General features: G+C 66.1%; 189 protein-coding genes and 1 other RNA gene (2 of these 190 only partly in view). 98 read left to right on the top strand and 92 right to left on the bottom strand.

Annotated features, from left to right (window positions below; all coding sequences use genetic code 11):
* Positions 1–130, bottom strand: partial view of a 30S ribosomal protein S20 gene (gene rpsT, locus ESB00_RS03755; RefSeq protein ID WP_129046393.1) — the beginning only. The gene continues 134 nt to the left of window position 1, outside the view; 130 of the gene's 264 nt are visible here — the first part of the coding sequence; its start codon is at positions 128–130; the stop codon falls past the left edge of the window.
* Positions 131–325: 195 nt separating this feature from the next.
* On the opposite strand from rpsT, the gene ESB00_RS03750 reads away from it, so the two are divergent.
* The 5 genes from ESB00_RS03750 (at position 326) to ESB00_RS03730 (ending at position 5,188) form a co-directional block, all read left to right on the top strand.
* Positions 326–1,939, top strand: a complete 1,614-nt coding sequence (locus ESB00_RS03750) for a CHASE4 domain-containing protein (RefSeq protein WP_129046392.1) — start codon at positions 326–328, stop codon at positions 1,937–1,939.
* On the top strand, positions 1,936–2,622 hold the full coding sequence (locus ESB00_RS03745) for a response regulator (protein ID WP_129046391.1): 687 nt from the start codon (positions 1,936–1,938) through the stop codon (positions 2,620–2,622). Before ESB00_RS03750 ends, ESB00_RS03745 begins: the two co-directional genes overlap by 4 nt.
* A gap of 68 nt (positions 2,623–2,690) precedes the next feature.
* Positions 2,691–3,188, top strand: a complete 498-nt coding sequence (locus tag ESB00_RS03740; RefSeq protein ID WP_129046390.1) for a type IV pilus modification PilV family protein — start codon at positions 2,691–2,693, stop codon at positions 3,186–3,188.
* Entirely contained in the window at positions 3,157–3,729 is a 573-nt protein-coding gene (locus ESB00_RS03735; RefSeq protein ID WP_129046389.1) for a hypothetical protein, read from the top strand. The genes ESB00_RS03740 and ESB00_RS03735 overlap by 32 nt, the downstream gene beginning before the upstream one ends.
* 55 nt (positions 3,730–3,784) lie before the next feature.
* Entirely contained in the window at positions 3,785–5,188 is a 1,404-nt protein-coding gene (locus tag ESB00_RS03730; protein WP_129046388.1) for a DUF7305 domain-containing protein, read from the top strand.
* Between the two features lie 58 nt (positions 5,189–5,246).
* Here the strand turns inward: ESB00_RS03730 and rnpB are convergent.
* Both rnpB and ESB00_RS03720 read right to left on the bottom strand, forming a co-directional pair.
* Positions 5,247–5,654, bottom strand: an RNA gene (rnpB, locus tag ESB00_RS03725) — RNase P RNA component class A.
* On the bottom strand, positions 5,655–6,362 hold the full coding sequence (locus ESB00_RS03720; protein WP_129046387.1) for a zinc ribbon domain-containing protein: 708 nt from the start codon (positions 6,360–6,362) through the stop codon (positions 5,655–5,657).
* 255 nt (positions 6,363–6,617) lie between these two features.
* Here ESB00_RS03720 and gyrB point away from each other — a divergent pair, with 255 nt between their 5' ends.
* Together gyrB and gyrA are read left to right on the top strand one after the other, a co-directional pair.
* Positions 6,618–9,125, top strand: a complete 2,508-nt coding sequence (gyrB, locus tag ESB00_RS03715; RefSeq protein ID WP_129046386.1) for a DNA topoisomerase (ATP-hydrolyzing) subunit B — start codon at positions 6,618–6,620, stop codon at positions 9,123–9,125.
* A 50-nt stretch (positions 9,126–9,175) separates the two neighbouring features.
* The gene (gyrA, locus tag ESB00_RS03710; RefSeq protein WP_129046385.1) at positions 9,176–11,743 is read left to right on the top strand and encodes a DNA gyrase subunit A; all 2,568 of its coding nucleotides are present in this window, start codon (positions 9,176–9,178) and stop codon (positions 11,741–11,743) included.
* A gap of 65 nt (positions 11,744–11,808) precedes the next feature.
* Here gyrA and ESB00_RS03705 read toward each other — a convergent pair whose 3' ends face one another.
* Positions 11,809–13,899 (bottom strand): spermine/spermidine synthase domain-containing protein, encoded by a 2,091-nt coding sequence (locus ESB00_RS03705; protein ID WP_129046384.1) that lies wholly within the window; start codon positions 13,897–13,899, stop codon positions 11,809–11,811.
* A 128-nt stretch (positions 13,900–14,027) separates the two neighbouring features.
* Between ESB00_RS03705 and ESB00_RS03700 the strand changes: the two genes are divergently transcribed.
* Entirely contained in the window at positions 14,028–14,507 is a 480-nt protein-coding gene (locus ESB00_RS03700) for a PTS sugar transporter subunit IIA (protein WP_129046383.1), read from the top strand.
* A gap of 45 nt (positions 14,508–14,552) precedes the next feature.
* Here ESB00_RS03700 and ESB00_RS03695 read toward each other — a convergent pair whose 3' ends face one another.
* On the bottom strand, positions 14,553–15,158 hold the full coding sequence (locus tag ESB00_RS03695) for a hypothetical protein (protein ID WP_129046382.1): 606 nt from the start codon (positions 15,156–15,158) through the stop codon (positions 14,553–14,555).
* Positions 15,159–15,202: 44 nt separating this feature from the next.
* The gene (locus ESB00_RS03690; protein ID WP_129046381.1) at positions 15,203–15,775 is read right to left on the bottom strand and encodes a PEGA domain-containing protein; all 573 of its coding nucleotides are present in this window, start codon (positions 15,773–15,775) and stop codon (positions 15,203–15,205) included.
* Between the two features lie 140 nt (positions 15,776–15,915).
* Here ESB00_RS03690 and corA point away from each other — a divergent pair, with 140 nt between their 5' ends.
* The 3 genes from corA (at position 15,916) to ESB00_RS03675 (ending at position 19,025) form a co-directional block, all read left to right on the top strand.
* On the top strand, positions 15,916–16,887 hold the full coding sequence (gene corA, locus ESB00_RS03685) for a magnesium/cobalt transporter CorA (RefSeq protein WP_129046380.1): 972 nt from the start codon (positions 15,916–15,918) through the stop codon (positions 16,885–16,887).
* A 109-nt stretch (positions 16,888–16,996) separates the two neighbouring features.
* Positions 16,997–18,211 (top strand): MFS transporter, encoded by a 1,215-nt coding sequence (locus tag ESB00_RS03680; protein WP_129046379.1) that lies wholly within the window; start codon positions 16,997–16,999, stop codon positions 18,209–18,211.
* A gap of 43 nt (positions 18,212–18,254) precedes the next feature.
* Entirely contained in the window at positions 18,255–19,025 is a 771-nt protein-coding gene (locus tag ESB00_RS03675; RefSeq protein WP_129046378.1) for a WecB/TagA/CpsF family glycosyltransferase, read from the top strand.
* Here ESB00_RS03675 and ESB00_RS03670 read toward each other — a convergent pair.
* On the bottom strand, positions 19,022–19,693 hold the full coding sequence (locus ESB00_RS03670; protein ID WP_129046377.1) for a 3'-5' exonuclease: 672 nt from the start codon (positions 19,691–19,693) through the stop codon (positions 19,022–19,024). The genes ESB00_RS03675 and ESB00_RS03670 overlap by 4 nt on opposite strands.
* Before the next feature lie 84 nt (positions 19,694–19,777).
* On the opposite strand from ESB00_RS03670, the gene hisN reads away from it, so the two are divergent.
* Positions 19,778–20,548, top strand: coding sequence for a histidinol-phosphatase (gene hisN / locus ESB00_RS03665; RefSeq protein WP_129046376.1), 771 nt, complete (start codon positions 19,778–19,780; stop codon positions 20,546–20,548).
* Between the two features lie 283 nt (positions 20,549–20,831).
* Here hisN and queF read toward each other — a convergent pair whose 3' ends face one another.
* The 3 genes from queF to ESB00_RS03650 all read right to left on the bottom strand — a co-directional run bounded on the left by queF (position 20,832) and on the right by ESB00_RS03650 (position 24,633).
* Positions 20,832–21,185: a preQ(1) synthase gene (queF, locus tag ESB00_RS03660; protein WP_129046375.1), complete on the bottom strand. Its 354-nt coding sequence runs from the start codon at positions 21,183–21,185 to the stop codon at positions 20,832–20,834.
* Between the two features lie 120 nt (positions 21,186–21,305).
* Complete coding sequence (gene rny / locus ESB00_RS03655; RefSeq protein WP_129046374.1) at positions 21,306–22,889, bottom strand: ribonuclease Y; 1,584 nt, start codon at positions 22,887–22,889, stop codon at positions 21,306–21,308.
* 61 nt (positions 22,890–22,950) lie between these two features.
* Positions 22,951–24,633, bottom strand: a complete 1,683-nt coding sequence (locus ESB00_RS03650; protein WP_129046373.1) for an exosortase/archaeosortase family protein — start codon at positions 24,631–24,633, stop codon at positions 22,951–22,953.
* Positions 24,634–24,679: 46 nt separating this feature from the next.
* Here ESB00_RS03650 and ESB00_RS03645 point away from each other — a divergent pair, with 46 nt between their 5' ends.
* On the top strand, positions 24,680–25,777 hold the full coding sequence (locus ESB00_RS03645; protein ID WP_129046372.1) for a glycosyltransferase family 4 protein: 1,098 nt from the start codon (positions 24,680–24,682) through the stop codon (positions 25,775–25,777).
* Here the strand turns inward: ESB00_RS03645 and ESB00_RS03640 are convergent.
* A complete protein-coding gene (locus ESB00_RS03640; protein WP_164976011.1) occupies positions 25,772–26,860 on the bottom strand; it encodes a glycosyltransferase family 4 protein in 1,089 nt (362 codons plus the stop codon). The two genes, ESB00_RS03645 and ESB00_RS03640, sit on opposite strands and share 6 nt — an antisense overlap.
* 123 nt (positions 26,861–26,983) lie before the next feature.
* On the opposite strand from ESB00_RS03640, the gene ESB00_RS03635 reads away from it, so the two are divergent.
* From ESB00_RS03635 to ESB00_RS03625, 3 genes are read left to right on the top strand one after another with little or no spacing between them, the layout of a single operon-like run.
* On the top strand, positions 26,984–28,315 hold the full coding sequence (locus tag ESB00_RS03635; RefSeq protein ID WP_164976010.1) for a flippase: 1,332 nt from the start codon (positions 26,984–26,986) through the stop codon (positions 28,313–28,315).
* The gene (locus ESB00_RS03630) at positions 28,312–29,046 is read left to right on the top strand and encodes a class I SAM-dependent methyltransferase (protein ID WP_164976009.1); all 735 of its coding nucleotides are present in this window, start codon (positions 28,312–28,314) and stop codon (positions 29,044–29,046) included. The genes ESB00_RS03635 and ESB00_RS03630 overlap by 4 nt, the downstream gene beginning before the upstream one ends.
* On the top strand, positions 29,043–30,998 hold the full coding sequence (locus ESB00_RS03625) for an HAD family hydrolase (protein ID WP_129046368.1): 1,956 nt from the start codon (positions 29,043–29,045) through the stop codon (positions 30,996–30,998). Before ESB00_RS03630 ends, ESB00_RS03625 begins: the two co-directional genes overlap by 4 nt.
* A gap of 9 nt (positions 30,999–31,007) precedes the next feature.
* Here the strand turns inward: ESB00_RS03625 and ESB00_RS03620 are convergent, their stop codons facing one another.
* Positions 31,008–31,991, bottom strand: a complete 984-nt coding sequence (locus ESB00_RS03620) for a glycosyltransferase family 2 protein (protein ID WP_164976008.1) — start codon at positions 31,989–31,991, stop codon at positions 31,008–31,010.
* On the opposite strand from ESB00_RS03620, the gene ESB00_RS03615 reads away from it, so the two are divergent.
* The 4 genes from ESB00_RS03615 to ESB00_RS03600 all read left to right on the top strand — a co-directional run bounded on the left by ESB00_RS03615 (position 31,969) and on the right by ESB00_RS03600 (position 37,395).
* Complete coding sequence (locus ESB00_RS03615; protein WP_129046365.1) at positions 31,969–33,570, top strand: O-antigen ligase family protein; 1,602 nt, start codon at positions 31,969–31,971, stop codon at positions 33,568–33,570. The two genes, ESB00_RS03620 and ESB00_RS03615, sit on opposite strands and share 23 nt — an antisense overlap.
* A gap of 15 nt (positions 33,571–33,585) precedes the next feature.
* Complete coding sequence (gene rodA / locus ESB00_RS03610) at positions 33,586–34,812, top strand: rod shape-determining protein RodA (RefSeq protein WP_246026400.1); 1,227 nt, start codon at positions 33,586–33,588, stop codon at positions 34,810–34,812.
* 104 nt (positions 34,813–34,916) lie between these two features.
* Entirely contained in the window at positions 34,917–36,665 is a 1,749-nt protein-coding gene (locus tag ESB00_RS03605; RefSeq protein ID WP_129046364.1) for an Rne/Rng family ribonuclease, read from the top strand.
* Positions 36,666–36,915: 250 nt separating this feature from the next.
* Positions 36,916–37,395: a VOC family protein gene (locus tag ESB00_RS03600; protein ID WP_129046362.1), complete on the top strand. Its 480-nt coding sequence runs from the start codon at positions 36,916–36,918 to the stop codon at positions 37,393–37,395.
* Positions 37,396–37,607: 212 nt separating this feature from the next.
* On the opposite strand, the gene ESB00_RS03595 is transcribed toward ESB00_RS03600, so the two are convergent.
* Positions 37,608–38,699, bottom strand: coding sequence for a Gfo/Idh/MocA family protein (locus tag ESB00_RS03595; protein WP_129046361.1), 1,092 nt, complete (start codon positions 38,697–38,699; stop codon positions 37,608–37,610).
* Positions 38,700–39,048: 349 nt separating this feature from the next.
* On the opposite strand from ESB00_RS03595, the gene ESB00_RS03590 reads away from it, so the two are divergent.
* The 7 genes from ESB00_RS03590 (at position 39,049) to ESB00_RS03565 (ending at position 43,764) form a co-directional block, all read left to right on the top strand.
* Positions 39,049–39,396 carry an MmcQ/YjbR family DNA-binding protein gene (locus tag ESB00_RS03590; protein WP_129046360.1) on the top strand — a complete coding sequence of 116 codons (348 nt, stop codon included), beginning with the start codon at positions 39,049–39,051 and terminating at the stop codon, positions 39,394–39,396.
* Positions 39,393–39,566, top strand: a complete 174-nt coding sequence (locus ESB00_RS19555; RefSeq protein WP_164976007.1) for a hypothetical protein — start codon at positions 39,393–39,395, stop codon at positions 39,564–39,566. Before ESB00_RS03590 ends, ESB00_RS19555 begins: the two co-directional genes overlap by 4 nt.
* A 102-nt stretch (positions 39,567–39,668) precedes the next feature.
* Positions 39,669–40,466 carry a hypothetical protein gene (locus ESB00_RS03585; protein WP_129046359.1) on the top strand — a complete coding sequence of 266 codons (798 nt, stop codon included), beginning with the start codon at positions 39,669–39,671 and terminating at the stop codon, positions 40,464–40,466.
* A 310-nt stretch (positions 40,467–40,776) separates the two neighbouring features.
* Positions 40,777–41,127 carry a hypothetical protein gene (locus tag ESB00_RS03580; RefSeq protein ID WP_129046358.1) on the top strand — a complete coding sequence of 117 codons (351 nt, stop codon included), beginning with the start codon at positions 40,777–40,779 and terminating at the stop codon, positions 41,125–41,127.
* Between the two features lie 129 nt (positions 41,128–41,256).
* Entirely contained in the window at positions 41,257–41,661 is a 405-nt protein-coding gene (gene rnk / locus ESB00_RS03575) for a nucleoside diphosphate kinase regulator (RefSeq protein ID WP_129046357.1), read from the top strand.
* Between the two features lie 237 nt (positions 41,662–41,898).
* Positions 41,899–42,360 carry a DUF5069 domain-containing protein gene (locus tag ESB00_RS03570; RefSeq protein ID WP_129046356.1) on the top strand — a complete coding sequence of 154 codons (462 nt, stop codon included), beginning with the start codon at positions 41,899–41,901 and terminating at the stop codon, positions 42,358–42,360.
* A gap of 183 nt (positions 42,361–42,543) precedes the next feature.
* On the top strand, positions 42,544–43,764 hold the full coding sequence (locus ESB00_RS03565; RefSeq protein WP_164976006.1) for a PEGA domain-containing protein: 1,221 nt from the start codon (positions 42,544–42,546) through the stop codon (positions 43,762–43,764).
* Between the two features lie 169 nt (positions 43,765–43,933).
* On the opposite strand, the gene ESB00_RS03560 is transcribed toward ESB00_RS03565, so the two are convergent.
* Entirely contained in the window at positions 43,934–44,350 is a 417-nt protein-coding gene (locus ESB00_RS03560; protein ID WP_129046354.1) for a secondary thiamine-phosphate synthase enzyme YjbQ, read from the bottom strand.
* A gap of 96 nt (positions 44,351–44,446) precedes the next feature.
* On the opposite strand from ESB00_RS03560, the gene ESB00_RS03555 reads away from it, so the two are divergent.
* Entirely contained in the window at positions 44,447–45,157 is a 711-nt protein-coding gene (locus tag ESB00_RS03555; protein WP_129046353.1) for a YkgJ family cysteine cluster protein, read from the top strand.
* Positions 45,158–45,199: 42 nt separating this feature from the next.
* Here the strand turns inward: ESB00_RS03555 and ESB00_RS03550 are convergent, their stop codons facing one another.
* The gene (locus ESB00_RS03550) at positions 45,200–47,602 is read right to left on the bottom strand and encodes an ABC transporter permease (RefSeq protein WP_129046352.1); all 2,403 of its coding nucleotides are present in this window, start codon (positions 47,600–47,602) and stop codon (positions 45,200–45,202) included.
* 284 nt (positions 47,603–47,886) lie between these two features.
* On the opposite strand from ESB00_RS03550, the gene ESB00_RS03545 reads away from it, so the two are divergent.
* From ESB00_RS03545 to ESB00_RS03530, 4 genes are all read left to right on the top strand, one after another.
* A complete protein-coding gene (locus tag ESB00_RS03545; RefSeq protein WP_129046351.1) occupies positions 47,887–48,987 on the top strand; it encodes an NHL repeat-containing protein in 1,101 nt (366 codons plus the stop codon).
* Positions 48,988–49,011: 24 nt separating this feature from the next.
* On the top strand, positions 49,012–50,412 hold the full coding sequence (locus ESB00_RS03540) for a hypothetical protein (protein ID WP_129046350.1): 1,401 nt from the start codon (positions 49,012–49,014) through the stop codon (positions 50,410–50,412).
* Between the two features lie 290 nt (positions 50,413–50,702).
* Complete coding sequence (locus ESB00_RS03535) at positions 50,703–52,721, top strand: ATP-dependent helicase (protein ID WP_129046349.1); 2,019 nt, start codon at positions 50,703–50,705, stop codon at positions 52,719–52,721.
* 41 nt (positions 52,722–52,762) lie between these two features.
* Entirely contained in the window at positions 52,763–53,266 is a 504-nt protein-coding gene (locus ESB00_RS03530) for a hypothetical protein (RefSeq protein WP_129046348.1), read from the top strand.
* Between the two features lie 229 nt (positions 53,267–53,495).
* Here the strand turns inward: ESB00_RS03530 and ESB00_RS03525 are convergent, their stop codons facing one another.
* A complete protein-coding gene (locus tag ESB00_RS03525) occupies positions 53,496–54,710 on the bottom strand; it encodes a hypothetical protein (RefSeq protein WP_218938673.1) in 1,215 nt (404 codons plus the stop codon).
* A 198-nt stretch (positions 54,711–54,908) separates the two neighbouring features.
* On the opposite strand from ESB00_RS03525, the gene ESB00_RS03520 reads away from it, so the two are divergent.
* Together ESB00_RS03520 and ESB00_RS03515 are read left to right on the top strand one after the other, a co-directional pair.
* Entirely contained in the window at positions 54,909–55,106 is a 198-nt protein-coding gene (locus ESB00_RS03520) for a hypothetical protein (protein WP_129046346.1), read from the top strand.
* 78 nt (positions 55,107–55,184) lie between these two features.
* A complete protein-coding gene (locus ESB00_RS03515) occupies positions 55,185–55,382 on the top strand; it encodes a hypothetical protein (protein ID WP_129046345.1) in 198 nt (65 codons plus the stop codon).
* Here ESB00_RS03515 and ESB00_RS03510 read toward each other — a convergent pair.
* Positions 55,334–55,756, bottom strand: coding sequence for a type II toxin-antitoxin system VapC family toxin (locus ESB00_RS03510; RefSeq protein WP_129046344.1), 423 nt, complete (start codon positions 55,754–55,756; stop codon positions 55,334–55,336). The genes ESB00_RS03515 and ESB00_RS03510 overlap by 49 nt on opposite strands.
* A 333-nt stretch (positions 55,757–56,089) precedes the next feature.
* Between ESB00_RS03510 and ESB00_RS03505 the strand changes: the two genes are divergently transcribed.
* From ESB00_RS03505 to ESB00_RS03495, 3 genes are all read left to right on the top strand, one after another.
* Positions 56,090–56,287 (top strand): hypothetical protein, encoded by a 198-nt coding sequence (locus ESB00_RS03505; RefSeq protein ID WP_129046343.1) that lies wholly within the window; start codon positions 56,090–56,092, stop codon positions 56,285–56,287.
* A gap of 403 nt (positions 56,288–56,690) precedes the next feature.
* The gene (locus ESB00_RS03500; RefSeq protein WP_129046342.1) at positions 56,691–57,644 is read left to right on the top strand and encodes a GlxA family transcriptional regulator; all 954 of its coding nucleotides are present in this window, start codon (positions 56,691–56,693) and stop codon (positions 57,642–57,644) included.
* A gap of 173 nt (positions 57,645–57,817) precedes the next feature.
* Positions 57,818–58,084 carry a DUF4242 domain-containing protein gene (locus ESB00_RS03495; protein WP_342791786.1) on the top strand — a complete coding sequence of 89 codons (267 nt, stop codon included), beginning with the start codon at positions 57,818–57,820 and terminating at the stop codon, positions 58,082–58,084.
* A 211-nt stretch (positions 58,085–58,295) separates the two neighbouring features.
* Here ESB00_RS03495 and ESB00_RS03490 read toward each other — a convergent pair whose 3' ends face one another.
* Positions 58,296–58,775, bottom strand: coding sequence for a PDZ domain-containing protein (locus ESB00_RS03490; protein ID WP_129046340.1), 480 nt, complete (start codon positions 58,773–58,775; stop codon positions 58,296–58,298).
* A gap of 310 nt (positions 58,776–59,085) precedes the next feature.
* Here ESB00_RS03490 and ESB00_RS19550 point away from each other — a divergent pair, with 310 nt between their 5' ends.
* A complete protein-coding gene (locus tag ESB00_RS19550) occupies positions 59,086–59,235 on the top strand; it encodes a hypothetical protein (protein WP_164976005.1) in 150 nt (49 codons plus the stop codon).
* 245 nt (positions 59,236–59,480) lie between these two features.
* Here the strand turns inward: ESB00_RS19550 and ESB00_RS03485 are convergent, their stop codons facing one another.
* On the bottom strand, positions 59,481–60,272 hold the full coding sequence (locus ESB00_RS03485; protein WP_129046339.1) for a DUF3800 domain-containing protein: 792 nt from the start codon (positions 60,270–60,272) through the stop codon (positions 59,481–59,483).
* A gap of 453 nt (positions 60,273–60,725) precedes the next feature.
* Here ESB00_RS03485 and ESB00_RS03480 point away from each other — a divergent pair, with 453 nt between their 5' ends.
* Positions 60,726–61,088 (top strand): putative quinol monooxygenase, encoded by a 363-nt coding sequence (locus ESB00_RS03480; protein WP_129046338.1) that lies wholly within the window; start codon positions 60,726–60,728, stop codon positions 61,086–61,088.
* 460 nt (positions 61,089–61,548) lie between these two features.
* Positions 61,549–61,977 (top strand): YybH family protein, encoded by a 429-nt coding sequence (locus tag ESB00_RS19545; RefSeq protein WP_164976004.1) that lies wholly within the window; start codon positions 61,549–61,551, stop codon positions 61,975–61,977.
* Positions 61,978–62,019: 42 nt separating this feature from the next.
* Here ESB00_RS19545 and aqpZ read toward each other — a convergent pair whose 3' ends face one another.
* From aqpZ to ESB00_RS03460, 3 genes are all read right to left on the bottom strand, one after another.
* Positions 62,020–62,712 carry an aquaporin Z gene (gene aqpZ / locus ESB00_RS03470; RefSeq protein ID WP_129046336.1) on the bottom strand — a complete coding sequence of 231 codons (693 nt, stop codon included), beginning with the start codon at positions 62,710–62,712 and terminating at the stop codon, positions 62,020–62,022.
* Between the two features lie 76 nt (positions 62,713–62,788).
* Positions 62,789–63,238, bottom strand: coding sequence for a DUF5069 domain-containing protein (locus ESB00_RS03465; protein WP_129046335.1), 450 nt, complete (start codon positions 63,236–63,238; stop codon positions 62,789–62,791).
* 360 nt (positions 63,239–63,598) lie between these two features.
* The gene (locus tag ESB00_RS03460) at positions 63,599–64,243 is read right to left on the bottom strand and encodes a hypothetical protein (RefSeq protein WP_129046334.1); all 645 of its coding nucleotides are present in this window, start codon (positions 64,241–64,243) and stop codon (positions 63,599–63,601) included.
* A gap of 163 nt (positions 64,244–64,406) precedes the next feature.
* Here ESB00_RS03460 and ESB00_RS03455 point away from each other — a divergent pair, with 163 nt between their 5' ends.
* Both ESB00_RS03455 and ESB00_RS03450 read left to right on the top strand, forming a co-directional pair.
* Positions 64,407–64,913 carry a hypothetical protein gene (locus ESB00_RS03455; protein WP_129046333.1) on the top strand — a complete coding sequence of 169 codons (507 nt, stop codon included), beginning with the start codon at positions 64,407–64,409 and terminating at the stop codon, positions 64,911–64,913.
* 105 nt (positions 64,914–65,018) lie between these two features.
* Positions 65,019–65,570, top strand: a complete 552-nt coding sequence (locus ESB00_RS03450; protein ID WP_129046332.1) for an RBBP9/YdeN family alpha/beta hydrolase — start codon at positions 65,019–65,021, stop codon at positions 65,568–65,570.
* Here ESB00_RS03450 and ESB00_RS03445 read toward each other — a convergent pair.
* On the bottom strand, positions 65,563–65,814 hold the full coding sequence (locus tag ESB00_RS03445) for a hypothetical protein (protein ID WP_129046331.1): 252 nt from the start codon (positions 65,812–65,814) through the stop codon (positions 65,563–65,565). The two genes, ESB00_RS03450 and ESB00_RS03445, sit on opposite strands and share 8 nt — an antisense overlap.
* A 309-nt stretch (positions 65,815–66,123) precedes the next feature.
* Here ESB00_RS03445 and ESB00_RS03440 point away from each other — a divergent pair, with 309 nt between their 5' ends.
* On the top strand, positions 66,124–66,675 hold the full coding sequence (locus tag ESB00_RS03440) for a hypothetical protein (RefSeq protein ID WP_129046330.1): 552 nt from the start codon (positions 66,124–66,126) through the stop codon (positions 66,673–66,675).
* Positions 66,676–66,707: 32 nt separating this feature from the next.
* Here ESB00_RS03440 and ESB00_RS03435 read toward each other — a convergent pair whose 3' ends face one another.
* Both ESB00_RS03435 and ESB00_RS03430 read right to left on the bottom strand, forming a co-directional pair.
* A complete protein-coding gene (locus tag ESB00_RS03435; RefSeq protein ID WP_129046329.1) occupies positions 66,708–67,091 on the bottom strand; it encodes a hypothetical protein in 384 nt (127 codons plus the stop codon).
* A gap of 164 nt (positions 67,092–67,255) precedes the next feature.
* Positions 67,256–67,624 carry a hypothetical protein gene (locus ESB00_RS03430; protein ID WP_129046328.1) on the bottom strand — a complete coding sequence of 123 codons (369 nt, stop codon included), beginning with the start codon at positions 67,622–67,624 and terminating at the stop codon, positions 67,256–67,258.
* 294 nt (positions 67,625–67,918) lie between these two features.
* Between ESB00_RS03430 and ESB00_RS03425 the strand changes: the two genes are divergently transcribed.
* Positions 67,919–68,278 (top strand): MmcQ/YjbR family DNA-binding protein, encoded by a 360-nt coding sequence (locus tag ESB00_RS03425; RefSeq protein ID WP_164976003.1) that lies wholly within the window; start codon positions 67,919–67,921, stop codon positions 68,276–68,278.
* A gap of 88 nt (positions 68,279–68,366) precedes the next feature.
* Here ESB00_RS03425 and ESB00_RS03420 read toward each other — a convergent pair whose 3' ends face one another.
* The 3 genes from ESB00_RS03420 to ESB00_RS03410 all read right to left on the bottom strand — a co-directional run bounded on the left by ESB00_RS03420 (position 68,367) and on the right by ESB00_RS03410 (position 72,466).
* The gene (locus ESB00_RS03420) at positions 68,367–68,735 is read right to left on the bottom strand and encodes a hypothetical protein (protein ID WP_129046326.1); all 369 of its coding nucleotides are present in this window, start codon (positions 68,733–68,735) and stop codon (positions 68,367–68,369) included.
* A 240-nt stretch (positions 68,736–68,975) separates the two neighbouring features.
* Complete coding sequence (locus ESB00_RS03415) at positions 68,976–70,373, bottom strand: pectate lyase family protein (RefSeq protein ID WP_129046325.1); 1,398 nt, start codon at positions 70,371–70,373, stop codon at positions 68,976–68,978.
* Positions 70,374–70,528: 155 nt separating this feature from the next.
* Positions 70,529–72,466 (bottom strand): tetratricopeptide repeat protein, encoded by a 1,938-nt coding sequence (locus tag ESB00_RS03410; protein ID WP_129046324.1) that lies wholly within the window; start codon positions 72,464–72,466, stop codon positions 70,529–70,531.
* Positions 72,467–72,577: 111 nt separating this feature from the next.
* Between ESB00_RS03410 and ESB00_RS03405 the strand changes: the two genes are divergently transcribed.
* The gene (locus tag ESB00_RS03405) at positions 72,578–72,781 is read left to right on the top strand and encodes a hypothetical protein (RefSeq protein ID WP_129046323.1); all 204 of its coding nucleotides are present in this window, start codon (positions 72,578–72,580) and stop codon (positions 72,779–72,781) included.
* Positions 72,782–72,797: 16 nt separating this feature from the next.
* On the opposite strand, the gene ESB00_RS03400 is transcribed toward ESB00_RS03405, so the two are convergent.
* The gene (locus ESB00_RS03400; RefSeq protein WP_164976002.1) at positions 72,798–73,589 is read right to left on the bottom strand and encodes a PilZ domain-containing protein; all 792 of its coding nucleotides are present in this window, start codon (positions 73,587–73,589) and stop codon (positions 72,798–72,800) included.
* 190 nt (positions 73,590–73,779) lie between these two features.
* On the bottom strand, positions 73,780–74,154 hold the full coding sequence (locus tag ESB00_RS03395) for an energy transducer TonB (RefSeq protein WP_129046321.1): 375 nt from the start codon (positions 74,152–74,154) through the stop codon (positions 73,780–73,782).
* A 308-nt stretch (positions 74,155–74,462) separates the two neighbouring features.
* On the opposite strand from ESB00_RS03395, the gene ESB00_RS03390 reads away from it, so the two are divergent.
* Positions 74,463–74,873 (top strand): hypothetical protein, encoded by a 411-nt coding sequence (locus tag ESB00_RS03390; RefSeq protein WP_129046320.1) that lies wholly within the window; start codon positions 74,463–74,465, stop codon positions 74,871–74,873.
* Positions 74,874–75,119: 246 nt separating this feature from the next.
* Here ESB00_RS03390 and ESB00_RS03385 read toward each other — a convergent pair whose 3' ends face one another.
* On the bottom strand, positions 75,120–75,878 hold the full coding sequence (locus tag ESB00_RS03385; RefSeq protein ID WP_129046319.1) for a PilZ domain-containing protein: 759 nt from the start codon (positions 75,876–75,878) through the stop codon (positions 75,120–75,122).
* Between the two features lie 57 nt (positions 75,879–75,935).
* The gene (locus tag ESB00_RS03380) at positions 75,936–76,514 is read right to left on the bottom strand and encodes a lipid-binding SYLF domain-containing protein (RefSeq protein WP_129046318.1); all 579 of its coding nucleotides are present in this window, start codon (positions 76,512–76,514) and stop codon (positions 75,936–75,938) included.
* A gap of 120 nt (positions 76,515–76,634) precedes the next feature.
* Between ESB00_RS03380 and ESB00_RS03375 the strand changes: the two genes are divergently transcribed.
* The 3 genes from ESB00_RS03375 to ESB00_RS03365 all read left to right on the top strand — a co-directional run bounded on the left by ESB00_RS03375 (position 76,635) and on the right by ESB00_RS03365 (position 81,448).
* Positions 76,635–77,258, top strand: coding sequence for a hypothetical protein (locus ESB00_RS03375; RefSeq protein ID WP_129046317.1), 624 nt, complete (start codon positions 76,635–76,637; stop codon positions 77,256–77,258).
* Positions 77,255–78,634: a methyl-accepting chemotaxis protein gene (locus ESB00_RS03370; protein ID WP_129046316.1), complete on the top strand. Its 1,380-nt coding sequence runs from the start codon at positions 77,255–77,257 to the stop codon at positions 78,632–78,634. Before ESB00_RS03375 ends, ESB00_RS03370 begins: the two co-directional genes overlap by 4 nt.
* A 225-nt stretch (positions 78,635–78,859) precedes the next feature.
* The gene (locus ESB00_RS03365) at positions 78,860–81,448 is read left to right on the top strand and encodes a DUF3857 domain-containing protein (protein WP_164976001.1); all 2,589 of its coding nucleotides are present in this window, start codon (positions 78,860–78,862) and stop codon (positions 81,446–81,448) included.
* 6 nt (positions 81,449–81,454) lie between these two features.
* Here the strand turns inward: ESB00_RS03365 and ESB00_RS03360 are convergent, their stop codons facing one another.
* Together ESB00_RS03360 and ESB00_RS03355 are read right to left on the bottom strand one after the other, a co-directional pair.
* Entirely contained in the window at positions 81,455–83,467 is a 2,013-nt protein-coding gene (locus ESB00_RS03360; RefSeq protein ID WP_164976215.1) for a YgiQ family radical SAM protein, read from the bottom strand.
* 111 nt (positions 83,468–83,578) lie between these two features.
* Positions 83,579–84,832 (bottom strand): hypothetical protein, encoded by a 1,254-nt coding sequence (locus ESB00_RS03355; protein ID WP_129046313.1) that lies wholly within the window; start codon positions 84,830–84,832, stop codon positions 83,579–83,581.
* Between the two features lie 178 nt (positions 84,833–85,010).
* Here ESB00_RS03355 and trxB point away from each other — a divergent pair, with 178 nt between their 5' ends.
* The 8 genes from trxB (at position 85,011) to sufT (ending at position 92,547) form a co-directional block, all read left to right on the top strand.
* Entirely contained in the window at positions 85,011–85,955 is a 945-nt protein-coding gene (gene trxB / locus ESB00_RS03350; RefSeq protein WP_129046312.1) for a thioredoxin-disulfide reductase, read from the top strand.
* A gap of 15 nt (positions 85,956–85,970) precedes the next feature.
* On the top strand, positions 85,971–86,960 hold the full coding sequence (locus tag ESB00_RS03345) for a 2-hydroxyacid dehydrogenase (protein ID WP_129046311.1): 990 nt from the start codon (positions 85,971–85,973) through the stop codon (positions 86,958–86,960).
* On the top strand, positions 86,944–87,489 hold the full coding sequence (locus tag ESB00_RS03340; protein WP_129046310.1) for a M15 family metallopeptidase: 546 nt from the start codon (positions 86,944–86,946) through the stop codon (positions 87,487–87,489). Before ESB00_RS03345 ends, ESB00_RS03340 begins: the two co-directional genes overlap by 17 nt.
* A gap of 104 nt (positions 87,490–87,593) precedes the next feature.
* On the top strand, positions 87,594–88,028 hold the full coding sequence (locus tag ESB00_RS03335; RefSeq protein ID WP_129046309.1) for a Fur family transcriptional regulator: 435 nt from the start codon (positions 87,594–87,596) through the stop codon (positions 88,026–88,028).
* A 148-nt stretch (positions 88,029–88,176) separates the two neighbouring features.
* Positions 88,177–88,935, top strand: a complete 759-nt coding sequence (gene sufC / locus ESB00_RS03330; protein WP_129046308.1) for a Fe-S cluster assembly ATPase SufC — start codon at positions 88,177–88,179, stop codon at positions 88,933–88,935.
* Between the two features lie 152 nt (positions 88,936–89,087).
* Complete coding sequence (gene sufB, locus ESB00_RS03325) at positions 89,088–90,530, top strand: Fe-S cluster assembly protein SufB (protein WP_129046307.1); 1,443 nt, start codon at positions 89,088–89,090, stop codon at positions 90,528–90,530.
* 93 nt (positions 90,531–90,623) lie between these two features.
* Positions 90,624–91,913, top strand: coding sequence for a Fe-S cluster assembly protein SufD (sufD, locus tag ESB00_RS03320; protein WP_129046306.1), 1,290 nt, complete (start codon positions 90,624–90,626; stop codon positions 91,911–91,913).
* Positions 91,914–91,998: 85 nt separating this feature from the next.
* Positions 91,999–92,547 (top strand): putative Fe-S cluster assembly protein SufT, encoded by a 549-nt coding sequence (sufT, locus tag ESB00_RS03315; RefSeq protein WP_129046305.1) that lies wholly within the window; start codon positions 91,999–92,001, stop codon positions 92,545–92,547.
* A 296-nt stretch (positions 92,548–92,843) separates the two neighbouring features.
* On the opposite strand, the gene ESB00_RS03310 is transcribed toward sufT, so the two are convergent.
* Positions 92,844–93,386 carry a hypothetical protein gene (locus tag ESB00_RS03310; protein WP_129046304.1) on the bottom strand — a complete coding sequence of 181 codons (543 nt, stop codon included), beginning with the start codon at positions 93,384–93,386 and terminating at the stop codon, positions 92,844–92,846.
* Between the two features lie 171 nt (positions 93,387–93,557).
* Between ESB00_RS03310 and ESB00_RS03305 the strand changes: the two genes are divergently transcribed.
* From ESB00_RS03305 to ESB00_RS03290, 4 genes are all read left to right on the top strand, one after another.
* On the top strand, positions 93,558–94,382 hold the full coding sequence (locus ESB00_RS03305; protein WP_425465753.1) for a fumarylacetoacetate hydrolase family protein: 825 nt from the start codon (positions 93,558–93,560) through the stop codon (positions 94,380–94,382).
* Between the two features lie 129 nt (positions 94,383–94,511).
* The gene (locus tag ESB00_RS03300) at positions 94,512–96,467 is read left to right on the top strand and encodes a YjhG/YagF family D-xylonate dehydratase (protein ID WP_129046302.1); all 1,956 of its coding nucleotides are present in this window, start codon (positions 94,512–94,514) and stop codon (positions 96,465–96,467) included.
* Positions 96,468–96,593: 126 nt separating this feature from the next.
* Positions 96,594–97,199: a methyltransferase domain-containing protein gene (locus ESB00_RS03295; RefSeq protein ID WP_129046301.1), complete on the top strand. Its 606-nt coding sequence runs from the start codon at positions 96,594–96,596 to the stop codon at positions 97,197–97,199.
* Between the two features lie 272 nt (positions 97,200–97,471).
* On the top strand, positions 97,472–99,025 hold the full coding sequence (locus tag ESB00_RS03290) for a S1C family serine protease (protein WP_129046300.1): 1,554 nt from the start codon (positions 97,472–97,474) through the stop codon (positions 99,023–99,025).
* A 5-nt stretch (positions 99,026–99,030) separates the two neighbouring features.
* Here the strand turns inward: ESB00_RS03290 and ESB00_RS03285 are convergent, their stop codons facing one another.
* Complete coding sequence (locus ESB00_RS03285; RefSeq protein WP_129046299.1) at positions 99,031–100,158, bottom strand: SGNH/GDSL hydrolase family protein; 1,128 nt, start codon at positions 100,156–100,158, stop codon at positions 99,031–99,033.
* 174 nt (positions 100,159–100,332) lie between these two features.
* Here ESB00_RS03285 and ESB00_RS03280 point away from each other — a divergent pair, with 174 nt between their 5' ends.
* Positions 100,333–100,983 carry a ClpP family protease gene (locus ESB00_RS03280; protein WP_129046298.1) on the top strand — a complete coding sequence of 217 codons (651 nt, stop codon included), beginning with the start codon at positions 100,333–100,335 and terminating at the stop codon, positions 100,981–100,983.
* A 122-nt stretch (positions 100,984–101,105) separates the two neighbouring features.
* Here the strand turns inward: ESB00_RS03280 and ESB00_RS03275 are convergent, their stop codons facing one another.
* The 9 genes from ESB00_RS03275 to aroB form a co-directional block, all read right to left on the bottom strand.
* Positions 101,106–102,491, bottom strand: coding sequence for a TIGR03790 family protein (locus ESB00_RS03275; protein ID WP_129046297.1), 1,386 nt, complete (start codon positions 102,489–102,491; stop codon positions 101,106–101,108).
* The gene (crcB, locus tag ESB00_RS03270; protein WP_129046296.1) at positions 102,488–102,859 is read right to left on the bottom strand and encodes a fluoride efflux transporter CrcB; all 372 of its coding nucleotides are present in this window, start codon (positions 102,857–102,859) and stop codon (positions 102,488–102,490) included. Before crcB ends, ESB00_RS03275 begins: the two co-directional genes overlap by 4 nt.
* Before the next feature lie 5 nt (positions 102,860–102,864).
* Entirely contained in the window at positions 102,865–104,040 is a 1,176-nt protein-coding gene (locus ESB00_RS03265) for an N-acetylmuramoyl-L-alanine amidase family protein (protein WP_164976000.1), read from the bottom strand.
* A 17-nt stretch (positions 104,041–104,057) separates the two neighbouring features.
* Positions 104,058–104,732, bottom strand: coding sequence for a translation initiation factor IF-3 (infC, locus tag ESB00_RS03260; RefSeq protein WP_129046294.1), 675 nt, complete (start codon positions 104,730–104,732; stop codon positions 104,058–104,060).
* Positions 104,733–104,821: 89 nt separating this feature from the next.
* Positions 104,822–105,202: a HesB/IscA family protein gene (locus tag ESB00_RS03255; RefSeq protein WP_129046293.1), complete on the bottom strand. Its 381-nt coding sequence runs from the start codon at positions 105,200–105,202 to the stop codon at positions 104,822–104,824.
* A 10-nt stretch (positions 105,203–105,212) separates the two neighbouring features.
* On the bottom strand, positions 105,213–106,133 hold the full coding sequence (gene pdxA, locus ESB00_RS03250) for a 4-hydroxythreonine-4-phosphate dehydrogenase PdxA (protein WP_129046292.1): 921 nt from the start codon (positions 106,131–106,133) through the stop codon (positions 105,213–105,215).
* Positions 106,130–106,879, bottom strand: a complete 750-nt coding sequence (lpxA, locus tag ESB00_RS03245; RefSeq protein ID WP_129046291.1) for an acyl-ACP--UDP-N-acetylglucosamine O-acyltransferase — start codon at positions 106,877–106,879, stop codon at positions 106,130–106,132. The genes pdxA and lpxA overlap by 4 nt, the downstream gene beginning before the upstream one ends.
* Complete coding sequence (locus ESB00_RS03240) at positions 106,879–107,502, bottom strand: hypothetical protein (protein ID WP_129046290.1); 624 nt, start codon at positions 107,500–107,502, stop codon at positions 106,879–106,881. Before ESB00_RS03240 ends, lpxA begins: the two co-directional genes overlap by 1 nt.
* 104 nt (positions 107,503–107,606) lie before the next feature.
* Positions 107,607–108,692 (bottom strand): 3-dehydroquinate synthase, encoded by a 1,086-nt coding sequence (aroB, locus tag ESB00_RS03235; RefSeq protein ID WP_129046289.1) that lies wholly within the window; start codon positions 108,690–108,692, stop codon positions 107,607–107,609.
* Between the two features lie 128 nt (positions 108,693–108,820).
* On the opposite strand from aroB, the gene ESB00_RS03230 reads away from it, so the two are divergent.
* From ESB00_RS03230 to ESB00_RS19540, 3 genes are all read left to right on the top strand, one after another.
* Positions 108,821–110,971 (top strand): TonB-dependent receptor, encoded by a 2,151-nt coding sequence (locus ESB00_RS03230; protein ID WP_129046288.1) that lies wholly within the window; start codon positions 108,821–108,823, stop codon positions 110,969–110,971.
* A gap of 21 nt (positions 110,972–110,992) precedes the next feature.
* Positions 110,993–112,159: a PepSY-associated TM helix domain-containing protein gene (locus ESB00_RS03225; protein ID WP_129046287.1), complete on the top strand. Its 1,167-nt coding sequence runs from the start codon at positions 110,993–110,995 to the stop codon at positions 112,157–112,159.
* 194 nt (positions 112,160–112,353) lie between these two features.
* Entirely contained in the window at positions 112,354–115,650 is a 3,297-nt protein-coding gene (locus ESB00_RS19540) for a beta strand repeat-containing protein (RefSeq protein ID WP_164975999.1), read from the top strand.
* Between the two features lie 297 nt (positions 115,651–115,947).
* On the opposite strand, the gene ESB00_RS03215 is transcribed toward ESB00_RS19540, so the two are convergent.
* Genes ESB00_RS03215 through ESB00_RS03180 form a run of 8 tightly spaced genes read right to left on the bottom strand, consistent with a single transcriptional unit; the run spans position 115,948 to position 121,535 of the window.
* Positions 115,948–116,478 (bottom strand): hypothetical protein, encoded by a 531-nt coding sequence (locus ESB00_RS03215; RefSeq protein ID WP_129046286.1) that lies wholly within the window; start codon positions 116,476–116,478, stop codon positions 115,948–115,950.
* A complete protein-coding gene (locus ESB00_RS03210; protein WP_129046285.1) occupies positions 116,475–117,620 on the bottom strand; it encodes a hypothetical protein in 1,146 nt (381 codons plus the stop codon). The genes ESB00_RS03215 and ESB00_RS03210 overlap by 4 nt, the downstream gene beginning before the upstream one ends.
* A gap of 9 nt (positions 117,621–117,629) precedes the next feature.
* Entirely contained in the window at positions 117,630–118,700 is a 1,071-nt protein-coding gene (locus ESB00_RS03205) for a type II secretion system minor pseudopilin (protein WP_164975998.1), read from the bottom strand.
* Positions 118,700–119,368: a prepilin-type N-terminal cleavage/methylation domain-containing protein gene (locus ESB00_RS03200; RefSeq protein ID WP_129046283.1), complete on the bottom strand. Its 669-nt coding sequence runs from the start codon at positions 119,366–119,368 to the stop codon at positions 118,700–118,702. The genes ESB00_RS03205 and ESB00_RS03200 overlap by 1 nt, the downstream gene beginning before the upstream one ends.
* Positions 119,365–119,865 (bottom strand): prepilin-type N-terminal cleavage/methylation domain-containing protein, encoded by a 501-nt coding sequence (locus ESB00_RS03195; protein ID WP_218938672.1) that lies wholly within the window; start codon positions 119,863–119,865, stop codon positions 119,365–119,367. The genes ESB00_RS03200 and ESB00_RS03195 overlap by 4 nt, the downstream gene beginning before the upstream one ends.
* A 59-nt stretch (positions 119,866–119,924) precedes the next feature.
* Positions 119,925–120,470, bottom strand: a complete 546-nt coding sequence (locus tag ESB00_RS03190) for a pilus assembly FimT family protein (protein WP_129046281.1) — start codon at positions 120,468–120,470, stop codon at positions 119,925–119,927.
* A 22-nt stretch (positions 120,471–120,492) separates the two neighbouring features.
* Positions 120,493–120,921, bottom strand: coding sequence for a type II secretion system major pseudopilin GspG (gspG, locus tag ESB00_RS03185; protein ID WP_129046280.1), 429 nt, complete (start codon positions 120,919–120,921; stop codon positions 120,493–120,495).
* A gap of 11 nt (positions 120,922–120,932) precedes the next feature.
* The gene (locus ESB00_RS03180; protein ID WP_129046279.1) at positions 120,933–121,535 is read right to left on the bottom strand and encodes a hypothetical protein; all 603 of its coding nucleotides are present in this window, start codon (positions 121,533–121,535) and stop codon (positions 120,933–120,935) included.
* A 249-nt stretch (positions 121,536–121,784) separates the two neighbouring features.
* Here ESB00_RS03180 and ESB00_RS03175 point away from each other — a divergent pair, with 249 nt between their 5' ends.
* Positions 121,785–124,445: a DUF6797 domain-containing protein gene (locus ESB00_RS03175; protein ID WP_129046278.1), complete on the top strand. Its 2,661-nt coding sequence runs from the start codon at positions 121,785–121,787 to the stop codon at positions 124,443–124,445.
* Positions 124,446–124,816: 371 nt separating this feature from the next.
* Here ESB00_RS03175 and ESB00_RS03170 read toward each other — a convergent pair whose 3' ends face one another.
* Together ESB00_RS03170 and nifJ are read right to left on the bottom strand one after the other, a co-directional pair.
* Positions 124,817–125,809, bottom strand: a complete 993-nt coding sequence (locus tag ESB00_RS03170) for a dihydroorotate dehydrogenase-like protein (RefSeq protein WP_129046277.1) — start codon at positions 125,807–125,809, stop codon at positions 124,817–124,819.
* On the bottom strand, positions 125,806–129,411 hold the full coding sequence (nifJ, locus tag ESB00_RS03165) for a pyruvate:ferredoxin (flavodoxin) oxidoreductase (RefSeq protein ID WP_129046276.1): 3,606 nt from the start codon (positions 129,409–129,411) through the stop codon (positions 125,806–125,808). The genes ESB00_RS03170 and nifJ overlap by 4 nt, the downstream gene beginning before the upstream one ends.
* A 275-nt stretch (positions 129,412–129,686) precedes the next feature.
* On the opposite strand from nifJ, the gene ESB00_RS03160 reads away from it, so the two are divergent.
* The 10 genes from ESB00_RS03160 (at position 129,687) to ESB00_RS03115 (ending at position 150,691) form a co-directional block, all read left to right on the top strand.
* On the top strand, positions 129,687–131,030 hold the full coding sequence (locus ESB00_RS03160) for an acetylxylan esterase (protein WP_129046275.1): 1,344 nt from the start codon (positions 129,687–129,689) through the stop codon (positions 131,028–131,030).
* A 111-nt stretch (positions 131,031–131,141) separates the two neighbouring features.
* On the top strand, positions 131,142–132,503 hold the full coding sequence (locus ESB00_RS03155; RefSeq protein WP_129046274.1) for a GH1 family beta-glucosidase: 1,362 nt from the start codon (positions 131,142–131,144) through the stop codon (positions 132,501–132,503).
* Between the two features lie 25 nt (positions 132,504–132,528).
* Positions 132,529–135,093, top strand: a complete 2,565-nt coding sequence (locus ESB00_RS03150; protein WP_129046273.1) for a beta-mannosidase — start codon at positions 132,529–132,531, stop codon at positions 135,091–135,093.
* A 14-nt stretch (positions 135,094–135,107) separates the two neighbouring features.
* The gene (locus ESB00_RS03145) at positions 135,108–136,529 is read left to right on the top strand and encodes an MFS transporter (protein WP_129046272.1); all 1,422 of its coding nucleotides are present in this window, start codon (positions 135,108–135,110) and stop codon (positions 136,527–136,529) included.
* A 164-nt stretch (positions 136,530–136,693) separates the two neighbouring features.
* Entirely contained in the window at positions 136,694–137,854 is a 1,161-nt protein-coding gene (locus ESB00_RS03140) for a XylR family transcriptional regulator (protein WP_129046271.1), read from the top strand.
* A 206-nt stretch (positions 137,855–138,060) separates the two neighbouring features.
* Positions 138,061–141,696: a TonB-dependent receptor plug domain-containing protein gene (locus ESB00_RS03135; RefSeq protein WP_164975997.1), complete on the top strand. Its 3,636-nt coding sequence runs from the start codon at positions 138,061–138,063 to the stop codon at positions 141,694–141,696.
* Positions 141,697–141,852: 156 nt separating this feature from the next.
* Positions 141,853–144,264, top strand: a complete 2,412-nt coding sequence (locus ESB00_RS03130) for a hypothetical protein (protein ID WP_129046269.1) — start codon at positions 141,853–141,855, stop codon at positions 144,262–144,264.
* Positions 144,248–147,877, top strand: coding sequence for a CRTAC1 family protein (locus ESB00_RS03125; RefSeq protein WP_342791770.1), 3,630 nt, complete (start codon positions 144,248–144,250; stop codon positions 147,875–147,877). Before ESB00_RS03130 ends, ESB00_RS03125 begins: the two co-directional genes overlap by 17 nt.
* A 10-nt stretch (positions 147,878–147,887) precedes the next feature.
* Positions 147,888–149,168 (top strand): FG-GAP repeat domain-containing protein, encoded by a 1,281-nt coding sequence (locus tag ESB00_RS03120; protein ID WP_129046267.1) that lies wholly within the window; start codon positions 147,888–147,890, stop codon positions 149,166–149,168.
* A 92-nt stretch (positions 149,169–149,260) separates the two neighbouring features.
* A complete protein-coding gene (locus ESB00_RS03115) occupies positions 149,261–150,691 on the top strand; it encodes a tetratricopeptide repeat protein (RefSeq protein WP_129046266.1) in 1,431 nt (476 codons plus the stop codon).
* A 2-nt stretch (positions 150,692–150,693) separates the two neighbouring features.
* On the opposite strand, the gene mgrA is transcribed toward ESB00_RS03115, so the two are convergent.
* Together mgrA and ESB00_RS03105 are read right to left on the bottom strand one after the other, a co-directional pair.
* The gene (gene mgrA / locus ESB00_RS03110) at positions 150,694–151,689 is read right to left on the bottom strand and encodes an L-glyceraldehyde 3-phosphate reductase (RefSeq protein WP_129046265.1); all 996 of its coding nucleotides are present in this window, start codon (positions 151,687–151,689) and stop codon (positions 150,694–150,696) included.
* A gap of 26 nt (positions 151,690–151,715) precedes the next feature.
* Positions 151,716–152,843 carry a LacI family DNA-binding transcriptional regulator gene (locus tag ESB00_RS03105; RefSeq protein ID WP_129046264.1) on the bottom strand — a complete coding sequence of 376 codons (1,128 nt, stop codon included), beginning with the start codon at positions 152,841–152,843 and terminating at the stop codon, positions 151,716–151,718.
* A gap of 153 nt (positions 152,844–152,996) precedes the next feature.
* On the opposite strand from ESB00_RS03105, the gene xylA reads away from it, so the two are divergent.
* The 8 genes from xylA (at position 152,997) to ESB00_RS03065 (ending at position 164,943) form a co-directional block, all read left to right on the top strand.
* Positions 152,997–154,325, top strand: a complete 1,329-nt coding sequence (gene xylA, locus ESB00_RS03100) for a xylose isomerase (protein WP_129046263.1) — start codon at positions 152,997–152,999, stop codon at positions 154,323–154,325.
* A gap of 66 nt (positions 154,326–154,391) precedes the next feature.
* A complete protein-coding gene (locus tag ESB00_RS03095; protein ID WP_129046262.1) occupies positions 154,392–156,482 on the top strand; it encodes a glycoside hydrolase family 52 protein in 2,091 nt (696 codons plus the stop codon).
* Between the two features lie 39 nt (positions 156,483–156,521).
* Positions 156,522–158,030, top strand: coding sequence for an MFS transporter (locus ESB00_RS03090; protein WP_129046261.1), 1,509 nt, complete (start codon positions 156,522–156,524; stop codon positions 158,028–158,030).
* Positions 158,031–158,062: 32 nt separating this feature from the next.
* Positions 158,063–159,307 carry a family 8 glycosyl hydrolase gene (locus ESB00_RS03085; protein ID WP_129046260.1) on the top strand — a complete coding sequence of 415 codons (1,245 nt, stop codon included), beginning with the start codon at positions 158,063–158,065 and terminating at the stop codon, positions 159,305–159,307.
* Positions 159,304–159,756, top strand: coding sequence for a hypothetical protein (locus ESB00_RS03080; protein WP_129046259.1), 453 nt, complete (start codon positions 159,304–159,306; stop codon positions 159,754–159,756). Before ESB00_RS03085 ends, ESB00_RS03080 begins: the two co-directional genes overlap by 4 nt.
* A gap of 7 nt (positions 159,757–159,763) precedes the next feature.
* Positions 159,764–160,984, top strand: a complete 1,221-nt coding sequence (locus tag ESB00_RS03075; RefSeq protein WP_129046258.1) for a family 8 glycosyl hydrolase — start codon at positions 159,764–159,766, stop codon at positions 160,982–160,984.
* Positions 160,985–161,006: 22 nt separating this feature from the next.
* A complete protein-coding gene (locus tag ESB00_RS03070) occupies positions 161,007–163,172 on the top strand; it encodes an alpha-glucuronidase family glycosyl hydrolase (protein WP_129046257.1) in 2,166 nt (721 codons plus the stop codon).
* A 97-nt stretch (positions 163,173–163,269) separates the two neighbouring features.
* Positions 163,270–164,943, top strand: a complete 1,674-nt coding sequence (locus ESB00_RS03065) for a glycoside hydrolase family 43 protein (RefSeq protein ID WP_129046256.1) — start codon at positions 163,270–163,272, stop codon at positions 164,941–164,943.
* A 56-nt stretch (positions 164,944–164,999) separates the two neighbouring features.
* Here ESB00_RS03065 and ESB00_RS03060 read toward each other — a convergent pair whose 3' ends face one another.
* A complete protein-coding gene (locus ESB00_RS03060) occupies positions 165,000–166,649 on the bottom strand; it encodes a hypothetical protein (RefSeq protein WP_129046255.1) in 1,650 nt (549 codons plus the stop codon).
* Positions 166,650–166,816: 167 nt separating this feature from the next.
* Between ESB00_RS03060 and ESB00_RS03055 the strand changes: the two genes are divergently transcribed.
* Entirely contained in the window at positions 166,817–168,862 is a 2,046-nt protein-coding gene (locus ESB00_RS03055) for a TonB-dependent receptor (protein WP_164975996.1), read from the top strand.
* A 4-nt stretch (positions 168,863–168,866) separates the two neighbouring features.
* Here ESB00_RS03055 and ESB00_RS03050 read toward each other — a convergent pair whose 3' ends face one another.
* Together ESB00_RS03050 and ESB00_RS03045 are read right to left on the bottom strand one after the other, a co-directional pair.
* Complete coding sequence (locus ESB00_RS03050; protein ID WP_129046253.1) at positions 168,867–169,487, bottom strand: hypothetical protein; 621 nt, start codon at positions 169,485–169,487, stop codon at positions 168,867–168,869.
* A complete protein-coding gene (locus tag ESB00_RS03045) occupies positions 169,474–169,986 on the bottom strand; it encodes an RNA polymerase sigma factor (RefSeq protein ID WP_218938671.1) in 513 nt (170 codons plus the stop codon). The genes ESB00_RS03050 and ESB00_RS03045 overlap by 14 nt, the downstream gene beginning before the upstream one ends.
* Before the next feature lie 150 nt (positions 169,987–170,136).
* Between ESB00_RS03045 and ESB00_RS03040 the strand changes: the two genes are divergently transcribed.
* Positions 170,137–171,165, top strand: coding sequence for an SMP-30/gluconolactonase/LRE family protein (locus tag ESB00_RS03040; protein ID WP_129046251.1), 1,029 nt, complete (start codon positions 170,137–170,139; stop codon positions 171,163–171,165).
* A gap of 14 nt (positions 171,166–171,179) precedes the next feature.
* Here the strand turns inward: ESB00_RS03040 and ESB00_RS03035 are convergent, their stop codons facing one another.
* A complete protein-coding gene (locus ESB00_RS03035; protein ID WP_129046250.1) occupies positions 171,180–172,280 on the bottom strand; it encodes an alpha/beta hydrolase in 1,101 nt (366 codons plus the stop codon).
* 103 nt (positions 172,281–172,383) lie between these two features.
* Between ESB00_RS03035 and ESB00_RS03030 the strand changes: the two genes are divergently transcribed.
* Together ESB00_RS03030 and ESB00_RS03025 are read left to right on the top strand one after the other, a co-directional pair.
* Positions 172,384–173,079, top strand: coding sequence for a pseudouridine synthase (locus ESB00_RS03030; RefSeq protein ID WP_129046249.1), 696 nt, complete (start codon positions 172,384–172,386; stop codon positions 173,077–173,079).
* The gene (locus ESB00_RS03025) at positions 173,076–173,375 is read left to right on the top strand and encodes a YhbY family RNA-binding protein (RefSeq protein ID WP_129046248.1); all 300 of its coding nucleotides are present in this window, start codon (positions 173,076–173,078) and stop codon (positions 173,373–173,375) included. The genes ESB00_RS03030 and ESB00_RS03025 overlap by 4 nt, the downstream gene beginning before the upstream one ends.
* Here ESB00_RS03025 and ESB00_RS03020 read toward each other — a convergent pair.
* The 4 genes from ESB00_RS03020 to ESB00_RS03005 form a co-directional block, all read right to left on the bottom strand.
* On the bottom strand, positions 173,366–175,447 hold the full coding sequence (locus tag ESB00_RS03020; RefSeq protein ID WP_129046247.1) for an ATP-binding response regulator: 2,082 nt from the start codon (positions 175,445–175,447) through the stop codon (positions 173,366–173,368). The genes ESB00_RS03025 and ESB00_RS03020 overlap by 10 nt on opposite strands.
* Positions 175,444–175,821 carry a response regulator gene (locus tag ESB00_RS03015; protein ID WP_129046246.1) on the bottom strand — a complete coding sequence of 126 codons (378 nt, stop codon included), beginning with the start codon at positions 175,819–175,821 and terminating at the stop codon, positions 175,444–175,446. Before ESB00_RS03015 ends, ESB00_RS03020 begins: the two co-directional genes overlap by 4 nt.
* Positions 175,818–178,601, bottom strand: coding sequence for a PAS domain S-box protein (locus tag ESB00_RS03010; RefSeq protein WP_129046245.1), 2,784 nt, complete (start codon positions 178,599–178,601; stop codon positions 175,818–175,820). Before ESB00_RS03010 ends, ESB00_RS03015 begins: the two co-directional genes overlap by 4 nt.
* A gap of 196 nt (positions 178,602–178,797) precedes the next feature.
* Positions 178,798–179,604, bottom strand: a complete 807-nt coding sequence (locus ESB00_RS03005) for an energy transducer TonB (protein ID WP_164975995.1) — start codon at positions 179,602–179,604, stop codon at positions 178,798–178,800.
* A 137-nt stretch (positions 179,605–179,741) separates the two neighbouring features.
* On the opposite strand from ESB00_RS03005, the gene rsgA reads away from it, so the two are divergent.
* Both rsgA and ESB00_RS02995 read left to right on the top strand, forming a co-directional pair.
* Positions 179,742–180,821 (top strand): ribosome small subunit-dependent GTPase A, encoded by a 1,080-nt coding sequence (gene rsgA, locus ESB00_RS03000; RefSeq protein WP_129046243.1) that lies wholly within the window; start codon positions 179,742–179,744, stop codon positions 180,819–180,821.
* A 122-nt stretch (positions 180,822–180,943) separates the two neighbouring features.
* Positions 180,944–181,672 carry an RDD family protein gene (locus tag ESB00_RS02995; RefSeq protein WP_129046242.1) on the top strand — a complete coding sequence of 243 codons (729 nt, stop codon included), beginning with the start codon at positions 180,944–180,946 and terminating at the stop codon, positions 181,670–181,672.
* 73 nt (positions 181,673–181,745) lie between these two features.
* Here ESB00_RS02995 and ESB00_RS02990 read toward each other — a convergent pair whose 3' ends face one another.
* The 5 genes from ESB00_RS02990 to ESB00_RS02970 all read right to left on the bottom strand — a co-directional run bounded on the left by ESB00_RS02990 (position 181,746) and on the right by ESB00_RS02970 (position 186,001).
* Positions 181,746–182,207 carry a DoxX family protein gene (locus ESB00_RS02990; protein WP_129046241.1) on the bottom strand — a complete coding sequence of 154 codons (462 nt, stop codon included), beginning with the start codon at positions 182,205–182,207 and terminating at the stop codon, positions 181,746–181,748.
* A 187-nt stretch (positions 182,208–182,394) separates the two neighbouring features.
* Entirely contained in the window at positions 182,395–183,339 is a 945-nt protein-coding gene (locus ESB00_RS02985) for an HvfC/BufC N-terminal domain-containing protein (RefSeq protein ID WP_129046240.1), read from the bottom strand.
* 137 nt (positions 183,340–183,476) lie between these two features.
* Positions 183,477–184,361 carry an MNIO family bufferin maturase gene (gene bufB / locus ESB00_RS02980; protein ID WP_129046239.1) on the bottom strand — a complete coding sequence of 295 codons (885 nt, stop codon included), beginning with the start codon at positions 184,359–184,361 and terminating at the stop codon, positions 183,477–183,479.
* A 119-nt stretch (positions 184,362–184,480) separates the two neighbouring features.
* Positions 184,481–184,828, bottom strand: coding sequence for a hypothetical protein (locus ESB00_RS02975; protein ID WP_179954371.1), 348 nt, complete (start codon positions 184,826–184,828; stop codon positions 184,481–184,483).
* A gap of 195 nt (positions 184,829–185,023) precedes the next feature.
* Positions 185,024–186,001, bottom strand: coding sequence for a D-2-hydroxyacid dehydrogenase (locus ESB00_RS02970; protein ID WP_129046238.1), 978 nt, complete (start codon positions 185,999–186,001; stop codon positions 185,024–185,026).
* Between the two features lie 104 nt (positions 186,002–186,105).
* Between ESB00_RS02970 and ESB00_RS02965 the strand changes: the two genes are divergently transcribed.
* From ESB00_RS02965 to ESB00_RS02945, 5 genes are all read left to right on the top strand, one after another.
* Positions 186,106–189,510, top strand: coding sequence for a PVC-type heme-binding CxxCH protein (locus ESB00_RS02965; protein WP_129046237.1), 3,405 nt, complete (start codon positions 186,106–186,108; stop codon positions 189,508–189,510).
* 233 nt (positions 189,511–189,743) lie between these two features.
* Positions 189,744–192,827 (top strand): DUF2339 domain-containing protein, encoded by a 3,084-nt coding sequence (locus ESB00_RS02960; protein WP_129046236.1) that lies wholly within the window; start codon positions 189,744–189,746, stop codon positions 192,825–192,827.
* Positions 192,799–194,799: a DUF3999 family protein gene (locus ESB00_RS02955; RefSeq protein ID WP_129046235.1), complete on the top strand. Its 2,001-nt coding sequence runs from the start codon at positions 192,799–192,801 to the stop codon at positions 194,797–194,799. The genes ESB00_RS02960 and ESB00_RS02955 overlap by 29 nt, the downstream gene beginning before the upstream one ends.
* Before the next feature lie 71 nt (positions 194,800–194,870).
* On the top strand, positions 194,871–198,680 hold the full coding sequence (locus ESB00_RS02950; RefSeq protein WP_129046234.1) for a hybrid sensor histidine kinase/response regulator: 3,810 nt from the start codon (positions 194,871–194,873) through the stop codon (positions 198,678–198,680).
* A complete protein-coding gene (locus ESB00_RS02945) occupies positions 198,677–199,600 on the top strand; it encodes a response regulator transcription factor (RefSeq protein WP_129046233.1) in 924 nt (307 codons plus the stop codon). The genes ESB00_RS02950 and ESB00_RS02945 overlap by 4 nt, the downstream gene beginning before the upstream one ends.
* A gap of 126 nt (positions 199,601–199,726) precedes the next feature.
* Here the strand turns inward: ESB00_RS02945 and ESB00_RS02940 are convergent, their stop codons facing one another.
* Positions 199,727–200,335: a flavin reductase family protein gene (locus tag ESB00_RS02940; protein WP_129046232.1), complete on the bottom strand. Its 609-nt coding sequence runs from the start codon at positions 200,333–200,335 to the stop codon at positions 199,727–199,729.
* Between the two features lie 82 nt (positions 200,336–200,417).
* The gene (locus ESB00_RS02935; protein ID WP_129046231.1) at positions 200,418–202,073 is read right to left on the bottom strand and encodes an alkaline phosphatase family protein; all 1,656 of its coding nucleotides are present in this window, start codon (positions 202,071–202,073) and stop codon (positions 200,418–200,420) included.
* A gap of 115 nt (positions 202,074–202,188) precedes the next feature.
* Between ESB00_RS02935 and ESB00_RS02930 the strand changes: the two genes are divergently transcribed.
* Positions 202,189–203,175, top strand: coding sequence for a S1C family serine protease (locus ESB00_RS02930; protein ID WP_129046230.1), 987 nt, complete (start codon positions 202,189–202,191; stop codon positions 203,173–203,175).
* Between the two features lie 100 nt (positions 203,176–203,275).
* Here ESB00_RS02930 and ESB00_RS02925 read toward each other — a convergent pair whose 3' ends face one another.
* The 19 genes from ESB00_RS02925 to ESB00_RS02835 all read right to left on the bottom strand — a co-directional run bounded on the left by ESB00_RS02925 (position 203,276) and on the right by ESB00_RS02835 (position 228,578).
* On the bottom strand, positions 203,276–204,046 hold the full coding sequence (locus ESB00_RS02925) for a ThuA domain-containing protein (RefSeq protein WP_129046229.1): 771 nt from the start codon (positions 204,044–204,046) through the stop codon (positions 203,276–203,278).
* 111 nt (positions 204,047–204,157) lie between these two features.
* Entirely contained in the window at positions 204,158–204,547 is a 390-nt protein-coding gene (locus tag ESB00_RS02920; RefSeq protein WP_129046228.1) for a DoxX family protein, read from the bottom strand.
* Positions 204,548–204,551: 4 nt separating this feature from the next.
* Positions 204,552–205,529 (bottom strand): SRPBCC family protein, encoded by a 978-nt coding sequence (locus tag ESB00_RS19820; protein ID WP_218938670.1) that lies wholly within the window; start codon positions 205,527–205,529, stop codon positions 204,552–204,554.
* A 20-nt stretch (positions 205,530–205,549) separates the two neighbouring features.
* Positions 205,550–206,002, bottom strand: coding sequence for an SRPBCC family protein (locus ESB00_RS02910; RefSeq protein ID WP_129046227.1), 453 nt, complete (start codon positions 206,000–206,002; stop codon positions 205,550–205,552).
* Between the two features lie 3 nt (positions 206,003–206,005).
* On the bottom strand, positions 206,006–206,377 hold the full coding sequence (locus ESB00_RS02905) for an ArsR/SmtB family transcription factor (RefSeq protein WP_129046226.1): 372 nt from the start codon (positions 206,375–206,377) through the stop codon (positions 206,006–206,008).
* 82 nt (positions 206,378–206,459) lie between these two features.
* Positions 206,460–207,878: a glucuronate isomerase gene (uxaC, locus tag ESB00_RS02900; RefSeq protein WP_129046225.1), complete on the bottom strand. Its 1,419-nt coding sequence runs from the start codon at positions 207,876–207,878 to the stop codon at positions 206,460–206,462.
* Between the two features lie 47 nt (positions 207,879–207,925).
* Positions 207,926–209,746 carry a tagaturonate epimerase family protein gene (locus ESB00_RS02895; RefSeq protein WP_129046224.1) on the bottom strand — a complete coding sequence of 607 codons (1,821 nt, stop codon included), beginning with the start codon at positions 209,744–209,746 and terminating at the stop codon, positions 207,926–207,928.
* Between the two features lie 111 nt (positions 209,747–209,857).
* Entirely contained in the window at positions 209,858–210,646 is a 789-nt protein-coding gene (locus ESB00_RS02890; protein ID WP_129046223.1) for an SDR family oxidoreductase, read from the bottom strand.
* 131 nt (positions 210,647–210,777) lie between these two features.
* Positions 210,778–211,644 (bottom strand): alpha/beta hydrolase, encoded by an 867-nt coding sequence (locus ESB00_RS02885; protein WP_129046222.1) that lies wholly within the window; start codon positions 211,642–211,644, stop codon positions 210,778–210,780.
* Positions 211,645–211,786: 142 nt separating this feature from the next.
* Positions 211,787–214,711 (bottom strand): glycosyl hydrolase family 95 catalytic domain-containing protein, encoded by a 2,925-nt coding sequence (locus ESB00_RS02880; protein ID WP_164975994.1) that lies wholly within the window; start codon positions 214,709–214,711, stop codon positions 211,787–211,789.
* The gene (locus ESB00_RS02875; protein ID WP_218938669.1) at positions 214,708–216,099 is read right to left on the bottom strand and encodes a glycoside hydrolase family 88/105 protein; all 1,392 of its coding nucleotides are present in this window, start codon (positions 216,097–216,099) and stop codon (positions 214,708–214,710) included. Before ESB00_RS02875 ends, ESB00_RS02880 begins: the two co-directional genes overlap by 4 nt.
* A 25-nt stretch (positions 216,100–216,124) precedes the next feature.
* Entirely contained in the window at positions 216,125–217,156 is a 1,032-nt protein-coding gene (locus tag ESB00_RS02870; RefSeq protein WP_218938668.1) for a pectinesterase family protein, read from the bottom strand.
* Positions 217,153–218,226 (bottom strand): pectate lyase, encoded by a 1,074-nt coding sequence (gene pelA, locus ESB00_RS02865; protein ID WP_129046220.1) that lies wholly within the window; start codon positions 218,224–218,226, stop codon positions 217,153–217,155. Before pelA ends, ESB00_RS02870 begins: the two co-directional genes overlap by 4 nt.
* A 3-nt stretch (positions 218,227–218,229) precedes the next feature.
* Positions 218,230–219,576 (bottom strand): MFS transporter, encoded by a 1,347-nt coding sequence (locus ESB00_RS02860; protein WP_129046219.1) that lies wholly within the window; start codon positions 219,574–219,576, stop codon positions 218,230–218,232.
* Positions 219,577–219,651: 75 nt separating this feature from the next.
* Positions 219,652–222,324, bottom strand: a complete 2,673-nt coding sequence (locus ESB00_RS19815; RefSeq protein WP_129046218.1) for a glycoside hydrolase family 88 protein — start codon at positions 222,322–222,324, stop codon at positions 219,652–219,654.
* Positions 222,325–222,339: 15 nt separating this feature from the next.
* A complete protein-coding gene (locus tag ESB00_RS02850) occupies positions 222,340–223,560 on the bottom strand; it encodes a DUF4861 domain-containing protein (RefSeq protein WP_129046217.1) in 1,221 nt (406 codons plus the stop codon).
* Positions 223,561–223,686: 126 nt separating this feature from the next.
* Entirely contained in the window at positions 223,687–224,454 is a 768-nt protein-coding gene (gene kduD, locus ESB00_RS02845; protein WP_129046216.1) for a 2-dehydro-3-deoxy-D-gluconate 5-dehydrogenase KduD, read from the bottom strand.
* A gap of 6 nt (positions 224,455–224,460) precedes the next feature.
* The gene (gene kduI / locus ESB00_RS02840; RefSeq protein ID WP_129046215.1) at positions 224,461–225,291 is read right to left on the bottom strand and encodes a 5-dehydro-4-deoxy-D-glucuronate isomerase; all 831 of its coding nucleotides are present in this window, start codon (positions 225,289–225,291) and stop codon (positions 224,461–224,463) included.
* A gap of 110 nt (positions 225,292–225,401) precedes the next feature.
* Positions 225,402–228,578: a TonB-dependent receptor gene (locus tag ESB00_RS02835; protein ID WP_129046214.1), complete on the bottom strand. Its 3,177-nt coding sequence runs from the start codon at positions 228,576–228,578 to the stop codon at positions 225,402–225,404.
* Between the two features lie 153 nt (positions 228,579–228,731).
* Between ESB00_RS02835 and ESB00_RS02830 the strand changes: the two genes are divergently transcribed.
* Positions 228,732–229,529, top strand: a complete 798-nt coding sequence (locus tag ESB00_RS02830) for an IclR family transcriptional regulator (RefSeq protein ID WP_129046213.1) — start codon at positions 228,732–228,734, stop codon at positions 229,527–229,529.
* A gap of 118 nt (positions 229,530–229,647) precedes the next feature.
* On the opposite strand, the gene ESB00_RS02825 is transcribed toward ESB00_RS02830, so the two are convergent.
* Positions 229,648–230,040: a VOC family protein gene (locus ESB00_RS02825; protein ID WP_129046212.1), complete on the bottom strand. Its 393-nt coding sequence runs from the start codon at positions 230,038–230,040 to the stop codon at positions 229,648–229,650.
* A gap of 133 nt (positions 230,041–230,173) precedes the next feature.
* On the opposite strand from ESB00_RS02825, the gene ESB00_RS02820 reads away from it, so the two are divergent.
* Positions 230,174–230,686, top strand: the 5' portion of a protein-coding gene (locus tag ESB00_RS02820; protein ID WP_129046211.1) for a bifunctional 4-hydroxy-2-oxoglutarate aldolase/2-dehydro-3-deoxy-phosphogluconate aldolase. The gene runs 123 nt beyond the window's last position; 513 of the gene's 636 nt are visible here — the first part of the coding sequence; its start codon is at positions 230,174–230,176; its stop codon lies beyond the right edge, outside the window.

Here is a 230,686-nt window from a genome sequence, read left to right as displayed (position 1 = left end):
CATCGGGGCCGGCTACGGCGGCCTTGGCTGCCTTGGCCAGGGTCTTCAGGCGGGTCTTGATGGTCTGGTTGCGCGCAGCAAGACGGATGGACTTGCGGGCGGCTTTGATAGCGGACTTGGTGTTGGCCATGGCTTAAAGTAAGATTGGAAGGGGCTAAAACTCAGACCCGGCCCGATGAGTCAAGGGAGTTTTATGGGCCAGGATTCCCCTATCCAACCGCGGGGCCTGCTTCAGCAGCAACAACCCCGTTCAGGCCAAGCTCAGGGCATCGGAGCACTTTGCCTTTGTCTCCACGAAGTCCCCACCCCATCGTGAGTTATCCCCATGACGATCCGCTCCCGACTCGTTCTTCTGCTCATCGGACTGGTGCTCATCTTTGGATTTTCGGTGGCAGGTCTGAGGCTGTCGCATCGGGGCGAGACTGAGAGCATCCAAGGGAGCATGCGGGCGGAACGCCACCGTTTGCTTGATCGGATCCTGGAATTGACCGGCCGGAGTCTGGCCAGTTTCGCCAGTGAATACTCCCTCTGGGACGAGATGGTGCGATACGTGGAAAAGGGCGACCCTGATTGGGCGGCCATCAACATCGACCCCTCTCTCGCCAACTTCGACACGCAGGGAGCGTGGATTGCCGGCCCGGACAGCAAATTGCTCTACATGGTGTTCGACCCTAATATCGGCCCGTTGCCGGCCCCTCCGTTCGATCAACCGGGATTTATCGACGTCCTGCGCCGGGAAAAGTCGCTCCATTATTTCCAGCAAACCGCGCGAGGGTTGATGGAGGTGCGCACGGGACCCATCCTGCCTTCCGCCGACATCAAACGAATGGAAACACCCCGCGGGTGGTTCCTGGTGGCAAGATTGTGGAACGATGCCCAGCTGCAGCGCCTGGGTGAGGCTCTCCAGGGACAGGCGGTCTTGGTGGCGCCCGAGGAGAGAGCTCCGACTCAGTCCGATACCATGCTCACGCTGGAGCGCCCGTTAGCCGGCTGGGATGGCCAGGTTGTGCGCAAACTCCGGATAGAGCACGATTCACCAGCGCTGGCCCTCCTGTCGGCCAGCAACCGGGAGGAGATCGTCCTGTTCCTCGCTTTTGGCGCACTGCTGATCTTGGTCACAGTCCTCACGTTGACGCACCAGGTGCTGCGGCCCCTGCAGCAGCTCACCGTCAGCCTCGAAACTGACAGCCCTGCGTCGATCCTGGATCTCCAGCGCCGGACGGACGAATTTGGCCACCTCGCCCGGCAGGCAGCGCAATCCTTTCTTCATCGGAGCGCCCTGCGCGAAAGCGAGGCGCGCCTTCGCCAATGGATGACGCTCCACGACCGGCTGGCCCGCGACATGCACGACGGAATCATCCAATCGGTTTATGCCGCCGGCCTCGGCGTGGAAAGCGCCCGAAACCTGCTGAAAAACGACCGCACCGCCGCCGATCAGCGTCTCGTTTCCAGCCAGCGCATGCTGAACGACGCCCTGTGGCAGTTGCGCACCTTCATTCAACTGCTCGAGCCCGAAAACACGCACGGCCAGACTCCGGCGCAGTCTCTCTCGACTCTGGTCACCAACATGCAGGCGCTGCAGCCCGTGCCTATCATTGCGGAAATCGATCCGGCAGCCGCCACGCGAATTCCGCCGCAGCATGAGCTCCATGTCCTGCACATGGCGCGCGAAATCCTGAGCAACGCGCTCCGCCACTCCGGCGCAAAACAAGTGCGGATCAAACTGACCACGCAGGCGGACGGCCTGGTCCGGCTGGAAATCAACGACAATGGCAACGGCTTCAATCCCGCCGCCCGCTCCGGCTCCGGCCGCGGTCTGGCCAATCTCACCGCCCGCGCGAAGGAGATCGACGCCCAATTGGAAATCAATTCCACCCCCGGAACGGGAACCCGCATTGCCTTGCTGCTCAAAACTGTCACCATAGCCTCATCCTCATGACCACTACCCACAGCATTTCCGTTCTGATCGTAGACGACAGCGAGCTTGTGCGCGCCGGCCTCAAGTCGCTGCTGGACCAGCGCGGTGAAGAGCAGGACTTCCAGGTGCAGGTAATCGGCGAAGCGGCCTCCATGAGCACCGCCGTGAGCGAAGCCGGCCGGCTGAACCCCGATGTGGTGCTGCTCGACATCCGCCTGCCCGACGGCTCCGGCCTGACGGCCTGCCGCCAGATCCTCGCCAACAGCAGTGACGTGAAGGTTCTCGTGCTCACCTCGGTGATCGACGACAACCTCGTTTACGAGGCGATGAGCAGCGGCGCCCACGGCTACCTGCTCAAGGAAATCGACGCGCAGGGGCTGTGCCGCGCCATCACCGACGTCGCTGCGGGCAAGTTCATCCTCGATCCCTCGCTCACCACCCGCGTGCTCAACCTCGTGCGCAGCGGCGGCAATGTGACACCCGAGCAGAACAAGCTCGCCATCCTCTCGGCCCAGGAACGACGGGTGCTCGCCCTCGTCGCCGAGGGCAAGACCAACAAGGAGATCGCCGAGCAGATGGGGCTGAGCGACAAGACCGTGAAGAATTATCTCAGCAACGTTTTCGAGAAGCTGAAGATCAACCGGCGCTCCCAGGCCGCCGTGATGTATCTTGAGCATCGGGGGCGCCCTGACATTCGGCCCTAGCGCCTAGGGCCGCAATTCTGGGCCCAACGCCTGTTACGGCGCCGCGCCCTTTGGCGTAAGCTGGGGGCATGCTCACCGCCCCCATCCCTGGCACTACCGGCCCTGCACGCCTCCGCCGTGCCCGCGAGGCCGGCATGACGATAGCCGAGGTCATCATGGCCTCGTGCGTGATGGCTTTTGCCATCACCACCTCGATCACCGTGATGCAGTCTGGCTTCACGACCATCGACACCGCCCGCGGCAACACCCTGGCCTCCCAGATTCTGCAGAGCGAAATCGAGCGCATCCGGCTCATGAGCTGGGCCAAAGTCACGGATCCGGACCTCATGATGGGCGAACACAAAGTGGACCTGAAGGAGGTCTTCAGCACCAACAGCGAGCTCGCCGGCAAGTTTTCCCTCGTCCGCACCGTCAAGGACGACAGCACGCGTTCAGGTGAAGCCGTGGACATCTACCTCCAGGTCCAGTGGCAGTCCTACGACGGCCGCCGGCACCAGCGCAGCTTCCAAACCAAATACGTCAAAAATGGCCTCTATGACTACTACTACTCACTCGCCGGACCGTAAGCTGCGCTCGATCGCGGCCTTCACTCTCTCCGAGGTCATCATCGGGGCGAGCATCTCGTCGTTCATCATGGTTGGCGTACTTTCCACGTTCCTCTTTCTGGGACGCAGCGGGGCCAATGTGCAAAACTACAATGACATGGAGGCTCAAGCCCGCCAGGCGCTGGAAATTTTTGCCCAGGACACCCGGCAAGCGAGTGCAATTACTTGGAACTCGGCAACCGACGTGACTCTCACGGTGAACACCATCGGCATCCGCTATTACTACCAACCGAAAACCGCGTCTTTCATCCGCACCAACAACAACACCGGACAGGAACGCACGCTGGTGACCGGGATCGTGCTCTTTGACTTCAAGGCCTACGGCATAACGGGATCAGCCCTTCCGCTGACCTCAGCCACCGAACTGACATCAGCGTCCAAGAGCACCAAGCAACTGCAGATTTCCCTGGAGAGCACCCGCAACACCCGGACGGTCGCCCGCGCCTCGAATACCGTGCTCTCTGCCCGCTTCATTCTGCGCAACAAACGCGTCACCACCTAACCCAACCCATATCATGCATACCACGATGAACCTCCGTTCCAACCGCGGCTCCGCCATGATCGTGGCGCTGATTCTCTCCGCCGTGGTGGCCATTTCCCTGACCAGCTATATCCGCCTCGGGGTGACCAGCCAGCGCATCTCCAACCGGGCGCTCTACAACAATGCCGCCATGAACTTGGCGGAAAACGGCCTCGAGGAGGCGATGTATTCCATCAACAAAATGGTCGCCGACGACACCTATGACTGGTCCGGCTGGAAAAACGACGGCACCTCCGCCAACTCCAGTGCCTGGGCCCGATTCCCGGCAAATGGAAATTTCACTTTCGATCAAAACGCCACCGGCTTCGTGCGGGTCTATGTTCAAAATTACAAGGGCGTCTCGGCTCCTACCATTGTGACCCGCGCCACGATCACCCTCGGTGGCGTCGCATCCGCTCCCATCGAAAAGTGGGTGGAGGTTACTCTCGCCAAGGCCTCCAAGTTCGCCAACGGCCTGGTGGCCAAGGACACCATTCTCTTCAAAGGCAATAACGCGACAGTGGACAGCTGGAATTCGGAATCGGCCGGTGTGGGGACATTCACTCCCTTCAGCGACTCCGTGAAAAACGACAGGGGCTCCGTTGGCAGCGTCTCCGTTGCCGTGGACTCCGTGCTGGTCAAGAATGCCGATGTCTGGGGCTATGTCTCAACCAACAACGCGGAGGACCCCACCGACAATGTCGGCACCAATGGTTCTATTCTCGGCAAAGATTCGACCTATGATCCAAGTAGCTGGACGACAAAAAACGTGGATCCCAACCGGGTTTCGACCCAGTTCTCCGCCAACTTCGACCCGGTGACCACTCCGGCCACCACGGCAACCAACATTGGCACGATAGGTTCAGCTGGCACGTATGGCACCGCCGGCACGGCCACCACCGTGCTGTGTGATAACATCAGCTTCTCCTCCAAAAACACCATTGTGGAGTTCGTGGGTGATGTGACTCTGATCATCAAGGCTGGCGTCGGTGAACAGGCCATCAAGATCGCCGGCAGCGGCTCTGGTTTCCGAGTCGCGGCCAACTCCAGCCTGAAGATATACACCGCGGGAGATATCGATCTCACCGGCCAGGGCATTATCAACGTGAGTGGCGCTCCCAAAAGCGTGCAGATCTACGGCACCAGCACGAGCACCAGCACCGACCAGGACATCAAGATCGCCGGCGGCGGCGCGTTCGCCGGCGTAGTTTACGCCCCCAACGGCAGCGTCACCATTAACGGCGATGGCAGCGTATGGGGCTCCATCGTGGCCGAGGACATCACCCTGACCGGCAACGCCAATTTTCACTACGACGAATCCCTCGGAAACATGGGAACTGGAAATCCTTTCCGCGTCTCGAAATGGAAGGAACTGACCATGGAAGACGAGGCGGACACCAAGTCCGATCGCAGCGGCTATCGTAAATTTCTGGATTTCTGATTCCTGAAACTGGCGCGGGGCGCGCCGCTTTCACGACGCGCCCCGCATGTTTTTCAGACTAGTTCCGAAGCCGGTAAGCCGGATTCTGTGCGGCGCTTGCGCGCCGCGATCTTCATTTCTCTCAACGTCCGCCGAGGCGGACCTGCCCGGCCGTGGCCTGCTTGCGCAGAACCCGGCCGGATGCGACTAACCCGCGGCTGTGGGCCGGGCCGGCCAGCCGCCTATTCAGTCTTGCACCGGACTGGGTTTTTCGTGCCGCCGTCGTTGCCTTCGGCGCGGTGGGCTCTTACCCCACCTTTTCACCCTTACCCGGCGGTTGCCCGCCGGGCGGTTTGTTCTCTGTGACACTGTCCATCACGTCGCCTTGACGCGCCGTGTCCCCCCTTTCGCGGGGAATCCTGCCCTGTGGTGTCCGGACTTTCCTCTCCGTATTCAATGAACCCGGAGCGAAGATCTGGCTCCGAAACTAGGGGGCCCAATAAACGATCCGCCCGCACTGGTCGCAAGTGGCAATTTCCATCCCGGTCTTGGCCGCGGAGGTGATGTGGGGCGGAACCTTCAGATGACAGCCCCCGCACTTGTCGCCGCTCACCGCCACGCAAACCGGGTGGCCGGGCTTCACGGCCAGACGATCATAGACTTTAAGCTGCGTCTCGGGCACCGCCGGCCGCGCCGCGCCTACCGCCTCGACCGCAGCCTGCAACTCGCCCTGCAGCTGCTTTTCGCGCTCGCGCAGGGTGCGGATCTTCGTCTCGTGGCCGGAAATATTCTGCTTCAGCTCGGCTTCGGCGGCGGCAAAGCGCTTCTTCGCCTCATCGATCTGGAACATGACCTTCAGTTCGTCCTCCTCAAAGCCGCTGATGATCGCCTCGGTTGTCTCGATCTCGTGGGTCAAAGCACGATATTCGTCGTTTTTACGCACTTCCAGCTGCTGGGTCTTGTATTTGGCCACCTTGCCCTCGGCCGAAAGGATTTCGGTTTCCAGGAGCTTTTTCTTCGACTCCAGGCCGTGCCACTCCGCCTTCGCGGCCTCGATGGCCTGTTTCTCCGCCGTGATACGCGCCTCGACGGCGGTTATCTCGCGCGGGACGTTTTTCAATTGCTGCTCGAGGGTCAGTCGCCGGGTGTCGCGTTGTTGTAGTTCGATCAGGGGGGCGATGCTGAAAGCGGCCATGTTGCGGTCACGATGCGATGCCCCGAGGCATGGTCAACGGAAACTCTTGCGCGTAATTTCAGACGCTTTCGCCGCACCCAGACATGCCTTCCGTCGGGACATTGTCACATCACTTGCCTGAAATTCATTAGCCGCTATCCATCAGTTATATGAGGAATAATCCAGCCGCATGAAAAATACCTCCGTTTATCCCTAGAAAACAGTTGTCCAATCCACCGATTTCCCAGACGTTTTTGGCTTACTTTTTTGACCTGAATGTCCGACCAGAACGACGCCCCTTCCGCCCCGCAAAACCAGCCCTCCGCCGAGTCCTACGACGCTTCCAAGCTCGGCAAACTCGAAGGTCTCGAAGCCGTCCGGAAAAAGCCCGGCATGTATATCGGCGGCACCGATGAACGCGCGCTCCACCACTGCGTTTCCGAGGTGCTCGACAACTCCGTGGACGAACATCTCGCCGGCCACTGCAAAAAAATCGAGGTCGCGATCCACGTGGACGGCTCGATCTCCATTCGCGACGACGGCCGCGGCATCCCGGTGGACATCCATCCGCAATACAAAATTCCCGGCGTCGAGATGGTGCTCACCACCCTCCACTCCGGCGGCAAATACGGCCAGGGTGGCTACAAGTTCTCCGGCGGCACCCACGGCGTCGGCGCCAAGTGCGTGAACGCCGTCTCCGAGTGGTTTGAGGTCGAGGTCTCCCGCAACGGCCAGATCCACCACATGACCTTCGAGCGCGGCAAGACCACCAAGAAGCTCGAGGTCATCGGCAAGGCCAAGGGCACGGGCACCCTCATCACCTTCAAGCCCGACCCCGAAATCTTCAAGGAAACCACCGTCTTCAAGGCCGAGACCATCAGCCGTCGCCTGCGCGAACTTACCTTCCTCAACTCCGGCCTCGAAATCACCTTCGTGGACGAGCGCCCTGCCGACCCCAAGCCCGAGACCTACCTCTACAAGGACGGCGTCATCGAGTTCGTGAAGCAGATGAACCAGGGCAAGAACGCCCTGCACCCCAAACCCGTCCGCATTGCCAAGGAGTCGCACACCCAGATTGACGGCAAGCCCGCCGAAATCCACCTCGAACTCGTCCTCCAATACAACGACTCTTACAACGACCTCGTCCTCTGCTACACCAACACCATCCACAATCCGGATGGCGGCACGCACCTCTCCGGCTTCCGCAGCGCCCTCACCCGCGCGATCAACCAGTTCGCCAAGGCCAACAACATTCTCAAGGAGAAGGATCCCCAGATCACGGGCGACGACGTGCGCGAGGGCCTCGCCGCCGTCATCTCGATCAAGCACAGCGACCCGAAGTTTGAGTCGCAGACCAAGGTCAAGCTGCTGTCCCCGGAAGTGGAGTCCATCGTTGGCTCCGCGGCCTACGAAGGCCTGATGTTCTACTTCGAGAGCAACACGCCCGTCGCCAAGCGCATCATCGAGAAGTCCCTCATGGCCGCCCGCGCCCGCGAGGCCGCCCGCAAGGCCCGCGAGACCATCCGCAAGGGCGCCCTCTCCGGCGGCGGCCTCCCCGGCAAACTCGCCGACTGCTCCGAAAAGGACCCGGCCGTGTGCGAGCTCTACATCGTCGAGGGTGACTCCGCCGGCGGCTCCGCCAAACAGGGCCGCGACCGCCGCTACCAGGCCATCCTCCCCCTCCGCGGCAAGCTGATCAACTCCGAGAAGGCCCAGCTCGACAAGGTCCTCTCCAACGAGGAAATCCGCACCCTGATCACCGCCATCGGCACCGGCATCGGCACCGGTGAGGACGAGTCCGCCTTCAACGCCGACAAGGCCCGCTACCACCGCGTCATCATCATGACCGACGCCGACGTGGACGGCTCCCACATCCGCACCCTGCTCCTCACCTTCCTCTACCGCCAGATGAAGGGCATCATCGAGCGCGGCTACGTTTACATCGCCCAACCGCCGCTCTACAAAATCAAGCGCAAGAAACGCGAGCAATACGTGGACAACGACGAGCAGTTGAACCGCATCCTGCTCGAACTCGGCGCCGAGGACATCCTCATCTCGCCCGCCGCCGCCGGCTCGCCCCCGCTCGCTCCCGCCGCCCTCGACCAGATCATCGAGATGCTCGCCGCCCTCGACAAGCTCGGCCACGGCATCACCCGCCATGGTGCCGGTCTCGCGGAGTATCTCGACCAGCAGAACCAGGAAACCCACGAGCTCCCGCGCTACATCGCCCGCATCCGCGAAGGCAACAAGGAGAGCCACCAGTTCCTCGCCGACGACAAGGCCCGCGCCGCCTTCATGGCCGCCAATCCCGACCAGCCCGCCGCCACCGCCTCGGCCGCCCCCATGGTCACCCGGCGCGTCACCATCCACGAGATCTTCGAGGCCAACGAACTCACCAAGCTCCTCAAGGCCCTCGCCAAAGCCGGCCTCGACATCTCGTCCTTCGCCCCGTCCGCCCAGCCGCGCTACGTCTTCACCGAAAACGCCGCGACCAAGAACGAGACCAAGGCCGAGCTGTTCTCCCCGCTCGAAATCATCGGTCAGATCCGCGCCAACGGCCGCAAGGGCCTCAGCATCCAACGCTACAAGGGTCTCGGTGAAATGAACCCGAAGCAGCTCTACGAAACCACGATGGACCCCGACAAGCGCCGCCTGCTGAAGGTGAACATCGCCGACGCCGCCAAGGCCGACGCTCTCTTCACCCTCCTCATGGGCGACGAGGTCCCGCCCCGCCGCCAGTTCATCGAGGACAACGCGCTCAACGTCCAATATCTCGACGTCTGATCGTATCCCGGTCCACCGCCCATCGCCCTTAGCCCATCGCCCCTTCTTCCGTGTATACCGCTAACGAAAAACTTTCGACGGCCAACATCACCGACATCATGCAGACGGCCTACATCGATTATTCGATGTCGGTCATCATCTCGCGTGCCCTGCCGGACGCCCGGGACGGCCTGAAGCCCGTCCAGCGCCGCATCCTTTACGCGATGCTCCGCGAAGGCCTGCTGCACAACCGCGCTTTCGACAAGTGCGCCGGCGTCGTCGGCGAGGTGCTCAAGAACTACCACCCGCACGGCGACTCCTCCGTTTACGACACCCTCGTCCGCCTCGCCCAGTCCTGGGTCATGCGCTACCCGCTCATCGACCCGCAGGGCAACTTCGGCTCCGTGGACGGCGATCCGCCCGCCGCCTACCGCTACACCGAGGCCCGCCTCCGCGATGTCGCCGAGGAACTCCTCAAGGACATCGAGGAGGAGACCGTGGACTTCGCCCCCAACTACAAGGAGTCTACCACCGAGCCGACCGTACTTCCGTCCGCGCTGCCGAACCTCCTGATGAACGGCTCGACCGGCATCGCGGTCGGCATGACGACCAACATCCCGCCGCACAACCTCGGCGAGATCATCGCGGCCGCCTGCGCCATCATCGACCGGCCCACGATCTCGGTGGACGAGCTCGTCACCTACATTCCCGGTCCCGATTTTCCGACCGGCGGCTACATCAACGGCCGCGCCGGCATCAAGTCCTACCTCACCACCGGCCGCGGCATCGTCCGCACGCGCGGCAAGGCCCACACCGAGGAGCTCAAGGGTGGCGGCGAACAGATCGTCATCACCGAGATCCCCTACAACGTGAACCGCGCCACGCTCGTGCTCCGCATCGCCGAGCTCGTGCGCGAAAAGGAGATCGACGGCATCCGCGACCTGCGCGACGAGTCCGACGAGAACACCCGCATCGTCATCGAGCTGAAGCGCGGCGAGCAGTCCCAGATCGTCATCAACCAGCTCTACCAGAAGACCGCCCTCGAGTCCTCCTTCGGCGTCATCCTGCTGGCCCTCGACAAGAAGCGGCCGAAGCAGATGAACATCAAGGAACTCCTGGAGTGCTACATCGACCACCGCCGCGACGTGGTCACCCGCCGCACCCAGTTCCGCCTCGCCCGCGCCAAGGAGCGCGCCCACATCCTCGAGGGCTACATCATCGCCCTCGATAATCTGGATGACTTCGTGAAGATCATCCGCGCCTCCAAGGACAAGGAGGAGGCCAAACAGCGGCTGATGGCGAAGTATCCGCTCTCCGAGATCCAGACCAATGCGATTCTCGAGCTCCGCCTCTACCAGCTCACCGGCCTGGAGCGCGGCAAGATCGAGGCCGAATACCTCGAGCTCATGAAGCTCATCGAGGAACTCCAGGGCATCCTCGACTCCGAGGCCAAGCTCCTCGCGCTGATCAAGCAGGAGCTGCTCGAGCTGAAGGAGAAATACGCCTCCCCGCGCCGCACCGAGATCATCGACGACGCCGGCGACCTCCGCATGGAGGACGTCATCCCCAACGAGGGCGCCGTCATCACCGTCTCGCACCTCGGCTTCATCAAGCGCACGCCCGTCGCCGAATACCGCTCCCAGAAGCGCGGCGGCAAGGGTGTGATCGGCGCCGAGACCTACGAGGACGACTTCGTCGAGAATCTCTTCACCGCCTCGACCCACGACTACGTGCTCTTCTTCACCAGCACCGGCCAGTGCCACGCGAAGAAGGTTTACGACATCCCCGAGGGCACCCGCACCGCCAAGGGCAAGTCCGTCGCCTCCTTCCTCCGCCTGACCAACGGCGAAAAACTCGCCGCACTCCTGTGCGTGAAGGAATTCACGCCCGAGCACTTCGTCGTCATGGCCACCAAGAGCGGCGCCATCAAGAAGACCGCCCTTGCCGAATACGAGGGCGCCACCCGCGAGGGCGGCATCCGCGGCATGAAGCTCGCCGAGGGTGACGACATCGTCGGCGCCATCCTCACGAACGGTTCCAACGAAATCATCCTCGTCTCCCACCAGGGCCAGGCCGTGCGCTTCTTCGAGGGCGCCACCGAGACCGACGAACCGGCGGAAGGCGCCGAGTCCGCCTCGGCCGCACCTGCCGAGGGCGAGGAAGTCGAAGGGCCAAAACTCGGCCTGCGTCCGCAAGGCCGCTTCACCGGAGGCGTCACCGGCATGCGCTTCAAGAAGACCGGCGACTACCTCCAGGCGCTCGAAGTCTGCGACCACGAGGCCCGCCTGCTCGTGGCCCGCGAGGACGGCGTCGGCAAGCGCACGCCCTTCGGCGACTATCGCAAGACCCGCCGCGGCGGCACGGGCGTCATCGCCATCGACCTGCCCGACGACGGTTCCGTCGCCGTCGCCGGCGCGCTCAGCGTCCGCGACACCGACGAGGTGATGCTCCTCACCGCCAAGGGCCAGAGCATCCGCACCCGCGTGAAGGAAATCCGCGAGACCGGTCGCGGCGCGAAGGGCGTCCGCCTCGTCAACCTGGAGGAAGGCGACAAACTCCTCGCCATCGCCAAGGTCGTCGAGTCCGACGAGCAGGAAGCTGCCAACTCCAACCCGCCCATGGAGGTCCCGCCGGCTTGAGGTGGAACCCGCGCTCCGTGCGGGTTCCCTTGTCTCCCCAAGGCGCGCCATCCGGCGCGCCTTTTTTATGCCGCCACCGCGGCCGCCTTCCGCCGCAGCAGCAGGAAGGCGGTCAGGTAAAGCACGAGCGCCATCAGCGCCGTTGAGCGCAGGCCGCCCAGCATCGAAAAATACTCCAGGCATCCGCCGAGCACCGCACCCAGTAGATTGGCGCCGAGCGCCGCGGCCGGTTGCGCCGCGCGCGCCAGCAGCAGCGGCACGATCACGCCCGCCAGCCCGACCGGCAGGCCGGTCAGCAGGCCGCCAATGATGCCACGCGGGAGCATCGGCAGCGTGTTCAGCCAACCGACCGGGAAGAGGTAAAGGAACGCCACGGCCGCGAAGAGGGCCAGGAACCACGGCTCGGGATTCTGCCACTGCCAACGCTGCACCGCCAGGTTGGCCAGCAGAACCATCGTCAGGATACCGCCGAAGACCGCGGAGTTTACCACCCACGTCGAGCCAAACAGCAGCGACAGGCTGGTCACGCCGCGCGTCTCGATCAGCAGGAAGGCGGCTCCCATCAGGAACAGCGGCCAGTCAAAGGCCGCGCCCCCCCGCCCGATGCCAAAGACCGGCCGCACGGTGGCCGCCGTCGTCGTGAGAATCAGGGTGAGCACGATCAGATAGCCCCACGGAAAGACTCCGGGCGTGATGTAGAGGAACGGCCAGTCGTCGCTCGGCGTTTGCGTCCGCTCCATCGGCATGAGCGCGCCCACGGCCACGCGCCGGGCCAGTTCCGCCTGGCTGAGGTGCGCCTTTTCATTCGGCACGATGAATGTGACCGTGCCGCCATGCAGCCGGGAATAGAGCGGTAAGGGCTTGCGGCCGGTTGCTTTGGTGATGGTCCAGAATAGCCGGTCCACAAACCACTGCCCGGCCATGCACGAAAGCGACAGCGAGAGATGGCCCTCGGGGGAAACCCGCTGCCAAGCCGCGCGAATGCCCTCCTCCGTGTAAACGTAGTTGTCGAGCCGGAGCGTGGACATCGCCGAGCTCATCGCATGCGAATCGAGCAGGCCGTAGCAGACCACGTCGAACATCCGGCCGTCCCGGCTGCTGAAATAGGCGCGGGCGTCGTTCACCACCGGACGCACCCGGGGGCTGTCGTAAGGGCGCTCGGGGTGCATTTCCTTTCCGATGGCGATGATGCGCGCGTCGATATCGACGCTGGTGATGTCGGCATAACCGTTCCGCAACGCCGCCTGCACATCGTTGCCCGTGCCGGCCCCCACGATCAGGGCCGACCGACGCTGCTCATTCACAAGGAAGGGCAGATCATACAGCTGCCTCAGCTCCCGCAGCGTGGGCGTCCGCGGGTCCTCGCGGGCCAGCACCTCGTCGCTGAGGTCGAACATGTATTGGTGGAAGTCGCGGTTGACCTGCAGCTCGATGCCGAGCGAGGCGTTGTGAACCAGCTCGATGCGGTTGTATGGCGAATAGACCACCCCCCGGGCCGTGAACTGCCCCAAAATCACGATGCCGACCAGCAGGAGCGCCCCCCACCACCGGCGGGTCAGCAAAACGAAGGGCAACCCGCCGCAAACCAACCACCAGGCCGGGCCGCATTCCAACCAGGACAAAATCGTGAAGCCCAGGATGCCCAGCAAGGACCCCGCGAGGTCGGCCGTGTAGGCCCGCAGCACCTTTGCCCGCGCAAAAAGGATACCCAGCGGCGCACCGGCGCAGACAAATACCAGCACGATTAGCGCGAGCAGTCCGCAAAAGATGCCCAGGTTCCGGGCGAACATCCACGGATCGGCCGCCACCTGCTCCCCGCCCCACAGCGTGATCGCGTGATCCGGAAAGCGCAGATGCACCAACCCCAGCTGGTCCGAGAACCCCAGGGGCAACGCCAGCAGCAGGAGCAAGGGAAAGAGCCCGTGGATGAGCCCCGGCCGCTTCCGCCCGAGCGCCACCCCCAGCCCCATGCCCAGGAACGAGGCGATCAGCACCAGATTGTTGAAATACGCAAAAACCCGCACCTGCCCGGAGGTCCACCGGATCAGCGCGAGTTCCAGCGCCAGAATCCCGAAGGTCACCAGTCCGATCTGACCCAAGGCCCCGCGCCCTTCCTTGGCCCACCGCGTGTCCGCCATCCATGTGCTGTTCACCATCACCGACAACTCCGGCCAACGCCCCGGGGCACGCAATCCCAAACCGCCGGCCGGCGCGTCACGCGAACGCCCCACTTCCGGCCTTGCGTTCACCGGGGCCGTGAATCTTTTCTTGGATTCTCCCGACCATGGCCGCCCGTCTCTCCAGTCTGCTCGCCCCCGAGCGCATTGTCCTCTCGCTGCAAAGCGCCAAGCGCACCGCCGCCCTCCAGGAGACCGCCAAGCTGCTCGAGGCCGACCCGAGCGTCGTCAATTTCCAGGGATTCTACAACGAGCTGCTCGCCCGCGAGCGCCTCGACACCACCTGCCTCGGCAACGAGGTCGCCCTGCCCCACGCCCGCACCGAACACGTGAAGAAGATCGTGCTCGCCGTCGGCCGCAGCACCAACGGCGTGCTCTTCGAGAACTCGAACCAGACCGTGAAACTCATGTTCGTGCTCGGCACGCCCAAGAACAACCCGACCGACTACCTCATCCTCGTCGGCGCACTCTGCCGCCTGATCAAGGACGAATCCAGCCGCGCCGCCCTGATGGCCGCGGCCACCCCCGAGGCCTTCATTGCCACGGTCATCGAGCTGGAGAACAAGCTCCTGGGCCCGGTCAAATAACCCAGGCGCGGCTGTCCGCCGCGCCTGGACCGCTTCCGCGGAGGATCATTCCTTGAGGGCCACCTTGGCGTCCTGCGCCGCGTCCGTCATCAGTTTGAACAGGTGCAAGTGCAGGATCTGGTTAATTTTTTCCGCCGGCTGGCCGCTGATCGCGTAAGTGGAGCCTTCCGTGGGCCCGCCCCCGTAGGTTTTGGCCAGGAGGGTGGTCCCGTCCGGAGCCAGCAGCTCAACGCTGAGCTCCATGTCCACGATGGGCGTGATCGCAAAGCCCAGGTTCTTGAGCTGATTGTAGGCGTAGCTGAACTTGTTTACCTTCGGTTTGACGATCAGCCGATAGCCCTCGGCCCCCGCCGCATCATTGCGGAAATCCGCTCCGCCGGCGAAGGCCGCACCGAAAACCTTTAGCGCAACCTGCTTGGTGATCTCGCCCATGGGCAGCGTGAGGGTGGTCCCGCCACCCGTGAAACTGGTGGGCTTGCCGGAGAACTGCCACTGGGCGTCCACGTCGCTGATTACGACGAGGCTTTTGCCATCAAGCCCCAGACGGACGGCGTCCTTGGGCAAATACGAGGGATTGTAACCGGCATTGAAGGCGCACCCGCTGAGCAACAGCAGCGCAACCGAGAACAGGATCGGGCGGATGATATTCATGAGGAAGGATGGGTTGGAGGGAAAAACAAACGTGGGACGAGGCCTCATTCGGACTTGTTTGGCGCGGCAACTCCGCCACCAGGCGAGTCGGCACTGGCGCCGGCGTTTCCTCCGGCTGGCTCCTCTTTGGCCGCAACCGGAGGTGCGGCCGAAGCCGTCGGCGTGTCCGGTCCGGGAGCTGTGGTTTCGGGTGGCACGGGCGGCGCTTTTTCCGCCACCGGAATCACCATCGGTTTAAGCGTCACGACCAGCGGGTTCGGCTTGTGCGACAGGGCTGCTCCCGTGGCCATGTCCACACCGATGCCGATCACGCCACCAATCAGGGCGTTGCCCGCCACCCCGGCGGCTCCCTTGCCCGCCACACTGGAATGCAGGATATGCTCCTGCGCTTCGTAGCCGGGCAGGGATATGGTCACGATCAGGTCACCCTTCCGGGGTACCGTGAACGTGAACGGCGTCCGGCCGGTGAAGCCGTTTGAGACCCGCACGTCCGCCCCGGACGGGGTTGACTGGATCATCAGGGTTTCAGTGGTTCCTCGCGTCACGGTTGCGCAACCGGTGAACACGAAGGCGTTGATCAACGCGAACGACAACAAGCAGACTTGGGGTAGGTTCATACAAGCGTGGCCCGTTGTATGTGCGGCCAGAAAGGCGGCGCAGCCGTTTCCCTTCAAGCCAATCTCCGTCTATGACCCGGAACTACGGGCCACCCCGGGCTTGCCTCGTTCGCGGGCGGCGCTGAGCATGCGGCCCGTCCATGATCCACTCCTTCATCTTCAGCGAAGGCAAACTGGTCGGCCGCGACCTCGAGCTGGAGGCACTGCGCCTCGTCCACGGCGACAAGGGTTTGATCGTGTGGGTGGACCTCGACAACCCCACCGACGAGGAGACCAAGGCCGTCCTCGAGGGCCTCTTCCAGTTCCACCCGCTCGCCATCGAGGACTGTCTCACCCCCAGCCCGCTGCCCAAGATCGAGGACTACGAGGACTACCTCTTCATGGTCACCCACGCCGTGGACTACACGCGCGAGGAGAAGTTCGCCTCGACCGAGCTCGATCTGTTCCTCGGCAAGGAATTCCTCGTCACCTTCCACCGCACGCCCCTGCGTTCCGTCAACGCCCTCATCGAGCGCCTCGGCAAGAACGTCGGCCCGGGCCCGCGCGGCGGCGACCGTCTCGCCCACTCCCTGCTCGACCTCCTGGTGGACAACTTCAGCCCCATGCTCACCGCGCTGCACGACGAACTCGAGGAAATCGAGGAATCCGTGCTCCGCAAAGCCTCCGACCAGCAGCTGGTCAACGAGCTGCTCCAGGTGCGCGGCGACTTCTCGAAGCTCCGCCAGATCCTGCGCCCGCAGCGCGAGATCATCGAGCGCCTCGCCCGCGGTGACAGCAAGATGATCCGCAGCACCCTGCTGCCGTACTACCGCGACCTGCGCGACAACCTCGCCCGCCTCGACGAAACGGTGATCGGCTACCACGACCGCCTGATGCTCGCCTTCGACATCTACCTCAACAAGGCCGCGATCGAGGCCAACGAGGGCATCAAGTTCCTCACCGCCCTCACCGCCATCACCCTGCCGGTCATGGTCATCGGCACCTGGTATGGCATGAACTTCGACGGCATGCCCGAACTCCACGGCCGGCACAGCTACTTCATCGCCCTCGGCGTGATGCTGTTCTTCACCTGCCTCACGTGGTTCTATCTGAAGCGTAAGAAATGGTTCTGAACTGAACCTCCCGGCGCCGCCTGCCTGCTTGCCTCCCGCGCCCGTCGGCTGATCCTCGCGGCATGCACCGCCCCGGGCACACCGCCGCCGCCCCCGACCTGAGAACGCCATGAAGGAACTCCTCCGCGACTTCCGCATCCGGCGCCTGCTGCTCGCCAACATCACGGGCTCGATCGGGGCGGGCGTGACGATCTTCGCCGTGCCGTGGCTGCTCGTGCAGCAACCCGGCGGCACCACCACCTACGGCACGGTCACACTGGTCACGACCATCGTGCTCTTTCTCTTCATGCCCTACTACGGCGTGTGGGTGGACCGGCATTCGCGCAAGACGATGCTGCTCGGCAGCGAGCTGTTCGGCTTCGCTGCCACGGCCGTCATGGCCGCGATCTGCCTGCTCCAGGGCGGCTACGGTCCCGCCTCCCTGGCCGCGGTCTATTTCTGCGGCATGCTCTACTACACCCTTCACTACCCCGCGAAATACGCCTTTCTCCAGCAGGTCATCGACAAGTCCCAGTATCAGTCGCTCACGGGCCTCATGGAAGTGCAGGGACAGACTGCCATGATGATCGCCGGTGGCCTGGGGCCGATCCTCGTCGAACATTTCAGCCTGGGCGTGATCCTGGGGCTCAACGCCGCGACCTATCTTTTCAGTTTCTCGATCCAGTCCACCATTCCCTACCGCAGCACCCACCTGGACGACACCGCCGCGGCACCGCGTCTGTCCGCGTGGCGCTCCATCGCCGAGGGCTGGCGCTGGCTGCGGGCCCGTCCGCAGCTCACGGTGTTTTTCGCCGCCTCGCTCATGCCCTTCATCACGGTGATGGTCGGCAATTACCTGTTTCCGATCTATGTCGCCCAGACCCTCGGCGCCGATGCCTGGGTTTTCGGTGCCGGCGAGATCGTGTTCGCCGTGGGCGCCATCCTCGCCGGCTTCAGTCTGCCGCGGTTGATCGCCACCCATTCCGCCGGCCGCACCGTGCCGGTCACGATGGGGCTGTTCGCGCTGGGCGCGGCGGTGCTGGTGCTTTTCCCCAGCATCCCGCTGTATCTCGTCGCCGCCGTCCTGCTCGGGTATGGCAACGCCGGCAGCCGCGTCGCCCGCAGCGCCGCCCTGCTGCACCTCGTGGACAACAAGGTCATGGGCCGCGTGGGCTCTTTCTTCCATGCCTACGACCGCGTGCTGCGCACCGTGCTGACTTCGGCTGTCATCGCCATCGTCGCCGCCGACGGCGCGCGCCCGGCCTTTGCGCTGTTGCTGGGCCTCGTGCTCATCAGCCTCGTGGCCGTCTTCCGCTGCCGCTCCGTGCTCACGGTCGGGCCGTGATCCGGCATTGCCGCGCAGGCGAGGCACGGCCAGCTTAGCCGCCATGTCGCTCCCGCCCCGCTTCAACGTCCTCGGCACCGGCGTGTCCGCCCTGTCGCTGACGGAAGCCCGGGACCTAATTCTGGCCGCTCGGGGACAAAAACAGCTCGGCTACGTCTGTTGCGCCACCGCTTACAACGCCAACCTCGCGCGCTCGCGGCCGGCGCTCCGCGCGCACTACAACCGCTCGCTGCTGACCACGCCCGACGGCATGCCGCTCGTCTGGCTGGGCCGCTGGCACGGCCACAAGCGCACCACCCGCGTCTATGGACCCGACCTCCTGGAAGCCGTGTGCGCCGCGGGCCGCGCGGTCGGGTTGCGGCATTTTTTCTACGGCGGCGACGTCGGTGTGGCGGAGCAGCTGAAGGATCGCCTGATTGCGCGCTTCCCCGGTCTCACGGTGGTCGGCACGTTCACGCCCCCCTTTCGCGAACTGGATACCGGCGAACTGGCCGACCTGCGCGCGCGCGTCACCGCCGCCCAACCTGACGTGATCTGGATCGGCCTGAGTTCCCCCAAGCAGGAGCTTTTCATGGCCACGCACGCCGCCACGCTCGACGCCGGCATGCTCATCGGCGTGGGCGCCGCCTTTGACTTCCTCTCCGGCCGTGTGCCGCAAGCCCCGCTCTGGATGCAGCGCAGCGGCCTCGAATGGCTCCACCGCCTCGCCACCGATCCCCGCCGGCTCTGGCGCCGTTACCTCGTCCACAACCCAATGTTCGTAATACGAACATTGGCCCAGCTGACGGGACTGAGGAAATACCCGCTGGATTAGAACAGGTCGCCCTGCTGCAACGCACTGCGCTTCTCGCCGTCCGCGGTGCTCATCTGCAAGAGCCAGGGAAGGGTGGCCGTGGAAAATTCCGGCCGTTTGAGCAAACTCGCCAGCAACAACGCCCCGGCCAGCGCATCGTAGAGCGCCGCATGGTATCGCCGCCGCTCGGGCGGACAGTGACGCCGCGCCGCCGCCTCCAATTCGCCCGGCAGACCCTGGCGCATCACCAGGTCCTCCAGCCGGAATGAACCGGCCTGCGGAAACAACTGCGGATACAGACGCCCGGTGTCGATCCACGGTCCCCACTCGGTGGAGATCTTGCCCGGCCGGGCGAAGTCCGGCACCTCGCGCGGGTATGGCCACACCTTGCGCAGCAATGAATTCTCCACCGGCGCGAAATGCGCCGCGAGCGGCCCGGTGGCCCGCAGTCCCGCGAAACGCTCCCACTCCGCGGCGAAATATTCCTGCGAGGCCAGTCCGTCGGCGCTGAGCCCGTGGACCTTGGTGTCGTCCGCGCTGACGCGCCCGGTGGCCCGGCACAGCCGCGTGTGCGCGGCCGTGATTTCGCCCGCCAGCAGCGTCACCACCCCGAACTCCAGAATGCCCGAGGTCGCGTTGCCCTCGAAGTCGATGAAATGGATCGGTGTGTCAGTCCAGGTTTGGCCCATTGAACACACGGAACACACGGAACCGGCCGGACCCCAGACTTTTTTCCGTGTATTCCGTGTGTTGCGTGGGCCATATCTCACCGCATGGATCTGTCTCCCCACCGTGCCTTTCTGCTCGAACTCGCCCAGGCCAGTGGGGACTTCACGCGTCCGCTCTTCGGCCGGCTCGATCTCGCCGTCGAGTCCAAGTCCGACGCCTCGCCCGTCACCCAGGCCGATCGCGGCGCCGAGGAACTCATGCGACGGATGATCCGGTCAAAGTTCCCGACGCACGGCGTGCTCGGCGAGGAATTCGGCCCGGATCGCACCGACGCCGAATTCGTCTGGGTGCTCGACCCGGTGGACGGGACCAAGTCCTTCATCACCGGCGTGCCACTCTGGGGCACACTCATCGCCCTGCTCCACCACGGCCAACCCGTGCTCGGCTGCATCAACCAGCCGGTCTTGAACCAACTCGTGGTCGGCGACGGCAAGACGACCACCCTCAACGGCGCCCCGGTCCGTTGTCGCCCGACGACACGGCTTGCCGATTCCACGCTGCTCACCTGCGACTGGCTGACGCCCGCCCAATACCAGGACGCCGCCGCTTTCGACCGCCTCGCCAAGTCCGCCAAGCTCTGCCGCACCTGGGGTGACGCCTACGCCTACCTTGTGCTCGCCACCGGTTGGGCCGATCTTGTGGTGGACCCGATCATGAACCCATGGGACGTGGCCGCGCTCGTGCCCGTGATCCGCGGCGCCGGCGGTGTTATCACCGACTGGTCCGGCGGCCCCGCTTACCCCGCCAGCTCCACCGTCGCCGCCGCGACGCCGGAACTCCACGCCGCCGCCCTGGCCACACTCCGCCCGCTCTGACCGCACCTCATCCGCTCCGAGCCCCCCTCGGCCGAATGTTCGTATTACGAACATTCGCCTTTCGCCTCAGTCGGGAGCCACCCGTCCAATGTTCGTAATACGAACATTGGGTTGTGCGGAATGGCGGCTCCACTGGAGCAGAGGGAGGCCTCGAGTAAGCTGCACCCCGCCGTGGTGCAGAAACGTGGAAACGAGACTTTCAGTCCCGTGGGTTTATGCGGCCGGCGTGGAACGGGACTGAGGGGCCCGTCTTAAGCACGACTCAGACGATTATCGTCCGGGCTTACTTTTTCTTCTTCCACTCGGCGGTCACGACCGAGCTGAAACCGCCGCGGGCCTTCCACTTCGAGATGATCTTCAGGCTGCGGGGCTTCAGGGCGTTGCCGAGGTCGTCGCAAATCTTGTTCGTGACGGCTTCGAAGAAGATGCCCTCGTTGCGGAAGGCGTGGAAGTAGAGCTTCAGCGATTTCAGCTCCACGCACTTCTTGTCCGCCACGTAGCTCACGGTGATGTCGGCGAAGTCCGGATGCCCCGTCATCGGGCACACCGACGTAAACTCGTGGTGCGTGTGCTCGATCAGGAAATCGCGGTGCGGAGCGGGATTCGGAAAGGTTTCGAGGATCTTCGGGTCGGCCATTTGCAGGAAGTATCAAGCAACAGGTATCAAGTAACAAGAACTCCGTTGGCGAAAATTCTGCCTTTTGGCGGGATCCTGATACTTGCCAATTGAAACCTGTTGCCTGGCGGCAAAGCCGCCTCACGTCGCCGTCTCGGTGTATCTCTGCTCGCGGATCACCGTGATCTTGATCGTGCTCGGGTAGTCGAGCTCCTGCTCGATCTTGAGCCGCAGCGTCTTGGCCAGCGCGTGGGCCTGGTCATCGGTCACGACGTTGGGATGCACGACCACGCGCACTTCGCGGCCCGCCTGGATGGCGAAGGCCTGCTGCACGCCCGGCATCGTCATGGCGAGGCGCTCGAGACGGCCGAGGCGTTCGAGGTAGTTGGTCATCGACTCCGAGCGGGCGCCGGGGCGCGAGGCGGAGATGGCGTCGGCCAGGATCACGAGGCCGGCGTAGAGCGTCTCGGGCTTCACTTCCTCGTGGTGCGCGGCGACGGCGTTCACGACGATCGGGGTCTCGCCGTAGCGGCGGATGAAGTCCGCGCCGATGAGCGCGTGGCTGCCCTCGTATTCGCCCTCGATGGACTTGCCGACGTCGTGCAGCAAACCGGCGCGCTTGGCGATATTGGGTTCGAGGCCCAGCTCTGAGGCGAGCATCGAACAGAGCTGCGCCACCTCGATGGAGTGATCCAGCACGTTCTGGGTGTAGGAAAAACGGAAACGCAGCTTGCCGAGCAGCTTGATGACCTCGGGGTGCAGGCCGGAAATCTTGAGCCGGTCCACGGCCTCCTCGCCGATCTGGCCGATGCGCAGATCGAGGTCAGAGCGCGCGCGGCCCACGGCCTCCTCGATGCTGGCCGGGTGGATGCGCCCGTCCTTCACCAGTGACTCAAGCGCGAGCTTGGCGACCTCGCGGCGCACGGGATCAAACGACGAGATGAGCACCATCTGGGGCGACTCGTCGATGAGCAGCGTGGTGCCGGTGGCGGCCTCGAAGGATTTGATGTTGCGCCCCTCGCGGCCGATGATGCGGCCCTTCATTTCCTCGCTGGGCAGCTGGACGATGGTGGCGGTGATGTCGTTGTTGGGCTTGCTGACGAGGCGCTGCATGGTCGCCAACAGCATGCGCTTGCCCTGCTGCACGAGGTCCTGCTCGGAGCGTTCCAGCAATTCCTTGCGGAGGGCGCGCAGTTCCTCCTGGCACTCGAAGGTCACTTCGTCGCGCAGCTGTTTGCGGACCTCCTCGCCGTCGAGCGAGGCGACCCCCTCGAGGCGCTTGCGCAGGCTCTTGGAGAGATCGCGCATGGCGTCGCGCGCCTGCTTGATGGCGGCGGCCTCGCGGGCGAGACGCTCCTGTCGCTGCTCCAGCTGGTAGTCGAGCAGGCCGAGCGATTCCTCGTGGGAACGGATTTCGCGCAGCATCATCTCGATCTCAATCTTCCGGCGGTCGAGGTCGCGGTTGAGATCGGCCTCGCGGTTGCGGATTTCCTCCTCGGCCTTGCTGAGCATTTCCTGGGCGGCGACAGCAGCCTCACGCTTGGCCAGGTCCTGATGGGCCTGCGCCTTCTCACAGGCGAGCCGCCGAGTTTGCCGCAGGAAAAGCCAGACCGCCGTATAGCCCAGGGCTAATCCGGCCAACACCGAGAAAACCATGGCCCACAGGACGGGCGCGGTTCCGGTTGTCTGGCTCAGTTGCTTGGTTGCGGCGATGACGGTCAGCATCACTTGGAGTTTTACGGTAGGTTGCCCACCCCGCTTGGCAACACCGCATACCGCGCGGATTTTACAATCGCCGCCCGGCGGGCAACGGCTCCTGAAACGCCGGCAAAGTCCCATCGAGCACCGCCTGGATGCGCGCGAGACCGGCCTCCTCGCCATCGGGCGCCAGGGTCTGCGCCACAACGTAGGCCCAACGGTGCGCCTGCAGATGTCTCAACCGGTCAAACGAGGTGAGCACCACCCGCTCGGTGTTCGTGCCGACGACCTTGTCGGCGCCCACAAACCAATAGGCGAACACCGCCGGCACCTTGATCTTCTCGCCGCGCGTCGTGGTCACTTCGCGTTCGATGCGCAGGATCGTAGCCGGCACTCGCGCCTTGGGGTCGTCGGGCCGGCGAAACGCGTGCTGCTTGCGTCCGGTGATCGTCCAACCCTGGCCGACGAGGCAGATTTCCGGCCGGTGAATCGAGGTCCGGTCGCGTCCGCTGAGCACGATGGACAGGAAAACCTGCACGCGACGGTCCAGCAATGACACGTAGGTCTTGCGCGAGAACCCCGTGTCTGAGGGCAACACCTCGCGCTCCACCGGCGTGATGTCCGCCGCCTGCGCCATCCAATCCAGTCCGATGAAGTCCGGCAGCGCCACCGGGTTCACCCCATCCGCCGCCACGCGGATGCCGGTCTTCGGACTCACCTGAATGCCATCGAGCTTCACCGTCGCCCACACCACGCCCACCGAGACGATTCCCACCAATCCCGCCGCGACCCAAGCCCGTCTGTAATATAATGCCTTGGAAACCTCCGGGGTGGCCGCCTCGGCGGACACAGGTTCAACCGGCGCCATGCCTTCACCCACCTTCCATTTTTGCAGCAGCCACACCGTGAGCTGCACGAGGCCGAGCACGATCACGAACACACCGAAGCCCATCACATCGTGGGTCTTCACGCCCGCGGCCTGGCCCCGCCACTCGGCCATCACGATCACCGCGAAAATGCGCACGACGTTGCCGACAAACGCGAAGGGGAAACACAGCAGCCCGATCAGCCCCCGCACCCACCACGACCGGAAATTCAGGTAACCCAGCAGCAGCGACAACGCCGCGAGCGCCGTGAGCGAGCGCATGCCGCTGCACGCCGCCGCCACGTCGTAGGAAAACCCGCCGTCGGGCGACATCAGCTGCGTGCCATTGCGGATCACGTCGATGCCCACGAGGTGCGCCAGTCGCCACGCCACCTCGATCACGCCGAGGCGCAGGTAAAAGCCGACCGTGTCGAGCATGTTGAGCGGGATGGCGAACAGCATGAACACCACCGGAAACACCGCCGCCCGTCCCCAGCGCGGCCCGCCCGCCAGCGCCAGACCGCCCCACGCAAACACCAGATACCCGAAGATCGAAACCCGCGTCTGCGTGAGCGCATAGCCCAGCAGGTGGATCAGCAGTCCCGCCACCATGGCCACAGTTGCGACCCAAATCTTGTTACTTGATCCTTGATCCTTGTCACTTGCGCGCAGATTGCGCGCAAACAGCCAGCAACTCAGCCCGAGAATCAGCCAGCCGTGCTCGCTCTCCGACTGCGGGTTCGCCCACTGGTAGCCCCACCAGTAGAAGAGCGACGCCGAGTCGATGTAGCCGCGAGCCGCGTTGCCGAAAAACTGGAACACCGCCAGCCCAGCCACGGCGCAAAGGCCCACTGCGGCCAGTCGCTGCGGGTCCAGGGCGGTGGTTTTTGCGGCTGGATTGCTCACGGTCGGCCCGCATCATCCAGCGTCCCGTCCCGTTTCCAAGCCGAAGATGAAGCTCCTGGTCCTGGCCCAAACTCCCCCGCCCCTCCACGGCCAGAGCCTCATGGTGCAGACGCTCGTCGAGGGACTCCCCGCGCACGGCATCGCGTTGCACCACGTCAACCTTGCTCTCTCGCGCGACGCCGCCGACATCGGCCGCTGGCGCCCGAGCAAGGCGATCGCGCTGCTCGCCGCCTGCCTGCACGCCCTGGCTGCGCGCCGCCGCGATGGCTGCGACACGCTCTACTACGTGCCGGCCCCGGGCAAACGCGGTGCGCTCTGGCGCGACCTGTTCGTGATGCTGCTCTGCCGGCCCTTCTTCAAACGCCTCGTGCTGCACTGGCACGCCGCCGGGCTCGCGGCCTGGCTCGAGGAACACGGCAACTTTCTCGAACGCTTCCTCGCCCGGCGCCTGCTCGGCCGTGCCGCTCTCTCGATCGTGCTCAGCGACTCGTTCCAGACCGACGCGCTGGCCTTTCAACCGCGCCAGGTCGCCGTCGTGCCCAACGGTATCGCCGACCCCGACGACGCCCCGCCCGTCCGCGCGCTGGCTGACGGGCAGCCGTTTCAAGTCCTCTTCCTCGGCCTGTGCAGCGAGGAGAAAGGCCTCTTCGCCGCCGCCAGCGCCGTGCTCGCCGCCAACCGCGCGGCCGGCGCGCCCAAGGATGCGCCGAAATTCACGTTCGTGGCCGCGGGTGCTTTTGCCCAACCGGCCGCCGCCGGTCTCTTCGCCGAACTCTGCCACCAGTTCCCCGCGACCCTGCGCTACGCCGGACAGGTCCACGGCGCGGAAAAAACCAACCTGCTCCGCCAGAGCCACTGCCTCTGCCTGCCCACGACCTACCCCGCCGAGGGCCAGCCGCTCGTGTTGCTCGAGGCCATGGCCCACGACCTGCCCATCGTCGCGACGCGCTGGGCTGCGATCCCAGACTCCGTTCCAGCCGAAGCCAGCCTCGTCGCGCCCGGCCACGCCGATGCTCTCGTTGCCGCGCTGAACCGACTGCGAGCCAATCCGCCGCCCCCCGGCACCTTCCGCCGGCACTACCTCGCCCGCTTCACCACCGAGCGCCACCTCACCGCCCTCGCCGCGGCGCTCCGTGCGTTATAGGCTCGCGTAGATGGCGGCCCAGCGGCCGGCCAAGGTCTCGGGCATGGAAAACTTTCGCAGATGCTCCGGCATCACGCGCAGGCCGTTCCAAGCCGCCGGTTGCAACAGCGCCTCTATCCGCGCCGCCAACGCCGCGGCATCACCCTGCGGCACCAGCCAGCCGTTCACGCCTTCCACAATAAAATCCTCCGGTCCGCCGCCGCGGGTCGCGATCACCGGCACGCCCGCAAACATCGCCTCGAGCGCGATCATCGAGAACGGCTCGCCGTCCGAGGGCACGACCACCGCGTCCACCTCGGCGAGCAATCCGGCCGAAGAGGGTTGCCAGCCGCGCCACTCGACCCGGTCGCGCAAACCCAGTCTTTCTGTCTGGGCCCGCAGGTCCTGCTCGCAGGCGCGCGATTCCGCCGAATCGAGCGCACCGCCAATGTGCATGAACCGCACCTTCGCTGAGGCCGGTAGCCGCGCCAAAGCCTCCAGCACGAGATCCCAGCGCTTCCACCTCACCAGCGCCCCCGCCCCGCCCAGCCGCAGCACTCCGTCCGCCCCCGGACCGCGCCGCATGACCGCAGACAGCGACGCGTTCAGGCCGTTGGGCATGCAACCGCTCCAGCTGAGGTCCGGCAGCCCGTAGTGCCGCTTCATCGCGGGGCTCAACCACAAGAACCGTTGGCCCAAAAGGCCGTGGGCCAGCCGATAAACCCAGAGATGCCGGCCATAGCAGTGCACACTCACCACCGCCCGGTCCTCGCCAAGAAAATGCAGCCACAGGGCGACAAGCATCCCGGCCCGGGAATGACCGTGATAAACGCGGCGCGGCGCAGCGCGCAACCAGCTCCGTATTTTCCATGCCACCTGTAGCGTCGGCCAAAGATTGCCCGCACCGATCATTTCATCCGCCACAGCCGGGCCGCACCAGACGGGCAAGGACGGTTCCTTGGTCGCGCCATAGCCGGGCGAAACTCCCAGCACTGCATCCATGTGGGCATCGGCCGCGATGTTTCGAATCACCGCATGCACGCCTCCGTCGTCCCGGCGGGAGCCGGTGTAATGCAGCACGGTGATGCGCGACTCGCGGGACACGGCCGGATTGAACCGGGGGGCCGGCCGTTGGAAACGAAATTCCAGCCCCTTGCGGGACCGACCGGTGCATTTCCGGGCTTCCCATGCTCGGTCCGCCCCTGCCATGTTGCCGCCATCGCCGCCGTGTCCACCACCCGCCAGCCCCTGCAGAACATCATCTGGCTTTTGGGCGAACGTCTGGCCCGCGCGCTCGTCACCGCCACCGTTCTGGGCGTCGTGGCGCGACACCTGCAGCCGGAGGGATTCGGACGCCTCAACTTCGCGATGACCGTCACCCTGATTGCCGGCTATCTGGCCAATCTTGGTCTCGAGGGGATCGTGGTGAACGAGTTGATCAGACGTCCCACGCAAAGTGGCGCCGTGCTCGGCACGGCCTGCCTGCTGCGTCTCGCCGGCGGCCTGCTCACGGTTGGTTTGGTGGCCTTGCTGGCTGGCGGAACACTCGGTGCTGACGCGCCTTTGGTCATGATCGTGGCTCTGGGGCTGCTGTTTCAGCCGGTGGACGTCGTGGACCTGTGGTTCCAGCGACATCTGGAATCACGCCGAACGGTGGTGGTCCGCACGGTGGGCATCTTGGGAGGCGCCACCTTGAAACTCTGGCTGGTCGCCACCGGGGCCAGCCTCTCCGCTTTTGCCTGGGCCCAGGTCGCCGACGCCGGCCTGATCGCACTTGGCCTGACCCTGGCCGGCTGGCGCAGCCCGCAGCGCAGCGGAAAATGGACTTGGGATCCGGAGATTGCCCGCGCGCTTTGGCAACGCGGGGCGATGCTGGCGGTTTCAACCCTGGCTGTCAGCCTGGCCATGCGTCTCGACCAGATATTGGTCCGGCAATGGTTGGGTGACCGGGAGACCGGCCTCTATTTCGCAGCCACCCGGTTGTCGGAAGTCGCCTTGTTTGCCGGCTCCACCATGGCGCTCAGTCTTTTCCCCGCTCTGGCGGCGAGCCATGCGCGCTCCGCCGGGGAATATGCCGGACGGTTGCAGGTTCTCTTCGATGCCCTTTCCCTGCTCGGCTGGGGAGTGGCGCTCGGCTGCACGGGACTCGGCTGGCTCGTGGTGCGACTCATCTACGGCCCCGCCTATGCCGAGGCCGGGCCGATCCTCGTCGTGCAGGGCTGGGCCTGCTTGTTCGCCTTGAACGCCACGGCCCGCTGGCAGTTCATTCTGCTTTCCGCCTCGCCCGTGCTAAACCTTGCAGCCGCCGCGCTGCATATCGGGACGGTCTTTCTGTCCGGTTGGTGGCTGCTGCCGCGTTTGGGCGGCGTTGGCGCCGCCGGCGCGCTGCTGATTGGATGCGTGATCAGCGGCGTGCTCAGCAGTTATCTTTTCCCATCTTTGCGGGAGTGCGCCGGAGCCCAGATCCGCGGACTGCTCATCCCCTTTACACCCGGCCGCTGGCGGGCTTTGCTCGACCAGTTCAATCCTCGCACCGACGACCTACCCACCCGGTCATGACCTTGGACTATTCCCGGTTCTACGCCCGTTACCACCCCGATGATCCGGCCCACCGGAACGGCCTGCGGTTGCTGCACCGGCGCATGCTCGGACCGCTTCTCCCGCTTGAGCGCGACGCCCCGGTGCTCGATGTCGGCTGCGGCCGAGGCTATGCGCTGCAGGACCTCGCCGAGCTGGGTTATCGCAACCTGCAGGGTGTCGAGACGGATGCCAACCAAGCGGCCTTCGCCCGCAATCAGCAGCTCGATGTGGTGCATGCCGAGAGCACGGAGACTTTCCTCGCGACCCGAAGCGGCACCTACGCCGTTGTTCTGCTCATGGACGTGCTGGAGCATGTGCCGCGACCGGCGCAACCGGGCTTCCTGCGTGCGATTGCCGCCAGTATGCGTCCCGGCGGGCGGCTGATCTGCACCGTGCCCAACGCCGCCTCGTCGATCGCCAGCTATTGGCTGCACAACGACTACACCCATCAGACCAGCTTCACCACGGACAGCCTGTCCGGTCTCCTGGAGCAGTGTGGATTCGCCGAACCCCGCTGCACGGCCATCGAATTCACGCTGCGACCGCGCTATCTGTTCTGGTTGCCGACGCCGCGCACCGTTGCGTGGTGGCTGCGCTGCTTGGTGCGCATGCGGCAACGCGCGGTTTATGTAGCCGAGCTGGGCTGGAAACGCGGCCGCGAGACGATTCTCACGCCAAACCTGCTGGCGGTGGCCGACAAGGCCGGATGAGCGCCCCGACGGTCAGCTACGACGTGTTCGACACGGTGGTGACGCGCGCCTTCGCCCATCCGCGCGATCTCTTCGTGTGGCTCGGCGTGGAGCTGCAACGCGCCGGTGTGCCCGTCTCGGACCCGCTGGCTCTGGCCCAAGCCCGCTGGTCCGCCGAGCTGGCCGCGCGCAGGAAGTCCCCTTGGACGGAGGTGCTCTTCGATGACATCCACCGCGAGCTGGCCGCGCAATTGTCCTGGGACGAAACCACCGCGGCCACGGCCCGTCACCTGGAACTGGAGATCGAGTCACGCCACCTGCACGGCATACCCGCGATGCGAAGCGAACTCGCCCAAGCCCGCACGCAGGCAGGACGCCTGCTCTTCCTCTCCGACATGTATCTGCCCCCGACCGTGCTCCGCCCGTGGCTGGAGCGCGAAGGGATGGTCGCACCCGGCGACCTGCTGCTGGTTTCCGGCGATGTCCGTGGCAACAAGAGCTCGGGCCAGCTCTTCAAGATCGCCCAAGCCCAGACCGGCGGCGACTTCGCGCATTGGCACCACACCGGCGACCACCCCTTTGCCGACGTGGCCAGCCCGCGCCGCCTCGGCATCTCCGCCACCCATTTCACGAGCGCTCATCTTACCGCCCGGGAACGCACCGCGCGCGGCAGCGAGGGCGAGTTCGCAACCCCGTGGCGTTCATTGCTGGCCGGCGCCATGCGTCTCGCCCGTCTTGAACACCGAACGGCCGATGAGCGCGAGGTCGTGCTTTGGGAAACCGGCGCCACGGTGGCCGGACCGCTCTTCTACGGCTTCGTGCGCTGGACCCTGGCGGAGGCCCGCCGTCGCGGACTGCGCCGGCTTTATTTTCTGGCCCGCGACGGCCAGATTTTCCACCGCATCGCCCAGGCCATTCAAGCGGTTGAGCCCTTCGGCATCTCCTGCGAATATCTGCACGCCTCACGGGTGCTTTTTTCCGGACCCGCTGAAATCAACTCTCCCGCGGCGGTTCGGGCGATTGTCGCGCCGCATGCCGTTTTCCACAGCTTGCGCCAATGCCTGCTCCCACTGGGTCTGGACGAAGCCTGGGGGGCGGCCAACCTGCCGCCCCGTTTCCGTTCGGTTGATCCCGCAGCCAACCTGCCGCAGGCAGAACGTGATGCCTTGGCCGACTGGCTGACCGCACCCGAACGACGCGCCGATCTGAGTGAGGCCCTGGCCCGGCGCTCCCGCGAGGCCCGGGCCTACTTGGAGCAAGCCGGCGTCGTTGCCGGCGAGCCCATCGGCATCGTGGATGCGGGCTGGTTCGGAACCATCCAACGAAACCTTGAGCATATTCTCGGCGGCCCGCACGGTCCCGCCCCGCTGACCGGTTTCTATCTCGGGCTGATGCCCGCCGGCTCGCGTCCCTTCGCCGGCGAGGCCCTCGCCTACACCAACCGGTTCGCCCCCTTGCCCCTCCTGCGGGAGGAGTCCCACAAGGTGCTCATCGAATTGATGGCCCAGGCGGATCACGGCCAGGCGGCAGGCTTTGCGTCGCACGCCGGCCGCCTGTCCGTTCGCCTGCAGGAGACCGGACCGGTAAACCTTGCCGAGATCCGGCTTTTTCAACGGGCCGTGCTCGCCTTTGCCAAACACCTGCTGGCGGTCGCCGATGCCGCCACCGCCCCCGAGGATGAATTCGCCCGCACCGTCATCGGCGTGTATCGCCAACTGCACGACCAGCCTGCCGCCCAGGAAGCCCGCGTGCTCGGCTCCCTGCCCCACTCCGACCAATATTTTGAACAGAAGCATGCCGGCCTTTGCGCAGCCATGGATTTCAGCATGCTGTGTGAGGCGATTCGCGATCATCGCAGACGCCCGCCCCATTGGTGGGTGCAGGGCCAGGCCGCACTGGGCCACGCTCCCCTGTTGCGGCTTTTCTCCAGCCTCAAGCGGTGGCGCTGGCGGCTCACCGGCCGACCGGAGTAAACGGTCGCTTCACAGCGGTCGGAGGTCGTGAGTCCTCAACGGGCCGGTCAGAAAAATCCGCAACGCTTCCGCGCTAAACCCGCCGTTAACTTGTGCCTCCAGCATCAGGGAGAGGCCCTCATCCAGCCCGCGCAAATTGCGGCGTGCGTTGATCAAACGGCGTGCGGAATGAGCGGCCAGCACCGCGAGTTTCTCCTCAAGCGCGCGCTCGGCCAACCACGCGAACGTGTCCGCCGGCACGGGCGGTCGATCTCGCATCGCCGCGGTCCGGACCATCAGTTCGGCAAAGGCCTCGGGCCGTCCGGCCCGCCGTCGGGCCGCGAGCAGCCGGGTCAGCGCGTTCTCCAATACTTGCAGCGCTGGTGTGCCCGCCGTGGTCTGCCCGGCATGCCGGCGGTAATGGAAAAGGACTTCCGGCAGCGTCCGGCTCGGCCAGGCCTCCGCCGCGCGCGTGTAGAAATCGTAGTCCGGCGCGATGCGATACTCTGCCCGGTGCGGAAACCGCGCGAAAACTTCGCGCCGGGCGGTGAGCGTCGGCGAGTTGGCCGGCATCGCGTAGGCGCTGAAGGCCGCGTGCTCACGCGGTGACGCGATGGCAAACTCCCGACCAACCACGCGATCCGCGGCATCGATCGTAGCCGCCGCCGTGAAGACCAGACCGAGCGCCGAATCGGCGCGCAGCGCGGCGACCTGCCTTTCCAGCCGGGCTGGCAGCGAGAGATCGTCGTAGTCCATCATGGCGATGAACTCGCCGCACGCCATCGCCACCGCGGCGTTGTGCGCGGCGGCGATGCCCCGGTTTTCCGGGAACGACAGCAACCGCACGCGCGGATCCCGCCCCTCCTCCCCCAAGGCCCCGAGCCCTTGACCCGTGCCGTTGTCCACCGCGATCAGTTCCAGATCACCGAGCGTCTGAGCGAGGATGCTCCGCACCGCCGGCCGCAGGTGCGGAGTGATCCGGTGGTAGGCCATGATGACCGAGACGGCGGGCATGCCCGAATTCATCGCCGCGGACGGGGTGACGCAAGAGGGCTTTGTCGGTTTGTGTCCGGGGTTGCGCCGGCTCCGCCGGGCCGCTGTGCTCGCGCCGATGCATCCCCAACTGCGCAATGCCCTCGTCGTGCTGGCCGCCGGCGTGCTGGCCGTTTGGGTGGGCATCTCCCTGGCGCAGGAGAAGCATTTCATCGCCTCGGTCGCGGCCCTCGTCTCGGTGTGGGCCGTGCTCGCGTGGACCCGTGGACCTCTCGCCGAGGCGTGGTTGCTGGGGTTTCTCGTTTTCGGTTACGTGATCGGGAACCGCGGCTTCGCCCAAATAACACCCATCGCGGGCCTGCCACTGTTCCTGAGCGAGCTCGGGCTGGCCGTGGCGGTGGCCCTCGTGCTGTTGCGCGGCGCACAGAGTCGGTTTCTGCCCGTGCAATCCGACTGGCTCAACGGTCTGCTCCTGCTCTGGCTCGCCCTCGGGGGCAGTCGTATTCTCTGGGATGTCCGCCAGCATGGCTTCATGGCCCTGCGCGACTTTGCCACGGTTTATTACGTGCTGTATTTCTTCGCTGCCCAGGCCCTGGCCCGGCATGCGGCATCCCACCGGCTCCTGCGGACCACCTTCCTGGTCACTTTTGCCGTGCTGCCGATCCCGGGTCTCCTTTCGCATCTGTTCCCGGATTTTTTCCTTCACAACCTGCTCGTCAGCGGGGTGCCGCTCATCTTCTACAAGGGCGACCTGATGAGCACATTTCTGTTTATCAGCTTCCTGCTGCTGCTGCCGGGCGAGCGTTTCACCTGGCGGGGCCTGATCCCGGGGCGCTGGCTGCTGGCGTTGATCTCGCTGGTCTTCGGCCTGCTGCTGTTGTCCCGGGCGAGCATGGTCGGGCTGCTGGTCGCCTGCGGCTTGATCGCCTGCTCGGGGCGTTGGCGGCCGCTGGGGGTGATCGCCACCGTGTGCGCCACCGGGCTGCTCGCCGTTTTCGTCGTGTCGTTCCTCCAGAAAAAGGACTTCCGCGATACCCGGGCCTACGCGATCTACGAGGCCGCGGCCTCCATCGCCGACTTCAGCGGCACGCGCGACTACCAGAGCGATGACAGTGGAAACAAGGGCGACAACAACCGCTTCCGCCTCGTCTGGTGGCGCAACGTGGCCGTGGAGACCGCCACCACCTCGCCGCTCTTCGGGCTCGGCTTCGGCGCCGACCTGGCCGCCGGCTTTGTGCGCGAGTATTACCCCGACTCCAACGACGACTTTTCCGCCCGGAGTCCCCACAACATCTTCCTCACCGCCTTTGGGCGCATGGGCGCCGCCGGTGTGCTCGTGTTGCTGGCGGTCTATACGACCCTGTTTTTTTCCACGCTGCGCACGGCGCGGGCGGCCCGGAGCGATCCAACCCGGCAATCCGCGCTCACCTTGCAGGCGGCTTGCTGGGTCGTGCTGATCAGTGCCTGCTTCGGCGTCGTGCTGGAGGGACCGATGGGGGCGATTCCATTTTGGATCCTGCTGGGGCTCGCCCATCACGAAGCCACCCGCTCCTCCGAATCTCCCAACGCACCGTTGCCAGCATCCGCCGCGGCACTTTAGTGGCGGCCTCTCCCCGTGAAACTCCTGCGCAACCTCGGCCTGGCCAGCTTTTTCAAGCTCACCACCCGCGAGCGTTTCGACCGGATCACGCCGGCGTGCATCCTCCTGCTCGGGCTCATCGGCGTGTTCTTCATCTACAGCGCCCAGATGGCCCGCGACGGCTCCCAGTGGAAGAGCCAGTTGGTTTATCTCGGTCTCGGCAGCCTCATCTACCTCGGGACCGCCCTGCTCGATTACCGCATCTGGCTGCGTTACGCCCACTGGGTCTATCTGGCCGGCCTGATCCTGCTGGTCCTCGTGCTCATCCCGGGCATCGGCACCACCCATGGCATGGGCGCCCGGCGCTGGATTGACGTGGGCGTGGCCTTCCAACCCTCGGAATTCGCCAAGATCGCCGTCCTCTTCATCACCGCCTCCATCCTCACCGGTTCCAAACTCGGCAGCGTGGCCGACTCGCTCCAGGTCCTGTTAAAATTGGCCCTTGCCGTGGGTATCCCCATGCTCTTGATAATCTTGGAACCCGACCTCGGCAGCGCCCTCGCGATCGCTCCCATGGTCTTCGCCATGCTGTTCGTCTCCAACCTATCGATGCGCTTTTTCACCGGGGCTCTGGGCATTTTTGCCCTGGTCGTCGGCGTGGTCGCGCTCGATGTCTGGCGTTACAGCAACTACATGGAGGAGAACAACCTGAGCTTCTCCCGGGATCGTGGCGCCTACGAGAAGCACTCGCTCCTCCCGCTCAAGGACTACCAGCGCAACCGCATCCTGGACTTCGCCCAACCCGAGAAAATCGACCCCATGGGCATCGGCTGGAACAGCCGCCAGTCGCTCATCTCCGTCGGCTCCGGCGGCCTCGCCGGCAAGGGCTGGACCGAGGGCACCCAGGCCAAGCTCGGCTACCTGCCCCCCGCGGTCGCACACAACGATTTCATCTTCTCCGTCATCGCGGAGGAAAAAGGATTTCTGGGAAGCATCACCGTCGTCGGCCTCCTCGGCGTGGTTTTGTGGAACGGACTGCGGATCGCGGGCCTCGCCCGTGACCGTTTCGGCGCCTTACTGGCGCTCGGCGTCACGGTCCTCATGGCCGTGCACGTGTTCGTCAACATCGCCATGACCATCGGACTCATGCCGGTGAAAGGCATACCGCTTCCGTTTATCAGCTACGGCGGCACCTTCGTGCTCAGCTGCTGCTTGCTGCAAGGACTGGTCCAAAGCGTCTATCGCTTCCGGAGGGACACCTAACATGGTCGCCCCCTCCCGCGATATTGACCGCTCTGCCGGAATTTCCTGCTCGCAGCCTGCTGGCCCCGGGTGCCCTGCCGACAACCACAGGGACCCACCCCACCATGAACGATCAGCCCAGCCACGCCGGCTCCTCCCCGCAGGACGCCGCCTCTCGCCATGAAGAGGAACTCATCAACCCCCCGACGCCCAAGCACGCCGAGCCCATCTCGGCCGACCAGCTGAAGGCCGAGTCCAAGGAACGCGCCGCCCAACGGCCCATCCTCCAGAAAATCCTCGGCCTCTTCCGCAAGGAAAAGGGCAGTTTCCGCGAGCTCGTCATCAACTCCGAACCCCTCGAGAAGCGCGTCGCGCTCCTCGTGGACGGCCAACTCGACCGCTTCGAGATCGAGCGGGAATCCGACGACCGCATGGTCGGCGGCATCTACAAGGGCCGGGTCAAGAACCTCGACCCCGGCCTCAAGGCCGCCTTCGTGGACATCGGCTACACGAAGAACGCCTTCCTCCACTACTGGGACATGCTCCCCGCCGCCACCGACTCCGGCGTCGAGGTCGTGCGCGTGAACAAGAAAAAGGGCGCCCCCGAGCGCAAGGCCGAGCCCACCGTCAAGGACATCCCCGGCCTCTATCCGCCCGGCTCCGAGATCGTGATCCAGGTCACCAAGGGCCCCATCGGCACCAAGGGCCCCCGCACGACGACCAACCTCTCCCTGCCCGGCCGCTACCTCATCCTCACCCCGTTCTCCGACGGCTGCGGCATCTCCCGCAAGATCGAGGACCCGCACGAGCGCAAGCGCCTCAAGACCCTCATCAACGAGCTCACCATCCCCGAGGGCATGGGCGTCATCGTCCGCACCGCCGGCGAGGGCAAGAAGTCCCGCTACTTCGTCCGCGACCTGCACCTCCTCCTCAAGAAGTGGGAGGAGATCCAGCGCAAGATGTCGTCCGACCGCGCCCCCGCCTGCCTCTACCAGGAACCCGACATCATCGAGCGCACCGTCCGCGACTTCCTCACCGAGGACATCGACCGCGTGCTCATCGACAACGAGGGCGACTTCAAGCGCACCCAAGAATACGTCGCCCAGATCTCGTCCCGCTCCAAGGGCAAGATTGCCTACTACAAGGACTCCATCCCCGTCTTCGAGCGCTACAACATCGAACGCCAGATCGAGCAGACCTTCCAGCGCAAGGTCACCCTGCCCTCCGGCGGCCAGATCGTGATCGACGAGACCGAGGCCCTCATCGCCATCGACGTCAACACCGGCTCCCACAAGTCCAAGTCCGGCGACGAGAAGAACACCATCTTCCAGGTGAACATGGAGGCCGCCGTCGAGATGGCCCGCCAGATCCGCCTGCGCAACATCGGCGGCCTCGTCATCATGGACTTCATCGACATGAAGGAGCGCCGCCACCGCCAGTCGGTTTACGACAAGATGGTCGAGCTGATGGCCGAGGACAAAGCCAAGACCCACATCCTCCCCATCTCGCAGCTCGGCATCATGCAGATGACGCGCCAGCGCCAGTCCGAGTCGCTCTCGAGCAATCTCTACACCGGCTGCCCGTATTGCCACGGCCGCGGCTCGGTGAAGAGCGCCACCACGATGAGCGTCGAGCTCCAGCGCCGCCTCAGCTCCGTCTGCCGCCGCCTCCAGATGCGCAAGGACGGCAAGGAATACTCCCTCCGCGTCCACGTGCACCCGTCCATCCTCGAGCGACTCCGCGCCGAGGACGCCGACCTCTTGGTGCGAATGGAGAAGCTTTTCCAGACCAAGCTGGCCTTCCGCGCCGACCCGAACTACCACGTGGAAAACTTCAAAATCATCAACGCGAACACGAACGAGGAGTACCGCTGATTCCTCCCTGGCGGCGAGACCATTAGTCCCGCACGCGTTTCCCACGCCGGCCCCAAAAGGCCGGCGTTTTCATGCCTGGAGCCGGAGCGCCCTCGCTCCGGTCATTGGCCCGGCTGGATCGGTCAATGGAGAGGAATCACCTCACTGCGTTCCCTCCCTTGTCCGACCCCGCTCGGATGGTTCGTCGTAGGGATGGACGCCCACATCGGGCTCGCCATTCTCCACGACCAACAACCCCTGCCCCCACTCCATGAAAACCCCCAAGAACACGATCTGCCTCTGGTACGACAAGGACGCCCTCGCGGCGGCCAGGTTCTACGCCAAGCTCTTCCCCAACAGCAAAGTGAAGGCCGTCCACAAGGCGCCGGCGGATTTCCCCATGGGCAAAAAGGGCCAGATTCTGACCGTCGAGTTCACCGTTCTCGGCATCCCGTGCCTCGGCCTCAACGGCGGGCCGATGTTCAAGCACAGCGAGGCCTTCTCCTTCCAAGTCGCCACCGACACCCAGGCCGAGACCGACCGCTACTGGAACGCCCTCATCAAAAACGGCGGCCAGGCCAGCGCCTGCGGCTGGTGCAAGGACAAGTGGGGCATCAACTGGCAGATCACCCCGCGCGCCCTCACCGCCGCCATGGCCGCCGGCGGCCAGACCGCCGAGCGTGCCTTCGCCGCCATGATGGAAATGGGCAAAATCGACATCGCGAAGATCAAGGCCGCGATCAAAGGCTGAAGGTCAGCTTTAACACAGAGGACACGGAGGCCACAGAGACCGTCGGTTCCTATTCTACGCTCTGTGTTCTCTGCGCTCTCTGGGTTGAATACTTCTGCGGTTACATGCTGCTGCCCCAAGCCAGCGGCTTGCGATCAAGTCGCTCCACCCGAATCAGCCTTTCGTGTGTTCCGTGTGTTTCGTGGTTTCTCCCACCATTCTCCGTCTTTTGTTCAGACCTGCTCCTGCTTCCCCGACGCCGCCGCGCGGTAAATGGCTTCGACCACGCGCGTGTCCTTGAGGCCTTCCTCGCCGGGGGCGAGCAACGGCGTGCCGTGGATGATGGCCAGGGCGTCGTCGTCCATCTGCCGCGCCTGCTGGTTCGGCACCACGGCATCGAGCGCGAGGCCGTCGCTGGTGCGGCCCTTGACGCCGCTGTAGTTCTGGAACGGCACCAATTCATACCAACCCGCTGTGCAGTCCACACGCAGCGCGTTCATGCGCTTGCCGAAGCTCGCCTCGCCCTTGCCGGTCACGCCGCCGGGGAATTCCAGCTCGAAGGCCATTGTCTCCTCGACCTCGTGGTAAATCTCGGGACGCGTCGTGGACGCTTTCGCCGTGACCGCGATCGGCTCGAGGCCGGTGCCGTAACGGAGCGCGTTGAGCGGATACACGCCCATGTCGCCCATCACCCCGCCGCCCAGCGCCTTCTTCTGCTTCCAGTGGTCCTTGCGCGGATCGAAGTAACCGGCCTCGGCCGTGGCGCGCACGGGAGTGCCGTATTTCTGCGCGCGTCGGATTTCCATCAGCTTCCGCGTGTTCGGCTCGTGATGGAGGCGGTAACCGATCGCGAGGGTCACGTTGTTGTCCTTGCACGCCTTGATCATCGCCTCGCACTCCTTCACCGACGGCGCCATGGGCTTCTCGCACCACACGTGCTTGCCGGCCTTGGCCGCGCGGATCGTGAACTCCGCGTGCATCGAGGGCGGGAGCACCACATAGACCACGTCGATGGCGGGGTTGTTGGCGATGGAATCAAAGTTGTCGTAGCTGTAGAGCGCCGCGTCGGGCAGGCGGTGTTTTTCCTGCCAGGTCTTCAGCTTGGCCGGCGTGCCCGAGACGACGCCCGCGAGGTGACAGTGCTCCGTGAGCTGCAGCGCTGGCGCGAGGATATCCGTGCTGTAGTAACCGAGACCCACGAGGGCGACGCCGAGTTTGTCCTTCTTCTTCGGCACGAGGGTCGAGGCCCACAGCCGCGATCCCAGTGTCAACCCCGCCGCCCCCGCAGCCATCTGTCCGAGAAACCGCCTGCGTGTAGTCGTCATGGAGAAAGTTCCTTTTGCCGAAAGCTACCCCTGCCCCCCGCCCGGTCAAGGGACGATCCCGCCCCCGCAGCAACCAGCCCAATGTTCGTATTACGAACATGGGGGATTCGCCTCCTTCTATGTCAGAGGGGGGCCGGGCTTCACCCCGGACGAATGTTCGTAATACGAACATTGGCCCGGGGCGCGCGAACTGTGTGCGATCCCGGTCGGTGGGAAAGGGAGATGGAGAGATGGTGAGGCGGGGCACGCCGCCGACGTATGCCGAACCTTACGCACCCTCAGGCAAGGGGAGTCGGCGGACGCTTTTCAAAAGGGTCGATTCCCGGTGGATCGCGGTTAGCCCTGTTGCATGGCCGTATCACTGACCCAACTCCGCGCGATCGCACTGGCCCTTCCGGGCGTGGAGGAGCGCCTGTGTCACGGCACGCCGGGCTTTTATGTGCGCAACAAGCTCATGGCCCGGATGCAGGAGGACGGGGAGCAACTCTCCCTCGCCTTGCCCAAGGCGGAGCGCGACGACCTCATCGAGCGACATCCGGATGTGTTCTCGTTCACGGAGCATTTCGCCAAATACGACTACGTCCTCATGAACCTCGCCGCCGCCAACGCCACCCTCGCCCGGCAGCGGATCGAGAGCGCCTGGCGCCTCAAAGCCGCGCGGCGTGTCGTCGCCACCTTCGACGCCCATTCGGAATGACCTCAGCCGATCCCGAGTCCGATCCCGACCCGCGCACCTGCGCCGAGTCTGCGCTGACCTGCCGCCAATGCGGCCAACCCGATGCGCGGCCGGTCGGCGACGAAATCCTTTGCGCCGCCTGTCTGCACGAACGCGGCTCCTGCGGCGCGGTGCGCGACGAGGAGGGCTAGGCCGGCAATAGTTCGCGTGAGCCGCCGTCTGCAAGAGTGCATCCGTTCATGCTCGTCGGACCGGCCGGTTGACGCCGCGGGGTTGACGGTTACTTCTGCCTCATGGGACTGTTTCGATCTATTTTCCTCACGATGTTCGCCCTGATCAGCGCGGCGCCCGCCGGGCTGCGCGCGGAGTTCCGCCTCTTCAAGAACACCTGGGGCAACGTCATCGTGGCCACCGACGTGACCAGGGCCGGCAAGGCCCTCACCCCGCCCACCCTGCAACAACCCGTCTATTATAAGGGCATGTCGCTGGGTCGTAAGCTCGGTTCCATCCCCGGCGACAACGAACCCGACGTCAAACAGCTCAACCTCTTCGTCGCCGACATCCTTGCCAAGCAGGGCTATCTTGCCGCCAAGCCGGGCGTGCCGGAGCCGGAGCTGTTCCTCGTGCTGCAGTGGGGCTACATCAAGCCCGGCAGCGAGGACCTGCTCTGGTTTCTCGGCTACGACCCGCGGCAGGACATCGCCTCCCAGGCCACGATCAACATGCTCGGGCCGGAGGTTTTCCGCCGCGGCATGCGCTCCCCGGAAATCGACACCATCCTGCAGGATTCGCAGAATCCGATCTACGGCATCATCGTCACGGCCTTCGACTTCAAGACGGCCAGGACCGCGGAACCCGTGGCCCTTTGGCAGACCCGCATCGGATTGCCCGCCAGCGGCAAATCCATGTCCTCCGCCCTGCCGGTGATGATCGCCACCGCCGGACCGGCAATCGGCCGGCCCGCCGACAAGCCCGTCTTCCTCGACGCCGACCGCATCCGCGAGGGCCAGGTGAAACTCGGCGAACTCAAGTTCCTCGACTACGAGCAAGACTCGCGGCCCACCGAAGAATCTGGCTCCGGAAAAAAGTGAGCGGCGCCGCTCCCGCGAATGCGTCCACCCCGCTTGACAAACGCGCCAGCGGGACAAAGGTGCCTGTGAGCACCTGCTCCCCACCCATCATGAAACGCCATCTTTGCATCTCCGGGATCTTGCTGCCTGCGATCTGCCTTGGCGTGGCCGGCCTCTGAGGCTGAGCCGTCGGCGAACGGTCTTGTCGGTTCAACCGGCCTCGGAGCGCCCATCGGGTCCGTCCACCCGCGCGAGTGCGTGCATTCGCTTTCTGCCCGGCGCCGTCGCGTCCGGGCTTCATCCGCATCACGCGATCAACCCATCCCTCATCATGAATTCCATCATCACCGTCCTCGAACGCCCGTCCTCTCTCCTCCAGTCCGCGCCCGTGCTCAGCCAGAACGGCTTCACCTGCACGCTGCTCACGCTCGCGCCGGACTCCGAAACCTCCCTGCCCGCCAGTCCCTCGCCCGACGACCAGCTGCTGTTCGTCGTCGAGGGCGACATCGCCGTCCATGCCGACGGTGTGACCACCCTGGTCAACCAGGGTGAAGCCCGCCTGCTCAAGCCCGGGGCTTCGCCGGTGCTGACCGCCCGCGCGGGCCGGCCGACGCGCGTGCTGCGCGTGGAAATCCCGCCGCGACAGGTCGTGACCCCGCAGATCATCCGCCCCGGCGCCTGATCGCAGACCGGTTCCGAAAACAATGCCTGCCAAGGTGGGCAGCGCGCTGGCGCGCGCCAAAACGCCGCGCCCGCCTGCGGGCTGCCCACCCACCCGCGGAACTCTAATCCCAACTACCGTCACCTTTTCATGAATCCCACTCCCCTCTACATCACCCGCGACGACCACAACCGTCTCCATCTCCTGATCAACGCCGCGCTCCGCACCAGCCGCTCCGCCGCCCTCGAAAAACTCCGCGGCGAACTCGACCGCGCCGTCGTCATCGATCCCGCCGCCGTGCCGCCCGACATCGTTACCATGGGCTCCACCGTGAAGATCGAGGATCTCTACACGAGCGAGATCGAGGAATATACGCTCACCTATCCCGACCGGGCCGACATCGCGGCCGGCCGGCTGTCCATCCTCGCGCCCATCGGCACGGCCCTGATCGGCTTTCGCGAGGGCAGCATCGTGGACTGGCCCACGCCCGGCGGCATCCGTCGCCTGAAAATCCACCGCGTCACCCAGCCGGCCCTGGCGGAAACGAGAGCCTAGAGCGGACTAAACCGAACTGTGCCCGCGTTGGAGCGCAGTGACAACGTGGTCGTCCTCTGAGCACGCTTTCGCCTGCGGCTTAAGCACGGCCACAAAACCAATCCCCGAGGGCAGCGCGCTGGCGCACCCAGTCCGCGCACCAGACCCGCTGTGCCAACCGGCCGCGGCGGGTCCTGTGCCGGACGTGACCCAGATTCCGTTGGCGTCGCGGCGAGTTCGCACGATGCTGTCCGCACCATGCCCCACGTCCCCGGATTGCGCAGCTGTTACGCCAAGGTCGGCCGTTTCGTCTATTTCGGCCGCATGCTCGACAAGATCCGCCTGCACGCCGCGGGCCGGCTCCCCGCCGAATACCACGCCAACCTCGGCGACAGCCAGACCTACGTCCTCGACGGACGCTGCTGCCGCTTCCTCGGCATCCGCCACGCCGACCTGCGCGAGCGCACGCTCGCCGGCGGCACCGACGAGGAAATCCTCGCGTGGGTCCACGCGCACGGCACCCCGCGCACCGACGAGGAGTGCCACATGTGGAACCGTTTCATCGTGAAACTCGGCTGGCGCGACGAACGTTCCGCCGTCCTGCCCCAGCGCATCAAGGACGCCGGTCTCACCGGCAAACCGATCGAGACCCTCGTGGACCACATCGAGTTCGACGAAGGCCGCGACCCCGTCGCCACCAAGGCCTGGGAATCGGTGTGAGGGCAATTTTAGCCTGAATGGTAGCCGCGTTGGAGCGGAGCGACAACGTGGTCCCGTTCGCACCACGCTTTCGCCTGCGGCTCAAGCGCGGCCACATGCCTGTCGAAGCGGCGGCAGGGCGCCCAGAAACGCGTTGCCCGGGACGCGTTCTCCGGTAAACCCATGGGCGCGGGCCGCCTCTCCATGCATCCACACGCTTCACCCTCCGCGTTCGGCCAGCTGGCCGTAAGCGCCCTTTGCATCGTTCTCCTGCTGGCCGCCGGCTGCAGCAAATCTCCCGAGGAACAGCGCGCCGTCGCCAAGGCCGAAAAAGCGCGCACCACCGGCGCGCTGACCGTGAAGTCCAACCTGCCCGCCGCCACCTTCACGGTCGCGCCCGTGACCAGCGGGACGGAAACCGCCCCTGCTCCGCTCACCGGCAGCCTGGATCAACCGCTCGGCGGCCTGCCCCCGGGCAAGTATGCCGTCACCCTTCGCGCCGACGGCTGGCCCGAGATCGGCGGCCAGGTGGACGTGACCGCCGGGCAGACCGCGGAGATTGCGCTGAACTTCAAAAGCGGCTCCCTCAAACTGGAGTCGGAACCGACCGGCGCCACCGTGAAGCTCGGCGCCACCGCCCTCGGCAAAACGCCGCTCACCATCCCGATGCTCCCGCCGGGCGACTGCACCCTTACCCTGGAGCTGCCGAGCTGGCCGGCTCTCGCCTTCAAAACCACGATCACCGAGGACCAGGAAGCCACCGCCACCGCCCGCCTACCCCACGGAAAACTCACCGTGGCATCGCTCCCGACCGGCGCGAACCTGCTCATCGGCGGCAAGGTCTTCGGCCAGACGCCGGTCGTGTGGCAGCGCATGCCCGCCGGCACCAAGAAACTCACCCTGCAGGCGAAGGACTTTCCCCCGCTCGAACTCACCGTCAACGTGACCGACGGGGCCGACGTGACCATCACCCCCGAGTTGGGCGCCGCGTTTCCCCTGCTCGATGCGCGCGCCATTCTCGCCGACACCTGGGTGCCCGACGACCCCAACCGGCTCACGGCCAGCTTCGAGATCACGGGCCGCTTCGCCCCGAAAAACGGCATCGTCAAAAACCTGAAACGTCAGCGCCTGCACGAGAACTGGCTGACGAAGCGCTACCGCTACTCCGGCACGGTCAAGGCCTACGATCCCAAGAGCGGCGAGATCGAGTTCAACGAGGAGACCGCCGACCAAAGCCGCTACCGCATCGTGGCGACGCCAACTCCCACCGCCCTCGCCGCCCTGAATCTGAACGAGAAAACCGCCAAGGGCGTCACGCTCAACTTTTATGGCCAGCTCACCGGCGTGGAGGAGCCGCGCTGGCCGTCCAAGGTGATCACGTTCGAGCTGACCTCGGTCGAGTTGCTGAAGGGCGACGCGCCGTGACGGTGTGGGTCTGGCCTGTAGCCGCGCTTAAGCCGCAGGCGAAAGCGTGGTCGAAAAACTGTAGCGGCGGTCTGTGACCGCCGGGTGAGTTTCACCCCATGAACGACGACGGTCATAGACCGCCGCTACAGCCGATAGTCGGAACCTGCTCACCCTATTCAGAATCCTCTCACCCCACAAACGTCACCACCACGTTCCGCGTGTGCGGCGCGCGACGGTGTTCCCAGAGGAAGATTCCCTGCCAGGTGCCGAGCAGCAGTTCGCCGTCGGCAAACGGCACGCTCTCGCTGCTCCGCGTGAGCGCCATGCGGATGTGGCTCGGCATGTCGTCGGAGCCTTCGAGCGTGTGCGTGAAATGCGGATCATCCTCCGGCACGAGCCGGTCCAGCCACGCTTCGAGATCGCGCCGCGCGGAGGGATCGGCGTTCTCCATCAGCACGAGACTGCAGCTCGTGTGCTGGCAGAACACCGTGGCCACGCCCTGCTTCAGCCCGCTGGCCCACAGCGCCCGCGCCACTTCGTCGGTGATCTCATAGGTGCCCTTCCCCCGCGTGCGGATCGTGAGAGCGGTCTGGTGAACAGGCATGCCGCGACGCTAGATGCCGCCACCGCGCCCGCAAGCCGCGAGCTCCGCCGGTTATTTGGTTCGCCGGACGTCACCGATTCTGCGCCGATAAGCCTCTTGTCAGCCCTTACTCCAGCCCAGGATAGAGAGCGGCACCGGTTGTTCGGCGCCGCGGTGCAGGGCATGGAGCAGCGCGTGGCCCAGGCCACCAAGGCCGGCCAGATGTTGGAGGCCCTGCGCTGGGGCATGGCGCAACTCGACCGCACGCTTGCGGAGAGTCCGGCGGAGCTCCGCGCCAAGATCGCCTGCCGGGCCGGCTGCGGATACTGCTGCAGCGTGCCCGTGGACGTGCAGGCCCACGAAGTCTTCTACGCCGCCGAGCACATCCAGCGGCATTTCCCGCCCGAGGACCTCGCCGAAGTCGTGGCGCGCACCGCCACCCATCGGGCGGCGTTCACCGGCCTCACCAACGAACAGCGCGCGGACCTGCTCAGTCCCTGCCCCCTGCTCGACGCCGGCGGCAGTTGCTCCATCTACGAGGGCCGGCCGGAAATCTGCCGCGCCCATCACGCGAGCGACGCCGCGGCCTGCGCCGCCTGCACCCATCCGGCGGAGTTCCAGCAAGTCCACATCCCGGCCCTCCAGGCCCGGATGTTCGCGGTGATGCTCGGGCTCGACGAGGCCATCGAGGCCGAGGGCTTCGACGACCGTGCTTACGATTTTGGGTCCGCGCTGAACGAGGCCCTGACCAACAGCCTGTGCCGCGTGCGCTGGTTGCGCCGCGAGGCCGCGTTCCCCGACTCCTGCCTGGCCGACAAGCCGGAGTAAACCGGCCTCAGGTTTCAGATTTCAGGTCTCAGGTTACTCTTTTCAGTCCGCCCGCAGGGCCTCGGTCGGGTCGAGCTTGGCGGCGCGGTGCGCGGGGAGCCAGCAGGCGACGAGCGCGGAGAATCCGACCGCCACCGTGGCGAGGATCAGCGGCACGGCGGTCAGTCCGTCCATGCGGTAAACCAGCGACTTCAGCGTCGAGGCCAGGGCGAAGCTGCCGGCGAGTCCGATCACCAGACCGAGGCCGACCCAGCGGCTGCCCTGCGCGAACACGAGGCGCAGGATGTCGCCCTTGATCGCGCCGATGGCCAGACGCACGCCGATCTCCCGGGTGCGCTGCTGCACATGATAGGAGAGCGTGCCGTAGAGGCCGACGGCCACGAGGCCGAGCGCCGTCACCATGAAAAAGTTCACGAGTCCCGCGATGGCGCGGTCGCCCTTCGTGGCCTGGCCCACGACCTGGCGCATCGTGCGGATGTCCTTCAGGGCGAGTTCGCTGTCGATCGCCGCCAGTTCGCGGCGCAACTGGGGCGCGATCTGGTCAACGGGCAGCGGCGTGCGCAACACGAGGTAGACGCGGCGCCCCCAGTGCCCCTCCGGCACGGTATACATCTCCGGCTGCACCTCGGCGGACGCGCCCCACTGCTTCACGTTCTCGACGACCCCGACCACGCGCACCACATACCACGGCTTCTCCGGCTGGTTGGCGCGCATGATCTCGCCGATCGGGTCCTTGTTGGGCCAGGCCTTGTCCACGGTGGCCTGGTTGACGACCACGCCGCGGATCTCGCCCGTGCGGTCCTCGGTCTGCAGCGTGCGGCCCTTGATCAGGCGCAGGCCCATGGCGGCAAAGTATTCCTCCGTCACCGACGAGCGCTCGACCGACATGCGCCGGATGGACGGGTCATAGACCTCGTCGTTGACCAGCGCGTTGGTGTTGCTGCCGCCTTCGAGCGGCAGCTTCGAGATCATGGCGGCATGCTTGACGCCGGGCAACGCCTTGGCCCGCTCCGTGAGGTCATACCAGACGCGCACGCGCGCGGCGTCTTCCTTGTAACGGTCACCGTTGAGCGAGACTTGGGCGACGATGACCTGATCGGACGACAGCACCTCGTTCTCCTCGAGAATCTTCAGGTAGCCCCGGGCGAAGAGCACCGCGCCGTTGGCGAGCACGAAGGCCACGGCCACCTGCGCGATGATCAGCGCGCGCAGCATGCGGTGCCGCGCCGCGGAGCCGACCGCCCCGCGCGCGTCGGCGCGCAATACGCCGGCCACGGAGGTGCGCATCGCCGCCAGCGCCGGCGGCAACCCCGCCAGCAGCGCCGTGAGGAAGGTCGCCAGCAGACCGAAGCCGAGAGCCGGCGCGCTGAGCACCAGGGCGGCCTTGCGCGCCGCACTGGTGGGGGCGATGGCCTGCAAGACCTCCACGCCGCCGGCCGCCAGCAGCACGCCAAGCCCGGCGCCGGCGAGGGCGAGCACGGCGCTCTCGGTCAGCGCGAGTTTCATCAGGTCGCCGCGCGAGGCCCCGAGCGCGATGCGCACGCCGAATTCGCCGTGACGGCGCGCGCTGCGGGCGAGGAGCATGCTGGCCACGTTGCCGCAGGCCACCAGCAGCACGAGCACAACCGCCCCGAAGAGCAGCCACACGCGCTCCCCGATGTCGCGGGTCATCTCCTCCTGCAGCGACCGCACCAGGAATTCCTTCCGGGTGTTGGAGTTCGGGTAGAGCTGCGTCAGGCGCTTGCCGATGGTCTTCACCTCGGCGTCGGCGGTCGCGACGGTGACGCCGGGCTTCAGCCGCGCGATGCCGAGCAGGTAATGGCTGTCGCGCTGCTGCTTCTCCTTGTCGTCGAACTTGCGGGGCATCCAGAGCTGCGGGTCGTCGGTCCGCATCCACGGGCTGACGAACTCATAATCCTTCGGCATCACGCCGATGACCTCGGCGTCGCCGCCGTTGATGCGGAGCTTGCGGCCGACCACCTGCGGGTCGCCGGCGAAGAACCGCTGCCAGAGGCCGTGGCTGAGGATCACGACTTCCCCTGCGCCGATCGCCTCGTCCGCCGGCTCAAACCAGCGCCCGAGCAGCGGCCTCACGCCGAAGACCTTGAGCACGTCGGCCGAGCCGCTGATGCCCTGGACGGTCTGGGCGTTCTCCGCGCCGACGTTGTAACTCTGCGGCTGGTAAACGGCGAAGCTCTCAAAACTCGTGGCATCCTGGCGCTGGTCGATCGAGTCGGCCGGCGACAGCGGCCAGCCCTGGCCGGACCAGACATGGACCAACCGGTCGGATTCCGGGTAAGAAAAAGGCGCGATGACCAGCGCCTGCAGCGCGCTGAAGATGGCCGTGGTGCTGCCGATGCCGACGGCGAGCGTGACGATGGAAACGAGCGCCAGCCCCCGGGCACGGGAGAGCGAGCGCATGGCAAGACGCAGGTTGGAGAGCATGGCGGTGCGTCCAAAAGAACCCGCCGGCACGCGAAAGGTTACGCACTTTTTCCGCCGTGGCCCAAGGCATGGCTTCAACTCCTACCAACGACCGAAACCTGTCATTCTGAGCGCAGCGAAGAATCCAGAGGGATGACCGCTCCCATTCCTGCGCGACGTGTATCCTGCTGGATTCTTCGCTGCGCTCAGAATGACAAGCCGGGTTTGATAACCGAACTGTCCGCAAAATTGCCCTATGCGCGGTGAAACGACCTGCCTACGGTAACGTCTCCTGCTTCGACCCCATGCCCCTGCCCCCCTGCGCCCGCCGGCTCCTCGCGACCGGCCTCCTTTTGGCTATTCCTGCCTTCATGCCTGCCGCCTACACCCTGACCACGGTGGCCGGCACGGGAGAGGCGGGTTTCAGTGGTGATGGCGGTCCGGCCACCGCCGCGCGAATCAACGACCCCTACGGCGTCGTCCGCGGGCCCGATGGCGCGCTCTGGTTCTGCGAACACAACGGCCACCGCGTCCGGCGCATCGCCCGCGACGGCACAATCAGCACCGTGGCCGGCACCGGCGAACGCGCCTACGCAGGCGACGGCGGGCCCGCCACCGCGGCCGCGCTCAACCTCCCGCACGAGATCCGCTTCGACGCCGCCGGCCATCTCTTCATCGCCGACACCGGTAACAACGCCATCCGCCGCATCGATGCCCGCACCGGCATCATCACCACCGTCGCGGGCGGCCCAAGCCGGCGCGGCTATGCCGGCGACGGCGGCCCGGCCTCCGCGGCTTCATTTCGCGGCCCGCACAGCATCCAGTTCGACTCCGCCGGCCACCTCTATGTCTGCGACGTCGGCAACCACGTGATCCGGCGCATCGACCGAGCCACCGGGATCATCACGACCCTCGCCGGCACGGGCAAACCCGGCCCCACCCCCGACGGCGCACCGCTCGCCGGCACGCCGTTCAACAACCCACGCTCCCTCGACGTGGACCGCGACGGCAACCTCTGGCTCGTCACGCGCGAGGGCAACCAGGTCTTCAAACTGGACCTCGCGGCCGGAGTGATCCGCCACATCGCGGGCACGGGCGCCGCCGGGTTCACCGGTCACGGCGGCCCGGCCCTCGCCGCCACGCTCAGCGGACCCAAGGGCATTGCCCTCGACGCCGACGGCAACGCCTGGCTCGCCGACACCGAGAGCCACACCGTCCGGATGATCAACGCCCGCACCGACACGCTCGACTGGATCGCCGGCACCGGCACCAAGGGCGACGGTGCCGACGGCGACCCCCTCGCTTGCGCCCTCAACCGCCTGCACGGCATCTTCGTCGATGCCGACGGCGCGATCTACTTCGGCGACAGCGAGGCCCACAAGATCCGCGTACTGCGCCGCCGCTAACCCCCTTTCCCCACCGTCACCCCTATGCGCCCCAAAACCCTGCTCACCGGACTCCTGGCCCTCGCCGCCGTCCAAATCCTCAGCCTGCCCGCCGCCGCCCAGATGGGCCGGCGCTTCCCCTCGGAAAAGAAGATCGTCACCGACCCGGTGACCGGCACCCCGCTCACCTTCCTCACGAGCACACCGGCGGGCGACTCCAAGATCTACCCGACGCACCCGCAGTGGACCGCCGACGGCCAGTGGGTCATCTTCCGCTCTAATCGTGTGCGGGGCCAGGCCATGGCCGTGAACGAGCAGACCGGCGACCTCGTGCAGGTGACCGAGACCGGCTACGTCGGCGCACTCTGCATCGCGCAGAAGTCCATGCGCCTCTTCTTCCTGCGCCCGGCCAACCACACCTCGCCCGACGCCTACCCGCGTCCGCCCCGCCCCGGCGAGCCCCGCGGCGAGCGCCCGCCCCCGCAGCCCATGCAGGTCGTGGCCGTGGATCTCGCGCGCCTCTTCGCCGACAGCGCCGCCAACAAGCTCCAGCCGGCCGCCAGCTACGAGACCGTCTTCGGCACCATCTCGCCCGACCTCGGCCAAGGCGGGGAACTCGCCCTCGATGCCAACGAGGACTACGTCTATTTCCGCCTCACCAAGGAGGCCGCGGCCAAACTCCTGCCGCCGGACACGAAGATCGCGGACACCTTCGGCCCGCGCAACATGGGCGCCGGCCCCTCCGGCGTCGGCAAGTTCAACCTCGCCACCGGCGAGGCCTCGCCCGTCGTCGCCGTGCCCTTCCAGGTCGGCCACGTGCAGTCCAACCCGTGGAAGGCCGGCGAAATCGTCTTCTGCTGGGAAACCGGCGGCAAATCCCCGCAGCGCACCTGGACCGTCATGGCCGACGGCACGGGTCTGCGGAAACTCTACCCCGAGGCGCCCTACGACTGGGTGACCCACGAGGCCGTCATCAGCCCCGACGAGGTCGCCATCGCCATCATGGGCCACCGCAAGGTCGGCACCGACGACGCCTGGGGCCCGAGCGGCTCGCGTTTGCACGCCACCGGCCTCGCGATCATCAACCTCCGCAACGACCACTTCTACCTCGCCGGCCAGACCAAGAGCGGCAGCGGCCTGTGGCACGTGCACGGCTCGCCCGACGGCCGCTGGGCCGTGGGCGACGACTTCGCCCGCAGCCTCTACCTGATTGATCGCCGCACCAACGAAATGATGCTGCTCACCGCCGGCCACAAGGACACCGCCGCCGACCACATCCACCCGACCTTCCACCCCGACGGCACCCGCATCCAGATCCAGTCGGCCATGCTCTCCGAGGACAACCGCTCGATGAACATCTGCATCGTCCCTGTGCCCAAGGACTGGCTCGCCCGCACCTACAGCGAGAACGTGCACCCCTCCAAGTCCGACGGCGGCAAACCGTAACCGCCGGTTCGCCCGCATCTCAGCCCGGAGGGCTCGCGTCCCTGCGAGTCGCTTCCTGTGGAAGGCCGGTCTCCCGACCGGCCTTCTTCCGTATGTTCCGTGGGCACCTCGCCTTGGTTTTTTCACGCGAGAGCGAGGACAAGCCCCGGGCAATTTTCTCGCCGGCAGGAATGAACACCAAGGAGCCAAGCAGCCAAGCCCACCCCTTCGCTCCTTCGCTGCTTTGTGTTCTCCCCCTGCTCCCTGCTTGCTTTCTGTCCTCCGCCCCCTGTCCTCTGAGCTCCGCATTCATGGATTTCGAGCTCGATACACCGCACCAACAACCCGGCCCCGCCGGCGTCCCGCCCATCGACTTCCGCGCGGCCCTCAACGACGAGCAGTTCGCCGCGGTCACGGCCGAGCCGGGTCCGCTCCTCGTGCTGGCCGGCGCGGGCTCGGGCAAGACCCGCACCCTCACCTACCGCGTCGCCTACCTCCTCTCCCAGGGCGTGCGCCCGGGCGAGATCCTCCTCCTCACCTTCACCAACAAGGCCGCCAAGGAGATGCTCCACCGCGTGCAGGACCTCACCGGCATCGAGCCGGGCCGCTTCTGGGGCGGCACCTTCCACTCCATCGGCAACCGCGCGCTCCGTATGTTCGGCGACGCCATCGGCCTGCCCAAGAACTTCACCATCCTCGACGCCGACGAGTCCGAAACCCTCCTCAAGCAGGCCGTCGAGTCCGTGGACAAGACCTTCTTCAAGGAGAAGACCAACCCCCGCCCCGGCCCGCTGTTCAGCGTCCTCTCCCTCGCGCGCAACACCCAGCTCTCCATCGCCGACACCGTCACGCGCAACTTTCCCCAATACGCCGAGATCGCCGACCAACTTCCGGCCTTCGCCGCCGCTTACGCCAAGAAGAAGGCCGAGGACAAGGTCACCGACTACGACGACCTGCTCGAGCTCTGGCTCAAGCTCCTCACCGACACGCCCGACGTCGCGCAGTATTTCGCCCACCGTTTCCGCCACGTGCTCGTGGACGAATACCAGGACACCAACACCATCCAGGCGCAGATCGTGGACCGGCTCGCCGCGCATCACCGCGTGATGGCCGTGGGCGACGACGCCCAGTGCATCTACTCGTGGCGCGGCGCGGACTTCGAGAACATCATGACGTTCCCCGACCGCCACCCGGGCACCGTCATCCACCGCATCGAGACCAACTACCGCTCCACGCCCGAGATCCTCACCTTCGCCAACGGCGTGCTCAACGCCCAGCCCAAGGGCCGCCACTTCGACAAGGAACTCCGCGCCCACCGCAAGCACGGCCAGAAGCCCGCCGTCATCCAGGCCATGGACGACAAGGAGCAGGCCGCCTTCGTGCTCAAGCGCATCCAGTCCCTCATCGAGAACGAGGGCGTGTCGGCCAACGAGATCGCCGTCCTCTACCGCTCGCACTTCCTCGCCCTCGAGATGCAGCTCGCGCTCACCCGCGCCGGCATGCCCTACACCATCACCAGCGGCGTGAAGTTCTTTGAGCGCCAGCACGTGCGCGACCTCATCGCCGTCCTCAACTTCGTCTATAACCCCGCCAACACCTCGGCGTGGAACCGCATCGCCATCCTCCTGCCCAAGGTCGGCGAGAAGGGCGCGTCGAAGATCTACGCCGCCGCCCTCGACCACGCGAAGCTCATGCAGCAGAATTTCGTGGACGCCCTCGCCACCGACGACGTCGCCAGCAAGGTCCCGAAGGACGCCAAGCCCGACTGGCCCAACTTCTGCGCCTCGCTCCGTCAGGTCTATGATGCGATGAACGACCAGAAGCCGAGCGACGCCGTCGAGGTCGCCATCGACGGCTGGTATGGCGACTACATGAAGGGCGAATACGCCGACTACACCGACCGCGTCGAGGAGTTGAAGGGCCTGATCGGCTTCGCGTCGCAGTTCACGCAGATGTCGGAATTTCTCGCCCAGATCATGCTCCTCAACGGCGAGACCAGCGAGAAGCAGATCGATCACGACCAGGAGTCCATCAAGCTCACGACGATCCACCAGGCCAAGGGCCTCGAATACGACGTCGTTTTCCTGATCGGCGCCGCCGAAGGCCAGTTCCCCGGCTACCGCACGATCGAGAGCGGCGACTTCGAGGAGGAACGCCGCCTCTTCTACGTTGCCGTCACCCGCGCCAAGAACGAGCTCTACCTCAGCTACCCTAGAGTCGCCAGCCGCCCCGGCCCCGGCGGCATGATGCTACAGCCGACGAGATTCCTGCAGGAGCTTCCGAACGATTTGTATGATGAGTTACGGATAAAGCGAACCTTCGGGTGGTAACACCGTTCACTCAGCTGCTCGGCCAACGTAAGCCCAAACTCATGAGCTCAAACATTCAAGAAGCTGTCGGGCGCGTGGTAATGTTATTTCAAGTGACTGAGCGAAATTTGACCGATGTCCTAGCGAAACTTCTCTCAGCAAGGTCCATCAATGAGAGGCATGTATTTCTAGGCGCACTTAGCTTTGGTCAGAAAGTTGATCTATACTCAGCTTTAGTGCACCAGCGAGGCACGAAACAACAATGGTCAATCTGTAGGCATGCGTGTCGGTATCTGCTCGCAGCTGAAGCCTACAGAAACTCCATTGTGCATTCCGATTATTCGCCGCTATTTAGCTCACGAGACCCTGATGCTTGGTTGAAGATGAAGGTTACCATCAGAGGCGGAAAGGGGCTGAAATTAATTAAACGCGTAGTGAACGCTAAGGATATTGATTCGGCCTGCGACGTCATGAGCACTACTTGGGTGTATGCTGTGTCGGAACTAAAGGATACTGCGAAGCAGGAAAAAGTTCTGGTTGCTGCTACCCGTGCCCTGAGTTTGTGAGACAACCGGCCGGTTTTGAAAACCCTAGGCCTCAACGTCACCGCTAACCACGGCGTAGCTTCAGCGAAGACGGGTCACCCGCGCCAAGAACGAATTCTACATCACCCACCCAAGAGTCGCCAGCAGCACGGCCCGGGCGGGATGATTCTCCAGCCGACTCGCTTCCTCCAAGAGCAGCCGAGCGACCTTTACCACGAGCTGAGAATTTAGCGTTTTTTCAGCTGCTATATTAGGCGCCTATCTTTCCCCAGCGAAGGTAGAATGCAAAAAAGGGATCGGTTATATGAAGTTTTTTCTCCGACTCCTCGAAATCGATTACAGGTGTAGAACTCTGGTCCGTGGCTGCGATTTTAGCCATATGCTTTAACACACGCACGACTTCCTGCATCTGCGGAATACCCTGAACAGAAACTTCCTTAATTGCTGCACGCAGATTTTCATACTCCAGACTAACCAGTCCGGGTTTCAGAAATGCTAACGCGTGCAAAACCAGCTCATAAATATCCACCTTCTTACCTTGCTTCAGCTCACGCTGCATTCTGTCAGACCTTTGTCGTGGCCCCCTTGCCAATTTCTCAAAAATTGGTCGTCCAATTGACTCGGCAACTTCTCGAAAAATATCCTCCAGCTCATTGTTATCGAGAAACAGATCCTCACCGTCTTTCTTTTCCCGAAACCTTTTCGACCTACAAATCTCGCGACAAAATTCCTGCATTAAATGTGGGCTGCCCATTGCATTCTCTGCTAATAGCTGCTGCGGAATGGGCATCAGATATGTGCCTAGAAGCGGAAACCCTGTATTCGAAATAAATCGCAGCTCATCATCTGCCCAAGACCGTATTTGAACGGGATGAATTCTGCCGGTCATTTCTCGCTCTACTTTAATGGCGTCATACCGACGATGCGGAATTGCAATTATCACTACTGGCAGCCCTTCAAAGATCAGCTGCTTAAGAGCTCTTACCACGCTACCCTGGATCTCTTTTGGCAAATAGTGAAAATCATCGATAACAAGCGGCGTTTTCCTTTCTCGCATCGCTTGCAATGCCGCAACTCTCGCAGAGACAGCACGAGCCCTGCTTATTGTTTTGCCACTTTTTTGGGCGATCCCCGCGTTAATTTCACCGCCGCCTTTAAAGACAAAGAGGTCCATCTGCGCTCCTCCTTTACTACCTGCTGAGAGTGTGCGTTCGGTCTGATCACTGATTTGGACTGTTTGGGTAACATCCAAGGCTTCGATTACAATTTGCCAAAAATCGTCCTCTGTTTTGACCGCTCCTCCGTCTACCCAAATCGATATATTTCTAGGCAGAACCCTCTGAGTGAGGACCGTCTTACCTGACTTAGTATGTCCTGTAACTATGACTAGTTTACATAAATTTCTTTCGGACTCTCGAACCCTTTCCTCCAGTTTTTGTTCAGAACGAGGATTGTAGGTGTGCACGGGAAACCCGCCTGGGACGAATACCGCGGAATAGTCTGCATGCATATTTTCAGATAAAGGCGATATGTGAAAATGGGGCGAGGATGAATCCAACGTGAACTAAATCCTCTACGACTAACAGTCCAAGTAATCGCGTGATCCCCGGACCGTTGTTTGTTGTTTCCTCCCAGCACGGCTTCACGCCTTATAATTCGGTCCATGCCTCTTTCGAAATCCCCTGACGCCTTCAAGCTGCGGACCCTCTTCATGGGCTCCCTCGGCACGATTCCCGAGAGCCATGCGCGCACCGTAGGCAAGAAGCAGCTCGCCGCCTGGCTCAAAGAGGGCCTCCTCGAACACCGCCCCGCCGAAAAGCTCTACGCCCTCACCCCCAAGGGCGAAGCCCGGATCGGGTAGTCCGCCGTTCGCGTTCTCCGCACCTCATTTCGCCGCTGCCACCGGGAACCCGTTGCTGGACTGAGCATCTTACTGGCCATGAAACGCAGCCGTAAAACCAAGGGTCCGACCTTCGACGCCGACGGCTATCAGACCAACCTTACCGACCTCAACGGCACGCCCTTACCCGATCTCGACAAGGTCCGAGCGGTGGCGCACTGGGGCGTCACCGGAACAGGCAGTGGCAATCACCGCGGACAGACCAGCGGCAGCGCCTCATTGCGGAAGCGGCGGTAGATGCCGAAATCCCGCACATCCAGGGTCACGATCTTCGCGGCGGGGTGCATCTCCGAGAGCATGACCAGCGACGCATCGCACACGTCCATCCGCGGATACTTGGCCAGCAGCGTGCGCAGTCGCCCGGTCGCCAGCCCGAACGGTGCCAGCAGCCGCAGGTGCCCGCCGTCGGCCAATTCCACCAAGGCCGCCACCTCGGGCGTATTGCCGCCGAGTTGGTAGCACGCCTCGGCGAAGACCGCCTCGGAGGTCCACAGCACTTCGTCCACCGCCTGCAAGGCCTGCGTGGACCACGCATGCCACTGATCCCGCCGGCTGAACCAGCCGATCAACGGACCTGCATCAACGAGATACCGGACGTCCGAAGCCTTCACGGGTCGAGAGGTCGGGTGGCGCGTCCTTCAACATGCCCCGATACTTTGCCGCCGCGGCGGCAAAGCTCGTGCCATTGGAACGCGCCCCCTTCGCCACCGGACGGCCCGTGTGCCCGTTGCGGCGAGTGGAAGCGGTTTTGATCATGCTCTTCACGCCGGCACCCTACCCCGCCTTTGCCCCTAAACAAGTTCGTTGTTTCCTGCCTTTGCGCCCTCAGCGTCATCTGCGCGAAGCATGCCGACGCATCGCATGCGAAGCCGGAACAGCTCGCGTGTTGCCGCTAGACTGCCCCGCCGGCGCCAGCCCAGTTGCCCTCAGCCCTCGCCCGGTCCATGCCCCTCTCGAAATCCCCTGACGCCTTCAAGCTGCGGACCCTCTTCATGGGCTCCCTCGGCACGATCCCCGAGAGCCATGCGCGCACGGTGGGCAAGAAACAGCTCACCGCCTGGATCAAAGCGGGCCTCCTCGAACACCGCCCCGCCGAAAAATGCTACGCCCTCACCCCCAAGGGCGAAGCCCGGATCGGGTAAGCCGAGGAATCACCGATCCTGGTTTAACCACTAATGCTCCGCCTACCGGCTGCGCTACGGAGTGCAGCTACGCCTAATCGGCTTCGCTTCGGGGCTTCGGGGGCCGGCTAATCGCCGGCTGACAATCGAACTTTCCAGCTTCCCAGCGGCGATTTCAGCCGCAGCGCAGGCTGCGCGACTGATCCCGGGCTGCCAGCAGGCAGCAACAGGAAGCCGCTCCCCGGAACCAAAACCGGAGCCGATAAGGCGTAGGGGATTTTAAAGCGTAGCCGTTAGGCGGAGCATCAGTGGTTAAAATCAGTTCGGCGTTCCCTGCCGAGGTTTGACCTTTCCCTTGCCCCCGCTGGACCAAGCGGGCTTTGACGTTCCGGCCCGGAGCACCCATGCTGCCCGAGCAGTTGCCATGCGCGTCGTATTCTTCATTCCGCCCGATGTGACCGCGCTCGACCTGGTCGGGCCGTTGCAGGTCTTCCAGATGGCGGCCATCCATTCCGGCGAGGCCTATGAATTCGTGATGTGCGGCCTGAACCGGTCGGAGCCGGTGGCGGGCAACCTGCAGTTCGGCAACCTGCGGTCCTACCGCCGGGTCGCGCTCGCCCGCGACGACATCCTCGTGGTGGCCGGATTCCAAGGCGCGACCGAGCCGGCGGTGCGGGCGATGCGGCGGCATCCCGCGTTTTTCGAATGGATCCGGCGCGCCAGCCGCGACGGCGCGACCGTCTGCTCCACCTGCACCGGCGCGTTTTTCCTCGCGGAGGCGGGCGTGCTGGACGGCAAGCCGTGCGTCACGCACTGGGCCGACAACGCGGACCTGCAGCGCCAGTATCCCCGCACGCAGGTGCGCTCGGGCATCCTGTTCGCGGAGGCCGGCCATGTGTTCACGAGCGCCGGCGTCGCCGCGGGCATCGACCTGGCCATCCATCTGGTCGCGCAGCGCCACGGGTCGCGGCTGGCGTTCGAGGTGGCGCGCCGGCTCGTGATCTACCTGCGCCGCCACGGCGAGTCGGAGCAGGACAGCATCTACCTGCGCTACCGCAACCACCTCGACGATGTCGTGCACCGCGCGCAGACCCTGCTGATCGAGCACCTCGACGCGCCGCCGGGCATCGAGCTGCTGGCGGCGCGGGTCGGCTCGAGTCCCCGGAACCTGTCGCGCCGGTTCCAGCGCAGCCTCGGCCTCTCGATCGGGGCCTATCTCCGCGAGCTGCGCCTCGAGCGGGCCCGGGCGCTGCTGCGCGAAGACGGTTCCAAGGTGGAGGACGTGGCCCGCGCCTGCGGCTTCAGCGACGGCCGCCAGCTGCGCAACCTCTACCGCGGGCACTTCGGCCATTCGCCCCGCGCCCGGCTGCCAGCCTGAGGGCGGCGCGGCTGGCCGGGAAATTCCGGTCCTTGTCCTAGGGGGCCCGGCCTCGCCTGCGCTAGACTCCGCGCATGAACACGACCCATCTGCTGCTCGCCTCGTTGCTGGGTGTCATCACCTCGGCTTCCGCTCTCGCCAATTCCTCCCCGGCGCCCACGGCCGGCCACAACCTGTATGTGATCGAGCGGAACATCCCCGCCGCGGGCAAACTCACGCCCGAACAGCTCCGCGACATCTCCCGCACCTCCTGCGGCGTCCTGAAGGACCTCGGTCCCGAGATCCAGTGGGTGCAGAGCTATGTGACCGGCGACAAGATCTACTGCATCTACATGGCGCCGAACGAGGAGATGATCCGCGAACACGCCAAGCGCGGCGGTTTCCCGGCTGACTCCGTGAGCAAGGTGGCAAACGTCATCAGCCCCAAGACCGCGGAATAGGCCGGGCGAAACCGCTCCCGTAGGAAAAACTCCATGCCCTCACCCCCAAGGGCGAAGCCCGGATCGGGTAACCATCCGTGGTTAATCCTTCCGGTGGTTTGGGGCGGCCGGTCAGGGGCAGGCTTTGTCGTTTGCGGTCAGACCCATGCCGCCCATCCGCACCGTCAGGGCAATCCTGGCCTGACCCCGTTGGCTGGCCCATTTCCGCCGCTCAGCGCTTCGGGGCCATCCGGCCGGCGATGAGTTCCACGAATTGCGGCAGGGTCTGGGTGGAAGTGTGGACCAGCAGCCGGATGCGGTCGCCCGCTTTCCGCTCAAACAGCCCGCGCCGCAGCCCGTCGCGCGGAAGGTTCTCCAGCAACACGCCGTCCACCGCCATGATCTCGTCCCCCATCACGAGACCGGCGACCGCCGCGTGCGAGCGGGGCGCGACATTACCGATCACGATCCATTGGATCGGGCCGCCCTGCCGTACGCCTTGGTTCGTCACCACAGTCAGCCCGAAATCCGTCAAGCCGTCCGGCGCGACCGACAGGCCGAAGACATCGCCGGCCTGCAGCTCGGCGCGAGTCCGCGCGCCGACCTGAGAGGCGATGGGCGGATCCACGGCCGGGGAGCCACAACCCGCGAGCAATAGCACGGCCAGCACCAGGAAGCGCCGGCAAGAGGTGGGGGTCAGGCCGGCGATCATGCCCACAACCTGCGCGCACTTCCCGGCAAATGACAGGCTTATCGTCGTCCGCCGTCGCAATAGCCTCCCTGCGCCCCGCCCACTCAGCCGGCCTGGGGTCGAACAACGGCCGAACTGAAGACGTCACGTCTTGATTCTTCACTGACCCAGCCAACCCCGGCCCAGTTGCAACCTACGTCCCTCGGCTCATGCCCCTCTCGAAATCCCCCGCAGCCCTCAAACTCCGCACCTTCTTGAACGCCGCCCGAGGCGGCGTCCTAATCTCGCCCGTGAAACCCCGCAGCCAGCTGCGGGGAAAGTGACAGTATTCATGGGCTCCCTCGGCACGATTCCCGAGAGCCATGCGCGCACCGTGGGCAAAAAGCAGCTCACCGCCTGGATCAAAGAGGGCCTCCTCGAACACCGCCCCGCCGAAAAACGCTACGCCCTCACCGCCAAGGGCGAAGCCCGGATCGGGTAACAGGGCCAGGCTCAGGTTAAGGCCGTGTCTCGCGAAGGAAGAGATAGGACCGAAGGGAGTGGCGCTTGGCCTTCGCCTCCTTCGTAACCTTCGCGAGAGACATTCCGGGGTTTGCCCTAATGCCGGCACCACACCATGCCGCCACTTGACAGCCCGGACCATCCCTCGCATCTTGTCCTCAAGTCGGACTGGAAATTTCCGGTCGGCGCTGGGTCTCTGGGAATCCCCGGAGGCCCTTCGCATTTTCAGGGGATGATCTTAAGCCCCCAGCCCTCCACCCGACCCGCCGGACTGGCGCGCAGTTTTTGATGGATGATGTCGTAGGCCCGGTTCGGCTGCGCCGGTCGAAAATGCTTCAATCCCACCGGCCGCGCCATCAGGTCCGCCATTTGCAACCCGGTCGAATTCGCCGCCTTGGGAATCATGTAATGCCGAAACAGCAGCTTCTTCCGAAGGACGTTCTCGCCATCACAAACCCGCCGGAACGCCAGCTCCAACTCCGCATCTTCCTTCCGCCCGCGACACTCAAGGATGACTGGCGTCTCGCGACTTCCCTGCCCCAGTCCGTCAAGATGACGGAAGACCCGTTCAAGGCCTGCCTCCAGCGCGTAGCTGTAGGGTCCGACCGGTTCACTGTATTTCGCCACGAACGCCGGCTTGTCTATCACCACGGCCACCACGGTGACCGGCAGCTCCTGCATGATGCCCGTCAACTTCGCGTTGAACCGTTCCCGGGCCGGTTGGGAGTGAAGAAACAGAAAATCACCCTTGGGTTTCCGTAGCTCATGTTCATGCAGCACGACTTCATCATGCCCCCAGGTCTCGAATTTGAACCGTTGCACCGCCGGACAGACTTTCTCCAGATAGTCGGCCTTTCTGAAAATCGCGAAGAGCAGCACGAAGACCGGATAATCCGGCGACACTCTTTCCAATCCGTGATCGCCGCTTTCATCCACATAGACGATGTAGTCCCCAAGCGGGGCATCATGCCCAAGCGGCGCTTTACTTCCGGCCGGATCTGTCGATGGTGAGGTCACTGTCCCGGGGCAATTCCTAGCTTCAGTGGCGCTTCAAAAAGCCGCTGATGATGAATCCCGGGTTTTTTATTGCCCGGATTCCCGCCAACGGAAAACCCACCGCGTGGAAGCGGTGGGTCGGTCTTTGCCCGCCTACGGGCGTAACGGTATTAAAATGAGACGGATGGCGGGCCATGGTTTTACCGCCTTGGCCCCGGCGAAAGTCACGGAGACAATCTGTCCGCTGTCGCTGCCTCAAGCGCAAATTCCCTCCGGCTGAACCAGCCGATCAGCGGAACCGCTCCCCTCTTAAACAAGTCCGTTGTTTCCCACCTTCGCGTCCTCCGCACTCTCTTGTCGCGCCGTAGCGGCAGCGCGAAGTCGGATCGCGAGAGACCTTCCGAGGGTTGACCTTAGCGTTGCGGTCCCGGCGGATCCGGGACTGTCTAGCTGCCAACCCCCAACCGCCACCCCATGAACTACCCCGCCAACGTCGTCAGCATCCATCCCTACTTCAAGGCCCACCCCGGCAAGCTGGCGGCGTTCAAGGCCGCCATGCCGGTGTTCATCGAGAAAACCCGCACGGAAACGGGCAACCTGTTTTACGAGTTCACCGTGAACGGCGACGAGGTCTTCTGCCGCGAGGCCTACGTCGGCGCCGCGGGCGCACTGGCCCACCTGGCCAATGTCGGCCCGGAGCTCGCCGAGATTTTCAAGATCGCCACCCTGACGCGCCTGGAAATCCACGGCCCGGCCGCCGAACTCGACCAGTTGCGCGGACCAATGGCCCAGATGAACCCCGCGTGGTTCGTCCTCGAAGCCGGCCTGCGGCGGTGAACCAGCGCGGCGAAAGTCCGGCTCAGGGTTTCCGCTGGCCGCGGACCACGTCGAACCAGCAGACGTGGTGAGGCAGTTGTTCGTAGTTTCTTCCCAGCCCGATTTCCGTCAGTTCAGAGCAATGTCTCGCGAAGCAAGCGAAGGGACCAAAGGCAAGCGGGACCGGGCCTTCGTAACCTTCGCGAGAAACAATCCGGGGCTCGAACTTCTTAGATGGGTCGTATATCCTGAAAGATGGAACGCGCTGACCCAGCGCGTTGCGACGAAGCCGCTGCGAACCAGCGCCTTGGGGTCAAGTCGCTCCACCTTCTCTTGCCTCCTCCGGATTGAACCAGGGCCGTCTTGCGGCCCTCGCCCAACCGGGGAACTTAAATTGGTCTCGGCCCGCATTTGTGCTCCGTCATGCTTTTTGTGTCCGCCCCATCCAGACCTGATCGTCGTCCCTATACCGCAAACTCCCATGAGCAATGACGCCCGACCGATCCACGCCCTGATCGAACAATATTGTGACGCCGCCCTGCGGAAGGATGCCGAGGCCATGCTTCGCCTCTACGACGCGGACGTCCGGATTTTTGACCTGTGGGACCGGGCTTCGGTCCGCGGTGAGGCGGAGTGGGCGCCGACGGTGCGCCGCTGGCTGGGCGGTCTCGGCTCCGAGACGGTGCATGTCACCTTCGAGAATGTCGAAATCCGTGCCGCGAGCGACCTCGCCACCGTCACGGCGTTCGTCCGCTTCCAAGCGCGCGACCAGGCCGGCGCCGTGCTGCGGCAGATGGTCAGCCGGCTCACGTGGTCGCTCGCGCGCCGCGACCCGGACTGGCGGATCATCCACCAGCACACCTCCATCCCGATCGACTCGCAGTCCATTGTCCCAAAGTTCAACGGCTGACCCGCGGGACCGGCCTCGCCAGAGGCGCGCGCACCCGCCGGGTCAACGCTCGTCGTCCAGCCAGCGGTAGAGCAGACCGCCAAAGATGGCGCCCGCGATCGGCGCGACCCAGAACAGCCAGAGCTGCGAGAGCGCCCAGCCCCCGACGAAGAGCGCCGGGCCCGTGCTGCGGGCCGGGTTCACCGAGGTGTTGGTGACCGGAATCGAAACCAGGTGGATCAGTGTCAGTGCGAGGCCGATGGCAAGAGGGGCAAAACCGGCCGGAGCGCGCTTGCTGGTCGCGCCAAAGATCACGAACAGGAACACGGCGGTCAGCGCAAACTCGGTGACGAACGCCGCTCCGAGACTGTATTTGCCCGGCGAATGCTCCGCGTAGCCATTGGACGCGAAACCGCCGGCGAGATCGAAACCCGGCGCGCCGCTCGCAATCACGTAGAGCAGGCCCGCCGCCGTGATGCCGCCGACGACCTGCGCCACCACGTAACCGGGAATCTGGCCGGCCGGAAAACGCCCGCCCGCAGCAAGGCCGATCGTGACCGCCGGATTGAAATGTCCGCCAGAGATGTGGCCGACCGCGTAGGCCATCGTCAGCACCGTGAGGCCGAAAGCGAGCGACACGCCGAGCAGGCCGATGCCCACCTGCGGAAAGCCGGCGGCGATCACCGCGCTGCCACAACCCGCAAACGTAAGCCAGAAAGTGCCGATCGCCTCCGCCGCGTATTTTTTCATTTGCATGGTGGGTTTCTCCCTTGGCCGCGCAAATTGCCCGCCGCGGCGAAAACCGTCAAGACGCCTTGTCCGGGCCTCGCTGTCACGCGATCACGCCGGCGGGCTTGCGGCCTTCCTCGACGTCGAACAGGTCGAACCACGTGACGATGTCCTTGCGGCGGCCGAGGCCGCTCGCGGCCTTTTCCTCCGCCACGCCGCCGCTCGCCTCGTCGCGCCAGCCGCGCTTCGCCATGAAAGTATTCCAGATCGCGATCTGCTCCGATGTCTTCTTGCCGCCCACCTTGAGGCACCAGCGCAGGACCTGCGCGTCGGTGCCGCCCTGCTTCACGCGCTTCACCAGCGCCGGGTATTTCACGCCGAGGAACCGGCAGCACCGCGCGTCGTAGAAATACCAGTCACGCTCGCCGAGGTTGGCCACATAGTCCGCCGGCAATTTGCCCGCCGCGTGCAGCCGGATCTTGTCGAGCATCCGGCCGAAATAGACCAAACCGCCGACCTTGTCATGGGGACTCCGCAAACCGGGGATTTTCATGCCCGCACGCTGGCCGACGAGAGCCCGACCGCCAAGCCCAACCCCCGCCCGATCAATCCCGCCCGCAGGCCCGGCAATCAATCACGACAATCAACACAAGCGCGAGACACAGGGCCGGGATAATGAGGGTGGAAAGCATGTGGGGTATGCTTGGACAGACTGATCAGCCTTAAAATCGTTCAAAGATGCCGTCACTTTAGCCAGGTATTCCGCGGCCGGTCGGATGCGGCCGATTTTTACCATTGGCTGCTGTTCCGCGTAACCGGAGCTGGGCTTGAGTCCCGCGCTCACGGGAGGAAAGCGTGGTCTCCGCATGACCACCACCTTGTCGCTGCGCTCCAAGGCGGCTACCCCTACCCGCTACCGCCAATGGCGCGTCATCTCATTCAGTCCGTCAATGTCGGTCTGGATCTGGATCCTTTCCTCCGGCGTCTTGGCCTGATCGAGCGCGAGCGTGAGCACCTTGACCAAGTCGAGCACCTCCGTCCGTTTCTTCGCCAGGGCGGCGCTGGCCTCGCTGGAATAGCCGCCCAGCCGCAGGAACGGGGGATTCAGAAACCGCTCCAGCCAAGAGGGCTCCGCGGCCCGGGCGGCAATTCGGTCTTCCAACGCCTGCCGCGACTCCAGCTCCGCGAGCTGGGCCTTCAGCTTCGTGACCCGCTCCGCGGTGACCTCCATCTTGGGCAAAACCAGCACATCCGGGTCGGTCGTCCCCACGCCGTTCGTGCCGGGCGAACCGGGCTTGGCGTAGGCGGCTGGTTTCTCCGCAACCTGTTCGGCCCGCGCGGCGACGACTTCCGGAGCCGCCTCCAATCCCACCGGCCGCCGGTCCTTGGCTTGCAGAAAGGCCTTGAACGAACCGCCCTCGGCGGCGGCCGAAGCTTCACCGCTCGCCGGACGCCCGGGACTGGCTGTCGCACCCGGAGGCAACCGGGGCCGCTCTTTCGGCTCCGCGGCGCCGCCGTCGATCACGGTCAGCAAGGCGAGGAGCAGCAGCCGTTTCATGGGGTGAGCCTGTGACGACCGCCGCGCGGGTCGAGCGTTCCGTTCAATTCCGGTTCGCTCCTCAGGACCCTCGGTTTTCTCGGCCGCTTCCAAGAATTCTCCCGCAGGATCGCCTTGGGCGGACGGGGCGGACGCGCGACGATGTATCCAAACTAGGAACCTCATGCGCCTGTTTCCCCTCCTCGTCCTGAGCGTCGCAACGCTGGCCGCCGCCCCCGCGCGCGACGGTCTTCGCGAGATCGTCCACCCGCAGGCGGACCTGCCTGCGTTCCGTTGCCTCGTGCCGGCGGACTGGCGCAGCTCGGTGGACACCATGGGCAACCTCCAGGTCTCCAACCCCGCCGGCAGCGTCTTCTTCTCCTTTTCGTTCGCCCACGCGCCCAACCCGGCCGATGCCCACGACACCCTCGCCCGCGCCGTGCTCAACGGCGGGAGCAACCCGCCTTGGGACAGTCGCGAGCCGGTCGAAATCTCCGGGCACCGCGGCTACCGCTACGCCGCCCGCGTCAAATCCGGCAAGGACCTCGTCCGGGCCGAACTCCTGATCGTCGCGGTGGGCGACCGCCACCTCGCCACCTGTTCGGTGATATTCACCGACCGCCTCAAGCCCGCCGACGAAACCACCGCGCGGCTCGTGCAAGCCGCCGTGAAGCTGCTGGCCACCCCGTAGGCGCGGCCGCCTCGTCTGCCGCTGTGCGCCCGCCGGCAGCGCGACTGTGCCGGTCGGCGCGCGAGCGGGGATTGTCGTCACGCAGCGACTTGCTTCGCTGATCACATGGCTCCGCCCACCCTCGTCTTCGTCGCCGGCTATGGAAACTCCGGTCCCACCCACTGGCAGCGCCGCTGGCACGAGGCCCGGCCCGGCAGCCGGTGGGTGGAGCAGGCCGACTGGGAAAACCCGGAGCGCACGGCCTGGGTCGCGGAGATTGAGCGCACGGTCGCGGCCGTCGCGGGGCCGGTGTTCTTCGTGACGCACAGCCTTGGCGGTCTCGCGGTGGCGGCGTGGAGCCGCGAATCGGCGCGGCCCGTGGCGGGGGCGCTGCTTGTGGCCGTGCCCGATCCCGACCGGCCGGATTTTCCCTCGGCGATCCGCGGCTTCCGCGCACCGGTGCGGGCGCCGCTGCGTTTCCCGGCGCGGATGATCACGAGCACCGACGACCCCTACAGCACGCCGGAGCGCAGCGCCGCCCTCGCCCGCGCCTGGGGTTGCACGCCACACGACATCGGCGCCTGCGGCCACATCAACGCCGCCTCCGGACTCGGCGACTGGCCCGCGGGGCAGGCCTGGCTCGAACGGGCGCTGGGCGACACCGGGCCGCTCACCTGATCCTCACGCTGGCGATCATCGCGGCGCGGCAGCGGAACTCGCTTCCGTCGTGCCCGGTGATGACGATCCAGTAACGCTGCGCCGTCACGCGCCCGCTCACGTTCACCGCGGTGTCGTTGAGCAGGGTGAGGATCACTTCGCGACGGACGGACAGCGCCTCGTTGATGCGGTCGGCGATCTCCCGCGCATCGCGGGCTTCGTCCTCGACCGAAAGGGCGGCCAGGTCGGATCGCAGCAGTCGCACCGGCCGGTCGGTGCCGGCCGGCTGAGTCTCGCGCGCAAAAGAATCCTGCGCCCCGCCGGAAACTCCGGCCGCCGACCAAAGGAGAAGTCCGACCGCGAGCCGGCGAACGGACGAAAACCAAGCAGGGGGTGAAAGCCTCATAGCCGTTTCCGACCCGTGCGGCCGGCTTTGGTTCAATCCGCCCAACGGCGCGCCCCCGTCGGGTTGCCGTCTGATCGGCACTAGCTCCCGGCCCGGACCGGGTTAATTCGTCGCCATTTCATGCTGCCTTCATCAAGCCTTCACACGGCTCCGGCACCCTGCACGCCCATGAAACGCAAAGACTATCTGATCGTCGCCCTCGTGCCGCTGGCCCTGCTGCTCATCCCGCTCATCGGCCAGCTCACCGTGGACGGCTGGAACTGGACCTTCTCCGACTTCGTCGTCGCCTGGGTGGTGCTCGCGCTCACGACCCTGGTCTTTCGTTTTCTGGTCACCCGTAAACCCGGCAACCTCGCCTACCGGGCGGGAGTCGGTCTGGCGGTGGCCGCGGGTTTCCTCATCACCTGGGTGACGATGGCGGTGCAGATCATCGGCGATGAAAATCCCGCCAATGCGCTCTACGCTGCCGTGATCCTGACCGGCCTGCTGGGCGTCGTGCTCGCGCGTTTCGAGCCGGCTGGGATGGCCCGGGCGGCGTTCGCAACCGCCGCCGTGAACTTCCTCGTGCCGGTGGTCGCGGTCATCTTCTGGCCCGCCGACTTCAGCCCGGGGGTGGAAAAGGTGTTCGGCTTGAACGGAGTTTTCGTGGCCATGTTCGTCACCGCCGGATTGCTCCTGCGCCTCGCGGCCGGTTCCGCGCGGCCGGCCGGGTCCGCCTGAGCGACGGGAGCACACCCCGTGGAAAGGGCGGCTCAGCGCGCGCCGGTATCTTCCAGCGTGGCCCGATCTATGGCGCGGCGCAGATCCGCGAGGATCAACGGCGCGGTGGTCCGGCGCCGCCACATCTCGGCCGTCAGCCAGCCCATCAGCCGCCAGAGGGTCGCAAGGCTCATGCCCGAGGAATCGATCACCAGCGTGTTCCCACACGCGCAGTTGGCGAAAGACATGGTGCCTAGCGGTTGCTGCGGCGGCACCGTGCCCATCTCGATATCGTAGGACCGTGGCTGTCCGACATGCGTGGTGCGCTGCAGGTAGTCTTTCAGATTCGCATAGGTGCGATCACAGACGTTGCACTTCTTGGGGAATCGTCCCTCAAGATAACGGCGCATCACATCGATAACCTCGGCCTCGGTCACTTGGCCACGACGCTATCGCCAGTGCGGGAGACGAGTCAATTCCCCGCCGTCACCCCGCCTTGATGGCGTGCATGGGCGAAGGTGGCGGCCTACGGGACGGCGCCACCAAGCTCGATGCAGATCCTCGCGAAACCGGCGGCATCCGGCCCGCGTGATGGGACGCGTCACCACTTGAACTTCAACAGCTGCCAACCCGTGAGCGGCGACCACCAGCTGCCGAGCTCGACCCGTTCACTGCGATAGATCGTGCCGCCCTTGGTGGCGGTGAATCGCCCGGCCTCCTGGCGTTGGCGGTCATCGGCGAGGACCTTCTCCAGTTCGCGCACGCCGCGTGATTCCGTGACGACAAACGGCTCCAGCACGAGCACGTCGCTCGCCGGTTCCGGCGACTGCTCCGCCGACCGGACCGTCGCCAACGGGGCAACGGTCTCGGCCAACCGCGCGCGCAGTTTCTCCCGCATGGCCGGCGATGATGTCTCCGCACCGTGCACCAGGCCGGCAAGCAGGACGACGGAAAGCGGCAGCCCTCTCATGGGTTGAGCCTACTCCGACTACCCAAACCGTCGAGCGTTCCGTTTCCCACATCCCCGCCCCACCCACCCTTTCCAACCCTCGCCCATTTCCCTCAGCCCCAATGTTCGTATTACGAACATTGGTCCTGGATCCCCACAGTGCCGCATCAGGCGAATGTTCGTAATACGAACATTTGCCGGGGAGTCGGGGGCCAGCCGACTTGGACGGCCAGGTGCCTGGTGCCAGCCAGATCGCCGGCGGGAAGAAGGCTGCTTTTGATGGCCAACCGGTTCCGGGCGGGTCACGTTGTTCGCATGCGGCTCGCCCGGCTTCAGTCTTTCGCGCTCTCGCTTCCGCACACGACGGTCGTCAAACAGTGGGGCGAGTGCCTCGTTCACAAGGTCGCTGGCAAGATGTTCCTGATCCTCGTGCTCGACGGCGGCACCGTGGCCGGCGTGATCTTCAAGTGCACACCGGAGGAGTTTGACGAGCTCACGCAGATCGAAGGCATCATCCAGGCCCCTTACTGCGCGAAGCGCATGTGGGCCAAGGTTGAGGATCTCGCCGCGCTACCCGAGCCGGAACTCAACGCCCGCATCCGGCACAGTTACGATTTGGTCGTCTCCCGCCTGCCGAAGAAAACGCGTAGCACTCTCGGCCTCCCCGTCGCCTAGAAGTTTCTGAATTCCGTGTATTCAGCCCCATTGCGCGGACCCCCGCGGCCGGCCCGTTCCAACCAATGTTCGTATTACGAACATTCGGCTAGAAGACGGCCTCGGGCCTGTCGGGCGGCTGCCGGCTCAGCCAAACCAGAAGGCGCAGCGTGCGCTCGGCGTCGGGCATCATGCTGCGGCGGTTGAAATACTCGCCGGCCCGAGCCCGATGCAGACCGAGCTCGCGGGCCAACAGGGCGCGGGCACCCCGGCGCCCGAGACGCGGCGCCACCAGCGAAACGAGCCCGTTCCACAGCGGCGTATCGTCGCTCGGCCGCAACGTCGCACCACGCTTGAGGCGCGGACGCCGCGCCTCACGCCGCCTGTGCATATCCTTTTCCATTTCGCGACTGATCACGACGATGATATCCGCCAGGCCGAGAAGGGCCGCCATGTGGGGTGAGATGTAGCTACTCATACCAATGTTCGTAATACGAACATTCGCGGCGGACATAATTCTCAATCGACCTGTATTCAGGTGATTGTTCCCCGTGAAAAGTGAGACCGACGCAGTCGGCGTGCCCGGATAGTACGCGGCCCAATGTTCGTATTACGAACATTGGGCCGCGTGGGGGAGTCGGTTAAAAATTGGCTCTTTTTGGGGCGTGTGACAGACGGACCGGCGGGGGACTGCGGCGGGGGGACGATTGGGCGGCTGTTACGGGGGGAACTCGCCGACGAGGGAGTTGAGGTAGTCTTCGAGGTTGGTGTAGCCGTCGGCGTTGCGGTCGGCGGGGCCGTCGGCCGGGTTGGCGGGATCGAGGCCGTGGGACTTTTCCCAGGTGTCGGGCATGCCGTCGCGGTCGGTGTCCCAATCGGCGGGACGATGAATCTCGGGGTAGTTGTCCCAGCCGCCCACATCCGCCTGCGAATCGGGCAGACCGGGCAGACCGGTGGTGCTGCCCCGGTAGGTCGTGGTGCCAGCGCGGACTTCGGCGAGGATCCGCTGGTCATGGGGATCGAGCGCGGGGAAGTTGCAGCCCACGTTGGCGAGCACGTCGGCGTAGGCCTGCTCGGCGGTCTGCGTGCGCACGTGCGATTCAAAGAACGGCGCGTCCACCCACGGGCTGTAGTCCGTCGGCAGTTTTCCACCGCGCTCGGTGGTGGCGGTGCGCGCCTTCTCCTGGTCGTCCACGCCGAAGTGTCCGGGCATGACGTTGCCCGAGACGAAATACCGCTGGGTGCCGGGGAAGCCGCCGTATTGGGCCTTCAACGCGACGAAGTATTTCGTGGCGGGGCCGGGCTTGTAGTAATTGTTCACGAAGTTCACCTCGTGCGCGCCGCCGTCGGTCGTGCGGGACTTCCAGTTGTAGACCAAGTTGTTCCGGATATCGAGGCGGCCCGCGTAGGTGTGGCCCTGGGTCTTGTCGAGTCCGCCGGCCAGGCTCCAGTTGCGGCCGGCGCAGTGCGCGAGCAGGTTGTGGTGAAAGCTGCCAACGTCGCCGCCGATGCTCGCCGCATAGCCGTGTTCGGTGCCGGGCGGGTATTTCTTGTGGCCGGCGGCGTTGAGCGCCTCGGAGATGAGCGTGCGCTGGAGCGTGATGTTCTTCGCGCCGCGCGAACTGAAGGCCTCGTCGAGGGTCCAGCTGATCGAACAGTGGTCGATGATGGCATTGTCCGCCGAAGCCAGGCCCATGCCGTCGAGCGTGGTGCCCGAGGTGTTGCCGGGGCGCACGCGAATGTAACGGATGATCACGTCGCGCGCGCCGAGGACGCCGAAGTTGTAATTGCTGATGCAGATGCCGAGCCCGGGCGCGGTCTGACCGGCAATCGTGAGCTGCGAGTTGGCCGCACGCACGACGAGTTTGGACTTGAGCTCGATGCGGCCGGAAACCTCGAACACGACCGTGCGCGGCCCCTCGGCCTCGACGGCGGCACGCAGGCTGCCAGGGCCGGAGTCGTTGAGGTTGGTGACGGCGATGACGCGCCCGCCGCGCCCACCCTGCGCGAAACGCCCGTAGCCCTCCGCACTGGGAAAGGCGATCTGGCGGGGTGCATCGGCCGCGAGCAAGTCGGCGGCCGGCGGCAAGGCGAGCGCGATGGCAACAAGTGACAAGACAGACGGACGGAGTGAAAAATTCATTCGGCGTGGGCGGAGGTTACGGGGGTGCCCGGTGGAAGGGCGAAGGGTCAATTTTGCACAAGACGCCGGAGGGCGCTGCCGGATTACACGGAATTTTCGGCGCCATCCTAACCCTCCGAGGCCGTCGCTCAGGGCAGCTCCGCCTTGAAAATCTCGGCGCCGAGCAACTGGCCGGAGGCCTCGCCGCTGAGGTGCGACTCCATCCCCCGCGGACCGACTTCCACGCCGAGCCGCATCCGGGAGTTCACGTTGACCAAATCTTTCGAGAAATCCGGCTGGTTTTCACCTTCCGCGCCCAGCACCTCCTGCGCGAGCTTGCCGCCGATTCCGGGGATGCCGGACAACTTCGCCTCGGCGGTGGACTCGACGCCGATGAAGCTGATCTCGTTCTCGCGGTCCCACACCATGACCATCTGGGCGGAACCGCCGGCCTTGCCGATGTCATGCAGATCGGCCTCCAACCCGAGCCCGGCCGTAAGCGTGGTCTCGCCGGAGGCAAACTCCTTGGTCGCACTGAAGGCGAGACCGGCCTCGAAAGTGAAGCTGAACTTGTGGCAGTCCATCTGCAGCTCGGCGACGATGGCATCGACCTTGAGCGAGAAGGGGCACTCGCCTTCGCCCGGAGGCACCAGCTCATAACCCGGCCACCGACCCGGGGTCTGGCCGGCGCAGGGATCCTCCACCAGCGGCAGCTCCGAGTTGAGCTTGCGCACATATTCCAGGTAGGCGGAGACGTTGCCGGCAAAGGCCACGCGATAGGCCGCGGGCGGCAGCATGAACCGCTCGACCGAGAGGCGCGCATTGGTGGCATCGCGCATCACGTAGAGGGTCTCGGCGACGAGCTGGTCATATTCCTCGCTCATCTTTGTCAGCGCAGCCTGGGCGATGGGCCGCCGGCGAACACAGAACGGCACCGGATCCTCGGGCGCACCGGGCGTCGGGGTGCGCTCATAGGCAAGGCGCAGCTCGCTGATCGCACGCATACGCGCCATGAGACGCTCTTGGGCAACCTTGAGACGGCTCTCGTGGCTTTGGGTCAGAGACCGGAGGTGATTCTTCCAGTCGAGCTTGGTGTAGGGGCCGCCGAAGTTCACCCGTCCGTGCATGGCGTCCTGCATGACCTTGCCGGTCTCCTCCTGGATGATCCGGGCTTGCACGGCCACCTGCTTTCGCAGCTCCGCATCGTAGGCCGCCTTCTCGGCCTTTTTGACCGCGTATTCCCCGAGCGAGCGCTGGGCTTTCACCGGGGCGAAGGCGCTCGGACTGAAATATTCCTTCTTCGGCAGCAGGCCCATGAACCCGGGCGGCGCTCGATGGGGCTGTTTGCGCCGGCGCAGCACCTCGCGGGCGAGCGGCGAGCTGTTGCTGGCGGCCGCGCGCTGGAAGTGCGCGTTCGCCTCCGGATGCCGGCCCTCGCTCTCGGCAATCAGGCCCGCACAAAGATTCGCCACGCCGTGGCCCGGCGCCCGCGCGAGCAGAGGAAGGACAATCTTCCGGCATTCGCCGACCTCGCCGAGATTGAGCCACGCCACGGCGAGATTGCTCTGGATGGAGGTGTCGTGGGGATATTTCTGGGCCAGATGCCGGAGGATCGGGATGGCCTTGGGTTCGTAGCCGGCATGCACGAGGAGCGCCGCCAGCGTGTTGACGGCGTTGGCGTCGGCGGGCGCGAGGCGGGCGGCCTCGGCGGCGAGGCGCAGCGCCTGCTCGGGAAAGCCCTGCACCCACGCGATGGCCGCGGCGTTGGCCAGGGCGCCGGGTTGGTTGCGATAGGCGGCGATGAGGCGCGCCGCCTCCTGGCGCGTCTCCGGCTCCATGGCCTCGTCCACGGCGGTGGCGATGCCCGCGAACACGCCGGGCAGGGCCGCGGGCGTGAGCTGAGCGGCGTTGATGCGGGCGGCCAGCTTCTCGTCGGATGCGGGCAGCTCGATGAGCGGTTCGTCATCCTCCTCTTCCGCCACCGCGACCGCCGGGGCCGCGGCGAACAGGCAGACCAGGCTGATCACGCCAAAAACCCGCAGGCCGCGTTTCAGTTCGGATGCCAAGCCGCCAAGGCCGTCTTTCATGGCTGTGACTAAGCAGAGGGAGCCCGCCCATGCCAAGCGTTCCCGCAACTCCGGTCCGGTTTGCCAATCCACCGAATCCGGCTTGGCTGCTTGGCTCACCGCCCGTCGACCATGGCCCAACCTCCCTGGGAAAGGAAATCCGAGAAACCAGCCGGCAAAACGAAGCTCACGCCGGAGAGCATTGCCTGGGCCCGGGCCCGGGCGAAGGCCGCCGGGCGCCGCTATCCCAACCTCGTGGACAACATGGCGGCCAGCCGGCGCCAGACCGAGGAGGAACTCCGCGCGAAAGGGCCGGGGTTTTTGCGCAACCTGTGAGCCGACGGGGCCGGTCTCAACCGGCGAAGCCGTGCAGGAAAACCTTCACGTCGGCCGGCACCTCCGCGGGCAGGTTGGCCACGACCCATTGGAAGAGCTGATGGATCTCGTGGCATTGCACCGCCGTCGCCGGCCGCGACCCCGAGTCGTCGCCGGTGAAATATTCCAGTCCCTGCCCTTCTGCCGCCCGCAGGAGGCAATCGTTGATCTGGATTTCGAAGGCCGAGACCGACTCGTCGGCCGGGTGCCGCCAGACGGTCAGGCGCGCGGAGCGGCTGCTCCGGTAGTTCTCCACGATGTAGCCGGAGTCGTCCGGACCCGGGGTGCGCGAATGCAGGCGCAAGGTTGAACCCAAGGCCACCACATCCACGAGCCGGAGATACTTGAGCCGCATGGTCTCGTCGTAGATCTCGTGCTGCAAACCGAACACCATGCCCTCGGCGTTTTCGCTGATGTTGACGACGTGGCACGGCACGATGACCTCAAAATCCTGGATGCCGAGGCGCAGGTCGCAGGACTCGCCAATGACCGCCTGCAAGCCGGCGCCGAGTTGGAGGCGCACGCCGGCCTCGGAACAATCCACGAGCCGGCCCTTCCAATTCCAGCCATGACGGGAATCGCTCATCGGCGCCCCGGTGACATCGCGTCCGACATAGCTGAGCGTGGCCTTCAGGGCAAAATCGTGGTTCACCGCATGCCGCTCCTGAGCCCGGCGCTCCACCGCGGGCGCCGCCCGCACCGGAGTCTTTGGCGCAGGACTGGCCGGCGACGACACGTGGTCTTTCAGGAAGCGCTTGAAGAAAGCCATGGGGTGCAGGCGATGAGGGGACACCGCCCGAGGGTTATTCAGGGTTTCCATGCTACATCGGCACAAGCGCGCAGGGCAAGAGCATGAATCCGTCCAACGAACCGCCCGGGAGCCCGGCGCACCCCAAAAACAAGGCGCGGACCGGTGCACTGGCACCGACCCGCGCCCGGGAAAAAGACCTGGCCTGAAATCAGGAAGCCGGAGCATCCACCAGCTGCAGCGGCAACACCACCTCGGCGGAAACCGGCCGGCCGTTTTTCAGCGCGGGCTTGAACTGCCACTGCGCGACGGCGGGCAGGAGACGGCGCACGAGACTCGGGTCCCGGCCGTCGACGAGGTTCACGTTGCGGGCGCGTCCGTCCGCATCCACCGTGAGGCTGACGCGAATCGTTTCATTTTGGTATTGGCGGGGAATATTGGCGGGCGCGACGACCTTCACGGGCGCGGGCGCGACGAATTCGGATTCCGTGACGAGAGGCGAGATGACAACACCGGCGGAAAGGGCGCTGGCAGCGAAGAGTCCACCGGTTACGGCGGTGGCGAGGACGAGTTCCTTGAGGTTCATGGCGGGAAGAACTCCGCAGGGAGCGGATAGTTTCAGATTTTTGGTTTTGGTTTTATTTTCGACACCGTGCGGCGGAGTTGAATCCGCCACCTGGCATCCCCTCCTCTTTGCAATGCGCGTGCCAACCACCCGCAAGCGCCCCTAAACGCTGATGGGGAACGACACGCGCAACCCGGACGCGGCGGGGAGGGTCCGCCCGTTTTGCGGAAGCGCGACCCGGGTGTCCCGTGCGCGGGAAAACAATATGGATTCGAACACCGTTGTCGGCTTGCGCGCGAGGAATGCGAGGTCCATGCCCGCAGCAAAGCATGCAAACGAAAAGCGGCCGCTCCATTCTGCTGAAAGTCACCATCGGCTTCCTGCTGATGATCGTGCTCACGTGGGTCGTGGAGGTCGTGCGCCTGCCGCACCTGCTCTACGGGGAGGACGCGGAGTTCCGGTGGGGCCGCGTGGTATTCCGCACGATCGTGGTGCTGGGCATCTGGGCGTGGGTGCATTTCACGATTCGCCGGCTGTTGCGGCGCCTGCACGAACTGGAGGAATTTCTGCTCGTGTGCAGCTGGTGCCGCCGGCTGGGCAACCAGGGGCGCTGGCAGACGATGGAGGAATTCTTCGACTCGCGCCTCGCCACCGAGACCTCGCACGGCATCTGTCCGGACTGCGCCGGCAAACACTTCGCCGGGCTGCGGGCCGCCGTGCGGGTGCCGCCGAAGGAATAAGGCGGCATGCGGCTGCCGGGATAGAGCAAGGCGCGCAGAAAGCGGCCCTGGGAGCAGGTCGCCCCTCCTCATGGGCACGAATGCAGCTCAGCCAAGGATGCAGTTGGCTGGAGGAGGAACCTGCGCCCTGCACAGGTTTTCCGAGCGGGCGCCGAACAGCGCACGCGGAGCGCGGGCTCCACCTTTCAGTGGCTGGCAGGCGGGCGCGATCTTGCTCGCACCCACCAGTAGAGCTCCGGGGGCGGCTCAGGCGGCACGTTTCCGGAGAAATTCACAGACGTCGGCGGGCACGGCAGGAGCCAGGTTGCAGACGACCCACTGGTAGAGCCGCTGAATTTCCTCGCCCTTGGGACCCGAGACGGGACGGGCCCCGGCCTCCTGGCCTCCGGACAGGCATTCAAGCTGATTGCGCCCCGCGAGGCCGCGCACGAGGCAGTCCTTGAGTTTAAACTCAAACGCCGCCACGTCGCGTCCGGCCAGATGCCGCCAGATGACGAGGCGTGAACCCAGTTCGCCGGCGTATTCTTCGACGAGGTAGCCGGAGTCATCGGGCTGGATCGGCCGCACGGGTTGCAAGGTTGCCCCCAACGCGATCAACTCGACGAGCTGGTGAAAAGCCGGGGCCGAGGCCGAAGCGGGCGTGTTCAACGAGAGCCCGAACACAAAGGAATCGCGGCGATCGGCGATGTGCGCGATCTTGGCCGGCACGGTGACCTCGTAGCCCTGCACGTCGATCTTGAGGTGGCAGCAGTCGCCGCGCATCGCCGCAACCGTGCGTGGCATCTGCATACGGGCGCCGGAAAAGGAAATGTCCAGCAACCGGCCGGTCCAATCCCAGCCCTGACCATCCCGCGACTGCAGCAGATGCCCCTGCTCATCGCGGCCGAGAATGTTCAGCACGGTCTTGATTGGAAAGCCCGGCTTAACGGCGTAGCGCGCCCCACCCCGGCGGTCGGAGGCGGAGGCGCTTTTTGTGACCTCGAGGATGCGCTTGAAGAACAGCATGATGGGACATGGGCTGTTCCTTCCTATCGGCGCAGACCGCCTGCGCTTAAATGCGAATCAGTTTAAATCCTTGTCCTGCCAGTATTTGGTGCCCTGCAGGGTGGCCTGCAAGGCGAGGCCGTTCTTCGTGATCTGGTAAATTTCGACATCGGGAATCGCGGTCTCGGCGGCGGCGATGGCCGCCCCTTTTTTGTCGGACTTGGCGGCGGCATCCACCTGACCGCTAAAGTCCCAGCCTTTCTCGATGAAGGCCTCCATCTTCGCCTTGGTGCGGAAGATGAAGACGGCGCGGAAATCCTTAACGCCGAGCCCGAGGCCGAGCCCCGCGGAGCCCATCTTCATGTAGGTGCGCTTGCCCTTCTTGTCCACGACCACGCCGTGCCCACCCGCAAAGCTCGCGAAGACGAGATTCACGCCGACGTTGGAAAACACGGCGTAGCCGGCGGCCCGCTTTACCTGATCCTTGGCCATGGGCTTCAGCTGGTAGAGATCGTCGAGCATGCCTTTGGCCATTTCATCGATCTCGGCGCGTTTCTCCTCGGTCGCACTCTTCGCAACCGCACCGGGCACGCCGGCGAGAACCGCGAGACCAAGCGCCAGAGACATGATGAGATGCAGCAAGGATCGAGTAGTCATGCTGACAGCTTGGCCCGACGGAGCGCGCCGTCAACCGGCGTCCAACAGAGCCATTTGGCCCGAATCCCGGCATGGGCTCAAGTTGGACGCGCTTTGCTCCGATATTGGGTGGTCACCTTCATGTCACCTTGCCTCCATCGGCGCGCCGGCACCGGCACGCCCGCGTCGCGATTGCGCCGTTGGGCGGGTCCGGTCGTGTTCGGGGTGTGGTTTGCCGCCACCAGCCTGTTCGGCGCTTGGACCGTGGCCCAGCACCTGATCCCGCTGCCGGTGGGGCGCCCTGATGACACCACTGCCGGTGACCGGCCGCGGGCCTGGCATGTGCTCGGCTCCGACTGCGGTTGCTCCGCCAGCGTGGCCGACGAACTGGCCCGGCGCGGCCCGCAACGTGGCTGGCGCGAAGAGGTGTGGCTCGTCGGCGACGAGCCGGCCATCGCCGCGCAACTCCAGCAGGCCGGTTTCGCCGTCGAGCGCATCGCAGCTGAGAAACTCGCGGCCGATCACCAGATCCAAGGCGCGCCCTGGCTCGTGCTTTTTCATGCCGACGGCCGCACGGCCTACAGCGGCGGCTACAGCCGCCAGCGTCCCGGCGTCGCCGGCACCCGCAGCGAACTGCCGGGGCTCATGGCTGCCGTGGCCGCCGGGCGTTCCGCGGAGGCCCTGCCTGCCTACGGCTGTGCCACGAGCGAATCCCTGCGCCGACAACTTGACCCGCTAAACCTCCGATTCTCCAACCCGCCATGACCCAGTTCGAACAAAGCTACCACCGCCGCGTCGGGAAAGCCTCCCTCATCATCCTCGCCGCGCATGTGCCGCTGATGGCGGTCACCGCGCTGGTCTGCGGCACCAGCCTCGGACTCGCCATCGGCGCCGGACTGCTGATTTTCGCCGGTCCGGCCCTGATCCAAGGGCTGCGCCCCGGCAGCGCGCTGGGCGCCTCCGCGATCGCCGCGTCCGCCATGGGCTTCAGCGCACTGCTGATCCATCTCGGGAAGGGAATGATCGAGATGCACTTTCATATCTTTGTCGCGCTGGCCTGCCTGGTCGCCCTCGCCCGCATCGTGCCCGTGCTGGTGGCGACAGCCACGGTGGCCACCCATCACATCCTGTTCTGGGCGCTGTTCCCGAAAAGTGTGTTCAACTACGAGGCCTCCTTCGGCATCGTGCTGCTTCACGCGGCGTTTGTCGTGGCCGAGACGGGGGTGCTCGTCGTCGTGGCCCGTATGTTCAACCGGGTGATCGCGCTGCAAGGCACGATCAGCGAACAGGTGACCGCGTTCGCGCAGAGCGTGACGGAACGCAGCCAGGTGATGCGGCAGGCGGGAGCCGACCTGGCGGACGGGGCCTCGAAACAGGCCGCCTCGGTCGAGGAAACCAGCGCCGCGATGGAGGAGGTCTCCAGCATGGTGCGCTCGGCCGCCGACCGGGCGGGCAACTCGCACAAACTGGCCACCGAAGCCCGCCGCATCGCCGACGAGAGCGCCGGCCAGATGCAGGAAATGCAGACCTCGATGCGCGCGGTGCGCGAATCGGGCGACAGCGTCTCCGAGATCATCAAGACCATCGACAACATCGCCTTTCAGACGAACATCCTCGCGCTCAACGCCGCCGTCGAAGCCGCCCGCGCGGGCGAGGCCGGACGCGGTTTCGCCGTCGTGGCCGAGGAAGTCCGCCGCCTCGCCCAGCAATCCGCCGACGCCTCGCGCCAGACCGCCGAAAAGATCCAGGACTCCGTGGCCAAGAGCACCCACGGGGTGGCGATCAGCGAACGCGTCGCCGCGGTTTTCCAGGAAATCGTGCAACGGGTGCGCCAGATGGATGAGGACATCCGGGAGATCGCCCGCGCCACCACGGAACAATCGCAGGGCCTCGGCCAGCTCACGCGCAACGTCAGCTCAATCGACCAGATCACCCAGGCCAACGCCGCCCGGGCCGAGGAAACCGCCGCCACCTCCGCGGAACTGCTCGAGGACGCCCAGCGCCTGCAGGAGCTGGTAAGCTCATTGGTGACGGAAACGAAGGCCGGAACCCGCGAATCGCAGCCAGCTGTGACCTCCGCCCCCGCTCGCTCTCCTGCCGCCAGGTCCGCGACCCCCGAGCTGATGCACCGCCACCGGTAAGCACCGGGGCTCGGTCGATTCTTCCGGCAGGTCATCCCGGCATCGCGGGACATTCACTCAGGGCTTGGCAGCGCGAGCCTCGCCCGGCACGTTGCCGGCGCGGGCCAACGCACATCGGTCTCACTTGCACTGAGATCACCCATCCTTGCATTCATGCGACGCACATCGTCCTGCCCTCGTCCTGTCACAATCACGTCTCGTCCGGTCAACCACCGCCCATGGTTCATGGGGTTGCTCCTATTCGGACTATTGCTCCGCCCGATCCTTGCCAGCGTGCCGCCCGCGGCAGACGGGCAGTCCCTGATCGGGCCGGCGCCGGACTGGGTCACGCCGACGCCCTGTGTCACGCCGGCCGCGCCCCAGCCCAATCCCACCGGGCAGGATTTCCTGTTGCTCGACCAGCAGGTGCGGCTGGCCACTGGCGAGGCCTACACGCACCAGGTTTACCAGATTGTATCCGACTCCGGCCGGCAGAACGGTGGGCAGATCAGCATCAGTTTCGATCCCAGCTACCAGGAACTTTTTCTGCATCATCTGCGGCTGGTGCGCGGAACCGAGGTCCTGGAGCGGCTGGACCCAGCCAAGATTCAGCTGATCCAGCAGGAGCGCGATCTGGACCGGCAGCTCTACAACGGGCAGCGGACGGCGCTGGTCATCCTTGAAGACGTCCGGATCGGCGACTGCATCGACCTCGCCTTCACGTTGCGCGGACGCAACCCGGTCTTCGAGGGCAAGTTCGTCGATGCCACCTTCCTGGAGTGGGCGGTCCCGGTGCGGGATTTGCGCTACCGGATGTTGACGGCACCCGACCGCAAGATCGCCACCAAGGTCGTTGGCACCGCCAAGCTGACGCCGCAGCTCCGGGAACGGGAGGGGGAGCAGGATGTGCTGTGGCGGCGAAGTGATCTGCCGATCATCGAGGGCGAGGAGCGCGTGCCCGGTGCACACACCGTCTTCTCGTTCCTGGATGTCTCGGAATTTTCCTCGTGGCAGGAGGTCGTGCGCTGGGCGGAACCGCTCTACCAGCTGCCCGCCACCCCCGACCCGCAGGTGGCGGAGCTCACCGGCAAGATCCGGACCAAGACAGCTTCGCCCGAGGCCCAAGCGCTCGCCGCCCTGGACTTCGTGCAGCAGGAAATTCGTTACCTCGGCATTCAAATGGGCCCCGGTTCGCACCGGCCCTCCGAACCCGGCGAGGTCCTGCGGCGCCGGTTCGGCGACTGCAAAGACAAGTCCCGCCTGCTGGTCGCCCTCCTGCGCGGGCTCGGCCTCGAGGCCGCCCCGGCGCTGGTGCACAGCTATGCCCGGGAGGGGCTCCATTCCCGGCTGACGACCCCTTATGCCTTCGACCACGTGATCGTCAGCCTGGATCTTGGCGGTCACCGCTACCTGCTCGACCCGACCCTGTCCTACCAACGCGGCGAGGGACTGGCGCTGCGCCACCTCGACCGCTACGGCCCGTATCTGCGCATCGCACCGGCCGACAATTACCGGCTCGAGAACCCCTCGCCCGCAGCCGGCGACATTCTCGACACCGAGATAACCTCTGTCTTCCACGTCACCGACCTCGGAAAGCCTGCCACGCTCGCGATCAAGACCACCTACGCCGGGCGCGCCGCGGAAAACATGCGCGCCTACTTCGCCAACCGCACGCTCGACCAGATTTCCCGGGAATATCTCAACTACTTCACTCCCTACTATCCGGGCATCCGCCAGACCAAGCCGGTGGAGCACCGCGACAGCCCGGTGGACAACCGCTACTTCGTCACGGAGGAATATGCGGTTGAGCAGCTGTTCCGGGCCGAGGCGGGCGACCTGTTGCGGGCCGAGTTGCAGCCCACCTCCATGTGGGACCACACCCGCATGCCCAATCTCGCCCAACGACGGCTGCCACTGGCCCTCAGCCATCCGACCCGGGCGCGCGAGCGCCTGACGATCCACCTCCCCGAGGAGTGGAAGATCGATCCACAGAAGGACCGGGTGACCGATGCGGCCTTCGAGCTGTCGCACGAAGTCAGCCAGCCTGACGTCCGCACCGTGCAACTTGACTACACCTGGGAATCAAAGGCGCATGAGGTCGCCCCGGCGCGGATGTCCGAGTTCGCCCGCAACACGGAATCGGCCCGTCGGAATCTTGGCTATCAGCTGACCTGGAACCAGAATCCGGCGGTGGCGCAACCCGCCGGGTTCCACCCCAACTGGTCGCAGATCGGTCTGGCCCTGGGCACGGTGCTGGCCGGCCTCTACGCTTCCTGGCGGCTCGTGCGCAAACGCAACCCCACTCCGGCGGAACCTCCGCCCCTTTCCACCGAGAGCGGACCGGTCGATCCCTACAGCTACAAGGCCCGGGCCGCGCAGGAAACCGCAGGCCTGGGCGGCTGGCTGCTGCTCGTCGGCTTCGGCCTTTTCATCCGACCCGTCTGGCAGATCATTGCGCTCTACGAAGGTCGGACCGGATACTTCGATGCCGCCGTCTGGGAACGCCTCACCTCCCCTTCCAGCGACGCCTACAACCGTTACTATGGTCTGCTGGCGCCGCTTGAGCTGATCGTGTTCCTCCTGCTGTTCATCTACTCGCTTCTGTTGCTCGTGCTGTTCTTCCGCCGTTCCTACCTGTTCCCGCGAACGATCCAAATCTTCTTCATCCTCCAGATCGCCGCCACCTTGTTCACCATCGCCAACGTGCGCATCCTGAATTTCGAGGCCGTGGGATATGAACACTACCAGACCCTCTTCCAGTGCTGCGTCGCGGCGGCCATCTGGATTCCTTACTTTCAGGTCTCCCGGCGGGTGAAACTCACGTTTACCCGCTGACCACGCTCAAAGGGATGGCGGCTGGTCCTTCGCCGTCTTCACGCCGGCCTCCCGCAGCATCTCGTCGAGGTGCGCGGGTTTCCTGGAGCGTTTCGGCTTCGCGGTCGCGGCGGCGAGGCGGGAACCCGGCGCCTGCATCCCGCAGGGCGCAATATGCGGGGTCGGCGTGACGTCGCGCGTCTTCTTCTTTTCGTCGAGCAGGCGGGCGGCGAGGTCGTCGAGGCCGAGGCGCTGCATGGAGGAGCGGAGCGCGGCCTTCATTTCCGGCTTATACCAGAAGAAGAAGCTGCGCTGCTGCTGCTTCTCCTCGGGCGTGTGCGCGCAGGCCACGGGCTTGCCATCGTAAGGATGCACGCCGGTGGCGTAGATCTCGGTGGCGACGGTCATCGGCGTGGGCGTGAAATCCTGCACGGCCTCCAGGCGGTAGCCGAGGTCCTTGGTCTTGAGCGCCAGGTCGGCCATGTCTTCCGGCCGCGAGCCGGGATGCGAGCTGATGAAATACGGCGTGACCGGCATGTCGGGCTTGCCGGCCTTGGCCGCGGCCTTTTCGAACTTCTCCTTGAACTTGTAGAAGAGGTTGAAGCTGGGCTTGCGCATGACGCGCAGCACATGGTCGCTCGTGTGCTCGGGCGCGACCTTGATGCGGCCGGGCACGTGATGCGCGGCGAGTTCCTCGATGTATTTCTCGTGGCTGGCCTTCACCTCGGGCGTGGTCCCCTTGTCGTGGAGGAAAAGGTCGTAGCGGATGCCGCTCGCGACGTAGGCGTGCTTCACGCCCTCGGTGTTGCGCACCGACTCGTAGATGTCGAGGAGCGCGGTGTGGTCGGTGTCGAGATTGCGGCAGACATCAGGCCAGATGCAGGACGGGCGGACGCACTCGTCGCAGATCCACTGCTCCTTGCCCTTCATCTTATACATGTTGGCCGACGGGCCGCCGAGGTCGCTGATCGTGCCGCGGAAATCGGGCATCTGCTTGATCGACTCGACCTCGCGGAGGATCGAGGCCTTGGAACGCGACGCCACGAACTTGCCCTGATGCGCCGAGATCGTGCAGAAGCTGCACCCGCCGAAGCACCCGCGGTGCATGTTGAGCGAGTGCTTGATCATCTCGTAGGCCGGGATGGGGCCGCGCTTGCGGTATTTCGGGTGCGGCAGGCGCGTGTAGGGCAGGTCGAAAGCCGCATCGATCTGCTCCTCGGTCATGGTCGGAAACGGCGGGTTCACCACCAGCAGGCGTTCGCCCGTCGGCTGGAGCAGGCGGCGGGCCTTCACGCGGTTGGACTCGGTCTCGATGTCCTTGAAGTTTTTCGAATAGAGCGCGCGGTCCTGCTGGCACTCCTCGTGCGAATGCAGCGTGTAGTCGTCCCAGTTCTTGTTCTTCGGCGCATCCTCGCCGGGCGGGAGCAGCACGGCAGTCTGCGGAATGGTCGTGAGCGACGCGAAGGGCACACCGCGCTTGAGCAGGCGCACGGTCTCGCGCAACGGCAGCTCGCCCATGCCGTAAACCAGCAGGTCGGCGCCGCTCTCGGCGAGAATCGAGGGCTTCAGCGTGTCGGACCAGTAGTCGAAATGCGTCACGCGGCGCAGGCTGGCCTCGATGCCGCCGATCATCACCGGCACCTCGGGAAAGAGTTTCTTCAGGATCTGCGAATAGACGGTGGTCGCGTAGTCCGGCCGGAAACCGTGGGCGCCGCCCGGCGTGTAGGCGTCTTCGCTGCGCAGTTTCTTGGCCGCGGTGTACCGGTTGACCATCGAGTCCATGCAACCCGCCGTGACGCCGAAAAACAGGCGCGGCGCGCCGAACTTCTTGAAGTCGCGCAGGTCGTCGCGCCAGTTGGGTTGCGGCAGGATGGCGACGCGCAGGCCCTCGGACTCGAGCAGGCGGCCGATGACCGCGGTGCCGAAGGCCGGGTGATCCACGTAGGCGTCGCCCGACACAATCACCACGTCCACGTAGTCCCAACCGCGGGCCGACACCTCGTCGGCCGTGGTGGGCAGCCAGCGCTTCGCGTCCCACACGGGTTCGTGGGAGTAGATTTTGGCGGAAGTTGGCGTGGGCGTGGACACGGCGAAGCGCACCTTCGGCCAACCCTGAGCCGGGCGCAAGCCCGGGAAAAGCGCCGCCCGCGCTCAGAAAGCGCGCTGCACGCCGACACCCAGCTGCGACCGGTGGAAATCACGTCCGGCCGTGACCGGCAGACCGAGGAGGTCGGCTCCGCTCTGGAGCGCCACGTCGAGCGTCACCGCAAACTGCTTGGTCGCCCGCCAGCGCACCTGCGCCTGACCGCTGCACAGGACGTCGTTGCGCACGATCGGCGCCGGATACTTGCCCTGCTGCCACTGTCCGGAAAGCTGCAGGGACCACGCGTCGGAAAACCCGTGCTGCCAGGCGAGGGATAGCGTTTGGGCGTCGTAAGCGCTCTGGCCGGTGCTGCTCAGCCAGCGTTCCTGCTTCGCCGTCAGCGTGAGGGTGTCGGTCGCGGTGAGCGTGGCCGTGAGATTTCCCGCGTAAAACCACGCCACCGGCGTCCGGTCGCTCATGCATTGGGTGGTCGCGGCGTAGCGCCGGAAATCCGGCCCGGCCAGCAGCGAACCGGAAAGCGCGCGGGTCGGACGGCCTTCGAAGCCGAGAAGCACGCGCGTGTAGTGGTTCGAACTCGATTTGGTCAGCCAGGCCGTGGTGGCTTGGTGCTGGCGGCCCAGCCGTCCGCCGAGGAGAAGGCTCGCGGCGGGTGAGATTTTCCAGCCGAGGTCCACGCCACCGTTGAAATCACTGCGATCCACCCAGTTCAGGCGTCCGGCCTCCGCCGCCGTGGGCGCGCGGAGCGCGGTGCGATAGTCGTTGATCAGCGTGGCGGCCGTGCCGCGCACGAACCAGCGCGCCCGATCGTAGCGCAGCCAGGCTTTGCCCGCTTCCTGCAGTTGGGTGCGGCGGTCCCGCACCAAGCCCATGCCGAAGATGTTGTAGGTGTTGAAGCGCGGGGAATCCTCCGGGCCGTCGGTGTAGGTCGTGGCGCTGTCGAACGCCCAACTCCAGGCGCTGCGCCGGCCGGTGGAGGTGACGGTGAAACGGTGCTGCGCGTGGTTCTCGTCGGTCGCGCCCTCGAACCAGTTGAAGGTCGGCGCGTAACCGAGCTGCAGCTGATCCCTCGGCGCCTCCAGCAGCGCGGAAACCGAGACGGCCACTTTCACGCCCAGCGAACCGGCCCAGCCCGCCCGATCCGCGAGCGGCGCATCCGGCCGGGCGTTGTCCACGTTGAAGAGATTGGTGTCGTATCCGGTCCGCCCCACCACCGACAGCTCGGTGAGCCAGGCCGGCCGCTCCACTGCGGGCAAACCGGCGCAAGTCAGCAGGAAAGCGAGAAAGGGAATGCAAGTTCTCATGGCGTGGAAGCTGGCCGCCATTATGCGGAATCGCCTTCGCCCCCACTCCGCACCCGGCGCACAACACTGCGCAACGATTGTTCCCGCCGCCGGCCGGCCCGGCGGCGGATTTAGGGGTGTCGGCCATCTCCGGGGTTGCACCGGCCGAATTGTTGGGCTCACTTCGCCGCTTCCCACCATGTCCGCCCCAGTCGAAAACGTCGTCATCGTCGGCACCGGTTGCGCCGGCCTCACCGCCGCGGTTTACACCGGCCGCGCCAACCTCTCCCCGCTCGTCCTCGAGGGCGCCCAGCCCGGTGGCCAGCTCACGACGACGTCAGAGGTGGAGAACTTCCCCGGCTTCCCCGAGGGTGTGGACGGCTTCATGCTCACGCAGAACATCCGCAAGCAGGCGGAGAAATTCGGCGCGCGCTACCAGAGCGGCACCGTGCTGAGCCTCGATACCAGTGCCTGGCCGCACACGCTCAAGCTCTCCGACCGCGAGATCAAGGCCAAGGTCGTCATCATCGCCACCGGCGCCTCGCCGCGCATGACCGGCATCCCCGGCGAGAAGGAACTTTATGGCGGCAAGGGTGTGACCACCTGCGCGACCTGTGACGGCGCGTTCTACCGCAAGATGGACGTCGCGGTGATCGGCGGCGGTGACAGCGCGGCCGAGGAGGCCCTGTTCCTCACGCGTTTCGCCAGCAAGGTTTACCTCGTGCACCGCCGCGACTCGCTGCGCGCCTCGAAGATCATGGCCGACCGCGCCACCTCGCACCCGAAGATCCAGTGCGTGTGGGACAGTGTGCCGGTCGCGGTCGAAGGCGTCGAACAGGGCGCCGTGAGCGGCCTGAAAATCAAGAACGTGAAAACCGGCGCCGAGAGCGTGCTGCAGGTGAAGGGCATCTTCGTCGCCATCGGCCACGTGCCGAACACCGCTCCCTTCAGGGGCGCGGTGGACACTGACGAGGGCGGCTACATCGTGCCGCTCGCCGGTTCGCAGGTCCGCACCAAGACACCCGGCGTCTATGTGGCGGGCGACTGTTCCGACCACGTTTACCGCCAGGCGATCACCGCCGCGGGCATGGGCTGCCAGGCGGCCATCGAGGCCGAGCGCTGGCTTGCGGAACACGGCGGCTGAGCCAAGACTGACGACATGCGTGTCGTCGTCTTCAGCACCAAACCCCACGACCGGCAATTCCTGACCGCGGCCAACGCCGGTCGCCACGAACTCGTTTTCCTGGAGGCCCGGCTGCTGCCGGAAACCGCCGCGCTCGCCGCGGGTGCCCAGGCCGCGTGCCTCTTTGTGCACGACCATGCCGATGCGGCCGTGCTCGCCACCTTCGCCTCGCTCGGCGTGAAACACCTCGCGCTGCGCTGCGCCGGTTTCAACAACGTGGATCTCTCCGCCGCCGCGCGCCACGGCATCACGGTCGCGCGCGTGCCCGCCTACTCGCCGCACGGTGTCGCCGAGCACGCGGCCGCGCTGTTCATGACGCTGAACCGCCGCATCCACCGCGCCTACAACCGCGTGCGCGACGGCAATTTCGCCCTCGAGGGCCTGCTCGGGTTCGACGTGCACGGCAAGACGGTCGGCGTCATCGGCACGGGCAAGATCGGCGTGTGCTTCGCGCAGATCATGCGCGGCTTCGGCTGCCGTGTGCTGGCGTTCGACGTCGCGCGAAACCCCGCCGCCGAGGCGATCGGCGCGGAATACGTGACCTTGGAAAAGCTCTTCGCCGAGAGCCACGTCATCAGCCTGCACTGCCCGCTTACGCCGCAGACCCGCCACCTGATCAACGCGCGCTCGCTGGTGCAAATGCGCGAGGGCGTGGTGATCATCAACACGAGCCGCGGCCCGCTCATCGACACCGGCGACGTGATCGAGGCGCTGAAATCCGGCCGGCTCGGCGCGCTCGCCCTCGACGTTTACGAGGAGGAGGAAGGCGTTTTCTACGAGGACCTGTCCGGCCAGATCCTCGCTGACGACCAACTCGCGCGCCTGCTGACTTTCCCGAATGTGCTCGTGACGAGCCACCAGGCTTTTTTCACGCAGGAAGCCGTCACCGCCATCGCGGCCACCACGCTGGGCAACCTCGACGACTTTGCGGCCGGCCGCCCCTGCCCCAATGCCCTCAAGGCGTAAGCCACGCGCCGGCATCGCCGCCCTGCGCCGGCTCTGGGCCCGGCTCGGCATCCCGGCCGCCGTCGCCGCGCGCGCGTCGCAACGGCTGCATCCCGAGGCCAAGCGGCTCGTCTTCATCGGACGCGCCGCGGACGACGGCCGCATTCTCCGCCTGACCCCGCGCGCAGCGCAGGCATGGCGAAGAATGCAGGCTGCCGCCGCCGCTGACGGCGTCACGCTCGTGCCGTTGTCGGCTTTCCGCAGTGTGGCGCGCCAGACTCTGATCATCCGCCGCAAGCTCGCGCGCGACCAAGCCATCGCAGACATCCTGAAAGTCAGCGCCGTGCCCGGCTGCAGCGAGCACCACTCCGGACGGGCGCTCGACTTCGGCGCGCCCGGGCACCTGACACTCGAGGCCACGTTCGCCCGCACCCGGGAATTCCGCTGGCTGACGAAGCATGCAGGTGAGTTTGGGTTTCGCCTCTCCTATCCGCGCGGCAATCGCCAGGGCATCGCTTATGAGCCATGGCATTGGTATTCGTGCAGTTAATCAAATCCATCGGCAACAGCGGCATGCATCAGTAATTAGAATAATTCTAATTACTACTTGAAACCGGGTCGCAGATGAGTTGGGTTTTCCGACCCACCTCCCTCATGTCCGCCCATTCCGACAACCACGCTGTCCTCTCCGAGCAACTCAAGGCTTGTGACGTCCGCCCCACCCCGCAGCGCGAAGTCGTGCTGAAGAGCATCCTGGAGAAGCGCGACCACCCCACCGCCGACGAGGTCTTCGCCCGCGTGAAGGCCACGATGCCCAGCATCTCGCTCGCCACGGTCTATAACTGCCTTGAGACGCTGGTGTCGTGCGGCCTCGTGCGCTCCGTGAATTTCGAGCGCGGCCCCACCCGCTACTGCCCAAATCTGCATCCGCACGCGCATTTTCACGACGTGAGCACCGGCGCGACACACGACATCGATCTGCCCGAGAGCGTGCTCGCCAAGATCAAGTCCATCCTCCCGCCCGGCTACGCGGCCGACTCCGTCGAAATCGTTTTCCGCGGCAAGGCCACGCCCTCCGCCCGGAATTAATCCACCGCCACCGTCATGCTGAGCCGCACGAAGCATCCAGTCGCACCACCCACCGCCACCGCCCATTCCCTTGGATCCTTCACTCCGTTCAGGATGACACGCTTCTGAGATCACTTTCCCCTCTCACTTTCACTCTTCCCTTCCTCACATGAGCCAACTCGAGATCAAAGACCTCCACATCAGCATCGGCGACAAGCCCATCGTCAAGGGCTTCACCCTGACGATCAAGCGCGGCGAAGTGCACGCCATCATGGGGCCCAACGGCACCGGCAAGAGCACCCTCGCCAAGGCCATCGCCGGCCACCCGGACTACACCATCACGGGCGGCGACGTGCTGCTCGACGGCGTGTCCGTGCTCGGAATGGAACCCGACGAGCGCGCCCGCGCCGGCCTGTTCCTCGCGTTCCAGTATCCGAGCGAGATCCCCGGCGTTTCGATCGCCAACTTTCTGCGCGCCGCCGTCCAGGCCCGCATGGCCGAGGGCGAGGAACTCGACGCCACCGGTTACTACAAGCGCCTCTACTCAAAGATGGACCTGCTCAAGATCGACCGCAAGTTCACCTCCCGCTCGGTCAACGAGGGTTTCTCCGGCGGCGAAAAGAAGCGCTGCGAGATCCTGCAGATGGCCATGCTCGAGCCGAAGGTCGCCCTGATGGACGAGACCGACTCCGGCCTCGACATCGACGCGCTCCGCATCGTCGCCGAAGGCGTCAACGCCCAGCGCGCCGGCGCCAGCGCACCCGGCATCCTGCTCATCACGCACTACCAGCGCCTGCTCGACTACATCGTGCCGGACTTCGTGCACGTGATGCACGACGGCCGCATCGTGAAGAGCGGCGACAAGTCCCTCGCCCTCGAGCTCGAGGCCAAGGGCTACGACTGGGTCAAGCAACCCGCCACCGCCTGAGCCCCTTCAATCACCGCCACCTGTCATTCTGAGCGCAGCGAAGCATCCAGCAGCACAACCGCCACCGATCATCGTTCTGGATCCTTCGCTTCGTTCAGGATGACACGGATCGCTCGATCCACCTTCACTCTCACTTTCCCCACCACTCACACATGAAACCGCCCACCGAAATCGAGGCCACCGCAGCCGAGGTCGAGAATCCCGTCGCCGGGATCGACCAGACCAAGGGTGACTTCAAATACGACGTGAACTACGAGTTCGACGCCGGCACCGGTCTCACCGAGGACACGATCCGCTACATCAGCCGGGTGAAGAAGGAGGAGCCCTGGCTCCTCGAGTTCCGCCTCAATGCGCTGAAGACCTTCCTCTCGAAACCCATGCCCACGCACTGGGCGACGAAGGATCTCGAGAACATCAATTTCGACAAGATCCGCTACTACCTCGCCAGCGGCCAGAAGCCGAAACGCACGTGGGACGAGGTGCCCGACGACATCAAGGAGACCTTCGAACGCCTCGGCATCCCCGAGCAGGAGCGCAAGTTCCTCGCCGGCGTCGAGGCCCAGTTCGACTCCGAGGCCGCCTACTCGAACATCAAGGACATCGTCGCCAAGCAGGGTGTGATCTTCATGAATTCGACCGAGGGCCTCCGCGAGCACCCGGAGATCTTCCGCAAGTTCTTCGGCAAGGTCATCCCGACCGGCGACAACAAGTTCTCCGCGCTCAACAGCGCCGTGTTCTCCGGCGGCTCGTTCATCTACGTGCCCCCGGGCGTGAAGGTCGCGCAGCCGCTCCAGGCCTACTTCCGCATCAACGCGGAGAACTTCGGCCAGTTCGAGCGCACCCTCATCATCGCCGACGAGGGTGCCGAGGTGGTTTACATGGAGGGCTGCACCGCCCCTAAGTTCAGCACCTCGACGCTCCACAGCGCCGTGGTCGAGCTCGTCGCGCTCAAGGGCGCGAAGATCCAATACATCACCGTCCAGAACTGGGCCAACAACGTGTTCAACCTCGTGACCAAGCGCGCCGTCGCCCACGAGGAAGCCGAGGTGAAGTGGATCGACTGCAACATCGGCTCGCGCCTCACCATGAAGTATCCGGGCGTCGTCCTGAAGGGCCGCAAGGCCCGCGGCGAGGTCATCTCCATCGCCCTCGCCAACGACGGCCAGCACCAGGACACCGGCGCCAAGATGATCCACGCGGCCGACGACACCACGTCCGTCGTCGTCTCGAAGTCCATCTCCGTCGGCCAGGGCCGCGCCACCTACCGCGGCCAGGTCCACATCCCGAAGCACCTCAAGGGCTGCAAGAACAACACCGAGTGCGACGCGCTGCTGATCAACACGAACAGCCGCACCGACACCTATCCCGCCATCACCGTGCGCGGCGACAAGAACGCCACGCAGCACGAGGCGAGCGTGTCCAAGGTTTCCGAGGACATGATCTTCTACATGCAGCAGCGCGGTCTCACCGAGGCCCAGGCCATGAGTCTCGCCGTGAACGGCTTCATCAACGACCTCGCCCGCCAGTTCCCGATGGAATACTCGGTGGAGCTGAAACGGCTCATCGACCTCGAGATGGAGGGCAGCGTCGGCTGACCGACGCATTTGCGACTTACGATTTACGAGGGACGATTTCTCAAACCCTCCGAATCGCAGGTCGTAATTCGTAATTCTGAATTCGTAATTCCCATGTCCGTTTCCTCCCCCACTTTCCCCGTCGGTTCCTTCACCCGCGAAGCCTTCGCCGCTCACCTTGAGCGCGTGAAGCACCTGCCCGCCTGGTGGCTCGACCGCAAACGCGCCGCCTACGAGCGCTTCGCGGCCCTGCCGATGCCCAAACGCACCGACGAAGGCTGGCGCTTCTCAAACTTCGGCGCGCTCACGCTCGCCGGTTTCTCGCCGGCTGTGGGCAGCGAGCTTGCTCGCGCCTCTGCGCCGGGCTTCGCCGCCAAGGCCTCGCTCACCTTCGTCAACAACCGCGCGGTCGCCCGCACCGGGGCCGCCCCGGCCGGCGTCATCTTCGAGACTCTGCAGAACGCCCTGCTCAAGCACGGCGATCTCGTGAAGGCCCACCTCCTCACGCAGCCCTCGAAGCTCGGCTCCGACAAATTCGCCGCCCTGCACGAGGCCTTCCTCGAGGACGGCGCCTTCGTCCACGTGGCGAAGGGCGTCGAAGTCGCCGACGTCCTCGCCGTCTTCCACCAGGCCGAGGGCCAGGGTCTGGCGGTCTTCCCGCACACCCTCGTCGTCGCGGAGGAAAACGCCAAGGTCACCGTCGCCGACTTCTTCAGCTCCACGGCCGGCGGCTTCGCCTGCGGTGGCAACGATCTCTACGCCGGCCACGGCGCACAGGTCACCTACGTCGCCATGCAGGACTGGAGCCGCGACACGCTGTCGTTCCAGTTCAACGCCACCGTCGCCCGCCGCGACGCGAAGGTTCTCTCCCTCAATCTCCACGCCGGTGCGCGTCAGGCGCGGCACGAGAGTTTCTCTCAGTTGCAGGCGCCCGGCGCGCATTCGGAGATGCTCGCCCTCACTGTCGCCCACGGCACCCAGGAGTTCGACCAGCGCACGCTGCAGATCCACCAGGCGCCCAACACCGGCTCGAACCTGCTCTACAAGAACGTGCTCCTCGACACGGCCAAAACCATCTTCTCCGGCCTGATCGTGGTGGACCCCGACGCGCAGAAGACCGACGCCTATCAGTCGAACCGCAACCTGATGCTCTCCGACGACGCCGAGGCGCACTCGCTGCCCGGCCTCGAGATCCAGGCCAACGACGTCCGCTGCACGCACGGCGCCACCAGCGCCCGCGTGGATCGCGAGCAGGAATTCTACCTCGAGGCCCGCGGCATCAAGCCCGCCCAGGCCAAGGAACTCCTCGTCTTCGGTTTCTTCGAGGAAGTCCTCGGCAAGATCGAGAACGAGGCCCTCCACGACACCCTCACCGAAATCATCCGCCAGAAGTTCAAGGAATGAGACTGATCACCACGAAACACACCAGATACACGAATTTCTTTTTCGTGTGATCCGGGTCTTTCGTGGTTAACTTCTGCCTTTCATCATGAGCGACAACCGCCAACGCACCCTCTCCCGCGACGTCCATGCGTCGCAGATTCCCTCGGGCGACAAACACACGCTCTCCGCCGGCACCTCGGTGTTCATCCACCAGGTCCTCGGCGGCAGCTACACAGTGCAGACCGACACCGGCCTCTACCGCCTCGACGGCAAGGACGCCGACGCCATCGGCGAGACCCTGAAGGACCAGACGGTCAATGCCGCCACGCTCGCCGACGGCGCGCCCGATCCCGAGGCCGTGTGGGGCCAGCTCCGCCAGGTCTTCGATCCCGAAATCCCCGTGAACATCGTGGACCTCGGCCTCGTCTATTCGATGGACATCGCCAAGCAGGACGACGGCGGCCACAAGGTGGACGTCGCCATGACCCTCACTGCCCCCGGTTGCGGCATGGGACCGGTTATCGCCGAGGATGCGAAGTCGAAGATCCTCCTCGTTCCCGGTGTCGCCGCCGCCGACGTCCGCATCACTTGGGAACCACCCTGGAACCAGAGCATGATCTCCGAAGAAGGGAAGATGAAGCTGGGTCTCATCTGATTTGGAGGGCGGGATCGCGGATCCCGCCTTTTTCCGTCCGTAAACCATGCGCCTCTGCGTCTTCTCGCCCAACGCTCCGCGACATCTCACGGCGAAGTCCCGGTTGCTCCGCGCCGAACTGACCGGTCACCTGGACCTCTAGTCCTGCGGATTGGACGGAGAAGTTCGTCGCGGCTAGAGCATTTTAAACAGACGTGTAGCCGCTTTGGCGTACAGCGACAAAGTGGTCGTACCCTGACCACGCTTTCGCCTACGGCTTAAGCGCGGCCAAAGTTTTTGAATGTGCTATAGCCCGCTCAGAGCCCCGCAAACTTCCACTCGGTCTGCTCGGTCTCCGGTGCGCCGCCGTAACGAAGCAGGGCCTTGAGAAAAAAGGCACCCTTAAGCGCCTCGGGGAAGGACTGCGCGAGCAGCTTGGCCAGGCCCGGGTCTTCGTTGCGGGTTACCAGGCAGATGATCCGCTTCTGGTCACCGGAAGCGGGCGTGGCCTTGTAGATGGTGAAATTGGCGCTGACCATCGTCCGCGGCACGGCGCCGCCGATGACTACCGCGACATCGTAGGCTCCGGTGCCGAGCCCCCAGCCGGCGCGCGAGGCATCCACGGCCACGGGCTTGATGGGCGTGGGCATGTTGACGAGCTGGCTCATCTGGAAGCTCAGGCTCTCCTTGAAAGTGTCGTGCACCGACTCGCTGGCCGGATTCTTGCGATCAAGATCGACAATCGCGAGCGACAGCGCGCGGCTGGCCTCAACCTTGACGGTGGCTTTCTCGGACGCGGACAACGGCAGCGCAATGCACGCAGCCAGCAGACACAAAACAGCGGTGGGGGAGAATTTCATGACGATACGAGGGGTTATTACCCGGTTCATCGGCACAACCCCGCGCAAATAAAGGAGTCCCGGCCGTCTTCTCTGCCGCGACAGTCCACAATTATACCAATATCACTTCTTTGTGTCACAACCCCGACTCGACAAAACGCAAGCGGCCGGCGTTTATGCATTCACCCCATGATCCGCGTTTACACCGACTCCCACGGTCCGTTGCTGGAATCTGCCGGCCAGGTTCGCCGCCCCGCCGGCACCTTTACCCTCGATGAACTTTTCCGCTCCGCCGAGCCCGGCCCTCTGGCGCGCCAGGTCTGGTCGGCCGGCCTGCCCGCCGCGTTGCCCGCCACGCCGGCCGCGCCCATCGGCAACCAGGAAATCTGGGCCGCCGGTGTCACCTACCTCCGCAGCCGCACCGCGCGCATGGAAGAGTCGAAGGACGCCGGCGGCGGCACCTTCTACGACAAGGTCTATCACGCCGATCGCCCGGAACTCTTTTTCAAGGGCACGCCGCACCGCGTGGCCGGTCCCGCCATGGACGTCCGCATCCGGCGCGACTCCAAATGGAACGTGCCCGAGCCCGAGCTGACCCTCGCGATCAACAGTGCCGGCCGCATCTTCGGCTACACCATCGGCAACGACATGAGTTCGCGCGACATCGAGGGCGAGAACCCGCTCTATCTGCCGCAGGCCAAGGTCTATGACCGCTCCACCGGTCTCGGTCCGTGCATCCTCGTGACCGACCAACCGTTGCCGCCCACGACGACCATCGCCATCGAGATCCGCCGCGCCGGCGCCGCCGGCTTCAACGGCTCGACCCAGATCAGCCAGATCAAACGCAAGTTTCCCGAGCTTGCCGAGTTCCTCTTCCGCGACAATTCCTTCCCGAACGGCACCTTCCTGATGACCGGCACCGGCATCGTCCCGCCCGACAGTTTCACCCTGCGTTCCGGTGACGAAATCCGCATCACGATCGAGCCCATCGGCACGCTGGTGAACACGGTCGCATGAGCACAACACCCGCGTGTGCGTCATCCTGAGCGGAGCGAAGGATCCAAGCCGCCCCATGCCCCGTTCGCTCCCTTGGATTCTTCGCTTCGCTCAGAATGACAGGATAGGTATGTTTGGTATCACCCCAAAATGAGCGACCCCATCCTCGATTCCGGCGACGACGCGATCTACACGCTGCGCACCACGGCGCCCGGTCCGGCCGGCAGCCTGCCACTCGACGCCGAACGCCTGCGCCGCATGTCGAGCGGCGAACTCTTCGGTTGGACGCAAAACGCCGGCATGGGCTGGTCGCCCGCCGCGATGCTCGGCAAACAATTTCTCATTCTCAGCACCCAGGGCGGCATCCGCGCGCCCGACGGCTCGCCGATCGCACTCGGTTACCACACCGGTCACTGGGAAGTCGGCCTGCTGATGGAGGAAGCCGCGCGCGTATTCGCCTCCGCCAAAGCCATTCCGTTCGCCGGCTACGTCAGCGATCCCTGCGACGGCCGCACCAACGGCACGAACGGCATGCTCGACAGCCTGCCCTACCGCAATGACGCCGCCATGGTTCTGCGCCGCCTCATCCGCTCGCTGCCCACGCGCCGCGGCGTGCTGGGCGTCGCCACCTGCGACAAGGGCCTGCCCGCGATGCTCATGGCCCTCGCCGGTTCGCCGGATCTTCCCACCGTGCTCGTGCCCGGCGGCGTTACCCTCTTGGCCGAAGAGGCCGAGGACACCGGCAAGGTGCAAACCCTCGCCACGCGTTTCGCGCGCGACGAAATCTCCCTCGAACACGCGGCCGAGATGGGCTGCAAGGCCTGCGGTTCGCCCGGCGGCGGCTGCCAGTTCATGGGCACCGCGGCCACCAGCCAGGTTGTGGCCGAGGCCCTCGGGCTCGCCCTGCCGCACAGCGCGCTGGCCCCGTCCGGCTCGCCCATCTGGCGCGATGTCGCCCGCCGCTCCGCCCGTGCGCTGCTCGCGCTCGATCTCGCCGGCACCACCACACGAGACCTGCTCACCGACGATGCGATCCACAACGCGATGGTCTGCCATGCGGCCTTCGGCGGCTCGACCAACCTGGTGTTGCACGTGCCCGCCATCGCCCACGCCGCCGGCCTCCGCCGGCCGACGGTGGACGACTGGGCGCGCATCAACCGTGCCGTGCCGCGGATCGTGGATTCCCTGCCCAACGGCCCGCGCCATTTCGCCACCGTGCAGGTCTATCTCGCGGGCGGCGTGCCCGAGGCGATGCTCCACCTGCGCGACCTGGGCCTGCTCAAGCTCGACGCCCGCACCGCCACCGGCCGCACGCTCGGCGACAATCTCGCGTGGTGGGAAAAATCCGAGCGCCGCACGCGCCTGCGCGAAAAACTTCGCGCCCTCGACGGCATCGACCCGGGCGACGTCATCATGGCGGCACCGCAGGCCCGGGCCCGCGGCCTCACGAGCTGCGTCACCTTCCTGCGGGGCAACCTGGCGCCCGAGGGCGCCCTGGTGAAAAGCACCGCCATCGCCCCGCAGCTCATCGGCGACGACGGCATCTTCCAGCACGAGGGTCCGGCGCGGGTCTTCACCAGCGAAAACCACGCCATCGCCGCCCTCAAGGCCGGCACGGTCAAACCCAGCGACGTCATGGTGCTCGCCGGCATCGGCCCTGGCTGCGGCATGCCGGAGACCTACCAGGTCACCTCTGCCCTCAAGCACATGAAGGACGGCCAGCGCATCGCCCTCATCACCGACGGCCGCTTCTCCGGCGTTTCGACCGGCGCCTGTGTCGGCCACGTGAGCCCGGAGGCCTGGGCCGGCGGCCCGCTCGGCAAACTCCGCGACGGGGACACGATTCGACTGCGCATTGACACCCGCAATCTGGAGGGCTCGGTGGACGTCGTTTCGCTTGCCGCCGAGGCCCTGCATGCGCGCCCGCTCCATCCCGGCCTGCACCCCAATCCGCACGTGCCGACTGACACGCGGCTTTGGTCAGCATTGCAAAACGCCAGCGGCGGCACCTGGGCCGGCTGCGTCTATGATGCCGAGCGCATCGCGCATTTGCTCCAACTCGGTCTCGCGGCCGAGAAAAGCAGCGCCCGCGTGGGTCACTCCTGAAATTTCACTAACGGCTTTCCTCATAAGGATTAAGCGCTAGTGTCAAAAACGCGTAATTAACCCGGCGAGCCCGTCACCCGGGTTTACACGCGCACGGTTTTAACGCGTATTTTTCAGCCCCTCTCAATGCCCGACGCCAATCAACCGGAGTTTTGGAACGCCCGCTACCTCAAGGACGACACACCTTGGGACTTCGAAGGCGTTCCGGATTCGCTGAAAGGATTCCTAAAAAAGAAAGGCAAGGGCGCGCGCGTGCTGATTCCCGGCTGTGGTTCCGGCTACGAGATCACGGCCTTTGCCGAGGCCGGCTACGACGTCACCGCGATTGATTTCGCCCCCTTTGCGGTGGAGCGGGCACGCCGGCTGGTCGGACCCGCGCTGGCGGACCGCGTGCTGCTGGGCGATTTCTTCCACCACGATTTCCCCGGGGAATCCTTCGACGTCATCTACGAGCGCTCCTTCGTCTGCGCGTTCACGCCCGACCGGCGTCAGGCTTATCGCGATCGCATGGCGCAGCTCCTCAAATACCGCGGCCTGCTCATTGGTTTTTATTATTACAACACCCCAAACCTCTCCGACGGCCCGCCCTACGGTTTTGCCTGGAGCACGGCGGACGATCTGTTCTCCCGCTATTTTCTGCTCGTGAAGGATGATCCGGTCGCCGACTCGTTGCCGCCCTTCGCCGGCCGCGAACGCTGGCAGGAACGGCGGCGCACGTCCTATCAGGGTTGAGCCGATCGGGGCGCGAAGCAGCTGCCCTTGGCTGTAGCCAGGATGGAGCGCCGTCCCTCGACAGGCTCGGGACCCCTTCGGCTGCTGCTCAGGGCCCGAGCTTGTCGAACGGCTTGAGCCGGTCGAAACGGCGACCACCCGGACTGTTGTCCCCACGCTTTCACCCGGACGCTGCGGGCTTCAAGCGGCCCTCCATTTTCCTTGGAGCCGCGGACACCCGCGCGAAGAGCGGGCTCGTCTTTTGGCGGTTCTTGGCTCTCTTGTTACGCTCCATGCGCCTCCCCCTTTTCCTTTCGCGCAGCGCCGGATTGCTCGTGGCGTTGCTGGCCCTGAATCCGACCGCCGTCCGCGCTGAAGACCCCGCTCCGCCCGCGCCCGCCGCCGACACCGCACCCAGCAAGGCCGTCGAAAATTCCGTCGTGAAGATCTTCGCGACGATGCGCTACCCCGATCCCTTCAAGCCGTGGACCAAGCAGGCGCCCCGCGACAGCACCGGCACGGGCGTGATTATCGAGGGCAACCGCATCCTCACCAACGCCCACGTCGCGCTCTACGCCAGCCAGATCCAGGTGCAGGCCAATGAATCCGGCGACAAGCTCCCGGCCACCCTGGAATTCATCGCCCCCGGCATCGACCTCGCCGTGCTCAAGCTCGAGGACGAATCCTTCTTCGCCAACCGTCCGCCCCTGCCCCGCAGCCGCACGGTGCCGAGCGTCAAGGACACGGTCATGGTGTATGGCTTTCCCACCGGCGGTTCCAATCTCTCGATCACCAAGGGCATCGTTTCCCGCATCGAGTTCGCCCTCTACAACTACCCGGTCGGCGGCCTGCGCATCCAGATCGACGCCGCCATCAACCCCGGCAACAGCGGCGGCCCCGCCCTCTCCGGCGACCAGATGATCGGTCTCGCCTTCAGCCGGCTCGGCGGCGCCGACAACATCGGCTACATCATCCCCTGCGAGGAAATCGACCTCTTCCTGCAGGACATCACCGATGGTCGTTACGACGGCAAACCCGCGATGTTCGACCAGCTGCAGACCCTCGAAAATCCCGCCCTGCGCGCCTACCTCGGCCTCGACAAATCCACCGAGGGCATCGTGGTGCAGGCACCGGAAAGCACCGATGAAGCCTACCCGCTGAAAATGTGGGACCTCATCACCCGGATCGGCGACGTGCCGGTGGACAACGAGGGCATGATCAAGCTCGGCACCGGCCTGCGCGTGCGCTTCCAGTATCTCATCCAGCAACTGGCGCGCGAAGGCACGGTCCCGCTTACCATCGTGCGGGCGAAACAGAGCCGCGACATCCGCCTGCCCGTCAGCCCCAACCGCCCGATGCTGATCGAAAACCTCGAGGGCAGCTACCCGCCCTTTTTCATCCTCGGCCCGCTTGCCTTCACCCCGGCCACCGCGCTCTACGTCGCCCCCGTGTCCAACAACGCCAAGGCCCTCAGCAGCCTGAGCTTCCTCGGCAGCCCGCTCATCACCCGCCGCGGCGAGAAACCTTCCTTCCCCGGCGAGGAACTGGTGCTCGTGGCCGCGCCCTCCTTTCCGCACAAGCTCGTCAAGGGCTACGACAACGCCGTCTCCCGCGCCGTTCGCACCGTCAACGGCGTTCCTATCAGGAATCTCCGCCATCTCGTCGAGGTGGTGCGCGACAACCGCGATGAGTTTCTCGTCTTTGAGTTTTTCGGCATGGGCGAGACGATGATTTTCCCGCGCAAGGAGATGATCGACTCAACCGAGGACATTCTCTCCGACAACGGCGTCCGCGACCAGGCCACCCCCGAGTTGCTCGAAGTCTGGAAGGCCAAGCCCGCGCAGTAAGGCCGCTACGGCCAAAGCTCCACCTGCGCGGCCCGTTCGACGAGGGTGCGGGCCAGCAGCTCCGCCCCCGCCGCGCTGTAGTGGATGCTGTCGGCATACATGACCGTCTCCGCCCGGGCAAAGGCGTTGCCGCACCACACGAAGCGGTCGCCGAAGCGGCCGAGGCGCGCGGCCTCCTTGAAACGGCCGTAGCCCCAGCTCGCCAGCCGGTGCTCGGCAAAGGTGCTCTTGAACGGGTAGTTCGCCTCGCTCATCGGAAAGTCCAGGAACGGCACCGGCTGCCCCACGAAGATCACCGGCACGCCCGCCGCCCGCCCCAGCGCCTCGGTGAGTTTCACATGCCGCGCGTAGGCGGCGATCATCCGGTCCACCGCCGCACCGCGCTGCGCATCGTCCGCCGGCTCGACCCGCGCGGGCGGAGGCAGATCCGGCGCGACCAGCGTGGCGATTTCCTCCGTCAACTCGGGCACGCCGTCGTGGTAGATGAAGTCGTTCAACCCGTCCACGAACACGGCGAGATCCGGCGCGACGCCCTGCGCCAACAGCGACTCGAACAGCGCCCGTTCCTGCGCGGAAAAATAGTAGCCGCGTCCAAAATTGTAGCAGCGCACCGTGCGTTGCGGCCAGCGCCGCGCCAGTTCCGCCTCCAGCGCGCTCACCAGCGTCTGCCCGTCCGGCAGGCCGAAGCCGAAGGTCGTCGAACCGCCGAAGACGAACACCGTGAAGTCCTCCCGCACCGGGGGCCACGGCGCCGGCGCACGGCCTTCGCGGTAGCCGGCCGCGTTCACGTTCACGAAGCGCCCCGCTACCGGCTTCGGCGCAAACTCGACGAACGGTGCATACACGTAACGGATTCCCAAGCTCTCGCGCTGGAGCCGGTCGATGTCGTCCGCACTCATCCCGGGATAAACCCGGGCGAAATCCGTCTCGGGGAATTTCTTCCGGATCAGGTTGTCCACTTGCGTCGCTCCGGGAAAGAGCGCCACCGGCGTCGCCCGGCGCGTCCATAACCACGCCACCATTCCGCCCAGCCCGATCACCAGCGTCAGCAGCACGATGATCGCCTTCGTCGCCGCACTGGCCCGCCGGCCGCTTTCAGCGGAGGGGTGGGATGGTTCGGACTTTCGGCTCATGGCTCGGGTTTGCCCGCACGAAACCCTTGCCGGCCAGCCGGCGCAAGGGGGATTCCACCGGTCTGTCCGCCCGGTTAGCGCTTAACCGCACGGGCTTTGCGCCGATGACCTCCCGACCGACTTGTGAGCAAAAACTACTCGCAAAACCGGCCCGGCCAGATTCCCTCCCTAACCATGTCCGCCCACAATCTCTCCCGCGAATACCAGAGCCCGGTTGTCCCCCGTTTTGACGACGACGAAGACGACGAGCGCGAGGAAGCCTCCGCCAAGTCGCCTGCGCCCGTCGGCGCCCTCATCCAGAAGAAATTCCTCGAACAGCGGAAAATTTTCCTGTGGGGTGCGGTCACCGACCAGTCGGCCAAGGACCTCACCGAGAAGCTGCTCTACCTCGAGGCCATCGCGCCCGGCCAGCCGATCACTTTCTACATGAACACGCCCGGCGGCTCCATCACGGCCGGCATGGCGGTTTACGACACCATCAAGCTCATCAGCTCCCCCGTGACGGTCGTGGTCACCGGCATGGCCGCCTCGATGGGCTCGATCCTCCTCTCCTCGGCGAAGAAGGGCAACCGCTACATCTACCCGCATGCCCGCGTGCTCATCCACCAGCCGCTCATCACCGGCCGCATGGTGGGTCCCGCCTCCGACATCAACATCCAGGCAAAGGAAATGGAGAAGCTCCGCGCCGAGCTGAACCAGATCCTCGCCAATGCCTCGGGCCAGTCCATCGAGAAGGTCACCAAGGATTCCGACCGCGATTACTACCTCAATGCCGAGGAAGCCATCGCCTACGGCCTCGCCGATCACATCGTGGAAAAGATCTGATCGCGCCGGTCAATCCCGCCGATCTCCCGCCCGCCGCCCGGCGGGCTTTTTTATTGGCCGGGTGCCTGGCCTCACCGGTTGGCACCCGCGGTTGCGCGCGGCGCACGTTTCGCCGCTTTGCCTTACTTCACCAACACGGTCGGAGACGAAGGTGCTTCCGGGGTCTCCAACTTTTTCAACCGTTGCGCCACCTCCTCTTCCAAGCGCACATCGCCCGCGGCCCGCGCGGAACGCAGGGCCGCGCGCGCCAACCCGATCGCCTCGGTGAACTGGCCGCGCAACGCCAGCAGGTTTGACTGCCGCAGCCGCACCAGGGCGGCCAGCTCAGGGATGAGCAGGTCAACCCGTTCCAACTGTTCCTCCAGCCCGGCCTTGAACGGCCGGTAGAGCGGGTCACCGACCGCCACCGCCTGCCAGCTCAGCACCGGCAGCGCATAGTAGGAGGCGTCGCCGAAATTGCGTCCTTCGCTCAGGGCGCGCAGCAACAGGCTGGGCCGGTGGGTGAATTCGAGGAAGGGCTCGAACACGTTGCCCACCGTCGCCGTGACGCCCCGCGCCACGAGCGGACCACACCAACCCTCGGCCGGAGCGTGCAGCGTGCGCGCCGAATAACTGTGGATGTGCACGGCCACCGCCCCGGCCGGAAAGGCGAAGCCCTCTTTGGCGAAAGGGCCGTTGAGATTGTCCGCATACCAGCCGAAGTAGAAGACCGGCAGGTCGAATCGGGCCTCGGACGGAAGCGTGGCCGCGGTCTCTTCGGTGTCACCGGGGAATCCCAACGCCTCAAGCTGCCGGTGCACGGTCTGGAGCCACTTGTCGCCCTCGGCATGCGGTCCGCGCAGGTCGAGGTAGTAGCGCCCGATCAGGCCGCTGCGTTCCGCCGCCAGGGCCGAGGAGACCAGCCGCCGCGCGCTTTCCCAGGTGGGACCGTCGAGGCGCGTGACCTTCACCACCTGGGCGGCATCGAGCGTCAGCGGTCCGCGCTGGGCGAACAACGGGTTGCCCACGAGTCCGGCTATCTCGTGATTGCCCAGGGCGAGCAGGCTGAGTTCTGCATCCACCGCAGCTTCGTTGCGGTTGAACTGCTCGAGGATCTGCACGCCATCCTTGAGCCGGGGCAAAGTCGGGTCGTGGTGGATGCGCAGCGGCACGCCACGACAGGTGACGAGGTAGGAGATGCGATGGCCGCTCGGGGCGTAGCGCCGGCGCCCGAACGGGTCGAGCAGGCTGCTGGCCGTGCCCTCGATCCAACCCCGCCGGTATAGCTCGTCCTGCAACGGCCGCCAGACCTCGTCGATGAACTGCCGCCAGGTGATGCTTTCCTCCACCGGCAGCGGCAGCGCAATGACATTGGTTTCCGGAATGTCCCGCTGCTCGGTATAGAACCGCGCCAGCGCGACGGACTCCGGCTGGCGGGAGTTGGCCAGGACGATGAGCCGCGCCGACAGCTCGTCACCGCGGGCCAGCGAAAGCCCCAGCAGACCCAGCAGCCAGAGGATCCGTTTCATACCCGCCCCAGGCGGAATCCCAGCCAGACCGCGAACAGGCAGAGCGCGACCGACAGCAGCACGTTGGCTGCGGCGGCGCCCCAATGGCCCTTCGTCATCTGGTCGAGCGTCTGCCAGCTGAAGGTGGAAAACGTGGTGAACCCGCCGCAGAAACCCACGGCCCAGAGGCTGCGCACGGACGAGGCTGCCGGCTGCTCGGCCGGACCGAAGCGCACCATCAGCCAGCCGATGAGAAAAGAGCCGGCGACGTTGACCAGCAGCGTGGCCCAGGGAAACCGCGCCGGCAGCGCCAGCGCGATCAACGCCCGCGCCACCGAACCGGCCGCGCCGCCAAGGGCAATAAGGAGCAGCGAGCTGGCGAGATGCATGACGCCTATTTGGCCGGAGGCGGCGGCGCACGCAAGGCGGCGATCAGCGCCGCATACGACTGCACGCCCTCGGCGATCGACTCGGCGATCTGCTGACGAAACTCCGGCGTGCCCACCCGGGCGGCCTCCTTGTCGTTGGAAAGGTAAGCGGCCTCCAGCAGCGCCGCCGGACACTCGGGCAGGAGCAGCACCCGCAGCCGTCCGCGCTTGAAACCGCGGTCGGAGGTCTTGAGCCCGGCCAGCATGGCGCGATGCAGCTGGTAACCGAGCACGACGTTGGCCGTGTCCTGCCGGTTGGCGGGAAAGGCGGTGTTGGTGAGCGAGTCGCCGCTGTTGTCCGTGCTCGACCACTGGAACTGCGGGGTGAGCACATAGGTCTCGGTGCCGGTGACGCGCGCGGCATCCTTGGGCTCGACGGCGTTGAAATGAATGCTGAGAAAGAGGTCGGCCTTCGCGTCCCGGGAGACTGCGGCGCGGCGGTCCAGATCGGCGCGCTGCTCGTTGGCGAGCCGATCGTCCTTTTCGCGCGTGAGCCGGATCGTGTAGCCGCGCAGCTCGAGCAGTTTCTTGAGCCGGAGCACGACATCGAGCGTCATGTCCTTCTCGTCGAGCTTGAGCTTGAGGTTCTGCTTGCCGGGGTCGTTGCCGCCGTGGCCGGCGTCGATCACGATAGTCCTGGGCGGCGCCGCCGGCAGGAAGGCGAGATGGTCCTCCGGCCGGAGCAGGGGCCCGATGGTCTTGATGACATCCAATCGCGTGACCCAGAGCCCGGCGCGGTGCAGCAGCGCGGAACGGCCCAGGAAGACGCGCACGCCATCGAGATAAAAATCGCGCTGGTTCGCCTCGAAGCGGAAACGCACGCCGCGCGCGTCGGAGAGCGTCAGCTCCGCGCCGGGTTTGCTCCACGCGGTCTTCAGCCGGAAGTGCGCGGCGACATCATCGAGCTTCACCCACTCGACACCCTGGATCTTGGTGAAGGGCCAGAGATGGGCCGGCCGCGCGGGCGCGGGCCGCGGTGCGGCCTCGGGTGATGGGGCGTTGGGCTGCGCCGCCGGCTTGGTCGCGGACGCCGAGGCCGGCGGAGCGGGCGGGACCGACGGCGGTTTTCCCGGCGCCGAGGCGCAGGCGGCCAGGGTCAGGAGGCCGAGCACAAACAGGCCGCGTGCCGAGTGCCGCGCCATGGCGACGGTCCGCCGGTTCATTCCGCCGCGGGCGGCGCGGAGGGCTGCTCGGGGGCATGGCCGTGCTCAACCGGAGCTTGGCCGTGCTCGCGCACATGGAGCTTGGGCTTGCGCTTGTTCGCCGGGAGCGGCGAGAGCATGACGTTGATCTGCTTGCCGGTGAGCTTCGGCTCGGCGTCGGGGTGCCCCATGGTGGAGAGCTCCTCCAGCGCCTTCTTCATCAGGTCGAAGCCCATCTCGGGATGAGCCATCTCGCGGCCGCGGAATTTCAGGCGGAGCTTCACCTTGTTGCCATGGTCGAGGAACTCCTCGGCGTGGCGGAGCTTGGTGTTGAAATCGCCCTTCTCGATGCGGACGGTGAACTCGATCTCCTTGAGCTTCGTGCCCGCGGGCTTGTTGTGCGCGTGCTTCTTCTGCTCCTCGTAAACGTATTTGCCGAAATCCATGATGCGGCACACGGGCGGCGTGGCGGCGGCGGCGACCTCGACCAGATCCAGGTTGAACTGCAGCGCGAGCGCGATGGCCTTCGGCGTGTCCATGATGCCGAGCTGGCGGCCTTCGGGACTGATCACGCGGACCTGGGGCGACTTGATGCGATGATTGCGGCGGATGGCCGCATAGGGGTCGTTGTTACGACGCGGATCGCGATTGTAGGGGAGGCGGCCGCCAGGCGAGGGAGAGGATAGTGCCATTCAGTTGGTTTTGCTGTTCAGGTATGTCGGGGAGGACGTTTTGCCCCGGGGACGGACAATGACAACACCTATTTCCAGAGGGAAAATCGTCACACGCTGAAGCTCTCGCCGCAGGAACAGGAGGCCTTGGCGTTGGGGTTGGTGAACTTGAAGCCGCCGCCGATCATCTTGTCCGAATAGTCGAGCACGGTGCCCTTGAGGTAGAGGGCGGTCTTGGCGTCCACCAGGGTGGGCACACCGGCGCTGCGGACGAGGATGTCGCCGCGCTTGGGTTCCGGGGCGAAACGCAGCTTGTAGCTCAAGCCGTTGCAACCGCCCCCGGTGATGGCAATGCGCAGGTAATCGCCGGCGCGGTCCCGGGCGATGAGGGCCGCCACCTTGGCGCCGGCGGACGCGGTCAGGCGCACGAGGTTCTCGTTGCCTTCGCGGACGCCCTCGGCGGGCGGCGGGACTGTGGTGGCGGTACTCAAACGTCCCCACTTATGCCCCGGACCGGAGTTTAATCAAGCGCCGGGCCACTTCCACCGCATTGGCAAAACTGCGCGGGCTGGCCTTCCCCTGCCCCGCGATGCCGAAGGCCGTGCCGTGGTCGGGGCTCGTGCGCACGAAGGGCAAGCCGAGGGAAACGTTCACCGCTTCGTCAAAGTCCACGGTCTTGAGCGGCGCGAGCCCCTGGTCGTGGTAGAGGGCGACCACCACGTCGAACTCCCCGCGCAGGGCCCGCGCAAAGAGCGTGTCGCCCGGCTGGCACAGCGACAACCCGGGAAACTCCGGCTGAAGGTGCTCCAGCGCCGGATTGAGAAAATCTTTTTCCTCGTAGCCCAGCAGCCCGCCTTCGCCGGCGTGCGGGTTGAGTCCGCAGACACCGATGCGCGGCACGGCGATGCCGTCGGCCCGCGCCAGTTCGGCGGCGGCCGCGACCGTGCGGTGCAACAGGTGCGGCCCGAGCGCCCGCCCGACCTGATGCAGCGGGATGTGCCACGTCGCAAGGGCCACGCGCAGCCGGCCGCCGCAAAAGCCCATGACCGGATCGCCGCCCCAGCTCGCGGCAAAGAACTCCGTCTGCCCCGGATGCGGGTAGCCGATGGCGGCAAGCCGCTCCTTGCTGACCGGACCGGTGACGACGCCCGAAAATTCCCCCGCTTGCGTGCCTAGGGCGGCGCGCTCCATCGCCGCCCAAGCGACGAGGGCGCCGTCGCCGTCGGGCCGGCCGGGCGTGGCGGCAAAATCCTCCAGCCCCACCGCCACCTTTTGCGGACCGGTCGGGAGCGAATCGAGCCAGCGTTGCGGACCAATCACCGCGACCTCCGTCCTTCCCGCGGGCTGCGCCGCCAGCCATGCGGCGATGATCTCGGGGCCGACCCCGGCGGGGTCGCCACAGGTGAGCGCGAGGGGTTTCATTCCACGTCCTCGGAAGCGGCCCCGCCGAGCGCCGGCCGCGCAAAGCCGCGCTTGCCACCGGCGAAAAACTCCAGGAACCGCCGCGCCTCGGCACTGCGCACCCCGGCCGCCAGGCGCGCAGCGGCAAGCTTCCGCGGATCGCCGCCGACAAAGACGGCGCGATAGCCGTCCTTTAGCTCGGCAATGGCCTCGCGGGCAACGCCGCGGCGCTTGAGGCCGATCAGGTTCAGCCCCGACACCTCGTTGCGTTCGGCCACGAGCAGAAACGAGGCAAGGTCCTGCGTGATGCGCGCGAGACCCGCGACCATCACACCCTCGCCGATGCGGCAAAACTGATGCACGCCGGCCCCGCCGCCGAGAAAGGTGAAATCGCCCACGTCCACGTGCCCGCCGAGCATGACATTGGTCGCGAAGACCACGTCGTTGCCCACGGTGCAATCATGGCCCACATGCGCGTTCGCCATCAGGAAGCAGCGCGCCCCGACCACCGTGTCCTTGCCCGCGTAGATGGAGCGGTTGATGGAGGCGTGCTCACGGATGACGGTGCCCGCACCGATGCGGGTGCCGCTCACCGTGGCGGGGTCGAATTTCAGGAAGTTCGGATCGCCGCCCACGACCGCGAACGGATGCACGGCGACGCCTTCGCCCAGCACGGTACCGCGTTTGACGACGGCATAGGGATGGATCACGCAACCGGCGCCCAGCTGCACGCCGTCCTCCACGATGGCGGTCGGGTGGATGTTCATCAGTCGTTGCCGCGCGGGCGCTTCGTGGGGAGCAGGTCCATCTGCGGGTCCACGAGCAGGTCGTAGTTCTTCAGGATGCGGATGAGCTGCAGCGTGTCGCTCTTGCCGTAGTTGCGGTTCAGCTCCACGCGCTCGATCAGGTCGAGCAGCATGGCGCGGAAGGAAATCACCGCGTCCACGCCGGCCTCCTTGAGCATCGCCACCGCCTGCGAGCGGAAAGGCTCGGCCGTGGGCAGGCCGGGCAGCACAAGGATCTTGGTGAGCGTTTCCTTCGTCTCCTCGTTGGTCTCGGGAAAGAACCGCGAAGCCTCCTTCAGCACGTTTTGCTCGAGGAAGCGGAAAATCTCCGGCTGGTTGCGCAGCGTGCTGGGCGTGAAGCGGCCGGCCGCGTGCCAGCCCTTGATGCTAACGACCGCGCGCTGCACGAAGGGCAACTCGTTCGGAAAGAGGAAAAAGTCCGGCTTGCGCGAGCCGCGCTGCCAGCCCGGATTGAAGACCAGCAGGTCGATGACCTCCTCGCCGACGCCACGCTTGGCGCCCAAGGTGTATTTGCGAGCTTGGCGCACAAAAAAACCAGCCTGCTCGAAATACTCGCGGACAATGCCTTCGTCGATGGCGGACATTAGGGATATTTGATTTTGGATTCTCGATTCTCGATTCTCGATTGATTTTCCGGGAATCCGAAGGACCAGCAGTAAATCAAAAATCGAGAATCTAAAATCCCAAATTACGTGGCCCCCACTTCGCGCCAGACGGCCTCGACCGTGGACGGCGCGATGCCCGAGCGGGTGGCGGCGCGGCCGAGCGACGGCATGACCACGAAGCGCACGCCGTCGGCGCGGTTCTTCTTGTCCCGGGTGGTGGCGTTCTGGAGTTCGGCCAGCGGCAGCGGACCGCGGAGACGGATCGGAAGGTTGTGCGCGGCGACGGTTTTCTCGACCCGGGTAATGTCCTCCGGCGTGAGCAGGCCGAGCTTGTGCGAGAGGCGCGCGGCTGCGGCCAGCCCGATGGCGACGCCTTCGCCATGCAGGTAGGTCGTGTAACCCGTCACCTGCTCGACCGCGTGGCCGAAGGTGTGACCGAGGTTCAGCAACGCCCGGCCGCCCTCGGGGGCGCGCTCGAATTCGTCGGCCTTCACGATCTCGGCCTTCAGCTGGCAACAGCGACGGATCACATCCGCCAGCTCGGTGCTGCGGGCGTCCACCGGCTTTTGCTCCAGCTGGGCAAAGAGCGCGGCGTCGCCCAGCAGGCCGTATTTGACGATCTCGGCCATGCCGGCGGCGAATTCGCGCGGCGGGAGCGTCTGGAGAAACTCGCGCCCAATGAAGACCGCCTTCGGGTGGTGGAACGCACCGACGAGATTCTTGCCCGCCGTGAGATTGATGCCGGTCTTGCCTCCGACCGAGCTGTCCACCATCGCCAGCAGCGTGGTCGGCACCTGGACATAGCTGATGCCCCGCAGGTAGCTCGCGGCGGAGTAGCCGCCGAGGTCGCCCACCACCCCGCCGCCGACCACCCACAACACGCCTTGACGGTTCACGCGGTTCGCCGCGAGGAAATCGAGCACCTTGCCGAAGGTCTCCAAGCATTTCGTGCGCTCACCCGCCGGCACGATCAAACGCGGCGTTGCACCGAAGGTATCGGCCAGAAACTTCGACTGCGCGCGCGCCACGCCGTCGTCCGTCAGCAGGATGTTGCTGCGTCCAGCCGCCACGTTGGTCGCCAACATCTCCCGAATCGCCGCCGAGGCATCGGACGGGAAATGAATCGGATAACTTTTTTCGCCCAGATCGACGGCGAGGTCACTTGTCATAGATACCTTAGAAACCAGCTACTTGCACAAGTCAATACCGGGTCATTAGAGAATCTTGAGACGAATTCTCAAAATCATTGTTGACTAGAGACTGTGTCTCAATCTTAACGAGAACGAATCTCACTTCCATGCGCTCAGCTCCTTCTCAAGCCCTGTTTCGCAAAGCCTTCGCCTCCACCGCGGGCGTTGTAATCGCCGCCACCGGCTTTGCTTTGGCCGATCACACACCCAGTTACCTGCCTCCCGCCAATGAGATCCTTCATCTCGACAAGCTTGAGGTGACCGGCTCGCAGGCCGAGGACAGCTACGCGATTCAGCGCAGCATCACGGCCACCAAGACCGATACCGCACTGGTGGATGTGCCGCAGTCCATTTCGGTGATTACGCGCGAACTCATTACCGACCAAGCCATGCTCAGCATCGGCGACGTCACCCGCTATGTCCCCGGCGTGGGTATTGCCCAGGGCGAGGGCAACCGCGACACCCCCGTCATGCGCGGCAACAGCACAACCGCCGACTTCTTCGTGGATGGCGTGCGCGACGACGTCCAATACCTGCGCGACCTCTACAACGTGGACCGCGTCGAGGTCCTGAAGGGACCCAACGCCATGATCTTCGGCCGCGGCGGCTCCGGCGGGCTCCTCAACCGCGTGACCAAGCAGGCCCACGGCCGCGAGCTCCGTGAACTCACCCTGCAGGCCGGCTCCGACTCCCACTTCCGCGCCACGCTCGACTACGGCTCCGCCGCCACCAACGCCTTCGCCTACCGCCTCAGCGGTCTCTACGAGGACAGCGAAAGCTACCGCGACGGCTTCACGCTGAAGCGCCACGGCCTGAACCCGACCTTCGCCTGGTCCGTCGCCCCGGCCACGACGCTGCGCTTCGGCTACGAATATTTCCACGATGAGCGCGTCGCCGACCGCGGGGTCTCGTCGTTCCAAGGCCGCCCGCTCGTCACCGACGCTTCGGTGTTTTTCGGCGACCCGGCGCAGAGCCCCGTCGAGGCCACGGTCAATTCCACTTTCGCCGTCTTGGAACACCGCTTCGGCCGCGGAGTCACCCTGCGCAACCACACGCGCTACAGCGTCTATGACAAGTTCTACCAAAACATCTTCCCCGGCGCCGTGAACGCCACCGCCACCACCGTTGCCCTCTCTGCCTACAACCAGGCTACCGACCGCGAAAACTTCTTCAACCAGACCGACCTCGAGTTCTTCGCCGAGACCGGCACCGTGAAGCACCACTTTCTCACCGGCCTTGAGGTCGCGCGCCAGGAAACCGACAACGTGCGCCTCACCGGTTACTTCGAGACCGTCAGCCCGACCACCACCTCCATCAGCGTCGCGCTCGCCAACCCGCGCACCACCCTGCCCGTCTCGTTCCGCCCGAGCGCCACCGACGCCAACAACCATGGCGTCGCGAAGACTTTCGCCGTGTATGCGCAGGACCAGGTCACGCTCCTCCCGCAGCTTCAGGCCATCGCCGGCCTCCGCTACGAGCGCTTCACGGTGGACTTCCTGAACAACCGCACCGGCGCCGCCCTCGACAGCGCCGACGAAATGCTCTCGCCCCGCGCCGGTCTCGTGTTCAAGCCCGCCAGCAACGTCTCCGTTTACGCCAGCTACACCATGTCGTTCGTCCCCCGCGCCGGCGAGCAACTGGCCTCGCTCACCGCGACCAACCGCGCTTTCGACCCCGAGGAGTTCAACAATAAGGAGATCGGCGTGAAGTGGGACCTGCGCCCCGACCTCGCCTTTACCGCCGCCGTCTATCGCCTCGACCGCACCAACGTCGTCATCACCGACCCCGCCGACTCCACCAAGTCCCTCCTCGTGGACGGCCAGCGCGCCGAGGGCGTCGAGCTCGGCCTCACCGGCCGCCTCACCAAGAACTGGAGCGTCTCCGGCGGCTACGCCTACCAGGACGGCGAAATCCTGACCACCCAGTCGGCCACCGTTGTCGCCGGCCGCCGCCTCGCGCAGCTCCCGCGCCACACGCTCTCGCTGTGGAACCGCTACGACTTCAACCGCACCTTCGGCCTCGGCCTTGGCGCGATCTACCGCGACACCATCTTCGCCTCGGCCGACAACACCGTCACACTGCCCTCCTTCGTGCGCCTCGACGCCGCGGTGTTTTACCGGCTCAACGACCGTTTCCGGGCCCAGCTCAACGTCGAGAACATCCTCGACCGCCACTACTACGCCTCGGCTCACAGCAACAACAACATCACGCCCGGCTCGCCCCGTGCCTTCCGTGTGAGCCTGACGACCTCGTTCTAAGCGACCCACGCCAGTCCGCGCATGTCCACGCTCCGCTCCGTCCTTTTCTGGCTCCATCTCGCCGCCGGCGTCATCTGCGGTCTCGTGATCGCCGTGCTCTGCTTCACGGGCACGGCCCTCGCCTTCGAGAAGGAACTGATCGCCTGGGCCGAGCGCGACGCGCGGCAGGTCGCCGCTCCCGTCCCCGGCACGCCGCGCCTGGGCGTGGAAGAACTCGCCAGCCGCCTGCGGACGGCCTTCCCCGACGCCAAACCCGGCAACATCGTCGTGTCGCGCGACCCGCTCACCGCAGTCGCATTCACCGTCAGCCGCACCGAGGGCTATCACGTCAATCCCTACACGGGCGAGGTGCGCCAGACCGCGTCCTATGCGATGGGCCGCTTCATGCAGACGATGTTCGAGTGGCACCGCTACCTGGGATTCTCCGGCGAGAAATCCCGCCCCAACGGCAAGCTCGTGACCGGCATCGCCAACATTGTGTTCTGCTTCCTCGCCGTTTCGGGCCTCGTGCTGTGGTGGCCGCGAACGCTCTCGTGGCGTGCGCTTCGTCCTGGCATCTGGTTCACGCAAAACACCTCGGCGCGCGCGCGTGATTGGAACTGGCACAACGTCCTCGGCTTCTGGTCCGCCCCCGTGCTGATCGGCCTCACGCTCACGGCCATGCCGATCTCTTTCCCCTGGGCCGCGAAACTCACCTACACGCTCACCGGCACGCCGCTGCCCGCCAGCGGCCCGCAGAGCAGCGGCGCCCCGCCGCCGGCCGCCACCGTGCCCGCACCGGCCGTCGGCGCGAAAGCCGTTTCCCGTGACGTCCTGCTCGCCACCGTAGAGCGCGAAATGCCTGGATGGTCGAGCGTCAGCTTCCGTTTCGCCCACCGGCCCGATCCCGCCAAGCCTACGGCCGCGATCTTCACCGTGCGCGAACCGGGCACTTGGCCGCGCACGGCGGCCACCACGCTCCAATTTGATCCCTTCACCGGCGCGTTGCTCCAACGCGACGGCTACGCCGACCTCTCCGCCGCCCGCAAGGTGCGCGCCTGGACCCGCTTCCTCCATACCGGCGAAGCGCTTGGCCCATGGGCTCAAGCCATCGCCGGCCTCGCCTCCCTCGCTGGCGTTGTGCTCGCCTACACCGGCGTCGCCCTCGCTTGCCGCCGTCTGCTCGGCCGCAAGCCGGCCAAAAGCTAGGTCATCTTCTTCGTCCGCCGCCGTGCGTTCCCCGGAGTCCTCCGTGCGGTAAAAAGTAAAGTGTAAGAGAGTATCGGGGCAGGCCCCGGGCCGGCGGCGGACGGAAATGTGGCCCAGCGTCCCTCGGAATATATCCGCTCGCCTGGGCGCGGCGAAATCGGCAGGGTTGGATTCAACCAACAGACCTCGTTTCCATGCGCCCGACCTGTTCCACCCGTCTCTTGCTGTTGGTTGCCGCCGGTCTGGCGGGGGCCATCCGACTCTCGGCCCAGTTCACTTACACCTGGAACAACGGCACGATTCCCGCCTCGCTGCTCACTTCCGGGCAGTCGATGCTCATCACGACGAGCGCGGAGCACGATTTCAATGCGGTCGCGGTGACCAACCAGGGCACGATCGAGTGGGCGGAGGGTCGCCTCCGCTCCGGCAATGGCGGCAGCATTTCCAATCAGGGCATCTGGAACGACACCGGCACCAGCACCCTCGGCGCCACCAGCGCCGGCGCCTCGGCCTTCAAGAACGACTACGGCGGCGCCTACGGCTTCACCAACACTGCGACGGGCACCTACAACAAGTCCGGCTCAGGCCACACCCACTTCTTCGACGTCGGCTTCACCAACGACGGCGCCGTCAATGTCACCGCCGGCATCCTCTACCTGAACGGCGGCGGCACCAACACCGGCACCATGGTCACCGCCTCCGGCGCGAGCACGGTGTTCACCAACAGCTACACCCTCGCCACCGGTTCCGCGCTGACGGGCGCGGGCACCTACCAGCTCGCCGGCGGCACGCTCACCGCCAGCGGCATCGTCACGGTTTCCAACCTCAGCCTCACGGGCGGCACGCTCGGCGGCACCCACACCTTCACGAGCTCCGCCCTCGACTGGAACAGCGGCAACTGGAACGGCATCGCCATCACCACCCTCGGCTCCGGCACCACCCTCGCGATCACCAGCGGCAACGAACACGACTTCGACGGACGCGATCTCTTCAACCAGGGCACCGTCAACTGGTCCGGCGGACGCCTCCGCTCGGGCAACGGCGGCAGCATCGTCAACGACGGTCTCTGGAACGACACCGGCACCAGCGTGCTCGGCGGCACCGTCGCCGGCGCCAGCGCCTTCAAGAACGACTACGGCGGCGCCTACGGTTTTTCCAACTCCGCCACCGGCACCTACACCAAGTCCGGCACCGGCACCACGACCTTCCAGGATGTCGGATTCAACAACGCCGGTATCGTCAACGTCAACGCCGGCACGCTCGTGCTCAGCGGTGGCGGCACCAACACCGGCACCATCGCCACCGCCTCCGGCGCCACCCTCAGTCTCGTCAATAGCTACACCCTCGACACCGGCTCCACCCTCACGGGCACCGGCACCATCCAGGCCACCGGCGGCACCCTCACGCTCAACAACAGCGTCACCCTCTCCCATCTCCTTCTCAACGGCGCGACCCTGGCCGGCACCCACTCGTGGAACGGCACCGTCACCTGGAGCACCGGCAACTGGAACACCGCCGGCACCACCACCAACCCGACGGGCAGCATCCTCAACATCAGCGGCCCCGCCGAGCACGACTTCGATACCCGCGACCTCGTCAACGCCGGCACCATCAACTGGAGCGCCGGCCGTCTCCGCTCCGGCAATGGCGGCAGCATCCTCAACCAGGGCCAGTGGAACGACACCGGCACCAGCGGCCTTTCGGGCAACAGCCCTGGCGCGAGTTCCTTCAAGAACGACTACGGCGGCAGCTACACCTTCACCAACGCCGCCGGTGCCACCTACACCAAATCCGGCTCCGGCAACACCATCTTCACGGACGTCGCGCTCACCAACGACGGCACGATGAACGTGACCGCCGGTATGCTCTACCTCGTGGCCGGCGGCACCAACAACGGCACCATCACGACCGGCGCCGGCGCAACCCTCACCTTTGGCAACGGCTTCACGCTGGCCAACGGCTCCAGCCTGCTGGGCGCCGGCACGATCGAGACCTACGGCGGCGCCATCACCCTCACCGGCACGGTCAACCTCAGCCACCTGCAGGTTTATAGTGCCACCCTCGCGGGCACCCACAGCCTCGCCGGCACCGTGACCTGGAACACCGGCGATTTCAACACCACCGGTACCACCACCAACCTCGCGGGCAGCACCTTCAACATCGCAACGGCCGCCGAGCACGATTTCAACACCCGCGACTTCGTCAACCAGGGCACGGTCAACTGGACCGCCGGCCGTCTCCGCTCCGGCAACGACGGCAGCATCGTGAATCAGGGCCAGTGGAATGACACCGGCACCAGCTCGCTGGGTGCCACCTCCTCCGGCGCCTCTGCCTTCAAGAACGACTACGGCGGCACCTACACCTTCACCAACGCCGCCGGCGCCACCTACAACAAGACCGGCTCCGGCAACACCCACTTCCAGGACGTCCCCCTTCTCAACGACGGTGCGATCAGCGTGCAAAGCGGCAATCTCTTCCTCAACGGCGGCGGCACGAACGTGGGCACGATGGTCACCGCCTCCGGGGCAAACACGGTCTTCAGCAACAGTTACACCCTCGCGACCGGTTCGTCGCTCACCGGCGCCGGCCTCTACCAGGCCACCGGCGGCACCCTGACGGTCAACGGCACGGTCACCGTCTCCCATCTCACCCACACGGGCGGCACCTTGGTCGGCACGCACACCTTTGCCAACTCGGCGCTGACCTGGAACGGAAGCGACTGGAACTCCGCCGGCACCACCACCCTCGGCACCGGCACCACGCTCACCGTCAGCGGCACCGCCGAACGCGACTTCAACACCCGGATCCTCGTCAACCAGGGCACGCTCAGCTGGACCGGCGGACGCTTCCGCTCGGGCAACGGCGGCAGCATCACCAACGAGGGGCTCTGGCACGACCTCGGCACCAGCACCGCGCCCGGCACCAGCGCCGGCGCCAGCGCCTTCAAGAACGACTATGGCGGCGCCTACACCTTCACCAACGCTGCCAGCGGCACCTACCACAAGGCCGGCACCGGCCTCACCACCTTCCAGGATGTCGGCGTGAGCAACGCCGGCGAGATTCACACCGACGCCGGCACGCTGAGCTTTGTCGCCGGCCTCTCGCTCGCTCCCACCAGCGTTCTCAGTTTCAGCCTCGGCGGCACGACCGCCGGCACCGACTACGGCCTCGTGGCCGTCAGCAGCGCCCTCGTCCTCAGCGGTTCGCTGGCCCTCGATTTCTCCGGCGGCTTCCAAAACTCGATCCTCGGCGCCAACACCTTCACGCTCCTGAACTCCGGCGCCACCCTCACCGGCAGCTTCGCCAACGTCGCCAACGGCCAGCGCCTCTGGACCGCCGACGGCTTCGGCTCCTTCGAAGTCCACTACGGCGCCGCCAGCATCTTCTCCCCCAGCAGCCTCGTCCTCGCCAACTTCGAAGCCGTCCCCGAGCCCACGACCTGGCTGCTGCTTGCGCTGGGCCTGATTCCGCTCTGGCGCCGTCGGGCGTGAGGATGCCAAATTTAGCCCCCTGATCGTTTGACTGTAGTGACGACCGGGACCGCCTTCGCTGGCACATAACGCCTGCCGATGTGTAAGATTTCCCCCTCTTGATCTGTCCCGACCTCCCGCGCACCAATGTTCGTATTACGAACATTGCTCCCTCGTTTCACTCTGGGGCCCCCAGCGGATGTTCGTAATACGAACATTGGTGACTAGAAGGCAGTGAGCCTGCCGGTAGGCTTAATCAGATTCCCCAGTGGAGAAGCGCCTTCCTCGAAGCAGCGTCTTCTAGACTCTAACTTTGACTCACTTGCCCGCTTCAGACTTCGCCGCTTCGACCGCATACACGCGGAACACGGCGTTGACCATGCCGGGGGTGGCGCGGTCGGCGGAGATCGTGCACTGGTCGATGCCGACGTAGGGCGCGCGGGACATCACGCCTTCGTAGAAACGGAGCAGGCCGGCCATGTCCACGCGGCGGAAAGTGACCTGCAGGCTGTGCAACGAAAAGGTGTCGGTGCGGTCCGTGCGCTGCGCGCCCATCTCGACGGACAGCCCCTGCGCGAGCCGGTTGACCTCGGCGAAGGCCTGCGCGGCGTTCATCGTCTTGCCGGTGTCGAGGCGGCTCGCCACCTCGGCGGTGCGCTGCGTGACGGTTGCTTCCTGGGAAAGCCACAGGCGCTGCACCTCGGCGTCGGCCTGGAGCGACGACCACGCCTGCACATTGCCGCGCACGCGGGTGATGAGTTCGGAACCCCACCAGACGGCGCCGATGGCCACGAAGACCAGCATCAGCAGCCGCTCGCGGAGCAGCCGTTCGTTGAAAAACTTTTTCATCGCGCGCCCCCCTGCCCGGCGAAACCTGGCTTGAAGGTGACGGCGACGAGGAAAGTCGTGCGCCCGCCGCTCGTGCGCAGGTCGCGCAGCTCGACCTTTTCGACCGCGGCGATGCTCGCCAGCGCCTGCTCGTAGGCCTGCGGATCGGCGGCGTTTCCGGTCTGGGCCTCGATCTCGAGCTGCCGCGGATTGGTGCTCGCCGTCGAGGCGCGGAGAAATTCCAGCGTCTTGGGCCGCGCCTCGTTGATCAGCGCAATCATCTCGAAGGGCCGCAGGCTCTGCCCGGCGAGCTGTTCGAGCCGGGTGACGACATCGCTGGCCTGGCGGAGGCGCTGCACGGCGGCATCGCCGGCCTCCAGCTTCGCGCGCTGGCGGCCGAGCACCGCCTTGGAAATCTGCAGGCCCGCTTCGCCCAGCACGCAGGCGGCAAGCAACGCGGCGGCGGCGGCAAACGCGAACCACAGGCGCCGGTCGCGCGTGCGGCGGCCGGTCTGGGCGGCGAGGTCGGCCTTGTCGCGCACGTCCATCGCGCGCAGCTCGGCGGGAGAGAACGCGGCCTTGCGGTCGCGCAGCGTGAGCGCGAGGCCCTCCTTCTCCAGCGGGGCGGCGACGGGGTCGCCCTGGAAATGTTTCACGGACGCCGTCGGCGCGCCGAGGCGTTGCCGGGCCTCGTTGGCCAGTTCATCCGCCACGGCACCGGCGGCGCGCTCGCCGATGTCGCGGGCCAGCACGCCGGCGGGCACCGGACCCGCGCCGTCCCAGAGAATCGCGGCCACGTTGCCGGAGCTCTCGTGCAGCCAGACCTCGGCCGAGGCCGGGGCGGCCTGCCGGGCCAGGACGACGAAACCCGGGAGCACGGCGTCGGCGTCGCTCCAGCGCGCGGTGTCGTCGGCGGTGAAATTCTTGCGGTAGGCAGCGAACACCAGCGCCTGCGTGCCGTCGGCCGAGGGGCAGTGCCCGTGGTAAAGCTGGCCGGGCGCAAAGGGCCCGATGGTTTCGAGCGCCAGCTCGGCCTGGGCGGCGGCGTCCTGTCCGGCCACGAGCGGGATGCGGCGCACGAAAAACTTGGTCGCCGGCAGCAGCACCGTGCCGCCGCGGGAGGCGGGGACGGGAGGCGGGCCGGAGGGAGCGGGCTTGGACATGGGCGGGGTTCAGGAGCCGTCGTTCTCACGAAGTTCCAGAATCTGGAACGGGTAGTCCAACCTTTTGCGCGGATTGTTCCGCACGGAAGCGGGAGCCGACGCGGTTTGTTGCTCGCCGGCCTGGCGCGCCTCGGTGCGGGCGGCCCGGCCGGGGGCGACTCCGCCGGGGCGCCCGACCCAGGCGTCGAGCCGCTGCTCACGTCCGCCGAAGCGCACGCGCACGACCACATGCAGGCACTGCGCCTCGGTGCCGAGGCCCGGCGGAGTGGCGTCGCGGCCCCACGCGCCGGCCAGCTCGGCGGGCGAGCGGTAGAAGGACGAGCCGAGCGCCTTTTCGCGGCGCGAGGCCTCGATGGCGGCCACGCGGCTGCGGTCAAGCCCGTGCGCGAGCAGCGCGTCGCCGACGGCGGAGTTCACGTTGGTCGAATTGAAGGAAAACAGCGAGGCCCCGGCGCGGAAGCGCTGCCCCACTTCGTTCCACCGGCCGTGCTCGTCGAAAAACACCTCACGCACCGCCGGAATCGCGCGCAGCTCCTCGAAGGAACGCAGCGCCCGCTGCGGCGCGGCGTAGGGCAGCGGCGCGGTCGGGTATTCCAACACGTCGCCTTCCAGCGAGACGTGATCGGGCTTGGTCCACGTCAGCAGCGCGTCCACCACTCGGTCGGTGGAGGTCGCCGGGCAGCCCACGGCCTCGAGGTAGGCGGTGAGTTTTTCCTCATCCGCGCGCGGGAGTGAAAGCTTGCCGGTCTCGTCCGCGACCGTGACCTCGGCTGTCATGCCCTCGGTGGGCACATACTCCATCAGCTCCAGCGGACGGTCCCAGCCCTCCGACACGTCGTGCAAGCCTTCGCCCACGGCCGCGCGGTCGGCGAGCACGGCGAGCGTGGCCTCCAGCGCGGAAAACGCCTCCTCGCGCAAATCGGCGCGCTTGGCGGCTTTGGCCTCCGCGGCCAGATCCACGGCCGCCCGGTCCATGAGGCGCGTGATGAGAAACGCCGCCAGCAGGATGATGCCGAGCACGAAGATCACCACGGAACCGCGGCGGCGGGAAGCAACGAAACTGGCAACGCGCGCACTCATCAGAAAACCGGCGGGCTGCCGCTGTAGGGCAGCATGAGCTCGCGCTCCGCCTCGAAGGCATCCTGCTTGAAGCTGAGCACGAGGCGGTCGGGCAGGAGCCATTCGCCGTTGTTGTTTTTCCGCAGCTGCAGCTCCGTGCGCCAGGTGCCGCTGGTCGGGTCCTGATAGGCGTAGCGCAGCTGCGCCACGAGCGGCGATACCACGGCGGCGCGCGGGGGCTTTTCGTCGGCGTCCTCCTCCAGCAGCGACTGCCAGTAGAGCACCAGCCCGCGCTCGCGCACGACCGCGAGGTGGCAGCGCACCTCGGGCAGCGGCTCGCCGGGCCACTCCATCAGCCGGTCACCCTCGAGCAGCTCGAAGCCGAGCAGGTTTTCCACCGGGCCGCTGGCGGGCCGCACCTCGCGGATGGCAAAGGGCTCGGCCACGCCCACCGCGCCGCGCGGCCACACGGCCCGGCGCAGCAGCGACTCGACGTGGCGCGTGACAGCGTTCACGTGCTGCTCGAACAGGCGCTTCTCGCCACCCCGCCCCCAGATCGCGCCCATCGAGAACACGAAGGTCAGCAGCGCCGTCATGAGCAGCGTGAGCAAGGCCAACGCGAGCAGCAGCTCGATCAGAGTGAAACCGCGCCGACCCGTGGTCCTGATCCCGGAGTCACAAATTTTCACAACCGTTCCTCCTGCGCCATGCGCTGGCGCGTTTGCTCGCGCAGGCGGTCGCGCTCGCCGGGCTCCGACCAGGCCGGGCGGAGCAGGTAAATGGTCTGCGTGCGTTGCCACGTCTCGGTGCCGTTGCCGCCGGGGGCATCGGCCTCGATCGTGAGGCGAAACAGGTCGGCGATGTCGGTCGGCTCGATCAGGGCCTTCCAGGTGAGCGTGCGCCCGTCGGGCAGACCCACGCGACCGCCTTCCTCCACCTTTTCCTTCTCGGCTTCGCTGAGCACGACGGTGCGCAGGAGCTTCCAGTGCTCCTCCAGCTGCTGCTCGGCGCCGAGCGTGCGGTAGCTGCCGAGGATGTTGAGGTAGGCCACCGAGAGCACGACGGCCGCGAGCGCGAAAATCGCCAGGCTCACCAGCACCTCGATGAGGGTGAAACCGCGGCGCGGGCGGGATGCAGGCGAAGGGGATTGAACCGCAGGGTCGGCGCTGGCGCCGACCTCACGCACGAGGTCGGACCAAGGTCCGACCCTGCGCCCAATCCGACAAACTGAATCCCGGAGCGGCTTCATGGCGAGGTCGTAGCACGCACGATGGGCGCGGCGGTCCAAGGGTCGAGCTCGAGGCGGCTGACGCGACCCTCGGCGTCGGTCAGCTGCACACGGAAGCGGTCGGTCGTGCCGTCGGCGTGGAAGCGCACCGCCGGCAGCGCGCCCGTGCCGACGAGCTGGCCGCCGATGAGGACGGTGTCGTTCGATTCGGCGGGCAGGAACTCGAGATTTTTCCCCGGCCAGGCCAGACTGCGCTCGGCGCCGGCAACGGGACCCGACCAGATGAGGCGCTGCTCCTTTTCGTCGAAACGCATCGTGACGACGACATCCTCCTGCACGGCCTGGAGCCGCGCAGCCTGCACCGCTTCCCAAAAAATATCGGCCGGTGTGCGCTGCCGGGAGCGGAAGAGGTCGTTGCCGCCGCTGATGAACAGGCCCGCCACGAGCCCGAGCAGGGCGATCGCGAGGATGACCTCCAGCACGGTAAATGCGCGCCGGCCGGGCGCGGCGCGGTGCGGGGAGATTTGCAGCCGGCCCAAGCTGCGCCGTGTGCGACCGGTCATGCGCAGGAGACGGCCCGGTGGTTCACCAGTTACCGATGTCGTCCTCGGTGCCTTCCGTCTTGTCGAATCCCTTGGAGAAAAGGTCGTAGCTGCCCTTGTTATGCGTGCCCGGGAATCGGTATTGATAGGGCTGGCCGTAGGGATCCGGCTGCATCTGGTTGCCGGGGATGTCGAGGTAAGGCCCCTTCCAATTGGCGGAGCCGTTGGCCGGGGCGCTGATCAGCGCGTTGAGTCCTTCCGCGGTGCTCGGGTAGCTGCCGGTGTCGAGGCGGTAGCGCTCGAGCGCGGTCTTGAGCGAGTCGCGGACAAAGATCTTCGCAACCGTCGCCTGGCCGCCGGTGAAGATGCCGTCGGTTTTGGTGATGAGAAGCGTGGCCAGCAGCGCGAGGATGCCGACCATGACGATGACTTCGATGAGGGTGAAGGCGCGGAGGCGGCGGTTGGGGCGCATGGCGGGAAAGATCAGGGACGAACTTGGACCGGAGCGGCCGGCCGGGAGTTGGGGGTGGGTTGAATCTGCGGCTGGGGGATCGGCGAGGCGCCCTGGTTGCGGAGGGCCCGACGGCGGCGAATCTCCTCGGCGACCTGCGCGAGGCGCGCCGCCTCGTCGGCCGACGGGGCGGCCGGGTTGACCACGGCCGTGGGCGACGCGCCGGGCGCACCGCCGGGCGCAGGCATGGGCGCCGGCGGAGCCGCCTGCACAATGATTTGGGCGCGCTTGAGCGCGAGACTGAGCGGCTGGCCGCGATAGAGGACCTTCACCGACTGGGTGTCGGGATCGTAACTCTGCACCGTGTAGGGCGCGCCGGCCTCGTTGAGCTTCACCCACTGCGACTGGCGGTTGGCCGGCTCGAAAAAGCTGAAGAGCGGCTCGCCGTTGTCCACGATCACTCCGCGAAACTCCAACGTGCCCGACTCCATGCCCGGGGCCCCCGGCGAGGTCGCGGAGCCGAAAGGCGAATTCTTGACCAGGCTGTCGAGCGAAGGCTTGGCCGGCTCGGCCGCAAAAACGGCCACGGCAGCCAGCCCGGGCAGAACGGCAAAGTGGCGGCAACGGAGACGCATAGCCGGAACGAAAGCCCAAGTGCCCGCCAACGCAACGTTGAAGACGAATGGGCGAGACCTTGAACTGTCCGCTTCGTCCGCTGGAAGCGGAGGGCTGTTTTTCGCACCGGCCGCGGCCTGTGCGGAGACCGACACTTCAGGGAACCGGAACCCCCGCCGTCGCTGAACAATTCAGGCTACCCGCGTGAAAAATCCGCTCGCGGCCAGCGGGTAATGCGATTCGCCTGAATCCCCGCCCCACGCTTGGTGATGACTCCCCGCCCCTCCCTGCTTTCGTGCATCGGTTCCGCAATCGTCACGCTCGTCGCGTGCCTGCCACTCTCCGCCCAGGAAGCCGCTCCGTCTCCCGCGGCCTTCGCCGAAACCGGTCCGTTCTTCGAGCCGGGCCAGCCGTTATTCCACACCCAGGTCGAGGTGACCAAGGAACACTTCGTCGTGCGCGGTGTGCTGCTGCCGCTGCCTTCCGGCCACGCCGTACTCTTCGACCAGGAGCTGCTGCGCGTCGCCGCCATCTGGCTGGTGCCGGCCGGCCAGCCGCCGGTCTCGGAGCGCACGATGGCGCAGATCTCCTACAAAAATCCGCGCACCCGCACCTACTCGGACCACCCCCAGCCCACCGGCCCGCTGCTGCTGGCCAGTGCCCTAAACCCCGGCGCGGCCCCGGATTTCGACGCCCTGTTCAGCGACCCGCGGCCGCCCAACCGCGAGGGCGACGCCGGCCGCGGGCCGCTGCCGGAAACGGTCGGCCGCTTTGAAGGCGTCGAACTCACCGGCCCCACCGCCGTGCTGCGCTACCGCGTCGGCCAGACGCTTGTCCGCGAATGGTTCGAGGCGCGCGACACCGATGGCGGCGTCCAGCTGCTGCGCCACCTCGAGATCGCCGCGCACGCCACGCCGCTGCACTTCGCACTCGGGCGTCCGGCCAACGGAGCCCAGTTGTCCGCCAACTCGCCCGCCGTCACCTTCACCGACTCCGCCGACGGCCTCGTCGCGAGCCTCGCACCGGCAAAGGGTGTCCAGCGAATCACGTTTGCCCTCGCCCCGGCCGACGCGCCCGCGCCCGGCCCCACCCCGGCTCCGCCCGCCCTCATCGCGACGCCGCGCTGGCCCGGCACCGCCACCGCTGAACCCAAACTTGCCCGGCTCCGGCAAAACGGCTGGGTGCTCGACCATGTGCCCGTACCCGAGGTGAATCCGTGGAAACGCCGCATCCGTCCCGCCGACCTCGCCTTCGTTTCCGCCGACGAGGCCGCGGTCGTCACCTACGACGGCGATGTCTGGCGTGTGACCGGCCTGGCCGACCCGGAGCTCGCGCAGGTCACCTGGCGCCGCTTCGCCAGCGGCCTGCATGAGCCGCTCGCCATCGCCGCCCCGCTGCCCGGCGCGGTGCAGGTCTGGACCAAGAACGGCCTCGTGCGCCTCGCCGACACCGACGCCAACGGCGAGGCCGACCGCTACGACAACTTCAACGACCACGTCATCCAGAGCCAGACCACGCGCTCCTTCCCCCTCGACATGGCGATCGGGCCCGACGGCTCCACCTACGTGTCGCAGGGCGGCATCACCACCGGCACCGGCATCCAGTCCGGCGGCACCGGCACCCCCCACGCCGGTGCCATTCTGAAAATCTCGCCCGACGGCCGCAGCTCCGAGGTTTTCGCCCGCGCCGCCCGCGAACCGTTTGTCACGGTGCATCCGCGCACGGGCACCGTCACCGGCACCGACCAGCAGGGCCACTTTGTGCCGGCGTCGGTGGGCTACGTTTTCCGGAAGGGCGACAACTTCGGCTTCCCCGAGGCCACGCCCGAGAAACTCACTCCGCCGCTCGTGTGGATTCCCCACGCGCAGGACACCTCGTCGGCCTCGCAGGTCTGGACGCCCGGCGAGGGCTTTGGCATATGGAGCGACAAGCTCCTGCACCTCTCCTACGGCCGCGGCCGGCTCTTCCTGATCTCGCCCGACTTCGCCGCACCCACGCCGCAGGGGGCGGTGATCCCGCTTGGACTTGAAACCGATTTGCCGCTGCTGCACGGACGCCGCGCCGTCGACAGCCGCGCCATGTGGTTCGCGGGTTTCCAGATCTGGGGCACGCGCACCAAGACCATGTGGTCGCTCGGCCGACTGCGGCCCGATCCCGACAGCCCGATCGTCACGCCCGTCGCCGCCCGCTCCAACGCCCACGGCGTCGTGCTCACGTTCGCCCGCCCGCTCGATCCCGCCTCGGTCACACCGCTCGCCGTGCAATCCCGCGCCTGGAACTATTTCCGCAGCGCCGAATACGGCAGCGGCTACTACACCCTCGACGGCCGGCCCGGCACCACCCCGCAGGGCGTGAGCCAGACGGTGCTCTCCGCCGACGGCCGCTCCGTCTTCATCCACCTGCCGAACCTCACGCCCGCGATGCAGCTGGAGCTGAAGCACGACTTCAAGTTCGCCGACGGCGGACCGGCCGCGCCCGGCGTGGTGTTCTTCACGGTTCATCAGTTGCGGGAGGAGAATCTCGCCGCGCAAGGTTTCCCCGGCGTTGACCTGAACAAGCGCGACATCGTCGAGCGGCCGAAGGCCCCCGAGCAGATCGCCGCCGAGGCCGGCCAGGAACTGGCCGTGCAATTCGGCTGCGCCGCCTGCCATTTCCCCGACCCGACGACCCGCGCGACCATCGGCCCGACCTGGCTTAACCTCTACAACTCGCGCCGCCGCTTCACCGACGGCACCACCGCCGTCGCCGACGAAGCCTACCTGCGCGAAAAGATCCGCGAACCGATGAAGCGCCGCGTCACGCAGGGCATGGTCGAGATGCCGAGCTACGCCGGCGTGCTGACCGACGCCCAGATCGAGTCCCTTGTCCTCTATATCAAGAGCCTCTCCAGCCGCGAGGGCCCCGCCCCCGATCGCCCGACGCGGGAGTGAAAGGTAAAGCGGCTTGTCCCCAAGACACCGAAAATATCAACCAAGCAAAAAGCCCGCGGATCGCTCCGCGGGCTTTTGTTTTCTAACCGCCCCGGGGCGCCGAACCGGGCAGAGCTTCCACGCAAACTCCCCGGCCCGCGCCCCAAGGCGGTAGAAATTAGCCCACCGGTTTCACCGGTACCCTCAGGGCCGACCCTGTCGGGGTTAACCGCGACGCTGTCGCTCCTGGCAACCGCCGGGACGAATGTTGCTGACTGGGTATGACGGGTTGCATTCGGGTTAGGCTGCCGTCCCGCGGCACCGGCACCGGATGGCTTCCACGCAAACCATCCAATCCGTGCCGCAGGGCGGCAGAAGTGAAGAAAATGAAATCAGTCGCGCCATAGTTGGACGCTCCGCAGGTAGTTGCCGCGCTCGTAGGCCTCGGGATCGGGGCAGTTGCGCAGGCTGAGCGCACCGCGGATCTGGCTGACGCTCTCGTATTCGTGATCTTCCATCCAGCGCAGCAGGCCGGCGCGCAGCACGGCAAGTTCGCCGGGTCCGCGTTTCAGCAGCGCGGCGACCACCTGCACGGCGTCGGCGCCGGTCAGCAGGGCCTTCACCACGTCCTCGGGGCGGTGCACGCCGCCGCTGCAGGCGAGGCTGAGCTTCACCTGATCGCGCAACAGCGCGAGCCAGCGCAGGCGCAGGCCGAGGTCCTCGGGCGTGGAGAGGTCGAGGTGCGGGCGCACCTCCAGCGACTCGACGTCGATCTCGGGCTGGAAGAACCGGTTGAACAGCACAAGGCCGTCGAGTTTCTCGCGTTCGAGCCAGCCGGCGAGGTGCGCGACCGACGTGTAGAACGGCGAGAGCTTCACGGCCACGGGGATCTTCACCGCGCCGCGCACGGAACGCGCGATCTCCACCACCCGCTGCTCCAGCTCGGCGCCGGTGACGCCGCGTTGCGTGGCGAGGAAGTAGGTATTGAGCTCGATCGCATCGGCCCCGGCCTCCTCGAGGAGCTGGGCATAGGCGAGCCACGAGCCGAGCTGCGTGCCGTTGAGCGAGGCGATGACCGGCAGGCCGGTGATGCGCTTGATGACGGCGAGGCGGTCGAGGTATTCGTCGGGCCCGAGCACGTAGTCGCCGGTGTCGGGGAACATGGTCGTGGCCTCGGCAAAGTTGTCCTGCCAGCGCACGATATGCCGGTCGAAGGCAACCTGGTTGCCCTCAAGCTGCTCGGCGAAGAGCGAGTGCATGACGAAGGCGGGCGCGCCGGCGTCCTGCAGGCGGCGCACGCTGTCCATGTTGTCCACGAGCGGCGACGCGCCGGGGATGAGCGGACTGGCCAGCTTGAGCCCGAGGTAGGTGGTCGTCAGGTTCATGACGTGGCGGGGCTGGCGGGTTTCTTCTCCGGAGCGAAGGCGGGTGACGTTGCAGGTGGAGGCGGCGGTTCGACGCCGGCGGCCTGCTGGTAGCGGGCGACGCGGCGGTTGACGGCGGCCTGCGCGCGTTCGCCGAGATCCTTGGCGCGCTCGGGATCGGAGCGGAAAAGCGCCTGGAAACGGAGCTCGTTGCGCGTGTAGGCGCTGAGCGGATGCTTCGGGGCGGCGGAGTCGAGCACGCCGGCCAGTTTTCCTTCGGCGATGCGCGCCGGGTTGTGGCGGAAGAGCGGCCACGAACCGGTTTCCACGGCGAGCTTCTGCTGGTCGAGGCCGTTGGCCATCGAGTAGCCGTGCGCAATGCAGTGCGAGTAGGCGATGATGAGCGAAGGACCGGGGTGCGCCTCGGCCTCGAGGAAGGCCTGGACCGTCTGGCTGTCCTTGGCGCCGAAGGCGACGCGGGCGACATAGACGTTGCCGTAGCTGGCCGCGATCATCGCGAGGTCCTTCTTGTCGGTGTCCTTGCCCGCGGCGGAGAACTTCGCGACCGCGCCGAGCGGCGTGGACTTGGACTTCTGGCCGCCGGTGTTGGAATACACCTCGGTGTCGAGGACGAGGATGTTGACCTTGCGGCCGCTCGCGAGGACGTGGTCGAGGCCGCCGAAGCCGATGTCGTAGGCCCAGCCGTCGCCGCCGACGATCCACACGGATTTCTTCACCAGATAGCTCGCCAGCTGCGCGAGGCGGCGGGCGCGGTCGTCATCGAGCGAGGCGAGCGCGGCCTCGAGATCGACGAGCAGGCCGCGAGCCACCGCGAGACCGGCATCGGTCTTCTGGTCGGCCGCCTTGAAACCCTCCATGAGCGCCGGCGGAAGTGAGGGAGCGAGCTCGTCGAGCAGGCGCCAGGCCTGGGCAGCGAGCTGATCCACGCCGGCGCGCAGGCCGAGGCCGTATTCAGCGTTATCCTCGAAAAGGGAGTTGGACCAGGCCGGGCCGCGGCCCTGGGCGTTGGCCGTGTAGGGCGTGGTCGGCAGGTTGCCGCCGTAGATGGAGGAGCAGCCCGTCGCGTTGGCGATGAGCAGCCGGTCGCCGTAGAGCTGCGTGAGCAGCTTGAGGTAGGGTGTCTCACCGCAGCCGGCGCAGGCGCCGGAGAACTCGATGAGCGGCTCGCGGAACTGCGTGCCCTTGACCGTATCCTGCAGCAACGCGGCGGGCGCGGGCGGCAGCGTGAGGAAGAACTCGAAGTTCGCGCGCTCGGGCTCGCGCAGCGGCTCGACCGGGGCCATCATGAGGGCCTTGCGCTTGAGGTCGCTCTTGTCCTTCGCGGGACAGACCTTCTGGCAAAGAGTGCATCCAGTGCAGTCCTCGGGGGCAACCTGGATGGTGTAGGCATGACCGGGGACGTCAGCCGCGCGCAACTTGGCGTGTTTATAGCCGAGCGGCGCGCCTTCCAGACTGGCGACGGGGCACACACCTGCCCGGATCGCTGCATGGGGACACACCAGAACACACTTGTTGCACTGGATGCAAAGGTCGGCGTCCCACACGGGGATTTCCTGCGCGATGGCGCGCTTCTCCCAGCGCGCGGTGCCGGTCGGCCAGGTGCCGTCGGGCGGGAAAGCGCTGACGGGCAGGCGGTCGCCGTCGCCCGCGAGGATGGTCGCGGTGACCTGGCGCACAAAATCCGGCGCCCCGGGGGCGATGATCGGCAGACGGCCCTGCTCGGCGGTGACCGTGGCCGGCACGGGAATCTCGTGCAGGGCGGCGAGCGCAGCGTCCACGGCGGCCTCGTTCTTGGCCACAACGGCCTCGCCCTTCTTGCCGTAGGTCTTGCGGATCGCCTCCTTGATGGCGGCGATGGCCTCGTCGCGCGGCAGCACGCCGGCCAGCGCGAAGAAGCAGGTCTGCATGATCGTGTTGATCTGGCCGCCCATGCCGGCGGCGCGGGCCACGGTCAGCGCGTCAATCGCGTAGAGTTTCAGGCCGCGCTCGATGATGCGCGCCTGGACTTCCTTCGGCAGGCGGTCCCACACGCGATCAGGTGGCGAGCCGACGTTGAGCAGGAGTGTCGCGCCGGGTGCGGCGGTCGTGAGGACGTCGAGGCGCTCGACAAAGGGGAAGTGGTGCACGGCCACGAAGTCGGCCGCGCCGACGAGGTAGGGCGCGCGGATGGGCTTCGGCCCGAAGCGCAGGTGCGAGATGGTCATCGCGCCGCTCTTCTTGGAATCATAGACGAAGTAGCCCTGCGCGTTGAGGTCGGTGCCCTCGCCGATGATCTTGATGGAATTCTTGTTCGCCCCGACGGTGCCGTCGGCGCCCAGCCCGTAGAACACCGCGCGGCGCGTGCCGGCCGGCTCGATGTCGGGTTCGTCGGCGACGGGCAGCGACAGTTTCGTGATGTCGTCGTTGATGCCGACGGTGAAACGCTTGCGCGGGCTGGCGGACGTCAGCTCGTCGAAAACCGCGCGGACCATGCCGGGCGTGAATTCCTTCGAGCCGAGGCCATAGCGTCCGCCGATGAGTTTCACGCCAGTGCGGCTGGCCTCGAAGAGGGCGGTCGCGACGTCCACGAAAAGCGGTTCGCCGAGCGCGCCGGGTTCCTTGGTGCGATCGAGCACGGCGATGGCCTTCACGGTCGAAGGGATCGCCGCGAGCAGGGCGGCTGCGTCGAAGGGCCGGTAGAGGCGCACGCGGACCACGCCGGTGCGGCGGCCCTGGGCGTTGAGCCACGCGGCGGTCTCGGAGACGGTCTCGCCGCCCGAGCCCATGATGATCACGATCTGTTCGGCCTCGGGGTGCCCCTCGTAGTCGAAGAGCTTGTAACTGCGGCCGGTGCGCGACGCGAAGTCGTCGAAGATCTGCTGCACGATGGCGGGCACGCGGTCGTAGAAGGGATTGCAGGCCTCGCGCGCCTGGAAGAACACATCGGGATTCTGCGCGGTGCCGCGGATGGCGGGCCGGTCCGGCGTGAGCGCGCGGTCGCGGAAGGCTGCGATGTATTTTTCGTCCACGAGGGCACGCAGGTCGTCGTCGGAGAGGAGCGCGATCTTGCCGACCTCGTGCGAGGTGCGGAAGCCGTCGAAGAAGTGGAGGAACGGCACGCGGGTCGCGAGCGTGGCGGCGTGCGTGACGGCGGCGAAGTCCTGCGCCTCCTGCACGGAGCCCGAGCAGAGCAGCACGGCGCCGGTCTGGCGGCAGGCCATGACGTCGGAGTGGTCGCCGAAGATCGAGAGCGCGTGCGTGGCCAGCGCGCGGGCCGTCACGTGCAGCGCGAAGGGATGCAGCTCGCCGGCGATCTTGTAGAGATTGGGGATCATCAGCAGGAGGCCCTGCGACGCGGTGAACGAGCTCGCGAGCGCGCCCGCCTGGAGTGCGCCGTGGAGCGCGCCGGCGGCGCCGCCCTCCGACTGCATCTCGATGACCTCGGGCACGTGGCCCCAGAGATTGGGTTTGTGCTTCGCGGACCATTCATCGACCCACTCGCCCATCGGGGACGATGGCGTGATGGGGTAAATGGCGAAGAGTTCGCTGAGACGGTAAGCCACGGCAGCGACGGCCTCATTGGCGTCGAGCGTGGCGACGGGGGCGTGGCGTGGACTGATCACGGAATGACTCTACCGGAAACCCCGCCCGCTGCCCCCGCAGCCGTTGCGCAGGAGCATGCATAAATTGGCAGACGTGGCGTTTTACCGAGGACTCCGCCTGTGCGTCCGCGCGCACGTGCGCCTCACGGCCGCGCCCGCGGGCGGGCTGTCCACCCGGGAACCGGAAACCCTGCACCCTTTATGCAAACCGGTACATTCCGGCTCGGTTGCATGGGCGGCGCATTGACCGCGGGAGAATTTGCTGCCTCCGTTTCTGTGTCTCCCCTCCCCGCCCCATGCTCAAACGACTCCTTTGCCTCGCGCTGGTGGCCGCTGTGCGCGTCACCGCCGATACCCCGATCACGCCCGTGCCGCCGCACGCTGATTTCCGCGTGGCAACCATCCAGGTGCGCATCGCACCCGATCATCGCGACTGGACCTACCGCTTGGGCGAGCCGGCGAAGTTCCGCATCATGGTCACGGCGGACAACACACCCGTGGACAACGCCACGGTCACCTACTCGGTCGGCCCCGAGCTGATGCCCGCGGAAAAGAAGACCGCCCTCGTGCCTCTCGAAGGCCTCGTCGTGGACGGCGGCACGCTCAACACCGGCGGCTTCATCCGCTGCAAGGCCTCGGTCGAGTTCGCCGGCCGCACTTACCAAGGCGTGGCGACGGCCGCCTTTGCGCCCGAGACGATCAAGCCCTACCAGACGGAGCCGGCGGATTTCGATGCTTTCTGGGCCAAGGGCAAGGTGGAGCTGGCGAAAATTCCGCTTGAGGCGCGTCTCACGCTCCTGCCCGACGCCTGCACCGACAAAGTAAACGTCTATCACGTGAGCTTCAGCACCGCGAACCAGCCGTGGAATCCCCAGCCGCCGCGCATATATGGCATCCTCTGCGAGCCCAAGGCACCGGGCAAATATCCGGCCGTGCTCAAGGTCCCCGGCGCCGGCGTGCGTCCCTATGCAGGCGATCCCGACCTCGCGGCCCGCGGCGTCATCGTGCTGGAGATCGGTATTCACGGCATCCCGGTGAACCTGCCACAAAATGTCTATGACGCCATGTATGGCGGCGCACTGCACAGCTACTGGGTCACCCAACTCGACAACAAGGACTCCTATTACTACCGCCGCGTCTACCTCGGCTGCGTGCGCGCCAACGATTTCCTGACCTCGCGGGAAAACTGGAACGGCAAGGACCTGCTCGTCACCGGCGCCAGCCAGGGCGGCCAGCTCTCGCTCGTCACCGCCGGTCTCGACCCGCGCGTGACGGCGCTCGCCGCCATCCACCCGGCGATGTGCGACGTCGTCGCCCCGCTGCACGGCCGCGCCGGCGGCTGGCCGCACCCGTTCAAGCCGAACGACGACGGCTCGCCCTCGATTCACGCTACACCGGCGAAAATCGCGACCACCGGCTACTATGATTCGGTTAATTTCGCCCGCCGCCTCAAGGTGCCCGGGTTCTACATCTGGGGCTTCAACGACGAGGTCACGCCGCCAACCTCCACCTTCGCCGCCTACAACGTCATCACCGCGCCCAAGACCCTCGCCGTGCAACCCGAGCAGGCGCACACCTACCCCTCCGAGCAGTGGGAGGCCGTCAACCGCTGGATCATGAACAACCTGGGCCTGAAGTGACCCGGCCCGCCTCCTCTCAAATCCCCAACAAAGATTCTCATTACCACCGGCCGTCCGGCCCGGTAAGATGACCTTTCAGTTTTCGCCCTGTCCACTACCCCTGCCAACCTGATGTCCTTTCCCCAAGATTTCACCTGGGGCGTCGCTGCCGCCGCCTACCAAATCGAAGGAGCCGCCCGCGAGGACGGCCGCGCCCCGTCCATCTGGGACATGCACAGCCATGCACCCGGCCGCGTGTTCGAGGGGCACACCGGCGACGTGGCCTGCGACCACTACCACCGCTACAAGGAGGACGTAGCGCTCATGCGCAACCTCGGGACCAAGGCCTACCGCCTGTCCATTGCCTGGCCGCGCGTCATCCCGCAGGGCACCGGCAAGCCCAACGCCAAGGGCCTCGCGTTCTACGACAAGCTCTTTGACGAACTCCTCGCCGCCAACATCACACCGTGGGTCACGCTCTTCCACTGGGATCTTCCGCTCGCGCTCCAGCGCCGTGGCGGTTTCTCCAACCGCGACATGGTCGAGTGGTTCGGCGACTACGCCGCGCTGATGGCGGAGCGCTACGGCGACCGAGTGAAGAACTGGATCACCTTCAACGAGCCGCCCTGCACCGTCGGCCTCGGCCTGCTGGACGGGGTGTTCGCGCCGGGCTACAAGCTGACGCACGCCGAGTGCCTACTGGCCGCTCACCACCTGCTGCTGGCCCACGGCCGCGGCGTGCAGGCCCTGCGCGCCGGCATCAAGGGGAAGATCAAGGTCACCCTCGCCCACACCGCCCGCGAACGCATCCCGGCCACCGAAACCAAGGCCGATATCGAGGCCGCGCGCCGTGACTACTTCGCCAGCACCTTGCGCGATATGTGGAACCTGAGCTGGTGGGCCGACCCGATCATGTTTGGCAAATACCCGGAGGACGGGCTCAAGGCCTTCGGCGCCGAGGTGCCCGAGATCCGCACGGGGGACATGAAGCTCATCTCGCAGAAAATCGACCTGCTCTGCTACAACTGCTACACCGGCAACCGCTACCAGGCCGGCGCCAACGGCCAGCCGGAAAAGGTGCCGCACAGCTGGGGCATCGGCAATCCGCGCGGCACGCTGAACTGGCTGCAGATCGCCCCGCCCGCGCTTTACTGGGCGGCCAAGTTCCAGACCGAGCGCTACAAGCTGCCGATCGTTTTTTCGGAAAACGGCTTCTGCAACACCGACTTTGTCCACCTCGACGGCAAGGTCCACGACCCGCAGCGCATCGACTTCCTCGCGCGTTATCTCGGCGGCCTCAAGCGCGCCGCCAGCGAGGGCATCCCGCTCGCCGGCTACTTCTACTGGTCGGTGATGGACAACTTCGAGTGGTGCGAGGGCTACAAGGATCGCTTCGGCCTGATCCACGTGGACTACCAGACCCAGAAGCGCACGCCGAAGGATTCCTATTACTGGTATCGCGACGTCATCCGCACGAACGGCGCCGCGCTCTGAGCCCCCTTCCATTCCACGCCTGTCCATGCGCCTGCACCCGCTCGCCCGCGCCTCCTGGGAATTCCGTGACGCCACCACCGGCTCACCGTGGCGCTCCGCCCGCGTCCCCGGTTGCGTCCACACCGACCTGATCCGGCACAAGCTGATCCCCGATCCGTTCTTCGGCAGCAACGAGCTCGAGCTGCAATGGATCGAAGAGCGCGACTGGGAATACCGCGCGACCTTCACTTTGCCCGCCGCGGCGTTTGCCGAGGAGGTCATCGACCTCGTCGCCGACGGCCTCGACACCGTCGCCACCGTGCGCCTTAACGGCCGCGTGGTCGCGCGGACCGAGAACATGTTCATCGGCCACCGCTGGGACGTGAAGCGCCTGCTGCGCCCCGGCGCGAATGAGATCCTCATCCGCTTCGGCAGCACGATGAAATATATCCGCGCCCAGCGCCCCGGCCACGACCCGCGCGAGTTCAACGATCCCGTCGGCCGCAGCCAGGTCATCCGCAAGCAACAGTGCCAGTTCGGCTGGGACTGGGGCCCGCGCTTCGTCACCGCCGGCGTGTGGCGCGACCTCCGCCTCGAGGCCTGGAGCGGCAACCGCCTCGAAACCGTCCGCGTGACCCAGAATCATCGCAGGGACGGCAGCGTCGTCCTTTCTTTTGAACCCGAACTCGCAAAGAAGGACTCCCGCGCGCAGGTCACGGGCACGATTTCGCTGAAGGGCAAGGTCGTCGCAAAAATCGAAAATCGAGAATCCCGGCCACCGCGAAGGCGGGGCGACCGGCACCGGGACCGCAGCAGCGGTCATCGGTGCAAAATCGAAAATCCGTCCCTCTGGTGGCCCAACGGCCACGGCGCGCAGCCGCTCTACACCGTCGAGCTCACGGTCACCGGCCGCGACAGCAGAGTCATCGGCACCTGGTCGAAACGCCTCGGCCTGCGCACGCTTGAACTCGATACGAGCAAGGACGCCGCCGGCCAAAATTTCCGCTTCGTCGTCAACGGCCGCCCGGTCTTCGCCAAGGGCGCGAACTGGATTCCCGCGCATAGCTTCGCCGCCGGCCTGACGCGCGCCGACTACGCCCGCGACCTCACGAGTGCCGCCGAGGCGCACATGAACATGATCCGCGTGTGGGGCGGCGGTATCTACGAGAGCGAGGACTTCTACGACCTGTGCGACGAACTCGGCCTGATGGTCTGGCAGGACTTCATGTTCGCCTGCTCGATCTACCCGGCCGACGCCGCGTTCCAGCAGAGCGTGCGCGCCGAGGCGCGCCACCAGATCCGCCGCCTGCGCCATCGCGCGTGCCTCGCGCTCTGGTGTGGCAACAACGAGATCGCCCAGCTCAACACCGTCGGCGCCAAGGCCGACCTGCTCGCCAGCCCGAAGCTGCGCCGCGACTACGAGGCGCTCTTCCACCGCGTGCTGCCCGCCGAGGTCGCCGCGCATGACGGCGTCACCGCCTACCGCCCGTCCTCGCAGTGGCGCAGCACGCTGGAGGACTCCATCTCGCGCGGCGACACTCATGCCGTCGGCGAGAAGCTCGGCGACACGCATTACTGGGACGTCTGGCACGCGCGCCACCCGGTGAAGGATTACGAGAAGTGGCGCTTCCGCTTCTGCTCGGAGTTCGGCATGCAGAGCTACAGTTCGCCGGCCACCCAGGCGACCTTCTGCCCGCCGGGCCAGGACAACGTGTTCGGCCCGCAGATGGAGAACCACCAGAAGAACCGCGCCGGCAACCAGATCATCCTCGACTACGTGTCGCGCCGCTACCGGTTCCCGAAAGGCCAGGACGCGCTCATCTACCTCTCGCAGCTCAACCAGGCCCACTGCATGCAGACGGGCGTCGAGCACTACCGCCGCAACATGCCGCACTGCATGGGCGCGCTCTACTGGCAGCTCAATGACTGCTGGCCCGTCGCCTCGTGGAGCTCGATCGAGTTCACCGGCCGCTGGAAGGCCCTGCACCACGTCGCCCGCCGCTTCTTCGCCCCCGCCCTCGTAAGCGCGCATGTGCCCGGCGACGAGGACACCATCATCGGCAACTACCGCACGACCACGGTGGACGCGGTGCATTTCCACACCGTTTACGACGCCCCGGCCCCCGCCCGCGGCGAGTTGCGCTGGGAACTCTTCCACCTCGACGGCCGCATCCTCGCCCGCGGGAAGAAGAAGGTCGCGCTGCGCCCCGGCGAAGCCGTGCGCCAGCAGACCGTGCGTTTCGGCAAGCTCATGCAGCAGCACGGCCGTGACAACCTGCACGTGCGCCTCGCGCTCCTGATCGGCCGCAAGCGCGTGAGCGAGGAGACCGTGTTCCTCACGCCGCCGCGCTTCCTCGACCTGCGCCGGGCGAGGACCCGCGCGACCGTGCGTGCTGTCAGCGCCACGGAGTTCGACGTCACGTTCCGCACCTCGGCGTTCCAGCACCGCTTCGCCTTCGACTTCACCGGCATCGAGCACCGCTCAAGCGACAACTGGTTCGAGCTCTACCCCGATGAAGCCAAGACCGTGCGCGTCACCTGCACCAAACCGCAGCGTGCCGCCAGCCTGAAGACCCTGCTCTCGCACCAGTCGCTCGCAGACACCTACTAACACCGCCCCACCCCATGTCCCAAAACCAAGAAAACAAACTGCCCTTCCGCGAGATGCTCGCGTTCGGCTGCGGCGACTTCGCCTCTGTCCTCTATTGGCAGACCTTCATGAAGTATCTGCCGTTCTTCTACACCGATGTGTTCGGCATAACCGCCGGTGCCCTCGCCACGATGCTGCTCGTGAGCCGCATTTGGGACGGCATCAACGACCCCATCATCGGCATGTGGGCCGACCGCACCGAGTCGCGCTGGGGCAAATTTCGCCCGTTCATCCTTTTTGGCTGCGTGCCCTTCGCGATCTTCGGCGTGCTGACCTTTACCACCCCGAGCCTCGGCATGAGCGGCAAGCTGATCTGGGCCTACCTCACCTACAACGGCCTCATGATGCTCTACACCACGGTGAACATCCCCTACACGGCGCTCATGGGGGTCATGACCAGCAACCCGGTGGAACGCACGCGGCTCTCCTCGATCAAGTTCATGTTCGCCTTCAGCGCGGGCATGGTGATTTCCGCGACGCTGCTGCCGATGGTCTCGGCGCTCGGCGGCGACAAGAATCCCCAGCTCGGCTGGCAGCTCGCCTTCGCCGTCGTCGGCGTGGTCGCGATCGGTTTCTTCCTCATCACGGTCTTCGGCACCAAGGAACGCATCAAGCCGGCCCCGGAGGAAAACACCTCCGTGTTGCGCGACATCCGGTTCCTGGTCACGAACAACGCCTGGGTGCTCCTGTTGTGCACCACCCTGACCTGGATTCTCTTCGTGGCGCTGCGCAGCTCGGTCTCCGCGCATTACTTCAAGTATTACCTCTACAACGGCTCGCCCGAAACCCCGCTCAGCTTCATGGGCCGCGAGTTCTCGCTCGAGGTGCTGCTTTCGTCCTTCAACACCCTGGGGCAGGCCGCCTCGGTCGCCGGCGTGTTCGTCGTCAGCCTCGTGGCCAGCAAGTTCCCGAAGAAGGGCCTCTTCATCTCGCTCTTCACCCTGCAGATCTTCACCACCGCCGCCTACCTCGTGCTGGAGCCGGGCCAGCTGGGAGCCATCTTCGTCCTCGAAATTGTCGGAAGCTTCCTCGGCGCCCCCCTGCCCGTGCTGATGTGGGCCATGTATGCCGACACCGCCGATTACGGCGAATGGAAGAGCGGCCGCCGCACGACGGCGCTGGTTTTCTCCGCCTCGACCATGAGCCAGAAATTCGGCTGGGCCCTGGCCGCGTTCATCGCGTTCCAACTCCTGCAGTTTGTCGGCTTCCAGGCCAACGTCATTCCCTCCGACGCCGTCAAGGGCAGCTTGGTGCGCCTCATGAGCATCTACCCGGCGGCCCTCGGTGTGCTGTCCATCGTGATTTTCCTGTTCTATCCGCTGAACGAAAAACGCATGGCCGAGATTGATTCCGACCTGAAGGCCCGTCGCGCCAAGGCCGGCCTGGCGACCGCCTGAGCGCAGTAACGCCAAACCAACCCGCGCGGAGCGCGGGTTCCACCTGGCCGCCCGACCGGGCGGCCTTTTTTGCGCCCAGGGTTTAGCCGCGGGAATTCCAAGGTGGAGTCCGCGCTCCGCGCGGGCTTGCGCCGGCCGGCGGCGCACCTAGCGTCAGGCTTCGCATGCGTCCGCAGGTGCTCCTCATTTTCCAGACCCGCTTCGAGGAATGCACCGCCATGCTCAAGGGCGTCGCCCACTTCGAGCGCAGCCACCAGCTCTGGACCGGGTTCCTCGATGACGAAGCCCGTGCCGAGCGTGACCCGCAGTGGGTGCGCAGCAAAAAGTGGGACGGCGTGATCAGCCGCCACACCACGCCCGCCCTCGTGCAGACCTGCGCGGAGCTGAAGCTTCCGCTGGTGGACCTCAACGACACCGAGCTTTTCCCCGGCGTGCCGAAGATCCGGCCCGACAACGTCGCCCTCGGCCATCTCGGCGCCGAGCACTTCATCGAGCGCGGCTACCAGCACTTCGGCTTCGCCGGCTTCGGCAACCACGGCTGGTCGCGTGAACGTCGGGATGGTTTCACCGAGGCTCTGCGGCTCGCCGGTAAACATTGCGCGGTTCTCGACGTGGACTACCCGGGCGATCTCACCCCGTTCTGGGACACGCAACAGATCGACGCCTTGTTGGGCTGGCTCAACCGGTTGCCCAAGCCCATTGGCGTAATGGCCTGCAATGATATGCGCGCCCTTCAGGTTATCGCTGCCGCCCACGCTGGCGGTATCCAGGTGCCGGAGGAAATCGCCGTGCTCGGCGCCAACAACGAGCCCATCCGCTGCGAACTCTCCTACCCGCCCCTGTCGAGCGTCAGTCCCAATGCCTTCCAGTCCGGATACAAGGCCGCCGAGGTGCTCGCCGAGCTGATGAACCGGCAGAAGCCCGCGTCCCTCGATTTGCGGATCGAGCCGGCCGGAGTCGCGACCCGGCCCTCCACCGACGTGCTGGCGATCGACGATCGCATCGTGACGACCGCCCTCAGTTACATCCGGCAAAAAGCCTGCGTCGGCCTTTCGGTGGATGATGTGGTCAAGGCCGCCCATGCGTCTCGCAGCCAATTGGAGAAAAAGTTCCGTCGCCATCTGGGACGGTCTCCCCAAGCCGAAATCCGGCGGGTGCAGGTCGCGAAGATCAAGCAGCTTCTCCTGGAGACAGACTATCCGTTGAAGAAAATATCTGAAATGGCTGGTTTTGAACATGTTGAATACATGTCAGTAGTCTTTAAGCGTCTGACCGGTGACTCGCCCGGTGGCTTCCGCAAACGGATCTTGCTCAAACGGGCCTGATTCGCGGGCGGCCTGACCAAGGGTCGGACAAAATCGACCGGGGCGGCGGACAAAACCTAGGGGAATATGTATTAAGACCCCGGCAATGATTCTCATTTCCACCGGAAGGCGGGGGCGGTATAGTCAAGACGCTACAATGCCATCCCCTAATGGCCAGTAGTGGCGGCTATTATAGCCACCTCTCATCCCCTAACCCAAATATGACCATGAAACGCCTGACCGTGCGGTCGCGTGCCGTTATTGGCACGACCGTGCTTTGTCTTGCCTCCGTGTTGCGCCTCGACGCGCAAACTACTGCCCCTGCACCCACGGGCCAAAATACCGAAGAGTCGGAAGAGACGCTTGTGCTGTCTCCCTTCGTCGTTGATGCCTCGGAAGACGCTGACGGCTACGCGGCCAAGAGCACGCTCGCCGGCACCCGCGTCCGCACCGAGCTCCGTGACGTCGCCTCGGCCATCAGCGTCGTGACCCAGCAGTTCCTGCAGGACACCGGCGCCCGCAAATCCGAAGACCTGCTCGTCTACACGACGAACACCGAGGTCGGCGGCATCCGCGGCAACTTCTCCGGCGCCGGCGGCGGCGCGACCTACAACGAGGCGGGCAATCTGCTCCGTCCGAGCAACAACACCCGCGTCCGCGGTCTCGACTCGGCCGACAACACCCGCGACTACTTCCTCACCGAGATTCCGTGGGACGGCTACAACGTCGGCCGCGTGGACCTCCAGCGCGGACCCAACTCGATCCTCTTCGGCGTCGGCAGCCCGGCCGGTATCATCAACACCAGCCTCAACACGGCCGCCTTCAAGAACTCCAACAAGGTCGAGAACCGCATCGACAAGTGGGGCTCCCTCCGCAACACCGCCGACTTCAACTATGTCGTGCTGAAGAACGAGCTGGCCGTGCGCCTCTCGCTTCTCGACGACAAGGCGAAGTATGAGCAGGATCACGCCTACAACCACGACCGTCGTGTGTTTGGCGCCCTGCGCTACTCGCCCAAGATCTTCGGCGAAGGCAGCGAGACGACCATCCGCGCGAACTATGAACAGGGCAATGTGCATGCCAACCGCCCGCGCTCCCTGCCCCCGATCGACGGCCTCACCCCGTGGTTCACCTACGCCAATAAGCTGCTCCTGAACCCGAACATCGACAACGCCACCAACTTCGGCCTCCAGGCGCTCTTCAACGAGTCCTTCATCGGTCGCCAGTATGGCCCGACGCTCGCGATCCACTACGACAACCCGGCGACCGGCAACGCCAGCCGCGCCATCCAGGCGGAATACACCACCGTCGGCGGCATCAATTCCACGGGCGCGCTCGACAACAGCATCAACGGCATCCCGTTCTTCCGTTACTTCGCGCTGAACACCAACAACGCCTACAAGCGCGCCTCGGGCGCCGTCGGCGGCTCCTACTACGTGAACATCTCGATGGACGATCCCTCGGTGTTCAACTTCTACGAGAAGCTCATCGACGGTCCCAACAAGCGCGAGTGGCAGAGCTGGGACGCGGGCAACCTTTCCGTCGCCCAGACCTTCTTCGACAACCAGCTCGGCATGGAGCTCGTCTATGACTATCAGCGTTACGACGACGGCCAGGTCGGCTTCCTCGGCGGCGACCAGTATGTCATCGGCGTGGACATCAACACCCACCTCATCGGCGGTGGCGCGAATCCCAACGTCGGCCGTCCGTTCGTCTCGAACAACAGCCAATACGGCAACACGTCGACCTTCATTGATCGCGACAGCATCCGCTTCACCACCACCGGCGAAGTCCGCACCGACAAGTTCTTCGGGAAAAACTTCCTCACGAACTTCCTTGGCCGCCACGTCTTCACGGGCCTGGTTTCCAAGGACACCAAGCGCACTGAGACGCGCGGCTGGACGCAGCTCGCCACCGAGCCGCTCTATTCGCAGCTGATCAACCAGAACGGTCAGAACGGCATCCCGAATCCCAGCCCGATCATCGACAACGGCCGTCAGATCAACTTCATCACCTACATCGGACCTGACCTCCGCGGTCGTAGCAATGCCACCGGCCTCGACCTGAGCGCCGTCACCGGCTTCCAGCAGCCCCCCGACGTGGTGAACGCCCGTTACTTCGACTCGCGCTGGAACGCCTCCCTCGGTGTTAACCCGGCCGATCCCTACACCTTCATGAGCCAGGGTCCTGGCGCCACGAAGGGCCAGAACAACGTCGTCAACACCTCCACCCAGTCCGAGAACCCCGCCAACTACTACGGCTGGTCCTACCGGAACATCCGCGTCATGAACGCGGACAAGGGCGACCTCGACCAGCTCTACAGCGACGGCACGAAGTCCAAGAACGTGATCAAGTCCAAGGGCATCACCTGGCAGGGCTACATGCTCGACGGCCTGTTCGTCCCGGTCTTCGGATGGCGCCGCGACGAGGTATCCAACATCTCCACCTCGGCCCCCAAGGATCCGATCAGCTCCATCGCGAGCATGGACTACATGATCGACCAGGCGGTCACTCCGACGAACACCGCCGCCGGCGAAAGCAAGAGCTGGGGTGGCGTGCTGCACATGCCGAAGAGCTGGAGCGAGAAGCTGCCGGGCAACACCTCGATCAGCCTCTTCTACAATCGCTCGAGCAACTTCAAGGCTGACGCGCCCCGTGGCGACGTGTTCGGCAACATCATCGCCAACCCGGCTGGTCAGACCAAGGATTACGGTTTCGTCCTCACCACCCTCAACGACAAGCTGTCGCTGAAGGTGAACTGGTATGAGACCAAGCTCAGCAACGCGACGCTGTCGGCCGACAGCGCCGGCTTCTCCGGTTCCCTCTACTACATCTGGGCCGTTCCCGCCTGGGAAGCGACCTTCGCCCTCGCCAACCGCGAAGGCCTCGCCGGTCGCAATGACGGCCGCCAGTGGTATTGGAACTACGCCGGCCGCGCGGCCGATGGCGAATATGGCTCGGTTCAGCCGGGCACCCCGGGCTATGATACCAATCCCGAGGTCGTCAAACAGAAGGCAGCCATCAACGACTTCCTCCAGAACTTCCCGTTCGGGCCGGAATTCTTTGACGCCTACGGCATCGACATCGACGTGACCAAGTTCAAGAGCGCCAACCCGCTCACGGCCTGGCCCGGCTACAACCCGGACAACCTCGCCATCCAGCCGGCCTACCAGGGCCGCCTGAAGAGCACGGGTGCCGGCCCGGTCGCCTCGGTTGACACCGCCTCCGAGGGTATCGAGTTCGAGCTCACCGCCAAGCCGCTCAAGAACTGGAACCTCACCCTGAACGCCTCCAAGACCACGGCTTCGCGCATCGCGCTCAGCCCGACGATTGTGAGCTTCATGGACACCTACACCAAGTTCCTCGCGGGTCCCGCTGGCGATCTCCGCCTCTGGGGCACCGATCCGAACAACAGCTTCCGCAACTACTGGCGCGACAACATCGTGGCTCCCTACAAGGTGCTGCGCGCGCAGGAAGGCAGCTCGGCTCCGGAAATCGCTCCGTGGCGCTTCAACCTCATCTCGACCTACAGCTTCGACGAAGGCCGTCTCAAGGGCGGTTACATCGGCGGTGCCTACCGTTGGGAAGACAAGCGCATCATCGGTTATCAATACAGCACAACCGCTGGCACGCTTGACATCAGCAAACCGTATTACGGTCCCACCGACAAACACTTCGATCTCTGGTTCGGGTATTCCCGCAAGCTGACCGAGAAGATCAACTGGCGCGGCCAGGTTAACGTCCGCAATGTCGGTGAATCCACCGGCTTGGTGCCGGTGAGTGTCCAGCCCGACGGCACGCGTGGTCTCTCTCGCATCAGCGAGGGCATGTCGTGGCAGCTGAGCAACACGTTCGAGTTCTAATCGACGTTTAGTCCATCCTCTTCGTGGCGCCGGCTCACCCCGGCGCCACTTTTTTTGTCCCGGCCAGCCGCGGCCGCGCCGTCGCTTTCACCCCGCCCCAAGCTTGCCCTTTCCGCCTCGCGCTGGTTGTTTTCCGCGCCCTTTCCGCCTCGCTTGATGAAGCCGTCCGCCCGCCCAATCCTGACCGTGCTGCTGCCCGCCGTGGCGCTGTCGCTGCTGCTCCTCGGCTGGTTCTACCAGGGCCGGCGCACGCGCGTGGAGCACGTTTCAAATCTGGGGGCGGAGCTGGCCGTGCCGGATCCCGCCTCCCCCACCGGCTGGTCCGGCCACCGCCGCTGGCTCATTGCCTCGGAGCACAACAACGACAGTTACCAGTGGATTCTGGAAACACAGCAGATGCTGGCCACCGGTGAGTGGCGGCTCCGCTCGGTCAGTTACGACAACGCGATCGAGCCCCGCCCCGTGGGTTCGCCCTCGCCCTACCGCTGGTGGCTCGCCGCGGTCGCCAAGTTGCAGCAAGCCGCCGCCGGCGGTTCGCTCGCTCTCGCGGTGGAACGGGCCGCGCTGCTGGCGGATCCTTTGCTGCTATGGCTCGGCCTCGCCGGTGGCGGCCTGCTGCTCGCCCGGTGCCTGGGCGCGTGGCCCGCGGCCGTCTGGCTGGTTGGGGGCGCCGCCCTTTACCCGTTTGCTTCCGCCTTTGTTCCCGGCGCACCGGACAGCCTGGCTCTTTCCCTGCTGCTGGCGATGGCGAGTGTGCTGCTGCCAGCCATCGCCTGGCTGACCGACGCCCAGGGCCGTGCGAACCATCGTCGACTCCTGCTGCTCGCGGGCGGCGTGGCCGGTGGCATGGGTCTCTGGGTCAATAGCTTCGTGCAACTGCCTGTGCTCGGCGGCCTCACGCTGGGCGCGTGGGGCGCGGCCTTTTTTCGCCGCGAAGATCCGGCGGACGCCGGTCTTGGTGCCTGGCGCTCCTGGGGCTGGGCCGGCGCACTGACCGTTTTCGCCGCCTGGCTGGTCGAGCGGGCGCCCGACCAGCTCTCTTGGAAATTCACGGGCATTCATCCGGCCGTCGCTTTCGCATGGCTGGGCGCCGCCGAACTGGTGGTCTTGTTCGCGACCGGGCGCGCCGCTCTCGCCCGTTGGCCAGGCCGCGGGCGTTTGCTGCTGGCGTTGCTCAGCCTCGCAGCCTTGGGCTGGGCACTCTGGGATTCAGGCCAGCCTTGGCTCAAGGGCCGGGAAGTCTTCGGCACGCGCCTTTCCAGCCTGCCGCTCGCCGCCGTCGCCGAGAACCTGCCTGCATGGCTGCGACAGGACGGTCCCAAGCTTCAATTGCTGGCCGTGCTGCTGCCGCTCGGCTTGTTGAGCGTCCCCGCCGCCCTCGCGATGCGCCGGTCCACGCCGTGGCCGGATCGCACCGCGGCGTTGCTCTCCCTCGGTGCGCTGGTGCCGGCCCTGGTTTTCGCTTGGTTTCAGCTGCGCTGGTGGAGTGCCGTCACCGGCTTGGGCTTGGTCGCCCTGGTGACCGCCACCGTGCAGCTCGGAAGACGATCGGGACGGGCCGGCCTGTCGGTTTGGATCGCCGCCCTCGCGCTCTGCCTGCTGCCCGGACTGCTCTGGCAGAAACCCGCTCCGAAAAGCCGCTACGAAAACGCGCTGACCCCGCTTGAGGTCGAGGGGCTCATGGAGCGCAGCCTGGCCCACTGGCTGCGAGACCGCTCCGGGACGCCCCCCGTCGTGCTCGCACCGCCCTTCCGCACCACCGCCCTTGCCTTCCACGGCAACCTGCAGGCCCTCGGCAGCCTGAATCTCGCCAACAAGCCCGCCCTCGAAGCGGCCGCCCGGATCGCCAGCGCCACCACTCCCGAAGAGGCGCAGGCGCTTATCGCCAAGCGCGGCCTCACCCACATCGTGATGCCCACCTGGGACGGCTATCTCGAGGAATACGCCCGCCTCTTCACCAGCCGACCGGAAAACTCCTTCATTTTTGCCCTGAAAAACTGGGCCATGCCGACCTGGTTGCTGCCCGTGCCCTACCAGCTGCCCACCGTCGGTGGCTTCGAGAATCAGACCGTGGCCATCTTCGAGGTCACCGAGGAACAGGATGTCGCCACCGCCATCAGCCGGCTCGCGGAGTATTTTCTCGAAACGGATCAGGCACCCCTGGCCGCCTCCGCCGCCTCGGCTCTGGTCAACTACCCGGAAAATCTGCCGGCACTGGCCGCCCTCGCCCAGGTTGACCTGGCCCGCGGTGACACCGCCCGTTTTCAAGCGCGGCTCAAGACGCTGCTCGCCGTCTATGGCGCCAGCGAGGAACACGACCTGAGCTGGGACCGGCGCGTCAGCCTCGCCGTCGTCCTGATGCAGGGCAAACAGACGGAGCCCGCCCGCCGGGAAATGGAAATCTGCCTGAGCCTGATGGACGAAACCCGCCTGCGCTCGCTGACCGTGGGTTCGCTCTATCGCTTCCAAGTGCTGTTACGCGCGCTGAACCTGCGGATGGAGGACGCCAAGCTGCAAACCCTCGCCCGCTCACTCCTGCCCGACGGCCTGCGTGCCCGCCTGCAATAGCCGCACCGCCCCGATGAACCTGCCGTCCCGTCGCCTGCGCACAGTTTGCCTTGGCCTCTCACTGCTGGTCGGGCTCAACGCCCGCGTCGCCGCCAATCCGACGCCTGGTCTGGCCAGCCAACCGCTCGCGCCCTTGGCCGGAGCGCCGGCCGCGAAACTTTTCAGTCCCGTCCCCGCCGCCAGCAGCGGAATCGTCACCGAGAATCCCTACAACGATCCGCGCATGTGGGCGCAGCGCTACCACGAATTCGAGGTCGGCCCCATCGGCACGGGCGTGGCCATTGGCGATTACGACAACGACGGCCGGCCCGACGTCTTCATCGTGAGCAAAACCGGCCCGTGCAAATTGTTCCGCAACCTCGGCGACTGGCGCTTCGAGGATGTCACCGCCAAGGCCGGCTTCGCCCGCGCCGCCGGCTGGGGCGCCACGCCCCTGGAGGAGTGGAAACAGGGCGCCGCGTTTGCCGACGTGAACAACGACGGCCGGCTCGATCTCTACGTCTGTCGCTTCGACGCGCCCAACTGGCTCTTCATCAACCAGGGAGACGGCACCTTTCGCGAGGAAGCCGCCGCCCGCGGCCTCGCCGTGGCCGATGCCAGCGGCCAGGCCGCCTTCTGCGACTACGACCGCGACGGCGGGCTCGACCTGTTTCTCCAGACCAACCTGCTCAGTTCGGAGAAATTCCCCGACGGCCAGCGCGACTACCTCTTCCGCAACAACGGGGACGGCAGCTTCACCAATGTCACCGACCGCGCGGGCATCAGCGGCCTCACCCAGGGACACTCGGCGACCTGGTGGGATTACGACGCCGACGGCTGGCCCGACCTCTATGTGGCCAACGACTTCGCCCCCCGCGACCAGCTCTGGCGCAACAACCGCGACGGCACCTTCACCGACGTGATTGACCGCGCGGTGCCGCACATGCCGTTCTCCGCGATGGGCTCCGACCTCGGTGATGTGAACAACGACGGCCTCATCGACTTCTACGTCGCCGACATGGCGGCCTCCACGCACGAGAAGGACATGCGCACGATGGCCGACCACCGGGGCAAATCGCGGGACTATCCCGAGGACGGCTCGGCCACGCAGGTGCTGCACAACGCCCTCTACCTGAGCACCGGCACAGGCGTGGTGACCGAGGCCGCGTTCCTGGCCGGCCTGAGCGCCTCGGACTGGACCTGGTCCGTGCGCCTCGAGGATCTCGACAACGACGGCCGGCTCGACCTGCACTGCACCACCGGCATGCACCGCGAGTCGCACAACGCCGACCTCATCCTGCGCGTGATGACCGCCGACAGCGCGATCGAGCGCATCCGCCTGATGAAGGGCAGTCCGGTGCTCAAGGAACCCAACCTCGCCTTCCGCAATCTCGGTGATCTCCGTTTCGAGAGCGCCGGAGCCGCCTGGGGCCTCGACGAAGTCGGCGTGAGCTTTGGCTCCGCTTTCGGCGATCTGGATGGCGACGGCGACCTCGATCTCGTTTATACCAACTTCGAGCAGGGTGCGACCGTGCTGCGCAATGATTCGCGTTCCGGGCGGCGCCTCGTGGTTGAACTCCGCGGCACCCGCTCCAATCGCTTCGGGGTCGGCGCCACCGTGCGCCTGGAGACCGACGCCGGCCCACAGGTCCGCCAGCTCGTCCTGACGCGCGGCTACCTTTCCACTTCCGAGCCGATCCTGCACTTCGGCCTCGGCGAACAACAATCCGTTCGCCGCCTCACCGTCAACTGGCCGAGCGGACACGAGCAGGTGTTCACAGACCTCGCCGCCGACCAACGCCTGATCATCACCGAGCCCGCCGCGACCCCGCCCGCCTTCACCGGGCCGGCCAAACCCGCCACCCAGTTCACCGAGGTGTCCGCCGCAGCCAGCCTGGTCCACACCGTTCGTGAAATCCCGATCGACGAACTCATCCGCCAGCCGTTGCTGCCGATGCGCCAAAACCGCCGCGGCCCGGCACTCGCGGTGGGCGACCTGACAGGCGATGGGACTGACGACATCTTCCTCGGTGGCACACCGCGGGACGCCGCGCGCCTGCTCGTCGCAACGGAATCTGGTCCGTACGCCAACAGGGACGCCGGCGGTCTCCGCCGGGAGAGCAACCTGAGTGACGGTCCCGCCCTGTTGTTCGACGCTGACGGCGACGGCACCAACGATCTCCTTCTGACCAGCAGCGGCGTGGGCCTCCCGGGTAACGCCCCCGATTACCAGCCACGCCTCTTCCTCAACCGCTCCCACCAAGGCCTGCAACCCGCTGCGCCCGACGCCCTGCCCGCTTTGCCCATCAGCGCCGGCGCGCTCGCCGCCGTTGATTTCGACCGAGACGGACGGCTCGACGTGTTTCTCGGCGGTCGCACCCAACCTGGCCAGTATCCGCTGCCCCCAACAAGCGCCCTGCTCCGCAATAGCGGCGGCCGCTTCGAGGACGTGACCGAAGAATTTGCTTCCGGTCTGCGCAAAATCGGCCTCGTCACCTCCGCGCTCTGGACTGACATCGACAACGACGGCTGGCCCGATCTGCTGCTCGCGCTGGAATGGGGCACGATCCGCTACTGGCGCAACCGCGAGGGCCGCGGCTTCGAGGATCTGAGCGAGACCGCCGGCTTTGCCGCCGCCGGCAGCGGCTGGTGGAATTCGCTCGCGGCGGCCGATTTCAACGGCGACGGCCGGCTCGATTACGCCGCCGGCAATCTCGGCCTCAACACGCCCTACCACGCCTCGCCCGAGGCCCCGGCCCTGCTCTACCGCGGCGATTTCAAGGGCACCGGCGGCAGCCAACACATTGAAGCCTACTATGAGGACGGCCGTCTCCTGCCCCGCCGCAACCGCCGTCAGCTCGGCGCCCAATTGCCGGCCGTGCTGAAGAAGTTCCCGACCTTCGACGCCTTCGCCAAGGCCACCCTGCCCGAGATCGTCGGCGCCGACAAGCTAGCCGCCGCCCGCGTGTTCACGGCCACAGAGTTCCGCAGCGGCGTCTTTCTCAGCCAGCCCGACGGTCGCTACCGTTTCACGCCGCTGCCACGCGCCGCCCAGCTGTCGCCGATCCAAGGACTCGCTGCCGGCGATTTCGACGGCGACGGCCGCGCCGATCTTTTTGCGGTGCAGAACTCCTACGCGCCAATCCCGTTCTACGGTCGATTTGACAGCGGAGTGGGCGTGCTCCTCTCCGGCGACGGCCACGGCGGACTCGCTTTGCGCAGCCCCGCTGAAACCGGCCTGATCGTGCGCGGCGACGCCAAGGCGCTCGCCATGCTGGACCTCGACCGGAACGGCTGGCCCGACTTCCTGGTCAGCCGCAACAGCGACACCACCCTTGCCTTCCGCAACGGCGGAACCGGAGAACGCACCAGCTTCGGCGTCCGCCTGCAGGGTCCGGCCGGGAATCCCACGGCCATCGGCGCCCGCCTCACCGTCGAATACGCCGACGGCACCACCCAGTCCGCCGAGGTCCAGGCGGGCTCGGGCTATTTCACGCAATCCAGCGCCACCTGCTTCTTCGGTTCACCGGCCGGCAACCCCGCGCGTCAGCTCAGCGTGCGCTGGCCGGGCGGAGCACGATCCTCGGCCCCAGTTCCGGCCAGAGCCAACCATGTGACGCTGTCCTCGCCTTGAATCATTTCTGATGAATCTCCGCCTGGTACATTTTGCCCTTATCCCCACCGTCGGCTTGGTCCTCCTGTCGGGCTGCGCTCCGACCGAACCCAAGCGGACCGCCCTGCCCGCGCAGCCAGCCGTGGTTAAGGACCTCGCCCGTTTCACCCGCGAATCCATCGGCAACGCCTTCGAGGGCAAACCTTGGATCTCCCATGTGAACCTCGCTGATCTCGATCGCAACGGCCGCAACGATATCCTCGCCTGCGACGACAAGCTCAACGCCGTCGTTTGGCTCCGCCAGACCGCCCCCGGCAAGTTCACCGAATCCACGCTCGTGGCCGGCCTGCCCTCGCCTGTGCATGTCGAAGCCGTGGACATGGACGCCGACGCCGATCTCGACCTGCTCGTCGCCTGCATGGGCGAGGTTTTCCCCAACAACGACAAGATCGGCTCGGTCATCATCCTGGAAAATGACGGCCGCCAAAACTTCACCAAGCGGGTCATCGCCGAGCGCATCGCGCGCGTGACCGACATTCGCGCCGGCGACTTCGACGGCGACGGCCGGATCGACCTCGCGGTCGCGCAGTTTGGCTACGACCAGGGTGAGATCCGCTGGATGCGCAACCTCGGCGGCTGGCAGTTCGAAAGCAAAATCCTCCTGAACCTCTCCGGCACGATCAACGTCTGCGTCGCCGACCTGAACGGCGACCGCACCCTCGACATCGTCGCCCTCGTCTCGCAGCAGTGGGAGGAAGTCCACCTGTTCACCAACGACGGCAAGGGCAACTTCACCGGCAAGATTCTCTTCGGCTCCACCAACGAGGACTACGGCAGCAGCGGCATCAGCCTCTGCGACCTGAACCGCGACGGCCGGCCCGACGTCCTCTACACCAACGGCGACGGCTTCGCTTACGCGGACCCGGGCAAGCGCCCGTGGCACGGCCTGCAGTGGCTGGAAAACGTGGGCGACGGCAACTTCCGCTACCACCGCATCGCCGACCTGCCCGGCGCCTACGCCCCCGTCGGCGTGGACCTCGAGGGCCGCGGCGTCATGGACATCGTGTGCGTGAGCGGATTCAACGACTGGCAGAACCCCGAAGCCGCGGCGCTCGTCGCCTTCCGCAACGACGGGAAGATGAATTTTACGATGCACGTGCTCGCGCACGCCCCCATCCAGCTCATCACCTGCGCGGCCGGCGATCTCGACGGCTCCGGCCGGCCTTCGCTCGTCACGGCGGGATTCTATTCCTATCCGCCTTTCGACCGCATGGACCGCATCACCCTCTGGCGCCCGGCCGCCAGGCCCTGATCGTGTCCGAGCGCCGAAAACCTTCGCTTGCTGTGGCGGCGGTCTATGACCGCCGTCCGGCCCAATTTCGGCGGTCGTAGACCGCCACTCCAATGACCCGCGCTCGTCTCTTCGTCACTCTCTTCGCCACGGCCGTGCTTGGCACCACGGGCTGGTGGGGCTGGCGCAACACGGGCCGCCAGCGCACGGTCGCGCAGCATCTGCCGTCTGTTCCGGCTCTCACCGGCTGGCCGGCGACGCTGGCCGACCAGATCACCGACGCCGAAAACGAAGCGCGCTCGTGGTCAAAATCCGTCTCCGGCCTGGCCACGCTCAGCCGGCTCTATCACGCCAACGGTTTCTTCGCCGAGGCCTTGCTCTGCTACGACGGCCTGCGCGAACTCCAGCCACGCGAGGCGCGCTGGCCGCATCTCGCCGCGGGCATCCATGCGCTCTACGGCCGCGCCGAGGAAGCCCTGCCGCTCTATCGCCGTGCCACCGCCTTGGCCCCGGATTATCTGCCGGCCTGGATTCGCCTCGGCGACGTGCTGGTTAAAGCCAACCAGCCGGCCGAGGCCGCCCGCGCCTACGAGGAGGCGCTGCGCCGGGCACCGGGGCAACCCTACGCCTTGCTGGGACTCGCGCGCAGCGCGGTCGCTCGCGGCGACTGGAACGAAGCCCGCACCCGCCTGAACGACGCCCTGGCGCGCCATCCCGAATTCATCGGCGCACTCTCGCTGCTGGTAACGGTCAGCGAACATTTCGCCGACCGCGCCACCGCCGACGCCCTGCGTGAGCGCATCGGTCGCCGGGAGTTTACCGACCTGCCCGACCCGTGGCTCGACGGGTTGGCCGACGTTTGTTTCGACGCCTATCGCCTGAGCGTGACCGCCGCCATCGCCAGCTCGGCCGGAGATCCCACCCGCGCGCTGGAACTGCTCGACGCCGCCATCGTCCTCGCCCCGCGCAACAGCTCCTTCCGCCGTCAGGCAGCGCAGATCCACTTCAACGGCCGGAACTTCGCCGCTGCGCGCGCCCACCTCGAGCAAGCCGTGGCGGCAAACGCCGGTGACTCCGACGCCTGGCTCCTGCTCATCAGCACCCTGCGCGAGCTGGGTCAGACCGAAGCCGCCGTAAGCGCACTGTCCCGCGGACTGACCCACTGCCCACAATCACCCAGCCTGCGACTCGACTACGCACGCTGGCTCAAGGCGACCGGACGCCTGGAGGACGCCGCCGTCGAGTTCCGCCGCGGCTACGAGCTGCGCCCAAGCGAGTCTTCGCCGCTCGTGGAACTCGCGCAGGTCCTCTTTGCCACCGGTCGCAACTCTGACGCCTTGGCCGCGCTGCACCTCGCGCTCGAACGCCAGCCTGGCCACCCCATGGCCCAGGCCACGCTCACCTTCTACGCGATCAGCCAACGCGATGAAGCCGAGGCGCTGCGGCGGTGGGCCGACGTGCGTCGCCAAACGAAAACCCCGCCCGAAGTCGTGCGCGGCTTGCAGCAGGCGTTCCAACAACAGTTCGGTCGGTTGCCGCCCTGACGTCAGCTGGCGAGGATTTGCTCGACCCGCGCCTGCTCGTCCGCGGAGAGCGGGGCGAGCTTGAGCCCGGCGTGGATGTCGTCGATCTGCGCGACCTTGCTCGCACCGATCAGCACCGTGGTGATCTCCGGGCGGCGAAGCAGCCAGAGCGTGGCGAACTGCGCGAGCGTGGCGCCGTGGGCCTGTGCGAGCCCATTGAGCGCCTGGAGTTTCGCCACCATTGCGGGCGTGATCTGACTGGGCTTGAGGAACACGCCGGACTTCATCGCCCGCGAGTCCTCGGGAATGCCGTTGAGATAACGATTGGTCAGCAAGCCCTGCGCGAGCGGGGAGAATGGGATGCACCCGGCACCGAGCTCGCTGAGCGTCGGCAGCAGCTCCGGCTCCACCCAGCGCTCGAACATGTTGTATTTCGGCTGATGGATGAGCAGCGGCACGCCGTGGCTCTTGAGGATGGTCGCGGCCTGGCGCGTCTGGGCGGCATTGTAGTTGGAAACACCGGCGTAGAGCGCTTTGCCGGATTTCACGGCGTCGGCCACCGCGCCCATCGTCTCCTCAAGCGGGGTCTCGGGGTCGGGCCGGTGCGAATAGAAGATGTCCACGTAGTCCAGGCCCATGCGCTTGAGGCTCTGGTCGAGCGAGGCGCGGAGGTATTTGCGCGAACCCCACTCGCCGTAGGGCCCGGGCCACATGTAATAACCGGCCTTGGTGGAGATGATCAGCTCGTCGCGGTGGGCGGCGAAATCCTGCTTCAGCAGCACACCGAAGTTTTCCTCGGCGGAGCCGGGCGGCGGGCCGTAGTTGTTGGCGAGGTCGAAGTGCGTGATGCCAAGATCAATGGCGCGGCGGAGCAATGCGCGCTGGTTTTCCAGGGCGTCCACGCCGCCAAAGTTGTGCCAGAGTCCGAGCGAAATCCGCGGGAGCTTCAGGCCGCTGCGCCCGCAACGGGCGTAGGCGATATGGTCGTAGCGCTGGGGGTCGGGGGCGTATGCGTTCATGCGGAAAGGCAGACGCCGATGAAGACTCAGACCGCCACCTTGCGCAAGCCGGCGCCGCTGCTGACCGTCCCGGCGACCGCCGGCATCGGACAGGAGCGACCGTTGAACCAAGTGCCCTCGACGTAGGTGGTGGTCGGGATCTCCGGCACACCGTATTTGTTGTGCTGAAGCTGACCGGCGAGGATTTCCACGGCGAGCGCGCCGACGGTCTCGTGATTCTGCCGCACCCCGGCAGTGGCGCCGCCAAAGTCACTCAGGAAGACATCCACGAAAGCCACGTCGTCCGGCACGCTCAGGCCCATCTTCTTGAGGATCGGCAGCACGAAGGACGCCTTGCTGATGATGACCTCCGGACGGTAGCGCTTGAACCAGGCCATGAAGGCCTTGGGGTCGGGAAAGAGTTCCTCGCTGCCTTCGTTAAGCCAGCGGTCGCGGGGTTCGGCCTCGGGGAAAAGATGCACCGGCAGCCGGTCGCGGGCCTTCAGCACCTGCTGCTCGCAGAGATAGCCCGCCGTCCAGAGATGGTCCACCGCGTGGTCCCAGCCGCGGTGCATCACCAGCCCGATGCGGCGATAGCCGGCGGACAAAACCTTCTGCATCGCGAGCCGCACGATGTCGCACTGGTTGTTGGTGACGTTGTGCAGCATCGGCTGGTGCGGGAAGTAATCGATCTTCACCGCGCTGAAATTCTCCCACTTGAATTGGAGCGCGTCACCCATCTCCCGGCTGTGCGAGGCGATGATGATGCCGTTGATGCCGCGCGAATACAGGATCTGGCCGAGCCGCTCCTGGCTCATGCCCTCGTCCCGCATCCAGAAATGCTCCAGCTTGTAGCCCAGCTCGGTGGCCTTGGTCTTGGCGCCGGCGTAGAAATCCGGATGGGCGGTCACGTTTTTCCAGCCCCACTCCGTGGTCCAGTTGGTCACGTAGGCGAGCGTCGGGGTGTTGCGCCGCTCGATGACGCCGCCGCGGTAGGCGACGAGCGCCCGCAGCAGCGGATCCGGGGTGTAGCCCATCTCCTGGGCCAGGGCCTGGATACGCTTCCGCGTCTCCTCGGGCAATCGGGGGTGGTTGCGCATGGCCAGCGACACGGTGGTGACGTGTACGCCGGCGCGCTGCGCAATATCGGACAGGGTAACGCGCTTCTCGCTCATCAGGGGTAGGGGTTCAGTTACTAAAGCCGGGGCAAATAGCAATTCAAGTCTATAGTTAGTATGGTCCATCCCTTGGAGGAGATTATGCGATGGCCGAAGCTCGCGATTCCTTATCCCGCAGCCATCGTTGATGGCTCATTCCTGTTTCACGTCATGAAATCCTTGAACAAGCACTTCCCGCAGATCGGCAAGATCCGCTATGAGGGCCCGCGTTCCGCCAACGCGCTTTCCTTCAAGCACTACAACCCGTCGGAAATCATCGACGGCAAAACCCTGAAGGAGCACATGCGCTTCTCCATCGCCTACTGGCACGCGTTCCGCGGCACCGGTTCCGACCCGTTCGGCCCGGGCACCATCGTGCGCCCGTGGGAAAGCGGCAAGGACCCGGTCTCCGTGGCCAAGGTCCGGATGGATGCCGCCTTCGAGTTCTTCCAGAAGATCGAGGCACCGTTCTGGTGCTGGCACGACCGCGACATCGCACCGGAAGGCCGCACGCTGGCCGAGTCCAACAAGATCCTCGACAAGATCGTCGCCCACGCGAAGGGCCTGCAGAAAGCCACCGGCGTGAAGCTCCTCTGGGGCACCGCCAACCTCTTCAGCAACCCGCGCTTCATGTGCGGCGCCTCGACCAATCCCGACGCCCACGTCTTCGCCTACGCCGCCGCGCAGGTGAAGAAGGCCATGGAGTGCACGGTCGAGCTCGGCGGCGAGAACTACGTCTTCTGGGGCGGCCGTGAAGGCTACGAGACCCTCCTCAACACCAACCTCAAGCGCGAGCAGGACCACCTCGCCCGCTTCCTCCACATGGCGGTCGATTACGCCAAGGAAATCGGCTTCACCGGCCAGTTCCTCATCGAGCCGAAGCCGAAGGAGCCCACGAAGCACCAGTATGACTTCGACGTGGCCTCGGGCATCGCCTTCCTTCGCACCTACGGCCTGGAGAAGCACTTCAAGTTCAACATCGAGACCAACCACGCCACGCTCGCCGGCCATACCTTCCAGCACGAGATCGAGGTCGCGGCTTCCGCCAAGATGCTCGGCTCGATCGACGCCAACTCCGGCGACGAACTCCTGGGCTGGGACACCGACCAGTTCTCGACCGATGTTCGCACGCTGACCCTCGCCATGATCTCGATCCTCAAGGCGGGCGGCCTGGGCTCCGGCGGCTTCAACTTCGACGCCAAGCTCCGCCGGCCCTCGACCGACCTCGACGACCTCTTCCACGCCCACATCGGCGGCATGGATGCCTACGCCCTGGCCTTCAAGATCGCCCGCCGCATCCTCGCCGAGGGCAAGTTCGAGCAGTTCGTGGCCGACCGCTACTCCTCCTACGACACCGGCTACGGCCGCGACATCGAGAAGGGCAAGGCCACCTTCAAGTCCCTCGAGAAGCTCGTCCTCACCAAGCTCGGCGAACCCACCCCGAAGTCCGGCAAGCAGGAGTATCTCGAAAACCTCCTCATGCAGTATCTGCATGGCTGATTCCCAACGCCGGCCGGAGCCCTCGCTCCGGCCGGTCGTTTTTTCGGTCCGCCTCTACCCCGCCCCATGAGCCGTCCGTCCGCGTCATCCGAGGAAAGTTACCACGTTCAGCATTCTCCGTTCGGTGCTTTCGCAAGCTTCACCTGCGGGTTGGTCGATGCCCCCGGCGGTTTCGGCCAGTCGCTGCGCGGGCCCGCGAAGCAGAACCTCTACATCGGTTATCGCAATGGGCCCGCCGCCTCGTGGCGGCTGCTGCCTTTCCTGACGCCACCCAAGTCGCAGGAGGGCGCCTTCACCGGCGACACGACCGTGGTCCAGCCGCCGCGCGGCTTCGACTCGCTCCGCCCGACCGACTACACGCGCACGCTTGGCTGGGCCAGCGACACCTGGCGGGCCGAGGGCGGCAGGTTCGGCTTCTCGCTGCTCTCCCCATTTGGCGAAGTGCCCGACCCGGCGAAAATGAAGCGCGCGGCCGCCCGCTTCCATCTCGCGCCGCTGGTCACGGGTTGGATCGAATACGACAACCGCACCGGCTCCTCCCCGGTCGAACTCGTCTTTGGCGTGGGCGTGGGCGACGACACGCTGCGTCCGCTCGGTGACACCGCACCGGGCCTCACCGGCTTCGCGGCCGGCGGCCGGTTCGGTTACGCGACCAAACCCGGACGCAACGTCGCCCTCAAGCAGGGCTTCGACATCCTCAACCCGAAGTTTCTCGACCACCGCGGGCTGCATGTCATCGCCGGCGAAACGGGCCTCGTGTGCACCGTCCCCGCCGGACAACGGAAGCGCTTCCCGCTCGTGCTCGGTTTTTATGCCGCCGGCCCGGTCTCGACCGGCCTCACCGCGAGCTTTGCCTACACCCGCCTCTTCGCCGATCTCGAGGATGTGCTGGCCCACGGCCTGAAGGAATACCGCCGCTACGAGCGCCTCGCCGCCCAACGCGACCGCGAACTGGCCCGCACCAAGCTCAGCGACGATCAGAAATTCCTCATCGCCCAGGCCACGCACAGCTACCTCGGCAGCTCCGAGCTGCTCTGGCACAAGGGCAAGCCGCTCTGGGTCGTCAACGAGGGCGAATACCGGATGATCAACACCTTTGACCTCACGGTGGATCACCTGTTCTTCGAGCTGCAATGGCAGCCCTGGGCGGTGCGCGACACGCTTGATCTGTTTGTGCGCCGCTACAGCTACCGCGACCAGCACGGTCTCTCCTTCACCCACGACATGGGCGTGAACGACTTCTTCACCCCTCCCGGCCGCTCCAGCTACGAGTGCGACAACCAGCATGGCTGCTTCTCGCACATGACGATGGAGCAGCTGCTCAACTGGGTCCTCTGCGCCTGCACTTACGCCGCCCACACCGGTGACCGCACCTGGCTCCGGGCCAACCGGAAAACCCTGCTCGCCTGCGCCGACAGCCTGCGCCGCCGCGACCACCCCGACCCGGCGCAACGCGACGGCTTGCTCAAACAGGACAGTGCCCGTGTCGGCGAAGGCGCCGAGATCACCACCTACGACAGCCTCGATGTCTCCCTCGGCCAGGCCCGCAACAACCTTTATCTCTCCGTGAAGGCCCTCGGGGCCTGGGTGCTGCTGGAGCGCACTTTCGCCACGCTCGGCCTCCACCCGGAATCGGCCGCCGCACGCGCCACCGCCGACCTCCTGGCCCGCACGCTGACCACCAAGTTCGAGGAAAACACGGGCTTCTTCCCCGCGGTCTTCGAGAAGAACAACTGCTCGCGCATCCTGCCCGCCGTCGAGGGCTTCGTGTATCCCCTCTTCCTCGGCTACCGGGATGCCACCGACGCAGCCGGTCGCTTCGCCCCGCTCTTCGCGCAGCTGGAGCGCCACCTCAGCCAGTCGCTGCAACGCGGCATCTGCCTCGATGCCACCAGTGGCGGCTGGAAGATGAGCAGCACTAGCACCAACACCTGGTTCTCCAAGATCGCGATCGCCCAGCACGTCGTCCGCTCGCTGTTCCCCGCCGCCCTGAACGACAGCGCCCGCGCCGCCGACCGCGTCCATGCCAACTGGCAGCGCACGCCCGGCTGCGGCAAGGACGCCATGTGCGACCAGATCCGCAGCGACTCCGGCGAGGCCTGCGGCAGCCGCTACTACCCGCGCGGCGTCACCGCCTGTCTCTGGCTCCGCGAGTAACCCCACCGCTTAACGCCCGTCACCTACCCCTCCGACCCCATGAGCGATACCGCCCAACCCAACCAGAAACTCTCCTTCATCGAGAAGGCCGGCTTCAGCGCCGGCGACGCCGCCGCGAACTTCGTGTTCATGTCGATGGTGCTCTTCCAAACGAGCTTCTACACCGACGTCTTCGGCCTCTCCGCCAGCGCCGCCGCCGCCATCCTCCTCTGGCCTCGTCTCTGGGACGCCGCGTTCGACCCCATCATGGGCATCATCGCCGACCGCACCAACACGCGCTGGGGCAAGTTCCGCCCCTGGGTGCTCTGGACCTCGCTGCCCTGGGCCGTGGTCATGATCCTCGCCTACACCACGCCGCAGGGTTGGAGCATGGGCGCGATGATCGCGTGGGCCGGCATCACGAACACCATCCTGATGACGCTCTATTCGATGAACAACATGCCGTATTCCGCCCTCGGCGGCGTCATGACGGCGGATCTCAACGAGCGCACCAAACTGAATTCCTACCGCTTCGTCTCGGCCAACATCGCGCAGTTCATCGTCGGTGGTCTCACCCTCCCGCTCGTCGCCAAGTTTGCCGTCGGCCATGACAAGCAGCACGGCTGGCAGGTGACCATGACCATCTGGGCCGTGCTCTGCTTCGTCCTGTTCCTCGTCACCTTCTTCACCACCAAGGAGCGCATCCAGCCCGTCGTCGAGACCAAGTCCTCCCCCAAGCAGGACTTCCTGGACCTGCTGAAGAACAAGCCCTGGATCGCCCTCTTCATCTACACGGGCTTCCACTTCGCGATGCTCACCTTCCGCGGCGGCGCGCACTACAACTACTACCACCATTACGCCGACAAGGGCGCGATGTTCGACTTTGTCGCCATGCTCGGCCTCACCACGCCCGACATGGCGTCCACGGGCAGCCTGGCCGATTGGATGGGTTACATCGTTCATGGCACCCGCGAGACCGCCACCAACGCCGCCGATGTCTTCAACAGCATCGTCAACATGCTCGGCACCGGCACCACGATCATCTTCATCATGCTTTCGGCGGGACTCTCCGGAAAATTTGGCCGCAAGAACGTTGCCCTTGTCTGCTTCTCCCTCGCCGCCGTGAACGCCTTCGCGATGTATTTCCTGCCCCCCGACGCCACCTGGGGCATGGTCATCCTCGCCGTCACCGGCTCCGTCGTTTACGCGCCGACCTGCGCCATCATGTGGGCCATGTATGCCGACGCCGCCGACTACTCCGAATGGCAGACCGGGCGCCGCTTCACCGGCATGGTTTTCGCCACCATCGGCTTCTCCCTGAAGTCCGGCCTCGCCCTCGGTTCGGCCTGCCTGCTTTGGATTCTCGCCGGCTTCTGGGGCTACGAGACCCACAATCCCACCGCCCCCAACGCCATCGCCGGCTTCCGCGCCTGCTCCAGCATCGTGGTTGGCCTCCTTTTCCTCGGCTGCGTGATCTCGGTCGCTTTCTGCGGCCTGAACAAGAGCACGACGCTGCAGATGTCCGCCGAACTCGCCGAACGCCGCCGCAAGGCCCACGCCGGCGCCTGATCCGGGCGCGGGCGCCGTTCCCGCTCACCTCCATGAAACTGCTTCGCTTCCTGCCATTCCTCCTCGGGCTGGCAGTGACGGCCTGCGCCGTCCCTGCCCCGCCACCCGTGACCGACGCCCCGCCCGCACCGCGGGCCGCGCCGAATCTCTTTGCCGGCCTGCTCGGGAAATCGGAAGCCGAACTCGACGCCAAGCTCGCCGCCGCCTGGCAGCACTTCTTCGCCGGCGACGAACGCACCCAACGCCTCTACTACCCGGTTGGCGACGACCTCGCCTACATCGCCGACATCGGCAACAACGACGTCCGCTCCGAGGGCATGTCCTACGGCATGATGATCGCCGTGCAGCTGGACAAAAAGGCCGAGTTCGACCGCCTCTGGCGCTGGGCCAACAAGTTCATGCGCCACGCCGCCGGCCCGCGCGCCGGCTACTTCGCCTGGCAGTGCAAGTTTGACGGCACCGTCATCGACCCCGGCTCCGCCAGCGACGGCGAGGCCTGGTTCGCGATGGCACTCTTCTTCGCCTCCCACCGCTGGGGCGACGGTGAAGGCATTCTCAACTACGGCGCCGAGGCCCGCCGCCTCCTGCGCGACATGCTGCACAAACCCGCCGCCGGCGGCATCACGCCCATCTTCCATCGCGGCGAGAAACAGATTGTGTTTGCGCCGACCGACTTCGCCTACCGCTTCACCGATCCGTCCTACCACGTGCCGGGGTTCTACGAGCTTTGGGCGCGCTGGGACACCGCCCCCGCCGACCGCGCCTTCTGGGCCGAGGCGGCCGCCACGAGCCGCGCCTATTTCAAGAAGGCGGCACACCCGAAAACCGGCCTCATGCCCGAATACTCCCTCTTCGACGGCACGCCTTACACCGGTCTCGAGTTCGGCCCCGGAAAAAACGACTTCCGTTTCGATGCCTGGCGCACGCTCGCCAACGTCGCCCTCGACCATGCGTGGTGGCGCGCCGATCCGTGGCAGGTCGAGCAGTCCAACCGCGTGCTGCGCTTCCTCGGCCGGCATCTGCCCGCCGTGCCCAACCAGTTCTCCCTCGCCGGACAACCGCTCTCCCCCGACACCTCCGTCGGCCTGACCGCGATGGCCGCCGTCGCCGGACACGCGGCCGACCCGAAACTCGCGCAACCCTTCGTGCATCAGCTCTGGGAAGCCGCTCCGCCCGAGGGTCGCTGGCGTTATTACAATGGCCTGCTATATTGCCTCGGCCTGCTCCAGGCCGGAGGACGCTTCCACCTCCACCTGCCCATTTCTCACCAACCATGAAGTCATCCGCCTCCACCTGCCTCCTCCTCGCCACAACCCTGCTGCTCGCCGGCTGCAACACGCCGACCCACACCGCGACCGCGGCTTCGCCGGTCGCACCGGCCACCGCCACCCCGGCCACCAAGGAGCAGTCCAAAAATCTTCGCCGGGGCATGACCGAACTGGAAATTCGCGCCGTTTGGGGCGAACCCAAATCCGTTCAGACCTCATCCGAGGGAGACAAGATTTTGGTCTACCAGTTCGATGTCCTGACCGCCCAGAAGATGGTCCCCACGGACATGAAGGAAATCCCGGCCTACGACCCGGTCACCGGCGCCCCCATCAAGGTGATGGAGCCGACCTACAGCCCGCAGAACGTCACCGTTTACCAGACCATCGTGCTCCAGCTCAAAAACGGAGCCCTCGCCTCCTGGGCCCGCCAGCTGGGCGAACAGCGCGCCTTCAACTGATCCCGTCATGCGCCGCCTGATCCTCGCCTTCGCCTGCACGCTCGCCGCCGCGTCGGTGTTTGCCGGCGGCGCCGCCTCCACCGGGCAATATCGCAACCTCTTCAAGGAATATCTCGGCAAATCCGACGCCGAGATCAGCGCGCGCCTCGACGGGGCCTGGCAGCAACTCTTCGCCGGCGATCCGGACTCCGAGGCGCTCTACTACCCGGTGCCGGGCGGCATGGCCTACGTGCCCGACATCAACAACCACGATGTCCGCTCCGAGGGGCTGTCTTACGGCATGATGATCGCCGTGCAGATGGACCAGCGGGAGCACTTCAACGCCATCTGGAAATACGCGAAGCACTACATGTATCACGCGGGCGGCCCGCTCGGCGGCTACTTCGCGTGGCACACCGCCTACGACGGCCGACGCTTCAGCGCCGGCCCCGCCCCCGACGGCGAGGAGTGGTTCGTGATGGCGCTCTTCTTCGCCTCGCACCGCTGGGGCGACGGCGCGGGCATCTTCAACTACTCCGCCCAGGCGCAGGAGCTCCTCCGCGTCATGATCCACAAGCACGAGGAGCCCGGCCGCGGACGCATCACCAGCATGTTCGACCCGGTCGAGAAGCAAATCGTGTTCACCCCGCACCCGCCGGGCAGCGCCTTCACCGATCCGTCCTATCATGTCCCGGCCTTCACCGAACTCTGGGCCCGCTGGGCCGCTGATCCGGCCGACCGCGCCTTCCTTGTCGAAGTCACCCGCATCAGCCGCGAACTCTTCAAGCGGGCCGCGCACCCCCAAACGGGCCTCATGCCCGACTATTCCAATTTCGACGGCACGCCGCGCAAGACACCGTGGGGCAATCACGATGACTTCCGCTACGACGCCTGGCGCACGCTCGGCAATCCCGCGCTCGACTGGTCCTGGTGGCGTGCCGATCCCTGGCAGGTTGCGCAAAGCAACCGCGTGCTGAAGTTCCTCGCCTCGCACGGCGCCAGAATTCCGGACCGCTTCAAAATCGACGGCACGCCTGTCTCTGAAAACTACAACACACCGGGCCTCATGGCCATGGCCGCGGTCGCCGCCCTCGCCGCCGACCGGGAGATCGGCCAGCCCTTCGTGCAAAAGCTCTGGGACATGCCGATGCCCAAGGGTCGCCTACGCTACTACGACGGCCTCCTCACCATGCTCGCCCTCCTCCAGGTCAGCGGCCACTACCGCATCCACGGTCCGGTGAATCCGTAATGCCATAGGCCCTATTCGCCCCATGAGCCCTATACGCCCCATCCTCGCGCTTCTCACTCTGGCTTCCGCTCTCACGCTCCACGCTGACGACGGCTACCGCCTCTGGCTGCGCTACGACCCCGTGGCTGATGCGGCCCGGCGCGCCGCTTACGCCGGCACCATCTCCGAAATCGTCATCCCCGAAAGCGCGCCGCCGGTCGTCGCCTCCGCGCGGGACGAACTCGTCACCGGTTTTCGCGGGCTGCTCGGAGTTGAGGTTCCCGTCGTCGCCCAAGCCACCCGCGACAACGCCGTCATCCTCGCCACGCCACGCGATCCGTGGATTGCCGCGATCATCAGCGAGGCGGACCTGCGCGAGGCCGGCGTCGAAGGTTACATCCTCCGCCGCATCGCCCACGAGGGCGGTCATCGCACGCTCATCGTCGCCAACCGGCCGCAGGGCCTGCTCTACGGTGCCTTCGCCCTGCTCCGCCACCTCCAGCTCGGCCAGCCGCTCGAAAAACTGAACCTCGTCAGCGCGCCGAAGATCCAGCGCCGCCTGCTCAACCACTGGGACGACATGAATCGCCACGTCGAGCGCGGCTACGCGGGCTTCTCGCTCTGGGAATGGTTCTACCTGCCTGAAATCCGCAGCCCCCGCTACCGCGACTACGCCCGCGCCCTCGCCTCCCTCGGCCTCAACGGCACCGTCATCACCAACGTCAACGCCAACGCCCAGATCCTCACCGCGCCCTACCTCGCCAAGGTTGCGGCGCTTGCTCAGGAGTTCCGTCCGTGGGGCGTGCGCATCTACCTCACCGCCCGCTTCAGCGCGCCCATCGAGATCGGCGGGCTCAAGACCGCTGACCCGCTCGACCCCGCCGTCGCCGCCTGGTGGCAGGACAAGGTCGCCGAGATCTACCGTGCCATCCCCGATTTCGGCGGCTTCCTCGTGAAGGCCAACTCCGAGGGCCAGCCTGGCCCGCAGGATTACAAGCGCACCCACGCCGACGGCGCCAACCTGCTCGCCGACGCCTTGCAGCCCTACAACGGCATCGTGATGTGGCGCGCCTTCGTCTACTCGCCCGAGAACAACGAGGACCGGGTGAAGCAGGCCGTCACCGAATTCGGCCCGCTCGACGGCAAGTTCCGCCAGAACGTCATCGTGCAGATCAAGAACGGCCCGCTCGACTTTATGCCGCGCGAGCCCTTCTCGCCCCTTTTCTGCGCCATGCCCAACACCCGTCTCGCCGCCGAACTCCAGATCACGCAGGAATACCTCGGCCAGTCCATTGACCTCGCCTTCCTTGCCCCGATGTGGCGCGAGGTGCTCGACGCCGACACCTACGCGAACGGCAAGGGCACAACCATCGCCTCCGTCGTGGACGGCTCCGCCAAGCTCCAGCATCCGTCCGTCATCGCCGGCGTCGCCAACACCGGCACCGACCGCAACTGGACCGGCCACCTGCTCGCGCAGGCCAACTGGTATGCCTTCGGCCGCCTCGCGTGGGATCACCAGCTCGCCTCCGAAAAAATCGCCGACGAGTGGACGCGTCTCACCTTCGGCCACGACGAGACCGTCGTTTCCACCATCAACAAGATGCTGCTCGGTTCGCGCGAAACCGTCGTGAATTACTCCATGCCGCTCGGGCTTACGCACATCATGGCCGAGGGCCACCACTACGGCCCGGGCCCTTGGGTGGACCTCAAGGGCGCCGGCCGCCCCGACTGGACTTCCGTTTATTATCACAAGGCCGCCGCCGACGGCATCGGCTTCGACCGCACCGCCACCGGCTCCAACGCCCTCGCCCAATACGCGCCCGAGTGGCAGAAGCTCTGGGGCAACCTCGAGACCTGCCCCGAGAACCTGCTGCTCTGGTTCCATCGTGTGCCCTGGGATCACAAGATGAAGTCTGGTCGCCCGCTCTGGGACGAACTCTGCCTGCGTTACCAGCAGGGGGTGGACGAGGTCCGCGCACTCCGCCGCGACTGGGATTCGCTCAAAGATCGTCTCGATGCCGAGCGCTTTACGCACGTCGCCCAACGCCTCGCCCGGCAGGAGAAGGAAGCCATCCACTGGCGCGACGCCTGCCTGCTTTACTTCCAGCAGTTCTCGAAGCGCCCGCTGCCCGCCGGTGTCGAACCCGCCGCCCAGCCGCTCGAACACTACACCTCGCAGATCCTCCGCAACATGCCGGGGCATCGGTGATCATTTTAACGACCGTAGCGGGTCATCCTGAGCGCAGCGAAGGATCCAGCAGGATGACCGTACCGCACACAATTCTGGGTTCTTCACTTCGCTCAGCATGACAAACAAAACATTCCACCTCCCCGCCCTCACCCTCGCTCTCACCCTCACCTCGGCCGCCTTCGCCGCCGCCCCCGTTGCCTTCGAGTCTTTCACCTACACCGGCCGCGACACGATCTTCGAGGCGCCGCTGCCCGCGGGCCATTTCCAAAATCCCATCCTCGCCGGCTACTACCCCGACCCGAGCATCTGCCGCGTCGGGGATGATTACTACCTGATCAACTCCAGCTTCGCCCACTTCCCGGGCATCCCCATCTTCCACAGCAAGGATATGGTGAACTGGAAGCAGATCGGCCACGTCATCGACCGCCCCAACCAGATCAACTACGACAACCTCGGCATCACGCGCGGCATCTTCGCCCCCGCGATCAGCCACCACAACGGCACCTTCTACGTCATCTGCACGATGGTGGACGCCGGCGGCAACTTCATCATGACCGCCAAGGACCCCGCCGGCCCGTGGTCGGACCCCATCTGGCTGGAGTTTGACGGCATCGACCCGTCCATCTTCTTCGACGACGACGGCCGCGCCTGGATCGTCAACAACGGCAACCCGCCCGAGAACAAGCCGCTCTACTCGGGCCACCGCGCCATCTGGATCCAGGAGTTCGATTTCAAAAACAACAAGATGATCGGCCCCCGCAGCATCATCGTGAACGGCGGCGTGGATCTCTCCACCAAGCCCGTGTGGATCGAGGGCCCGCACCTCTACAAGCGCAATGGCTGGTATTACCTCTGCTGCGCCGAGGGCGGCACCTCCAACCACCACTCGCAGGTTATCCTGCGCAGCAAATCGCCGACCGGGCCCTACGTGCCGTGGGAAAAGAATCCCATCCTCACGCAGCGCAATCTCGACAACAACGCGAAGCATGCCGTCACCTGCACCGGCCACGCCGACCTGGAGATCGGACCCGACGGCCGGTGGTGGTCGGTCTTCCTCGCCTGCCGTCCTTACGCCCCCGACCGCTGGGCCACGGGCCGTGAAACCTTCCTCCTGCCCGTGACCTGGACCGAAGACGACTGGCCCGTGATTTTACCCCCGGGCGAACGCGTGCCCTACGTCGTCAAGGCCCCCGTCCCCTCCGTGTCGATCGCGCAGGCGCCGTTCAGCGGCAATTTCACCTGGTCCGACGAATTCGATTCCGCCGCGCTTTCGCCGCAGTGGATCATGATCCGCACACCCAAGGAAAACTGGTGGAAACTCGCCGACGGCAAACTTCACCTCAACCCCCGCACCGAGCGCCTCTCCGGCAAGGGCAACCCCTCCTACTGGGGCCGCCGCCTGCAGCATTCAAAATATGAGGCCTCGGCCAAGCTGACCATCCCGTCCGCCCGCGGCACCTCTGCCGGCCTCGCGATCAGCCAGAACGAAACCCACACCTACTATTTCGCCGCCCAACGCACGGAAGGCGGCTTGAGCGCCTTCGTCGAGGTGCAGAACGGCCCGAAACCCCAGACCCTCGTGACCGGCCTGCTGCCCGCCGATGCCAAGGAGATCGAGCTCCGCATCACCGGCGACGAAAAGGTCATCTCCTTCGCCTACCGCCTCGGCGCCGGTGAATGGAAGGAACTCCTGCCCAAGGCCGACTCCTACCCAATCAGCGTCCAAGCGGCCGGCGGCGGCGGCCACTTCACCGGCGCCCTCATCGGACCGCACGCGCGGACCGAGTAGAAAGCCTGATCCGCAAAGCAAAAAGGCACCCGCTCGCGGGTGCCTTTTTTGGAGAATCACTCCGCGGAATCTTCAGTCGCCTCCGACTTCTTCCCCTTGGCCTTCTTCGTGGAGGCGGCGGACTTCGCGTTGAGCCAGAGGTCGCCCTTGGCGCTGATGTTGAGCCAATAGAGTTCTCCGCCGTGCTCGGCGAAGCTCGGTTTGCCCTTGGGTGAATCGGGCGGCGTGAGACCGGCGGCGGCGAGCGCCGCCTGCAAGACCTCGGACGTCTTCTCCAGCTTCGCGGCCAACTCGCTCACGAGCGCGGTCACGCCTTCGCCGCGCTTCTTCGGCTCCATCAGGAGCCGCACGGCGGACAGGGTGTTCTCGGCGGGCAAAGACGAGGCAGGCGCAGGTGCAGCTTCCGGGGCCGGACTCGCTGAGCCCGTTTCGACGGCGGCAGGAGCCTCGACAACCGGCGCCGCCCCAACCGCTGTTTCTGACTGCTGGCCACTGTCCTCTGATTTCTGGCTTCCGCTTGCGGCGTCGGAACCGGGCGAAGACGCCTCCTCCGACTTCTGACCCCGCAGACGGCGCGTCAGCTCGGCGTTGACCCAGATCTCGCCGCGCTGGTTTTTGTTGAGCCAGTAGGTGAAGTCGCCCGACTGCGCCTCGACCAGCGCGCCGGCTTCGCCGAGGACCACACCGAACTCGGCGAGCTGCGCGAGCAGGCCGGCCTCGTCGGTCTTGAAGGCCTTGATGAGATACTGGAAGCTGCCTGACCAGCCGTGGCCGCGACGATTGCGGCGCATCTGGTTGCGCACCTTGTCGAGAAAGGTCTTGGGGCCACGTGATTGGCTCTCCGGGGAGGCAGGGGCCTCCTGCCCCGAAGCCGCCTGTTCGTCGGACGCCGCATTCGCTTCGGCGGACACGGCCGGGGTGTGCTCGGCCGGTTTGGTGGCGGCGGGTTCCTCGGTGTTCTCCACGCGCTTGGCCTGGACGACGCGGAAGACCGGCTGCGGCTTGTCGCGCAGGTTGATCCAGATCTCGCCGCGGCGGTTGATGTTCACCCAGTAAAGTTCGCCCTCGTATTCGGCATAGACGGGCTTGGCGTTTTCGTCGGCCGGAATCTGCAGGCCGCACTCGACGAGCGCGGTCTTGAGGTCGGACTCGTCGAGCGACCACTTCTTGGCGAGGTGATCGAGACCCACGCTCATGCCCGGGCCGCGCTGGTTGCGACGCATGTGCGGACGGATCGCGTCGAAGAAGGCCGGCAGCTCGTCCTCCTCGGCGAGTTTATCCCACTCGTCCTTCGGGGCGCCGTTGCCGCTCTCCTCGTCATCCTCGTCGTCGTCGCGCGAGGTGTCGCGCAGGCGGCGCAGGTCGCCGTCGGCCGCGGATTTCTCCTCCGCCAGGAACGTCTCGGCTTCTTCTTCTGGCGCGGGAGCACCCTGGCTGGAACCGGCCTTGAACTTGGCTTCGAACTCCGCGCGCAGCTTGTCGGCTTCGGCGCGGGCCGCCGCCTTCGCGGCGTCTTCGAGTGTCCAGTCCTTTTGCGTGGACCGGCGGGCCAGCCCATGGAAGGCCAGCGCGTTGTCGGCAGGTTGGTGGAAGCTGATGATCTCCCAGTTTTCCTGCCCCAGATCGTTCAAAAACTTTTCCATCAGCGCCGGGCTCGCGAAGCCGCCCTTGCCGCTGCTGATGACCTTGTATTCCCAGTTGGACATAGGCCGGAATGCATCCCGCAACCGTGGGGCCGACGCGAGCCTAATCTTGGCCCGATCCCCGCGCAGACCCCGGTCGTTCAACGGCATAAGCCCGCTTGCCGTTTTCGCGCCGGAGGCTTCCGTTTGGGTTTCTCGTGCCAGCCCCTCGCCCTGTATTTTTGCGTCTTTTGTTCCTGCTATGGCCAGCCTGCCTCGGCCTTAACGCCCAGACCATCGCCCTGCCCACCGTGGTCGTCAGCGCGTCGCGCACGGCCGAAGCGCCGGAACAGGTGCCGTTCTCCGTCACCGCACTTTCCGGTGAACAGTTCCGTGCCAATCCCGCTTCCTCCGCCGACGGCGCGCTGCGCTCCGTGCCGGGCTTCAGCCTCTTCCGCCGCAGCGACAGCCTCTCCGCCAATCCCACCGCGCAGGGCGTATCGTTGCGTGGCCTCGGTCCGAGCGGTGCCAGCCGCTCGCTCGTGCTGCTCGACGGCGTGCCGCTCAACGATCCCTTCGGCGGCTGGGTGGCGTGGAGCAAGGTCCCGCGCGAATCCCTCGCCGCCGCCGAGGTCGTGCGCGGCGGCGGCGCCACCGCCTGGGGCAACGCCGCCCTCGGCGGCATCGTGCAGCTGCTCACCGAAAGTCCAGGCGCCGCGCACGGCCGCCTCGCCGCCGCCTATGGGTCCTTTGCGACCCACAACACCGAAATCGCCGTGAGCCAACCCCTTGGCACGGGCACACTGCAGCTGCTCGGCCGAGATTTTGCCTCCGACGGTTTCACCCTTGTCGCGCCCGAGGATCGCGGGCCCATTGACCACCCCGCCGCGAGCGAGCATCGCTGGCTCAGCGGACGCTGGCGGCAGGAAATCGCGGGCGGCGCCGCGTTCACGCTCACCGCGCGCACCTACGACGAGAACCGCAACAACGGCACGCCCTACCAGCGCAACGCCTCGCAGGAGGACTTCGTCTCGGTCGCGCTGGCCGGCGCAACCGGCAGCACCTTTGCGTGGGACGCGGTCGCCTACGCGCAGGACCAGTCGTTCGCCAGCACCTTCAGCTCGGTCAACGCCGCGCGCACCGCCGAGACGCCCGCCAGCGACCAGTTCGCGGTGCCCGCCGAGGCCTTCGGCGCGGCCTGGACCGGAACCTGGAAACGCGACCAGGCCCGCACCAGCGCCGGCTTCGACTGGCGCCGCGTGCGCGGCGAGACCCGCGAACACTTCACCTTCAGCGCCGGCGCCTTCACCCGCGAGCGCGTTGCCGGCGGCACGCAGGAGATGGCCGGCCTGTTCTTCCTGCACGAACGCGCTCTCGCTCCGGAGCTGCGCACCACCTTCGGCGGCCGGCTGGATGCGTGGCGCGAGACCGACGGCCATCGCCGCGAAACCGAGCGTGCCACGGGCAACATGCTGCGCGACGACCGCTACGCCGACCGTGACGGCGTGGAATTATCCCCCAGCGCCGGGCTCGTCTGGCAACCGGCCGCCGGCTGGCGCGTGCGCGCCGCCGCGCAGCAGGCGTTCCGCCGTCCAACCCTCAACGAACTCTACCGTCCCTTCCGCGTGGGCAACGTCATCACCGAGGCCAACGCCGCGCTCGAGACCGAGCGCGCCACGACCGCAGAGTTCGGCATCGAACACACCCGCGACGCCCTGAGCCTCGGCGCCACCGCCTTCTGGAACGACCTGCGCGAAGCGGTCGGCAACGTGACCCTGTTTCGCGGTCCCGGCTCCTTCCCGATCGTCGGCTTCGTGCCGGCCGACGGCCTTGGCCGCCAGCGTCTGAATCTCGAGCGTACCCGCGTGCAAGGCCTGGAGCTTTCTGCGCGTTGGACGCCACACGCCACACTCTCGCTCACCGCCGATTATCTCTACAATGACGCCAAAGTCCGCGCGGCGTCCGTCGCGCCCGGCCTCGTCGGCAAGCGCCTCGCGCAAGTGCCGCGTCACGTGGCGACCTTTGGCGCCGCGTGGCGACCGGCGCAGTCATTCACGCTGACGCCACGCGTGCGTTTTCTCGGCCAGCAGTTCGAGGACGACGAAAACCTGCAGCGCCTAGGCGCCGCCCTCGTCGTGGATCTCGGTGTCAGCTACCGCCTCAACGAGCGGCTCGAACTGTATCTCAATGCCGAGAACCTGACCGACGAGCGCATCGAGACCGGCCGCAGCGCGGACGGTCTCTTCAACACCGGCAGCCCGCGCCTCGTGCTGGGGGGCCTGCGGTTCGCCTGGTGAACGCTCAGGCGACACGGTTGTAGTCGGAAAGCAGGGCTTCCAATTCCTTCCGGCGCGGCGTGGTTTTGCGCAGGTGTTTCCAGCCGATCCAGGCCACCATCAACACCACGTAGGCCGGGTAGAGCACGAAGGCGGGAATCAGGACCTCATCGCCCATCTTGCCCACGGCCCGCAGCTGCCAAACCACGCCGCCCAGCAGCGGCAGGCTGAGCAGGAGCGCGGCCACGATCACCAGCGCGCGGAATCCTTCCCGGAGGTTTTCGTCCAGCAAGGCGGCGGTGCTGGCCTGGATTGACCGCGCATGGTCGGCATGCGCGGATGCATGCCGCCGGTGCTGGCGCCACAGCAGAAACCAACCGACCCAGGGCAAAAGGAGGAACGGCAGGATCGCCCACTCCCGCGTCAGATTCAGCCGGTCGCTCGCGCTATCGGGCCAGAGGAGGTGCAGGAGCAGAAGGGCCGTGATCAGCCCGAGCGGGATCGCGGTGCGCACGAGCAGGCTGCGGCTGGCGCGGCGACGACGGTGCAGTTCATTGATGAGTTCCATTTTTTGTCTCTCCAGTTGGGCGGCGGACGGGCGGTTCTCGGCCGAGCGCCAGGTTTTTTCGATGTCAGCGAAGTTCATGGGTAATGTCCTCCAGGGCGGTGGTGAGTTTCTGCCGGAGCCGCGTCAGCCGCGCCCCGACATTGGTTTCGGTCAGGCCGTGAATCCCGGCGATCTGGGCATAGTCCAGACCGTCGAGGTGCAGCAGGATCAGCGAGCGGTCCAGCGGTGGCAGCCGGCGGATGGCGGCATAGACGTGCCCAAGCGCCTCGTGCTCGCGCCGGCGGTCGGCCGTCGGCGCGGCCGCGGCCTGCGCTTCGAAGCGGTCGATCCGCTCGCGGTAGTTTTTCTGCGTGCGGCGCCAGTTCAACGCGGCGTTGTGGGCCACGCGGTAAATGAAGGTCGAGGCCTGCGCCCCAGCCCGGTAAGCGGGAATCGCCCGCCACATCGCCAGCATGAGCTCCTGCATCAAATCGTGACGGTCCGCCCCCTCGGCGAAACCGTTCGCCACGTGGTGCAACACGGCGGCGTGTTGGTCCAGCCAGGCGGAAAACTGGGTGTTTTGTTCCTCGGGGGTCACGTTGATTTGCCCTGTTAGATGCGGCCCGGACCGATTCCTTACAATGGAAACGCGTTGGCTCCTCGCTTCCAGCCGCTGCGCTATTGGAGTGACTGGCCGGTGGCTTGCGCAACTCCCGGAAGGATGCATCGTTTCGCCACTTTCCACCCCATGAAACTGCCCCTGCTCGCCCCCGCCGCGCTTTCCTTCGCCATGCTCACCGCCGCCCCCGCCCCGATCACTTCCTCCTCCGCGCCCTATCCCAAGGACACCAAGGCCACGATCGAGCGGCTTGATCCGGCGCTCGACGCCCTGCTCGATTCCGGCGCCACTATCGAAAATCTCGGCTCCGGCTTCAACTGGTCCGAAGGCCCGATCTGGGTGCCCGCCCTGAACGCCCTCCTTTTCAGCGATGTGCCGGAAAACCGCGTGTATCGCTGGAAGGACGGAGAGGGCATCAGCGTCCATCTTGAGCCAAGCGGCTTCACCGGCACGCAATACAACGGCCGCGAACGCGGTTCCAACGGCCTCACACTCGACGCCCAGGGCCGTCTCACCCTCTGCCAACACGGCGACCGACGCGTCGCGCGCCTCGCCGCCGATGGCAAAGGCTTCGAAACCGTGGTGGATAAGTTCGAGGGTGGCCGTTTCAACAGCCCCAACGACCTGTGCTTCGACAAGTCGGGCAATCTCTTCTTCACTGACCCGCCCTACGGCATGCCTTCGGACGTGAAGCAGGAGATTCCCTTCCAGGGCGTTTTCCGCCTCGGCGCCGACGGCAAGCTCACCGTCATCGCCCGCGACATGCACCGGCCCAACGGCCTCGCTCTCTCGCCCGATGAAAAGACGCTCTATGTCGCCAGCAGCGAGGGCAAGGAACCCTGGATCAAGGCCTACGCACTCAACGCGGACGGCAGCGTCGCCTCCAGCCACATTTTCTTCGACGGTAGCGCACTGCTGAAGCAGGGCCGCCGCGGCGCTTTCGACGGCCTCAAGGTGGACGTGCACGGCAACCTCTGGACCACCGGCCCCGGCGGCGTGCTGATCATAAGCCCCGAGGGCAAGCACCTCGGCTCGATCCTGACCGGCCGCGCCACCGCCAACTGCGCCTTCGGCGACGCCGACCACCAGACTTTCTACATGACCGCCGACGAGGCCCTCCTGCGCGTGCGCACGAAAACGAAAGGCGCCGCACGCTGATATTCCGGTCGCGGTCAGCGGCCCACGCGATTCAGAAACTCCGCGATCGCCGCGTCCGCCACCTGGCCGCCGGGCCCGTCGGCGTTGTAGTCGAAGGCGTGCGTCGCCCACGGCAACTCGACGTGCGTGCAAGACACGCCGAGTTCGGCCAACCGCGCCGCCAGCCGCCGGCTGTGGCGATACCAGACCAGCCGGTCGGGAAAACCGTGGATCAGCAAGGTCGGCGGCGAATCATTCCTGGCGAGCAACTGCCCGCTCGCGGATTCATAGAGCGCGTTGCGCTCCGGCGTGTCGGGCGGTCCGCCGAGATACTGGCGCATGAGTCTCACGGAATTCAGCGCGTCATCCTCGCGCGAGACACCCCAGGCGAACTTCATGTCGTGCGGCGCGTAGAGCGCCACGACCCCGCGGATGGCCGGATCGTGCGCCCCGTAGCTCACGGCGGTGGCGATCTGGCCGCCGGCTGAACGTCCGAGAACCACCAGGCGGGATGGATCAAGGGCGAACCGGTCCGCGTTCGTTTTCAGCCACGCGATTGCCGCCTGCACGTCCTCACGCTGCGCCGGCCACGGGTGCTGCGGCGCCAGACGGTAGTTGATCGCGGCCACGGCCCAGCCGTGCGCAGCCCAACGATGATTCCATTCCACCAGCTGTGAATTGTCCCCGCTGTCCCAGCCGCCGCCGTGGATCACGACGAGACAGCCCGGCCGCCGGGTCGTGTCCTTGCGGAACGGCGGCGCATAGAAGTCGAGTGTCAGCTCCTGTCCGCCGGGGCGCGCATAGACTTCCGTTCGCACCGGCACTTTTTCCCCGGCAGAGGCGAACCAGAGCCGCTTCCAGGAGAACGTCCCGGTCAAACGCGCCGCGCTGAACGCCGGCCACAATCCGCCGGCCACGCTGAGCGCACAGAGCGCGAGCACCGTCCCGCGCACCGCGCCCTCGCTGGCAAACCACGCCAAGCCCGCCAGTCCCAGCGGGAACAGCACCAGCCAGTGGCCGAACTCGGTCACGCCGAGCACCACCTTCCACCAGAAGGTCGTGTCGGGCAGACGCACGAAGGGGAGCGACGCCGCGAGGAGGGCAAGTGCCGAGAGGAAGAGGAGCAGCCAGCGCATGGACTCAATCACTACGCCTGAGCTGGGCACAAAGAGGCGCGGATGGGCACAAAAATTCTTTTCGTGGCTTTTCGCGCCTTTTCGTGGCTAATGCCCCTTTCCCATGCGCCGCCTCGACCAACTCCTCGCCAACCTCGGCTACTGCACCCGCAGCGAGGCCCGCGACTGGATCCGCGGCGGCCGCGTGACGGTGGGCGGCAAAGTGACGAAAGACTTCGGGGCCAAGGCAAACCCCGCCGAAGTGCGCATCGACGGCGAGCCGCCGGACCATCCCGACGGCCTGCTGCTCCTGCTCCACAAGCCGGTGGGCCTGGTCTGCTCGCACGAGGAGCGCGAGGGACCGAATGTCTATTCGCTGCTCCCGCCGCGCTGGCGGCAGCGCAACCCGGTCATCACCTCCGTTGGCCGCCTCGACAAGGATACCAGCGGCCTGCTCCTGCTCACCGACCAGAGCGAGCTCGTCCACCGCCTGACCTCGCCCAAGCACAAGGTGCCCAAGGTTTATCGCGCCACCCTCGACTCCAATTTGCCCGCCGGCCTCGCCGAACTCTTTGCCGCCGGCACGTTGGTGCTGAAGGGCGAGGAAGGGCCCTGCGCTCCCGCAGAGCTGCGCACGCTCGGGCCGCGCGAAGCGGAGCTGACGCTGACCGAGGGCAAATACCACCAGGTGCGCCGCATGTTCGCGAGCCAGGGCTGCGAGGTGCTGACGCTCCACCGCGCGCGCTTCGGCCACCTCGAACTGGGTGACCTGCCGGCTGGACACTGGCGCGAATTGCCGCTGGATACCTTCGCTTCATGACGCTTCCCACTCTTACCGGTGCCGAAAAGACCAAGCTCCGCGGCCGCGGCCAGACGCTGCCCGACGGCGCGTGGCTCGGCAAGGACGGCGTTTCGCCGGCCTTTCTCGCGGAACTCAACCGCCAGTTCGTCACGCACGACCTGGTGAAGCTGCGCTTCACCGGCGGCCAGGACCGCCATGAACGCGCGGACCTGTGCGACCAGATCGCCGCCGCCGCATCCTGCCTCTGCGTCGGCGCCGTCGGCCATACTGCGCTTTTCTGGCGCCCGCTGCCGGCTGCGCCGGATCAGGCCTGAGGCTTCGACGGGACCCGACCGGCCAGCGTCTTGGAGATCGCGCGCAGCAGCGCGTCGGGCGCATAGGGTTTGGAGAGATACCGATCCACGCCGGCAATCGGCGGCCGGCTGGTGCCATTGGGTGATTCCAAACCGCTCGCGCCGATGACCTGCACCCCGGGATCGATTCGTTTCAGGGCAGCGGCCAGGGCCACGCCGTCCATCACCGGCATCATCAGGTCGGTGAGCACCACGGCAATTTCCTGGCGGTGCGCGGCATACTGCGCCACGGCCTGCGCGCCATCACTGGCGGTCAGCACCCGGTAGCCGAAGGTCTCCAGCGTGTGCCGGGTGATGCCGATGACGGTGGCCTCGTCGTCCACGACGAGAATCGTCTCCCCGCGCCCACGCGGCAGTTCGCGAACCTGCTCCGCCGGCGTCGCCACGGGCCCGACTTCCTTGTGCGCGGGCAGGAAAATGCTGAACGTGCTGCCCTGCCCCGGCTCGCTCTGCACGGAGAGAAAGCCGCCATGACTGCGCACGATTCCGAGGGTGGTTGAGAGCCCCAGTCCGGTGCCCTTGCCCGACTCCTTGGTGGTGAAGAAGGGATCAAAGATGCGGTTGAGGTTCTCGCGACTGATGCCGCAGCCCGTATCGCTTACCTCAATGAGCACGTAGCGGCCGGGTGACACGGCCTGCTGCCGGGCGGCCGCCTGCGCATCCACCTCGGTGTTCCGGGCGTTGATGGCCAGCAGACCGCCGTCCGGCATGGCGTCGCGTGCGTTCACGCTGAGGTTGAGCAACACCTGGTTGAGCTGGGTCGGATCGCCGGTGACGGTCCAGAGGTCCTTGCCGATGCGGATCTCAAAGGTGAGGTTGCGCGGGAAGGTGTTGCGGACAATCGCCTCGATCTCGCGGATCACCAGCGCGGGATTGATCGGCACGCGCTCACCGGCGACGCCGCGGGCGAAGGACAGCACCTGCTTGAGCAGCTCCGTGCCGCGGCGGGCACTGCGCTCGATGGTGTCGAGCACGCGGCCCGTGCCCTCGTCCACCGCGGAGAGTTTCAGCAGGCCTACGCCCATGAGCACCGGGGTGAGCAGGTTGTTCAGATCGTGCGCGATGCCGCCGGCCAGCGTGCCGATGCTCTCGAGGCGCTGCGCGCGGAGGAACTGCTCCTCCAGCTTCTTGCGCTCGGTGATGTCGGCGATGACGGAGATGAAATACTTGGGCTCGCCCGCGGCGTCGCGCAGCAGCGTGGTGACGAGATTGCCCCAGAAGATGTCGCCGTTCTTCCGACGGTAGCGCTTTTCCGAGGTGAAATTCGTTTGCTGGCGCGCGAGCATGGCGAGGCGCGCGCTGTCGCCGTCCGCCCGGTCCTCCACGAGGGTGAGCTGGTGGAAGGTCAACGCCGTGAGCTCCTCGCGCGTATATCCGGTGATCTCGCAAAGCTTGTCGTTCACCCGGAGGAATCGGCCGTCCGGGGCGACATGCGCAATGCCGACGGCGGCCTGCTCGAAGGTCGCGCGCAAGCGCTCCTCGCTCTCGCGCAGCTGTTCCTCGATGAGCGTGCGGCGCGCGATGTCCTCCTGGAGCGTCTGGTTGGCGTGCTCCAGCTGGAGGGTCTTTTCCTCCAGTTTGCGGATGAGGGTCTCGCTGTAGACCTTGAGCAGTTCCTTCTCGTCGCCGCTCGGCATGCGGGGCCGGACCGGGACCGCCGCGGTGTTGCCGGACCGCACCTCGCGCAGGCGCGCGAGAAACATCTCGGGCTCGGCCGGTTTCAGGATGAAGGCGTCGGCCCCGAGATCGAGGGCGAGGCGTTCATCCTCGGCCTCCGTGTACGTGGCGGTGTAGACGATGAACGGCACGCGGCTGAGCCGCGGATCGGCCTTCCAGTGGCGCAGCAGCGTGTAACCGTCCATCACCGGCATGAGCAGGTCGGAGACCACGATGTCGGGCGGCGCCAGGCGGGCTTTCACCAGCGCCTCGGCCCCGTGGCGGGCGGTCTCGACGGCGAACCCGCTGCTGCCAAGCAGGGCCTGGAGATAGTAGAGGTTTTCCTCCTTGTCATCGACGATGAGGGCGCGGGTCATGGGGCGGCAGGGGGCAGAAAACGGGCGATTTCGTCGGCGAAGGTGTCGGGATTGATGGGTTTCTCGATGTAGCCGTTGCAGCCGGCCTCGAGGCACTTCTCCCGATCCCCCACCATGGCGTAGGACGTGACCGCGACGATCGGCGTGCCCTGCTGGCCCGGCAGGGCGCGCAAAGCACGGGCCACGGCGTAACCATCCATCCCGGGCAGTTGGATGTCGAGCAGGATGAGGTCCGGGGCCAGCGTGCGCGCAAGTTCAACCCCGGCCGGTCCGTCCATCGCGGGCACGACGCGATGACCGTGCTTCTCGAGCAGGAAGGTCGCGAGGTAGCGGTTCTGTTCGTTGTCTTCGATCAGCAGGACGACTGAGCTCATGGGTGGACCGGAGGTTGTAGCGGAAGAATGACGGTGAACTGGCTGCCGCGGCCCCACTCGCTCGCGGCGTTGATCTCGCCACCGAGCAGCGTGGCCAGACGGCGGCAGATGGCGAGTCCCAAGCCCGTGCCATCGTGCAGGCGGGACAACCCGGTGTCGATCTGGCGGAAGGGTTGGAACAGCGTGGCCAGGTCGGCCGGGCGGATGCCGATGCCGGTGTCGGCGACCTCAAGGCGCACGGCCGGCACCGCCGGGCCGCCGGCCTCGGGGCGGTAATCGCCGGTCAGCGTGACCCGGAGTGTAACGCCGCCCCGGTCGGTGAACTTGAGGGCGTTGTTCAGCAGGTTGAGCATGATCTGTTCAAGCCGCCGCCGGTCGCTGACGATTTCGCCGAGCGCGGGCGGCATTTCCAGGGTGAGCGCGAGCGCCTTCCTTTCCGCCAGCGGGCGCACCGATGCCACGGCGCGCTCGAGGAGTTCGGGCAGCGGGACCGGCGCAAAGCGCACCTCCAGCTGGCCGGCTTCGATCTTGGAGATGTCGAGCACGTCGTTGATGAGTTCCAGCAGGTGCCGGGCGCTGCCGCGGACCATGCCGAGCTGCTTGGTCTGCTCCGGCGTGAGCGGGCCGGCCAGGCCCTGGAGCACGATGCCCGTGAAGCCGATGATGGAATTGAGCGGCGTGCGCAGCTCGTGCGACATCGTGGCCAGAAAGGCGGACTTGATGCGGTCGGCCGCCTCGGCGCGGACGAGGGCGGAGCGGAGCTCCTCCGTGCGCTCGGCCACCTCGTGCTGCAGGATGTCCTTGGCGTCGCGCAGGAGCTGCTCCGACTTATTGCGCTCCGTGACATCCGTGAGCATCACGAAGGCCAGGGCCTTGCCGCCGGCGTAGCGCACCGGGGCGCCGGTGTAGCTCAGGATCCGTTCCCAATCGGTGTCACGGCGCCGCACGCGCAGTTCGCGGTTCACAAACTGCTCCCCGCGCCGCGCCCGGGCGAGCGGCCACTGCTCCGGCGCGAGCACCTGCCCCTCCGGGGTGACCAGCTCGAAAAGTTCCGGAAAATCCTGCGCCCGCAGGCGGCCGACGGCGGGATCCGCGAAGCCCAGGATGCGGAGCGCCGCCGGATTCCAGTGCAGCAGGCTGCCGTCGCTCGCCGCGATCACCAGGCCCTCCGCCATGTTTTCGACGACGGCCGAGAAGCGCTCCTGCATTTCCCGCAGCTCGGCCTCGGCGCGCCGCTGCTCGGCGATGTCTATGCCCACGCCCACCAAACAGGTCTGGCCCTCGAACTCAACGCGACGGCCGGTGAAGAAATACGGCGTGGCCGTGCCGTCCTTGGAGACAAAGGATGCCTCGACCGAGGCCTCCCCCCGGGCGAACACCTCGCCGATGCGCGTCTCAAGCAGCCCCCGCTCCTCCGGACTGAAAAAATCGAGCGGATGCATACCCGCGATTTCCCGGCCGGAGTAGCCGGAGACCCGCTCGAAGTTCCGGTTCCACCGCAGGAAACGACCCTGCGTGTCGTAGAAATAAACGACCCCGGGCATGCTGTCGATCATGGTGTCCGAGAACAGCCGCTCCATACGCAGCGTCTGCTCCGCGTGGCGGCGCTCTTCCTCGCGCCGCAGATTGTCCAGCGCGAAGGAGAGATCGGCCGCGCTCTCGGCCAGCAGGGCGATTTCCTTGTCCTGAAAAAAGCCCGGCTCATCCGCATAGACGGTGAGCACCGCCACCACCTGGTTGCGCTCGCGGATCGGAAACGAGGCCCCGGCCCGGAGGCTGTAACGCTCGATGGCGCCGCGCAGGTGGGCGACCGCGGGATCGGCCTCAAGGTCGTTGCAGATGCAGGGGCGGCCCCCGCGGAACGCCGTGCCGGCGGGGCCGTGGCCCTCGGGCAGATCCTCGCGCACCGACACCAGGATTTCCCGCAGAAATCCCAGCTCATCCCCGGCCACGCCGATCGGGTCGAGCCGAGCCGTGTCGGCGTTGTGCCAGCCGGTCCAGGCCAGGAGGAATCCGCCCTGCCGGACCAGGGCGTCGCAGACTTTCTGGAAGAGTGCGTCGCGGGCGCCCGACCACACGATCGCCTGGTTGATGTGGCTCAGCGCGGCATAGAGCCGGCGCAGCCGCTCGATCTCGTGTTCGTGGGCCTCGCGCTGGCTGATGTCGCGCAGGATGATCGTGCGCTCGCGACTGCCACCGTGCTCGGCCGAGACCGTGGCCTCGACTGGAAAACGGCTGCCATCGGCCCGCCGGCCCTCGCACCGCAGGTTGCGGCCGGCTGGTCCGTCCAGTCCCGCCGGGAGAATCTCACTCAGCGGACGCCCCAGCACCGCGGACTCGGCGCAGCCGAACAGCCGCCCCGCGGCCGTGTTGAACAGCACCACCTTGCCGCCGGCGTCCACCGTGATGATGGCGTCCATCGCCGCACCGATAATCGCCGCCAGATGCTCCTCGCCGGCCCGCCGCCGCGCGGCCTGCTCCCGCAGCAGCGCGTAGCCGGACTCGATCGCGCCGAAAGCCTGCCGGATGAACAGCATCAGCAGGATGGTGGTGACGACGACAAAGGCGGAGCCCTTGTAAACGCTCCACCGCATCCGTTGGTCGGCATCGGGCACCAGCAGTGCGAGAGCCTGGTCGGAAAAATATATCCAGAGTGTGGCGAACACCGCATACCCCAGGGCGATCCACCAGGCCCGCGATCTCAGGCCGCTGGCGCCCAAACCAAGCAGCTTGGAACCGAGCCCGGCGGTGACGGCCCTGCTCTGCGGTTCAGGATTCACAGCACCCCCGGGTGTATGGTGAAGTCCCGGCCGGTGCTTCCGCGGGAGAGTGGTTGTTGGCTCATACCGGCAGGAAGGATTCTTCGGCAAAGCCAGTCACACGGCTGGCCCGGGACCGGAGATCCGCAGCCGCGCGATGGCAGGCCAAAATCTGGCCACCGCGCGCGATTCGGCAAGGCGCTTTTGAAACGCGCCGCTATTCGCCTTCCGTCACCCGGAACTTGATGGTGATCTGCGTCCGGGTGTTGACGGGGCGTCCGCCGCGTTGGCCGGGCTTGAACTTCCACTTCAGCACGCCGGTGATCGCCGCTTCTTCGAAACGCCGGGCCGGGCTGGTGATGGCGCGGGGCATGAGCACCTCACCCTTCGTGTTGATGATGAACTCAAGCGTGACATCGGCCTCGACATAGGTGCTGCGCAGCTCCGCGGGAAACTGCGGGGCGGGCTGGAAGAGGGCCTGCGGCTGGCGGTCGAGTTGGGAGACGTCGAAGATCTTGCCGAGCTTCTCGGCCGAGGCGCTGCCGCGCGCGATGTTCACGGGGATGGCCGACATGCGGACGGCGTTGGGATCGACGTTGATCGCCGGCGTGAAATCGAGGGGCTGCACGAAGGCGTTGACCGGCACGATGGTCGGCACATCCGCCAGCATCGGCACGGCAATGGCCGGGGCCTCGCTGGCCTCACCGTCATCGAGCGACTCGATGGGCTCCTCCTCGTCGTCCTTCAGGTCCGGCATGACCATCTGGATGAGCGGCCCGTCGTCCACCACGGCGGCCTTGCGGGGCGGCGGCCGGTGGTTGAACCCGAGCAGGGCGATCAGGTGCAGCCCGATCGACAGGCCGACGGCACCGGCGACCACCCATCGGGAGCGGTCGAGGGTCTGATATTTCCACAGGCCGGGTTGGTCGGCGATCGCACGACGGCGACCGGCGAGGTATTCGATGGGGTGGGCGGGCTGGGGTTGATGCGGCCAGCCCTCAATGGCGTGGGACATCTTGGGCATGCCCATAACATACGGCACCACGTCAATTTTGCCTTCGCATCCGTTGCGGTAAGTGCCGCACACCTTGCGGCTTGAGCCGGGCGGGGCCGTAAAGTCAGCGTTGCCCCGACCCGGCCGGCCCTGCCAGCCTGCCCCTTGTGACCCTCGAACAACTCGGCTGGAACGACCGCTTCGCCGCCGCCTTCGCCCCGCACGCCGCCGCCGGCTGCGTGCCCGCACGCGTCACACTCGAGCTCAAGGGTTTTTTCGAAGTGACCGGGGCGGAGGGCGCGCGCCTCGGCGAGTGCTCGGGCAAATTCGCCCGCGACCACCGCTCCGCCGCGGACTACCCGGCCATCGGCGATTGGGTCGCGGTCGCCCCGCAGCCGGGCGACGACACCCGCGCCATCATCCACGCCGTGCTGCCGCGGCGCACGAAGTTTTCCCGCAAGGCCGCCGGTGAACACTCGGTTGAGCAGGTCGTGGCCGCCAACGTGGATACCGTGTTCCTCGTCGCCGGCCTCGACGGCAACTACAACCTCCACCGCATGGAGCGCTACCTCGCCGCCGCCTGGGCCAGCGGTGCGGAACCCGTCGTGCTGCTCAACAAGGCCGACCTCAACGACGACACCCAAGCCCTCATCGCGGAACTCGGCATCACCGGTCGCGGCGTGCCCGTGCATGTGGTCAGCGCGCAGACTCGCCGCGGCCTCAAGGCCCTCGCGCCTTACCTCGTGCCCGGCCGCACCGTCGCGCTGCTCGGGTCGTCCGGCGTCGGCAAATCCACCCTCATCAACCGGCTCGTCGGCGAACGCCTGCAGGACACCCAGGAAGTGCGCGAGGCCGACAACAAGGGCCGCCACACCACGACGCAGCGCGAGCTGATCGTGACGCCGTCCGGCGTCATCGTGATCGACACGCCCGGCATGCGCGAACTGCAGCCCTGGGATGCGAGCGCGGGCATCGACGCCGCTTTCGGTGACGTGACCGCCGTCACCGCCCGCTGCAAATTCCGCGACTGTGCGCATGGCGTCGAGCCCGGCTGCGCCGTGCAAGCCGCCCTGGCCGACGGCTCGCTTGACCCGGCCCGCTGGAGCGCCTGGCAGCGCCTGCAGCGCGCCGCCGCCTACGAGGTTCGCCGCGTGAATCCCGAGGCCCGCCAGCTGCAAAAGAAGGACATCAAGAAGATCACCAAGCAGCTCCGCCAACGCGTGCACGAAAAGTCGGGCGAAGAGTAACCGGTAGTTTGAGTTTCGGGAGGCGGGGTGCCCCACCCCGCGAAGCTCGATTCCCGGGGGTGAGGGCACCCCGCCTCCATGCCGCCATTGACCCGGACACCGGCGGTCGCATATTGCCCTTCATGTTCACCATCCTCGGAGCCGACGGAAAGGAATACGGGCCGGTCACGGCCACCAAGATCGCGGAATGGATCGCCGGCGGCCGCGCCAACCTGCAAACGCAGGCCCGCCGCGCCGGCGAGACCGACTGGAAGACGCTCGGCGACTACATTGAGTTTAATCCCGCTGCCACCCCGCCTCCGCTGCCGATGGGGTCATCCGATCCTGCCGCCCCCGTGGTGCCCGCCCCGGTTGCCGCCGGGTCCGATGAACCGGAGCTGGCGGAGCGCGGCACGCGCCTCGGCGCCTTTCTGATCGACTACCTCCTGAGCGTGCTGGTGACCGTGCCCGGCTTCCTGATTCTCGGACCGGCGTTCTTCAGCGTTTTCCTGTCCGCCATGCGGGGCCAGGAGCCCGACTTCAGCGTCCTCCAGGCCGGCACCCTGCTGACCGGATTCGCCGTGCTGGCCCTCGGCGGCCTCACGCTCCTGATTGTCCAGATCGTCATGCTGAGCACCCGCGGCCAGACCATCGGCAAGCGCATGCTCGGCATCCGCGTCGTGCGTTATCCGGAAGGCAGCCCGGCCGGTTTCGTGCATGGCTGGCTGCTGCGCAACCTGGTGCCGGGCATCATCCAGATGGTCCCGTGGATCGGTTTCGCCTTCTACATCACCGACGCCTGTTTCATCTTCTCGCAGGAGCGCCGTTGCCTGCACGACCTCATCGCCGGCACCAAGGTGGTTAAAGCCTGAGCGCAGGCCTTGGCTCTCTCCTGGAGGGTCGCCGCAAGCGGCGACCCTTGTTGCTCCATCCCAAGCGGAAAACTCATTTCGCGGAGCCGCCCGCTTTGCCCAGCAGTGCATCGAGCGAAAGTTTGCCCGGTCCGAAGGCCAGCACGAGGAGCGACGCGAGCAGGAACAGAAAGGGCGCGGCACCGGTAAACTGATCGGGATCGCTCACAATCGCGCTCAGCGCGTCGCGATCCGCCGTCCCGTAGGCGACAAGCATGGTGAAAACCAGCGGCACCGACGCCGGCCGCGCGAACAAACCGAGCGCGAGCAATATCCCGCCGACGCATTCCGTGCCACCGGCCAAGATCGCGTTCAGCTTGGGCAACGGAATGTCGAGCGAGGCGAAGAAGCCGGCGGTGCGGTCGAGGTTCATGAGCTTGCCCCAGCCGGTTTGGGCAAACTGCCAGCCCCAGAAGAGGCGGATGACCAACAGCAGCGGAGACTGCAGGAAAGCGGCGACCGCATCAAACTTGGCGAGCAGGGGGCGGAGTTGCATGGGCGTGGGAGAGACCAGTTGGCGGAATATTCCCATCCCATCTCCGTTACCTGTCATTCTGAGCGCAGCGAAGTTACCGAGCCGAAGGCGACAGGGCTCAGATCCAGATCGATGCGCGCCGGCGGGCGTGCAACTGGATCCTTCGCTGCGCTCAGGATGACAGTTTCGTGCTCGCCGAAAAATCGCCCTATCTTCGGCAGAACCACCCCAGCTGCATCCAGGTGCTGAACCAGACCTGTACTTTTCCGGCCCAATCGGCCTGCGCCGGCTTTGCACGGGGCAGCCCGGCGGCCAGCGCCTGGCCGAGTGGCTGGCCCGCGCGGATCGCGAGCAACACTTTGCACGCCGCGGGCTCGAGGCGCTTGAAGTAGATCCGCCCGTCCATGCGATGCACGGCCACGGCGCACTTCTCGCGCTCCGGCAGCGGCACCCGGCTGACCTTGGCCGTGCGCACGCGGGTCGGGGCGTTGCTGGCGTCGCCGCGCAACAAGGCCTCGCGCTTCTTGATCGCGATCAGGAACTCGTCCACCGGGTGGTCGAGCAGAAGGAGCTGGAGGTAGGGCTGCAGCGCGAGCCGCACGCGGGCCGGATTGACGCCGGCGAGATCCTCGACGCGGAAAAGCGGTTGCGCGCCGCCGTCGTAGACCTCGACCTGCGCCCACTCGAAACGCGCGAGGTCGAGGCAAAGTGCGGTGTGCGGCTTGGACCACTTCGGCTCCTCGCGCAGAAATTTCTCCAGGCGTGACGGCAGGTTGCGCAACGTGAAGGAACGCGACGGGTATTTCTGCAGGTAGGCCTCGGCCATCCGCATGAACTTCGCGTCACCGAGCACCGCGCGCAGGCCCGGACAGTCCTCGTAGAGGCTGTCGAGCACGCGGAACCAATACATGCGGTTGTAGATCTCGAGGCGCTCGAAGGAGGTGAGCCGGTCGTTGGGCTTCGCGATCTCCGCCGCGGCCGCGGCGGTGGAGCGGCCGTCGCGCGTGCGCGGTTTCATGCGGTTGTCCGCCGTGAGCGGCTGCGACACCAATCCCCACATCGCGCGCTGGAGCGCGGCGAGGTCCCGCGTGGAATCAATGCGCGCGGGGGCGGTCGCGACCTTGGGCTTCGCCGCTTTCGATTTAGAAGCCATAAGCAAAATCCGTCATTCTGAGCGCAGCGAAGATTCCAAGCGGACGCCCGGCAACCATGTCATCGCCGCATATTTCCTTGGATCCTTCGCTACGCGCAGGAAGACAGTCCGGGAGGTCATGACAATAGTCGGACATCTCACTTCGCCTTCGCTCGGCTCACCCTCTGCGGTGCCGGGATCTTTGCCGCGCGCGCCTCGGCGATGAATTGGTTGGCCTTGAGGGCCTCGTCGTGGACTTCCTGGAAGGACGGAATCTTGTCGTCCCACTCCAGCAGCGTGGCGGTCACGCCGCAGAGCTTCGTGGCGTGGGCATAGAGTTTCCACACCGGGTCGAGCACAGGATGGTCATGCGTATCGAGGATGTATTTCTCGAACTTCGTGTGCCCGGCGATGTGCATCTGCGCGACGCGGTGATGCGGCACGTTGTTCACGTAGTCGTAGGGATCGAAGCTGTGGTTCTTCGAGGAGACGTAGATGTTGTTCACGTCGAGCAGGATTCCGCAGTCGGCCAGCTCGACGACCTCGGTGAGAAATTCCCACTCTGTCATCTCCGAGACATGGAACTCGGTGTAGGAGCTGACGTTCTCGACCGCAATGGGCAGCTCGAGGTAGTCGCGCACCATGCGGATTTTCTCCGCCGTGCGCTTCGCGGCGGCAAAGGTGTAGGGCATCGGCAGCAGGTCGTGCGAATAGGTGCCGTCCACGCTGCCCCAGCAAAGATGGTCGGAGAGCCAGGGTGTCCTCGTGCGCTTCGTGAGCGCCTTGAGCTTCTTCAGGTGCGCACGGTCGGGATCGTCGGCCGAGCCGAAGTAGAGCGACACGCCGTGCTGGACGACGCGGTATTGCGCGAGGATGCGATCGAGCACCTCCAGCGGACGACCGCCGTCCACCATGAAGGTCTCCGAGATGATCTCGAACCAGTCCACCGTCGGCTTCTCCGCCAGGATGTGGTCGTAGTGCGGCACGCGCAGGCCCAGGCCGATGCCGTAGTCGGTGTAACCGTTGTGAGGATTGGCGGGCATGGGCGGAGAGCGGGTTCAGCTTGGCAGGAACGGTGACGGAAGCGAGTCGCGGAAAACAAACGGAGACCGGGCCGCGGGGCCCGGCCTCCGGAAAAATCAAAGGGGACCGCGCCGGGCGCTCAGCCCTTCTTGTCGGCGGCCTTGCAGCCGTCCTTGCTCTTGCAGGCCTCCTTGGCCTTGCAGGTGTCCTTGCCGTCGGCGGATTTGCAGGTGTCCTTGCCCTTGCAGCCGTCCTTCGCCTTGCACCCCTCCTTGCCCTCCTTGGCCTTGCAACCGTCCTTCCCCTTGCAGGCGTCTTTGCCTTCCTTGGCCTTGCAGCCGTCTTTGCCTTTGCAGGCATCCTTGGCTTTTTCGCCGGCGGGGGCGGCGCTGCCGGACTCGGCGGCGTTGGCTTTGACGGCGAGGGAACCGGCATAGAGGCCGGCGATGGCGGCCGCGGTGATGATGAGTCGCGTGGACTTGTTCATGGGGATCATGGATTGGGTTTGGGTTTCAAGGCCACCGCGACGGCACCATGCCAGCGGGCGGCAAGAAGGGAATGGACCTATGGGAGTGCGGAAGGTGCGGGGGTATTCCCCGAAAATAACGTAAACCAACCAAATCTCGTCGGGCGTGTGTCGTGCGCACCCGGGGGCGCAAAAAGGCCGCGGCCCTGCCATCGCCTACATGATCCTGTCCACCAACGTCCCGCCCCGCCCGAAAGCCTCGAGGTTGGCGAGAAAGTGCCGCGCAAGATTTTCATCCTGGTCCCGCGTACCACCGCCGATGTGGCAGGTGATGAAGCAGTTTTTTGCGTCCCACAGCGGATGCGCCGGGGGCAGCGGCTCGGGGTCCATCACGTCGAGGTAGGCGGCGCCGACGTGGCCGGAGGCCAGCGCGGCCATCAGGGCCGGTTGGTCCACGGTGGTGCCGCGCCCGATGTTGTAGAAACGCGCCCCGGATTTCATCTGGGCGAAGCGCGCCGCGTCCATCCAACCGGTGGTGGCCGGCGAATCCGGCAGGATGTTCACGACATGGTCCGCCGCGGCGAGCGCGCCGGGCAGCGCGGCCTCGCCCACCACCGGCACGCCTTCGTCGCCGCGCGGGCGGCGACGGTAGGCCGTGACCTGGGTGCCGAAGGGCTGCAGCAATTCCGCAAGGCGGCGGCCGATGGCGCCGTAGCCGAGCAGCAGCACGGTGCGTCGCGTCAGCGTGCCGTTCGTGAAACGGTCCTCCAGGTAGCGCCACTCGCGCGGGGCCTGCTGATTGCGGAACTGGACCAGCAGGTTGCGCTCAAGCGCGAGCATCTGCCCGAGCACGTGCTGCGCGCAGGGATCGGCGAAAACCTGCGAGGCGTTGGTCACGGGCACGCCGCGGCTTTTCATGGCGGCGCGGAGATCGTCGCGGTCGTAACGGGTGTAGCCGGCCGAACTCAGCTCCACGAATTTCAGCCGCGGGCACGCCATGACCTGGGCGACGTCCGGCTGGCCGAAAGCCACATCCGCCTCCGCCAGCGTGGGGTCGTCGGCCCCGGCCGCCAGCACCAGGGGCGAGGCCTTGGGCGACACGATCAGCCGGTGGCCGGCGGCACGCAGCTGCGACTCGAACACCGGCAGCGCTTCGGGACGGAAAACGTGGTTGGTCCAGACAGTCAGGCTCATGCCTCCATCCCGGCGGCGCCCCGCCCGCCGGGCAAGCGCAAGTTGCACAAAAACCCCATGCACCTCCTTGCCAACGGCAACCGGAAGCCTACCGTGAATTTCGCATGTTGCTCCGCTATTCCCGCCCCGCGGTCAGCCTCCTCGCTGCCCTTACCTTCTCCCTGAACCTCGCCGCCGCCGAAAACACCGGCCCCGCCGTCGCCCGCGGCAAACTGAGCGACGACGAACGCCTGACCACCGCGGTCATCGATCCGGCCTCCGACGAAGGCCGCGCCGCCCTCGGCCGGATGAAGCTGCCCGCCGGCCTCACCGCCCACCTCTGGGCCGCCGAGCCCATACTGGCCAACCCCGTGGCCTTTGCGCTCGACGAACAGGGCCGCGTCTTCGTGTCCGAGACCTACCGCTATGGGTCCAGCACGCTCGATATCCGCGGCTACATGTGGATGCTAGAGGACGACCTCGCCAACCGCGACCAAAAGGACTGGCTCGCCTCCATCGAACGCAACTTCGGCAAGGCGGGTCTCGCAGAACTTTCCAAGGAGTCTGAACGCGTGCGCCTCATCGAGGACACCGACGGCGACGGCACGGCCGACAAGTCCTCCGTCTATGCCGAGGACTTCCGCGGTCCGCTCGACGGCGTGGCCTCCGGCGTGCTGCCCTACCGCGGCGAAGTCTGGTTCACCAACATCCCCTCGCTGTGGAAACTCACGGGCAAGGACAAGGCCGAGAAGCGCGAGGAAGTCCTGCGCGGCTTCGGCGTGCGCTTCAACTACACCGGCCACGACCTGCACGGCCTGACCCTTGGGCCCGACGGCCGCATCTACTTTTCGATCGGTGACCGCGGCACCGCCGTGACCAACAAGGAGGGCGCCTACGTCCATGTGCCCGACACCGGCGCGGTGTTCCGCTGCTGGCCCGACGGTTCGGGCTTCGAGGTGTTCGCCACCGGTCTGCGCAATCCGCAGTCCCTCGCTTTCAACGAATACGGCGACCTTTTCACCGGCGACAACGACTCCGACCAGGGCGACGAAGAGCGGCTCGTGCATGTCGTCGAGGGTGGCGACAGCGGCTGGCGCGTCGGCTACCAGTTCAATCCGCGCGGCAATGCCGGCCCCTGGAACAGCGAAAAACTCTGGCACCCGCGCCACGCCGGCCAGCCCGCCTACCTCCTCCCGCCGCTCGTCAACATTGAGGACGGCCCCTCCGGCATCGCCTACCATCCCGGCACCGGCCTGACGCCCGACTACGCCGGCCAGCTCTTCATCACCCATTTCAAGGGCGCCATCAGCAACTCCGGCATCTTCACCTACAAAATGAAGCCCTCCGGCGCCAGCTACGCCGTCGAGGCCGCCGCGCCCTTCCTGCTTGGCGCGCTTCCGACCGACGTCCGTTTCGGTCCCGACGGTAAACTCTACTACTCCGACTGGGCCGAAGGCTGGCCCAAGTCCAAGCGCGGCCGCATCTACTCAATCTTCGATCCCAAGCTTGCTGACTCGCCCGAGCTGAAGGCCGTGAAGATGCTCATCGCCTCCAACTTCACGAAGAAGACCAACGAAGAACTCGCCACCCTCCTCGCCCACCCCGACTGGCGCGTGCGCCTTGAGGCCCAGTATTCGCTCGCCGAACGCGGCACGGCCGCACTGGCCCTTTTCAACCAGGCCGCCACCGGCTCCAGCGACCTCGCCCGCCGCCACGCGGTGTGGGGCCTCGGCCAGATCGCGCGGAATGACCCTGCCGCCCTCGCCGCTCTCCGACCGCTGCTCACTCATGCCGACGCCGAAGTCCGCGCCCAAGCCGCCAAAACACTGGGTGATCTACACGATGCCGCGTCGGCCGACGCCCTTGTCGCCGCCCTTGCCGCCGACGCCCCCCGCGTGCGTTTCCATTCCGCCGAAGCGCTCGCCAAGCTGAAGCACGCGGCAGCCGTTTCCGCGCTCCTCGCCGCCGTCCGCGCCAACGACGACGCCGACGCCTACCTGCGCCACGCCTACGTGATGGGTCTCGCCGGCTGCGCCACGTCCGAGCAGCTCGCCGCCCTCGCCACCGACGACTCCGCCGCCGTCCGTCTCGCCGCCGTGCTGGCGCTGCGCCGCCAGCAGAGCCCCGCCATCACCGCCTTCCTCGCCGACCAAGACGCCTATGTCGCCAAGGAAGCCGCCCTCGCCATCAACGACGCGCCCATCGCCGCCGCTTATCCGGCGCTGGCCGCCCGTCTTGGCCAGACCCGCGAGGAAGTGGTCGGCCTGCGCGCCCTCAACGCCCACTTTCGCCTCGGCACGCCCGAAAACGCCGCCGCCCTAGCTTCCTTCGCCGCGAGCGGTGCGGCCGCGAGCCTGCGCGAGGAAGCCCTCGAACTGCTCGCCCTGTGGCCCAAACCGCCCGCCCGCGACCGCGTCGTCGGTGTCTTCCGCCCGACCGCCGACAAGACCCGCCCGACCGAGGTCGCCGTCGCCGCACTCACCCCGATCCTGCCGGGGCTCTTCGGCGCCAGCACGCCCGACAACGTGCAACTCGCCACCATCGACGCCATCAAGACTCTCGGCCTGAAGAACGCGGCCGAGGTGCTCGCCAACGTCGTCGCCGACCGCGCCCAGTCCGCCACCGTGCGCGTCGCCGCGCTCAAGAGCCTCGACAGCCTCGCCCCCGACTTTGTGGCCGCCAGCGCCGAATCGGCCGCGACCAGCGACCTGCCCGAGCTGCGCCTCGCCGCCCTGCCCATCGTCACCCGCCTGCACCCCGACTCCGCCGTCACCCGACTGGGCGCGCTCATCGAAAGTGGCACCGCCCTCGAACAGCAGACCGCCTTCCGCGCGCTCGCCGAAGTAAAGGACCCGAAGGCCGATGACATCCTCTTCGCGCAGCTCGACCGGCTGAAGGCCGGCCAGATCGCGCCCGCGGCGCAGCTCGACCTGCTCGACGCGGCCGCGCAACGCGAGGACGCGCGCATCAAGCAGGCTCTCGCCGACCGCGAGGCCGCGCTCGCCCAGGACCCCGACCCGCTCGCGCCCTACCGCGTGGCGCTTGAGGGCGGGGACGCCCGCAAAGCCATCCGCATCGTCCGCGGCAATCCGGTGGTCCAGTGCATCCGCTGCCACCGCGTGGATGAAGGCGGCGGCGGTGACGCCGGCCCGCACCTCGCCGGCATCGGCGCCCGCGTTTCCCGCGAATACCTTCTCGAGTCCCTGATCAAGCCGAGCGCGAAGATCGCCGCAGGATTCGAGATTGTTTCCGTCACCAGGACGAATGGCGAAAGTGTTGTCGGCACGCTGCTCTCGCGCGACGCCTCCGGCCTGAAGCTCAAGGTCGGCGACAACGACACCGTCACCCTTCCGGCTGCCGAGGTTAAGTCCGTCGAGTCGGCCCCCTCCGGCATGCCCGAAGTCGTGGCCTACGTGCTCACGAAGTCCGAAATCCGTGACGTCGTGGCCTATCTCGCCACCCTCACCCAGCCGGTGAAGTCACGCGAGCAGCTCCCGCTGCGGGCCCTGCGCAAGGCGGGCGACAACTGATTGTGCTGCGTCAATCTGCAGGCGGGGCCAGCCAGCCCCGCTTTTTTTGCGCCCCCACCCCGCGCTTGCCAGCGCGGGACCGCTGCGATTGGATGCCAAGGAACGGGCCAATTCTGATGAACGCATGATTTCGCGTCTCGCACCGCGCCAGCCATCGTGCCGGCCAATGGCCCGCATCGGATTATTCAATTAACCCGGCCGGGAATGCTTCGGTTATTCTACGCCCCTTTCCCATGGAAGCCCTGCTCATCCTCCTCCTGCTTTATCTCGCCGTCGCCCTGATCATATTTCCCATCTGGGCGATCATCAAGATTGGAGGAAGCAACACAGAGATCGAGAGCCTTCGCCAAAGGCTCAGTTACCTCGATGCCGAGCTCAAGGAGCTGCAGATCAAGCAGCGTCAAGGAGTGAGCGCGAAGCCTGCCACGCCGCCTGCATCGGTGGTCCAACCCGTGGTCGTTACTCCGCCACCCGTGGTCGTGACCCCGCCGAGCATGCCGACTCCGCCGCCGGCCCCAATCGAGCCGGTCTCACCCCCGGTCATCACTTCAGTCACGCCCAGTCCCGCAGCATCGCCTGCACCCGTGGCCGAGCCGCCACCGCTGCCGCCGGTTGTAGCCGGCCTCACGGAGGCCGGTCCCAAGGTCAGCGATTCTGGCTACACGCAAACTGCCCCCGAGTCCGCCTACGAAAAGCCCGCCTTCAACTGGGAATTGTTCATGGGCGCAAAACTCTTCGCCTGGCTAGGCGGTCTGGCGCTTTTTCTCGGCGTCGCTTTCTTCGTCAAATACTCCTTCGAGACGGGGCTCGTGCCCGCAGAAGTTCGCGTGTCGATGGGCTTTCTCACCGGAACAGGCCTGATCGTCGGCGGAATCAGGCTCGTCCGCAAAGGCTACACCGCCCCGGCCCAGAGCATGGTCGCTGCAGGTGTCGTCTCGCTCTACGCGGTGACCTTCGCGTGCAACTCCGTCTACAAGTTCGCGTTCTTCGGCACGGTTCCGACCTTCCTGCTGATGGTGCTGATCACCGCCACGGCCTTCGTGCTGGCCGTGAGGCTGCCAGCACAGGTGGTGGCCATCCTCGGCCTGCTCGGCGGCTTCCTCACCCCGATCCTGCTCTCGACCGGCGTGGACAACCCCGGCGGGCTCTTCGGCTACCTCGCGCTGCTCGACCTCGGCCTGGTGGCCGTGGCCCTGCGCACCGGCTGGCGCCACCTCGTGCCGCTCAGCGCGGGCGGCACCGTGCTCATGATGATCGGCTGGGCGGCCAAGTTTCTCAACGCCGGCAAGGTGCCCGTCGCCATGGTGGTGTGTCTTAGCTTCAGCGCGCTCTACCTCGCCGCCGCTGCATGGGCCCGGCGACGCGAGCTCTCCTCCCGGGCCTTCTCGCTCACCGCCGCAGCTCTGCCCTTCGTGGGTTTCGGCTTCGCCTTTGTCTTTCTTCCCTACGGATCACTGGCCAGTGCAGCACCGCGTTACCTGGTATATGTGTTGATGCTCGACGCAGCGCTGCTGGCGCTGGCCTGGCGCCACGAATTACTCCCACGCATCCACATTCTTGCCGGCCTGACGGCGTTCGTACTGCTCAGCGCGTGGACGGGGGTGCATCTGACAGACGCTAATCTGCCGTGGGCGCTGGCGTTTTATCTGGTCTTCGCGGGGCTGCACACGGTGTTCCCGCTCTGGCTGGAGCGTGCGCGCCCCGCGGCCGGGGCCTCGTGGTGGAGCCAGCTGTTCGCCCCGCTCACCCTGCTGCTGCTGTTGTTGCCCATCTGGAAACTCGACGAGGTGTCATTCCTGATCTGGCCCGCCATCCTCCTCGTGGACCTGATTGCCATCGGCCTGGCGGTGGCCACGGCTTCGCTGGCTTCGGTCGTCGCGGTGCTGGTGCTCACGCTCATCGCCACCGGGTTCTGCCTGTTCCGGGTGCCGGCCGATCTCGGCCTGCCGTTCCCGCTGCTGCTGGCCATCGGCGGTTTCTCCGTGTTCTTCTTTGCCGCGGGTTTCTGGCTGGTGCGCAAACTCGGCGACCGGCTGCCGGCCGGGGAAACCAACGGGCTCTTCGGCGATGTCCGGGCGCAACTGCCGGCCTTCTCCTCCTTGCTGCCCTTCCTGCTGCTGATCATGGCCACCGCCCGACTGGCGGTGCCCGACCCGTCGATGATCTTCGGCCTGGCGCTGCTGCTCGTGGTGCTGACGCTCGGCCTTGCGAAACTGCTGCGCGTGGACTGGCTGCCTTTGTGCGCGCTGGCTGGCGTGGTCGGGCTGGAATTCGCTTGGCACACACGCCACTTCAGCACCGAGGCGCCGGCGCTGCCGCTGTTCTGGTATTTCGGTTTTTACGCGATCTTCGCCGCCTACCCGTTTGCCTTCCAGAAAACGTTCGCCGATCGCACCGGCCCTTGGGCCACGGCCGCCTTGGCAGGCATCTTGCATTTCCCACTTGTCCACCGGTTGATCGCAGCGGCGTCACCCAACGAGTTCATGGGCCTGCTCCCGGCGCTGTTCGCGGTGCCGCCGCTGCTGAGCCTCGTCGGCATCCTGAAAACCGTGCCCGCGAGCGAGCCGACGCGCCTCAACCAGCTCGCCTGGTTCGGCGGCGCCGCCCTGTTCTTTATCACGCTCATCTTCCCGCTCCAGTTCGGTCATGAAAAACTTACCATTGGCTGGGCGCTGGAAGGCGCGGCGTTGCTCTGGCTCTTCCACCGCGTGCCGCATCCGGGCCTGCGCGCCACGGGCGTCATGCTGCTGGTCGTCGCCTTCGTGCGCCTGACAGGCAACAGCGCGGTCTTCTCCTACCACGTGCGCGGCGATATCCCGATTCTCAACTGGTATCTCTACGCCTACGGCGTGGTCATTGCCGCGCTGTTCATCGGCGCCAAGCTCCTCGCCCCGCCCCGCGAGCGCACGTTGGGAATCAACTCGCCTCCCCTGCTCAACACGCTCGGTGTCATCCTCGCGTTTCTGCTGCTTAACATCCAGATCGCCGACTTCTTCACGGCCCCGGGCGCGACCACCCTCACCTTCAAGTTCCGCGGCAGCTTCGCCCGCGACATGACCTACACCATCGCGTGGGCGCTGTTTGCCCTCGGTCTGCTCGGCGCCGGCATTTGGAAGGCGCAGAAGGCCGCCCGCTACGCCGCCATCGCGCTGCTCGGCGTCGCCCTGGCCAAGCTCTTCCTCCACGACCTCGCCCGCCTCCAAGCCCTCTACCGCGTCGGAGCGCTCATGGGGGTGGCCATCATCGCGATCCTCGCCTCCTTCGCCTACCAGCGGTTCCTCCCTGCCCATGAAAAAACTTCTCCGCCCGCTTCGTAATGCCATCGTGCTGGGCACGCTCACCCGCGCGGTCTCCGCCTTCGCCGCGATCGTGCCCACCGAGTGGCGACACCGGCAGGAAATCAATGTCTCCACGCCCGGGGTCATCCGCGTGGAACTGCCCGACGCTACCTTCGACGCGGCCCGACCCGACCTGGCCGACCTCCGCCTGCTGGATCCGGATGGACGTGAAATCGCCCTGCTGGTTGACACTCCCTCCACGCCGCCGGCCCACACCACGCGCCCGGCCTCCTTCGAGGCGCGGCTGGAAAACGGCAACACCGTGCTGCTGCTTGGCACTGGCACGGAAAACATCGGCCTGGCCGCGATAACACTCGAGACGCCGCACCCGCACTTCCTGCGTGCCGCCAAAATCGAAATTTCTTCCGACCGGGATAGCTGGACCAGCGTGGATGAAGGCGTGCCGCTGTTCCGCCAGTGGGGCGCCGAGCGCCTGGCCATCACGCTGAACCATCGGCCGGCCGCCTGGATCCGGATTACCGTGCAGGGTGTCACGGTGCCGTTCACCGGAGCATCGCTCCATTTCGCGGCGGCTGAGCCGGTCTCAGCGCTGCCGGTGGGAGCCCGCATCACGGGGCGCCAGGAGTTTGCCGGAGAAACGGTGCTGACGGTCACCCTGGACGGAAAGCATGCACCGCTCACCGCGCTGGAACTGGACACGCCCGAGCCCCTTTTTATGCGGCGTGTCACCGTGGCGGTCCGTGATGTGCGCGACCTGGTGCCCGGCGAACGCATCGTCGGCAGTGGCACGCTCTATCGCGTCGCCCTGGACGGAGCGAAACCCCGGGCGCAGCTGGAGCTGAATTTCTCTCATCAACCGCTCTCCCGTGAGCTTCTCGTGCATATCCACAACGGTGACTCGCCGCCCTTGGCGGTGAATGGGCTGCGCGTGAAGCGCGAACCCGCCGGCCTGCGCTTTCTCGCTCCGAGTGCCGGGAGCTACACGTTGTTGGCGGGCAACCCGCAGGCCAAGGCCCCGCGCTATGATCTGGCCGCGCTCGTCGGCGACCTGCAGGCGGCCACGGCCACAATCGTTGCGCCGGGTCCGCTGCAGGACACCACTAATTACCAACCCCGCGCTTCGCTGGCCGAGCCTCCGCTGCCCGACGTGCCGCTTACCGGGGCACCGCTGGATCCCGACGGCTGGACCCGCCGCAAGCCCGTGCAACTCGCCGCCGCGGGCGTGCAGGAACTCGAGCTCGATGCCGCGACGCTGGCCGGTGCCCGTCACGACTTCGCCGACCTCCGCCTCGTGCGCGCGGAGAACCAGATTCCCTACCTCCTCGAACGCACCAAACTCGCCCGCTCGCTCACGCTTGCGCCCGAGACGGCACCGGACACCCGGCGTCCTTCCGTCAGCACCTGGCGCCTCAAGCTTCCGCACGCGGGCTTGCCGCTCCTCCGTCTCGCGCTCACCTCCGACACCCCCCTTTTTCAGCGCCAGTTCCGGCTCTACGAAAAAGTCACTGCCGGCGACGGCCGCTCCTATGAGCACACGCTCGCCAGCGGCGAGTGGAGTCGCACGCCCGAGGCGGGCTCGCCGCGGACCCGGGTGTTCGAGCTCAGCAATCGGCTCCAGACCGACACTCTCTTCCTGGAAACGGACAACGGCGACAACCCGCCCGTCGAACTCGCCGGCGTGAAGGCCGAGCACGCCGTCGTGCGGCTCGTGTTCAAGACGGCCGAGACCGACGGCTACGAACTCCTCTACGGCAACGACCACACCGCGGCCCCCCGCTACGACCTGAGCCTGGTCGCCCCGCAGCTGCTCACCGCCGACCGGCACTCCGCCCGCCTCGGCGCCGAGGAAGCCGCGCCCGCGGGATTCGCCCGCGGTGCCCTGCGGCACCTCAAGGGCGGATACCTGTTTTGGGGCGCGCTCTCGCTGGTCGTCGTCGTGCTGCTCGTGGTGGTCGCCCGCCTGCTGCCCAAGGCCGAAGCATCAAAATAAGACGGAGGCCGAGGCGGCGGGACGCCGATGAGGATTTGACCGACGTCCCCCGCGCTTCATAAAAATCTGCGATGTCACCCCGCCAAGCCCTGCCCCTGCTCTGTCTGGCCGGGCATTTGCTGACCGGGATGACGCAGGCCGAGCCCGGGATTTTTCATCCTGAAAGCGGCCGGCCTTCGATCCGGGATTTCCGACCCACCGAGTATCGCGGTCACCCGCAGGTTTACGGCATCACGCAGGGCACCGACCGCATCATCTACTTCTCGACCCAGGAAGGCATTACCGGTTTCGACGGGGCGCGCTGGACGCATTATCCCATGCCTTCGGCGCAGGTCTATGAACTGGTGACGACGCCTGACGGGCGGATCTGGGCGGGCGGCAACGATGAGATCGGTTACTTTGAATCCGCCCCGGCGGGTGGCCTGGCCTACCGGTCTTTGCGCGCAAAGCTGCCAGCGGATGCGGCGCCCTGGGGGCGAACCCTCCGGGTGCTGCGGCTCGGCAGCCAGGTCTATTTCACGAGTGCGCGGGGCGTGCTGCGCGTCGGCGCAAACGACTCCATCGCCTATTGGTCAACCTCCCCCGACACGCGGACCACCGTGCATCAGGTCGGAAAGGAGCCGCTCGTGCATCTGACCGGTCATGGCCTTTTCCGTCTTGGACCCTCCGCTTTGATCCCGTTCAGCGTTGCGCCCGAGATAAAGGACAGCACCCGGGTGGCCTTCGCCCAGTTGCGCGACGGCCGCGTGCTTTTCTGCGGCACCGGCACGGGGGCGTTCCTCATGGATCCAGCCACCGGGGGGATGGAACGGTTCACCGGCCTGCTCGACGAAGTGCTGCGTACCACCCGGGTGATGAACGCGCTCAGCCTGGCCGACGGCTCGGTCGCGGTCGCCACCAGCGGGCGCGGCCTGTTTCTGTTTTCCGCCGATCTCCGGAGGATGCGTCACCTCGACCGCGGCACGGGCCTCGCCGACAATGCAATTCTCAGTCTGACGGAGGACCACGAAGGCGGCCTCTGGCTCGGCTACAACTCCGGCGCGGCCCGGCTCGCCCTCGACAGCAATGTCACCGTCTTCGATGCCACCAACGGCCCCACCCCCGGGACGATCGACGGTTGGGGCCGGCACGAGGGCCGGCTGTATGCCGGCACTTTCGACGGACTCTACCGCATGGAACCGGCCACGACGGACGGACGGGGCGCCCGTTTCGAACGAATCAACGCGAACATCGCGAACATCTTCGCAATCATCTCGCACGGAGGAGACCTGGTCGTTAGCTCCCACCCCGGCCTTTTCCGGATCAATGCGACTGGCGATGAAATGGTCGTGCCCACCCCGACGAGCAACACCTACGCCATGACTCCGTCCCGGCGGCACCCCGGCCGATTCTACCTCGCCGGGGGCAACGGACTCACCGTGATTGAAAACCGGGACGGCCGCTGGCTGAAAATCGGCGAACGACTCGATCTGGGCGATGCCCACAGCATCGAACTGGACGCCGACGACACCCTCTGGCTGGCCACCTACAGCCGCGGTTTCTGGCGCGTGCCAGCCGCCGAGTCCGTCACCTACTGGCAGTCCGCAATCTTCGAGCAATACCACCGCGGCCACGGTCTGCCGGATGGCATCGTGTGGACCAACGTATCGCCCGGCCACGCCGGCACGGTGTTCTTCACCGACAAGGGCGCGCGTCGCTTCGACAAGGCCTCCAAAAGCTTCCGCCCCGAGGACCGCTACGTCACACCGGAAGCCCCGGCCCTGATGCTGGTGCCCAGCGCCGTGAGCCAACACGACACCTGGGCTTCCGCCTTCCAGGGCACCTCACTGGTCGCCACCTCGCCTCTGGGGCGTTTCACACCGGGACCGGCCGGAGGCCACGTCTGGAAAAGTGCCGCTCCCGAAGCCCTGCAGGAGGTGGGTTTCGGCGGCGCCGCCGTGCTCTGGGTGGAGAAGACCGACACGGGCGACGTGCTCTGGGCCCGCGGCTACAACAACACCGTGCGGATCGACCTGAGCGCCCCCGCGCGGCCCGCCGCCGCTTGGACGACTTTGATCCGCAGCGTCAATGCCGAGGGTCGCCGCCAGGCCTTGCCCGCCGGCGACCACACGACGCTGCGCCTGCACTACTCCCGCGAGCCCATCATCTTCTCCCTCGGTGCCCCGCGTCTGGGCGCACTGGACGGCCTGCGCTACCAGACGCGATTGCTCGGCTACAGCGACCATTGGTCGGACCCGTCGACGACGGCCAGCGCCACCTACACCAACCTGGAAGGCGGACCCTTCACGTTTGAAGCGCGTGCCATCGACGCCACCGGAGCGGTGAGCGAGACCGCACGGCTGACCTTTGCCGTGGCACCGCCGTGGCACCGCTCCCCCGCGGCTCAGGCCGGCTACGTGGCGCTTGGGCTGGCCCTCGTCGTCGGCTACATCCGCTGGCGGCTCGGCGCGGCCCGCCGCGAACAGCGCCGGTTGGAGAAACTTGTCGAGGCCCGCACCGCCGAGCTGGCCGTGGCGCGCGACCAGGCCGAGTCGGCCAACCGCGCGAAGAGCGTCTTCCTCGCGCACATGAGCCACGAGCTGCGCACGCCGCTCAACGGCATCATCGGCTACTCGCAGGTGCTGCTGCGCGACCCCGCCGTCACCGGCGCGCAGCGCGAACGCGTCGGCATCGTGCAGAACAGCGGCCAGCACCTCCTGCGCCTGATCAACGAGGTGCTCGACTTCTCCAAGATCGAGGCCGGCAAGATCGAACGGCACGACGCCCCGTTCCACCTCGGCCAGCTCCTGCGCGAACTCGCCACCGCCCACGAAGCCGCCGCCCACACCAAGGGCCTCGCCTTCTCGCTGCGCCTACCCGATGCGCCGCCGGAGTTCGTAACCGGCGACCCGCAGAAACTCCGCCAGGTGCTCGACAACCTGCTTTCCAATGCCGTGAAGTTCACGCGCCGTGGCGGCGTGACGCTGGAGATCGAGGCCGTCGGCGAACACTGGCGCTTCGCCATCACCGACACCGGCGTGGGCCTGACCCCCGAAGACCGCCAACGCCTCTTCCAACCCTTTGAGCAGGCCGCCACGCGCCCCGCCGGCGAAGCCGGCACCGGCCTGGGCCTGGTCATCACCAAGCGGCTCGTCGAACTGCTCGGCGGTGAACTGCAGGTCGGCAGCGAGGCCGGCCGCGGCAGCACCTTCCATTTCGCACTGGCGCTGCCCATGACCTCAGCCCCGACCGCGGCCAGCCGCCACCCGCTCGGCGCGGGCGGCTACGAAGGCCCGCGCCGGCGCGTGCTGATCGTGGATGACAACGAAGTCAACCGCACCGTGCTGGCCGACCTGCTCTCGCCGCTCGGCTTTGAGTGCGTCCTTTTTGAGTCAGCCGAGGCGGCGTTGGCCGCGCTGGACAACCAACCCGCGCCGGATCTGGCCTATCTGGACGTCAAGCTGCCCGGCCTGGATGGGTTGGAGCTTACGCGCCGCCTGCGCGCCCGCTCGGCCACGGCGCAACTGCCCGTCGTGCTCACCTCCGCCTCGGTGCTCACCTTCGACGCCTCGGCGGCGGTCGCGGCCGGCTCCAACGATTTTCTCCCGAAACCCTTCACCGAAACCCAGCTACTCGAGCAACTCACCCGCCTGCTCGGCCTGAAATGGCGCGTTCCCGCCACCCAGGCCGCAAGCCCGGGCGTGGCAACCCTGCCGGCGGACATCCGCGCCTCCCTGCTGGCGGCGGCGGACGCCGGCGACATCGCCGCGCTCCGGGCCGCGATCACCGACGCCCGTGCCCGCCATCCGGGCGCGTCATCGCTGCTCGACCGGCTTGAAACCCTGGCGGGAGCCTATCAGGTTGAGCGGGTGCGCGAACTACTTCGCACCCTTCCCTCATGACCCAGCCTCCCACCGTCCTCGTCGTCGATGACACCCCGGCCAATCTCGGCCTCGTGCTGGAAACCCTGGGCGGGGCCGGCCTGCGCGTGCTGGTGGCCGAGAACGGCCCGCGCGCCCTGGAGCTGCTCACGCAGCAACCGGTGGATCTCGTCCTGCTCGACATGATCATGCCGGGAATGGACGGTCTGGCCGTCTGCCAGCGCATCCAGCAGAATCCTGCGTGGCGTGAGCTGCCGCTCATTTTTCTCACGTCCGTGGATGTTCCCGCCCAGAAGGTCCGGGCGCTCGAATCCGGAGCCGTGGATTACATCAGCAAGCCCGTGCATCCGCCCGAGGTGCTGGCCCGCGTGCGCACCCACCTCGACTTGCGCGCGGCGCGCCTCGCCCTGCAGCAGAAAAATGACCGCCTCGAGGCCGAGATCGCGCTGCGGCTCGACGCCGAGGCCCAGCTCGCCCAGTCGCTCGACCGCGCCCTGCTGATCGCCGACCGCGACGGCCGCCTGATTTTCCAAACGCTTCGTGCCACGCACCTGCTGTTCAAGCACCTCGCCCATCACCAGCCCGGCTTTCTGCCGCCGGAACTGAACACCGGCGAACGCTACCGGAGCACGGCCGGCACCCTCCTGCTCCACCGCTTCACCGAGCAGGGCAACGACTCCCTCACCGTGCTCTACCTCATCGAGGAACACGCGCCGCCGGGACCGGTCGAGCTGACCAAGCTGGGCGTCACGCCCCGCCAAGCGGAGGTGCTTTACTGGGTCGCCCAGAGCAAGACCAACGCCGAAATCGCCATCATTCTCGGCACCAGCCCGCGCACGATTGAGAAACACGTGGAACAGCTCTTCGAACGCCTCGGCGTGGAGAACCGCGTCGCCGCCGCCGCCCTGGCCAACGAGCAGCTGCGACGGATGCCGGAATGATGGGAAGCTGGTGGGCAGGGCGCTTGCGTGCGCTCCGATCGCATTGGCCTGTAGTTGCGTTGTCGCGCAGCGACAACGCGGCCACGCTTTCGGCAGCCGGCTCAAGCGCAGCTAACCAGGCCCCGCCTAACGCGGCCGCGCCACGGTAAACAGGTCCCGCGTGCGCACGTAATTGTCGCCGCCCATGCGGCCGATGGTGTCGAGCTTCGCCGGATCAATCTGGCCGTCGGGGCCGAGCACGGTGTCGCTGATGTGCGCGCAGACGATGGTGCCAAACACGACGTTCGAACTCGAGGGGCCTTCGCCGAAATTGAGGATGCGATCCAGTTTGCACTCGAAGGCCACCGGGGCGGCCGCCACCCGCGGCGGGCGCACCCGCGACGACGGCGCGCCGGCGATGCCGAACTTCTCGAACTCGCTTTCGCCGTGCGGCAGCGGCGTGGCCGTGAGGTTCATCGACTCCGCGAGCGCGAAGGGCACGAGGTTCACGACAAACTCCGGCACCTGGCCGACGTTGATCACACTGTCCTTGCTCACGCCATGCCGGTTCACCGCACCGCTGAACATCAGCGTCGGCGGCTTCGAGCACACGGCCTGAAAATAGGAGAAGGGTGCGAGGTTGGTGTGGCCCGTGGCGGAGATCGTCGAGACCCACGCGATGGGGCGCGGGGTGATCGTGTTGATCATCCAACTGTAGGTGTCGCGGGGGGAAAGGGTCTCGAAGTCGAGGAACATGGGCGGAAGTTGCGCCGTCACGCGCCAAAACGCAAAACATCCCCTGTCATCATCGCAAACGGCAAAATGTGCGCAGGCGGTTTCAGAACAGCCTGCGCCCCTTCGCCTCCGGCGGCAGCTCGACACCCAGCAGCCCGGCCAGGGTCGGGGCGAGATCATCCACACCCACGCGCTCCCCATGCACGCCGGGCTTCACCCCGGCGCCATACCAGAGCTGCGGCACATGCGTGTCGTAGTCGTGCGGCGTGCCGTGCGTCGTGCCTTGGGCGCGGATCTGGAAAAAGGGTTTCTCGATGAAGAACACGTCCGGACTGCGGGCCGGATGGAAGCTGCGGCGCATCATCTCGCCCCAAGCGTCGAGCGGCTCACGGGAGAGCAACTGCCGCCGGGTGTAAACGGCGGCCAGTTGCGGATGGGTGCGCAACGCGGTGGCCACCACCTCGGCCACGCGCTCGAACGGGAGGTTTTTCGCGGCCAGGGCCTTGGGGTTGATGTGGTAGCCGCTGTTGTCGCGCAGCACCCAGAAAAGCGGCGCTTCCAAGGTGCCAAAGGCCTGCTCCAGCGCCGAAATCACATGCCGGTCAAGTTGGCCGCCGCTGATGCGGCCGGCGGCGTTCTCGCCCTTTTCCGCCTGCACGCGTTCCGGCAACGGCGGAACGCCATGATCGGCCGTGAGCACGACCACCCATTTCCCCAGACCCACGCGAGTGTCCAAGGCGGCGAACAACTCCGCGAGGGTGCGATCCAGCCGCAAGTAGGTGTCCATGACCTCGTGGCTGTCCGGACCATAGGCGTGGCCGGTGGCGTCCGGTTGGGAAAAACCGATCGTCAGCAGGTCAGGCACCTCATCCAAACCCAGTTGCCCGACCTCCTGCGCACGCAGCGCCATGGCGGCAACCATCTCGTTGTTCCAAGGGGTGCGGTCAAAGGCGCCGTAGAAGGCGTTGGTCGGGGCACTCCCGGTGCCCACTTTCTTGGGGAGGGTCGCGGGCAAGCCGGCCGTGGTTTCCTCACCGGGTGCGGCGTCGGGACCCTGCACGCGGTCGTAGAGTTCTTTATCGCGCAGGCGATCCCAGGTCTGGCCAAAGTGCTGCGCGGCACCCTGCCGGTCGTTGAAGTCCTTCACCCAGTCCGGCAATTCGGCCCGGTAGTAAGTGGAAGTGACGAAGATGCCTTCCTCGGTCCAATAAACGCCGTCGGCCTTGGGTCCGGCGGGCAAAATGGCGGAGCGATCCTTGTCCGCCACGCCGAAGACCCTGGCCGCGGCGCCGTAGCGTGCCTTCAACCGGTCGCCCACCGTCGTGCCGAGGAAGTTGCGCGGCGAACGCCCGGCCTTGGCGGCAAAAGTCGCGTTGGCATAGCGGCCGGCGCGCGGTGGCAATCCAACCAGCGGGGAATTCGAGTCCTCCACCGCGTTGCCCGTGACATAGGTCGTGCGATCAGCCCAATCGTTGGCGATGATGCCATGCACGTCGGGATGCATCCCGCTCAGGATGGTGGCGTGGCCGGCGGCGGTCTTGGTAATGGCGTAACGGTAGTGGCAATCCTGGTAATCGGCACCGCCCTCGAGCAGCCGCTTGAAGCCCCCTTCGCCGAAATACGGCCGGAACTTCACGAGGTAGTCGGCGCGCATCTGGTCCACCACGATCACCACCGCCAGCCGCGGCGGCGTTTCGGCCGCACGAGCGGCGCCCACCAACAGGACGACCACGAAAAACAAACGGGCGAGCAAAGACATCCCGTCACGCTAACCGGGCCGCCCCGCACCGCAAGGTCCGGTTCCCGGCCGACACGAAAATGTCACCCGCGGGCGGCCCATTTGCGAAACCGGGGAAGTTGGCGAAACTGCGCGCATGCTGACTCCTGTTTCCGATTCCATCACCCGGCGCGAAGATGATGCGGAACTGCTCGACGCCTATTCCACCGCGGTCAGTTCCGTCGTGGACCGCGCCGGGGCCGCCGTCATTCACCTCGAAGTCCGCTCCCGCCGCGGCCGCACCGCCGAAGAGTCGGGCGGCAGCGGCTCGGGCTTCTTCCTCTCCCCTGACGGCTACGCGCTGACCAACAGCCACGTCGTGCACGGCGGCACGGAGTTTGTCGCCCATCTCGCCGACGGACGGCGCCTGCGCGCCGACTTCGTGGGCGAGGATCCGCATACCGACCTCGCCGTTGTCCGCGTCAGCAGCGAGCCCCTGCCCTGCCTGCCGCTGGCCGACTCCGACCGTGTGCGCCCGGGTCAGATCGCCCTCGCGCTGGGCAGCCCGATGGGTTTCCAGCAAACGGTGACGGCGGGCATCGTCAGCGGGCTCGGACGATCCTTGCGCGCACAGTCGGGGCGCATGATCGACAATATCATCCAGACCGACGCGGCGCTAAATCCCGGCAACTCCGGCGGCCCGCTGCTCAACACCCGCGGCGAGGTCATCGGCGTGAACACCGCGATCATCCGTCCGGCACAGGGCATCTGTTTCGCCATCGCCAGCAACCTCGCCCGCTGGGTGGCCGGCTGGCTCATCAAGGACGGCCGAATCCGTCGCAGTTACCTCGGCATCGGCGGACAGACTGTGCCGTTGTTGCGTGCCGTCAGCCGCACTTACCATCTCGATCAAGCCACCGGCGTGATGGTGGCGCAACTCGCCGCCGGCAACCCGGCCGCAATGGCAGGATTGCGCGAGGGCGACATCATCGTCGCCCTCGCCACCCACCCCGTGCGCACGGTGACCGACCTGCACCAGGTCCTGACCGCCGATCTGATCGACCGGCCGGTCAATGTGACCGTCCTCCGTCACACCGAGCGCATCGTGTTTCCGATGCGCCCGGAGGAAATGCCAGCCAGCTGAGCGTCTGCTCACCCGGCAAAGGCCAAATCCAAAAAAACAAACGCCAAAGCGTCCGGCCACGTTTGGCATTTGGGCCTTTGGCGTTTGGGATTTGCCGAGTTTACTCGGCCTTGAACCCGTTGCCGGTCGCGGCCCAGTAGATGCCGCCGTAAACGTGGTGCATGAAGTTGGCGTCGCTGTAGGTCCCAGGCAGATGACCGAGCGCGGTGTAGAAGGCGCGGCCGCCGTCGTATTCGTGATACCAGCTGATCGGGTGCAGGTCGCCCATGCCCTTGCCTTCCTTCGGGCCCCATTTGGCGTAGGGCTTGTAGGTCTTCTCGTCCACCGCCAGGAGGAAGTTCAGCTTGCTGCCCTCGGGCGCGCCGAATTCATACCATTCCTCGGTAAAGAGGAAGCGCTTGGCGAAGCGGTCCATGCCGGGAAAATTCGGGTCGAGCACCTTGAGCACGCCCGTTTGCACCGCCGGGTGGATGTGGAACATGTAACCAACCATCTTCCGATACCACGGCCAGTCGTATTCCGTGTCGGAGGCGCTGTGGATGCCCACGAAGCCGCCGCCAGCCTTGATGTAGCGTTCGAAGGCGGCCTGCTGATCGTCGTTGAGCGCGTCGCCCGTCGTGCAGAGGAAGATCACCACCTTGTATTTCGCGAGTTCCTTGTCGTTGAAGACGCGGTTGGCGTCAGCGGTCCAGAACACGTCGAAGTCATGCAGCTTGCCGAGGGCCTGGATGGCATCGACGCCGGCGTTGATGGAGTCGTGGTGCCAGCCGGCGGTCTTGGTGAAGAGTAGGGCTTTGAACTGCTCGGCTTGGGCAGCGAGACCCGCGGCCAGACTGACGGCAGCGAGAACGAGGATACGGAGGAGCTTCATGCGGAGGGATGGGGTTGAGCGGGAAACCATTGCCAGCCTCGCACGAAAGGCAACGGTGGGCCGCATTCTAACAAGTGCCTCGAAGGAGCCGGGGCACCGTCGCCCCGGACTTCAGCTCCGCAACGGAATCAGCGCGCGGATCCGCGGGTCGCGCAGCCACAGCGCCCCCCAGAGCAGCACGCCGAAGGCCACCGGCATCGACCAGCCGGCGACACCCATGCCCATCTTCACGGTCAGGCAAACCGCGCCGCCGAGATACGCGGCCAGCAGGATCGCTCCCAGCACGGCGGTGCGCGGGATGAGGTAGATGAGCGTGCAGGCAATCTCCACAGCACCGATCGCAACTGCACTGCCGGCGGGCCAGTCGGCGAAACCCTGCCGGACCTGCTCGGTCTGCATGACCTTCATCACGCCACTCATGAGCAGCATGAAGACCGGGGGGATGCTGAGGACGATGCTGACGTAGAACGGAACCTTGGAGGGTGCGGGCGTGGAGGACATGGTTTCAGGGGTTGAGGGAGAGGTATGCGGTAAGTTGGTCGAGCGTGCCGGTCCAGCCCATGGCCATGCTGCCGCGGCCGGCCTCGAAGGTCGCACGCTCGGCGGCGGTCGAGTCGAAAGGCACCCAGTGGATCGTCACGGTTGTTTTGCCCGCCTGCTCGGTGAAGACAATCGTCGTCAGCATCTGTAGCGGCCACGGATCCTTCGTAAGCGGATGGGGCGCGATGCCCCCGGCCTCATCCGAGAATGAATTGAGCCAGACCAGCTTGGCCGGCGCAGCGATCTCGCGATAAACGGCCCGGCCCCAGAGCACCTTCCCTTCCGGCATCACCATGCTGTAGTGCGTCATGCCGCCCGGTTGCAGGTCGAACCGCGCGAGCTTGATCTTGAAACCCTTCGGTCCGAACCACTGGCTGAAATGCTCCGGTTCCGTCCACACCCGCCAGACCAGATCGCGCGGCGCGGCGAATTCGCGCGAGATGACGAACGGCTTCGTCTGCAAGCCGGCGGTGTATTCCGCGGCGCGCTCGAGGGTTTGCTTGCCGCCCTCCACGGCACCAAAATCACGCACGACGCGGTCGCGGGCTTCCTTGCTCGGAAACACCATGCGGCCGGTCAGGCGCGTCCGGTCGGACGCGACCGCCTCGAAGGTCCAGGTGGCCCGGAAGGTCGTGCCGCGGCGCTCGTCACCCTCCAGGTCGCTGCCGCCGCCGAGCAAGTAGGTGATGCGCTCCTGCGGAACGATCTCAAGGAATTTGCTCTTGTTCGGGTAGTTCGTGCCATCGGGCCCTTGCATGGTGTGCTCCCAGTAGCCGCCGACACGGAACTCATGTCGCTTGGTGGTCGTGGTGAAGCCACGCGGCCCCCACCACTGGGCGACATGCACGGGGTTAGTCCAGGCCTCCCAAACCAGTTCACGCGGGGCGTGAAGGATGCGGGAAAAGAGAATTTCGGTGTCGGAGGGCAGGTGCGGGTCGGACATGGCGTGGAGCGGATTGTAATTCAACGAACAGCCGGCGGCTGGCCGGACAGGTGGGTTTCGAGGCGGTCGAGATTTTGCTCGTTGGCCGGCACAACGAAGGGCCGGACCCGGGCCGCCTCGGCCGGGTCGTCGAAGAGCATGCGCCAGGTGATCCCGGTGGCGCCGGCGCAGTCGGCCAGCGTCACCGTCAGCGTGAAATCGTGACCAGGCTGAAGATGGCGCACCACGAACTGTTCCGGCGCGACAATTTCTGAGAACCGATGGTCCATGGGATAAGCCGCTCCGTCGGGCCCATGCATCGTAAACCGCCAAACCCCGCCCGGCCGGAAATCAAACTCGTGGAAGGTGTTCGTGAAACCCGCCGGCCCCCACCAGCCCGCCAACACGACCGGGTCACAGAAGGCCGCCCACACGCGGGTGCGGGCGGCGGCGAACATGCGGGAGGTAACGATGGCGTGGGCGTCGGCGGACATCGTTCAACGATTGGCCGCGGCGGATCTTTTACCGCCGGGCGATGCTTTCTGTTTTGCCTGCAATTCCTGCAGGTAGTCGTCGAGACGGTCCAAACTCTCCTCCCAGTGCCGCTTATACTGGCCGATCCAGTCCACGGCCTCCTTGAGCGGTGCCGCCTGGATGCGGCACGGTCGCCACTGCGCATCACGACCGCGGGCAATCAGACCGCTGTTCTCCAGTACGCGCAGGTGTTTGGAGATGGCCGGCAGACTCATGTCGTGCGGCTCGGCCAGCTCGGTCACGGAACGCACCCCGCGCGAGAGCTGCGCGAGGATCTCGCGCCGGGTGGGATCGGCGAGCGCGGCAAAGACCTTGCTGAGACGGTCGGGAGACATGATGCGTCCTTCTTTATTTAACCACTTGGTTAAATAGTAACGAAAAGTCAAGCCCGCCGGCAAAGCGGGCTTGGTCGGGCGCTTATTTCGCGAAGCTCGGATCGAGCTCGAGGCGGAAGTAGTCGCGGGCGTTGGCGAAGCAGATGTTCTTCACCATGCCACCGACAAGGGCGCGGTCGTGGGGGATCTCGCCGCGCTCCATGTCGTGGCCGAGCAGGTTGCAGAGCGTGCGGCGGAAATACTCGTGCCGCGGGTAGCTGAGGAAGCTGCGCGAATCCGTGAGCATGCCGACGAAGCGGCTGAGCAGGCCGAGGTTGGAGAGCGCGTTGATCTGCCACTCCATCGCCTCCTTCTGGTCGAGGAACCACCAGCCGGAGCCGAACTGCATCTTGCCGGGGACGGAGCCGTCCTGGAAGTTGCCGATCATCGTGGCGAAGGCGTAGTTGTCGGCCGGGTTGAGGTTGTAGAGCACGGTGCGCGGCAGCTCGCCGGTGGTGTCGAGCGCGTTGAGGTAGGTGCTGAGCGCCCGGGCCTGCGGAAAGTCGCCGATGGAATCGAAACCGGTGTCGGCGCCAAGCTTGGTGAGCAGGCGGGTGTTGTTGTTGCGCAGCGCTCCGAGGTGGAGCTGCTTGGTCCAGCCACGCTTGGCGTCCCAGCGGCCGAGCTGGATCATCAGGAACGAGGCGAACTTGGCGTAGTCCGCGGCATTCGCGGCGCGACCGGCGCGGGCGGCGTCGAAGATGGCCTTGGCCTCGGCGGCGGTGCAGGGGTCGGCGTAGCAGCTTTCCATGCCGTGGTCGGAGAGACGGCCGCCGACGGCGTGGAAGGCCGCGTGGCGCTTTTCGAGGGCGTCAAGGAAATCGTCGAAGGACTTCACCGGCGAGCCGGTGACGCCGGAGAGCTTTTCGAGCCACGCGCCGTAGGCGGCCGGGTTGTCCACGAGGAAGGCCTTGTCGGGGCGGAAGGTCGGATAGACCCGCGTCTTGATCCCCGAGCGGTTGATCTGTTCGTGGAATTCGAGCGGGTCGGCCGGATCGTCGGTCGTGCAGATGGCGGCAACCTTGTTGGCCGCGAGGATGTCATGCACGCGCATCCCGGCCAGCTTCGCGTTGGCCTCCTGCCAGATCTTGTCCGCCGAGGCCGGATTGATGATGTCGGGGATGCCGAAGTAGCGGGTCAGCTCGAGGTGCGACCAATGGTAGAGCGGATTGCGCAGCGTGTGCGGCACGGTCGCGCACCAGGCGTCGAACTTCTCGCGCGGCGACGCGTTGCCGGTGCAGAAGCGCTCGTCCACGCCGTTGGAGCGCATGGCGCGCCACTTGTAGTGGTCGCCGCCAAGCCAGATTTCGGCGAGGTCGGCGAAGGACTTGTTCTCGAGGATCTGCTTGTGCGGCAGGTGGCAGTGGTAGTCGTAGATCGGCTCGTTCTTCGCGAAGTTGTGATAGAGGTCGCGGGCCGCGTCGGTCTGCAGCAGGAAGTCGTCGTGAATGAAGGGCTTCATGGGAGGATGGAGCTTCTAGGCCATATAGGGCGTATAGGGCCTATGAGTTATCGGCTGATATCGCCCAACATGGCCTCGAGCGAGGAATAGGAATTCAGCAGCTTGCTCGTGGCGGCGCAGCGCTCCTTGGAGGCCAGGCCGGTGTTTTCGGCGAGGAAGATCAGGTAGGCGGCGATGCGCTTCGAAAAGAGCAGGCGCGTCTCGGCGCTGACGGCGTAGAAACGGGCGCGCTGCTGGTAGCCGGCGGGTGTGTGATCCCCGAGGGCGGCCTTTTCCGGCCGGCCGCCGGCGGCGAGCACGTAGAGGAAGTTGTATTCGAAGAAGATCATGTGCTCGGCCGAGGGCGGCAACGCCTCGAGGGCGGCGCGGCAGGTGGCGGGCGAAGCGAAGACGTCCACCGGCTTGCCAAGGGCGGCGAGCGAGGTGGTGACGAAGATGCGCGCCATCTTCTGTTCCGTGGCGTCGGTGCTGAAGGCGCCGGCGACGGACATGTCCACGGTGAACTTATACCAGTCGCGCCAGAGGGCGGCGTCGGCGAGGTTCTTCGACTGCGAGATGGCCACGCCCATTTCGTAGGTGTAGCGACCGCTGGTCTTGATCTCGAGCGCGCTGCCCGTGACCTCGCCCATGACCTGGTAGTTCTCGGCGGACTTGCCGGAGCCGGAGTGAAAGCCGATGGAGACGCCAAACTGTTTGCAAACGGCCCACTGCGCCTCGATGAGCTGCTTGAGCGCGGCGTTGTCGGGATACGGCGTGTTCTTCTGGAAGCCGAAGGCCGGGGCCACGAAGTTGACCGGCATGCCGAGCACCTCGCAGAGGGCGAGCATGATGGCGGTCGTTTCGGGCGTAGTGAGGCCGGGAAGTTCGTCGATCGAGAGTTCGCGGAGATAGGTGCGACCCACGTCGGTGGTGAAGGCGGCCCGGCGGGCGGCGGCGTATTTGTCGTCACGGCGCTTCATCTTCTGCATCGGCGTCCAGACGGTCGCGAGCAGGGCGTTGAAGGCGGCGTCATCAAGCTTCAGGCCGGCGGCGGCCACGCGCGCGCGGGTCTTGCTCACGACATCGGCCGGGATGTCGGCGACCTTGGCCGGCTGGTTGAGCGCGAGCTCGGGCGAGAGGTCGAAGGTGATGTAGCTGGCGAGCAGGCAGCCCTTCACGAGGGCGTCCTCGCGAACGTCGAACTTGCCGCCGATGGGCTGGTGGTCGGCGTTGAAGGACCAGGCGATCTTGCGGTGGTGGAAGCCGGTTTTCAGCTTCGAGAGAACGCAGCCGTGGCTCATGCCCTCGACGCTCTGGCCCTGATGGCCCTCGGGCACGTTGGTGCCGATGAAGGGGAACGGCACGGTGTCGAGGCGGTTGCCGAGCATGGCGTCCACATCGTAAACCAGCTCGCGGGGAATGGAGTTTTGGTTGGCGGTGAGACCGATCTCGAGGGCGCTCATCGCCCACTCGACGGCGGGCCAGTGCAGCGTGGTGAAACGTGCGCCGACACCGAGCGTGGACTTGCCGAGCTTCGCGCCGGCCGTCGGGAAGATCGTCGAGGACGCGTCGTGCTCCTGGATGAGATTCTTCAGCGTCAGGAGATTCGCAAAGGTGGCCGGAAAATAAGTGGCTCCCGCGTGGGCCACACCGTCGGCCAGTGCCGTGCCCGCAGCATGGAGTTTCCAGGCACAGTCGCCGTGGGCGTTCTCGACGAGCGTGAATGCGCCGGCCTTGGTGCCGAAGCGGCTCTTGGCGTATTCGGTGACCTTGCCGGCCTTGATGTCGGCCTGCAGCGCGGGCCAATCGAGGCAGAAGTCGGGCGAGACGCAGGGATTCTGCGCGATGCGCAGGTTGTTCTTGAGGAGGAATTCGTTGATGGCGGACATGACGAACAAAGTTTAAGTTTTAAGTTTAAGTTGAAGCGAGAATGGCACGGGCGACAGGTTCGGGTTCTTCAACTTAAACTTGCCGCTTAAACTGGCGCCGCTTCGCGGCGCTCAGATCGTCATCGCGTGGTAGCCGCCGTCCACGATCAGCTCCTCGCCGGTGATGAAGGAGCCGGCGGCGTCGGAGGCGAGGAGGAGCGTCGAGCCGATGAGCTCGCGGGCCTCGCCGAATCGCTTGGCGGGCGTGTGGCCGAGGATGGAGGCGACGCGCTCGGGAGAAAGAATCTTGCGGTTCTGCTCGGCCGGGAAGAAACCGGGCACGAGAACGTTGACGCGCACGCGGTGCGGGGCCCACTCGCGGGCGAGGTTGAGCGAGAGGTTGTGGACGGCGCCCTTGGAGGCCGAATAGGTAAACACCCGCGAGAGGGGCACCACGGCGGACATCGAGCCGAGGTTGATGATCGAGCCGCCCTGGCCGCGCTCGACGAGGTATTTGCCGAAGACCTGGCAGCCGAGGAAAACGCCCTTCACATTGACACGGAGGATGCGGTCAAACTCCTCCTCGGAGATGTCGAAAAACGGCGTGGCGGAGTTGATGCCCGCGCCGTTGACCACGATGTCGATGCGGCCGCTGCGCTGGAGCACGGCGTCGCGCAGACCCTCGAGCTCCGCCTTGTTGGTGGCCTCGGCGCTGTGGAACCAGGCCTTGCCGCCCGCGGCGGCGATCTTGGCGAGACGGGCCTCGGCCTTCTCGAGGCTGCGGCCGACGATGACGACCTCGGCGCCCGCGCCCGCGAGGCCCTCGGCCATCGCGCCGCAGAGTTCGCCGGTGCCGCCGATGACGACGGCCACTTTGCCATCCAGGCCAAAATAGGATTTCAGGTATTCTTCGGATTTCATGGGTGAAAATGCAGTTCAGTAATCAAACTCCCGGGGTCCGGGAGCGGCAAGCCCCGAGGCCGGGACTGGGCGGTCATAAGCGAAATTCGTCGGGCTGCCCGGCGGTCTGATGCCTGCCGCACGCGTCGCATTCATGGCTGGTTGGCAGGCACTTCCGGTCGCAGCTGGCGATCCAACCACGCCATGTAGCGGGCGGTGTAACCGGGCGCGGCCTTTTCCCACTCGGACAACCGGTGCGGCGCGCCGGGGAGAACCTGCAGTTCGCACTCCACGCCGTTGGCCTGGAGCTTGGCTTGGAAATCGTAGGACTGCTGGATGGGCACGGTCTTGTCGGCGTCGCCATGGACCAACAGGAAAGCCGGCAGCCCCGGCCGCACGTGGTTGATCGGGGAGATGGCGCGGAGCAGACCGAGCGACTCCGGCGTCACTTCCTTCTGGCGGTTGAGCAGATTCTGGAGCGCGGTGCTGACGCCGCCGCGGATGGGCAGCTCCTGCTCGTGGTTGGTGACCGGCGCGAAGCCGACGACGGCCTGCACGCGCGCGGAGTCATCCACCACGGTGGCCGCGAGGCAGACGAGATGGCCGCCGGCGGAGTGGCCGAAGAGCGCGATGCGGTTCGGGTCGCCTTTGTAGGCGGCCGCGTTGGCCTTCACCCAGCGGATGGCGGTGAGCACGTCTTCGAGGCAGGCCGGCCAACGGTGCTTGGGCGCGAGCCGGTAGTTGATGGAGAACCAGGTGTATTTCGCGTCCGTGAGGGCGTTGAACCAGATGCCGATGCCCGCGCCACCGTCCACGAGGGCCTTGTCGCCGCTGCCCCAGCCGCCGCCGTGAACGAGAATCGCGATCGGAAAGGGGCCCTCCCCTGTCGGCACACTGACATCGAGCAGCAGTTTTTCCCCACCGGCCTGGCCGTATTCGATGTCGCGGTGGAAAGTCGGTTCGGTGGCGCGGACGGCGACCAGGAAGCTGAGACAAAGGAGCGTGAGCAGGGCTTTCATGGAAGGAGGCCCAGTGAGCTGACTGTAAGGTCGCTGCTTGCCCGTTCGACGAACTCAGGGCCCCGCGCCTGTCGAGGGGCGGCGACCTCGCGCGCGAGGTCGGGCCAAAGCCCGACCCTACAAAAGACTGAAGGGGAGAGGGTCATTTTCCGCTCCAAGTGAAGGTTTCGCCCTTGGCCAGCTTCAGCTGTTTCGTGGCGGAGCCGTAGCGCAGCGCCACGGGATTCCCGAGCAGCGAGCGGATCTTGGCGGTGACGAGTTTTCCGCCGCGCCATTCGAGATCCACCTCGAAGCCACCGCGCGCGCGCAGGCCGGCGATTTTGCCTTCCGGCCAGGCGGCGGGCAGCGCGGGCAGCAAATCGAGCCCGCCACGGTGCGACTGGAGCAGCATCTCGACGATGCCGGACACCGCGCCGAAGTTTCCATCAATCTGGAACGGCGGGTGCGCATCAAAGAGGTTGGCGTAGGTGCCGCCGTGCGAGGAGTTCTGCGGAGCGGCGGCGTCCACGAACAGCAGCTGGCGCAGGATCATCTTGTGCGCATGGTCGCCTTCGAGGAAGCGGGCCCAGAAGTTGATCTTCCACGCCAGCGACCAGCCGGTGCCGTCGTCGCCGCGGAAACGCAGCGACTGCTTCGCCGCCTCGAAGAACTTGGGGTCGCCCGGATGGATTTCGTCGCCCGGAAAAACCGCCCAGAGATGCGAGACGTGGCGGTGCTGGTTCTTCGGATCGTCCTTATCCTCCAGCCACTCCTGCAACTGGCCGTGCTGGCCGACCTGATTGGGCGCGATCTCGGCGTGCATCTTCCGCAGTTGTGCGGCGAATTCGGCGTCGGTGCCGAGCACGTCCGCGGCGCGCGCGGTCGCGGCAAAGAGCGCGCGGATGATCTGGTGGTCCATCGCCGGGCCCATGACGAGGCCGCCCTGCTCGGGCGAGTTGGAGGGACCGCTGATCAGCCAGCCGGTCTTCGGGTCGCGCTCGAGGAAGTCCACGAAGAACTGCGCCGCCTCCCGCATCACCGGGTAGGCGCGGTGTTCGAGAAAACCGCGGTCCTCGGTGAAGAGGTAGCGTTCCCACAGGTGGAGCGTCAGCCAGGCCCCGCCGGTCGGCCAGATGCCGTGGTTGGAATTGTTGATCGGCGCCGTGCCGCGCCAGAGGTCGGTGTTGTGATGCAGCACCCAGCCGCGCGCGCCGTAGTGGGCCTGCGCCGTCTTGCGGCCGCTCACCACGAGGTCGTCGATCATGGCGAAGAGCGGCTCGGCGCACTCGGCGAGATTGGCGACCTCGGACGGCCAGTAGTTCATCTCCGTGTTGATGTTCACGGTGTATTTGCTGTCCCACGAGGGCTTGAGACTGTCGTTCCACACGCCCTGGAGGTTGGCCGGCTGGTCGCCGGGGCGGCTGCTGGCGATGAGCAGGTAGCGGCCGAACTGGAAATAAAGCGGGATGAGCGCGGGATCGGCGGCCTTGTCAGCAACGCGGAGCCGCGCGTCGGTCGGCCGGTTAACCGGGGTGTAACCGAGATCGAAGGACACGCGCCGGAACAGCGCCTGATGATCGGCCACGTGGGCGGCGCGGAGCCCGGTGTAGGATTTCTGCGCCGCCGCGGCGAGCACGGGCTGGTTGCGTGCCACCGGATCGGCGCTGACATCCTGAAAGTTGACGTAATTGGTGGCCGCCGTGAGCACGAGCGTGGCGCTGTCGGCTCCCGCGACGGTCCAGGCCCCGTTTTCCATGCGCACGCTGCCGCCCTCGGTCGATCCCTGCATGCGGGCGTCGAACCTGATCGCTCCGTCCTTCACCTGTCCGGTGATGCTGAGCGGCTGCACCACGGCGCCCTCGTGCGGCGTGGCCAGCTTGGCGGTGAAGTTGAGCGCCCCCGGCTTGTCGGCCGAGACCCGCACCACGATCACCTGATCCGGGTGGCTGGCGAAAACCTCGCGCGTGAAGGTCACCTCCCCCACCCGGTAGCGCACGGTCGCAACCGCCGCGTCGAGATCGAGCGTGCGGAGGTAGTCGGTCGCGGCCTCGTGACCGGGGAAATCGAGGCGCAGGTCGCCGCAGGGCTGGTAGGCCTTTTGGCGGAGCGGAATGCTCATGAACTCCTTCATGCCGAGCTCGTGCGCCTCCTTCTGCTTGCCCTCGGCGAGCAGGCGGCGGAGTTCCGGGAGGAACTTCGCCGCGCCCTCGTGCTGGTATTCGTTCGGCTGGCCGGTCCAAAGGGAGTCCTCGTTGAACTGGATATGCTCCTGCGCCGCGCCGCCGTAAACCATGGCACCGAGGCGGCCGTTGCCGACCGGCAACGCCTCGACCCAGACCTTGGCCGGCTGGCGATACCAAAGGGAGAGCGGGCTGACCGGCTCCGGCAGCAGCACCGGGGCGAGCGCAGGCACGGCGCGACGCAGGTCGTTCACCACGAGGCGCGCGAACGCCACGCTGCCGGCGGCCTGCAGATGGGTGGTGTCATTCTTGCCCTTGGGGTCGGGAAAATTGAACTCGGCGGTGCGGGCCGGCCCGATCCGCTCACAGAAGGCGAGGCTGCTCGCGTGCAGGTCGATCAACGGCACCTGCTTCTCGGCAGCGAGCCGCTTGACCGCCGCAGCGTAGGGCACATGGGCGGATTCCAGCTTGGTCGGATCGGCCTTGGAAAACGTCCGTCTTACAAGCGACGTGATCAGCACTGGCCGGCCGCCCTGCGCACGGACTTCGTCCACGTAGCGGGCCAGGTTCGCATAGTAGGTCGTGTCGGGGTCGGTTTCGCGCTCGGGACCCTTGCCCGGCTGGTCGTTGTGCCCGAACTGGATCAGGTAATAGTCGGCCTTGAGCGCGAGCACCTGGTCCCAGTGGCCTTCGTCGCGGTAGCTCTTTGAGCTGCGTCCGCCCCGCGCCACGTTCGTGATGCGCGCACCTTCGCCGACAAACTGCCGGAAGCCGTGGCCCCAGCCGGAATCATCGGTGACGGTCGAGTCGCCAACGAGGACGATGTGCACCGGCGAAGCGTCGGCCCGCGCAGCCAGCGGGAGCAGGAGCGAAAGAGCAAGAGCGAGGCGGAAGGTCAGTTGAATCACGATTTTTTGGGCACGAAGTGGTAGGTGCGAAACTGGAGCTTGATGTCGAAGAGCTTTCCCTGGTTCCGATAGAGGCGGAGCATCTCGGCTCCGGCCATGAGCACCGGACCGTAGGCGTGGCCGTGGTGGGCGGAGGTCGGGCGGTTGTAGTAATAGACGTGGTCGCTCGCGAGCGTGGTGCCCACGCAGGAGCCCTCGATCTGGCCCTGCGCATTGACCTGCTGGGCGAGCCCAAGCCAGCCGGCCTGGGCAACCGAACCGTAGGTGACCGGGCTGATCCAGCCGCGGTTTATGCCGTGGGCGATGGCATAGACGAACATCGCGGTGCAGGACGACTCGAGGTAGGAATCGGGCTTGTCCAGCAGCTGGTGCCAGAGCCCGGCGCCCGATTGCAGCTCGGCCAGCGCCTGCACGTGTCGGCGGTAGGTGGCGAGGATCTCGGGACGGAGCGGATGGTCCTGCGGCAGCACATCGAGCAGTTCGCACTGGGCGAGGATCACCCAGCCGTTGGCCCGGCCCCAGCGGAACTCGGCGGTGAGCGGCTGGTTGAGATGGCGGCCGTGCATGTAGAGACCGACGGTCGGATTAAAAAGGTGGCGGGCGATCTGGACCGCCTGCTTGGCGGCCTCGTCGAACCAGGCGCGGTCGCCGGTGAGCCGGCCCATCTGCGCGAGCGCCGGGATGCACATGTAGGCGTCGTCGGCCCAGAGCGACTCGGGCTGCGGTCGGTGGCGGGCGACGGTGCCGTCGGCGATGCGGATCTCCTTGAACCGGATGTAGTCGGCCCAGTGCTTGATCTCGGGCCGCAGATCCGGGCCGATGCCGGCAAAACGGGCCTTGATCAGGGCGGCGCACATCGAGCCGCTGTCGTCGAGCGAGTTGGTATCGAAGAGCCGGCGGTAGCTGCTGTTCTTCGCGCCGATCTGCTCGGCCTGCGCGCGGAAATACGGGATGGTGCGTCCGAGGAACTCAACGTGCCGCGCCACGAAGTCGCGGTAGCGGGCGTCACCCGTGGCGTCGGCCGCCGCGAGCATGCCGGCGTGGGTGACACCGGTCGCATAGGTCATCACGTGGAAGCCGTTGCGCTCGCCCTGCGAGGCCACGGCGTCGGCATTGAAGGTCGTAAGGTCGGTGATCTCCGCGCCGGTCTTCGCGTTGACCACCTTGGTCGCCATCGCCCGGTCGAGGTTGGCGTGGATGCGCTCAAGGACGGCGGTGATCTCCTCCGGCTTCGGCAGATGGTAGGGAACCGGATAGGTGCCCTCGGCCTCGTCGTGCAGGTCGGGATTGTCGCGGTTGCGAAACGGTCCTTCGGCGTTCAAGGGCGCAACAAGGACAGCGGCGGAGCACAGCACCGCGAGACGGGGCATCATCGGGAGGCGGATCATGGGGATCGGGGTAAAGCGGCGCCGCTCAGGGGCGGACGGCGGGATTCCAGCCGTCCTCGCCGCCTAGCACGGCGGCGGGCGTGAGCGCAGCAGCCTGTTCGGCGGTGAGCGGCTTGGCCCATTTCACCCGGGCGGCGTCGTTGGCCCCGGGGCCGGTGCTGCCAAACTCGGCGTAGAAGGTCGTGGCCTCCGCGGGCGGCTTGTTCCAGTTGTTCCAGCCCTCGGGCCGGACGGCGGCGGACATGTCGGTGCGGAGAAACACGGTCTTCGCGAAATCGCGCCATGGTCGTCCTAGATAAGCCAGCACGCCCTCGGCGCCGGTGATTTTGCAGTCGGCGAAAACGTAGCCATGCGCCGTGTCCTTGGGCGTCGAGGCGGCGGTGATGTAACCGTTGCGGAGAACGTGGATGTGGCAGCGGTTGAAGAAGGCGGTGGCCGCACCGAAGATGAAATCCACATGGCCCTCGATGTAGCAGTCTTCGAAGTAGTGGCGGCCGCGGTTCACGAGGATGGTGTCCTGCCAGCCGAGGAAGCGGACCTTGCGGAACTCGAGGCGGTCGCCGTCGGCGCGCAGTGCGAGCGCCTGCCCGACCGGACCGGCGGTGTTGGCGAGCGTGATGTTTTCCCAGAGCATGCCGTCGCCATCAATCTGCACGGTCGGCGTGCGGAAGGTGCCGATCGGCTTGCCGTCCTCACCAAGGAGGTTGGCGTTGAGATGATAGGCCACGACGGTCTTCCGGGCGTCCTCCCCGATCACGTGGATGTTGCCGCGCTCCCGCTGCACGTAGATGCGCTCGGTGTAGGTGCCGGCCTTGACGAAGATGACCCAGCGCGGCGTGGCGGGATCGGTTTTCATCGGAGCCTTGCTGATCGCCTCCTGCAGGGAGGTGTAGTCGCCGGAGCCGTCGGCCGCGACGACGGTGTCGGGCTTGGGGGCGGCGAAGGCAAACACGGCCGCGAGCAAGCTCGCGACCACCAGCATGCACTTGCGGCGGACTATGACCGCCGAAGGGGATGACCGGCGGTCATAGACCGCCGCTACAGCATCAGACTTCATGGCAGGTGGTGTTTTTTGCGCCAGCGGGGATAGTCGCGCTCGAGCAGTTTTTGCGGGTCGTCGCTGTGCCAGGAATATCCGCCGCGGCGCTCGGCCTCGATTTCGGAGAGATTGTAGCGCACGATGGCGTCGCGGCCGGTGTAGATCGGGCGGTTGGTGCCGAGCTCGTAGAAACGGGCCCACAGCGGCGGCGCGGCCGGATCGGGCACGAGCACGCGGTCGTGCTTGTGCGGCAAATCGGGCGCGGGCGGATGATCTTCGCGCACGCCGGTCAGTTTGACCTGCTCGAACCAGGCCACGGCGCCCTCGACCGCGGCAATGATTTCCGGGGTAGGCTCGGGCACCGTCATGAGGAATTTCACGAGCCCGAGGCTTTCGCCGCCGGAAAGTGACGCCGGTTCGAACTTGCGGGCGGGAGCCGGCGCCAGGGTGTGCTCGTCGTGCTGGGCGCACCAGGCGGTGAGCTTGCCGTCCTGCTTCACCTGCGAGCGCAGGATGCACGCGATGCCTTTCTGCACCGCCGCGGCGGCGCGGGTGCGGCGCGACTCATCCACAAAGCCGAAGGGGGCCCGGCCCTGCGCGCTGTCACGCAGCAAGGCGAGCACGTTGACCATGGCGTTGTCGTTGTAGGTGATGTGGGTGTAGTAACCCTTGCGCAGCGGAAAGAACTGCGGCCAGCCACCGTTCTCGTATTGGGCGGCCAGCAGGTAGTCGAAACCCCGCTCAAAGGCCGTCCGCCATTCCGGCGCGGCGGATGCTCCCGCCGCCGTGATCACCTCGGCGAGCAGCGTGAGTTGGGTGGTCGTCGCCTTGTTGTCGATGGTCGGGGCGTGCGCCCCGGCGTCGGCCAGGAAGGCCGCGGAGGGCGGCACGGTCATGTCCACGTTCTTCGGCCAGCCACCCTCGGGGCGCTGGTAGAGCAACACGGAGGCCGCGACGGCGCGGGCCTCCGCGCCGGCATACCACTCGGGCGGCTGTTCCAGCACCCGGCCCCAGCGGACCGCTCCGGAGAGTGCGCCGGTGCCGACGACCAGCGCGAGGAGACTCAGGAGCGGAACCCGGGGCGACACGGATCAGGCGTTCTTCAGTTCGACCGGGGCCAGCTTGGGCGTGAGCACCTGCATGATGAGCAGGGCGAGCAGGTAAGCCGAGGCGGCGATGATGAAGAGCGGCACATAGCCGCCGGTGTTGATGATGAAGCCAACCTTGGCGGCGAGCAGGGCGCCGCCGAGACCGCCGGCCAGACCGCCGAGGCCGACCACGCTGCCCACCGCGCGGCGGGGGAACTGGTCGGAGACGGTGGTGAAGAGGTTGGCGCTCCAGCCCTGGTGGGCCGCGGTGGCCAGCGCGATGAGCGCGATGGCGATGACGATGCTGCTCGTCATGGAGGCGAACACGATCGGCACCACGCAGAGGGCGCAGATGAGCATGGTGACCTTGCGCGCCTTGTTGACGGTCCAGCCCAGGCCGATGAAGCGCGTGGCCAGCCAGCCGAAGAAGATGCTGCCGAAGTCGGAGATGAGGTAGATGACGAGGAAGGGGATGCCGACCTGCTTGAGGTCGAGCTTGGTCTCGAAGGCCGGGTTGCTGTTGAAGAACGTGGGCAGCCAGGTGAGGTAGAACCACCAGACGGCGTCGGTCATGAACTTGCAGATGGCGAAGGCCCAGGTCGGCTTGTATTTGATCAGTTCGCGCCACTTGACCGGCTTGTCAGCCTCGGGCGGTCCGTCCTGCTGGATGTGGGCCAACTCGGCGGCACCGACCTTGGGGTGCTCGTGCGGCTTGCGATAGACGGCCAGCCACCAGAAGAGGACGAACACACCGACGCCGCCGGTGATGATGAAACTCGCGCGCCAGCCCAGGTGCGAGATGATCAGCGGCACGAAGATGGCGGTGAGAATGATGCCGACATTGGCGCCCGCGTTGAAGATGCCCGTGGCGAAGCTGCGTTCCTTCTTGGGGAACCACTCGGAGACCGTCTTGATGGCCGCAGGAAAATTGCAGGCCTCACCCACGCCGAGGAGGCCGCGCGCCAGCTTCATGCCCAGGACGGAGCTGACCAGACCGTGGCCAACAGCGGCCACGCTCCACACGGTGATGCCGGTGCCATAGCCCTTGCGCACGCCGATGCGGTCAATCATCCAGCCGGCGAGCAGGAAGCCGAACGCGTAGGCATATTTGAACCAGGCGTCCATCTCGCTGACGATCACGCGGAATCGCGCCAAGTCATCCTCCGTCAGCGGCTGGTCGAGCGGGATGCCCAGCATCTGGTGCCGGAAGGTCGTGTCCAGGATCGTGAACGAGAAGACGTTCCGGTCGATGTAGTTGATCGTGGTGGCGAGGAACAGCACGGCGCAGATGCGCCAGCGGTAGCGGCCGATCACGGAACCGGTGGAGGAGGCAGGGGCGGCGTTCGTCATGGGAGTTGGGGAGGCGGGGACGGGGGAAGTTTATCAGCAGGGCGGGCTTGAGCGCAGGAGGCAAGCCCGGGGCGGTCACTTGGCCGGGGTCGGCGGCGGCACGGAGTTGAGTCCGCGCACGCCCTTGGCCGGGAGAATGGTGACGTTGTCGAAGCGGATGGAACCGATATTGGTCACGACTTCGGTGTCGGTCACGCCGGTGAAGGTGGAGTTGCTGATGCGGATGTTGTCCACGATGGCCCCCTCGAAGCCGCGGATAAACAGGACGCGCGGGCTCGCCGTGCTCGTGATGTTGTCCATCTGGACGTTGCGGACGACGGGCTTGAAGGCGCCGTTGGCACCCTCCTCGTAGAGCAGGTCAATGGTGAGGACGGCCTCCCCCACCCGGCCGATCTTCACGTTGCGCATGAAGACGTTTTCCAGGATGCCGCCGCGGATGGCGTTGTTCTTGAAACGGAGCGCGCGATCCAGCTCGGGGCTGTCCATCTCGCAGTTTTCGACGAAGACGTTGCGGATGTGGCCGGAGCATTCCGAGCCGAGCACCACGCCGCCGTGGCCATCCTTCATGACCGAGTTGCGGACGACGATGTTCTCGGAAGGCACGTTGACGCGACGGCCGTCGGCGTTGCGGCCGGACTTGATCGCGATGCAGTCGTCGCCGGTGTCGAAGAGGCAGTTCTCGATCAGCACGTCGCGCGAGGACTCGGGATTGCAGCCGTCGTTGTTGGTGCCGTGGGAGACGACCTTCACGCCGCGCACGGTGACGTTGTGGCAGAGGACGGGGTTGATCACCCACATGGGCGAGCGGTTGATGGTGACGCCCTCGATGAGGACGTTTTTGGAGCGGTAAGGCTGGATGAAGTTCGGGCGGAGGTAGCTGCCCTCGCCGAAGACGCGCTGTTCGACCGGCACGCCGGCCTCGGCCTGCTCGATGAGCTTGTTGCGGGCGGCGATCTGCCGCGTGGGCTGGGCCTTGGCCTTGTTGTTCCAAGACCACCAGGTGTTGTCCCAGTCGGCCTGGCCGTCGAGCACGCCCTCGCCGGTGACGGCGATGTTCTCCTGCTCAAAGGCATAGATGAGCGGCGAGTAGTTCATGCACTCGACGCCTTCCCAGCGGGTGAAAACGACCGGGTGGCGGGCGGGATTGAAGAGGAAGCGGAGCGTGGCGCCCTTGGCGACGTGGAGGTTGACGTTGCTTTTGAGGGTGATCGGCATCGTAAACCACTCGCCGGCCGGCACGACCACGCGGCCGCCGCCGGCGGCGTGGGCGGCGTTGATCGCCTGGGCGATGGCCTCGCTGCTATCGGCGGCCCCGGCCTTGGTGCCGAAGTCGGTGATCGGGAAATCGCGGGCGGGAAAAGTCGGGGCCTTGATGCGGGCGAGCACGCGATCGTAGTCGATCCAGCCGCGCGCCTGGAAGGAGGCGGTGTCAGCCTTGGCGGAAAGGAGTTGCTCGAGCTCAATGCCGGCGAGGATGAAGGGTCCGGTGCCCTTCAGGTCGTTGTCGATGATGGGTTCGCTGATGTAATAGGCGAACGAGCCGTCGCGGGCCATGCCCTTGGAATTGGTGTAGCCGAGGCCGGCGACCGCGCAGCACTGCTTCAGGCTGATGCGGCCGGTGTCACCCTCGGGGCCGATCAGGTCGCGGATAAGGCCCTCGTAGCCCTTGAGCAGGGCGGGCAGGTAGGTCTCGCGCGGCAGGTAGCCGCGGTTGATGCCCTTGGCCAAAATATAAACGAACATCGAGGAGGCGGTGCCCTCAAGGTAGTTGCCCTCGCGCGCGCCCTGGTCGGTGACCTGCCACCAGAGGCCGGTCTTCGGGTCCTGCCAGCGCACAATGCCGTCGGCCACGCGGCGGAGGATTTCGTTGATGTGCTCCACCTCGGGATGCGTCGGGGAGAAAAAATCGAGCGAGTCCACCAGCGACATGCCATACCAGCCGACGGCGCGGCTCCAGAAATTGGGCGACTGGCCGGTTTGCTTGTTGGCCCAGGACTGTTCGCGCTTCTCGTCCCACGCGTGATAGTGCAGGCCCGTCTTGGGATCGTAGCCGTGCTTGTCCATCAGGCTGATCTGCCGGGCCACCTCGTCGAACATCGCGGGCTCCTCGAAAATCTTGCCGTAGTGCGCGAGGAAGGGCGAGGCCATGAACAGGCCGTCGAGCCACATCTGGTGCGGGTAACGGAGCTTGTGCCAGAAGCCGCCCTCGCTGGTGCGCGGGTGCTTGCGCATCTGCTCGCGGAGGGTCTCGATGGCGGTCTTGAAACGCGCATCGCGCACGCCCTGTTCCCAGCGCGCGAGCAGGACCTTCCCCGGCGGGATCATGTCGATGTTGAACTCCTCCATCTTGTAGGTGCGGATGGAGCCGTCGTCGGCCACGAAGGTCTCGACGGTCTTCGCGCCCCACTCGGTGTAGGCCTTGTGGCCGGTGGCATCGCCGAGCTTCACCAGCGAGAGGCCGAGCAGCGACGTGGTGTAGTCCCAGCGCGCGCGCGGGTTGGAGCCGCCGTGAAAAAGCCGGTCGCCGTAGCGGGCCATCTCCGAGTCCGCGAGACGGCGCGACCACTCAAGCGGGGTGGCGCCGTTGAATTTGGCGGCAATCGCCGCGACAGGCGTCGGCAACGGGGCGGGCGCCGCGGCGACGGCTGATGCCGGCTGGGCCGCGGGTGTCTTGGCTTCCTGCGTGGCGCAGGCGGTCAGGGCAAAGAAACTGGCAAGGAGCGCAGAGGCGCGGGCGAGCAACTTCATGGGCAGGAGACGGGTTCAGGGGGCGAGGGTAACCTTGACCGGCGCCCGGAGGCGCGCGGCGAAAGCGGCAATATAGTCAGACCAGGCCTGTTTGCTGGTGAATTCTCCCGCGCGCGACCAACCGGCGCCGGCGAAATAGACGAGCGGCTTGCCGGGCACGGCCTTGGCGAGGAGCAGCAGGTTGCGATCGTCCTCAGCGTAACCGGCGAACAAACCGGGGGCGGCGATCACGGCGGTGCCGAGTTCGCCGTTGCTCTTCTGCGCGACCCACTGGCCGAGCGAGGCGTCAGCCTCCGTGCGGAGCACGTCGATCACCGGTTCCTGGCCGCGGTCGGCGGGATTTTTGTTCAGGCCGATGCCGACGGTGAGTTCCTTGGTGTTGCCGGTGGCGGCGAAGGTGCTCTCGATGCGGTCGAGGTTGTGGCCGGCGTCCACGATGAATCGCTTGGTCTCGGAAACGTAGATGCCGCCCGCAGCCCAGGTGTCGTAGGTGAGCTCGAAGATCGCGCGGATGGGGCCGTTGGCGAGGACGCGCGCGGACTTGAAGTTGCGGCCGACGTGCAGGGTCTTGCCGTCCCAGATGCCGGTGCCGCCGCAACCGCGCGAGGGGCCGACCTGATACATGTCCATGCCCTCACCCTGGTCGATGTGGTAGTGGTCGTGGCCCTTGTTATACCAGCGGTCCACGATGGGGTAGCTGACGCGCTTGGACCAGACGTCGAGGCCGCTGGTGACGAGCACCTCCTTGACGACGCCCTCGGGCGCCGGCGCGGCGAGCGCGGCGCCGTAGGTGCGGTGCGCGACCTTGTCGTTTTCCCAGGCAAAGTCATCGAGGCGCTCCGGCACGAGGCGGGCGAACGCCTTCACGGGAAATGGCGGCGAAACGGTCTCGCTCTTCTCGACGGTGAAGGTGGCGGACTTCTCGCCGGCGGCAAAATCGTATTGGAAGATCAGCTCGCCGTAGGCGATGCCCTCGTTCTTCGGGTCCTTGGCCTGCGGGGCGACGTTGGTCACCTGGTAGGGCAGCACGCGGCCGGAAGCATCCTTCACCACGATCTTCTGCAGGTAGGCGCCCGGCAGCACGCGGTTCACCTCGCGCCACGGCACGGTGATCGTCTCGGACGGACGCGCGATCGCGAGGTCGTGGCTGACGGTGATCGTGAGCTGGCTGGCGAAAACCGGGACGGCGACGAGCGCCGCCGCACAAAGACCGAGGAGCGGGCGGAGGAATTTCATGGGGACACTGGGTTTGTCATCCTGAGCGAAGCGAAGGATCCAGCGGTTCGAATGTGACGCGGGATGCGGGCGACTGGATTCTTCGCTGCGCGCTGAATGACAGGGAGTGAGGGTGACAGGGGTTGCTCAGCGCACCAGCCAGCCGCCATCGACGGCGAGGAGATGGCCTTGCATGTAATCGGAGGCCGGGGAGGCCAGGAAGACGACGGCGCCGGAGAGATCGGCCGGCGTGCCCCAGCGGCCGGCGGGAATGCGGGCGAGGATGGCGGCATTGCGCTCGGGGTCGGCCTGGAGCGCGGCGGTGTTGTCGGTCGCCATGTAGCCGGGGGCGATGGCGTTGACGTTGATGCCGCGGGCGGCGAGCTCGTTGGCCATCGCGCGGGTGAGGCCGGCGAGGGCGCTCTTGGCGGCGGTGTAGGAGACGACCCTGATGCCGCCCTGGAAGGAGAGCATCGAGGCGATGTTGATGATCTTGCCCTTGGCGGAGCGCGCCACGGCCTCAGCGGCGAAGCGCTGGCTGAGACGGAAGGCGCCGGTGAGGTTGATGTTGATCACGTCGTTCCAGTCAGTCTCGGAGAACTCGAGCAGGTTCGCACGCCGGATGATGCCGGCATTGTTGACGAGAATGTCGGCGCGGCCAAAGGCCTCGTAGGCGGCGGCCACGATTTTCGTGGCGGCGGCCGGCGAGCCGACATCGGCCGGCACCACGATGCTGCGGCGGCCGGCGGCGGTGATGGTCTGCTGGAGCGCGGCCATGTCGCCGCGGGCCACGAGCACTAGGTCGGCGCCGGCTTCGGCGAGGGCCTGGGCCATGGCGGCGCCCAGACCGCGCGAGGCGCCGGTGACGATGGCCACCTTGCCGTCGAGGCGGAAGGAATCGAGAATCGAGGGCATGGGAAATCAGCGAAGCTGGGCCACGGGTGCGGGGTCCATGTCGGCGAATTCCTGGTTCTCGCCGCCCATGCCCCAGACGAAGCCGTAGGCGGCGGTGCCGACACCACAGTGGATGGACCACGGCGGGGAGAGCACGGCCTCCAGGTCGTGCACCACCAGATGGCGGGTGGAGTGCGGCTGACCCATGAAGTGGAAAACCGCGGCGTTGGCCGGGACGGAGAAATAGCAATACACCTCCGAGCGACGGAGATGCGTGTGGGGCGGCATGGTGTTCCAGACGCTGCCCGGCTCGAGGCGGGTGAAACCCATGACGAGCTGGCAGGTGGGGAAGGCGGCCGGGTGGATGAGCTTGTAGAGCGTGCGCTCGTTGCCGCCCTCGCGGGTGCCGAGACGGTCGGCCTTGGCGTCCTTCACCGGGATGTGGCGGACCGGGTAGGCGGTGTGCGCCGGGTAGGACAGGAAATAGAAGCGCGCCGGCTGGTCGGCCGACTGCGAGCTGAAGGTGACGGCCTTGACCCCGCGGCCGAGGTAGAGCGCATCAAGCGGCGCCATGGCGTAGGTCGTGCCGTCGGCGACGATGGTGCCGGGGCCGCCGAGATTGATCACGCCGGCCTCGCGGCGTTCGAGACAGTAGGCGCTGCGGAGCTCGGGCTCGTTGGGCAGGGCCAGGGGCGCGGCGGCGGGCACAATGCCTCCGACGACCGTGCGGTCGGTCTCCCAGTATCGCATCCGCACCTCGCCGGTTTGGAAAAGTCCGCTGATGAGAAACTCGGCGCGGAGTTCCTCGGTCGGCAGCGTCGGGATGGAGCGCGGGTTGCTGGTTTGATGGATGTGCATGGGCCGGAAGGAAGCGGACGGGATGCCAGTTGAGTTGCCCTTCGGAGAAAAGCTGCCCGGGGCATTTGCCCCGGGCAGCGTGGTCGGAAGGAAGGCTGGCGGCGGACGGGTTAGAACGAACCCTTGATGCCGACGCTCATGGCGATGCCGAACTCCTCGTGACGGAAGCTCTTCGAGTAGGTCGGGCTCACGTCATTGTAGCGCTGGAGCACCTGCTGCTTGTTGAACAGGTTGCGCACGCCGGCGAAGAGCGCCATGTTCTTGGTGAGCTTCACCTCGCCGCTGACGTCCACGAAGGTGCGGGGGGCATAGTATTCGTAGAAGCCGGCGGTGGCGCCGTATTGGGCACCGGTCTGCGGGGCGTTCTTTTGGCGGCCGCGGTAGTTGAACGTGAGGTTCGCGGAGAAGGGCTTCTTGTTGAAGCCGATGTTGAAGTTGCCGGTCTCCTCGATGAAGCCGCGGAAGTCAGGGGCATTGGGTCCGCCGAGGCGGAGCTTGGTGCCGTTGAGCTTCACCGTGAAGAATTTGCCCCAGCCCGGCAGGAAGGTCAGCGGGCGGATGAGGTTGAACTCGGCGCCTTCGATCGTGGCATCACCCACGTTGACCGTGGTGGTGACACCCCAGCCCACGTAACGGCTGTCAAGGCCGAGCTCGTTGGCGAGCGCGGCATCCACAGTGCCACCGCGGGAACCCCAGAAGTCCGACAGGTCCTTCTTGAAGACGCCGCCGGTGATCAGGCCGCCTTCCTTGAAGTAATACTCCAGGGAGAGGTCGTAGTTCTGGCCGGTCCAGGGACGGAGCGCAGTATTGCGGACGGAAATCGTGCCCGGATTGTTGATCGGGTCCGTGTCATCCTCGTTGACGGTCGTGTTGGGGATGATGTTGGCGTAGTCAGGACGACCGAAGGTCTTCGCATAGGCGAAGCGGATCAGGAAATCATTGCTGATGTTATAGGTCAGATGCACGCTCGGGTAGAAACCGTCGTAACTGCGGTCACTTTCGAAGGCGCGCTCCTGACGGACGAGATAGAGTTCCTGCAAGGAGCCCACCGCGCCCGCGTCCACGCGACGCACGCGCTGAACCCCGGCCGTAACCAAATCGCCGTCCACGAAGGAACCGTTCGCATTGCGCTGCCAGACATTGTCAGCATTCACCAGGAGGCCCTTGCCCTGATCCTCGGTCTTTTCGTAGCGCACACCGGCGACGAAACCGAGCTTGTTCTGGAGCAGCTGACCCTCGAACTGGATGTAGCCGGCGGTGACCTTCTCAGAGATGCGCTCAGAACCGTTGATGCGGTTGGTCTCGGAGGTCACGTCGTTATAGCGGAACCAAGCGGGATTGTCCTCGCGAGCCTGCGCGAGCAGGTAGGGATTGATCCACTGAATGGGCTGATAACCCCAGAACGGGTCCTGGTTGAAATAGGCCGTGTCGACGAAGGGCGCGGCGCTGTCGTCGGCCGTGTTGGCCGTGCCGTCGGCACCCACGAAGGTGTATTGGTTGCCACTACGACGGTTGTCCCGGGTCTCCTCCCACATGCTGCCACCGGCCTTCACGCTGAGCGGGAAACCGACATCGAGCTGGCGCTCGACGTCCACGCGGCCCTGGAGCATCGTGGCGAAACCGTCCACCGGGTCGTCGGTGAGATTACCGAGGCGGTAGTTGGAGAGAACATTCGGGTTGAGCGTGGCACCGTTGGTATCACGGGCGACCCAGACGAGGCTGTCGTCCTGGATGTTGAAGGCGCTGACCGTGCTGACGTTCTGCATGGTCGTGCCGACGTTGGCGAAGTGGCCGCGACCGAGGGCGCGATACCAGGAGCGGGACTTGGCGTAGGAGAGGCCGGACTCGACCTTCCAGTCGCCGACGCGCAGTTCGTGATCGACCTTGGCGGCGAAGGTGTTGCCGAGCTTGTCGCGGAACGAGCTGCCCTGGGTGACGGAGGCGCGACCAAAGGCCGAGGTCACGAAGCTGGGGCCCCACTGGAGGGAGTTGCGGCCCGTGGTGGAAGGCGTGGCGGTCGTGCCGATGTTGAAGTTCAGGTTACGATTGCCGAAGAACGTCTTGTAGTAGTTGTTCTGGAACGCAACGGAGAGGACCTGGTTGTCGGTCACCTTCCAGTCGGCCTTCACGCCGAGGGAAGCGCGATTGGTGGTCTTGGGACCATCCTGGAGCTGCCACTGCTGGAGGTAGGGATTGGAGGCCGTGGCGCCTGCCTGGGCATAGTTCCAGGTCGGCTGCCAGCGGTGCTGTTCCACATACTGGTTGGAGGACAGGCCGGTGATGACGATGCCGAAGCGATCGTTGAGCGGCAGGGTGTAGTCGAAGTCGAAGTTCGGGAGAATCTTGAAGCTGTCACCGGACTCGGGGCCGGGGGTCTTCTTGAAGTCCAGGTTCTCGTTGTTGCCGTTCATGTAGAAACGGTAGTTCAGCTGGGCGCCCTTGCGCTCGAAGGCATTCTTCGAGACAAAGTTGATCGTGCCGCCGAGGGAGTCGGCCGGCATGTCGGGCGTCGGAACCTTCGACACTTCCGAACGGGAGGTGTTGTTGATCGAGACCTGCTCGAACTCGAACACGCGGCCGGAGTTGCCGGAGGCCGAACTGGTCATGCGCATGCCGTCCCAATAGACGTTGGTGAACTGGGAGGCGAAGCCGCGGACCGACACGGTGCGCACGTCGGCGGCGACATAGTCAACGGTGATGCCGGGGAGATACTTGAGGAACTCGCCGGGGTTACCCTCGTTGATGGTGCCGAAGGAGTCGGAGGACATGACCACCTTGACGTTCGGCGCGTGGCGCTGTTCGTTGGTGGCGAGGGCGTCGCCCTCGTATTCGCGCTGGCTCTCGATCACGAAGGTGTCGAGCACCAGCGTCTTGTCTTCGCCGTAGCGCGCGGCGCTGGTCAGCTCGACATCCTGCATCGTGAACTCACCGGCGATGACATCCACCGTGATGGTGGCGGCATCCAAGCCGGTGTAGGAGACATTCAGCTTCGCCGGACCGGCCGGGAGCGTGAGGCGATAACCGCCGGTCTGGTCGGTGAGGGTCGAGATGTTGGTGCCCTCGACGGTCACCATGGCCTTCTCGAGGTAGCGGTTGTTACCAACATTGAGCACGCGTCCATAGACGGTGCCGGTCGCAGCTTGCGCCAGGGCCGAGCCGGTGAGGCACAGCGCCAGCAGGGCCGCCAGGAGGTAACGGACGGCGGAAAAGCCGCCGGAGCACGCGGACTGGGCCGCGGAGGGGTGGACGCGCACAATGCGCTGCCACAAGGTCAGGGTAGCATCCATAGGGTCAGGGTTTGGGGGTGGTAGGTATCAGCGAGAGTCGCTGGCAAAAAGGGGCGCGACTTTCACTAATGAACTTGATATTCAGTTTTGAACTTCGCAAAGTCCGCGGCAAGCAAAAATTTCTCCGGCCGTCCCGCCCACCCACCCCGCCCCATGAAACGCCCCGCTGCCGTTCGCGAAGCCCCTTCGCTGGAACGCTACGTCATACCCAATCTCCGCAACGCCTGCCTCATCATGAAGCTGCTCGCGCAGCATCCCGACGGCCTCAAGGCCGCCGAGATCGCCCGCACGCTCAAGCTGCCGGTCACGACCACGCTGCGCATCATGGCCACGCTGCAGTTGGAGGGTTACGCGCGCAAGATGGAGGGACGGTTCGAGCTGGGACCCGTGCTCATCCACCTCGGCAACGCCTCGCTCGCCGGCACCGAAATCCGCACCGCCGCGCTCCCGATCCTGCAGCAGCTCACGGCGCGCACCGACGAGACCTCGCACCTCGCGGTTCCTTGCGACGACCATGCGCTGATCGTCGCGGTGCAGGACAGCCCCCACCCCCTGCGGGCCGCCTCGCGCCCGGGATCGCTCACCGAACTGCACTGCTCTTCCACCGGCAAGTCCTTCATCGCCTTCCTGCACTACCACCGGCTCGAGGAGCTCTTTGGCAAAAGCCGGCTCACCAAGCGCACGCCCCGCACCCAGGACACGCTGGCCGAGGTGAAGCGCGAGGCCGCCCTCACGCGCAAGCGCGGTTTCAGCCTCGATGACGAGGAGTTCAACCTCGGCGTGCGCTGCTGCGCCGCCCCCGTGTATTCTTCCGACGGCAACGTCGTGGCCGCCATCGGCATCACCGCCGCCACCGTGCGGTTCACGCCCGAGCGCATTCCCGAAATCGGCGCGATTGTCACCGACTGCGCCGCCCAGCTGTCCCGCTCGATGGGATATCACACACGCTGAATTTATGCGGCCGGGCGTTTGTCGCTGCGCTTGAGTCCCGCGCCTGCGGGGCGAAAGCGTGGCCGACCGCTGACCACTTTGTCGTTTCGCTCCAAAGCAGCTACTTTGAAGCGGCTATTCAGCCCAACTTCAGCAGCGGTTTGGTCCGCTGACAGAGCTGCACCGGCACGCCCCACGGGTCGCGCATCATGATCAACAGGCTGCCATCCGGCTGCGGTTCTTCCACGGCCAGCGTGGCGCCGGCCTGCTCCAACCGGGTGCGTTCCGCCCGCGCATCGGTCACGGCAAAGGCCAGGTGCAGGCGCAAGGGATGCTGCAAGCGGTAATCTGGCACCGGGTTGATCGGGTTGGAATAGAGCTCCAGAAAGACCCGCCCCGTGTCGTCGGCGAGAAAATGGGTGTATGGGGCGTCCGGACGCGAGCGGACCACCTGCAGGCCCAGCTGGGCCACGTACCAGGCCGCCACCGTTCTCACGTCGTTCACGTTCAAGGCCATGTGTTCAAAGAGCATGGAAGGTATCAGGTTAGGGGGTTCTGACTAATGTTCACTTATGAACTTGGAGTTCATTTATGAATTATTCTGGGCTTGCCGCAAGGTCAATAAATCGGTCGATAATAGCCCTCCACCCCTGCCCCACCCACCTATGTCCAAAGCCGACATCCTGCATCGCCTCCGGGCCCAGAAAGTCATCGCCCTCATCCGCGCCGACAACGCCGACAACCTCGTCGGTTGCGCCCGCGCTCTCCAAGCCGGTGGCCTCGGTGCCATCGAGCTCACCATGACGACCCCCGGCGCCATTGAGATGTGCGCCAAGGTTTCCAAGGAGCTGCCCGATGTGCTCCTCGGCCTCGGCACCGTGCTCGACGCCGAGACCTGCAAGCGCGGCCTCGCCGCCGGCGCGAAGTTCATCGTCACCCCGGCGGTCCGCCCCGAGGTCATCAAGGTCTGCAACGAGGCCGGCGTGCCCATCCTCTCCGGCGCGCTCACGCCCACCGAGGCCTGGACCGCCCACGAGTGCGGCGCCGACGTCATCAAGATCTTCCCCGCCGAGTTCTTCGGCCCCGCCTACATCAAGTCGCTCAAGGCGCCGTTCCCGAAGCTCGAGTTCCTGCCCACCGGCGGCGTCACGCCCGAGACGGTCGGCGACTTCCTCAAG

The sequence above is a fragment of the Oleiharenicola lentus genome (genome assembly GCF_004118375.1).
GTDB lineage: Bacteria > Verrucomicrobiota > Verrucomicrobiia > Opitutales > Opitutaceae > Lacunisphaera > Lacunisphaera lenta.
This window is presented reverse-complemented; position numbering and strand designations above follow the sequence as displayed.

What these genes read in the sequence shown, in the direction of transcription:
- ESB00_RS03080 (WP_129046259.1), top strand. Translation starts at nt 159,304, where the DNA reads ATGAAGTCATCCGCCTCCACCTGCCTCCTCCTCGCCACAACCCTGCTG.
- ESB00_RS03155 (WP_129046274.1), top strand. Translation starts at nt 131,142, where the DNA reads ATGTCCTTTCCCCAAGATTTCACCTGGGGCGTCGCTGCCGCCGCCTAC.
- ESB00_RS03740 (WP_129046390.1), top strand. Translation starts at nt 2,691, where the DNA reads ATGCTCACCGCCCCCATCCCTGGCACTACCGGCCCTGCACGCCTCCGC.
- ESB00_RS03050 (WP_129046253.1), bottom strand. Translation starts at nt 169,487, where the DNA reads ATGAACTTCGCTGACATCGAAAAAACCTGGCGCTCGGCCGAGAACCGC.
- pdxA (WP_129046292.1), bottom strand. Translation starts at nt 106,133, where the DNA reads ATGAAACCCCTCGCGCTCACCTGTGGCGACCCCGCCGGGGTCGGCCCC.
- ESB00_RS03370 (WP_129046316.1), top strand. Translation starts at nt 77,255, where the DNA reads ATGACCCAGTTCGAACAAAGCTACCACCGCCGCGTCGGGAAAGCCTCC.
- ESB00_RS03430 (WP_129046328.1), bottom strand. Translation starts at nt 67,624, where the DNA reads ATGAGAGGGCTGCCGCTTTCCGTCGTCCTGCTTGCCGGCCTGGTGCAC.
- mgrA (WP_129046265.1), bottom strand. Translation starts at nt 151,689, where the DNA reads ATGAACGCATACGCCCCCGACCCCCAGCGCTACGACCATATCGCCTAC.
- ESB00_RS03500 (WP_129046342.1), top strand. Translation starts at nt 56,691, where the DNA reads ATGCGCGTCGTATTCTTCATTCCGCCCGATGTGACCGCGCTCGACCTG.
- ESB00_RS02860 (WP_129046219.1), bottom strand. Translation starts at nt 219,576, where the DNA reads ATGACGAACGCCGCCCCTGCCTCCTCCACCGGTTCCGTGATCGGCCGC.
- ESB00_RS03460 (WP_129046334.1), bottom strand. Translation starts at nt 64,243, where the DNA reads ATGAAACGGCTGCTGCTCCTCGCCTTGCTGACCGTGATCGACGGCGGC.
- ESB00_RS03230 (WP_129046288.1), top strand. Translation starts at nt 108,821, where the DNA reads ATGCGCTCAGCTCCTTCTCAAGCCCTGTTTCGCAAAGCCTTCGCCTCC.
- ESB00_RS03615 (WP_129046365.1), top strand. Translation starts at nt 31,969, where the DNA reads ATGATGACCGAGACGGCGGGCATGCCCGAATTCATCGCCGCGGACGGG.
- ESB00_RS03690 (WP_129046381.1), bottom strand. Translation starts at nt 15,775, where the DNA reads ATGAACCTACCCCAAGTCTGCTTGTTGTCGTTCGCGTTGATCAACGCC.
- ESB00_RS03480 (WP_129046338.1), top strand. Translation starts at nt 60,726, where the DNA reads ATGAACTACCCCGCCAACGTCGTCAGCATCCATCCCTACTTCAAGGCC.
- ESB00_RS03150 (WP_129046273.1), top strand. Translation starts at nt 132,529, where the DNA reads ATGCGCCTGCACCCGCTCGCCCGCGCCTCCTGGGAATTCCGTGACGCC.
- ESB00_RS03675 (WP_129046378.1), top strand. Translation starts at nt 18,255, where the DNA reads ATGTCGCTCCCGCCCCGCTTCAACGTCCTCGGCACCGGCGTGTCCGCC.
- ESB00_RS02965 (WP_129046237.1), top strand. Translation starts at nt 186,106, where the DNA reads ATGTTGCTCCGCTATTCCCGCCCCGCGGTCAGCCTCCTCGCTGCCCTT.
- ESB00_RS03140 (WP_129046271.1), top strand. Translation starts at nt 136,694, where the DNA reads ATGCGTCCGCAGGTGCTCCTCATTTTCCAGACCCGCTTCGAGGAATGC.
- ESB00_RS03595 (WP_129046361.1), bottom strand. Translation starts at nt 38,699, where the DNA reads ATGACGACTACACGCAGGCGGTTTCTCGGACAGATGGCTGCGGGGGCG.
- ESB00_RS03705 (WP_129046384.1), bottom strand. Translation starts at nt 13,899, where the DNA reads ATGGTGAACAGCACATGGATGGCGGACACGCGGTGGGCCAAGGAAGGG.
- ESB00_RS03410 (WP_129046324.1), bottom strand. Translation starts at nt 72,466, where the DNA reads ATGAAAGACGGCCTTGGCGGCTTGGCATCCGAACTGAAACGCGGCCTG.
- ESB00_RS03390 (WP_129046320.1), top strand. Translation starts at nt 74,463, where the DNA reads ATGCAAACGAAAAGCGGCCGCTCCATTCTGCTGAAAGTCACCATCGGC.
- ESB00_RS03465 (WP_129046335.1), bottom strand. Translation starts at nt 63,238, where the DNA reads ATGAAAATCCCCGGTTTGCGGAGTCCCCATGACAAGGTCGGCGGTTTG.
- kduD (WP_129046216.1), bottom strand. Translation starts at nt 224,454, where the DNA reads ATGCCCTCGATTCTCGATTCCTTCCGCCTCGACGGCAAGGTGGCCATC.
- ESB00_RS03700 (WP_129046383.1), top strand. Translation starts at nt 14,028, where the DNA reads ATGGCCGCCCGTCTCTCCAGTCTGCTCGCCCCCGAGCGCATTGTCCTC.
- ESB00_RS02910 (WP_129046227.1), bottom strand. Translation starts at nt 206,002, where the DNA reads ATGTCCGCCGACGCCCACGCCATCGTTACCTCCCGCATGTTCGCCGCC.
- ESB00_RS02975 (WP_179954371.1), bottom strand. Translation starts at nt 184,828, where the DNA reads ATGAACAAGTCCACGCGACTCATCATCACCGCGGCCGCCATCGCCGGC.
- ESB00_RS02955 (WP_129046235.1), top strand. Translation starts at nt 192,799, where the DNA reads ATGAAAAAACTTCTCCGCCCGCTTCGTAATGCCATCGTGCTGGGCACG.
- ESB00_RS03300 (WP_129046302.1), top strand. Translation starts at nt 94,512, where the DNA reads ATGAGCGACCCCATCCTCGATTCCGGCGACGACGCGATCTACACGCTG.
- uxaC (WP_129046225.1), bottom strand. Translation starts at nt 207,878, where the DNA reads ATGAAGCCCTTCATTCACGACGACTTCCTGCTGCAGACCGACGCGGCC.
- ESB00_RS02940 (WP_129046232.1), bottom strand. Translation starts at nt 200,335, where the DNA reads ATGTTCCTCGACTTCGAGACCCTTTCCCCCCGCGACACCTACAGTTGG.
- ESB00_RS03420 (WP_129046326.1), bottom strand. Translation starts at nt 68,735, where the DNA reads ATGAGTAGCTACATCTCACCCCACATGGCGGCCCTTCTCGGCCTGGCG.
- ESB00_RS03205 (WP_164975998.1), bottom strand. Translation starts at nt 118,700, where the DNA reads ATGAGTGCGCGCGTTGCCAGTTTCGTTGCTTCCCGCCGCCGCGGTTCC.
- ESB00_RS02945 (WP_129046233.1), top strand. Translation starts at nt 198,677, where the DNA reads ATGACCCAGCCTCCCACCGTCCTCGTCGTCGATGACACCCCGGCCAAT.
- ESB00_RS03405 (WP_129046323.1), top strand. Translation starts at nt 72,578, where the DNA reads ATGGCCCAACCTCCCTGGGAAAGGAAATCCGAGAAACCAGCCGGCAAA.
- ESB00_RS03745 (WP_129046391.1), top strand. Translation starts at nt 1,936, where the DNA reads ATGACCACTACCCACAGCATTTCCGTTCTGATCGTAGACGACAGCGAG.
- ESB00_RS03015 (WP_129046246.1), bottom strand. Translation starts at nt 175,821, where the DNA reads ATGAGCTCAGTCGTCCTGCTGATCGAAGACAACGAACAGAACCGCTAC.
- ESB00_RS03180 (WP_129046279.1), bottom strand. Translation starts at nt 121,535, where the DNA reads ATGCGTCTCCGTTGCCGCCACTTTGCCGTTCTGCCCGGGCTGGCTGCC.
- ESB00_RS03275 (WP_129046297.1), bottom strand. Translation starts at nt 102,491, where the DNA reads ATGAAACGGATCCTCTGGCTGCTGGGTCTGCTGGGGCTTTCGCTGGCC.
- ESB00_RS19555 (WP_164976007.1), top strand. Translation starts at nt 39,393, where the DNA reads ATGACCTCAGCCGATCCCGAGTCCGATCCCGACCCGCGCACCTGCGCC.
- hisN (WP_129046376.1), top strand. Translation starts at nt 19,778, where the DNA reads ATGGATCTGTCTCCCCACCGTGCCTTTCTGCTCGAACTCGCCCAGGCC.
- ESB00_RS03625 (WP_129046368.1), top strand. Translation starts at nt 29,043, where the DNA reads ATGAGCGCCCCGACGGTCAGCTACGACGTGTTCGACACGGTGGTGACG.
- ESB00_RS03095 (WP_129046262.1), top strand. Translation starts at nt 154,392, where the DNA reads ATGAGCCGTCCGTCCGCGTCATCCGAGGAAAGTTACCACGTTCAGCAT.
- ESB00_RS03060 (WP_129046255.1), bottom strand. Translation starts at nt 166,649, where the DNA reads ATGTCCAACTGGGAATACAAGGTCATCAGCAGCGGCAAGGGCGGCTTC.
- ESB00_RS03560 (WP_129046354.1), bottom strand. Translation starts at nt 44,350, where the DNA reads ATGCCTGTTCACCAGACCGCTCTCACGATCCGCACGCGGGGGAAGGGC.
- ESB00_RS03310 (WP_129046304.1), bottom strand. Translation starts at nt 93,386, where the DNA reads ATGAAATTCTCCCCCACCGCTGTTTTGTGTCTGCTGGCTGCGTGCATT.
- ESB00_RS03005 (WP_164975995.1), bottom strand. Translation starts at nt 179,604, where the DNA reads ATGCCCAAGATGTCCCACGCCATTGAGGGCTGGCCGCATCAACCCCAG.
- ESB00_RS03505 (WP_129046343.1), top strand. Translation starts at nt 56,090, where the DNA reads ATGCCCCTCTCGAAATCCCCTGACGCCTTCAAGCTGCGGACCCTCTTC.
- ESB00_RS03540 (WP_129046350.1), top strand. Translation starts at nt 49,012, where the DNA reads ATGCGCCCCAAAACCCTGCTCACCGGACTCCTGGCCCTCGCCGCCGTC.
- ESB00_RS03385 (WP_129046319.1), bottom strand. Translation starts at nt 75,878, where the DNA reads ATGCTGTTCTTCAAGCGCATCCTCGAGGTCACAAAAAGCGCCTCCGCC.
- ESB00_RS03515 (WP_129046345.1), top strand. Translation starts at nt 55,185, where the DNA reads ATGAAACGCAGCCGTAAAACCAAGGGTCCGACCTTCGACGCCGACGGC.
- ESB00_RS03105 (WP_129046264.1), bottom strand. Translation starts at nt 152,843, where the DNA reads ATGAGCGAGAAGCGCGTTACCCTGTCCGATATTGCGCAGCGCGCCGGC.
- aqpZ (WP_129046336.1), bottom strand. Translation starts at nt 62,712, where the DNA reads ATGCAAATGAAAAAATACGCGGCGGAGGCGATCGGCACTTTCTGGCTT.
- ESB00_RS03735 (WP_129046389.1), top strand. Translation starts at nt 3,157, where the DNA reads ATGACTACTACTACTCACTCGCCGGACCGTAAGCTGCGCTCGATCGCG.
- ESB00_RS19545 (WP_164976004.1), top strand. Translation starts at nt 61,549, where the DNA reads ATGAGCAATGACGCCCGACCGATCCACGCCCTGATCGAACAATATTGT.
- sufB (WP_129046307.1), top strand. Translation starts at nt 89,088, where the DNA reads ATGAAACCGCCCACCGAAATCGAGGCCACCGCAGCCGAGGTCGAGAAT.
- ESB00_RS19540 (WP_164975999.1), top strand. Translation starts at nt 112,354, where the DNA reads ATGCGCCCGACCTGTTCCACCCGTCTCTTGCTGTTGGTTGCCGCCGGT.
- ESB00_RS02970 (WP_129046238.1), bottom strand. Translation starts at nt 186,001, where the DNA reads ATGAGCCTGACTGTCTGGACCAACCACGTTTTCCGTCCCGAAGCGCTG.
- ESB00_RS03075 (WP_129046258.1), top strand. Translation starts at nt 159,764, where the DNA reads ATGCGCCGCCTGATCCTCGCCTTCGCCTGCACGCTCGCCGCCGCGTCG.
- ESB00_RS03225 (WP_129046287.1), top strand. Translation starts at nt 110,993, where the DNA reads ATGTCCACGCTCCGCTCCGTCCTTTTCTGGCTCCATCTCGCCGCCGGC.
- ESB00_RS03380 (WP_129046318.1), bottom strand. Translation starts at nt 76,514, where the DNA reads ATGACTACTCGATCCTTGCTGCATCTCATCATGTCTCTGGCGCTTGGT.
- ESB00_RS03545 (WP_129046351.1), top strand. Translation starts at nt 47,887, where the DNA reads ATGCCCCTGCCCCCCTGCGCCCGCCGGCTCCTCGCGACCGGCCTCCTT.
- corA (WP_129046380.1), top strand. Translation starts at nt 15,916, where the DNA reads ATGATCCACTCCTTCATCTTCAGCGAAGGCAAACTGGTCGGCCGCGAC.
- ESB00_RS02835 (WP_129046214.1), bottom strand. Translation starts at nt 228,578, where the DNA reads ATGGATGCTACCCTGACCTTGTGGCAGCGCATTGTGCGCGTCCACCCC.
- ESB00_RS03120 (WP_129046267.1), top strand. Translation starts at nt 147,888, where the DNA reads ATGAATCTCCGCCTGGTACATTTTGCCCTTATCCCCACCGTCGGCTTG.
- ESB00_RS02920 (WP_129046228.1), bottom strand. Translation starts at nt 204,547, where the DNA reads ATGTCCTCCACGCCCGCACCCTCCAAGGTTCCGTTCTACGTCAGCATC.
- ESB00_RS03680 (WP_129046379.1), top strand. Translation starts at nt 16,997, where the DNA reads ATGAAGGAACTCCTCCGCGACTTCCGCATCCGGCGCCTGCTGCTCGCC.
- gspG (WP_129046280.1), bottom strand. Translation starts at nt 120,921, where the DNA reads ATGCGCCCCAACCGCCGCCTCCGCGCCTTCACCCTCATCGAAGTCATC.
- ESB00_RS03280 (WP_129046298.1), top strand. Translation starts at nt 100,333, where the DNA reads ATGTCCGCCCACAATCTCTCCCGCGAATACCAGAGCCCGGTTGTCCCC.
- ESB00_RS03335 (WP_129046309.1), top strand. Translation starts at nt 87,594, where the DNA reads ATGTCCGCCCATTCCGACAACCACGCTGTCCTCTCCGAGCAACTCAAG.
- ESB00_RS03130 (WP_129046269.1), top strand. Translation starts at nt 141,853, where the DNA reads ATGAAGCCGTCCGCCCGCCCAATCCTGACCGTGCTGCTGCCCGCCGTG.
- ESB00_RS03365 (WP_164976001.1), top strand. Translation starts at nt 78,860, where the DNA reads ATGGGGTTGCTCCTATTCGGACTATTGCTCCGCCCGATCCTTGCCAGC.
- ESB00_RS02985 (WP_129046240.1), bottom strand. Translation starts at nt 183,339, where the DNA reads ATGGCTTCTAAATCGAAAGCGGCGAAGCCCAAGGTCGCGACCGCCCCC.
- ESB00_RS02905 (WP_129046226.1), bottom strand. Translation starts at nt 206,377, where the DNA reads ATGTCTCCCGACCGTCTCAGCAAGGTCTTTGCCGCGCTCGCCGATCCC.
- ESB00_RS19550 (WP_164976005.1), top strand. Translation starts at nt 59,086, where the DNA reads ATGGGCTCCCTCGGCACGATTCCCGAGAGCCATGCGCGCACCGTGGGC.
- ESB00_RS03590 (WP_129046360.1), top strand. Translation starts at nt 39,049, where the DNA reads ATGGCCGTATCACTGACCCAACTCCGCGCGATCGCACTGGCCCTTCCG.
- ESB00_RS03190 (WP_129046281.1), bottom strand. Translation starts at nt 120,470, where the DNA reads ATGACCGGTCGCACACGGCGCAGCTTGGGCCGGCTGCAAATCTCCCCG.
- ESB00_RS03425 (WP_164976003.1), top strand. Translation starts at nt 67,919, where the DNA reads ATGCGGCTCGCCCGGCTTCAGTCTTTCGCGCTCTCGCTTCCGCACACG.
- ESB00_RS03550 (WP_129046352.1), bottom strand. Translation starts at nt 47,602, where the DNA reads ATGCTCTCCAACCTGCGTCTTGCCATGCGCTCGCTCTCCCGTGCCCGG.
- ESB00_RS03730 (WP_129046388.1), top strand. Translation starts at nt 3,785, where the DNA reads ATGATCGTGGCGCTGATTCTCTCCGCCGTGGTGGCCATTTCCCTGACC.
- ESB00_RS19820 (WP_218938670.1), bottom strand. Translation starts at nt 205,529, where the DNA reads ATGTCCGACCCGCACCTGCCCTCCGACACCGAAATTCTCTTTTCCCGC.
- ESB00_RS03070 (WP_129046257.1), top strand. Translation starts at nt 161,007, where the DNA reads ATGAGCCCTATACGCCCCATCCTCGCGCTTCTCACTCTGGCTTCCGCT.
- ESB00_RS19815 (WP_129046218.1), bottom strand. Translation starts at nt 222,324, where the DNA reads ATGAAGTTGCTCGCCCGCGCCTCTGCGCTCCTTGCCAGTTTCTTTGCC.
- ESB00_RS03355 (WP_129046313.1), bottom strand. Translation starts at nt 84,832, where the DNA reads ATGAGAACTTGCATTCCCTTTCTCGCTTTCCTGCTGACTTGCGCCGGT.
- ESB00_RS03580 (WP_129046358.1), top strand. Translation starts at nt 40,777, where the DNA reads ATGAATTCCATCATCACCGTCCTCGAACGCCCGTCCTCTCTCCTCCAG.
- ESB00_RS03750 (WP_129046392.1), top strand. Translation starts at nt 326, where the DNA reads ATGACGATCCGCTCCCGACTCGTTCTTCTGCTCATCGGACTGGTGCTC.
- ESB00_RS02825 (WP_129046212.1), bottom strand. Translation starts at nt 230,040, where the DNA reads ATGCTCTTTGAACACATGGCCTTGAACGTGAACGACGTGAGAACGGTG.
- ESB00_RS03340 (WP_129046310.1), top strand. Translation starts at nt 86,944, where the DNA reads ATGCCCTCAAGGCGTAAGCCACGCGCCGGCATCGCCGCCCTGCGCCGG.
- lpxA (WP_129046291.1), bottom strand. Translation starts at nt 106,879, where the DNA reads ATGAACATCCACCCGACCGCCATCGTGGAGGACGGCGTGCAGCTGGGC.
- ESB00_RS03285 (WP_129046299.1), bottom strand. Translation starts at nt 100,158, where the DNA reads ATGAGCCGAAAGTCCGAACCATCCCACCCCTCCGCTGAAAGCGGCCGG.
- ESB00_RS03375 (WP_129046317.1), top strand. Translation starts at nt 76,635, where the DNA reads ATGTCACCTTGCCTCCATCGGCGCGCCGGCACCGGCACGCCCGCGTCG.
- ESB00_RS03290 (WP_129046300.1), top strand. Translation starts at nt 97,472, where the DNA reads ATGCGCCTCCCCCTTTTCCTTTCGCGCAGCGCCGGATTGCTCGTGGCG.
- ESB00_RS03020 (WP_129046247.1), bottom strand. Translation starts at nt 175,447, where the DNA reads ATGACCCGCGCCCTCATCGTCGATGACAAGGAGGAAAACCTCTACTAT.
- sufT (WP_129046305.1), top strand. Translation starts at nt 91,999, where the DNA reads ATGAGCGACAACCGCCAACGCACCCTCTCCCGCGACGTCCATGCGTCG.
- ESB00_RS03175 (WP_129046278.1), top strand. Translation starts at nt 121,785, where the DNA reads ATGACTCCCCGCCCCTCCCTGCTTTCGTGCATCGGTTCCGCAATCGTC.
- kduI (WP_129046215.1), bottom strand. Translation starts at nt 225,291, where the DNA reads ATGCACATCCATCAAACCAGCAACCCGCGCTCCATCCCGACGCTGCCG.
- ESB00_RS03025 (WP_129046248.1), top strand. Translation starts at nt 173,076, where the DNA reads ATGACGCTTCCCACTCTTACCGGTGCCGAAAAGACCAAGCTCCGCGGC.
- ESB00_RS03535 (WP_129046349.1), top strand. Translation starts at nt 50,703, where the DNA reads ATGGATTTCGAGCTCGATACACCGCACCAACAACCCGGCCCCGCCGGC.
- ESB00_RS03620 (WP_164976008.1), bottom strand. Translation starts at nt 31,991, where the DNA reads ATGCCCGCCGTCTCGGTCATCATGGCCTACCACCGGATCACTCCGCAC.
- ESB00_RS03145 (WP_129046272.1), top strand. Translation starts at nt 135,108, where the DNA reads ATGTCCCAAAACCAAGAAAACAAACTGCCCTTCCGCGAGATGCTCGCG.
- rnk (WP_129046357.1), top strand. Translation starts at nt 41,257, where the DNA reads ATGAATCCCACTCCCCTCTACATCACCCGCGACGACCACAACCGTCTC.
- ESB00_RS03090 (WP_129046261.1), top strand. Translation starts at nt 156,522, where the DNA reads ATGAGCGATACCGCCCAACCCAACCAGAAACTCTCCTTCATCGAGAAG.
- ESB00_RS03115 (WP_129046266.1), top strand. Translation starts at nt 149,261, where the DNA reads ATGACCCGCGCTCGTCTCTTCGTCACTCTCTTCGCCACGGCCGTGCTT.
- ESB00_RS03160 (WP_129046275.1), top strand. Translation starts at nt 129,687, where the DNA reads ATGCTCAAACGACTCCTTTGCCTCGCGCTGGTGGCCGCTGTGCGCGTC.
- ESB00_RS02960 (WP_129046236.1), top strand. Translation starts at nt 189,744, where the DNA reads ATGGAAGCCCTGCTCATCCTCCTCCTGCTTTATCTCGCCGTCGCCCTG.
- ESB00_RS03600 (WP_129046362.1), top strand. Translation starts at nt 36,916, where the DNA reads ATGAAAACCCCCAAGAACACGATCTGCCTCTGGTACGACAAGGACGCC.
- sufD (WP_129046306.1), top strand. Translation starts at nt 90,624, where the DNA reads ATGTCCGTTTCCTCCCCCACTTTCCCCGTCGGTTCCTTCACCCGCGAA.
- ESB00_RS03040 (WP_129046251.1), top strand. Translation starts at nt 170,137, where the DNA reads ATGAAACTGCCCCTGCTCGCCCCCGCCGCGCTTTCCTTCGCCATGCTC.
- ESB00_RS03720 (WP_129046387.1), bottom strand. Translation starts at nt 6,362, where the DNA reads ATGGCCGCTTTCAGCATCGCCCCCCTGATCGAACTACAACAACGCGAC.
- ESB00_RS02935 (WP_129046231.1), bottom strand. Translation starts at nt 202,073, where the DNA reads ATGTCTTTGCTCGCCCGTTTGTTTTTCGTGGTCGTCCTGTTGGTGGGC.
- sufC (WP_129046308.1), top strand. Translation starts at nt 88,177, where the DNA reads ATGAGCCAACTCGAGATCAAAGACCTCCACATCAGCATCGGCGACAAG.
- ESB00_RS03695 (WP_129046382.1), bottom strand. Translation starts at nt 15,158, where the DNA reads ATGAATATCATCCGCCCGATCCTGTTCTCGGTTGCGCTGCTGTTGCTC.
- ESB00_RS02950 (WP_129046234.1), top strand. Translation starts at nt 194,871, where the DNA reads ATGTCACCCCGCCAAGCCCTGCCCCTGCTCTGTCTGGCCGGGCATTTG.
- ESB00_RS03135 (WP_164975997.1), top strand. Translation starts at nt 138,061, where the DNA reads ATGAAACGCCTGACCGTGCGGTCGCGTGCCGTTATTGGCACGACCGTG.
- ESB00_RS02930 (WP_129046230.1), top strand. Translation starts at nt 202,189, where the DNA reads ATGCTGACTCCTGTTTCCGATTCCATCACCCGGCGCGAAGATGATGCG.
- ESB00_RS03065 (WP_129046256.1), top strand. Translation starts at nt 163,270, where the DNA reads ATGACAAACAAAACATTCCACCTCCCCGCCCTCACCCTCGCTCTCACC.
- ESB00_RS02830 (WP_129046213.1), top strand. Translation starts at nt 228,732, where the DNA reads ATGAAACGCCCCGCTGCCGTTCGCGAAGCCCCTTCGCTGGAACGCTAC.
- bufB (WP_129046239.1), bottom strand. Translation starts at nt 184,361, where the DNA reads ATGCCCGCCAATCCTCACAACGGTTACACCGACTACGGCATCGGCCTG.
- ESB00_RS03450 (WP_129046332.1), top strand. Translation starts at nt 65,019, where the DNA reads ATGGCTCCGCCCACCCTCGTCTTCGTCGCCGGCTATGGAAACTCCGGT.
- ESB00_RS02885 (WP_129046222.1), bottom strand. Translation starts at nt 211,644, where the DNA reads ATGAAAGCCCTGCTCACGCTCCTTTGTCTCAGCTTCCTGGTCGCCGTC.
- ESB00_RS03530 (WP_129046348.1), top strand. Translation starts at nt 52,763, where the DNA reads ATGAGCTCAAACATTCAAGAAGCTGTCGGGCGCGTGGTAATGTTATTT.
- ESB00_RS03565 (WP_164976006.1), top strand. Translation starts at nt 42,544, where the DNA reads ATGCATCCACACGCTTCACCCTCCGCGTTCGGCCAGCTGGCCGTAAGC.
- ESB00_RS03490 (WP_129046340.1), bottom strand. Translation starts at nt 58,775, where the DNA reads ATGATCGCCGGCCTGACCCCCACCTCTTGCCGGCGCTTCCTGGTGCTG.
- ESB00_RS03570 (WP_129046356.1), top strand. Translation starts at nt 41,899, where the DNA reads ATGCCCCACGTCCCCGGATTGCGCAGCTGTTACGCCAAGGTCGGCCGT.
- ESB00_RS03035 (WP_129046250.1), bottom strand. Translation starts at nt 172,280, where the DNA reads ATGCGCTGGCTGCTCCTCTTCCTCTCGGCACTTGCCCTCCTCGCGGCG.
- ESB00_RS02875 (WP_218938669.1), bottom strand. Translation starts at nt 216,099, where the DNA reads ATGATCCGCCTCCCGATGATGCCCCGTCTCGCGGTGCTGTGCTCCGCC.
- ESB00_RS02925 (WP_129046229.1), bottom strand. Translation starts at nt 204,046, where the DNA reads ATGAAGCTCCTCCGTATCCTCGTTCTCGCTGCCGTCAGTCTGGCCGCG.
- ESB00_RS03215 (WP_129046286.1), bottom strand. Translation starts at nt 116,478, where the DNA reads ATGAAAAAGTTTTTCAACGAACGGCTGCTCCGCGAGCGGCTGCTGATG.
- ESB00_RS02895 (WP_129046224.1), bottom strand. Translation starts at nt 209,746, where the DNA reads ATGTCCGCCATCAACGAATTCCTCCTCAAGAACAACCTGCGCATCGCG.
- ESB00_RS03345 (WP_129046311.1), top strand. Translation starts at nt 85,971, where the DNA reads ATGCGTGTCGTCGTCTTCAGCACCAAACCCCACGACCGGCAATTCCTG.
- crcB (WP_129046296.1), bottom strand. Translation starts at nt 102,859, where the DNA reads ATGCATCTCGCCAGCTCGCTGCTCCTTATTGCCCTTGGCGGCGCGGCC.
- ESB00_RS02870 (WP_218938668.1), bottom strand. Translation starts at nt 217,156, where the DNA reads ATGAAGTCTGATGCTGTAGCGGCGGTCTATGACCGCCGGTCATCCCCT.
- xylA (WP_129046263.1), top strand. Translation starts at nt 152,997, where the DNA reads ATGAAATCCTTGAACAAGCACTTCCCGCAGATCGGCAAGATCCGCTAT.
- ESB00_RS03210 (WP_129046285.1), bottom strand. Translation starts at nt 117,620, where the DNA reads ATGTCCAAGCCCGCTCCCTCCGGCCCGCCTCCCGTCCCCGCCTCCCGC.
- ESB00_RS03605 (WP_129046364.1), top strand. Translation starts at nt 34,917, where the DNA reads ATGAACGATCAGCCCAGCCACGCCGGCTCCTCCCCGCAGGACGCCGCC.
- ESB00_RS02890 (WP_129046223.1), bottom strand. Translation starts at nt 210,646, where the DNA reads ATGAAATCCGAAGAATACCTGAAATCCTATTTTGGCCTGGATGGCAAA.
- ESB00_RS03440 (WP_129046330.1), top strand. Translation starts at nt 66,124, where the DNA reads ATGAAACGCAAAGACTATCTGATCGTCGCCCTCGTGCCGCTGGCCCTG.
- ESB00_RS03455 (WP_129046333.1), top strand. Translation starts at nt 64,407, where the DNA reads ATGCGCCTGTTTCCCCTCCTCGTCCTGAGCGTCGCAACGCTGGCCGCC.
- ESB00_RS02990 (WP_129046241.1), bottom strand. Translation starts at nt 182,207, where the DNA reads ATGCAACTCCGCCCCCTGCTCGCCAAGTTTGATGCGGTCGCCGCTTTC.
- gyrB (WP_129046386.1), top strand. Translation starts at nt 6,618, where the DNA reads ATGTCCGACCAGAACGACGCCCCTTCCGCCCCGCAAAACCAGCCCTCC.
- ESB00_RS03265 (WP_164976000.1), bottom strand. Translation starts at nt 104,040, where the DNA reads ATGGCGCGGCACTCGGCACGCGGCCTGTTTGTGCTCGGCCTCCTGACC.
- ESB00_RS02850 (WP_129046217.1), bottom strand. Translation starts at nt 223,560, where the DNA reads ATGAAATTCCTCCGCCCGCTCCTCGGTCTTTGTGCGGCGGCGCTCGTC.
- ESB00_RS03630 (WP_164976009.1), top strand. Translation starts at nt 28,312, where the DNA reads ATGACCTTGGACTATTCCCGGTTCTACGCCCGTTACCACCCCGATGAT.
- queF (WP_129046375.1), bottom strand. Translation starts at nt 21,185, where the DNA reads ATGGCCGACCCGAAGATCCTCGAAACCTTTCCGAATCCCGCTCCGCAC.
- ESB00_RS03170 (WP_129046277.1), bottom strand. Translation starts at nt 125,809, where the DNA reads ATGAACCTGACGACCACCTACCTCGGGCTCAAGCTGGCCAGTCCGCTC.
- ESB00_RS03670 (WP_129046377.1), bottom strand. Translation starts at nt 19,693, where the DNA reads ATGGGCCAAACCTGGACTGACACACCGATCCATTTCATCGACTTCGAG.
- ESB00_RS02995 (WP_129046242.1), top strand. Translation starts at nt 180,944, where the DNA reads ATGTTCACCATCCTCGGAGCCGACGGAAAGGAATACGGGCCGGTCACG.
- aroB (WP_129046289.1), bottom strand. Translation starts at nt 108,692, where the DNA reads ATGACAAGTGACCTCGCCGTCGATCTGGGCGAAAAAAGTTATCCGATT.
- ESB00_RS03645 (WP_129046372.1), top strand. Translation starts at nt 24,680, where the DNA reads ATGAAGCTCCTGGTCCTGGCCCAAACTCCCCCGCCCCTCCACGGCCAG.
- ESB00_RS03395 (WP_129046321.1), bottom strand. Translation starts at nt 74,154, where the DNA reads ATGAACCTCAAGGAACTCGTCCTCGCCACCGCCGTAACCGGTGGACTC.
- trxB (WP_129046312.1), top strand. Translation starts at nt 85,011, where the DNA reads ATGTCCGCCCCAGTCGAAAACGTCGTCATCGTCGGCACCGGTTGCGCC.
- ESB00_RS03295 (WP_129046301.1), top strand. Translation starts at nt 96,594, where the DNA reads ATGCCCGACGCCAATCAACCGGAGTTTTGGAACGCCCGCTACCTCAAG.
- ESB00_RS03085 (WP_129046260.1), top strand. Translation starts at nt 158,063, where the DNA reads ATGAAACTGCTTCGCTTCCTGCCATTCCTCCTCGGGCTGGCAGTGACG.
- ESB00_RS03240 (WP_129046290.1), bottom strand. Translation starts at nt 107,502, where the DNA reads ATGTCCGCCATCGACGAAGGCATTGTCCGCGAGTATTTCGAGCAGGCT.
- ESB00_RS03030 (WP_129046249.1), top strand. Translation starts at nt 172,384, where the DNA reads ATGCGCCGCCTCGACCAACTCCTCGCCAACCTCGGCTACTGCACCCGC.
- ESB00_RS03585 (WP_129046359.1), top strand. Translation starts at nt 39,669, where the DNA reads ATGGGACTGTTTCGATCTATTTTCCTCACGATGTTCGCCCTGATCAGC.
- infC (WP_129046294.1), bottom strand. Translation starts at nt 104,732, where the DNA reads ATGGCACTATCCTCTCCCTCGCCTGGCGGCCGCCTCCCCTACAATCGC.
- ESB00_RS03400 (WP_164976002.1), bottom strand. Translation starts at nt 73,589, where the DNA reads ATGGCTTTCTTCAAGCGCTTCCTGAAAGACCACGTGTCGTCGCCGGCC.
- rny (WP_129046374.1), bottom strand. Translation starts at nt 22,889, where the DNA reads ATGCTGACCGTCATCGCCGCAACCAAGCAACTGAGCCAGACAACCGGA.
- ESB00_RS03520 (WP_129046346.1), top strand. Translation starts at nt 54,909, where the DNA reads ATGCCTCTTTCGAAATCCCCTGACGCCTTCAAGCTGCGGACCCTCTTC.